This is a genomic window from Pseudomonas cichorii, from assembly GCF_018343775.1.
Lineage (GTDB): Bacteria > Pseudomonadota > Gammaproteobacteria > Pseudomonadales > Pseudomonadaceae > Aquipseudomonas > Aquipseudomonas cichorii.
On the sequence record NZ_CP074349.1, the window covers coordinates 1,661,331 to 1,892,016 of the forward strand.

The following is a 230,686-nucleotide window of genomic DNA, read 5'->3' on the forward strand; positions in this document are numbered from 1 at the left end:
GTCAGCAGGTTTTCAAGTGCTGCGTCATCCAGTTCCTGATGGCTGCTGCGCCACTCGCCGATCTGGCCATCGAGTTCGCTGGACTCCTGTTCCAGGGCCTGCAACTGCTGTTGATCGGCCTTGAGTTCGGCACCGAGCTGAATCAGTTGGTGGTGAACATCCTGCAAGGTCTGGCCTGCCGAGGTTTCAGCGTGTCGGGCTTGCTCGACGGCTTGTTCCAGCGCGTTTTGCCACTGTTGGGCATCGGCATGGGAGCCCAGCAGTTCAGTCAGCACCTGTTGGCTGGCGTCTTGCTGCTGGCTCAGGGTTTGAACCTGTTCAGCCAGTTCAGTCTGGCGCTGGACCCGGTTCTGTTGCGCAGCCTGTTCCTTCTCGATCCTTTGCTGGCGTTCGCGCTGTTCCTGCTGCTCTTCGTCTTGCTGTTCAAGCTGGTCCAGACGCTGGGTCACTTGTTGCTCAAGCTGCATGACGGTGGCCGAAGCGTCGTTGCGCAGCTTGTCCAGAAGCTCGGTGGATACCAGTGTGGCAAGCGCTGTCAGTTCTTCTTCCAGGCGCTCGCGATCCGCTTCCAGTTGCTTGATCTGGTCCGTGACATGCCGTGCGGCGGTCTGGCTGGCTTCATGGGCAGCCTGGACTTGCTGTTGCAGGCGCGCAGCGTCTTTTTGCAACGTGAGCAATGCATCCTGGCGCTGTTCGTCGCGGTTGATGACTTCGTTCAGCTGGCTGAGCTGCTGCTTCAGCCAGCTGTCGCGCTGTGCGGCATCACGGTCCAGCAGTTGTGCGCCAAGCGGGTGGGCGTGCAGATCAGGGGCGAGTTCCTGCTGCTGGAGGGCGAGTCTTTCCTGCTGGCGAATGAGTTCTTTCTGCCGGGCAATGACGCCGCCCACCTGCTCGCGCAACTGGTTGTACTTTTCCTTTAACTCATCCACCGCTTTCTGGGCGCCGGCCTGTTCGGTTTCATCGTGTCGAGTCAGGCTTTGCAGCAGCGCTTCGGGTTGATGCCAGGGATGTTCGACGCTGCCGCACACCGGGCACGGCTGGTCATCCTGCAACTGTTCGCGCAGTTCTTCGACGCTGGCGCTGCGGGCCAGACGCTGACGTTCCAGTAGCTGTTGAGTGACGCTCAGGGTCTGCTCGGCCACCTTGAGTTCATCTCGCGTGCGGATGCCTTCGGCATTGAGCTGGTCGCGTTCCTGCTGGGCTTCCTGCTGCTGTTGCCCGAGGGCTTGCAGTTGCTTGTCGATTTCCTGCTGGCTGGCCCACAGGCGGGCCAGTTCTTCAAAGGCGCGCTGCTGCTTGCGGTTGTCCTGCAACAGGCTGCCCAGAATCTGGGTCTGTTCGGTGACGGCTTCTGCTTCGCAATCCGCCTCGCGGTACAACACTTCCAGGTCGTTGCGCTGCTGGAGCCATTGCTGATCGGCATCGGCGGCACGCGCTTGCAGAGCAGGCAACTCGCCTTGCCCGTGTTTCAGGCGATTGGCGGTCAACGTCAGGGATTTCAGCCGGTCGCGCCAGGCGTTCCAGGCGTGTGCCAGCGGGGCGAGTTCGGTGCTGTGTTCCAGTTGCCGGGCGATACGTTCCAGACGCTCAGCGACCTGTTGCTGTTGGTCGAGCAAACCTTGCAACTGGCTCTGGCCCTCTGCGCAACTCTGTTCAGCCTGTTGCTGAAGCGCGACGATTTTGGCCAGTTCCTGAGTCAGGTGGTTCAGGGTGTTCTGGCTTGCAAAGGCCTGTTGCAGCCGTGGCTTGGCATCGTTCTGTTGCTGCTGGGCTTCGAGCAGGTTGGCGTGCGCATTGCTGCGGGCGCTTTCCAGTTGCTGCTGTTGAGCCTGTAGCGTGGTTTCCTGGGCTTGATGCTGGCGAATGCGATCGGCCAGCGGCGTGAGCTGGGTATCGAGGGCGATGCGGCGGGCGAAGCGATGGCGTTGTGGCCCCAGACGCTCCAGTTGGCCGAGTGTCTGGCGCTGGCCTTGCTGGTTGTCCCAATCCTGTTGCGCGCTGTTCAGGCTTTCGTTGGCGCTGAGCTGTTCATCGCTTAGGCGATGCAGCTCGGTGAGCCATTGTTGCTTGAGTTCCAGTTGGCGCAGTCGGGCCTGATGGGCCTTGTGCTGTTGCTGGGCTTCGCTGTGGTTCTGTTCGAGTTCAGCGCGCTGCTCAGGCTCAAGCGGGGTGATGTTGCCGGCCTGGGCGTTGAGGGTCTTGAGCGCTTCTTCGGCTTCCTTGCTCTTGCTGTAGGCGCGGCGTCCGAGCTGGCTGTAGATGGCGGTGTTGGTCAGCTTTTCCAGCAGCTCGCTGCGTTCCTTGTCATCGGCCTTGAGGAAGGCACTGAACTCGCTCTGTGCCAGCATCACGGCACGGGTGAACTGCTCGAAGTTGAGCCCCAGGCGCTGTTCGATCAGTTGCTCGAACTCGCGTTTGCTCTGGTTGCTGAGGATTTGCTCGTTGTCCAGATCGGTAAGGGTCTGGCGGCTGGCTTGCAGCTTTTTCGCAGCGTTGTCCCGTGCACGGTTGGTTTCCCAGCGGGCGCGGTAACGACGTTGATCGATGCCGACAAAATCCACTTCGGCGTAGCCGCTGCCTGTGCCGCGTCGCAGAAGGGTTCGCGGGTCGCTGGTGGTGATTTCGCCTTCCACATCCGGGACCTTGGACTGGCCGATATTGCTCAGGCGCGGAATCGCCCCGAACAGCGCCAGGCACAGGGCATCGAGCAAGGTGCTCTTGCCCGCGCCGGTAGGGCCGGTGATCGCGAACAGACCGGCACTGGCCAGAGGCTCTGCGGTGAAATCCAGCTCGAACGGCCCGGCCAGCGAGGCGAGGTTTTTCAGGCGAATGGCGAGAATCTTCATGGCTGTTCGCTCTCCTGCTGAACTTCACGCAGCAGCGTGGCGAAATCGGTAAGGGTCTGTTCATCCACCGCGCTGCCGAAGTTTTCTTCCCAGGCACGGCTGAACAGTTCCTGAGGCGTGAGCTGGCCCAGTTCGATCAGGGTCGATTGCTCATCACCGCCATCAAGGCTGCCCTTGCCGGCATATTCGGCACCGATGCGCACCAGACGCACGGCCTTGCCTTGCAGGGCGATTTCTATCTGGTTGCGCAGGTCCGGTTGCGGCTCGTCCAGGCGTACGCGCACTTCCAGCCAGGGCTGGCGGTCAATGTCGGCCAGCAGGTCGATGTCCGGCAGTTCCTTGAGTTTCAGCAGCAGTTCGGCCAGCGGGGCAGGGCCGAGGCGTTGCAGGTTGACGGCGCGGGGGATCAGGCGTGGCTCGACACTGACCAGTTGCTCGCCGTCGCAGTTGATTTCCAGAATCTGGTGTTTGTAGTCGATTTCCGAGAATGACAACGGAATGGGCGAACCGCTGTAGCGAATGCGATCTTCACCGTTGACCCGCTGCGGCTTGTGCAGATGGCCGAGGGCGACGTAGGTGATGCTCGGGCCGAACAGGCTGGCGGGCAGCGCTTCGGCATTGCCGATGATCAGGCTGCGCTCGGAGTCTTCGGACACCGAGCCTCCGGCCATATGTGCATGGCTGACCGCGATCAGGGCCTGGCCCGGCTGACGTTTTGCGTTGGCAGCCTCGATCAGCAGTTCATGGACCTGGGCAATGCCGCGCAGGTAGTCGTCACCCAGTGTCGCACCCGTGACTTCGGCCGGGCGCAGAAACGGCAAGGCCAGACACCATGCCTTGACGTCACCTTTTGCATCCGGCAACGGCAGCAGCAGGCGCTCTGCATCCAGCGAACCATCATCCAGCCACAGCACCCGCCCCAGCGCGTGAGTGCGCAAGCGGCGCATCAGCGGAGCAGGCAATTCGATACGCGAGCCGGAGTCGTGGTTGCCGGCAATCATGACAATGGTCAGCAGCGGCTGTTGCTCATGGGCGTTGACGATAAAGTCGTACAGGCGCTCCTGAGCTTTGACCGGCGGGTTGACCGTATCGAAGATATCGCCTGCGATCAGCAGTACATCAGGCTGTCGCTCGGCCAGACGGGCAAGCAGCCAGCTCAGAAAGCTGGCGTGTTCAAAGTCCCGCTCCTGACCGTGGAGGTTCTGACCCAGATGCCAGTCGGAGGTGTGAAACAAACGCATTGATTGACCTGTATTTTGTGGCGGACTCTTTCGCGAAGATCTCACTTCGGATAGAGCGGCGGCAACCCTGCATCGCCTGTCGGGTCCTGTATCCGCTCGGCTGCGGGCAGGGTGCGGATGGCGCGCCACAGGTCTTCGCCCATCCAGAACTTGCCGGTTTCGCTGTACAGCGCGCCGTTCAAGCCATCCAGCGCATCGGACAACGGTACGAAACGGGCGGCCATGTCGGCCAGGGTTTCAGGCTGCTGGCGTGCCCAGGCATCCAGTGCCTGACGGGTTGCATGGGGATCGTTGGCGGTACATGCACGCTTGAGATCGTCCAGTACGGTACGCGGACTTGGGCCGGTCTGCACCGAACGGGTCACCGCTGGCTGGCCACGTGCCCGCCACCAGAGAATCAGGCTCAGCAGGGTGGTCAGGGCGAACAGCACGGTACTCAGTTGCCACGGCCAGACCGGCGGCCCCATGACCGTCAGGCCACCTTGTTCGTTATTGACCGGAGTGTCCACCGCCAGCCCCGGATTGTTGTTGATCTGCAGGGTGCGTGCAGGGAGGCTGCTGTGTTCCAGATGATCTTCGCGGGTGTTCCACCAGGTCACGTCCACGGTGGGCAGGTCGATGGCGCCCGGACGATTGGGGACCAGGGCTTCACGTTCTTCACGGGTGCCGATCAGGCCGCGCTCGCTGACCAGATTGCCCAGTTGCGGTTGATCCGGGTAATGCCTCAGGCCCGCTACCTGTGTGGCGGGCAAGGGCGGCAATTGCGAGCCGGACAGGCCTTCGGCCTTGAGAATGATGGTGCGGGTCAGGGAGTCGCCCACCTGGCTGTTGCCCGGTTCGGGGTTCCAGCTTTCTTCCAGTGTCACGCTGCGGGCTGGCAACCAGGGCACATCGGCCGGGTAGTCAGCAGGCTTGGGTTTGACGTTCAGGGGAACCTTGGCGGAACTGACCCGCATCAGCCGGCCCGGTTGCGGACCGAACGGACTGGCTTCCTGATTCGGTGAGCCGGTCTGTACCAGTGTGGCACTGAAGACCAGTGCCGGAACTTCCAGGGTGCCGCTCTGCTGGGGGTAGATCGCATAGCGCGTTTCGATCACGCCATGGCGTACGCCATTGATCAGCTTTTCATAGGTGCGTGAGTCACCGAGTTTGTCGACTCGCGCCTCGGCAATCTGCAAGGGGCTCAGGCTGCTGTCGTCGAACAGCGATACCGAGTGATAGATGCGCAGGGTCAGCACCGCCTGGGCCTGCACATAGACGCTTTCCTGATCCAGGCTCGTCTCGATGAAGATCGGCGCCAGCTGGTTGCCTTTCTCCCGGGTATCGCTCTGCATGACCTGCAGGCTCACGGGCTGGCTTTTCAGCTCGCCCAGTTGCAACGAAGGAATCACGACAATGCCCGACTGGCGGGGCAGCAGGGTGATGATCCAGCGGGTGGTGGCCTGGTTGCCGCTATCCAGCGTGGTCAGCCGGTTGATCTGGCGGGTACCGCGCACATCGAAGTTGGCGTCCAGAGCGCTCAGGTCAGGTTTGCCGAACAGCGTGACATCGGTGGTTTCCAGAGTCAGTTCCACGGTCTCGCCGGAATTGAGGCGCGTGCGATCGACCTTGGCGATCAGCTCCGCTGCCTGTGACGACAAGACGACCAGCCCCAGGAACAGGCCGGTCAAAAGGGGATACACACGACTCATCGGGTCTTTTCCTGATGTTGCTGTTCGTAGCGAAACTTGCGCCGCAGCAGTTCGCCGGGATCGTCCGGGATCTGCCTCAGCCATTGATCCAGCGCCTGACGTCGTTCGACGGTGATCTGGCTCTCGGCCGGCTGAATCGGTGGGCGAGTGGTTGGTTCATCGTCTTGCGTCGAGCCTGTATTATTGTCGGTGCCTGCCGATTCGGGGGGCTGGCTGTCGGTGCTGCTGTCTTCCTCGGATTGAGGCTGATTCTGTTCCGTTTCGGGCGTGTTGCTGGCCTGCTGGTGCGGCGTTTCGTGGCCTTCTTCGCCTTGCTCGCTCTTGTCCTGCTCCGTTTCTGAAGCGCCTGGGTTGTTGGCCTGATCCAGCAAACGCTGGATCAATGCCTTGTTGAATTGCGCCGCCGGGAAGTCCGGTTGGCGTTCCAGGGCCTGTTCATAAGCGTCCAGTGCCGCTTCCAGTTCGCCGCTATGGGCCAAGGCATTGCCGCGATTGTAATGGTCGGCAGCCGTGTTGCCCTCGGCGAAGCGCTGGGCCGCCGTGGCGTAGTCTCCCGCTTCATAAAAGGCCATGCCTTTCCATTGCGGGTTTTCAAAGTGTTGTGCTGCTTCGGCGGGTCGGCGTTGTTCCAGCAGGCGCTGGCCTTGTTGATCCGGGCGCAGCCACAGGTCCTGAAACTCGAACGCCTGACTGTTCTGCGGCAGCATGAACAGCAACGGCAGACAGAACAGCCAGCCCCGTCGTCCGGCGCAGGCTGCCAGCAGCAACAGCGGCAACAGGAACAAGTAGCCCTGATCGGCCCAGGTATCCAGTTGCAGGACTTGCCCGTCGCTGCGCAGATTCTGCGGACCGGCGAACAGGCCCAGGCTGCGCAGGTCTTCATCGTCCATTCTGGCTTGACGATAGCTGCCGCCCACATTGTTGGCGAAATCATTGAGGCTGGCGCTGTCCAGGCGCGGCACCATGATCGCGCCCTGAGCGTCCTTGAGCAGGCTGCCGTTTTCCAGGGTCACCGGAGCCCCTTCGGCAGTGCCGATGCCCAGGATCAGCAGCGGCGGCGATTGGCCTCTGAGCAGTTGCTCGATCCCCTGGCGTTCCTGTTCGCTCAACGATGAGCCGATCAACAGAATCCGGCCCTGACCCAGCGCACCTTGCTTGAGCAGGTCGAGGGCTTTCTTGACGGCCAGATCGGCACGTTGACCGGCCTGGGGCATGATCGATGGCTTGATGGCATCCAGCAGGTTATGACTGGTCACCTGATCGTCGGACAGTGGCACCAGCGTGTGGGCGCTGCCAGCGTAAACGATGATGGCGGTCTGCGAGTCGCTGCGGGCCTGCAACAGGTCCAGCAGTTTGCGTTTGGCCTGCTCCAGGCGGGTCGGCGAACTGTCGGTGGCGAGCATTTGCGGCGTCAGTTCCAAAACCACCACCAGTGGGTCGACCGGCTTCTGGCTGATCTGCTCGACACGCTGCCAGCCGGGACCGAGCAAGGCCAGCACGGCCAGCGTCCAGCAGATGCCCAGAATGACCCACGGCAATTTATTGTTGCGTCCGCGTCCGCCGTTGAGCAGCGCAGAGTGGAACGCCGCGGGCATGATCATCTGCCAGCGTCCGGCGCGTTTCTGCCGGTGCCAGAGGTGCCAGATCAACAGGCCCAGCAATGGCAGGATCAGCAGCCACCAGGGCCTTAGCCAGTGAGGCCAGAGCGCGATCATCGTGGCCTCCGGATACGTGCCAGGCGCCTGCGCAGACCTGCAAGTCGTTGCTGGTTGAGCAGGCGTTGCAGGGCGTTGTTGGCCCACAGATCGACGAAGACCAGCAACACACTCCCCAGCAGTGCCGCCGCCAGCGGCCATTGATACAGCGCCATGGCCGGACGAGCCTGGGTGGGCTGCTGGGCAACGGGCTCCAGTGAATCGAGGGTGAGGCGGATCTTTCTCAGCTCATCGCCGTCACGGGCGCGGAAGTACTGGCCGCCGCTGAGGGTTGCGATTTCCTTGAGGGTGGGCTCATCCAGATCCAGGCTGGGATTGAGGCCGAGCATGCTTTGCACACCGCTGCTGTCGGGGTCGGAGCCGATGCCGATGGGGTAGATTTTCACTCCTTCCTCAGCGGCCAGCCGTGCAGCGGTCACCGGGTCGATCTGCCCGCCGTTGTTGGCGCCGTCGGTCACCAGCACCAGCACCCGGCTGTTGGCCGGACGCAGGCGCAAGCGTTTGAGCGCCAGGCCGATGGCGTCACCGATGGCTGTGTTCTTTCCGGCGATGCCGATCCGGGCCTCATCGAGCCAGACGCGGACGGTGCGGCGGTCGAAGGTGAGGGGCGCTTGCAGAAATGCCTGACTGCCAAACAGGATCAGGCCGACGCGATCACCCTGGCGGCTTTCAAGAAAGTCGCCCAGCAGGTGCTGGACCAGAACCAGCCGGCTGACGTCTTCGCCTTTCCACTGCATGTCGGGGTAGTCCATGGAACCGGACACATCCACGGCCACCAGCAGATCCCGGCCGCTGGCGGCAATCGGCAGCGGTTCGCCCAGCCATTGCGGGCGCGCCGCAGCGATCAGCAGCAACAGCCAGATCAGCAGCAGTGGCAAGCGTTGCCGCCAGGCAGGCAGATTGGCCTTGGCCCGGCGTCCGCTCAACTCTTCAAGTTCGTTGAGAAAGCTGACTTTGAGCGCCGCTTCACCGCTGTCTGCAATTGGCAGCAAAAACCGCATCAGCCAGGGCAATGGCAGCAGGGCGAAGACCCAGGGCCAGGCGAATTCAAACATGTTTGCGAATCCAGGTTTCGACCGACTGTGTCAGGCCGGTAATGGCCTTGTCGTCGAGTTTGCATTCGGGTTTATAAGCGCCTTCGACCAGAATCATCCAGCGGGTCAGGCCCGCGGCGGGGCAGCGGTTATCGAGGAAAGCCAGCCATTTTCGACCGTTGAGGGTATGGCTCTGGCTGTGCGGGTAGTGGTTGCGGCACACGCGCTTGAGCAGACCATTGATCTGTTGCAGCCAGGCACCGGCCGGTGCGCCGTCGTAGGGCTTGGGCAGGCTGGCCAGCTCGGCCAGCGCCGCAAGGCGGACCGGGTCCAGAGGTTGCTCGCTGCGACGGTTGCTGGATTTGACCGGCAGCAGCACGCGCAGCCGCCAGAAACCCCAGGCCACGGCAGGTATCAACAGCATCAGCAGCCACCAGCCTGGTGCCGGTGGCCAGAAGCCGATGGGCGCGGGCGTAATCAAGGGTTGCAACTGATCCAGAGGGTTCATTTGTTCTTTACCGGACGCCGGGCATCCAGATAGTCACGCAACTGCTCGACCATGGCGGTTTGAGTGCTCAGGGGCATGAGCAGGACCCGAAGTTTCTTCGCCAGCAATTCCCAGCGATCGGAGCGGGCCTCGCCCTGTGCGCGATAGGCCTTGCGCAGCTCCGGGTCCAGTGTGTCGAGTTCCAGCTGGGCGCCTCGCTCGGCAAAACGCAGCAGGCCGGCGGCGGGCAGGGCGCGGTCCAGAGGATCGGAAACCGGCAGCAACAGCAGGTCGCAATGCCGTGACAGCAGGCTCAATTGCTGTTCGGCCGCATCGGACAGGGCGCGTTCGTCACACAGTACAATGACCAGACTGCCAGGGCGCAGCACCTCGCGTGCCCGGCGCAGGGCAATGCCGAATGCATCGCGGTCGGCGGCGATTTCGGTATGCAGCGACTGATTGACCCGCACCAGTCGATTCAAAAGCTGCAACAGGCACTGCTTGCTGCGCCGGGGCTTGATTTCGTAATGCTCGTTGTCGCCGAACACCAGCCCGCCGATCCGGTCGTTGTGTTCAAGTGCAGCCCAGCCGATCAGCGCCGCAGCCTGGGCCGCGAGCACCGATTTGAACATCAGCCCCGACCCGAAGAACAGGCGACGGCTTTGCTCCACCATGATGAAGATCGGGCGTTCGCGCTCTTCATGGAACAGCTTGGTATGCGGCTCCTGGGTCCGGGCCGTGACACGCCAGTCGATGCTGCGCACATCGTCACCTGCCTGATAGACCCGCACCTGATCGAAGTCCACGCCACGCCCGCGCAATTTGGAGTGGTGCAGGCCGATCAAGGGGCTGCGCCTGCTTGGCGTCGAGAACAGTTGCACTTCCCGCACGCGATGGCGCATCTCGATCAGTTCGCTGAGGCTGACACGAATGCCCGGCTGTGAGATCAGGTAGGGTTGCATGGCTTCAGGCAACGGCGACGACGTCGAGGATCCGCTGGATGACACGGTCCTGATCAATACCGGCAGCCTCGGCCTCAAACGACAGAATGATGCGATGGCGCAGCACGTCGAACAGCACTGCCTGAATGTCTTCCGGGCTGACGAAGTCGCGTCCGGCCAGCCATGCATGGGCACGTGCGCAGCGGTCCAGGGAAATGGAGCCACGTGGGCTGGCACCATAGCCGATCCACTCGGCCAGTTCCTGATCGAACTTGGCCGGAGTGCGGGTGGCCATGACCAACTGCACCAGGTATTCCTCCACCGCATCGGCCATGTACAGACCGAGGATTTCCTTGCGGGCGGCAAAGATCGCCTGCTGGCTGATCCGGCGTTCGGGCTTGGTTTCGCCATTCAGGGCTTCACCACGGGCCTGTTGCAGGATCTTGCGTTCTACGGCCGCGTCGGGGAAACCGATCTTGACGTGCATCAGGAAGCGGTCCAGCTGCGCTTCGGGCAGCGGATAGGTGCCTTCCTGTTCGATGGGGTTCTGCGTAGCCATGACCAGAAACAGCGGCGACAGGTCATAGGTGCTGCGCCCGACGCTGACCTGACGTTCGGCCATGGCTTCGAGCAGGGCCGATTGCACCTTGGCCGGAGCACGGTTGATTTCGTCGGCCAGTACCAGATTGTGGAAGATCGGCCCTTGCTGGAAGACGAAGCTGCCGGTTTCCGGACGGTAGATCTCGGTGCCGGTGATATCGGCCGGCAGGAGGTCCGGAGTGAACTGAATTCGGTGGAACTGCGCTTCGACGCCTTCGGCCAGCTCCTTGATGGCCTTGGTCTTGGCCAGACCCGGAGCGCCTTCGACCAGCATGTGGCCGTCGGCAAGCAAGGCGATCAGCAAGCGTTCGATCAGCTTTTCCTGGCCGAGGATCTGCGTTGAAAGAAATGTTCGCAGCGCAATCAGCGCTTCACGATGTTCCATCGATGAGTGTTCCTGGCAAGGTAATCAGCGGTGTCACACGACACCGAAGCTGGGGGCGATACTTTAATCCATCCCGATAGGGATCGACTAACCGCTACAGGGTTTTTTATACACTTTCAGGAAGTAGGTGGCGTTTATTTGGGAATCGTCCCACATGTTTTGTCAAAGATGCGTGTAGGTGTGTGAACTGGGAGGGGCCTTGGCCGCGACGACCAGCTTCCAGTCACTGCATTTTCAGAGGCTTCAACATGCTGTCGCGGCCAAGGCCCCTCCCACGGATTGCCTGCTCACTCAATCGCAATATGAGTGTCAGAAGACGCTATCTACCCTGTGTCGTTCGGGCGACGTTTTATAGCCGATAGAAGTCTGCGGCGTTCTCCCATAGAACCTTGTGTGCAGCCTTTTCGCCCAGTGACTCCATGACCAGTTCGATATCGCTCGCCTGGAAAGGGCGTGGTGCGCGGGTCGAGGGCAGGTCGGTGCCGAACATCAAGGCATGGGGGTTGGCCGAGTAAATGTCCTTGAGCGCTTGCTCCACCGGAAAGTCCACACGCCCGAAGCCACACGCCTTTACCCGTATACCCCGCTCTGCAAGACGCAACACGGTGGGCATGCCTTCCCGGCTCAGGCCCAGATGGTCGATGCTGATTGCGGGCAATTGCAGCAGACGGGTTTCGATTTCGGCCAGTTCCCGTGAGTCGATATAAAGCTCTGAATGCCAGCCCACTTGCCTGTGGACTCGTCTTGCCAGTGTCTCCAGTTGATCAAGTTGCTCTGAACCGCCGCGCTTGAGGTTGAAGCGCAGGGCGCGCACGCCGAAGCCGTTGAGGGTTTCGAGCTCGGCATCGGTGACGGTGGCGGGCAACTGGGTCACGCCGACGAAGTCAGGCCCCAGTCGACGCAGCGCCTCCAGCAGATAGCCCTGATCGAAAGCCTGGAACGACCCGGAAACCACGGCCCCGCCTACGACACCCAGCGCAGACGTAGCCGCCTGGTAGTCAGCGACGCCGAAAGGGTCGGGCAAGTAGCCATTGTTGGCCTTGAGCGGGAAGTGCGGATCGATGATATGGCAGTGGGCATCGAAGATAGGCTGCATGACAGGCTCCAGATAGCGAAGCCCTCACCTTACTCCTTTGCGTTGCTCGAATTCGCTGATGTATGTACCGACATTTTCAAAAGTTATCTGCAGTTCAGCTCTGCCGCCCGTTTATCTCCCATTGTTGAATACCTTTGCCGCCTGTCTATTAGAGGGCGTCGAGGAGGGCAGGGTCTGCTTCACTTTTTCATTAGCGGTCTTTAGCAGTGGCCATTTCATGGACGAAATGACTCGGTGTGTTGCCATCATGAAGAAGGAAGCTGGAAAAGTCGCCCAGGCAGATTCTGCTCTGGCGATTCTGTTGAAAAGATTTGCTCAGCCTCAAACGCCACAAGCGGCTATCAGTGATCGATTCCCCTCGGTGTTCAGCATTGCCAAAGGCACCACTGCGCAACTGCTCGAATCTGACCCTTTGCTGCATATATCGACTGCGCGTAGTTTGCATGCCGCATCTGTTTCCATGACTGCAATGGTTGCCCGGCAGTTTCGGGAAAGGCGACTGACGGCTTCGGTGCGGCGAGCGTTACGTTACGAAAACGGGATCTCCAGTCTGGTAGACACACCTACTTATACCGACATGTTCAACCCTGACTGGGCCAGCCATTGTCCTCCTGACGCAATCGAAGCTACTACTTCGCCAATTGCCTATCTGGCAGATCTGTACCGGGAAGTGGAGACCATCGAAAAGACAGGCGATCAGGAACGAATCATTACCCTGGCAACTCGACGACCTGATCTGGCTTCGTTGATGCTGGATCATAACGCACTCAATCGCATTGAGCCGACTCTGGTATTGGCCAATGAAATTCTTGAAAAGTCGATTCGCAGTTATCTCGATGGCATCAGCCTGCAAGACAAGTCGGTGGATGATGTCATGTTGGAAACACGTTATCCGTTTGCATTGCCATACGAACGTTACCAGCAGCAAATCAACTACGTGCTCAATCGCAGGGAGCGTCTGCCCGGCGATCCGATTCGGGCCGCGGATCCGGCTTATCCGTACTTCAAGGAGCCGGGTGTACATTCGCTGCTGTCCGATATCGCGCTGATACAGGACAGCGGTCTGGGGCCTGTGCAGCAGGGGATATTGGTTGAAGCGCCGCATATGGTCGCGCTTGCGCCTGATGATCAAGGCAGGGTGATCAACCAGCGACGTATCAACCCCAGAAATGGAAAGCTTGAAAGCGCGCTTCCGGCAATATCAGATTTTTTCAAGGACCACTTCGGCACCGATGACATACTGGCATTAACTGATACTCAGACGTTCTGCCTGAGAACCGGGCTGAGCACTGACCAGCTCGATTCATTACTGTCGGTGGGACCTTACGCACCCTCGCTATCAGCCAACGTCACTGATCCAGGCGCAACGGTTGACGGTTCAGCTTACGGCTCGGTTTATATAAACGCCGGGCAAAGCCCTGGAATCGCCATCAAGTCGACTGAGGAGCAGGGAGTACCCGTCCATCGCTTGATCAATTGCCCGGTCGAGCGCTTTGATCGGATGAATCGCATGATTCGTCTGGCGCGCTGGCTGCAATTGCCGTTCGAGGATGTGGATCAACTGCTCACAGCTTCCCAGCAAGCGGAGCAGCGTGCAGCCAATGTGGTTCGGCGACGTACGGCATCTTCCCCGAATCTCATTACGCAGGACACGCTGCGTGCGCTTGGCTTGTTCCAGGTAGTGCGCACTCTATATGACGTCCCGGCAGAAGATTTTGCAGCGCTGCTTTACGGTATGGCGGTACACGCTCGTGGCAAGACGCCGTCGCAGTTCGACCGGATATTCAATCGTCAGGCCATGTTTTCCATACCGCTTGTTCTGGACGGTTCGCCCTTCACGATAACGCCGAAGAGCGAAACCGAACGGCAGAAAGTCGACCACTTGTGTGCGGCACTGGGGTTGACCTATGAGATGTACCGGTTCGTTGCCAAGGTTGTCGAGCAGTCCTGGGCGGGTGAGTCTTTGCACTGGACGCGGGAGGTGGTATCTGCCTTTTATCGGCTGGTCAGGCTGCCACGCTATCTTGGGCTCACTACGATTGAAACGCTGGCGCTCCTTGAACTACTGGACGATGGCGGCAGTCAGTTGACCTCGAAACTGGCCGGTATTACACAGATTGCCACTTATTACGCTTCGGCCAATACCGACACTTTGAGTGTCATCCATGCTCTGGTGGACTGTGCAGCGTGGCTACAGGCAAACAAATGGACCGTCGCGCAATTGTGCCGTCTGGTATTGCCTGCCGTAACACAGCCCGTAGCAACCGATGCCGAGCACAATCTGCTGCAACAAATCCACTCACGGCTGACGTCTGCGCTTATCACCGAAAGCAGTTTTGCCCAGGTCGGAGCGCCTGACTCGTCACTGATCCTGCAAGTCGATGACAATGGCATACAGGCTTATCTCAGCGAACCGATCGACTGGTTTGCAGAGTTGAGCGGTTTTGTCGATGCCGGGACGACGAACCCGGCTGCCAAAGGGTTGGTGAAGTATTTGAAGGGAGAGAGCGAAGAGGTATTCGAGCACGCTCTCAGCAGTGATGTGAAACATGTTCTGGAGACGCTAGGTCTGCCAGTCGAGGAGTTACATCCAAAAATTACCAATATGATCATGCGCGCCAGGGGCGCACAGGAAGCCTTGCTGATGGAAGGCCTCGCGGGTTATTTGGGTGCATCCGCAGACCAGGCCAAGGCCCTGTTGTTCTGGAGTGAGGGCAACCGCTATCAATTGCTGGCTGAAGTGCTGCGTGTCTACGGTTTCAGCACGACAGCAAATGTTGCCATTGGGGACGAGGTTTTACTGGTTCTGGATGCTCTGTCAAAACGTGCTGTGCTCTGTGGGCATCTGACGCTGAGCCCGGCGCTGATCATTCAATATGTCGAGCATCCCGAATGGTTTGGTCTACCGGATACCGAACTGTCTCTGCAATCCGTTTACTTCCTTACCCAGTACGCCAACGCACTACGCCTCAGTGAGCAGGACGAAGACACGTTGCTCGACTATTTTCGGTTGATCAACACCCTTTGGGAAGGCGCAACGGAGGGCGACAAGCGTCTGATACGTGACAGCGCTGCCAGCAAACTGGCCGGCTTTCTGCGTTGGGGGGTACGTGATGTCCTTGCAGTTGCCCACCAGTTGAACCCCGATACAGGCGTCATTTTTACCCTCCGTGAGTTTGATGTATTGGCGCGCGAGTCCTTGCTCAGTCGGCATACGGGACTGGACGCAAATGCCTTGTTGGCTCTGCATGAACTGACTCCGACAACCTCGACCGAACTCTATCGCAAGGCGGCGGAGCTGGCACTGAGCTGCTTGACCGAGGCCGTGCCCGCAAGTGCTGTTGGTGAAGTGGGGCAAAGCCATTCCAGTGTGATTACCGTGACTCCAGATTACCTGGTGGCCCAGCGTGGGGGAGAACTCGCAACCTACACCATCACCTTGCGTGATTTCATGGATGAGCCTTTGGACAATGTGACGGTCAGTTGGACGACGGATCTGGGCAGTCTTGATCAGGTAAGCAGTATCACGGACGAATATGGACAAGCCTCGAACACTCTGCGTAGCGGTAACGTGATGGGGATGGTGCATGTTGTCGCCCATTACGGACTTGGCGAGCAGTTGATGGCCCCGGTTGTGGTCATTGGCTGCGATGAAGATTCCTTACACTTCATAGAGGGGGAATACGAGCCTTCGACGGCTCTGGCCAATAAAATTGAGGGTATTTATTTCTCTGTCACGATGGTCGATGACTATGAAAATAAGGGAATTGATCGTGCTGTTGAATGGGGCGCGACCCTCGGGGAGTTTAAACGCTTTCAAACCTATACCGATGATCAAGGTATTGCCAGAGCTGAGTTGCGGAGCCGGCCTGCGGGTGAGTCCATAGCGATTGCACACTATAAAAATGGCCGTGAGTGGGAATTTGTTCCTGTCGAGTTTGTGAGTATTCCTTATTTTCAATATGTGCGCTTCAGCAATACGGTAGTGGTCGGTGTTGAAGCTGAGGTACGTTGCAGTCTTGTAGAACTGGATGGTACGCCCGTTATGGGTGCGGAAGTGACTTGGAGTGATGATGTGGGTGGGGTGTTAGATGCAACCAGTAAAACCGATGATAACGGTATTGCTATTGCACGATTCATTACTGATAAAGAGGGTAAGGTTGTGGTGACTTCTAGTGTGGGTGCCCCAACCAAAGACAAGCACAGTGAGCAAACGGTAATTTATCCAGCGGCCGTCATTGATAAATACGAAGCAAGTGATGTCGAGTTTCTTGTCGGGAGTGCGGACCCTCTTGTATTTTCTGTATGGCTGAAAGCGGGCGGGCAGGTTGTTCGGCGTTTTCCTGTCGAGTGGTTTATTGATGAAGGGTTGATTGCTACCACTTACACTGATAGTAATGGTGTTGCAAATTTTAGTTCAAAATTTACAACGGGAAAACATGTGGTAAAAGCGGTTGTCGGCGGCACTGATGAGTCAGTTGAGTTTCCAGTTTCTGCATTGCCTCCGTGTGAGTTTGAGGTGGTAGTGGACGGGACGCATGATCCGAAAAATCCTGATCTTCTGGCGAAAGGATATTCACATAGTCTGCTTGTGAAAGTTGTTGATCAAAGCGGGAATGCTCTTGAAGGTGTTGAGTTTAGGATGAGCCATGTCTATCAACCGTTTAACTATACTATTGTGGGGCTTGAAGAAACCAAGGTGTCCTCGTTGGAGGGAATCAGATTTCCGGTTCATTGTTCGCACAGTGCTACCTACGGGGAGATTGCAGTGACTCTGAGTGGGCGCTTGCCAAAGACGTTTGTAAAGTCTTACAAGATTGGATGGCTCTGGAGGATGGAGGCTGCGAATGTATTTAGCTTTAAAGAAGACTGCGATATATATTACGCGGATTGGGGGAGTAATAGCTACTTGGCTGGTCGTGATGCAGGAATAATGACCTCGCCACTTGATGTGAGTATCATGATTGATTTTTCTATTAAGGGTAAAGATTGGAGGGCTTCTGTGCCTGTTGTAGATATGGGGAACATTATCATGGCGTATATAAGACCTCCTGATGTTGAGGGGGTGGCCGTAGGTGATGTGTTGGTATCCAGTTATTCCACTGGCTTGAATGGTTATATCTCTGTTGTTTCGGGGGAGGTTGTAGTCCGCCTCCTCGGCTAAACTTTACTAGGGTCATTATTATGATCAGCCATATAATTCCCGAACTCGAAGAACAACGCCGTGACGCTTTGGTTGGTTATTACCTCGGTCAGCTTGTTCCTTCGGATGCAACCTCCGCTCCCTTGGGGTTGACCACGCCTGATGATTTATACGAATACCTGTTGATCGATAACCAGGTCAGTGGTGAGGTTGAAACCAGCCGGGTTGCGCAAGGTATTGCCAGCATTCAGCAATATATCAATGCCATCTACAACGGCATGGAGCCAGGGTATGCGCGTGGTTTTGATGACGAGCGTTTACGGCTCTGGCGTGAAGGCATGAGTGAATACAGCGTCTGGGCAGGTTACCAGATGATTGAGGACTACCCGGAAAACTATATTGATCCGACACTTCGCCTGAACAAGACCAGTCAGTTCGAGGTGTTTGAGTCGGAGCTGGGGCAAAGCCGCATCAATGAAGATAATGTAAGTTCGGCTCTGAAAAACTATCTGGACAGCTTTGAGCTCATCAGTAATCTACAGGTTGTTGCCTGTTATGTAGACGGTGAAGATTTTCGACGGGCCGACTATTATTTTGTCGGGCGTCAGAATGTTGAACCCTTTGCTTATTACTGGCGTATGGCAAAAATTGATTTACAGGAAAACAGCACTCAGATATTGCCATCGGCGTGGACAGAGTGGAAAAGGATTGATATAGCGTGCGATGCGAAGGTGCAGCATGTACGCCCGGTCGTAGTGGATGGCCGGTTACATTTTATCTGGGTGGAGCTTGGACAGGCAGAAACCGATGACCTGGGTGCAAAAACCGGTAAATATTATTATCGGGCCAAGATGTCCTATAAGCACATCTCTGACAAGTGGTCGTCCGCAACGGTGATTTACGAAGGGTTGACCGAAAAGCAGAGTCTGGATAGTCGTCATGACGGGAGTCCCTTGGCAGGGCGTTTTACTCTTGTGGCTGCCATGGATGTTCGTTTTGCAGGTGAGCCTCGTTTGATTATTTGCTTTCAATATAGAACGGATGCCAGTACGGCAGAAGTGACGGCTGATCCTGAGCGTTTTGTGCGGGTGTTCGATAAGCTTTTTAACAGGATTGTATTGAGTCAGGCTGAAGAGATACAGCTGTATGGAATTGCTGTCACCCTGCTGGGCGGGAACCCGGCGCGTGCGCAATATCCCTTGAGCGGGAAATACGCTGACGGTAATAGTGAGTGGATGTTGGATGGCGTTATCTGGAGTACGAGTGGAGATAATGACATGCCACCAGGAGGTATCAATCAATCGCTTGAACTTAAGGCGGAACTTCGCAGTTCGGGAGACGGATGTGTGTTGGAGACGCAGGGTATCTGCTCTGCAAAGCGCTATCGGCGTAGCGAGTTCTATATTTGTGTTTATGGAGCAAGGCGAGTAGATCTATCTGAGTGTAGGTTTGTTGTAGAGGGTACTCATAAAGGATTTCAGCTTGAAATTACAATTTCCATTCCCAGCTTTTTTTTACCAACTGTACGCGGCGACTTGAATTGGAATGAGGAAGTCATCAAGAGCTTTGGTACTGAAGATTTTGAATTGATATCTACTGATGATCCTTGGGTTTCTGTTTATCGGGCCAATTTTGATTTATCCATTAATCCTGAAGATTTCCCAACACCGACAACTGAAGAGGTTAAAGCGGGAGCCGGATTCGCGCTGGATTTCCAGGGGGAGCCGGGGCTTCTGGACAGTAACTCCAATCATTATGGTGAAACGATGGTTACGGTGACTCAAGGTTTTGATATCTGGGATACCTCTCCGGCCGTTTCGAGTCAGCTTGTGCTTAATGGTGCAGCCAAGACACCAGTAGAATCCATTTCCTGGCCCGGTATTGAAACGGTAAAAGTCCTTCATTTCGGAGCGCTGCCCAAAGGTTCCGGTTATGGTTATAACGAGTTTCATATTACAAGAACCGTAAAGCCGACGCCGGTACCTCTTATTGTCACTACGCCTGCGGGAGGACAATTCCTTGATCTGGAGGCGCTCAAGTTACCCTCTTTGCGTTATGTACGAATGAATACCACCTTCGCCAGAGAGCTAGTAAAAAAAGCTGAGCGCTCTCTGAAAAGTGTATTGAGTTGGGACGTTCAGCATACCCAGGAGCCACCGGCTCCTGGTAGCACCTCAGTGCCACTGGATTTCAAAGGTGCCAATGGCCGTTATTTCTGGGAACTGTTCTTTCATGTCCCGCATCTGGTTGCCCACCGGTTACATACCGAGTTCAATTATCTGGGGGCGGAAAGCTGGCTGCATTACCTGTTCAACCCCTTGGAACGCATTGCGCCCCTGTATCCGCCACCTGTTGCAGAACACCCATATTGGACCAGCCGGCCGCTGACCTTTGAAAATGACCCGGCCTACGAGTGGGGCGGGCTGGGCGATCCCGATGCAATCGCCTATGGCGCGCCGTCCCATTACCGCAAGACCATTTTCGTCTTTTATCTGAATAATCTGATTGCCCATGGCGACATGTTGTACCGGCAGTTGACTCGCGATACGCTCAATCAGGCGCAGCTTCTGTATGTTCGGGCGGCTTCATTGCTTGGGCCTCTCTCCAAAGGCCGCAGCATCAGCCGCTGGACTCCCATGATGCTTAAGGATGCTGCCGCCAGTGATAAGTCATTGTTCGCGGACTTTGAAGCTTCGGGGCTCGAGGGGCTGGAAAGTGATATTCCGAGCCATTCTGAGGGACAGCTCTGGTTGCACTTGCTGGATGCGCCGTGGTTTCGTCTGCCGGTCAACACCAGACTGCTTGATCTCTGGGACCGCCTGGCCTTGAGGCTTTATAACCTGCGTCATAACCTGAGCCTGGATGGCAAGCCCCTTTCTTTGCCGCTCTACGCACCAGCGGCAAATCCGACCGATCTGCTGCGAGCACAGGCCGCGGGCGGCGGCAGTGGACAGCGACGTCTGGGTTCGCTGGCGATCATTCCGCCGTATCGCTTCAGGGCCATGCTGCCGCGGGTGCAGAACGCCGTTGAAACGCTGATCCGCTATGGCGATCAATTGCGTAGCTACATGGAGTTGCGTGATCGTGCCGATCAGGAGGAGTTGCAACAATCTCATGTGCTGGAGCTGTCGGCCTTCACCGAGACTCTGCAGACGCAGATGATCGAGCATGCAGTCAAATCCCGAGATGCGTTGACGGGGAGTCGTGCTGCCATTGAATCGCGTAAAGTCTATTACCAGCAACTGGAGCAGGAGGATGTCAGCCAGGCCGAGAAACGTGCAATGAGTTTGCAGAGTGAAGCCAAAGACGGCGATAAAGATGCCTTGATAGGGACGGCTATCGCCCATGTAACTGATGCTTTGGTTCCATCCATCTTCGGCACCTCGAACGGTGGTATGCGCCCGGCCGGATTAGGCTTTTCTGCTGCAACGTATCTACAGAGTGAGGCGTTGGGAAAAATCCGAGATGCCGAACAGGCGCTGATCAGCGAACAATACCGCCGCCGTCGCATCGAATGGCAGTTCCTGGCTCGTCAGGCCGAACAGGATCTGGAGGCGATTGACCTGCAGATCGAGGTTCAGGACATTGCCGTCGAGGCAGCCAAGACCAGCCTTGCACAAGCGACCAAGGCTCAGGAGCAGGCTCAGATCTATTACACCTTCCTGAAAAATCGTGCCACTGGGCCAGCGTTGTATCAATGGCTGATCGGTCAGATGGCGACCCTGTATTTCCAGGCTTACGATGTGGTGCTGTCGATGTGCCTGGGGACCGAGGCCTGTTGGCAGTACGAAATTGGTGATCGTGATACCCGGTTCATTCCTGTCAACGCCTGGGCCGATAACCGCTACGGGCTGACAGCGGGCGAGATGCTGAAACTGGGCTTGTTACAGATGGAGTCGGCGTTCCTCTCCCGGCACGAGCGGCGGCTTGAACTCACCAAGACGATCTCCCTGAAAGCATTGCTCAAGAACTATGACCCCGGCGCAAATACTCGTGAGCCTGAACCTCGTGCAACGGGCTGGGAAGCAGTCATTGCCCAACTGGAAACCACAGGAGAAATTGCTTTCGATTTTGACTCCTCGTTATTCGACAAGGATTATCCAGGCCATTATTTGCGTCAGATCGTGCGTGTGTCTGTATCCATCCCCGCCGTTCTGGGGCCTTACGAGGATATTCGTATCCTGTTGACTCAGCAGACGAGCAGTGTGCTGTTGAGTTCTGACATTCGCGGCGTGAATTATCTCTACAAAGAGGCGGGCGAGTTGCCGCCGGACTCGGATGGCGAGGTCGACCCGACACATATCGTGTTCAACCCCAGAGCCAATCAGCAGATCGGTATTTCCACCGGCGTCGATGACCACGGCATGTTCATGCTGGATTTTGGCGACGAGCGTTATTTTCCGTTCGAGGGTACGGGGGCCGTGTCGCGCTGGATCCTGAGTTTTCCACGCCATGAGTCCGAGCGGCAGAAAGCGATTCTGGGGTCCTTGACCGATATCATCCTGCACGTCAGATACCTTGCCGTGGACGGTGGCAAGGTATTCAACGCCGAGGTGGAGAAACTGGTGAAAACCGTGGAAGAGGGCGAGTCTTCCAGGCTTCTCAAGTGAGGGCGCTGTCGAACGTGCCGATATCCTTGAGAAGTATCTGCAGGGTTTCATGCACCTCGCCCAAATCATCAGCCGAAGTGTTATGCAGGATCTCGTAGCGGGTATCGCCACCCAGGGCTGCTGCATCCTCGGCTGAAATGTCTACCACCAGATGCGTGGTGCTCAGGGAAACCTTCAGGGCGGTGACGTACACCGTGTCATCACAGACGGTGATTTCGACTTCGTCTTCATCCGGAAAACGCGCCAGGGAAAACAGCTCGTTCTTTTCGTCATGGCAGCAAAGCAGCGCCATGTCGTCGTTCTCGTCGTCGCAAGGATTGGCGAGTAAAAGGGCGGTCTTGATTTGCATGGCGAGGTCCTGACTGGGCTAGCGGACGAGTGTGCCAGCCCCGGACAAAATTTGCTGGGTAATTCTCTTTGGGGTGGGACCCGCTCCCGAATGAATTCGGTCCCACAGATCATCAGGACAGGTGGGTTGCCAGTTGTATGAAGGTTCTTGTTCACCGATGTCCGAATATGTCGCAGCCTTGTAAGTATCCGCCAGCCTGCTCTCGTTAAGCTGCGATCAGATGAGTGGTCAAAGAGCCACTCCGTCCTGTGTCGATCTCATTTGTGAAATGGAATGTGACGACTCGTTCGCGGCAAGCGTTATTTCTTTAGCTTTACACTCTGCCATGCTGTGCCTCTGCCCGTTACATCCCGGTGCAGTCTGGTACGAGACACTTCCATCAAGCTTCCTCCTTATAAAAGCAAAGCGGAGTACCACAGATGGCGTTCTTCACCGCAGCCAGCAAGTCCGATTTCCAGCACCAACTGAAATCGGCACTGGCTCAGCACATCAACGAACAGGCATTGCCACAAGTAGCGCTGTTCGCTGAGCAATTCTTCGGCATCATTTCCCTGGATGAACTGACCCAGCGTCGCCTTTCCGACCTGGCAGGCTGCACCTTGTCCGCCTGGCGCCTGCTGGAGCGTTTCGAGCATGGCAAGCCTCAAGTGCGGGTCTATAACCCTGATTACGAGCGTCATGGCTGGCAGTCGACTCACAGCGCCGTCGAAGTGCTGCATCATGACCTGCCGTTTCTGGTCGACTCGGTACGTACCGAGCTGAATCGTCGCGGTTACAGCATCCATACCCTGCAAACCACCGTACTGAGCGTGCGTCGCGGGGCTGCGGGCGAGTTGCTGGAGTTGCTGCCCAAGGGCACGACGGGCGAGGGTGTGCTGCAAGAATCGCTGATGTATCTGGAGATCGACCGCTGCGCCAACGCCAACGAACTGAGCGTGTTGGCCCGTGAGCTGGAGCAGGTGCTGGGTGAAGTCCGCGCTGCGGTAGAAGATTTCGAGCCGATGAAAGCCCGCCTGCACGAGTTGCTGGCAAGCATCGATGCCAACGAATACAACACGGATGAACCAGAGAAGGCCGAAATCAAGGTCTTCCTGCAATGGCTGGTGGATAACCACTTCACCTTCCTGGGTTATGAAGAGTTTGAAGTTCGTGGTGAAGGCGATGGTGGTCAACTGATCTACGACGAGTCGTCCCTGCTGGGCCTGGCCAAGCTGCTGCGTCCGGGGCTTTCCAGCGAAGACCTGCATATCGAAGGCTATGCGGTGAATTACCTGCGCGAGCCGACACTGCTGTCGTTCGCCAAGGCTGCGCACCCGAGCCGTGTACATCGTCCGGCTTACCCTGATTACGTTTCGATCCGCCAGATCGATGCGTCGGGCAAAGTCATCAAGGAATGCCGCTTCATGGGCCTGTACACCTCGTCGGTGTATGGCGAAAGCGTGCGGCAGATTCCGTACATCCGTCGCAAGGTGGCGGAAGTCGAGCGTCGTTCCGGCTTCGATGCCAAGGCTCACCTGGGCAAGGAGCTGGCGCAGGTCGTTGAAGTGCTGCCACGCGACGATCTGTTCCAGACGCCGGTGGACGAGCTGTTCAGCACCGTGATGTCCATCGTGCAGATCCAGGAGCGCAACAAGATTCGCGTGTTCCTGCGCAAGGACCCGTATGGCCGTTTCTGCTACTGCCTGGCTTACGTGCCACGCGACGTGTATTCCACCGAAGTGCGCCAGAAGATCCAGCAGGTTCTGATGGAGCGCCTGAAGGCCAGCGACTGCGAGTTCTGGACCTTCTTCTCCGAATCGGTCCTGGCCCGTGTGCAGTTGATCCTGCGCGTGGACCCGAAGGTCAATCTGGATATCGATCCGGTACAACTGGAAAACGAAGTCATCCAGGCCTGCCGTTCGTGGAAAGACGATTATTCGAGTCTGGTGGTCGAAAGTTTCGGCGAAGCCCATGGCACCAATGTGCTGGCCGACTTCCCCAAAGGCTTCCCGGCAGGCTACCGCGAGCGTTTCGCTGCGCATTCGGCTGTCGTGGACATGCAGCATGTGCTGAGCCTGAGCGAAACCAACCCGCTGGTCATGAGCTTCTATCAGCCGCTGGCTGGTGGCCGTCAGCAGTTGCACTGCAAGCTGTACCACGCCGATACACCGCTGGCGCTCTCGGATGTGCTGCCGATTCTGGAAAACCTAGGTCTGCGCGTGCTGGGCGAGTTCCCGTATCGCCTGCAACATGCCAATGGCCGCGAGTTCTGGATTCACGACTTTGCCTTTACCTATGGCGAAGGCCTGAACCTCGATATCCAGCAGCTCAACGATACGCTGCAGGACGCCTTCGTCCACATCGTGAGCGGCGATGCCGAGAACGATGCCTTCAACCGTCTGGTGCTGACCGCCGGTCTGCCATGGCGTGACGTGGCGCTGCTGCGTGCCTATGCCCGTTACCTGAAGCAGATTCGCCTGGGCTTCGACCTGGGTTATATCGCCAGCACCCTGAACAACCATACCGACATCGCCCGTGAACTGACGCGCCTGTTCAAGACCCGTTTCTATCTGGCACGCAAGCTGGGTTCCGACGATCTGGACGACAAGCAACTGCGTCTGGAGCAAGCGATTCTCACGGCCCTGGACAACGTTCAGGTGCTCAACGAAGACCGCATCCTGCGTCGCTACCTTGACCTGATCAAGGCGACCCTGCGCACCAACTTCTACCAGACCGACGCCAACGGCCAGAACAAGAGCTACTTCAGCTTCAAGTTCAACCCGCGCCTGATTCCCGAGCTGCCAAAGCCGGTGCCGAAGTTCGAGATCTTCGTCTACTCGCCGCGCGTCGAGGGTGTTCACCTGCGTTTCGGCAATGTGGCCCGTGGCGGCCTGCGCTGGTCCGATCGCGAAGAAGACTTCCGTACCGAAGTGCTGGGCCTGGTAAAAGCCCAGCAGGTGAAGAACTCGGTCATCGTGCCGGTGGGTGCCAAAGGTGGTTTCCTGCCACGTCGCCTGCCGCTGGGTGGCAGCCGCGATGACATCCAGGCTGAAGGCATCGCGTGCTACCGCATCTTCATCTCGGGTCTGCTGGACATCACCGACAACCTCAAGGAAGGCGTGCTGGTGCCGCCTGCCAACGTGGTTCGTCACGATGACGACGACCCGTACTTGGTCGTGGCAGCCGACAAAGGCACCGCGACCTTCTCCGACATCGCCAACGGCATTGCCATCGATTACGGCTTCTGGCTGGGCGATGCTTTTGCGTCCGGTGGTTCGGCCGGTTACGACCACAAGAAGATGGGCATTACCGCCAAGGGCGCGTGGGTGGGCGTGCAGCGTCACTTCCGTGAGCGCGACATCAATGTCCAGCAGGACAGCATCAGTGTGATCGGTATCGGCGACATGGCCGGTGACGTGTTCGGCAACGGCTTGCTGATGTCCGACAAACTGCAACTGGTCGCAGCCTTCAACCACCTGCATATCTTCATCGATCCAAACCCGGACCCTGCCACCAGCTTCGTCGAGCGTCAGCGCCTGTTCAACCTGCCGCGTTCGGCCTGGACCGACTACGACACCAGCATCATGTCCGCTGGCGGCGGAATCTTCCCGCGTAGCGCGAAGAGCATCGCGATCACCGAGCAGATGAAAGCGCGCTTCGACATCAAGGCCGACAAGTTGACCCCGACCGAGCTGTTGCACGCGCTGCTCAAGGCTCCGGTGGATCTGTTGTGGAACGGCGGTATCGGGACTTACGTCAAGTCCAGCGAAGAGTCCCATGCCGATGTGGGCGACAAGGCCAACGATGCATTGCGCGTCGATGGCAACGAGTTGCGTTGCAAGGTGGTGGGCGAGGGCGGCAACCTGGGCATGACCCAGTTGGGCCGTGTCGAGTTCGGCCTCAATGGCGGCGCGACCAACACCGACTTCATCGACAACGCCGGTGGTGTGGACTGCTCCGACCACGAAGTGAACATCAAGATCCTGCTCAACGAAGTGGTGCAGGCCGGGGACATGACCGAGAAGCAACGTAACCAGTTGCTCGAAAGCATGACCGACGAAGTCGGCAACCTGGTGCTTGGCAACAACTACAAGCAGACCCAGGCTCTGTCGCTGGCGGCACGTCGCGCCTACGATCGGATCGCTGAATACAAACGCCTGATGAATGACCTCGAAGTTCGCGGCAAGCTGGATCGCGCCATCGAGTTCCTGCCGGCCGAAGACCAGATCGCAGAGCGCGTTGCGGCCGGTCAGGGCCTGAGCCGTGCCGAGCTGTCGGTATTGATCTCCTACAGCAAAATCGATCTCAAGGAAGCCTTGCTGGAGTCCCGTGTTCCGGATGACGATTACCTGACCCGCGACATGGAGACGGCGTTCCCGCCGTCGCTGAGCGCCAAGTTCTCGACCGCCATGCGTGCTCACCGCCTCAAGCGCGAAATCGTCAGCACCCAGATCGCCAACGATCTGGTCAACCACATGGGCATCACCTTTGTGCAGCGGCTCAAGGAGTCCACTGGCATGAGCGCGGCCAACGTGGCGGCTGCCTACGTGACCGTGCGTGACATCTTCCACCTGCCGCACTGGTTCCGTCAGATCGAGGCGCTGGATTACAAGGTCCCGGCTGAAATCCAGTTGTCGCTGATGGATGAGCTGATGCGTCTGGGCCGTCGTGCCACACGCTGGTTCTTGCGCAGCCGTCGCAACGAACTGGACGCCGGTCGTGACGTTGCTCACTTCGGTCCGCATCTGGCGGCATTGGGCCTCAAGCTCGATGAGTTGCTGGAAGGACCGACCCGTGAGGTCTGGCAGGCGCGTTACAAGGCTTATGTGGAAGCCGGTGTGCCCGAGTTGCTGGCCCGCATGGTTGCAGGCACCAGCCACTTGTACACCCTGTTGCCGATCATCGAAGCTTCCGACGTCACCGGGCACAATGCTGCCGACGTGGCCAAGGTGTATTTCGCGGTAGGCAGCGCACTGGACGTGACTTGGTACCTGCAACAGATCAGCAATCTGCCGGTGGAAAACAACTGGCAGGCGCTGGCCCGTGAAGCGTTCCGTGATGATATCGACTGGCAACAGCGGGCGATCACCATCTCTGTGCTGCAGATCCCGGAAGGTCCTGAGGATCTGGAAGAGCGTCTGGCCCTGTGGCTGGAGCAACACGCCCCGATGGTCGAGCGCTGGCGCGCCATGCTGGTCGAGCTGCGTGCGGCCAGCGGTACCGACTACGCCATGTACGCGGTTGCCAACCGCGAGTTGCTGGACCTGGCAATGAGCGGGCAAGCCGTCGCGGTTTGATGGTCTAGCCCGGTTGTAACGAAAAGCCCTGCATCGTCGTGATGCGGGGCTTTTTGTTTTTCGGGCGCGGGATTTTGAAGGCAATATATTTTCGCGAATAAATTCGCTTGTACGGTGGCGGTGTGGGAGCGAACTCATTTGCGAAAGCTCGCAGGATCACTGCCGCGTGCGAGGCATAGAGAGCGCATGTAAGCCATCGTCTGTCGCGGCGGCTCCACCTGCCGACAGCGGCACGCCGGGTATCGGTTCTTGCATGGTGACCAATCCGTCTTCGTAGCCTTCGGGGCTTGTACATTGCCAATGCCAGGCATCGCGCAGCATGGTTTCCAGGCCATACCGGGCGACCCAGCCCAGTTCGCTGCGCGCCCGTGACGGGTCGGCCCAGCATTGCGCGACATCGCCGGGGCGTCGCTCGCACATCTGCACCGGCACCTTCACGCCCGTGACCTGCTCGAACGTCTTCACCACTTGCAGCACCGAATAATCGATGCCGGTTCCCAGATTCCAGGCGCGGATTCCGCTGTGGGTGCGCAGGTAGTGCAAGGCATCGAGATGCCCGGCGACCAGATCCTGGACGTGGATGTAGTCCCGCACGCCGCTGCCGTCCACCGTCGGGTAATCCCCGCCATACACCGGCAGCACCGGCAACTTTCCGTCAGCCACCCGCAGCAGGTAGGGCAGCAGGTTGTTGGGGATTGTGTTGGGCGATTCGCCGATCAGGCCCGAAGGATGAGCGCCCACCGGATTGAAGTAGCGCAGCAGCGCAATGCGCCAGCGTTGATCGGCCCGAGCCAGACTGCCCAGCACCTGTTCGGCCATGAGCTTCGATTGCCCGTAGGGATTGGTGGGCCGGCCACTGCGGGCCTGTTCGGCGATGGGCATCTTGCGGCAACCGCCATAGACGGTGGCTGATGAACTGAACACCAGCGTGAAAACACCGGCGGCAGCCATCGCCTGGCACAGGTTGATGGTGCCGCTGACATTGGTGTCGTAGTAATGCAGCGGCTTGCGCACGCTTTCGCCTACGGCCTTGAGGCCGGCAAAGTGCAGCACTGCCCGGATCGGGTAGCGTGAAAACAGCTTGGCAAGCACTCCGCGGTTACGTACATCGCCCTGTACCAGAACAGGACGACGGCCACAGATCTGTTCGATCCGTGTCAGGGCATGTGGGCTGCTGTTGCAGAAATTGTCCAGAACCAGCACATCTTCGCCTACCTCCAGAAGGGCGAGTACCGCGTGGGCTCCGATGTAACCAGCACCACCGGTCACAAGGATCATAGAGTCACCTTCGCATGAAATAAGTGGGCTGCGACCGCTGTTGCGCTATGGCGAAGGTCTGCGCGGATGTAAATGGATCGCTTACTTCATAACGAAAGGCAGTACCGATCCCCGGTTCCGGGAATTGGCCGGACGGTCATGTCACTGGTCGGCCATCAAGGTGTGCCGACTGAACGCTCAGCGCAGCGAACTCGTCCATAACTCTGTGTCGGGTGTCTTGCTCATCGCCACGACATCACTTGCTCTGGAGAGAACCTCATGATTCCAACCCCGGCTGCATACCCCGTCGCAGAGCATTTGGCCGAAGGCCATGAAGTTGTTGTCAACATGCGTCCCTTGCTTGTCTGCCTTTCCCATTTACGCTGGGGATTTGTCTACCAGCGCCCTCAACACCTGATGACGCGCATGGCGCGGCGCTACGATGTACTGTTTTTCGAGGAGCCACTGACAGCCGAGGGTCAGCAGGCTCATCTGCAACTGTTTCTTCAGGCCAATGGTGTGACGGTGGCGACGCCGTATCTGCCTGCCGGGCTGAATGCCGAGCAGACCGAACAGCAACTTCGCGAGCTGCTCGATGATTACCTGCTGCGCAATCCACGCGAGGTTTTGCTGCGCTGGTATTTCACACCCATGAGCCTGGGCTTCAGCGAGCATCTGTCGGCCCGTGGCACTGTCTATGACTGCATGGACGAGCTCTCGGCATTCAAGGGGGCGCCGCCACAGTTGCTTGAACGCGAGCAGCGTCTGCTGGCGCTGGCGGATGTGGTGTTCACGGGTGGCGTCAGCCTGTGGGAGGCCAAGCGTGCCCAGCACGGCAATGTCCATGCGATGCCCAGCAGTGTCGATATCGAACATTTCGCCAGTGCCCGACAGGCATTGCCCGAGCCCGCCGATCAGGCCGGTATCGCTCATCCGCGACTGGGCTTTTTCGGGGTCGTGGATGAGCGTCTCGATCTCGTCTTGCTGGAAGGACTGGCCCGGCAGCGACCTGACTGGCACCTGGTGGTCCTTGGCCCTGTGGTCAAGATCGATCTGGCCAGTCTGCCGAGTCTGCCCAACATTCATTACCTGGGCGCCAGGGCCTACAGCGAATTGCCCGCTTACCTGAGTGGCTGGGACGTGGCGCTGATGCCCTTTGCGCTCAATGAAGCCACACGTTTCATCAGTCCGACCAAGACACCTGAATACCTTGCAGGTGGCTGCCCGGTGGTGAGTACGCCGATCCGCGATGTGGTGCGCACCTATGGCGCTTGCCCGGTGGTACACATTGCCGAAGATGTCCCCGGTTTCGTCACTGCCATCGAAGCCGCGCTGATCCAGCGCCAGGACCGTGATGCGTTGTTTCATCTGGCCGATCAGGCCCTGGCCGGTATGAGCTGGGATTGCACCTGGAACGCCATGATGGAGCACATCACATGCCTCGCCTGACACTTGAACAGGCCCGCTACCGTGCCGGGCAATTGCAAGGGGAAGGCGGCGCACCCTTCTACGACTATCTCATCGTCGGCGCCGGTTTCGCGGGCAGCGTGCTGGCCGAGCGACTGGCCTGCGGGCTTGGGCTGAAAGTATTGCTGATCGACCGTCGTGGGCATATCGGCGGCAATGCCTACGATCATCTGGACGAAGCCGGGATCCTGGTTCATCGCTATGGACCGCATATCTTCCACACCAATGCGCAACGGATTGTCGATTACCTGTCGCGCTTCACCGAATGGCGTCCCTATGAGCATCGAGTATTGGCTCAGGTGCGTGGGCAACAGGTGCCGGTGCCGATCAACCTGACCACGCTCAATCGGCTGTATGGCCTGGAACTGGACGAGGCGGGCGCCGAGCGCTTTCTTGCCCAACGCGCCGAGCCGGTCGACCCGATACGCAGCGCCGAGGACGTGGTGGTCGGTCAGGTGGGGCGCGAGCTGTACGAGCTGTTCTTTCGTGGCTACACCCGCAAGCAATGGGGGCTCGATCCGGCTCAGCTTGATCGTTCGGTCACTGCCCGTGTGCCAGCGCGGACCAACGCCGATGACCGCTATTTCACCGACAGCTTTCAGATGATGCCGCAGCAGGGCTACACCGCCATGTTCGAGCGAATGCTCAATCATCCGGGCATCGACATTCTGTTGGGTGTGGATTTCGCCGAGATCGACCGGTTATTGCCCCGTGGCCATCTGGTGTATTGCGGGCCGGTGGACGAATACTTCGGCCATTCCCTTGGGCGTCTGCCTTACCGTTCCCTGCGTTTCGAGCACCGGACCCTGGCGCAGGAGCGCTTTCAAGACGTGGCGGTGGTCAACTATCCCGACGAGACGGTGCCCCATACCCGCGTCACCGAGTACAAGCACCTGACCGGCCAGGAGCATGCGCAAACCAGCGTGACCTATGAATACCCCTGCGCCGAAGGTGATCCTTATTACCCGGTGCCGGCTGCGGAAAATGCCGCGCTGTATCAACGCTACAAGGATCTGGGGGATGCCACCGAAGGCGTGACCTTCCTCGGTCGGCTGGGCACCTACAAGTACTACAACATGGATCAGGTGGTGGGACAGGCGTTGGCGCTTTACCAACGTATTGCTCAGACCCGCGGCGCAACGGCCGAGGGCGCTTCTCATGAGCGAGCCTGAAGCGTTCGCCAGTTTTCTCATGGGAGGCTTTGAATGCACCAGCAGCCGTCGCGGCGACGGGAAGCGTCTGGACCTGATTGCCTCAACCGGGCATGACCGCTGGGCCGAGCAGGATTATCGCAGCCTTGCCGGGTATGGAATGCGCACGGTACGCGACGGCGTGCGCTGGCACCTGATCGAGCCACGTCCCGGCCATTATGACTTCAGCAGTCTGGAGCCGCTGTTGCTGGCTGCCACGAGGACCGGCACTCAGGTGATCTGGGATCTCGGTCACTACGGATATCCGGACGATCTGGATATCTGGCGACCGGTCTTCGTCGAGCGTTTCGCCCGCATGGCCCAGGCGGTGGCCAGGCGGGTGCGCGAGTCCAGTGATGCCGTGCCGTTTTACTGCCCGATCAACGAGCCCTCTTTCTGGGCATGGGGCGGTGGCGAGGTCGGCTATTTCTATCCGCTGGGCCATAAGCGCGGCACCGAACTCAAGCACCAGTTGGTGCGTGCGAGCATTGCAGCCATGAGCGCCATTCGCGAGGTCGATTCACGGGCGCGTTTCATCCATGCCGATCCATTGATTCATGTTCGTGCTGTGCGACAGCGGGCCGGTGATGTCGAAGCGGCCGAGGCCTATCGCATGGCTCAGTACGAAAGCTGGGACCTGATCAGTGGCCGAAGCTGGCCTGGCCTGGGAGGGCATGAGGCTTTTCTGGATATCCTCGGCGTGAACTTCTATCCACATAATCAATGGTACCTGGACGGGCCGACGATCCGTCTCGGCGAGCCACATTTTCGGCCATTGGTTGGCATGCTGATGGAAGTTCACGCCCGTTATGGCCGCCCTCTGGTGATCAGCGAAACCGGTACCGAGGGTATCGGGCGCGGGCCATGGCTGGATTATGTCGGGGAACAGGCAATCCTGGCATTGATCAAGGGCGTCGATCTGCGTGGCCTGTGCCTGTACCCGGTGCTCGACTATCCCGGCTGGGATGACGACCGATACTGCAACAGCGGCCTGCTTGGTTATGCCGATGCCAGTGGCTTGCGCCCCGAAGACCCGCCGACCCGCGAAGCCCTGGCCCGCTTCGCTTTACGTCTGGCTGAAGCCCGAGTACGTATTCCCAAGAGGCCGCCCGCATGAACATTGCGCAAAGTGTGCCGCCCAACCCGAATGCCGGACGTTTTCTGTGGGGCTACGCCAGGCGTCGGCCATGGGCCTATGGCGGTATGGCAACGCTGGTGATCGCCGCCGCCAGTTGCGCAGTGGCCGTGCAGTACGGCATGAAGCTGCTGGTCGACAGCATGGGCGGCGAGGGGAATCGTTCCGGGGTCTGGTTCGCCTTCGGGTTGTTTATCTTTCTGATCGCCATCGAAAACCTGTTCTGGCGTCTGGGTGGCTGGCTGGGCTGCCGCACGGTGGTCGCCAGTTGCGCGGACATGCGGGTGGACCTGTTCAGCCACCTGACCGGACACCCGATGCGCTACTTTGCCGAGCACTACGCCGGAGCCCTGGGCAGCCGCATTTCGGCCACCGGCGCGGCGGCAGGGCAGATCTACAGTGCGCTGTTGTGGAAGATCATTCCGCCCTGCGTCGATTTTCTCGGCGCGGTGGTGATACTGGCCACGGTACGCATCCAGATGGCACTGGCGCTGGTGGCTTTCGTGGTGCTGGTGGCGGCGATCATCACCTTCTTCGGCATTCGCGGGCGCAGTCGTCATCAGCTATATGCGGCGCAAGCGGCCAGTGTGGGCGGTGAGCTTGTGGATCTGGTCAACAACGTCTGGACGATCAAGGCCTTCGCGGCACGGGATCGGGAACGGCTGAGGCTGGATGCCAAGATCCGCACCGAGGCACGGGCGCAGAGTCGTAGCTGGATGTACGTTGAAAAGGCGCGAGTGCTGCATGACCTGTGTCTGGCGAGCATGGCCGGGACCATGCTGGCCTGGTCCATTCTGCTCTGGACGCGCGGGGCCGTGAGCGTCGGTGACGTGGTGATGGTCAGCGCGCTGACGTTTCGCATCCTGCATGGCTCACGGGATCTGGCGCTGGCGTTGGTCGAGACCAGCCAGCATATGGGGGCCATTGGCGATACGCTGGCCGTTATCGCCAAGCCCTACGAACTCAGCGATACCGAGCAGGAATGGGCCGTACCATCCGGTGCCATCGAACTGCAAGAGGTTGGCTATGCCTATCCTGGCGGCAGGCAGGTGTTGTGCGGGCTGACCTTGCGCATCGAGCCGGGGCAAAGAGTGGGCATCGTCGGCCCGTCCGGCGCAGGCAAAACCACGTTGCTGGGCTTGCTGCAACGTCTGGATGACGTCAGTACGGGGAGCATTCGCATCGATGGCCGCGACCTTCGGCAGATCAGCCAGGACAGCCTGCGCCGACAGATAGCCGTAGTGCCTCAGGAGCCAACCTTGTTCAACCGCAGCATCTACGAAAACATTGCTTACGGTAGACCCGAGGCCACTCGCGAGGAAGTGATCGCAGCCGCCCGCAATGCTTATTGCCACGAGTTCATCGACCAGTTGCCCCAAGGCTATGACGCGCTGGTGGGCGAGCGGGGCGTGATGCTCTCTGGCGGTCAGCGCCAGCGCCTCGGCATAGCCCGGGCCTTTCTCAAGAACGCCCCGATCCTGTTACTCGACGAAGCCACCGCCGCCCTGGATTCAAGCTCCGAAGCCATCATCCAGTCAGCGCTCAGCAGCCTGATGCGCGGCCGCACAGTCCTTGCCATCGCCCATCGATTGACCACACTTACCAGGTTCGATCGGGTGCTGGTGATTCAGCAAGGCCGTATCGTCGAAGACGGCCCACCCGAGCAATTACGCAGCGCGGGCGGGCTGTTTCAAACGCTCTGGCAGGCCCAGGAAATGGGCCGCCAGGATTGACGGCAATGGGGTTGCAGTGATGAAGTACGTTTGAATTCATTGGCGGTGCTGATAGTGACTATCAGAAATCAGAGATTCTATTCCCTGTAATAAATATGGAAAATGCGCGCATTGGACATACGGCTCGATGAGCCGTTTTTTATTTCAGGATCTTCACATGCGCCTTTTAACTCTCCCGGCCTTTGCCGTCGTTTTTGCGTTGTTGAGTGGCTGCGCTTCTGCACCGAATCAACCGACGCTTATTTTGCAAACCAGTAAGGCTCCCGATGAATACGTGCAGTGTGTAATGCCCAAACTGCAGGAACATTCATTGAACCCGGTGTTGTCGCAATCCCAGCGGCACTACAGGATTGTCGTCTCCAGCCCGGTAGCGGCTGACAACGTTATTGAGGCCTACAAGGCTCCGGCAGGCGGAAAAGTGTTTTTGTATGAGCGCCAGCTATTGGCATCGACGCTCATCACTTCCCGATTCGAGCGGGCGGCGCAGGAGTGTTTGTGACGACGATGCCACAAACCTTGCTATGCCTATCCATCAACGCACCGACGTTGAATCAATGAAAGCCGCCAGGTCACGATTGAAGCGTTCTGCTTCCTCTACGAAGGGAGCATGGCCTGAGTGTTCATAGAGTTTGCTCTGCACATTCGGATTCAGTTGCGTAGCGCGTGCAATCGAAGGCCGGGCCTGTACCAGTGCGTCGCGCGAGCCATACAGCAATAACACCGGCACCTTTGCATTGCCCAGGCCCCTGGCGGCTTCCACGGTCATGGACTGAACAGCCTTTTGCATGTTCCAGGACGCCATCGCGGCATTGGCAAACAACCGCTCGAAGGTCTGGGTGTCGGGCGGTGTGTGGAAGCACAGGGCAAGGAATGTGCGCACGGTATCGAGGTGGGTCTTCAGGTCGGTGGAGTTCAGGTCCCGGTAAACCTCGGGATGCGCCACGATCTGCTCGGGCTTCAGTTCGATGACGCCGTTGACATACAGTGCGCCTGCAATCCGGCTGTCACCATACCTGGCCAGATAGTTGGAGATGACCACACCGCCCAGCGACCAGCCCGCCAGCACAGGCTTTTCAGCGTGCGAGGCTTTTATGACTGCGGCGAGGTCATCGGCCCAGCGGTTTCCGTCGGCATACGCCTGAGCATCCGAAGGCTTGCCGGAGAGGCCGTGGCCGCGCAGGTCATAGGTGATCATTCGATAGCGTTGCAGCAGCGGGCTGTTTACCTGAGCGTCCCAGTTCAAGTGGCTGCCGAGCAGGCCATGAATGAAAACGATGGCCGGGCCGTCCGGGTTGCCGGCCTCCTGAACTGCCAGAGTGACGCCGTCGGGTGCTGTAACCGTATAGCTTTTCGTTTGCGCCTGGGCGAGCGCCGAAGTGGCCAACAGGATTGCTGAGACAAGCAGTGTGTAGAAGCGATGCAAAGCTGGTTGAAGGGACACGATATGACTCCGGGTTCAAGGGTTGCCCGCAGTCTCAACCCTCACTCAAGTGTGAGGGTCAAGCAAAAAAACGTGTTACCTTTCCTGCCCGGCCTCAGGTCAGCATCCATGACAAAGCCCACCCCAAAAAGCACCATGAGCATTGGCGAACTCGCACGAGAAACCGGCGCCAGTGTGCGTTCGATCCGCCATTACGATGAGCATGGTTTGCTCAAGTCCATGCGCGCCAACAACGGCTATCGCACGTTTCCTGCGATAGCTGTCACGCAAGTCAGACAGATCCAGCGCATGATCGCAACGGGGTTCAGCCTGGCAGAGATCCGCAGCTTTCCCGACTGCATGCGCATGATAGAAGGTGCTGCGGTGTGCCCGGATACCACCGCTGCGCAACGTGAACGGCTGGCCTCCATAGAGCAGCAGATCAACGATCTGGAGCGTCGTCGGGTACGACTGCTCAAGATGCTGTCGGAAGGTGTGGTTCCGCCTCTGGATGCTGTGTAGGAGCGAATTTATTCGCGAAAACGGTAATTCGCGAATAAATTTCCTCCGGTTTCGCGGCAGCATTAAGGTATGACTCGATGTTCGAGCTGACAAGTTATCTGGGACTCTTTGCGGTGGCATTCGGCGCTGCCACGCTGTTACCGCTGCAGTCCGAAGCCGTGCTGGTCGGCATGCTGCTTTCGGAGCGCTATGCAACGGTTCTGCTCCTGCTGGTTGCCACGTCAGGCAATGTCCTGGGATCAGCCGTGAACTGGTATCTGGGGCGTTCCATCGAACGCTTTCGGCATCGGCGCTGGTTTCCGGTCAGCGAGCGTCATCTGGACAAGGCCCAGCACACTTACAAGCGCTACGGACGCTGGGCGCTACTGTTCAGTTGGGTGCCGATCATCGGCGACCCCATCACCATGATCGCGGGCGTCATGCGCGAGCCGTTCTGGCGTTTTCTGCTGATCGTCACGCTGGCGAAAGGGGTGCGCTACCTGGTGCTGACGGCGATGACGCTGGGGTGGGCGTTGTGATTGCTGCGGGTTACCGTGTCTTCAATACTTCTGAGCACATATCAATGAATGCGCGCAGCTTTGGCTGGTTGCGGGCCGATCGTGGAAAGTAGAGAAACAGCCCGTCACTACTCGGGGAGCTATCAAGCAGTGCAGGCTCGAGCGTGCCGTTGGCCAGTTCACGCGAGGTGTGAAAGGTTGAGGAGTAGATGAGCCCGACGCCTTTGACGGCCAGGCTGCGCATCAGCTCTCCGTCATTGACGGTAATGGCGCTGTTTGGCTCTATCCTGACGGTTTCCTTGTTTTCGACGAACTCCCAGCGATAGATATCGCCCTTTTCCGGGCGACGAAACCGAATGCATTCGTGATGTAGGAGATCCTGGGATACCTTCGGTTTTCCGTGGGTCCTGAAGTATTCCGGCGACCCGAAGACAGCCCACTGGAAGGGTTTTGAAAGCCGCACCGCGATCATGTCCTGCTCAATGTATGAGCCGATCAGAATGCCCGCGTCATAACCTTCCGAGACAAAGTTCTCATGGCGATTGCTGACGGTGATGTCCACATTCAACCTGGGCCAGGCTTCACGAAAGGCGGGTAAGACAGGCTCTATCACATGTGGCAGGGCCAGGCGCTCCACGATGAGCCTGAGCGTTCCCGATGGAGCCTTTGCCGACTGAGCTGCATCTTCCAGCCCTGTTGCAATGGCTTGTGCTGCCGGCTCGACTCTCGACAGCAGGTTTATACCTGCTTCTGTCAGCGCCATCTTGCGGGTGGTGCGATGAAAGAGTTGCACACCCAGGCGATGTTCCATTTTCTGCAAGGCCTGGCTAACCGCTCCTGGCGTTTTGCCAAGATCGAGAGCGGCTTTACGAATACTCAGTCGCCTGGATATCGCCAGAAATTCTGACAATCCATCAAAGCTGTCGGGGTGGTTCATCTGGTTTCTTCATGCCGATTCGGTGCGCCATGGACCGGTGCACTGTACGTCATTTTTCAGTGCCAATTCATGCTTATTACATTGTTTTATTAAACAGTCTGTTCGGCCCTGACCGGCTATTTCATCGCTTTGGTTACGAATACAGTGATTGCAACAGCCAATAACTTGATGGAAGTAAACATGTCGATTGCAAGGTACTTTGCGGGGCTTGTCTGTGCGATTGCCGCATTTGCAGTTTTCGCGACTCCCGTTTTTGCCCAGGAAAATCAGAAGCGCGAAAGAATACTGCTCGTCGTTTCCAGTCTGGATAAAAAGACTCCTGACCAGGTTGGGGGCTTCTGGTTTCCAGAGCTTACCCATCCGGTCGAGGTCTTCGACAAGGCAGGGCTGGACTACGATATCGCCAGCCCGAAAGGGGGACTGGCTCCGTTCGATGGTTTCGACCTCAATGACAAGGCGACCCTTGCATTCTGGACCCGCCCGGAACACCGCAACAAGCTTGGCAACACCCTCAAACTGTCGGATGTGGACCCGTCTGAATACGCGGCGGTCCTGCTGGTAGGCGGCCATGGCCCGATGTGGGACTTTGTTCGTAATCCTGAACTCGATGGCATCGTGCGTACGATTTATGAGAACAAGGGGATTGTCAGTGCCGTCTGCCATGGCCCGGCAGGTCTGATCGATGTGAAGCTCAGCAATGGCGAGCGCTTGATCAAGGGGCGTCGTCTTACGGGGTTTACAGCCGAGGAAGAGGCTTCGCGCAATTACGACAAGATCGTTCCCTTTGAGCTGGAAAGCGCTTTGAAGGCCGCAGGCGCAACGTTTGAAGAAGCACCGGTCTTTGAGAACCGTGTGGTGGTCGATGGTCGTCTGGTGACGGGCCAGAACCCTGCCTCTGCAACGACCCTGGGAGAGGCTGTCGTCAAACTTCTTCAAGCCAGAGCGCAATAAGACAGGACAGCCAGTGCGGTCATCTCCATGACTGCACTGGTTTGCGAGCCCGGGTGTCGAGGAATATGAAATGCAATGCTTTGCCCGTGTAGTGAGGGCCACACAGTTACTGAGTGTTTTTGGGTTGCTGTTATCAGGCCCTTTCGCCAATGCGGCCGATATTCATGTGCTGGCTACCACGGCACTGAAGCCGGCCTTCGAGAAGATGGCCGCCGCCGATTTCGAGTCATCAACCCGTCATCGTCTGATTTTTTCCTGAGGAGCCTCTTATGGCGCAGCTCCCGATGCATTGCCTGTGCGTATCAAGAGTGGCGAGGTGGTCGATGTGGCGATAATGCTCAGCCCGGCGCTGGATGAGCTAGTCCGGTCGGGATATTTATTTGCCGATACTAAAGTCGATCTCGCCACATCGCGTGTCGGGTTGGCGATCAAGGCAGGAGCGCTTCAGCCTGATATCTCTACTGCTGATAACTTGCGTAGCGTGCTGCTTGCCGCCAGGTCTGTCGCATTTTCCAGTGGCGTGAGCGGGGTTTATGTGGCGCGAACCCTGTTTCCTCAATTAGGTATTGCCGACCGGTTAAAGCCGAAAAGTGTGATTGTCGAAGCGCCGGAGCTGGTTGGGCATGCACTGATGCGTGGCGATGCAGAAGTGGGTCTGCAACAAATGAGCGAGTTGCTTGCAGTGCCGGGCATTCACGTCGTAGGGCCATTGCCCGATGCTGCCCAGAACGTCAATGTGATTGCTGCGGCGGTTGCAGAAAATGCTGTGCAACCCCACGCAGCCCAGGCCTGGATTAACTACTTGAGCACTTCTCCCGCTCTACAGGTGTTGAAGCATTCGGGGTTCGATGTCACGGCGGTGCAATGACCCTGTCCGTAGTGACACCTTTTCCCAGGCGGATTGCTTAACCCTCAAGTACTTCTGGAATCCTTGCAATCACCTTGATCTCGAAATCAAAGCCATAAAGCCAGGTGACGCCCACTGCCGTCAGTGTCGGGTGCGGTGCCTGGCCCCAGAACTCAGGGAACACCGTCCAGATTTTCTCGAACTTCGATTCGGGGTCGACCATGAAGACGGTGACATCGACTACGTCATCGAAGGTGCAACCCGCCTCTTTCAGGATGGCATTCAGATTGTTGAAGGCTGTCCTGACCTGTACCACCAGATCCTGCTCCGGCGAGCCGTCTTCCTTGCTGCCGACCTGGCCGGAAACGAACAGAAAGCCATTGGAGCGGATCGCAGGCGAATAGCGATTGCGTTCATAAAGCTCCAGGCGTCCGGCGGGGAAAACTGCATCACGCTTTGTCATGGTTGATCTCCATCGACAGGTCGGGGTGACCGGTCATTAACGATGGGAGAACTCTAAGGGCTTGTATCCGGGCGATAAACGAGCAACTGTAGCTATCACTGTTTGTAAAAACCAAACAATCCAACAGCTATTCGGGGTGGAGATGGATCGTTTCGATGCGATGCAGGCTTTTGCGCGGGTGGTAGAGGCGGGGAGTTTTACCAAAGCAGCCGAAACCCTGCACATGAGTAAGACCACTGTGACGCAACTGGTGCAGCAACTGGAAGCCCGCTTGCGGGTCAAGTTGCTCAACCGAACGACGCGCAAGGTCAATGTCACGGCTGATGGCGCGGTTTATTACGAGCGCGTTGTCAGGCTGCTGGCTGACCTGGACGATGCCGAAACCAGCCTGTCCAGCGCTTCGGCCTTGCCCAGAGGGCGGCTGCGGGTGGATGTGCCCAGCCCGTTTGCCAGCACGATTCTGATGCCGGCCCTGCCTGAGTTTCATGCGCGATACCCGGATATCCAGATCGATATGGGCGTCAGCGACCGTATCGTGGATGTGATCGGTGAGAATGTGGATTGTGTGGTTCGCGGTGGCGAGTTGACCGACCAATCCCTGATGGCTCGGCGTGTCGGTGATCTCAGGCTTGGCGTGTATGCGGCACCGAGCTATCTGGAGCGGGTCGGCAAACCTGCGCATCCGCGAGAGCTGGAGGATTCCCATCACCGCATCGTCGGTTTCCTGTGGGCGCGTACCGGCAAGGCCCTGCCTTATGCCATGCACCGCGAGGGTGAGAGTCTTCATGTCCATGGGCGTTACGTGCTGGCGGTGGACGATGGCAATGCCTACCTGGCTGCAGGTCTGGCCGGCATGGGTGTTCTGTGGGTGCCAGACTACATGGCCAAAGCTCATCTGGAGCGGGGTGATCTGGTGCCGCTGTTCAAGGATTGGCGCATGGATTCTATGCCGATGTACGTGGCATTTCCGCCCAACCGGCATATCAGTCTCAAGCTTCGGGTATTTATCGATTGGGTAGCTGAGCTGATGACGCAACATGCGCCTGTCATTGACCGGCGCGGAGTCTGAATCAGGCTGTCACTGGCTGCGATCCCTGACTGCTGCGAGCCATCTGGAAACAACCTCCATTTCCTCATCGCTGAACGCTTGGGTCAGTTTTTCATTCAGCGGTGCCAGTTCCGATGTGGCCTGCAAGGTCGCTGTCCGGCCTGCATCCGTCAGCCACAAACGAAAGCTGCGTTTGTCATGTTCATCGACGCGGCGCTCGATCAGCCCCGACTTGACCATGCGGTCCGCCAGCCCGGTCATGGCCGAGGGGGCGATATCCAGCGCCAGCGCGACTTCGCCGCTGAGAGCCCCATCCTGCCCGTTGAGTACAAAGAGAGCGCCAGCCTGGGTTGCGCTGATGCCCGCTCGATTCGAGATATGCCGTTCTATGTATCTGGACAGGCTCTTTTGAGCGGCATTCAACAAATAGACGTAGCGACGGTCATGCGCCATTCGGATTACCCGGTAACTGAGTTTCCAGCCATCTTGCCACTACTGGCCATAGCGTGTCGGCATGTTGTTGACGGAAAAAGCCCAGATGCCCTATCGCTGAGCCGCCGCTGTCTGCCGGGCCAAACTGGCGTCGTTCTACAGTACAGCCAGTCAGGTGTCCCGCCATCAAGTCGATGGCTTCGGCGGGGGCCCATGGATCATCGTCGACACCCACGGCCAGAATCGGCAACGTCGGTCGAGCGAAGCGGGCAGAGGCGTTGACCGAGGGGTCGTCAAAGAAGTACTGGCGAAGGCTGGTCCAGCGTGACCACTCGCGCATGACATCTGCTGGCAGATCTTCGCCAATCCCCAGCCTGCGCCCCGGAAAGTAGCCCAGAAAATTTGCGCTGATCGGGCCCAGGGCTTTGAGCAGGATCGCCACTTTCAAGCGCTCCTGCCAGGGCCTTATAAATCTCAGGCAGCCCGCGTGGGCGCATACAGTCACCGCCGCCTTGAGTTTGCTGCTGCTTTCGCATAACCCGATGGCATGCCCGCCGAAGCTATGGCCCACCGCCAGGTGAGGAATACCGCTGTACTGCCCGGACACCCAGTGGGTGACGGTTTCGACATCGTTGTCAGCCCACGAAATAAACCCCGCCTTGACGGTTTTCGGATGAGGCCCGTTCCTGCTGACTCCCCGGTAGTTGTAGGTGATGACCGTGAAACCGTTGGCGACCAGATAGTGAGCGAACGGGAAGTACATGCGCTCGGTGACACCCGTCGCCGGGTTGATCTGAACCACTGCCTTTGCAGGGCTGGCGCCGTTATGGAGAGTCACTTCGACGTTATAGCCGTCACGGCAGGTGATCGAGTGGTTTGTCGTCTTCATGGGATTTATTTCGTATGTGAAGTAAATTATTTAACATGCGAAATATATCGCCGCAAGCATTTTATTGAGGCGGCCGGGAAGCCGGGATGAATGAGCGGTCAATAAAAAACCCCATCACAAGGATGGGGTTCTTTTAACGCTGTGTTTCGTGCTTACGCTTGAACGACCGGGATATTGGCGTTCGCAGCGGCTTCGCGGAACTCGGCGATCTGATCGAAGCTCAGGTAGCGGTATACGTCCGCTGCCATGGTGTCGATCTGGTTCGCGTAGCTCATGTACTCCTCGACGGTCGGCAGGCGACCCAGGATCGAAGCGACGGACGCCAGCTCGGCCGAAGCCAGGTAGACGTTCGCGCCGTCACCCAGACGGTTCGGGAAGTTACGGGTCGAAGTCGAAACCACGGTGGAGTTCGGTTCTACGCGAGCCTGGTTACCCATGCACAGCGAGCAGCCCGGCATTTCCATGCGTGCGCCAGCCTTGCCGTAGATGCCGTAGTAGCCTTCTTCGGTCAGTTGGTGAGCGTCCATCTTGGTCGGAGGCGACAGCCACAGACGAGTTGGCAACTGGCCTTTGACCTGATCCAGCAACTTGCCCGCAGCGCGGAAGTGGCCGATGTTGGTCATGCAGGAACCGATGAACACTTCGTCGATCTTCTCGCCCTGTACCGAAGACAGCAGGCGTGCGTCGTCCGGGTCGTTCGGCGCGCAGAGCACAGGCTCCTTGACGTCGGCCAGGTCGATTTCGATGATTTCGGCGTACTCGGCGTCCTTGTCGGCTTCCAGCAGCTCAGGGTTGGCAATCCAGGCTTCCATCGCCTTGGCGCGGCGCTCCAGAGTGCGTGGATCTCCGTAGCCTTGCTCGATCATCCAGCGCAGCAGGGTGATGTTGGAGTTCAGGTACTCGATGATCGGCTCTTTTGCCAGCTTGATGGTGCAACCGGCAGCCGAACGTTCGGCCGAAGCGTCGGACAGCTCGAAAGCCTGTTCGATGCTGAGGTTTTCCAGACCTTCGATCTCCAGAATGCGGCCGGAGAAGGCGTTCTTCTTGCCTTTCTTCTCTACGGTCAGCAGGCCAGCCTGGATGGCGTAGTAAGGAATGGCGTGAACCAGGTCGCGCAGGGTGATGCCAGGTTGCAGCTTGCCCTTGAAGCGGACCAGGATCGACTCAGGCATGTCCAGCGGCATAACGCCGGTGGCAGCAGCGAACGCGACCAGACCGGAACCGGCCGGGAAGGAGATACCGATCGGGAAGCGGGTGTGGGAGTCGCCACCGGTGCCGACGGTGTCAGGCAGCAGCATGCGGTTCAGCCAGCTGTGGATGATGCCGTCGCCTGGACGCAGGGAAACACCGCCACGGGTCATGATGAAATCAGGCAGCGTGTGGTGAGTCTTGACGTCGATCGGCTTTGGATAAGCAGCAGTGTGGCAGAAGGACTGCATGACCAGATCGGTGGAGAAGCCCAGGCAAGCCAGATCTTTCAGCTCGTCGCGGGTCATCGGGCCAGTGGTGTCCTGGGAACCGACGGTGGTCATCTTCGGTTCGCAGTAGGTGCCCGGACGGATACCTTCTACGCCGCATGCCTTGCCGACCATTTTCTGCGCCAGGGTGAAACCCTTGGTGCTGGCAGCCGGCTGATCCGGAGTCTTGAACAGATCCGATGGTGGCAGGCCCAGCTCGGCGCGTGCCTTGCCGGTCAGACCGCGACCGATGATCAGAGGGATACGGCCACCGGCACGTACTTCGTCGAGCAGGACCGGAGTCTTCATCTCGAAGGTGGTCAGGACTTCGTCGCTGTTGTGCTTGGTGACTTTGCCTTCATGCGGGTACAGGTCGATCACGTCGCCCATGTGCATGTTGGAAACGTCGAATTCGATTGGCAGTGCGCCAGCATCTTCCATGGTGTTGTAGAAGATCGGGGCGATCTTGCTGCCGAAGCAGAAACCGCCGGCACGCTTGTTCGGAACATAAGGAACGTCGTCGCCGAAGAACCACAGAACCGAGTTGGTTGCCGATTTACGCGAGGAACCGGTACCGACCACGTCACCGACGTAGGCGATAGGGAAACCCTGGCCGCGCATTTCTTCGATCTGCTTCATCGGGCCGATGGAGCCTTGCACGTCAGGCACGATGCCTTCACGGGCCATTTTCAGCATGGCCAGGGCGTGCAGCGGGATATCCGGACGGGACCAGGCATCCGGTGCCGGGGACAGGTCGTCGGTGTTGGTTTCGCCGGTGACCTTGAAGACGCGCAGGCTGATCTTGTCAGCCAGTACAGGGCGCTTCTTGAACCACTCGCCGTCAGCCCAGGATTGCAGGACGGCCTTGGCGTGCTCATTGCCGCTCTTGGCTTTTTCAGCGACGTCGTGGAAAGCATCGAACATCAGCAGGGTGTGCTTGAGCTGTTCGGCTGCGACCGGTGCCAGTTCGGCGTCGTCGAGCAACGCAACCAGAGTCACGATGTTGTAGCCACCTTGCATGGTGCCCAACAGTTCGGTAGCGCGTTTTTTGTCGATCAGCGGGGAAGTGGCTTCGCCCTTGGCCAGAGCAGACAGGAAGCCGGCCTTGACGTACGCCGCTTCGTCCACGCCTGGTGGAATGCGGTTGGTGATCAGGTCGACAAGGAAATCTTCTTCGCCAGCGGGAGGATTCTTCAGCAGCTCAATAAGGTCTGCAGTTTGTTCGGCGTTAAGCGGCTGGGGCACGATACCCTGGGCGGCACGCTCTTCGATGTGTTTGCGGTAGGCTTCAAGCACAGTATTACCCTCATCAGTGGTCCCAAATGGGTGTCCGGGACGCTCATCCAGAAATTGTCTGCACCCACGCAAGGCTTTCGAGCCTTGTTGGCAGGGTATCGGCAATTCCTAACGAAGCTGTTTTCAAAGTTTTACGCCTGCAGGACGGGGGGGATGTCAGGTCGACACGGCCATTCGTGATGAGGGAATGGCCTGTCGACACCGTACTGCGGGATTAACTTGACTGTGCTCGTGACGCTTTGAAAACAGCTTCTAACGGACATTGGCGCCTTCTAAGGCTCGACGATTCTACGGCAAAACTTCGCTAAAGGTAAGTTAGACCCTACATCTTCGGGGGTGACCCTTGTTAGACAAAGGGCTAACATGCCTTCTCGTTTCGCCTGCCCTTGTCCTGCCAGCCATGCCTGATCAAATCATCAAAACGCCTTGTGTCGGCCTTTGCTCCACTGTTTATGGGGACCTGGTGTGCCGTGGCTGCAAGCGTTTCCACCATGAGGTGGTCAACTGGAATGGCTACAACGAAGACGAGAAAAGAGCGGTCTGGCTGCGCCTGGAGCAACTGCTGGTCCAGGTGATGGCGGCCAAGCTCGAAGTCTTCGATGTCGAGAAGCTGCGCATGCAACTCGTCCAGCGCAAGATCCGCTTTGTGGCCCATCAGTCCGAATATTGCTGGGCCTATCAATTGATCGCTCGCGGTGCGCGGGTCATCAATCAGGTCGAGGCTTATGGCTTCGTGCTGCTGCCGGAGTTTCGCGACTGGGCACTGCCTGAATTGCGCGATGCTATCGACCGTGAGTTTTTCCTGCTGTCCGAAGCCCATTACCAGCGATATATCGCGCCGGGGTTCCTGAAGGATGCGCTCGGGGATTGAGATTTTCCTGCCGTGGGAGCCGGTGATCATTCATCAAACCTCTCCTCCAGATGCCGGATGATCTCCTCGGTCTTGAGCACCAGCACATCACTTTCCAGCGAGTCGAGTACCACTTCGGCGGTGTTGCCGATCAGTGCGCCTGAAAGACCGGTACGCGCCACGGTGCCGATGATGGTGACCACTGCGTCGAGCTGGTGGGCCGTAAAGGGAATCAGCACATCAGCCGGACCCTCTGCGATGTGCAGGTGGCTGTCGTCGATATCGAATTCCGTCTGGAACGCCTGGCATTGCTCCCGGTATCGGGTTTCGATGCTTTCCTTGAGCTGGTAGATCGGGTCGGCAGCCGACAGCATGGGCGACGGATGGGCGCTTATGACGTGCAAGTGCCCCTTGGCCAGTGCTGCAATGTCATAGCCGTGATCGACGATGCTGTAATGCAGCGTCTTGTGTTCTTCATCCGCATTGCCGACATCCACAGCCGCGAGAATCACGCCGCCTGTCCAGGGCCTTGACGTCTTGACCATCAGCACCGGGCTTGGGCAATAACGCAGCAGTTTCCAGTCGTCGGGAGTGAGCAGGGCCTTTTTCAGCGGGTTGTCCGGCAGGTGTTGCTTGATGACCAGGCCGCAGCCTTCGGTTTGTTGCACCTTGCAGATGGTCTTGTGGGTGGACTCTTCCCAGTGCTGTTCCGCGCTGGCGGTGAAGCCTTCTTCCTGAAGGTTTCTTTTCAGTTCGTTGAGTTGTTGCGTATGGGGATGATCCTTGTCACAGATCAGCAGGTGCAGATGAGCCTGAGTAACCCCGGCAATCAGTTTCGCGCGCTTGAGGGCCAGGCTGTCGGCGTGGTTGGGATCGATGACCACCAGGATGCTGCGAATAGACTGCATGGGGCTAATCTCCACAAGGCAAGTTGTGCTCCACAACTATAGTTGCAGTGCATCGGGTCGTCGCTTGATCTGGATCACAGCATTTCTGTCGCCCCGGGCGCGCACCCCTCGTATAATGCGCGACCTTGCAAACCCGCTATCTGTGAGCTTATGTACCCGATCCCCGAAATCGAAGCCTTTCTGCTGTGCCGCACGCCTGACAGTTGGGTTCAGGCCGCTTTGCGCAATCTGGACATTCTGTTGATCGATCATGCGAACAACGAGAAAAAGGCGGCCGGGGCGGCGTTTCAGTTCATGTTCCAGTACAACGACAAATTCGACCTGCTGAGCAAGATGTCGCGCCTGGCCCGTGAAGAGCTTCGGCATTTCGAGCAGGTGCTGAGCATCATCCGCAAGCGCGAAATCCCGATGGCCAACGTCAGTTCGGCGCGTTATGCGGGGGCATTGCGCAAGCTGGTGCGCAACCACAATCCCTACCGGCTGACTGACGCCCTGATTGTGGGTGCCATTGTTGAAGCACGCTCCTGCGAGCGCTTCGCAGCGCTGGTGCCGCATCTGGACGAAGAGCTTGCCAAGTTTTACGGTGGGCTGTTGAAGTCCGAGGCCCGGCATTTTCAGGACTACTTGAAGCTGGCCTATACCTATGGCGATAAAGCCGATGTTGACGCCAAGATTGAAGAGATTCGCCATGCCGAGTGTGAATTGATCGAAAGTCCGGACGAGGAGTTCCGCTTCCACAGCGGTGTGCCTGCCGCGGCCTGATTTTTCACCTGCTCCCCAAAAACGACCGACTCTTACCAGCGGTCGTTTTTTTTATGAAGATATTGTTAGCCAGCTAACAAATGTTTTGACATTAGCTGCTTAGGCAGTAATATCGCCACATCACTGCCTAAGCAGCTTTTATGGTGATCCTTTGAAACATTTCACGTCCGAGAATTTCGATTCCAGCCTGATGGGCCTGTTGGTCGGTCGTACCAATGCTCTCAAGGACCGCATGCTGGACAAGTATTTGCTGCCTTATGACGTCACCTTCTCGCAGTTCAAGGTGCTGATCATCATTTCCCAGTTCGCCCTCGATACCCCCGTCGAATTGTGTCGGCACCTGTCTCTGGACAGCGGCTCCATGACGCGCATGCTCGATCGTCTGGAACAAAAGGGGCTGATCGTGCGCACCCGTTCGGCAGCCGACCGACGCCAGGTGCATGTGGCGTTGACCGGGCAGGGACAGAAACTCTCGGACCTGCTGCCGCAGATCGGTGCCGACGCGATGAACGACACCTTTGCCGTTCTGGACAAGGAAGAAGTCGCAACCCTTGAGCGAATCCTGACCAAGGTGCTGGTGGCCGCCGACGACCACATCACCCTCACGCGCCTGAGCTTCAAGTCCACCGGGGCGAAGTGAACGGCCACCGCCGACATCCCCGGTAAACCTCGATATCCCGCAATTACTGCTTCACCGACTACAGGTACTCGTCATGGCTACTGCCGCTACTGAAAAACCATCTGCCAGCTCGCCCGAAGATGCAAATCCGGGCAAGCGCACATTCATGCTGTTGGTGCTCGCCCTGATCGTCATCCTTGGCGGTGCGGCGGTCTGGGCCTGGCATGAGTTTTATGGCCGCTGGAGCGAAAGTACCGATGACGCCTATGTGAATGGCAACGTCGTCGAAATCACCCCGCTGACTACCGGCACGGTCATCAGTATCGGTGCTGATGACGGTGATCTGGTGCGTGAAGGCCAGGTCCTGATCAAGTTCGACCCCAGCGACGCTGAAGTCAGCCTGCAAAGCGCCGAGGCCAATCTGGCCAAGGTCGTGCGCCAGGTGCGCGGGCTTTACAGCAATGTCGATGGCATGAAGGCGCAACTGGCTGCGCAACGTGCCGAAGTGCAGAAGGCCCAGGACAACTACAACCGTCGCCGGAGCCTGGCGGCGAGCGGGGCGATTTCCCAGGAAGAGCTGTCCCACGCCAAGGATGACCTGACCAGCGCGCAAAGTTCGTTGAGCAATGTTCAGCAGCAACTGGCCAGCAGCGTTGCGCTGGTGGATGACACCGTCGTTTCTTCTCACCCCGACGTGAAAGCTGCCGCTGCGCAACTGCGTCAGGCGTATCTGGCCGATGCCCGCACGACGGTTGTGTCGCCGGTGACCGGTTATGTGGCCAAGCGTACCGTGCAACTGGGCCAGCGGATTCAGCCGGGCACTGCAACCATGGCGGTGATTCCGCTGGATCAGCTGTGGATCGACGCGAATTTCAAAGAGACGCAACTGGGCAATATGCGCATTGGCCAGCCGGTGGAGATCACCTCGGACCTGTACGGCAGCCATGTGAAATACAGCGGCACCATCGACAGCCTGGGTGCAGGGACCGGGAGTGCCTTCGCTCTGCTGCCAGCCCAGAACGCCACCGGCAACTGGATCAAGATCGTCCAGCGCGTGCCGGTGCGGATTCACATCAACCCCGATGAGCTGGCGAACAACCCGCTGCGGATCGGCCTGTCCACTACGGTTGATGTCAATCTGCATGACCAGAGTGGTCCGGTACTGGCTCAGCAACCGCCGAAAAAGGCGAGCTTCAGCACCAACATCTATGCCGAGCAACTGGCCGATGCCGACGCCATGATCGCGCGCCTGATCCATGACAACAGCGCCGCCAACAGCAAAGCCACTGCGCAGCGCTGATCCGCCAATCCGCACGCCCCGTCCTTCAGGTCGGGGCAGCATTTCAGTTTCAAGGGATTTGCGATGAGTAACAACGCCCCGGCCTCATTTACGCCGCCCAGCCTGTTGATGTGCACCATCGGCCTGTCCCTGGCGACCTTCATGCAGGTCCTCGATACCACCATTGCCAACGTTGCCTTGCCGACCATTTCCGGGAATCTGGGCGTGAGTTCGGAGCAGGGCACCTGGGTCATCACGTCGTTTGCCGTCAGCAACGCGATTGCCTTGCCACTGACTGGCTGGCTGAGCCGCCGTTTCGGTGAGGTCAAGCTGTTCCTGTGGGCGACCCTGCTGTTCGTGCTGGCTTCGTTTCTGTGCGGGATTTCCCAGTCGATGCCGGAGCTGGTGGGCTTCCGGGTTCTTCAAGGCGTGGTCGCCGGGCCCCTTTATCCCATGACCCAGACCCTGTTGATCGCGGTGTATCCGCCCGCTAAAAGGGGGATGGCGCTGGCGCTGCTGGCCATGGTTACGGTGGTTGCACCGATTGCCGGGCCGATTCTGGGCGGCTGGATCACCGACAGTTACAGCTGGCCGTGGATTTTCTTCATCAACGTTCCCATCGGCCTGTTTGCGGTGTGGGTGGTGCGTACGCAAATGGCCAAGCGTCCGGTGAGCACCAGCCGTCAGCCCATGGATTACGTCGGGCTGCTGACCCTGATCATTGGGGTTGGGGCATTGCAGATCGTCCTGGACAAGGGCAATGACATGGACTGGTTCGAGTCGAACTTCATTGTGATCGGCTCGGTGATTTCCATTGTGGCGTTGTCGGTGTTCGTGATCTGGGAAATGACCGACAAGCATCCCATCGTCAATCTGCGGCTGTTTGCCTACCGCAACTTCCGGATCGGTACTCTGGTGCTGGTCGGTGGTTACTCCGGCTTCTTCGGGATCAACCTGCTGCTGCCTCAATGGTTGCAGACCCAGATGGGCTACACCGCAACCTGGGCCGGACTGGCGGTGGCGCCTATCGGTATCCTGCCGGTGCTGATGTCGCCCTTCGTTGGTAAATATGCCCACAAGTTCGACCTGCGTCTGCTGGCCGGACTGGCATTTCTGGCTATGGGCCTGAGTTGCTTCATGCGGGCTGGGTTCACCAACGAGGTGGATTTCGAGCATGTGGCGCTGGTGCAGTTGTTCATGGGGATCGGCGTGGCGCTGTTTTTCATGCCGACCTTGAGCATCCTGCTCTCGGACTTGCCACCTCAGCAGATCGCCGACGGTTCGGGTCTTGCGACATTCCTCAGGACGCTGGGTGGCAGCTTTGCGGCATCCCTCACGACCTGGATATGGATTCGTCGCGCCGATCAGCATCATGCCTACCTGAGTGAAAACATCAGCACCTTCGACCCTGCTACCCGCGACGCACTCAACAGCCTGGGCGGCGCAAGCCCACAGGCTTATGCGCAACTGGAGCAGACCCTCAACAGCCAGGCTTACATGATGTCCACGGTGGATTACTTCTACATGCTGGGCTGGGTGTTTGCGGGGTTGATTCTGCTGGTCTGGCTGGCCAAACCGCCGTTTGCCGCCAAGGCCGCGCCGGGCGGTCATTAAATAGCTTGGTCGGACTGCCCCCCAAGGGTTGGATAAGTCTGGGGGCAGTTCAGTCTATGGGAGCGACCTTGGTCGCGAAGAGGGTCTGGAGGGTGATGAGTTTCTTTCTCATTTCCCGGCCCCGTCGCGAGCAAGCTCCCTCCCACTGAGCAGATTCAGTTCAGCAGTGTCATCTGCTCAGGCGGGAAGTCGAAGGCGTTCAGGGAGAAGCCCTGTTCGTCCACCTGCAAGGCCCAGCCTTGACGGTCCCAGTCGCCCAACACGATGCGTTGTGCGGTCTGGTCGCCGATCTGCAACTTATGAATGGCCGGGCGATGGGTGTGTCCGTGAATCAGTGTGCGGACGCCATATTGCTCCATCACCTGGGGAATGAACTCGGGTGTGACATCGACGATGTCATTGGCTTTCATGCGGGTTTTCACACGGCTTTCATTGCGCAGCTTACGCGCCAGCTTGTGCCGGGTATTCAAAGGGAGATGCCGCAATATCCACAAGGTCAGCGGGTTGCGCAGGTAACGGCGCATCCGTATGTAGCCTTCGTCGCGTGTACACAGGCTGTCGCCGTGCATCAACAGTACCGGCTCACCGTTTAGCGCAACCACGCTCGGGTCGTTCAGGAAGGTGCAGCCAGCCGCCTTGCAGAACGCCTTGCCGATCATGAAATCCCGGTTGCCGTGCATCAGGAAAATCTGAGTGCCACTGTCGCTCAGTTCGCGCAGGGCCTGGCAGATCGAACTCTGGAACGGCGACATGGCGTCGTCGCCGACCCAGACCTCGAAGAAGTCCCCGAGGATATACAGCGCCTTGGCCTGGCGAGCCCGGCCAGAGAGTAGATCCAGAAACGCCCGGGTAATATCCGGGCGCTTTTCCTCAAGATGCAGGTCGGAGATCAGCAGTATCACTCAACGATCTCTGCTTTCTCGATGATGACGTCTTCGGACGGTACGTCCTGGTGGCCGGATTTGCTGGTGGTTGAAACGCCTTTGATCTTGTCGACCACTTCGCTGCCTTCGATCACTTCACCGAACACGGCATAGCCCCAGCCTTGAACGGTCGGTGCGCTGTGGTTCAGGAAGCTGTTGTCAGCCACGTTGATGAAGAACTGGGCGGATGCCGAATGCGGCTCCATGGTACGGGCCATGGCAACGCTGTACTTCTTGTTCGGCAGGCCGTTGTTGGCTTCGTTCTGAATGCTTGGGCGCTTGTCTTTCTTCTCTTTCATGCCCGGCTCGAAACCGCCGCCCTGGATCATGAAGTTAGGGATGACACGGTGAAAGATGGTGTTGCTGTAATGGCCAGCGTTAACGTATTCGATAAAGTTGGCAACGGTGAGCGGAGCCTTCTCTGCGTTCAGTTGCAGAACGATATCGCCGTGGTTGGTGGTCAATTTTACTTTGGACATGCTTACTCGCTCTCTTGGCATTCGTGAATGGGCGCGGTATTACCCTGACGTGCAGTTTACAGGGGTGGTTACATATTTCAGGTATTTTGCTGCTTTTATCACCCTCAAATGCGCACTCTGTTGTCAGGGGCTTGACAGCTTCGGCTATGATAAGCGCTTTGATTTAGTCGGCCTACCCTGGCCGCGCACTTGTATGTCCAAGGATCCTATGAGCAAGCCCACTCCAGAACCCGCTGCGAATTCAAAGGCAGGCCCTGTCGTCCCTACCAATTTCCTGCGTCCGATCGTGCAGGCAGACCTGGATTCAGGCAAGCACACCCAAATCGTGACCCGCTTTCCGCCGGAGCCCAACGGCTATCTGCATATTGGTCATGCCAAGTCGATCTGTGTGAACTTTGGTCTGGCCAATGAATTCGGTGGCGCGACGCACCTGCGTTTCGACGACACCAACCCGGCCAAGGAAGACCAGGAATACATCGACGCCATCATGAGTGACGTCAAGTGGCTGGGCTTCGAGTGGGCGGGCGAAGTGCGCTATGCCTCGCAGTATTTTGACCAGTTGCACGACTGGGCTGTAGAGCTGATCAAGTCGGGCAAGGCCTACGTCGACGACCTGACCCCCGAGCAGGCCCGCGAGTACCGTGGCAGCCTGACCGAGCCGGGCAAGAACAGCCCGTTCCGTGAGCGCAGCGTCGAGGAAAACCTGGACCTGTTCGCCCGCATGAAAGCCGGTGAGTTCGAGGACGGCGCCCGCGTACTGCGCGCCAAGATCGACATGGCTTCGCCGAACATGAACCTGCGCGACCCGATCCTGTACCGCATCCGTCATGCTCATCACCACCAGACTGGCGACAAGTGGTGCATCTACCCCAACTATGACTTCACCCACGGTCAGTCCGATGCCATCGAAGGCATTACCCATTCGATCTGCACCCTGGAATTCGAAGGCCACCGTCCGCTGTATGACTGGTTCCTGGACAACCTGCCGGTGCCGTGCAAGCCACGTCAGTACGAATTTTCGCGTCTGAACCTGAGCTACACCGTCACCAGCAAGCGCAAGCTCAAGCAACTGGTCGATGAAAAGCACGTCAGTGGCTGGGACGACCCGCGCATGTCCACCCTGTCGGGCTTCCGTCGTCGTGGCTACACGCCGGCGTCGATCCGCAATTTCTGCGAAATGGTCGGCACCAACCGTTCCGACGGCGTAGTGGACTTCGCGATGCTCGAATTCAGCATCCGTGACGATCTGGACCGCAACGCGCCACGCGCCATGTGCGTGCTGCGCCCGTTGAAAGTCGTGATCACCAACTATCCGGAAGGTCAGGTCGAGAAGCTTGAACTGCCACGTCACCCCAAGGAAGACCTGGGCGTGCGTGAGCTGCCATTCGCTCGCGAGATCTACATCGATCGCGACGATTACATGGAAGAGCCGCCAAAAGGCTATAAGCGCCTGGAGCCAGCCGGTGAAGTGCGCCTGCGCGGCAGCTATGTGATCCGTGCCGACGAAGCCATCAAGGATGCCGACGGTAATATCGTCGAGCTGCGTTGCTCCTACGACCCTGACACCCTGGGCAAGAACCCTGAAGGCCGCAAGGTCAAGGGCGTGATTCACTGGGTACCGGCGGACGCGAGCGTCGAGTGTGAAGTTCGCCTGTACGACCGCCTGTTCCGCTCCCCGACGCCGGACAAGGCTGAAGATGGCGCAACCTTCCTGGAAAACATCAATCCAGACTCCCTGCAAGTGCTGACCGGTTGTCGTGCTGAACCTTCATTGGGGCAAGCGCAACCGGAAGACCGTTTCCAGTTTGAACGCGAAGGTTATTTCTGCGCGGACATCAAGGACTCGAAACCAGGTCGTCCGGTATTCAACCGCACAGTGACATTGCGGGATTCCTGGAGCTGAGGTTAGGACAGTGCTTTCAATCTACAACACGCTCACCAAGAGCAAAGAAGTCTTCAAGCCGCTGGATGGCAACAAGGTGCGGATGTACGTCTGCGGGATGACCGTGTACGACTTCTGCCATCTTGGCCACGGGCGCAGCATGGTGGCTTTCGATCTGGTCACCCGCTGGTTGCGATTCAGCGGCTACGATCTGACCTATGTGCGCAACATCACCGATATCGATGACAAGATCATCAATCGTGCCCGTGACAACGGAGAATCGTTCGACGCGCTGACGGCGCGCATGATCGACGCCATGCACGAGGATGAAGCGCGTCTGAACATCCTCAAGCCGGACATGGAGCCGCGTGCCACCGATCATATCGACGGCATGCACGCCATGATCCAGACCTTGATCGACAAGGGGTATGCCTACGCTCCAGGCAATGGCGACGTTTATTACCGCGTCGGCAAGTTTCTGGGCTACGGCAAGCTGTCGCGCAAGAAGATCGAAGACCTGCGCATCGGTGCGCGTATCGAAGTTGACGAGTCCAAGGACGATCCGCTGGACTTCGTGCTCTGGAAAGGCGTCAAGCCGGGCGAGCCTAGCTGGGAATCGCCATGGGGACCTGGGCGTCCGGGCTGGCATATCGAATGCTCGGTAATGTCCACCTGCTGCCTGGGTGAGACGTTTGATATTCATGGTGGCGGCAGCGACCTGGAATTTCCGCACCATGAAAACGAAATCGCCCAGAGCGAGGCAGCGACTGGCAAGACTTACGCCAATGCCTGGATGCACTGCGGCATGATTCGCATCAATGGCGAGAAGATGTCGAAGTCCTTGAACAACTTCTTCACCATTCGCGACGTGCTGGATAAATACCATCCGGAAGTGGTGCGTTACCTGCTGGTATCGAGCCACTATCGCAGCGCGATCAACTACTCCGAAGACAGCCTGAAAGAGTCCAAGAGTGCGCTGGAGCGTTTCTATCACGCGCTCAAGGGCTTGCCGGTGGCTGAGCCTGCGGGTGGCGAGGCGTTCGTCGAGCGTTTCACTGCGGCCATGAACGACGACTTCGGTACGCCTGAAGCCTGCGCCGTGCTGTTCGAGATGGTGCGCGAGATCAACCGTCTTCGTGACAGCGATCAGGCCGCGGCGGCTGGTCTGGCGGCACGTCTCAAGCAACTGGCCAGTGTGCTGGGTGTGTTGCAGCTCGAAGCGGACGATTTCCTGCGCGCCGGTGCCGAAGGGCGTGTCGATGCGGCTGAAGTCGAAGCGCTGATCCAGGCGCGCCTGGATGCGCGCACTGCCAAGAACTGGGCCGAGTCCGACCGAATTCGCGACCAGCTCACCGCCATGGGCGTTGTGCTGGAAGACGGTAAAGGCGCAACGACCTGGCGTCTGGCTGACTGACCTGTTTGTTCTTTCGCGTGTTGCCGAATTCAGTTCGGTCTCTGTGGGAGGCAGCTTGCTGCCTCCCACATGATGAACTGCGATGCAAATTCACTGACGAACCTCCCGCAACCGCTTGTAAAGCGTATTGCGACTAACCCCCAACCGCTTGGCCAGCTGTGAAATATTGCCTCCGGCTGCCTGCAACAGGTGGTTCAGGTCTTCGGCACACGGAAAACTCCCCTTTAGCTGCAAGACCGCCACAGGCTCGTCTCTGTCCTCATCCAGCTGTGCATCCAGAAAGAAATCTTCCGGCAAATGTTCGAAGGTGATTTTCTGCTCGTCTGCCAACGCCAAGGCCACCTGAATCACGCTATTGAGCTGGCGAAGATTGCCTGGCCACGGATGATGCTCGAACAGGTCAAGCACCTCGCTGGAAAACCCTGCCTGCTGCTGAGGTTCGCGATGCCGCTCCCAGATGCGCTGCACCAGTGCCTGTTTGTCGGTGCGTTCGCGCAGTGGCGGCAACTCGATATTCAGCCCGCTGATCCGGTAATACAGGTCCTGACGGAAATGCCCTGTTTGTACCCGTTCGCGCAGGCTGTGGTTGGTGGCCGAGATCAGGCGGATATCTACCGGATACAGCTCGCTGCTGCCCAGTGGCTGGACACATCGTTCCTGCAACACTCGCAACAGACGCGCTTGCACTGCCATCGGCATGTCGCCGATTTCGTCGAGAAACAGTGTGCCTTTATCGGCCTTGCGGATCAGACCGATGCTGCCTTTCTGATGGGCGCCGGTGAAAGCCCCTTTGGTGTAACCAAACAGTTCCGACTCCACCAGTTCGGCCGGAATCGCCGCGCAGTTGACGGCAATCATGGGCTGGCTGGCGCGAGAGCTGGCCAGATGCAGGGCTTTGACGAACACTTCCTTGCCGACCCCGGTTTCGCCGTGGATCAGCAGCGGGATGTCTTTTTCCAGCAGCCGTTGAGCCTGGCGAACCGCTTTTTCGACTTTTGCATCGCCCAGATCAATGGCGTTCAGGTCGAGGGTTTGTTGTGGGGCGACCGGTTGCTCAGGCCGCACCGGCTGCAATAACTGGATCGGTTTGCGCCGTGGACGCTTGAGCAGGCACTGGAAGCGGTTATTGCCAAAGGCATGCAGCGCGAAAGGGCGTGCTTCGGTTTCGCCGAGCAGTTGCAGGATCGGGCATTTGAACAGGTCCTCGATACTGACGCCGGTCAGCCGCACGCCCAGCAGGTTGTCGGCCCGCCGATTGGCGCAGAGGATTGTGCCGCTTTCGTCGAAAATCAGCAGGCCCGCCCATTGGCTGTCCAGATTGTTCAGGCCGGTATTGAAGGTCAGCTGGAAATGGCTGTCGCGAAACTGGTCGAGAATCAGCCGGTTTTCCACCGACTGGCTCATCATCTTCACCATGCCCAGCGTGTGAGAGGGCGGCAGGAAGCTGTCGCTGGAGACGTCCAGTATCGCAATCATGCGCCGCTCGGCATCGAATATCGGTGATGCGGAGCCCGTCATAAAGCGATTGGCTTTGAGAAAGTGCTCGTCCGGCTCGATATGCACTGCCTGTTCGCAGGCCAGCGCCGTACCAATGGCGTTGGTCCCCGCGCCGCGCTCGCTCCAGCTTGCCCCGGCCATGAAACCCTGGGTCTGCGAAGCATCGATGAAGCGCTGGGTGCCCCATGACTTGAGCAACTGGCCGTGATTGTCGGCCAGCAGGATCAGACAGTTGGAGTTGCTGAGGATGTTTTCATAGACCGGCAGCACTTCCTGATGGGTGGTCTGCACCAGAGCGTTATGGCGTTCCAGCAGTTGTGAAACCTGCGCGCCCGGCAGCCCGCCGAACGAGGGGCGCGACTGATGACTGAGACCGAAGTCCCGACAGCGCGTCCATGAGTCCTGAATGATGATGTCGTGAGCAAGTGACGCACTGGAATTGGCCATGAACATGGATCCTGCGAGTGCCTTGTTGTTTTTGTTTTAGGTCTTGCATGGAGCGTCCGTGCCCGAAGCGTTCATCCAGTGTCGTTCACTGCTGTTCAAAGTCAATGTTCAATGTGTTCAGGTGTTCAGCTTTTTTTGTTCACTTTTGTTCAGCTCTGAAGGTGCGTTTCCGGTGTGATGAATGCCGGACGCTCTAACTCGGGCCTTTGAGGAAAATGCAGCGATCTGGCACGAATGTCGCTCTATGTAACCTGTATTGAGCTGCACCCCCGACAAGAAAAAATAACAAAGGGCACGCCATGTCACTTACGTTGGAACACGTCAGTCGCGCAGTCGATGGCCAGATATGGATCGACGACGCATCCCTGAGTTTTGAGCCCGGGTCCTTCAATGTGTTGCTGGGCCGCACGCTGTCCGGCAAGACCAGCCTGATGCGTCTGATGGCCGGTCTGGACAAGCCCGATACGGGGCGGGTGCTGATGAACGGGGTTGATGTCACTCAGCGGCCGGTACGCCAGCGCAATGTGTCGATGGTCTATCAGCAGTTCATCAATTACCCGAGCATGACCGTGTTCGAGAATATCGCTTCGCCATTGCGGCAGGCGGGCATGTCCAAAGAGGTTATCCAGAGCCGGGTGCTGGAAACCGCGAAGATGCTGCGCATCGAAAAATTCCTCCAGCGTCATCCTCTGGAGCTGTCCGGCGGACAACAGCAGCGCACGGCCATGGCCAGGGCGCTGGTCAAGGATGCCGAGCTGATCCTGTTCGATGAGCCGCTGGTCAACCTCGACTACAAGCTGCGCGAAGAGCTGCGTCAGGAAATGCGCGAGTTGTTCGCGGCGCGCCACACCATCGCCATTTATGCCACGACCGAGCCCAACGAGGCGCTGGCGCTGGGTGGGACGACCACCATCCTGCATGAAGGGCGTGTGGTGCAGACCGGCAAGGCGGCCGAGGTCTATCAGAGGCCGAGTACCGTGCTGGCGGCCGAACTGTTCTCCGAGCCGCCCATCAACCTGATGCCCGGCCGCATCGAAGGTAATGAAGTCAGTTTCGCCAATTTCGTGCATTTCCCCCTCAATGCCGACCTGCGCAGGATCGGTGACGGTGAATACCGTTTTGGGGTGCGGCCCAGCCACTTGAGCCTGGTGCCGTCCAACGATGACGACCTGGAGCTGGCGGTGACGGTCGAGCTGGCGGAAATCAGCGGTTCCGAAACCTTTCTGCATGTGCGCAACGAGCTGTTTGCCCTGGTGCTGCATTTGCCCGGCGTGCATGGCTATGACGTCGATGCCGCAATCCGGGTCTATATCCCGACCCATAAACTCTTTGTGTTCGATCAGATGGGGCTCCTGATTCAGGCGCCCGGTCTGCGCATGGCGAGGGTTGCCTGATGGCCGAGATCCGTTTGCAGAACCTGGCCCACAGTTACAGCGCCAATCCGGGGCCGGACGATTACGCCATCCGGGAAATGACCCATATCTGGGAGCAGGGCGGCGCTTATGCGCTGCTCGGGCCTTCCGGGTGCGGCAAGTCGACCTTGCTTAATATCATTTCCGGCCTGCTGAGCCCGTCCCAGGGGCAGGTGCTGTTCGATTCCAAAGAGGTCAATGACCTGAGCCCCGAGCGCCGCAACATCGCTCAGGTTTTCCAGTTCCCCGTGGTCTACGACACCATGACCGTGTTCGATAACCTGGCTTTTCCGCTGCGCAATCAGGGGCTGGACGAGAAGCGGGTGCAGGCCAAGGTGCAGGAAATCGCAGAAGTCCTGGATTTGCAGCTTTTGCTGAAAAAGAAGGCGCGCAACCTGACGGCTGACGAAAAGCAGAAGGTTTCAATGGGGCGCGGGCTGGTTCGCGATGACGTCTCGGCCATCCTGTTCGATGAGCCGCTGACGGTGATCGACCCGCACCTGAAGTGGAAGCTGCGTCGCAAGCTCAAGCAGATTCACGAGCAGTTCAATATCACCATGGTCTACGTCACCCACGATCAACTGGAGGCCTCGACCTTCGCCGACAAGATCGCGGTGATGTACGGCGGGCAGATCGTGCAGTTCGGTACGCCGCGTGAGCTGTTCGAGAAGCCACGACACACCTTTGTCGGCTACTTCATCGGCAGTCCGGGCATGAACCTGATCGAGGTCCGGCCGCAGGGCGACGGTGTGGTGTTTGGCGATGTGCAGGTGCCGCTCTCCGGCCCCTTGCAGCAGTTGATTGCCCGCACGCCTTTTACCAGCCTGAAGATCGGCATTCGCCCGGAGTTCATTCATGTCTGGGATGGCCCTTACGAAGAGGCGATGTGTGCTGAGGTTGTACATGTGGCGGACCTTGGCACCTACAAGATCGTGACCCTTTCCCTGGCCGGGCAAACCCTGAAGGTGCGCTTGCCTGAAGACAAGCCTGTGCCACAAGGCCAGGCCTGGATCAGTTTCCCGGCGCAATGGCTGATGCTGTATGCCGATGATTTCTTGCTTGAGTCCGGTCCTGAGCGGGGTGCGCCATGAACAAGGTCCATAACAACAAGGCCTGGTGGCTGGTGTTGCCGGTTTTCCTGCTGGTGGCCTTCAGTGCCATCGTGCCGATGATGACCGTGGTCAATTACTCGGTGCAGGACATTTTCGATCAGACCAACCGCTATTTCGTGGGGGCTGACTGGTATCGCCAGGTTCTGCAGGACCCGCGCCTGCATGATTCGCTGCTGCGTCAGTTCATTTATTCGGGCTGTGTGCTGCTGATCGAAATCCCCTTGGGTATTGCCATCGCCCTGACCATGCCCACCAAGGGGCGCTGGTCGACGCTGTGCCTGATCGTGATGACCATACCGTTGCTGATTCCCTGGAACGTGGTGGGCACCATCTGGCAGATCTTCGGCCGTGCCGATATCGGTCTGCTGGGCTGGAGCCTCAATCAGATGGGCATCAGCTACAACTATGCCGCCAACACCATGGATGCCTGGGTGACGGTGCTGGTCATGGACGTCTGGCACTGGACGTCACTGGTCGCACTGCTGTGTTACTCGGGGCTGCGAGCGATCCCTGATGTGTACTACCAGGCGGCGCGAATCGATCGGGCATCGAGCTGGGCCGTGTTCCGGCATATCCAGTTGCCGAAAATGAAGAGTGTGCTGCTGATCGCGGTGATGCTGCGCTTCATGGACAGCTTCATGATCTATACCGAGCCGTTTGTCCTCACCGGCGGCGGGCCGGGCAATGCCACGACCTTCCTGAGCCAGACCCTGACGCAAATGGCTATCGGCCAGTTCGACCTTGGCCCGGCTGCAGCGTTCTCGCTGGTGTACTTCCTGATCATCCTGCTGGTTTCGTGGCTGTTCTATACCGCCATGACCCATAGCGACAAGAACTGAGGATCGGCCATGAATGCACGCAAGGCTGTGCCGTTATTGATTTACATACTGTTCCTGCTGGTGCCGATCTACTGGCTGCTGAACATGTCGTTCAAGAGCAACACCGAGATTCTCGGTGGCCTGACGCTCTGGCCGCAGGATTTCACCCTGGCCAATTACCGGGTGATCTTCACCGACCCCAGTTGGTACAACGGTTATCTCAACTCGCTGTATTACGTGTGCCTGAACACGGTCATTTCCCTCGCTGTGGCATTGCCAGCGGCTTATGCGTTCTCGCGCTACCGGTTCCTGGGCGACAAGCATCTGTTCTTCTGGCTGCTGACCAATCGCATGGCGCCACCGGCGGTGTTCTTGCTGCCGTTCTTCCAGCTCTATTCCTCGATCGGCCTGTTCGACACCCACATTGCCGTGGCGCTGGCGCATTGCCTCTTCAACGTACCGCTGGCGGTGTGGATTCTGGAAGGCTTCATGTCGGGCGTCCCCAAGGAAATCGACGAGACGGCTTATATCGACGGCTATAGTTTTCCTCGCTTCTTCGTGAAGATCTTCGTGCCGCTGATTGGCTCCGGCATCGGCGTGACGGCGTTCTTCTGCTTCATGTTTTCCTGGGTAGAGCTGCTGCTGGCGCGCACCCTGACGTCGGTCAACGCCAAGCCCATCGCGGCAGTCATGACGCGAACCGTATCGGCTTCGGGTATCGATTGGGGTGTGCTGGCGGCGGCAGGTGTATTGACCATTCTGCCGGGCATGCTGGTGATCTGGTTTGTTCGCAATCACGTGGTCAAGGGCTTTGCCCTGGGCCGGGTCTGAGGAGTCGAGATATGGAGTGGATGGCCTGGACTTCACTGACGGCGGGTTTCTTCGGCTCTATCGCTATGCTGCTGGTGGGCATGACGGTGTGGGAGCTGAGTTCGCCCTGTGTCGAGCGGCGCGGTTTTCTGCCGATCGAGACCAGCCGTGGTGATCGTTTGTTTATCGGACTGCTGGCAAGTGCCTACCTGCATTTGTTGGTCATCGGCGTGACGGACTGGAGTATCTGGGTCGCCTCGCTGTTATCGCTGGTGTGGTTGTTTGTCGTAATGCGTTGGGGGTAGCCGAGCAACTGTTCGTGCCGGGACTGTCCGGGAGGCGGCAACGTGCCCTGGGTAATAATCATCTGGAGGTGTCTATGTTCTACAAAAACAACAAGCTGAGACATAGCGTGGCGCTGGCTTCGATGCTGGCATGCAGTGGATTAAGCATTACGGCGTGGGCGGATGCCTATGAGGATGCCGCGAAAAAATGGATCGGCTCCGAATTCAAGCCTTCGACCCTGACCCCCGAGCAGCAGTTGGCCGAGCTGGAATGGTTCATCAAGGCCGCTGAACCGTTTCGCGGTATGGAAATCAAGGTGGTGTCGGAAACCCTGACTACCCACGAATACGAATCCAAGACCCTGGCCAAGGCGTTTACCGAAATCACCGGGATCAAACTCACCCATGATCTGGTGCAGGAAGGGGATGTGATCGAGAAGATCCAGACCCAGATGCAGTCGGACAAGAACATCTATGACGGCTGGGTCAACGATTCGGACCTGATCGGCACCCACTTCCGCTACGGGAAGGCGCAATCGCTGACCGAACTGATGGCCAGCGATGCCGGCAAAAAGGTGACTTCTCCGACCCTGGACCTGAAAGACTTTATCGGCCTGTCTTTCACGACTGCGCCGGACGGCAAGGTCTATCAATTGCCTGACCAGCAGTTCGCGAACCTTTACTGGTTCCGTGCCGACTGGTTCGAGCGTGCGGACCTGAAAGCGAAGTTCAAGGCCAAGTACGGCTATGAGCTGGGCGTGCCGGTCAACTGGTCGGCCTACGAGGACATTGCCAAGTTCTTCAGCGAAGACGTCAAGGAAATCGACGGCAAACGCATTTATGGCCATATGGACTACGGCAAGAAAGACCCGTCCCTGGGCTGGCGTTTCACCGATGCCTGGTTCTCCATGGCCGGTGGCGGCGACAAGGGCTTGCCCAACGGTTTGCCGGTGGACGAGTGGGGGATTCGCGTAGAAAACTGCCGTCCGGTGGGCTCCAGTATCACTCGCGGTGGCGACACCAACGGTCCGGCTGCGGTGTTCGCGACTCAGAAATACATCGACTGGCTCAAGGCCTATGCACCACCGGAAGCGGCAGGCATGACGTTCTCCGAGTCTGGCCCGGTGCCTTCTCAGGGTAACGTCGCGCAACAGATCTTCTGGTATACCGCCTTTACAGCAGACATGACCAAACCCGGCTTGCCGGTGATGAATGCCGATGGCACGCCCAAGTGGCGCATGGCTCCTTCACCTAAAGGTCCATACTGGAAAGACGGTATGAAGCTGGGTTACCAGGATGTGGGATCGTGGACTTTCCTGTATTCGACGCCTGAAAAACAGCGGCTGGCAGCCTGGCTGTACGCGCAGTTCGTGACCTCGAAAACCGTTTCCCTGAAGAAAACCATCGTGGGCCTGACGCCGATTCGCGAGTCGGACATCAACTCCAGGGAAATGACCGAGCTGGCGCCCAAGCTGGGTGGTCTGGTGGAGTTCTATCGCAGCCCGGCCCGTGTGCAATGGTCGCCAACCGGCACCAACGTCCCTGATTATCCGAAGCTGGCGCAACTGTGGTGGAGTCACGTAGCGGAAGCGGTCACCGGCGAGAAAACCGCGCAGCAGGCGCTGGATGGTCTGGCCAAGGATCAGGATTCGATCCTGATGCGTCTTGAACGCTCCAAGGCTCAGGAGAAGAGTGGTTGTGCGCCGAAGCTGAATCCGGAAACCACGGCTGAAGAATGGTACAAGAAGGGCGAGGCGTCCCCGGATGGCTGGGCTGCTCCGCAGCGCAAACTGGCCAACGAGAAGCCGAAAGGCGAAACAGTGTCTTACTCCGAGCTGCTCAAGAGCTGGGAGGCGGCACGCAAGTAATCGGTGACAGAAATAAAAACGGCACCTCATGAGGTGCCGTTTTTCATGGTGGAAACACTCAGTCGTGCAGGGTTTCTGCAGCGTACAGGGTGTTTTCCAGCAAGCAGGCGCGAGTCATCGGGCCAACGCCGCCCGGGACCGGAGTGATCCAGCCAGCGCGGGGCAGGGCGGTTTCGTACACGACGTCACCTACCAGCTTGCCGTCTTCCTGGCGGTTGATACCCACGTCGATGACGATGGCACCGGGCTTGATCCACTCGCCCTTGACCAGGCCGGGTTTGCCGGCGGCTACCACCACCAGATCGGCGCGGCCGACATGGCCTGCCAGATCCTTGGTGAAACGGTGGGTCACGGTCACGGTGCAACCGGCCAGCAGCAGTTCCATCGCCATCGGACGGCCGACGATATTGGAAGCGCCGACAACGACTGCGTCCAGCCCGTACAGATCGACACCCGTGCTTTCCAGCAGGGTCATGATCCCTTTCGGGGTGCATGGACGCAGCAGCGGGATGCGCTGGGCCAGACGGCCGACGTTATAAGGGTGGAAGCCATCAACGTCCTTGTCGGGACGAATGCGCTCAAGCAGCAGCGAGGCATCCAGATGCGCGGGCAATGGCAGTTGCAGCAGAATGCCGTCGACTTCGGCGTCGCCATTGAGGCGATCGATCAGTTCGGTCAGCGCAACCTGTGTAGTCTCGGCGGGCAGGTCGTAGGCCTGGGAAATGAAGCCGACTTCCTCGCAGTCCTTGCGCTTGTGAGAGACATAAACCTGGGAAGCGGGGTCGCTGCCCACCAGAATCACCGCGAGGCCTGGCGTGCGCAGGCCTTGCTCGCGACGTTCGGCGACACGTTTGGCGATCTGCTGGCGCAGGCTGGCGGCGATCGCTTTGCCGTCGATAAGTTGTGCAGTCATGACGCGTGATTAACCATCGAGAGGGAAAAAATGAGCGCGCATTCTCGCATGACATGGCGCAAGGGCAAAGGCGCTTGGTCTGTATATTCAGCTAACTCCTTTATCTAACTGAATTTTTTTCAAAAAAGAGTTGACGACCCTGGGGGGCGTCTATAAGATTCGTCGCACTTGCCGGGCAGCACCCAGCACTGCTGAAGAAGCTGGCGCTGGTTGATGTGAGTCAGGTGGGGTTGAAGTTCAACTCGACGTGATTGAAAGCCTTCTAATTTGTACTCGATAAGAATGCAGATTATATAAGTGCCCGTAGCTCAGCTGGATAGAGCATCCGCCTTCTAAGCGGATGGTCGCAGGTTCGAGTCCTGCCGGGTGCGCCATTTAATGGCGGCTTTGGCACGGTAGGTAAGTTGTAAGAGTTGCATGCAATATGGTGGGCGTAGCTCAGTTGGTAGAGCACAGGATTGTGACTCCTGTTGTCGTGGGTTCGATCCCCATCGTCCACCCCATATTCAGAGAGGCGCCAGATTTATTACACATAAACTGGCGCCTTTGCTTTAAAAGCTTGTAACGCGGATGTGGTGGAATTGGTAGACACACTGGATTTAGGTTCCAGCGCCGCAAGGTGTGAGAGTTCGAGTCTCTCCGTCCGCACCAAGATATAAAGAGTGAAGTTCCTGAAACGTTCACTCTGAAAGAAGCCGCCTAGTGCGGCTTTTTTTGTTTAAGCGTGTTGGTTTCATCGTCTCGCAGGTCGGTTGGCAGGTTGCCGTCGGTCGAGCGGGGCGCGCTACGCGGATGGAATCGGTAGCGGTCCGGTGCACGTGCTTCCTTTATATAGCCCGTGCCAGACGCGTTGCCGGTGCTGTAAGGGCCTTGTTGTCTTTGCTCGCCAGCAGTCCGATTCCATCCTCTTAAATCTGCCCTTTTTCAGTAGGGTGACTTCTTGAGTTTGACCCACTAGAATGCATGCCCTTGATTCTGGGGTCGGAAACGGCCGGCTAACGTCTGTGCAACGAGGAATATCCATGCAAGTTTCTGTTGAAAATACTTCCGCTCTTGAGCGCCGCATGACCATTGGCGTGCCTGCCGAACGCATCGAGACTGAAGTCAACAAGCGTCTGCAGCAGACCGCACGTAAAGCCAAGATCCCGGGCTTCCGCCCTGGCAAAGTGCCTATGAGCGTGATCCGTCAGCGTTATGAAGATGGCGCACGTCAGGAAGCGCTGGGCGATCTGATTCAGGCTACCTTCTACGAAGCAGTGGTCGAGCAGAAGCTGAACCCGGCTGGCGCACCTGCTGTAGAGCCTAAGTCCTTCGAGAAAGGCAAGGACCTGGAATACATCGCCACTTTTGAAGTGTTCCCTGAGTTCACCGTCGCAGGTTTCGAGTCCATCTCCGTCGAGCGCCTGTCCGCTGACGTGGCTGACAGCGACCTGGACAATATGCTGGAAATCCTGCGCAAGCAGAACGTTCGTTTTGAAGTGGCCGATCGTGCTGCCCAGAACGAAGACCAGCTGAACATCGATTTCGTTGGCAAGGTTGACGGCGAAGTCTTCGCTGGCGGCTCTGCCACTGGCACCCAGCTGGTTCTGGGTTCCGGCCGCATGATCCCAGGTTTCGAAGATGGTCTGGTTGGCGCCAAGGCCGGTGAAGAGCGCGTTCTGAACGTCACCTTCCCTGAGGACTACCAGAACCTGGAACTGGCTGGCAAAGCCGCCGAGTTCACCGTGACCGTCAACAGTGTTTCCGCACCAACGCTGCCTGAGCTGAACGAAGAGTTCTTCAAGCAGTTCGGTATCAAGGAAACCGGTATCGAAGGTTTCCGCACCGAAGTTCGCAAGAACATGGAGCGTGAGCTGCGTCAGGCCATCAAGTCCAAGGTCAAGAACCAGGTCATGGACGGTCTGCTGGCTGCCAACCCGATCGAAGTGCCAAAAGCGCTGCTGGAAAACGAAGTCAACCGTCTGCGCGTCCAGGCTGTTCAGCAGTTCGGCGGCAACATCAAGCCTGACCAACTGCCGGCCGAGCTGTTTGAAGAGCAAGCCAAGCGTCGTGTCGAGCTGGGCCTGATCGTTGCTGAAGTGGTCAAGCAGTTCGAGCTCAAGCCAGACGACGCTCGCGTTCGTGATCTGATCCAGGAAATGGCCTCTGCCTATCAAGAGCCTGAGCAGGTTGTTGCCTGGTACTACAAGAACGAGCAGCAAATGAACGAAGTACGTTCTGTTGTGCTTGAAGAGCAAGTTGTAGATACTGTTTTGCAGAAAGCTAGCGTGACCGACAAATCGGTCTCCTACGAAGAAGCGGTCAAGCCGGTAGAAGCTCCAAAAGCCGACTGATTTCTCCTTTCGTTCGAAAACACCCACAAGCCAGCCTTCGCGCTGGCTTGTGCGTATTCAAGACTCGACTATTTGGGAGTGAATGCAGGACATGTCCCGCAATTCTTATATTCAGCAGAACTCTGACATCCAGGCCGCTGGCGGCCTGGTCCCGATGGTTATCGAGCAGTCCGCCCGTGGCGAACGCGCCTATGACATCTACTCGCGCCTTCTCAAGGAGCGTGTGATCTTTATGGTTGGTCCGGTAGAGGACTACATGGCCAACCTTATTGCGGCGCAACTGCTGTTCCTTGAAGCGGAAAACCCGGACAAGGATATCCATCTCTACATCAACTCACCGGGCGGTTCGGTGACTGCAGGCATGTCGATCTACGACACCATGCAGTTCATCAAGCCGGACGTATCGACCATCTGTATCGGTCAGGCCTGCAGCATGGGTGCTTTCCTGCTGGCTGGCGGTGCCGAGGGCAAGCGTCATTGCCTGCCTAACTCGCGGATGATGATTCACCAGCCGTTGGGCGGTTTCCAGGGGCAGGCGTCGGATATCGACATCCATGCCAAGGAAATCCTGCACATTCGTCATCGCCTGAACTCGCTGCTGGCCCATCACACCGGTCAAAGCCTTGAAACCATTGAGCGCGATACCGAGCGCGACAATTTCATGAGCGCTGATCGCGCGGCGGAATACGGCCTGATCGACTCTGTGATCAACAAACGTCAAATGCCTGCCTAAGTAACTCAAAATGTAGGTGGTTGGACCAACCGACCACCTGCGGACTTGAAAAAGCCCGCAATAGCCTTCATCTTGTGTTGCAAGCCTACCGGATTGGATCGATCGAATGACTGACACCCGCAACGGCGAGGACAACGGCAAACTGCTCTATTGCTCCTTCTGTGGCAAAAGCCAGCATGAAGTGCGCAAATTGATTGCCGGCCCCTCGGTCTTTATCTGCGACGAGTGCGTCGACCTGTGCAATGACATCATCCGCGAGGAGGTGCAGGAAGCACAGGCAGAAAGCAGCGCGCATAAATTGCCTTCGCCTAAAGAAATCAGCGGCATCCTTGATCAGTATGTAATTGGTCAGGAGCGTGCCAAAAAGGTTCTCGCAGTAGCGGTGTACAACCACTACAAGCGCCTGAACCAGCGCGACAAGAAAAACGATGATGTTGAACTCGGCAAAAGCAACATCCTGCTGATCGGCCCTACAGGCTCCGGCAAGACCCTGCTCGCCGAAACCTTGGCGCGCCTGCTCAATGTGCCGTTCACCATCGCCGATGCCACGACCCTGACCGAAGCCGGTTATGTCGGCGAGGACGTGGAAAACATCATTCAGAAGCTGTTGCAGAAATGCGATTACGATGTGGAAAAGGCCCAGATGGGTATTGTCTACATCGATGAAATCGACAAGATTTCCCGCAAATCCGACAACCCTTCGATTACTCGTGACGTTTCCGGTGAGGGCGTGCAGCAAGCCCTGCTGAAACTGATCGAGGGCACCGTGGCTTCCGTTCCTCCTCAAGGCGGACGCAAGCATCCACAGCAGGAATTCCTGCAGGTGGACACGCGCAATATCCTGTTTATCTGTGGCGGCGCTTTCTCGGGCCTGGAAAAAGTCATCCAGAACCGTTCGACCCGTGGCGGCATCGGCTTCAACGCCGAAGTACGCAGCAAGGAAGAAGGCAAGAAGGTTGGCGAATCCCTGCGTGAAGTCGAGCCTGACGATCTGGTCAAGTTCGGTTTGATCCCCGAGTTCGTGGGCCGTCTGCCAGTGCTGGCGACGTTGGACGAGCTGGATGAGGCTGCGCTGATGCAGATCCTCACCGAGCCGAAAAACGCCCTTACCAAGCAGTATGCCAAGCTGTTCGAGATGGAAGGTGTGGACCTCGAGTTCCGTACCGACGCACTGAAATCGGTTGCTCGTCGTGCGCTGGAGCGCAAGACAGGTGCCCGCGGTCTGCGTTCAATCCTGGAAGGCGTATTGCTCGACACCATGTATGAAATCCCGTCGCAGACCGACGTGAGCAAAGTGGTGATCGACGAGAGCGTTATCGATGGCTCGTCCAAGCCGTTGCTGATCTACGAAAACAGCGAGCCGCCTGCCAAGGTTGCTCCTGACGCGTAAAGCGCAGCAAGAGACGTACAGAAGGGGGCCTGCGGGCCTCCTTCTGCATTTCTGCATCGCCGCTTTTTGCATTCCCAGGGAACGTTTTCCCTCCGCGGGCCACTAGTATCCTGTCCAGTGAGTCATTTTGCTCTTTTGACAGCGCCTGTAACCGCCTGATTGTGTTGCCATTCCTCGTCATGACCGGATGCGGCGGCCTGTCCGTCAGCTGCGCTCGTTCGTCAAAAAGAGAGCGTATTTTCAAAACAGGCCACTAAAGCTTGTTTTTTTTGAACGCTACCCCCATCTTGACTTCAAGCTACTTCCACCTGTCCACGGCCAATTGGCCGCCGTAGAGGCGAAATCATGAAGACCACAATCGAATTGCCTCTCTTGCCATTGCGTGATGTTGTGGTTTATCCGCACATGGTTATCCCGCTGTTCGTGGGGCGCGAGAAGTCTATCGAAGCTCTAGAAGCAGCGATGACCGGCGACAAGCAAATCCTGTTGCTGGCGCAAAGAAATCCGGCTGACGACGATCCCGATGAGAAAGCCCTTTATAGCGTAGGCACCATTGCAACCGTATTGCAGCTGCTCAAGTTGCCTGACGGTACCGTAAAGGTGCTGGTCGAAGGCGAGCAGCGTGGCTCTGTCGAGCGTTTTATCGAGGTCGAAGGTCATTGCCGCGCAGAAGTCGCGCTGATCGATGAGACCGAAGCGCCGGACCGTGAGTCCGAAGTTTTCGTACGCAGCCTGCTGTCGCAGTTCGAGCAGTATGTCCAGCTTGGCAAGAAAGTCCCTGCCGAAGTCCTGTCGTCGCTCAACAGCATCGATGAGCCGGGTCGTCTGGTAGATACCATGGCAGCGCATATGGCGCTGAAAATCGAGCAGAAGCAGGAAATCCTCGAAATCATCGACCTGCCAGCCCGTGTCGAGCACGTACTGGCCTTGCTGGATGCCGAAATCGACCTGCTGCAGGTTGAAAAGCGCATTCGCGGTCGCGTCAAGAAGCAGATGGAGCGCAGCCAGCGCGAGTATTACCTGAATGAGCAGATGAAGGCCATTCAGAAAGAACTGGGCGATGGCGATGAAGGCCACAACGAAATCGAAGAGCTGAAAAAGCGCATCGAAGCCGCCGGCTTGCCGAAAGATGCCCTGGCCAAGGCGACCGCCGAGCTGAACAAGCTCAAGCAAATGTCTCCGATGTCGGCTGAAGCCACTGTGGTGCGTTCCTACATCGACTGGCTGGTTCAGGTGCCGTGGAAGGCACAGAGCAAGGTTCGCCTCGATCTGGGGCGCGCTGAGGCCATTCTCGACTCCGACCACTACGGTCTGGAAGAGGTCAAGGAACGCATCCTTGAATACCTCGCCGTGCAAAAGCGGGTGAAGAAGATTCGCGGGCCTGTACTGTGCCTCGTAGGGCCACCGGGTGTGGGTAAAACCTCCCTGGCCGAGTCCATCGCCAGCGCGACCAACCGCAAGTTCGTGCGCATGGCCCTGGGTGGCGTGCGTGATGAAGCCGAGATTCGTGGTCATCGCCGGACTTACATCGGGTCGATGCCAGGTCGTCTGATCCAGAAAATGACCAAGGTTGGCGTGCGCAACCCGCTGTTTCTTCTCGATGAAATCGACAAGATGGGCAGTGACATGCGGGGCGACCCGGCGTCGGCACTGCTTGAGGTGCTGGATCCCGAGCAGAACCACAATTTCAACGACCACTACCTGGAAGTCGATTACGACCTCTCGGATGTGATGTTCCTGTGTACCTCGAACTCGATGAACATCCCGCCAGCGCTGCTGGACCGGATGGAGGTCATCCGTCTGCCGGGCTACACCGAGGACGAGAAGGTCAACATTGCCGTCAAATACCTCTCGCCAAAACAGATTCAGGCCAATGGCCTGAAAAAAGGCGAAATCGAGTTCGACGACGATGCGATCCGCGACATCATTCGCTATTACACCCGTGAAGCGGGCGTGCGCGGTCTCGAACGTCAGATTGCCAAGGTCTGCCGCAAGGCGGTCAAAGAGCATGCGCTGGAAAAACGTTTTGCAATTCGTGTCACGACCGAGATGCTCGAACACTTCCTGGGCGTGCGCAAATTCCGCTACGGTCTGGCCGAGCAGCAGGACCAGATCGGTCAGGTTACCGGTCTTGCCTGGACTCAGGTCGGTGGCGAGTTGCTGACCATCGAAGCCGCTGTCATACCGGGCAAGGGGCAGTTGATCAAGACCGGTTCGCTGGGCGATGTCATGGTCGAATCGATCACTGCGGCGCAGACCGTCGTGCGCAGCCGGGCCAAGAGCCTGGGCATTGCGCCGGACTTTCACGAGAAGCACGACACCCACATTCACATGCCGGAAGGGGCCACTCCGAAGGATGGTCCTAGCGCTGGCGTAGGCATGTGCACGGCGCTGGTATCGGCCCTGACGCAGATTCCGGTACGGGCCGATGTGGCCATGACCGGTGAAATTACCCTTCGCGGGCAGGTGCTGGCGATTGGTGGCCTGAAGGAAAAACTGCTGGCGGCGCATCGCGGTGGGATCAAGACCGTGATCATCCCGGAAGAGAATGTGCGTGATTTGAAGGAAATTCCTGACAATATCAAGCAGGATTTGCAGATCAAGCCCGTTAAATGGATTGACGAAGTCCTGCAAATTGCGCTGCAATACGCGCCGGAGCCCTTGCCGGATGTGGCTCCCGATATTGTTGCAAAGGATGAAAAACGCGAGTCTGACTCTAAGGAAAGAATTAGCACGCATTAAGTCTGTGTGGGCTTCCTTGACAGCTTTTTAAGGCCCTTGTTATAAAGCGGCTCTTTAAAGCAAGTACCAGCAAGCCCACCAGTGCTCGTTTTGCTTACCACCAAAAACTTAGAAACATACTCAATATAGAGATAAGGGGACTTAGAGTGAACAAGTCGGAACTGATTGATGCTATCGCTGCATCTGCTGATATCCCGAAAGCTGCTGCTGGCCGTGCGCTGGATGCAGTGATCGAATCCGTCACTGGCGCTCTGAAGGCTGGCGACTCTGTTGTTCTGGTTGGCTTTGGTACTTTCTCCGTTACAGATCGTCCTGCTCGTATCGGTCGCAACCCACAGACTGGTAAGACGCTGGAAATCGCTGCTGCTAAAAAACCAGGTTTCAAAGCCGGTAAAGCCCTGAAAGAAGCGGTCAACTAAGCCTCTTCAAGCCTTTGCCCGCCGGGTCGGAGTCAATCCGGGCCGGTAGCGGAGCGGTGGTGCAGCCGGTTGCAACGCCGGAGGGTTCGAGCCCTTCCGCTTCGTCAGTTACGAGAAGGCGCATCCTCGGATGCGCCTTTCTTCTATCCGCTTTCTACCCACGCTCTGCGGTTGGTTAGTCGGTTCAACCGTTTTGGGGGACGCAATGCTGCAGAATATCAGGGACAATTCACAAGGCTGGATTGCCAAGACAATTATCGGGATCATCATCGCGTTGATGGCCCTGACGGGCATCGAGGCGCTGTTCACCGCCAGTGGCAACGGGCAGAACGCTGCCGAGGTCAACGGCGAGAAGGTGTCTCAGAACGAACTGAGTCAGGCCGTCGACATGCAACGTCGTCAACTGGCTCAGCAACTGACTCAACAGTTGGGCAAGGATTTCGATCCTGCGATGCTGGATGAAAAGCTGTTGCGTGAATCGGCTCTCAAGGGCCTGATCGATCGCAAGCTGCTGCTTCAGGGCGCAGCCGATGCCAAGTTCGCCTTTTCCGAGGCCGCGCTGGATCAGCAACTGCTGATGACGCCTGAATTCCAGGTCGACGGCAAGTTCAACGCTGACCGCTTTGATCAGGTCATCCGCCAACTGGGCTACAGCCGCATGCAGTTCCGCCAGTTGCTGGGTCAGGAAATGCTCATCGGTCAGGTTCGCGCCGGTATCGCTGGCAGTGCTTTCGTGACTGATAAAGAGGTCGAGGCTTTTGCCAGCCTGGAAAAACAGACCCGCGATTTTGCCAGCCTGACCCTGCCAGTCGATCTGGCTGCCGCGAAAGTGACCGATGACGAAGTCAAGGCTCACTACGACCAGCATGCCAAGGAGTTCATGAGCCCTGAGCAGGTCGTGCTTGATTACATCGAATTGAAGAAGTCGACCTTCTTCGACAAGGTGCAGGTCAAGGACGAAGACTTGCAGGCGGCTTACCAGAGTGAAATCGCCAATCTGGCCGAGCAGCGTCGTGCTGCGCACATCCTGATTGAAGTCAACGACAAGCTCAATGAAACCCAGGCCAAGGCCAAGCTGGAAGAAATCCAGCAGCGTCTGGCCAAGGGCGAGAGTTTTGCCGCGCTGGCCAAGGAGTTCTCGCAGGATCCAGGCTCGTCGAGCAAGGGTGGCGATCTGGGCTATGCCGGCAAGGGTGTCTACGATCCGGCCTTTGAAGAGGCGCTGTATGCCTTGAACAAGGATCAGGTTTCGCAGCCAGTGCGCACTGACTTCGGCTGGCACCTGATCAAGCTGCTGGGCATTGAAGCACCTTCGGTGCCGAGCTTTGCCAGCCTGAAAGAGAAGCTGACCCATGATCTGAAGGCTCAGCAGGTCGAGCAGAAGTTTGTGGAAGTCACCAAGCAGCTCGAAGACTCTGCTTTCGAGTCGTCCGATCTGACCCAGCCGGCTCAGGATCTTGGCCTCAAGGTTCAGACCACCGCGCCGTTCGGTCGTGAAGGCGGCGAAGGCCTGACAGCCAATCGTGCAGTGATCCAGGCCGCATTCAGCCCGGAAGTGCTCGAAGAAGGTTCCAACAGCAACACGCTGGAACTGGATCCCGAGACTGTCGTGGTCGTGCGCTCCAGGGAGCATCTGCAACCCAAGCAGTTGCCGCTTGAAAGCGTCGCGGACTCCATTCGTGCCCAGTTGCTCAAGGAGCACGCCAGTGCTGCAGCCAAGGCCAAGGGCGAAGCCCTGCTGGCAGGTTTGCGCGATGGCAAGATTCCTTTGGCAGCCAAGCAGGACGGTCGTGCCTGGGCAGTACTGGAAGCGGCCAGCCGCAGCCAGGACAGCGTAGATCCACAAGTGCTGCAAACGGTGTTCCGCATGCCCAAGCCAACTGGCAAGGACAAGCCGGAGTTTGCCAGCCTGACCGCAGCAGACGGCAGCTTCGTGATTGTGCGCCTCAATGGCGTGAATCAGGCAGCAGCGCCGAGCGATGCGGAAAAAACGCAATACCGCCGTTTCCTGGCTTCACGTGCCGGTCAGCAAGATTTCGCTGCCTACCGCTCGGAGCTGGAAAGCAAGGCGAAGATCGAGCGCTTCTAAGCTCTGTCTGATGTGATACACCCAGAACGCCCGGTCCATAGACCGGGCGTTCTGCTTTGCGGGGTTCGTGATTTTCTGTTCAGAGGCTCAGTATCAGTATCAGTGGCTAGAGCTTGAAGCGCACTCGTATGCTGCTGAACTCGGTGGAAGGGTCCACGGTAATGGCCTGGTCACCGTAACCCGAATAGCTTTTTACCAGCCGCATGCCCAACCCGGTCCCGCTGGGTTTCGGGTAGGATTTCGGGAAGCCTTCTCCCTCGTCGGTCACTACAATCGCCGCGTCTTTTCCGTCGCTCGTCACTTTGACAGTGATCGTGCCTCTGCCGTACTTCAGCGCGTTGGTGACGAGCTCCGAAACCACCAACCCCAATGGGGCCATCCTTTCCGAAGGCAGCAAGAAAGAGTCTGCCTCAAGTTCGATTTCGCGCTCACCGAAGACGTTACCGATATCAGCAAGCAATGCGCCCAGATACTGAGGAGCGCTGACATTGCTGGTGTCGATATCCTGATAAAGCCGCTCGTGTACGCTCGCAATGGTCAGAACCCGATTGGCTGCCGTTTGCAGTTGAATCTTGACCGCATCTTCGACAGCGAGGTTGGCTTGTAGCAGCAACAGGGTATTGACCAGATGCAGGCTGTTCTTGACCCGATGATGGATCTCCTCCATGTGCAGGCCGCTTTCAGTGAGCTTTGTATTCTGCGCATCAACCAGGGCTGCGAGTTTGACCTCCTGATCATGACGCTCGGTGATATCCCGAGACACGGCAATGATCTTGTCGACCTGGCCTTGCCTGTCGAAAATGGGGGCTGCGGTTACATCCCACCACTTTGGCTCGCCCTTGGCCGTTGGGCAGAACGACTCGAATCGGACAGATTCTCCCGCGACGACTCGAAAGACGGCATCGTGGATCAAGTGTCTGGAGCTTTCAGGCCATAGCTCTGCCCAGGGCTGACCCGTGATCATGTCCAGGCTGTCGAGCTGCATTCGGCATAACCCGGCCTCGTTGAAAAACTCGACATGGCCCAGGCGGGAAATGATTTTCACGCAATCGGGACTGGCATTGAGGACGCTTTCCGAATAAGCGTGAGGGCTGTCAGCTTCCAGCTTGACCGTGAGCCGTTCAACCGCCAGAGAGATGATGTTGGCCAGCCCTTCCAGAAACACGATATCGCTTTCGATGAAGTCATCGCCGTCACGGCTGTCGACTTCAAGTATTCCGTAAGTCGCCGCAGTACCTCGCACGGGTACGTTGATGGCCCGTTCGATCCCGTAGTCCCTGAGCAGGGCAGGGGTGCGAAATCTCATCTCCTGGCCCAGATGATTCGAGATCACTGGCCGGTTGGCTGTAAAGGCATAACCCGCCGGACTGGCTTCATCAGCCCCGACTGTCGCCGTTCCGATATCCGAGGACTTCCAGCCGACGCCATGTGAAAGGAGAAACAGCGGTTCGTCAGGAACCGGCAGGAGCACCTTTGCGAACTGCGTATTCATTCCCGACGCGGCGGTCATGCAGGCCTGTGTCAGGAAGTCATCGAGATCTGTCATTTGTAGCGACTTCACACCAAACCCGACGACCAGTTCATGCTGTCTGCGTAACCTGGTATGCGAAATTTGCAGGGCGGCACGAACAACTTCGTCTGGTGACAATTCGGGCATATGAAGCATCCAGCGTGAGCGATTGATAAGGGTGAGGGCACAGCTATGAACAGTCGCTCTCGCTCAGCGCCGCACGTGGCGTGATCGGAGAAATCGCGTCGCAATTTACACTCATAACTGCGCAAGTAGTAGCTGCCGCTCTGTATCACCGACCAAACGCAGGCCAGCTCACGACGGGAGTGGACGAACGGTCATATTCTTTTTCGCCGCCATGGAACCGTTTCTGCGCGCTGTCCACTCAGTCGAGCATGTAGATCCTTGTTTCGTGTCCGAGGGAGATAACCCGCATGAGCGATCCCATTTCAAGTACCGGTCGTGGCCCTGGTGGTTTTGGGAGCTTTCCGGTTCCGGAAAACCTTACCGAAGTCCCCTTTACCCTGACCTCGGGCGAATTCCACAAAGCTGCCGGTGGCCTTGGCAGTGTCGAATATGGTCAGGCTGGCACGACGACAAGGACTGCATCGCAATCCCCTCAGGCTGCCGAAGACTCGATTCTTCAGCGTCTGCTGCGCGCCTTGAGCAGCCAGCTATCAGGCAAGGCCCAGCCTCCTGTGCGGGAAAATCATCAGTACCTCGATGAGTCGAAATACAGCTCGCCAGAAGAACTGTCCAAATGGGACGGTTTGCTGGGTGATATGCCAGCCTCCAGGCGTGAACAGGCAGCCAAGGAACTGAATCGCCCGATTGCCGCTGCCAGAATGATTGCTGCCAATGATCCGGATGCGGACAAGGCCTGGGCATTCCTGGATGAGAACCCGACCCTGAAAACCGCCATGGACACGGCCCAGGGCGGCAAGGCGGACGGCAAGATTACCAAGAAGGACGCCAAGACCTTCGCCAAGAACATGGAGAAGCAGGTCGACAAGGGCACAGACAGCCTCAATGACTTTCGCAAGGACAATCCGGATGCCGATGCGCAGTCGGTACAGCTGGTGCGTTCTGCTGCCGTGCTGCTGGCTCATGAGCCCATAACCGAAGCCGGTGATCCGTCCAATGCTCAGGGTGTAGAAGGGCAGACCAAGGTCAACGGGCGTACCACCATCGCGGGGCTTGAGTCGGTGAGCGCCAATAACCCGGGGCTTTCCAGTGTCCTGCAGGACTCTGCCGCGACCTGGGCGCAGCCGGGCATGTTCGAGATGATGGACCAGGGCAACATGCGCGGCAAAAAGCTGGCGATGCGCGCTCCGGACGGCGTGATGATCAAAAGGGATATCAGCACCTGGATCAAGCACAAGGCGCCTGCCAATGAAGAGGACTTCTCAAGGGTCCTCACGGATGCGGCGACTGTCGGTGCGGTTTCCAAGGTGGATATCAGCCAGTTGAATGGCGATGTCTTTAGCAACCCGCAGGCCTACAGCGGCGAACAGAAGGCGGCCGTGCTGGTGGAGTTGCAGCAGATTTCCGAGCAGGTCGTGGCAGGACGCTCGATTCGCAACACCTCGGCCACCGAAACCGCTCTGGATGAAAAGATCACCCAGTTGCAGAACGATCCTTCCGTGCAGGCGTTTCTGGTCAAGAATACCGACCGCCAGGCAGAGCTGATCATCAATAGCGACCCGGCACTGGCTCAGGTGGTGAATGAAACCACGACCAAAAAAGCAGCGGCGGGTACCACCGGAATGAGCACTGCATTTACCCCTGGTGGCACTGGCAAGGATACGAATCAGGCCAAGGATGATCTGAAGCAGGCTGCCAGCACTATTCACGACGTGATCGACTTTGGTGACAAGGTGGGTGTGCGCAGAGGCGGTGCAAACGCAGCGGTAGGTATCGGTGGGCGTGTAGCCGCGGCTGTTGGCGGGCGTATTGTCGGTGCGGTTGCCGGTCAGGCCGCAGGTGCAGCGGCGGCTTCGGCAATCGGTGCGGCCGCAGGACCGGTGGGTTGGGTGGTCAGCGGTGCCATCAGCATTGGCATGGGGATTTCGGAGATCATCAATTCGGTGAAGGAGCGTAAGGAACGCAAGGCCTTCAGCCGTACCGTCGACCCGGTTCTGGAACAGTTCGACATCCCCAAGCCTAAATAAGCGAACAGGCAAGAAACAAAAAATCCGGACCCCCTTGCGGGTGTCCGGATTTTTTGTTTTCAGGGCGGGTGTCAGGCACCCGCCTCGACCGAAGGCATCACTCTTCGATGTTGCCCATCGCGGTGGTGTTGAAACCGCCGTCGACGTACATGATTTCACCGCTGATGCCGGACGCCAGGTCCGAGCACAGGAAGGCGCCGGCGTTGCCGACTTCTTCGATGGTGACGTTGCGACGCAGAGGGGTCTGCGCTTCGTTGGCTGCCAGCATCTTGCGGAAGTTCTTGATACCCGAAGCTGCCAGGGTACGGATCGGGCCAGCCGATACGGCGTTGACGCGAGTGCCTTCCGGGCCGAGGCTGCCAGCGAGGTAGCGAACGCCGGCTTCCAGGCTGGCCTTGGCCATGCCCATCACGTTGTAGTTAGGCATGGTGCGCTCTGCACCCAGGTACGACAGGGTCAGCAGGCTGCCATTGCGGCCTTTCATCATTTCGCGACCGGCCTTGGCCAGGGCGACGAAGCTGTAGGCGCTGATGTCGTGAGCGATGCGGAAGCCGTCACGGGTGGTGGCTTCGGTGAAGTCGCCATCAAGCTGGTCACCTGGAGCGAAGCCAACGGAGTGAACGATGACGTCCAGGCCGTCCCACTTCTTGCTCAGTTCTTCAAAGACCTTGTTGATCTCTTCGTCGCTTGCCACGTCGCAAGGGAAGCACAGCTCAGGGCCTGAGCCCCAGCCTGCTGCGAACTCTTCGACGCGGCCCTTGAGTTTGTCGTTCTGGTAGGTGAACGCAAGCTCGGCACCTTCACGATGCATGGCGGCAGCGATGCCGGATGCGATGGACAGTTTGCTGGCGACACCGACGATCAGGACGCGCTTACCGGCGAGAAAACCCATGTGTTGTTCCTCTTCAGGTTAATCGACAGCTACCGGCGCCAGAAAGGCGGCTTCCAGTAGCTGCTGTGTATAAGGATGTTGCGGTGCGGCGAAGATATCCTGCGCCACACCCTGTTCGACCACTTTGCCTTGCTTGACCACCATCAACTGGTGGCTCAGCGCTTTGACGACAGCCAGGTCATGGCTGATGAACAAATACGTCAGGTTGTACTTGGTTTGCAGCGAGCGCAGTAACTCGACTACCTGGCGTTGTACTGTCCGGTCGAGAGCCGATGTCGGCTCGTCCAGCAGAATCAGCGCCGGTTTTAACACCAATGCACGGGCTATGGCGATTCGCTGCCGTTGCCCACCCGAGAACTCGTGGGGGTAGCGGTGCCGGGTTTCCGGGTCCAGACCTACTTCCCTGAGTGCCTCGATAATAGCCGTTTCCTGCTCGGCCTCCGTCCCCATGCCATGAATGCGCAGGCCTTCGCCCACGATATCGCTCACTGACATGCGCGGGCTCAGACTGCCGAACGGGTCCTGGAACACCACCTGGATCTGTCTGCGCAGCGGACGAATCTGCTGCTGCGACAGGCCATTGAGCGGTTTGCCCTGGAACCGTATGGCACCCTCGCTGCCGATGAGCCTGAGTATTGCCAGGCCCAGCGTCGATTTGCCCGATCCACTTTCACCGACAATCCCCAGAGTCTGCCCTTGAGGCAGGCTGAAGCGAATACCATCCACCGCCTTGATGTGATCGACGGTTCGCTTGAGCAGGCCTTTCTTGATCGGGAACCAGACTTTCAGGTCCTCGACTTCAAGCAGTGGAGCGCCAGCCGGGTTGGTCGAAGGACCGCCGCTGGGCTCTGCACTGAGCAAAACCTGGGTGTACGGATGCTGTGGTGAACGGAACAGCTCTTCGCACAATGCTTGTTCGACGATGCAACCGCGCTGCATGACACATACGCGATTGGCTATTTGCCTCACAACGTTCAAATCATGGCTGATCAACAGCAATGCCATGCCCAGTCGAGCCTGTAATTGCTTGAGCAATTCAAGGATTTTCAGCTGTACCGTAACGTCCAGCGCAGTGGTGGGTTCGTCGGCAATCAGCAGCTCGGGTTCGTTGGCCAGGGCCATGGCAATCATGACGCGCTGGCGCTGGCCGCCCGACAACTCGTGGGGCAAAGCCTTGAGGCGCTTGTGCGGTTCGGGGATGCCGACCATTTCCAGCAGCTCCAGCGTGCGCGCCGTGGCGGCCTTGCCGGTGAGCCCCTTGTGCAGGCCGAGCACTTCGTTGATCTGCTTTTCCACCGAATGCAGCGGATTGAGCGAGGTCATGGGCTCCTGGAAAATCATGGCAATGCGATTGCCACGAATGGAGCGCAGTTTTTTCTCATCCATCGTCAACAGGTCATCGCCCGCATAGCGGATGGTGCCGGCAGGATGGGTAGCGATGGGGTAGGGCAGCAGGCGCAGGATCGAGTGCGCGGTGACCGACTTGCCGGAGCCGCTTTCGCCGACCAGAGCCAGGGTTTCGCCGCGACGGATATCGAAGCTGATGTTTTCGACCACGCGCTGGCGCGACTCGCCTGTCACGAACTCGACCGCCAGATCGCGGATTTCGATCAGATTGTCATTGTTCATTTCATTTCCTTGGGTCGAAAGCATCGCGGGCGGATTCGCCGATGAACACCAGCAGGCTCAGCATCAATGCCAGTACGGCAAAGGCGCTGATCCCGAGCCACGGGGCCTGCAGGTTGGATTTGCCCTGCGCAACCAGTTCGCCCAGGGAAGGCGAGCCTGCGGGCAGACCGAAGCCCAGGAAGTCCAGCGCCGTCAGGGTGCCGATGGCACCGGTCAGAATGAACGGCATGAAGGTCATGGTCGACACCATGGCATTGGGCAGGATGTGGCGGAACATGATTGCGCCGTTCTCCATGCCCAGCGCCCGGGCGGCGCGCACGTATTCCAGATTGCGGCCGCGCAGGAATTCGGCACGTACCACATCCACCAGGCTCATCCAGGAAAACAGCAGCATGATGCCCAGCAGCCACCAGAAATTGGGCTGCACGAAGCTGGCGAGGATAATCAGCAGGTACAGCACCGGCAGCCCTGACCAGACTTCCAGGAAACGCTGGCCCAGGAGGTCCACCCAGCCGCCATAGAAACCCTGCAATGCCCCGGCAATCACCCCGATGACGGAGCTGAGCACCGTCAGGATCAGTGCGAACAGCACCGAGATGCGGAAACCGTAGATGACACGGGCCAGAACATCGCGTCCCTGATCGTCGGTGCCCAGCAGGTTTTCCCGTGAGGGCGGCGCGGGAGCGGGGACTTTCAGGTCATAGTTGATGCTCTGGTAGCTGAACGGAACGGGCGCCCACAGGGTCCAGCCGTTCTTCTGCGCCAGCAATTCCTTGATGTACGGGCTCTTGTAGTTGGCTTCCAGCGGGAATTCACCACCAAAGGTGGTTTCCGGGTAGCGCTTGACTACCGGGAAGAACCACTCGCCGTCATAGCGCACGGCCAGTGGCTTGTCGTTGGCGATCAGTTCGGCGCCCATGCTCAGGCCGAACAGGATCAGGAACAGCCACAGCGACCACCAGCCGCGCTTGTTGGCCTTGAAACGCTCGAAGCGGCGGCGATTGAGAGGAGACAGCTTCATATCAATGCTTCCTGCTTTCAAAGTCGATGCGCGGATCCACGAGGGTGTAAGTGAGGTCGCCGATCAGTTTCACCAGAAGCCCCAGCAGGGTAAAGATGAACAGGGTGCCGAAGACCACCGGGTAGTCGCGGTTGATGGCTGCCTCAAAGCTCATCAGGCCCAGGCCGTCCAGGGAGAAGATCACTTCCACCAGCAGCGAGCCGGTGAAGAAGATGCCCATGAAGGCGGACGGGAAACCGGCGATCACCAGCAACATGGCGTTGCGGAACACATGGCCGTACAGCACGCGGTTATTGCTCAGGCCCTTGGCCTTTGCGGTCACGACGTACTGTTTGCTGATTTCGTCCAGGAAGCTGTTCTTGGTCAGCAGGGTCATGGTGGCGAAGTTGCCGATCACCAGCGCTGTCACCGGCAGCACCAGGTGCCAGAAGTAATCGCCTATCTTGCCCAGGGTGCTCATTTCGTCGAAGCCGTTTGATGTCAGGCCGCGCAACGGGAACCAGTTGAAGTAACTGCCGCCGGCAAACAGCACGATCAGCAGGATCGCGAACAGGAAGGCGGGAATGGCATAGCCGACGATGATGGCCGAGCTGGTCCAGACATCGAAATGGCTGCCATGGCGCGTGGCCTTGGCGATGCCCAGCGGGATCGACACCAGATACATGATCAGGGTGCTCCACAGCCCGAGGGATATGGACACCGGCATCTTCTCGACAATCAGGTCGATCACCTTCGCATCGCGAAAGAAGCTGTCACCGAAATCCAGCGTCGCGTAGTTCTTGATCATGATCCACAAGCGCTCCGGTGCCGACTTGTCGAAGCCGTACATGCGCTCGATTTCCTTGACCAGCGCCGGGTCCAGGCCCTGTGCGCCGCGATAGTTGGAGCCGGCCACCGAGACTTCCGAACCGCCACCGGCGATGCGGCTGGTGGCACCGTCGAAGCCTTCGATCTTGGCGATCATCTGCTCCACAGGTCCACCGGGAGCAGCCTGGATGATGATGAAGTTGATGATCAGAATGCCGAATAGAGTCGGGATAATCAGCAGCAGGCGCCGGAGAATATAAGCCAGCATGTTATTGCTCCGTACTCGCAGGTTCAGCCTGCCCGTTGGCAGGTTGCTCGGGGACTGCCGGTTTTGCGTCCGGTTTCACCCACCAGGTCATCACGCCGATATCCGACAGTGCCTTTGCCTTGGGGTGGGCGATATGGTCCCAGTAGGCCACGCGCCAGGTCTTGATGTGCCAGTTGGGCACCACATAGAAGCCCCAGAGCAGCACGCGATCCATGGCCTGGGTATGAGCGACCAGGTTCTGGCGCGAGTCGGCATTGATCAGGCCGTCCACCAGGGTATCGATGGCCGGGTCCTTGAGGCCCATGAAGTTGCGGCTGCCAGGGTTGTCGGCGCTGGAGGAATGGAAGTAGATCCGCTGTTCGTTGCCCGGAGAGCTGGATTGCGGGTAGCTGCTGACAATCATCTCGTAATCCCGCGAGCGCAGGCGATTGATGTACTCCGAGACGTCCACCCGGCGAATGCTCAGTTCGATACCCAGGTCATTCAGGTTACGCTTGTAGGGCAGCAAAACCCGCTCGAACTCGGTCTGGGCCAGCAGGAACTCCAGTTTGACCGGGTTGCCCTGGGTATCCACCATCTTGTCATTGACGATTTTCCAGCCCGCTTCCTGCAAGAGCTGGAAGGCGCGGCGCAGTTGCGGGCGAATCATGCCGCTGCCATCGTTGACCGGCAGTTTGTATTCCTCGTTGAAGACCCGGTCGGGGATCTTGCCGCGCAAGGGCTCCAGAATGGCCAGTTCCTGGGGCGATGGGAGGCCTCGGGCGGCCATCTCTGAATTGTCGAAATAGCTTTTGGTCCGGCTGTAGGAGCCGTTGAACAGTTGCTTGTTGGTCCACTCGAAATCCAGCAGCAGCGTCAGGGCCTCGCGAACCCGTATGTCCTGGAACACCGGTTTGCGCAGGTTGAAGACGAAGCCCTGCATGCCGGTCGGGTTGCCGTTGGGCAACTCTTCCTTGATCAGGCGCCCATCGCGCACGGCGGGGGTGTTGTAGGCGGTGGCCCAGTTCTTGGCGCTTGTTTCCATCCAGTAATCGAACTGCCCGGCCTTGCCGGCTTCCAGAGCGACGGTGTTGTCACGGTAGTAATCGGTGGTCAGGACATCGAAGTTATAGAGGCCCTTGTTGATCGGCAGATCCTTGGCCCAGTAGTCCTTGACCCGCTCGTAGCGCACCGAGCGTCCGGCCTTGACCTCTGCCACCTTGTAGGGGCCGCTGCCCAGCGGGACGTCCAGATTGCTTTTGCTGAAATCCCGGGTCGCCCAGAAATGCTTGGGCAGTACCGGCAACTGGCCGATGATCAACGGCATTTCGCGGTTGTTCTTGTGCTTGAACTTGAACAGCACGCGCAGGGGATCTTCGGCAATCACCTGATCGACATCGGCGTAATAGCCGCGATACATAGGGGAGCCATGCTTCATCAGGGCTTCAAAGCTGAACACCACATCCTCGGCGCGAACGGGATGTCCGTCATGGAAGCGTGCTTCAGGGCGCAGGTAGAAGCGCACCCAGTCGTTGTCCGGGGATTTCTCGATCTTGCCAGCGATCAATCCGTACTCGGTGAAGGGTTCATCCAGGCTGCGGCTGGTGAGGGTGTCATAGATGAGGCTGACGTCGTCGGCGGCAACACCCTTGTTGATGAAGGGGTTCAGGCTGTCAAAACTGCCGAAGCCTGCCTGGCGAAAGGTCCCGCCCTTGGGCGCGTCGGGGTTCACGTAATCGAAATGCTTGAAGTTGGCCGGGTATTTCGGGGCTTCGTCATACAGCGTCACGGCGTGCTGGGGAGCAGCCTGGGCGGTGCAGACGATACCGGCCAGGAATGCCTGCATGAACAGGGAGCGCAGTAGGGTCATCGGGTCTTCTCCGGAGTCTTGAGCCACCACGCACGCAGCCCCAGGGTATAGGGCGGGGTGGTGACCATGGCGAATCGATTGCGATAGGCCAGGCGATGATTGTTCAGGTACCAGTTCGGGATGCTGTAATGCTGGGAGAGCAACACACGATCAAGTGCGCGTGCCGTTGCGACTTGTTCATCATGCGTCTGTGCGGCCAGCAACTTGTTGAGCAGGCCGTCGACCACTGGGTTGGCGACACCTGCGTAGTTCTTGCTGCCATTGACCGAGGCCTGGCTGGAGTGGAAATACTGCCACTGCTCAAGGCCAGGGCTGAGTGTCTGTTGCAGGGTCATGAGGATCATGTCGAAGTCGAAGTGATCCAGCCGCTGCTTGTATTGGGCACGGTCCACGGTCCGCAGGCTGGCTTCGATACCGATGCGGCGCAGGTCTTCTATATAAGGCTGCAGAATGCGTTCGAGGTTGGGGTTCACCAGCAGGATTTCAAAGCGCAGCGGCTGTTTGTCCGCATTGAGCAGGCCTTGCTCGGAGAGCTTCCAGCCTGCCTGGGTCAGCAGGCCCAGCGCCTGGCGCAGGGTTTCCCGCGGGATGCCCCGGGCATCGGTCTTCGAGGGGCTGAAAGGCCCGGTGAACAGGCTGGCGGGTAACTGGTCCCGGTAAGGCTCCAGCAGTTCCAGTTCGCGACCGGTGGGCTGGCCTGTCGCAGAAAACTCGCTGTTGGGGTAGTAGCTGGTGGAACGTGAGTAGGCATCACTGAACAGTGCCCGGTTGGTCCACTCGAAATTGAACATCAGCCCCAGCGCCTCGCGAACCCTGATGTCGGCAAAGGTGCCGCGCCGGGTGTTCATGAACAGGCCCTGAGTCTGGGTCGGAATCCGGTGAGGGATCTGCGCCTTGATCACCTGCCCATTGGCGACCGCCGGGAAGTTGTAGCCATTGGCCCAGTTTTTGGCCTGATGTTCGATATAAATGTCGAATTCACCGGCTTTGAAGGCTTCAAACGCCACATCGCTGTCGCGGTAGAACTCCACTTCTACCCGGTCGAAATTGTATTTGCCGCGATTGACCGGCAAGTCCTTGCCCCAGTAGTCCTTCACCCGCTCGAATACCAGTTGGCGTCCGGGTTGCACGCGGGTGATGCGGTAGGGGCCGCTGCCCAGGGGCGGCTCAAAAGTCGTGGCCTTGAAGTCGCGGTCTTTCCAGTAGTGCTGCGGCAGCACCGCCAGTTCGCCCAGGCGCAGAATCAGCAGCGGATTGCCGGAGCGCTTGAAAACAAAGCGGATGCGATGGCGGTTGAGGATGTCGACCCGCTGCACTTCCTGCAAGGCCGTGCGGTATTGCGGGTGACCGTCCTTGAGCAACGTGCGGTAGGAGAAGGCCACGTCATAGGCGGTAATCGGCTTGCCATCATGGAAGCGCGCCTGAGGACGAAGGTTGAACACCACCCAGCTACGGTCCTCGCTGAACTCCACCGACTGGGCGATCAGCCCATAGCTCGAAGTCGGCTCATCGCCGGACGGGTCGTATTGGCCGGTGCCGACCATCAAGGGCTCGTTCAGCTCGTTGACGCCATATTGCAGGAAGTTACCGGTCGAAACCGGGCTGGTGCCTTTGAAGGTGTAGGGGTTGAGGGTGTCGAACGTACCGAAGGCCATCATTCGCAAGGTGCCACCCTTCGGCGCCTCGGGATTGACCCAGTCGAAATGAGTGAAGCTGGCCGGGTACTTGAGAACGCCAAACTGCGCATAGCCATTGCTTTCGCTGATGGCTGCGCTGGCACAGAAGCTCAAGACCAGACAGATAAACAGCAGGAAGGGACGTATCACGATCCAGACGGCTTGGGCTTTCGGGTCGCTAACAGTAACAGCTTGTCCCGGCTGGAAAAAGACCGCAGGCAATGCCGGTGGGATGGTCTGAACGACCACTTGCCCCGAGGTTGCTCCAGGGCAGGTGGCCGGCGTCATCAATGAGGCAGGTAGACAGTCAGGGTCTGGCCGGGTTTAAGGGCCTGACCGGTACGCGGGTTCCAGCGCTTGAGATGCTTCATGTCGACATTGAAGCGCTTGGCGACCAGATACATCGAGTCGCCTTTCTGGATCTTGTACTGCATGGATTTCTTGTCGCCGGGCTCGGCGCTGGCGGTTGCCGTGCTATTGGCCTTGCCGCCCTGTACGACCAGCGTCTGGCCGATCTGGAGCTTGTTGCCGGAAAGCTTGTTCCAGCGTTGCAGCTCTACGACATCAACCTTGTGTGCCTGAGCGATGCTCGACAGGTTGTCGCCACTCCTGACCTTGTAGCTGCGGCCGGTGGCCGGCTTGTCGTTGCTGGCCAGTTCCTCGAACACTGGCTGCGAAGACTTCGTGCCGGGCTGGACCGGAATGTTCAGGGATTGACCTGCCTTCAGCCTGTTGCCTTCCAGTCTGTTGTTGCTCTTGATCGAGCTGACCGTCACCTGATAACGACCGGCAAGGCTTTCCAGCGTATCGCCACGGCGCACACGGTAGGGCTGCCATGCGGTCAGTTCTTCGGGCTTCATGGCCGACAGGCTTGCCGTCAACAGTTGGGCCTTGGATGTCGGCACCAGCAAATGCTGAGGGCCGTCGATGGTCAGGCGCTTCTTGAAGGCCGGGTTGAGCTGGATGAGCTCGTCTTCGTCGATATTGGCCAGGCTCGCGACCTTGGACAGGTCGACACGCTTGTTGAGCTCGACGACTTCGAAATAGGGCTCGTTGGCAATCGGGTTCAGGTTGACGCCATAGGCATCCGGCGACAGAACCACCTGGGACAAGGCCAGCAACTTGGGCACGTAGTCACGTGTTTCCTGTGGCAGCGGCAGGTTCCAGTAGTCTGTAGGCAGGCCGAGCTTCTCGTTGCGTTCGATGGCGCGGCTGACCGTGCCTTCGCCGGCATTGTAGGCGGCCAGTGCCAGCAGCCAGTCGCCGTTGAACATGTCATGCAGCTTGGTCAGGTAATCCATGGCTGCCACGGTGGATGCCTGGATATCGCGGCGCCCGTCATAGAAGTTGGTCTGGCGCAGATTGAAGTAACGCCCTGTGGACGGGATGAACTGCCACAGGCCGACAGCCTGGCTGCGGGAAATGGCCATCGGGTTGTAGGCGCTTTCGATCACTGGCAGCAGGGCCAGTTCGAGGGGCATGTTGCGTTCTTCAAGGCGCTCGACGATGTAATGCATGTAGAGGCTGCCACGCTCGCCTGCGCCTTCCAGAAACGAGGGGTTGTTGGCGAACCACAGACGCTGCTGGTCGATACGCGGGTTCTGGTCGTTGTTCTGTTGCAGCTGGAAGCCCTGGCGCATCCGGTCCCAGATATCCTGGGGTGGTGCCGAAGGGCTTGGCGTCTGGGTGATGAAGATGGGTTTTTGCTTGATATGGGTAGCGAGGTTGGACGTGCGGTAAGTGCTGCTGGGCTCGACGTGACTGGTGGTCTGGCAGCCTGCCAGCAGGGCGCTCGCGGCTACAGCCACAGCCTGCGCGAGCCGAGTCAATGCGTCCGGATTTAGGTGTTTGTGTGTGAGTGACGACATTGGCTGGGGGGGACTTCCAGGCGAAAATGTCGGGCGATTCTAGAAAGCGTCCCCCCAACGGTCAACCTTTCAGAACTTTTGTGCCGATCACTCGGGTTTTAGAACGTATCTTTCCATGCCCTCAAGCTAGCAAAAACCTCGCTCGGCGAGGGGTTTTCGTGGCCGCTCCGTTCGTCCGCTTTTTCTTTAACAGATGTTTCTCCGACCCTCAGGAAGGGGTTGGTGCGTCGTTCCAGAGCTAGATTGGAAGGCAGACTGATGCGATTTTCGCTGCGCCACTGGCTGACTTGCGCCAGACGTTCGGCAATGTCCCGATTGTCCGGTTCCACGGCCTGGGCGAAACGCAGATTGCTCAGGGTGTACTCGTGGGCGCAGTAGATCAGCGTGCTGTCGGGCAATGCCGCCAGTCGGCTCAGGGATTCATGCATCTGCTGAGGCGTCCCTTCGAACAGACGACCGCAGCCTGCGGCGAACAGGGTGTCGCCACTGAACAGCACGGGAGAGGTGGTGTCATGGTGATAGAAGGCGATATGGCCCAGGGTATGGCCCGGTACGGCATGGACCACGAAGTCCTGGCCCAGAACCGATACCCGGTCATTGTCGGTCAACGCGACATCACGGGCCGGAATGTTTTCCGTGGCCGGGCCGAGCACGCGGGCACCTGTGGCCTGCTTGAGACGCACGACACCGCCGACATGGTCGTTGTGATGGTGAGTGATCAGGATGTCGGTCAGTTGCCAGCCAGGATTGTGCTCCAGCCAGTCGAGGACCGGCTGTGCATCACCCGGATCGACCACTGCGCAGCGCTGAGTGGAAAGGTCTTGTAACAACCAGATGTAGTTATCGTTGAAAGCGTGCAGAGCGTGAATCTGTATCATGGCGCAGTTCGCACATCAGGAAACAATGGTGCATCTTAGTCTTTGATGCGGTTGCAAGCGAACCCAAGGAGACCCCACATGACCGATGAAGCGTTCGCCCAGGCTGATCCTGAATGGTTGGCCCTGATGCAGGCCGCACGCACCTGGCTGTCCGGGCCGTTGGGGCAACTGCTGCTCGAAGAGGAGCGCCGGGTGCTCGAAGATGAGCTGGGGCGTTATTTCGGTGGTTACCTGGTGCATTACGGGCCATCTGCTGAAAACCCGCCCGTAGCGAAGCAGGTGCAACGCAATGTCCGGCTCGGGGCGCCGTTGCCCGGCGTCGAGATCGTTTGCGAAGAAGAGGCCTGGCCCTTGAGCGAGCATGCCGCCGATGTGGTGGTCCTGCAGCACGGCCTGGATTTCTGCCTTTCGCCCCATGGCCTGCTGCGCGAAGCCGCCAGCAGCGTCAGGCCGGGCGGTCACCTGCTGATTATCGGTATCAACCCCTGGAGTACCTGGGGTTTGCGGCATTTCTTTGCCCGTGATGGCTTGCGCAAGGCGCGCTGCATTTCACCGTCCCGGGTTGCCGACTGGTTGAACCTGCTGGGGTTCGCGCTGGAGAAGCGTCGCTTCGGATGCTATCGTCCGCCTCTTTCTTCGGCGGCATGGCAGGCACGCCTTGGCGGTCTGGAAAGCCTCGGTGAGGGGCGGCAAAGTCCGGGCGGCGGCTTCTATCTATTGGTGGCGCGCAAGCTGGTTGTTGGCTTGCGTCCCTTGCGTCAGGTCCGTCGCGAGCCAATGGGCAAGCTGATCCCGTTGCCGATGGCCAAGGTCAATCGCAATACGCCGCAACCTTAGAGCGTCGAGCCTGCCGTCCTGCCGAATAATCCCTTTGATTCTGGAACGGTTGTAATGAGCGAAAGCGTTGAACTCTTCACTGATGGCGCCTGCAAGGGCAACCCTGGTCCTGGTGGCTGGGGTGCATTGCTCATCTACAAGGGCGTCGAAAAGGAATTGTGGGGCGGCGAGGCCAATACCACCAATAACCGCATGGAACTGACCGGTGCCATTCGCGGCCTGGAAGAACTCAAGCGTCCTTGCGAAGTGACCCTGGTGACGGACTCGCAATACGTCATGAAAGGCATTACCGAGTGGATGGTCAACTGGAAGAAGCGCGGCTGGAAGACCGCTGCCAAGGAGCCGGTCAAGAATGCCGACCTCTGGCAACAACTGGACGAACAGGTCAGCCGTCATACCGTGAAGTGGCAGTGGGTGCGTGGCCATATCGGCCATCCCGGCAACGAGCGTGCCGACCAGTTGGCCAACCGTGGCGTGGATGAGGTCCGCGGCATCAAGCAGGGCTGATGTTGGCCGGATGAGCTGAACGGCTCATCCGGCCTTGCAGCATGCTAAGATCGCGGCCTGTAGACGAGGCAACAGTCAATGGCAGTGCAAAACACAGATAACAGGTCCGTAGTACTCGATACCGAAACCACCGGTATGCCCGTCACCGACGGCCACCGCATCATCGAGATCGGTTGCGTCGAGTTGATTGGCCGCCGCCTGACCGGGCGGCATTTTCACGTCTATCTGCAACCTGATCGCGAGAGCGATGAAGGTGCGATTGGCGTTCACGGTATCACCAACGAATTTCTGGTTGGCAAACCGCGCTTCAATGAAGTCGCCGAAGAGTTCTTCGAGTTCATCAAGGGCGCCCGGCTGATCATCCATAACGCGGCGTTCGACGTTGGTTTCATCAACAACGAATTCGCGTTGATGGGCGCGCACGACAAGGCCGATATCACCCAGCATTGCTCGGTGCTCGATACGCTGTTGATGGCTCGTGAGCGTCACCCGGGCCAGCGCAACAGCCTCGATGCCTTGTGCAAACGCTATGGCGTAGACAACTCGGGCCGTGAGCTGCACGGCGCATTGCTCGACTCCGAGATCCTGGCCGATGTCTATCTGGCCATGACCGGTGGGCAGACCAGCCTGTCTCTGGCCGGTAACGCGAGCGATGACAACGGCTCCAGCGGTGGGAGTGCCAACCGCGGCAGCGAGATTCGCCGCCTGTCCGGCCGTCAGCCGTCGCGCATCATTCGTGCGACCGAAAGTGAAGTGGCAGAGCATGAAGCACGCCTGGCCATTATTGCCAAGGCGGCAGGCGCGCCGCCGTTGTGGGTTCAGTTGCAAGAGGCCAAGGCTCAGGCTTCGTCCTGACCGGGCCATGGTTTGCACCAGCATGGCAGCGGTGAAATGACGGTAGCAAACCCCTCTCTGAGCATTCGTGTCGCAGACGAATGCTTCGAGGACTATATCCTCAACAGCGAGTTCACCTTTACGGTCCAGGGCTATGCCCGTGTTGTCGTGGGGCAGAGTGTCGAGTCCTGGGTCGTCGATACCGTAGAGCCTTACCTCAAGAACTACGGTATCGATTCACAGGAGTTCTGTGATTACCGTGACGCCGCCGACAGTACGGTGCTGGTTGCCTGGCTGGGAGAGCAGGCGGTCGGGCATATCGTGCTTAGCACTCACTGGAATGGTTTTGCCCATATCGATGAGCTGGCGGTGGACGAGTCGGCCCGGCGTTGCGGGGTTGCCCGGTCATTGCTGGATGTGGCGCAGTTCTGGAGCCGTCAGCGCAATCTGCCGGGCATCATGCTCGAAACCCAGAACAACAACCTTGCGGCCTGCCGACTCTACGAGCGTTGCGGGTATGTCGTGAGCGGTTTTGACCATATGCGCTATCGCGCCATAGACCCGACGACCCGTGAAACAGCGATTTTCTGGTACCTGATCTTTCCTGAAACGTAGATGCCGTCTTGTCCTGTTCGGGCTTTTCGCGAATAAATTCGCTCTCACGGATATGTGTGCGGCAGGAGATCACCCGCCGCCTCGGCACCGCGCTGTCGCGCAGCAAACAGGAGCAGGTGTTTCCAGATTCATGGTTCGGCCCCGCCTTGGGGCCGAACCGGAGCGGAGGGTTTTCCCCTTTTGCCAAAACAAAAGGGGGCCGCCGTAAAGGCGGAACCAGTAGGACCAGCACATGCCGATAATGGATATGTACGCCGGATAACGTTTTTACCCTACATAAAATACGTTCTAATTCATGGTCTTGCGTCTTGTTTGATGAGAGCGGATTCATTCGCTAGGCGTCATTGAATACGATGGATTTTCAGGGAATCCGGGTCATCTTCACGCCTGACTGGATCACCTCAAAATCATCTCCACCCAAATGGTTGACCCTGTCGCCGATAGCCAGGCGATACGTTTTGACAGGCTCCTTGCCGTCAGCCTCATCTGGCTGTGATTCCTGGAATTCATGCACCGGGTAGATACGGCCTGCCGCATCTCTTGCATGAAACTGTCCGACGAGAACTGAAGCCATCTGCTTTGTAACCTCTGAAAAACCACTGATTTTGCATGCCATTCACATGGCCGGTGCAGGTGTTCTGCATCCGTCATGTAGCGTTGTAGACCTTCGTTTGGAGAGTGAGTTTGCCGTTCACGAAAAAATAGTCATGGGCCATTTTTTCAATATCACCGGGATGGCACAGGCGTTTTTTTGAATTGCCATATGTACAGCAGTCGCTGATCAGCCTCTCTATAAGCTCGTTTTCCTTTATTCCCGTTGCAAACCCTTTGAAGCGGGGAAACGCGAACAAGGAGAATGGCTTATGCCTCCATCAACAGCTCCGTATTTCTATAGCGATTCACTCAAAAGCCGATTTACCCAGAGCCTGACTGAGGCCGTCAGTGACAGTCGGATCACTAGTGGCGAATGCCAGTGGCTCAAGCGTCTGGTCGAGATATCCAACAACATTCTGGAGACTTCACCTTACCCTCGGGTCGACAGGTTGATCATGGAAGACGGTGCGCCGATTCATGCGGAGCTGGCATCTGCGTTATTGATCAGTGATCCGACCCGCACCGATGCACCAGTATTTCTGAGCACCCTGCTTTTTGGGGTCGAGCGTTTCGAGAGCCGACGGGCACTGCTCAACCTGCTGAACGAACGTTATGCCCACAGTGCGAGCCAACCGCTTCGTCTGGATGCCGAACTGATCGAAGGCCCCGTGTTCGAGTGCCAGATGGAACTGATTCTTCAGCAGCAGATGGAGCATCTGAATACCTTGTCCGATTGTCTGCATCAGTTGCCTTCCTTGCAGACGGTACTGGCGCAGGCACTCCAGGAGAACCTGAGCGAGCAACTGCCCGAATCGTCCATCAACGTGTTTCGCGACATGTCACAGACCCTCAGTGACTCTGTTCCAGCTACTCAGGGTTCTGCGGCTCCCACTGTCCTTTATGCGCAGTATCTATCCAGCACCGTACTGGATGAGTACGACGCCCAGTCCGGTTCTTCAAAGCCGGTGCAGCGTTTTCTCGGAGCCGATGGTCAGGTGCTTTCTGCCGATCAGGCACTTCCCTACGTTCAGTCCATTACCCGAAGCGTGCAAGAGCTCCCCGCCAGCTATGAAAGGTCCCTTGTCGATTATTGGGGGCAGGAGCTTGAGGGCGGGCTGACGATGACGGCCTTTGCGGGGTATGCATTGGCCGAGTCATTTCGTCAGAAACTTTTGTCGTCCAGGGAGGCGGGGGTTCTGACCTCGTTCGAGTTCCGTCGTTTACGGGCTCTCCTGCCATCGCCCAGCGCTACTCCCGGCAGTGATTGGGTTCATGTGTACAGGATTGCGGCCAGTGTTGAAGGGCAGGGGCCGGTCAAGATTCTGGGCGTGCTGCTGATCCAGTTCACGACCGGCTCGTTAACGGGTTTTTACATGTTTTCGATGATGGAGGGCTTTCGCCGTTTTGCTGATGAACAGGCGGTAGCCACGCATTTCGGAACCGAGGCAGGGCGTCTCGAACTGTTACGTTACTCCTCTTTGAACGACCATGGGTTGCTGAGTGCTTCTGGTCGTGTACAGATACAACTGAGCCTGATCGAGCACTCATTGTTCAGCGAGCACGCCAGATCTGTCATCGCCCTGCAGAAGCGAAATCTGGACTATGTACTGGGGTTGCCTTCTGTTTCCCATCGTCTGGCGACTGTTCAGATCGACGATGCGCTGGATATTCGGGGGCTGCTGGATAGTCGTCTGTATGGTCTTCATGACTCCGGGCGATGGCGTTCCGGTGTTTTTCTCCCTGAGCATTCGTTGAATCTGGAGCAGATTCCGAAAAGCCTGTTCACGGAAAAGAAACTTGAAAGTGACTTTCTGGCTTCCTGGGGCGAGCAATTGCATGAGATGGATGATCTTGTCCGGCTTTTGGGGCAGTTGTACGCAGGGGTTGCCAGTTGCATGCGCCACGCTTTGAACCGGTATCTGGCAGTCATCGGTCATCAGGTTCTCGATGCGCGCAGGCTTTGGGGGCATATTCCAGGCAAAGGTGCCAGAAGTCTTGTTTCTCTGGCGTTTGAAGGGGGCTTCAGGGAAGGCTCGGGTATCTGGTCTGAAAGCTGGAGGCTGAGCGATTCATCGGACCCGACCCTTGCCAGTTCCATGAATCTGTTACCGCCCCGATTGGCAGGGAAAATCGTCTCTCTGGTGCAGCGCGATTTTGTCCGCAGGTATGAGTTACAGCTCAAGGGTTTTTACAACAAGCCGGTGCGGCTGCTTGATACCCGGATTTATCCAGACAGGCTGTCGGAGCTTGTTCGTGAGCAAACGCTACGCCTTGAATTGCAGATCGAACGGCGTCGCAGCACTATCGACGCGGAGGCTCTGGACATGCTCCAACAGGTTCTGGACAGGCCTCAGCGTGGTTTGAGAGCCGTTTTTGGCAGTCAGCGTGTCGAGGCTTTTGCGCTGGCCCTCAAGCTTGATGGCATAGCGCACCACATTCCCCTGACCAATACCTTCGTGTTGTTTGATTCGACGCGCGATGCTCAATACCTCATGTGGTCCTTGCACATGGGGTTCAAGGTGCTTGAGCCCGGTCAGGATATCGAGAGCCTGGTCAGTTCCTGGCTCGTTCGTCTTGATCATCGCAGCTATGTGCTGGACCTCTTGAATGAGTCGGACAAGCCCGTGGTACGGCAGTATTGCGAGGCGAATGAACTGCCGACTGTCAGTCTGGAACTGACACGTATCGAGGAGCATTTCATTCGGTTTCTGGAGGATGCCGAAAACGGGCGTAAGCGGCAGGGGATCCTGCATCAGTATGAGCGGGCACGCACGTGGAAACTCAAGCCCGAGCTGTTTTGCAATGCACTGGATCTGGCTGAGCATGATGACAGCAAGCGTCGTATAGTCGGGCGTCTTGGCATCAGGTTGCAAATGATGCAAGGCGATGCACTGCTTTCCAGGTGGATCAAGGAGGCCTCCATCGATGACCAGATAATGCTATTGGGGATATGGCAGCGCTTTTATGCAACCCACGATCTTAAAAAGGATTTTCTGTTCGCGATTCCTGATATTCACGAGTATGCACAGCGCAAGTTGTCCGAAAGGCTGGAGGCAGATTTTCCCGATCATGACCTCACTCCTGAACAACTGAGCGTTACCCTGACGCATTACATTCCTGCACCGGTAGCACCGGGAGAGATTCCACCGTCATTACCTGTCGCCACCACACGGGTCAGTGAAAGCCTGACCAACTTCGCCATTGACCGGTTCTTTTCAGCCCAGGATGGCGTCATGTCCATCTCGTTGAAGGAGGGCGTTCAGCCGGTTTCCTCGCTGACGGTGGGGTACATTCGCCAGATGGTTCGCTCGCTGGATATCGCAGCAAACTACCGATTGATGGTGGCGCAGAAGCTCGATGAAAAGTCCGCGGATTATGCCGTTCGGGAAAACAACTACATCGATCAGGTGCCGTCCTATGAATTGCTGAAGGCTTTTCAGCTCAAGCTCATGGGGCTTATGACTCTGGAAGGCTATGACGCCATCGAAAGTGTCATGACCATGCCTGACGGTATTGCGCGGGTGCCCTTCAAGGAGCGCGATATCACCATCAGTCCCTTGCAACTGTTACGTGCCGATGCCGGTTGGGCACCCGATGACGTCATGGGTATCTATGTGATTGCACCCAGTACCCCCCAGAAAGGTCCATGGGTGCTGTATTCGGTACTCGGCCGTGAATTCTCGATCAAGGAGTATGCCGACAGGAATGCGCTGCTGGCCGATATCCGGACTTCCAGCAATTTGCAGGATTTCATCCTGAGCCGCCTTGATCCGGCAGCTAGGCATGTTTATGCCCATGGCGGTTTTCAGGAGCCGCATCTTCCGTTCAGTGTCGAGTCTTCCATGGATGTCCCCTGGAAACGTCCGGCGCCGGTGGATATCAGAACGACACCTTACAAGGGGAATGCCCTGCAATTACTGTTCAAGGGGACTCTGGAAACCTTCAAGCAGCTTATTCAGGATGACAGCGTTACCAATACAGAAAATGATCAGGCCGCTTCCAACTATCTATGGGGTCTGCTGGGTGAGCAGATATTGTCGTTCATGCCGGGCAGGCTGGGCGCGCTTGTGGGTGTCTGGCAAAGCCGGACTCTGTTTCAGGCTTCTGCTCGCGCTGTTGCAGACAAGCACTGGGGCGAGGCCGCTTCGGAATTCACGGCGGCGCTGAGCATGGCGATATCTTCCCGGAAAAAGTCCCGGGAGGAGTTTGCCGAACAGCTTGAAGAGCCTGAAGAAGTGCTGGCACCTGACGATACGTCTTCCCGATTTCGCTGGGGCAACAATGTTCTCTCGTCGCAGGTGCAAGGGCGTTTGCGCCAGCTTGAAGTCCGGGATGTGGCCTTGAACGAGTTGTACAAGGACAACCTGCTCAATACCTACCGCGACAAGCGTACCCAAAAAGAGTATGTCGCGATTCAAGGAAAGGTTTATCAGGTCCAGTTGAGTGAAAACAATTGGCGCATTGTCGGTAAGGATCAGCCGGGGCCAGGGATCAGGCTCAACATAAAACAGCAATGGGAACTGGACCTTGCAGGGCTCAAGGGCGGCGGCCCGGTCGTGAGCCGCTTTCAAAATAGAATGGTCAACCTGGATGTCGACAGGTATATGGTGATCGAGGCCAGGGGGATGTCTGAAATTCGCCAGGTATTCCGCGACCGGACGGAGTTGATCGCCGATGCCCACAACCAGGCCCGGAAATACCTGGAGAACGCTCTGGATAACCTCAATGGGCCCTCTGCGGAAAACCTTCATCCTCGATGCATGCAAATCCTCTCGGAGTTTTTCAGTTATTCACACCCCGATGCGCGTCTGATCGATTCTGTCAGAGACTCTCTCACCACCTTGTATGGTGCCCTGATGGACCCTTCGCTTTCGCCCCATGACTCGGATCGTTATGTCGTCGGGATCAACAGGCCTGCCCATCATGACTCCACGGCATTTGTATTCGTTTACGATCCGATGAAGCGGATCTTCCTGACCGACAAGTTCTTTCGTCTGCCTTACTATCGCCTCAAGGTTTCAGCCATTCGTACGGGCGAGTTCAATATGGGGTCGCATCATCGTGGCACTATCCTGCTTCATGAACTTTCCCATCTGTGCCTGAATACGGAAGATATTGCTTATGTCGACTCGAATGCACCGTTCTTTGATCTTATGGAGGACACGGCTGAGTTCAGGAAACGTCTCAAGGACGAGGTGGTGGCTGCGCAGTATGGCACGTTGTCCTATCACACTGACCGCAGCAAACTGTTTGCACAACTGACTGACGGGGCATTCAAGGATCTGAAACATCGCGAGGGGGGCGCAAAGGCTGCGGTTTTACGTATCACCGGCAAGAACAACCTGTCGCAAGCGAGAGATGTCTTTTATGCCGATGCTCACGTGCGCAGTGAGGTCATGTTGAATAATGCCGATTCACTGGCCTTGTTGGTGTCCTTGCTCGGGCGGGTGAGTTTCTCGCATGTATCTTGAACGCCCGGTCGCTATGCGGTCATCTGTGTGCTGCTACGGCGCATGTCTCTTCAGTAGCCAGGTAATGTGGCATTACGGTAGCCAGCACTTGCCCTGATCGTGACTTGGGCTATACCTGATGGTTCCTTGAATCAGATGACGGATATCTCCATGAGCCAGGTTCACTCCATCGCTGTATTGGTCGGCAGTCTGAGAAAAGACTCCATCAACCGTAAGATCGCGCTCGCATTGGCTGATCTGGCCCCTGACACACTGAAGCTGAACATCGTCGAGATCGGTGACCTGCCGCTGTACAACGAAGACATTGATGGCACTTCGGCCCCGCAGGCCTACACGAGATTTCGCGAACAGCTTGCAGCCGCAGACGGCCTGTTGTTCGTTACCCCGGAATACAACCGTTCAGTGCCAGGCGCCCTGAAGAATGCCATTGACGTGGGCTCGCGGCCCTATGGCAAAAGTGCTTTCAGTGGCAAGCCGGGCGCGGTGATCAGTGCTTCACCCGGCGCGATCGGTGGTTTTGGTGCCAATCACCATTTGCGCCAGTCACTGGTATTTCTGGACGTTCCTTGCCTGCAACAGCCCGAAGCCTATCTGGGCAATGCAGGTACCTTTTTCGACGAAGCCGGTGCGTTGTCGGAGAAGACCCGGCCGTTCCTGCAAACCTTCATCAATGCCTACGCCACCTGGGTAGAGAAAAACAGCAAAGTCACCGCCGACTGACATTGCCCGAGGCTTCATTTCAATATCCGGCAATCAATTGCTTTATGTAACGCAGCCATTTCGATGCCCTCCATAAGCTGTTTCTTTTCCTTGCCTGCGCCGGTCATCCGGCGTGTGGCGAGGTTCCATGAAAAGGAAATGGCACATGTCATCACCCCCGTATTTTTTCAGCGAGTCGCTCAAAGTGCGATTCGAGCAGAGTATCAAGGCGGCAATCGACACATCCCGTATCAGGATCGACGAGGGCAGATGGCTACAGCGACTGGTGGGCGAAACCGGCAAGTCGGACGTGCCTCCTCCCCGTGTCGACAGGCTGGTCATGGATGATGGCTCCACGCCCAACGCTGAGCTGGCCGGCGCATTATTGATAAGCGATACGCAGGACAGCAAAGCTCCGGTGTTCCTGAGTACCTTGTTGTTCGGTATCGAGCGTTTCAAGAGCAGGGCTGCGTTGCTCGTCAGCCTCAAGAAAAGGTTCGACGAGATCCGGGAAATGTCGCTGGAGGTCGATGCGCGCTTGATCGATGGCCCGCTGTTCGAGGTTCAGATGCAGTCTGTTGTCCAGCAACAGGTGCAGCATCTTGACCGGTTGTCCGAACGACTGCACGGCATGCCGTCCCTGCAGACTGCGCTCGGTAAAGCCTTGCAGCAAAGGCTTGCACAGCTTCTGCCCGGCAATGATATCGATGTCTTCCACCATCCCGTGCAAATCGTCGAGGAACGCTCATCCGAAAGCGTCATGACGACCAGTCTGGTGGCATGCACCCAGACACTGGTCGAGGTCGCGACCCATAAATATGCGGGTGAAGAGCCTGGAAAAGGGCTTGTCCTGAGATTTCTGGATGCTCAAGGCCGGATTCTGACCCCGGTCCAGGCGCAGCCATACGTCCAGGCGCTCGATGAGTTGAGGTCTATCGTCACCGATACGTACGAGCAGTTGCTGGATGAGTACTGGAGTCAGGTTACGAATGATGGCCGCACGCTACGAGATGTTGTCGCCCATGCCCTGGCCGAGTCCTTGCGCCAGACCTTGTTGACCGGTACAGAACAAGGGGCGCTGACGGGACACGAATGCCGTCATCTGAGTTCACTGCTGCCGTATCCCGGTGCGCCTGAGGATTTGAAATCGGTCACGGTCAGCAGGCTGGCTGTCAGTATCGGTGATCAGGAGCCGGTCAAGCTGGTCGGTGTATTCCTGATCGAGTTTCGGGTCGAGCAGTTACCGGTGCTGTATCTGTTTTCATCGTTGTACGGGTTCAGGCATTACGTTGACAGGAAGCAGATCAGCGAGCATTTCTCCAGTGTTCAGGGGCGAGCCGAACTGCTGAGTTTTTCCTCGCTGGACGATCACCCCCTGATCGACATGCAAGGCCCGCTCAAGCTGCGTGTGGATGCACTGACTGTTCCATGGTTCCCCGAATTCATCAGGTCGATCATCGGCTTGCAGAAGCGCAATGTTCGTTATGTGCTGGGCCTGCCGGCAATCGTTTATCAAAAGGCATCGGTCCGGGTCGACGATGCGCTCGATGTGCGTGGCCTGCTGGACGCCCGGCTGTTGCGCCTGCGCGATTCTGGACGCTGGCAGGCCGGGCAGATTGAATTCGAGCCGCTCTGGGATCACTTGCCTTCGGTCCCGACGGTCGATCAAGGGGATCACGATTACCCCGTACTGCAAGCCTGGGCTGACAGAATGATCAGCCTCGATGCGCGAATGGAGCGTCTGGCCACGCTGCATTCGGGAGTGGAGACGTGCATGCGTCATGCACTTGATCGCTATCTGGCACTGATCGGCGGTGAACCTCTGGATGCGCGTGAACTCTGGGTCGTGAGGGCCAGCTCCGGCGAGCCCGCGATTCGACTGGTTTCGCTGGCTCTTCAACGGGTCAGTCAACCAGGCCTTGTACCGCTCCTGGACGGGACGGTGGTGAAAGGGCAGGCCGCTGCGCTTCAGAATCAACCCGAGATCCGTTTGCCGCTGACGTTATTCGAGTCGATGCTCAAATGGATACTGCCCGATTTTGCAGAGCGTTATGACCGCCAGCAGCGAGACTTCTATTCTCTGCCGACTCGTCGACTCGATACGCAAATACACCCTGGCGTATGGGCGACTCATTCCCGTGAAGACGCTCTACGTCTGGAACTCTCTCTGGAACGGCATCTGGAAGTATTCGATACGAAGGTCCTGGATATGCTCCAGCAAGTGCTGGACAGACCGCTGCCGCACCTGCGCGAGGTACTGGGCGATGAGCGGGTCGAGGTCTGCATGCTGTCATTGCATTACGAGCCGGATCTGCCACCGATTCCACTGGCGAATGCTTTCGTGCTCTACAACCCCCGGCAACCCGGCTCCAATGTTCTGTGGACAATGTTGAACGGTCTGACGAAATTCGATTCTCGCCAGGCACTGGCAGACAATTTGCTGGCCTGCCTGAGACGTGTGGACAGGATCGATAATGTGCTTGAACTCTTGTCCGGGGCGGACAGGCATGCATTGCTCAAGTACCTTGAGCGACCTGGCGAATTGGGTATCCGTGTCATGTTCCAGGTGATTGAGGGGCATCTGGTTCACGCGCTACAGGAGGCTGAAAACCAGCGACAGCGGATGACCGTGAATTTTATCTACAACCGGGCGCAGACCTGGGGCCTGACCCCCGATCTGTTTGGCAAAGCGCTCGCGGTTACCGAGCGCGACGATGGAACCCGTCAGGCAGTGAATGATCTGGGCGCGGCTCTTCAGGTGTTGATCTATAAAGCCATTGCGCCGACCTGGGTGACCGAATCTTCGTTTGATGACCTGATTACGCTTACCAATCTGGTGCAGCGTTTTTATATCTCCAGCAGTACGCACGAAGATTTCCTGTTTGATATTCCCGATATTCGTGACCATGCAAAGGAAAAGCTGAGCGAGAGGCTTTCGGTCGATTTTCCGGGCGCGAATCTGGACTCCGATCAACTGATCGTGACCCTGACGCACTATGTACCCGCGATTGTTGCGACCGGCCAGACACCCCAAGGCATACCCGCAGCAACCCAGAAAATAAGCGAAACGCTCACCGATTTTTCCATCAACCGCTTTTCATCCATACAGGATGGCGTCATTTCCATTGCGCACAAGGACGGCAGCCCTTTGAGCGCGTCGTTGACCCCCGAATACATTCGAGACTTGTTGCAGTCGCTGGATGTCGCTACCGACTATCGGCAACTGGTCGATTCGGCGCTCGATAACCGTAGCCCTTCCCATCTTGTGCGCAAGAGTAACTTTGCCGAGCAGATTCCGGTTACAGAGGTCTTGAAGGCATTTGTACTCAAACTCAGGAACAAGCTGTCGGCTGAGGCATATGACTTTATCGAGTCTGTATTCAATATGCCTGACGGTATTGCCCGCTTGCCGGTCCGTGGGTGGGACGTGGTGCTGAGTCCCTTGCTGATCCTGCCCGCTCCCAAAGGCTGGGAGCCGACTCCGGTTCTTGGCGTTTACGTGATTACTCCTAAAGCTTCGCAGCAGCCGGGGCCCTGGGTGATCTATGCGCCGCTGTGCGAGCAGTGGACATTCAGAGAGTATGCCGACCAGGCAGCTCTGGTGACCGACCTGTGTACTTCCGGCAGTCTCCAGACGTATGTCCTTGACCGCATTGACCCGACCATGCGCCACATCTATGACCATGGTGGCTTTCACGAGCCACATCTGCCTTTCAGCATTGAAGACTCGATGGGCCTTCCCTTTGAGCGCCCGCTGCCGGTGACTTTCATGCTGGAGCCCTGCGAGGGGAATGCGCTGGAGTATCTGTTACCGGGGGTTCTTGAGGCTTTCAAGTTCGATATACGTCAGCAAAGCGTTACCAATGACGAGAACCGGCGCACCTCGTCAAAGTACTTGTTCGGCCTTGCGGTTGAACAAGTACTGGCATTCGTGCCGGGGCGTCTCGGTGCGTTGGTCGGTGTATGGCAGAGCCGCGATCTGTTTCACTCTTCGGCTGTTTCCATTGGCGAGCAGAGGTGGGGCAAGGCCGTATCGGAACTTGCAGCAGGTTTGAGCGTGCTGATTTCATCCCGGCAAGAACCACATAAAGGTCTTTTATCCGAAGAGGAGGTGACAGTCGGGTCTGCAGAGTCCACGTCCTTCCCTGAGTTTTCCTGGAGCACCAATGCGCTTACCGAGGAATTACGCAGCCGCCTGAGTGCGTTCGAGGTACATGACGTCGCTCTGAACGCGCTCCGCAAGGATGAAGTGCTCAACGTTTCCAGGGATGAGAATACGGGCAGGCAGTACGCCGCCGTCAATGGCAAGGTATATCAGGTCCAGTCCAGCAAGGACGGTTGGTTTATCGTCATGCAGGACAAGGTCGGGCCTTCCATCAAGCTTGATACGAACCAGCATTGGGCACTGCAATTGCAAGGTGGCCTCAAGGGCGGCGGTGGCGTTGTTACCCGCATGAAAAACAACCTGGTGGAAATGGAGGTCAGTGAGAGTCTGGTCGTCGATGCCCGCGGTATACACCAGATTCGTCAGATCTACCGTGACAGGGCGCAATGCATCGAGCAGGGGCATACGCAGGCTCGCCGTTACCTGGAAAACTGCCTTGATAATCTTAACCAGGACACACTCGATCCTCGTGTCGAACATATTGTCGCCAGCTTCTTTGATGCAAGGCATCCGGACACGCGCCTGTACGATGCCGTCAAGAAAGTCGTGACATCCATCTACGAAGAGCTGATTTCCCCGTCGTTGTCGCCCATCAATTCGCAGCGTTATATCGTCGGATTCAATAAAAGAGGGAATGAGACATCCAGTGCCTTTGTCTTTTCCAAAGACCCTTTGAAAAGGATTTTTCTGACCGAGCAGTTTTTTCGTTTGCCTCGCTATCGCTTCAAGGTCAAGGTCATCAGGTCGGGCAGTTTCAACTATGGCGATCATTACCGTGCGACGATTCTGATTCATGAATTGTCCCATCTGGTTGCAGGTACCGAAGATATTGCCTACGTGGATTCCTATGCCCCCTTTGTCGACTTGCTGGAAGATGCTCCGGGCTATCGGCTACGCATCAAGAACGAACAGATCATCCAGCAACAGAAATCCCTGTCCTACCAGACCGATCGCAGCCAGTTGTTCAAGCAGATTGAAAATGATGACTGGAAGGATCTGAGGCGAGGGGATGCAAAGAACGCGATCCTGCGTATAACCGGCAAGAGAACCCTAGAGGAGGCCAGGGAAGTGTTCTATACCGATATCCAGAAACGCACCGATGTCATGCTCAGTAATGCCGACTCGGTGACCTTGCTGATCTCCTTGCTGGGGCGACAGCGGTTCACCTGAGCGTCAGGCCTACACCAGATAATGGCGCAGCTCCCTGGCAATCAACAGGCGCTGAATCTCACTTGAACCTTCATAGATCTGGGTAATGCGGGCATCCCGGTAATAGCGCTCCACGGGATAGTCCTCCAGATAGCCATAGCCACCATGAACCTGTATCGCCTTGGAGCAGACCCACTCGGCCATTTCCGAGGCGAACAGCTTGGCCTGCGAGGCTTCGGACAGGCAGGGCAGACCTGCACTGCGCAAGCGTGCAGCATGCAGGACCAGCAGTCGTGTCGCGTTGATGCGCGTGTGCATGTCGGCGAGCATGTTTGACACGCTTTGGTGCTCGATAATCGGTTTGTCGAACTGCACCCGCTCCCGGGCATAGGCCAGCGCGGCCTCGAATGCGGCGCGGGCTATCCCCAATGCCTGCGCGGCAATTCCGATACGCCCGCCTTCCAGGTTCGACAAGGCAATGGCCAGGCCCTTGCCGCGTTCGCCCAGCAGGTTGGCAGCGGGAATCCGGCAATCGTTGAGCGTCACGGCGCAGGTGTCCGAAGCGCGAATGCCCATCTTGTGTTCGCTGCGATCAACCACGAAGCCCGGGTTATCTGTGGGCACCAGAAAGGCTGACAGACCTTTCTTGCCCAGTTCGGGATCGGTCACGGCAAACACGATTGCCAGTTGCGCACGCTTGCCGTTGCTGACGAACTGCTTGGCACCGTTGATGACCCAGTGATCACCCAGCAACTCGGCACGGGTGCGCAGGTTATGCGCTTCGGAGCCTGCATGGGGTTCGGTCAGGCAGAAACAGCCGATGGCCTTGCCGCTGGCCAGTTTCGCCAGCCAGGTCTGCTTCTGTTCTTCATTGCCGTAATTGAGGATCGGGCCGCAGCCCACCGAACTGTGGACGCTCATCAGCGTGCCGGTGGCGGCATCGGCGGCGGAGATTTCTTCGACCGCAAGGGCATAAGCCACGTAATCGATATAAGTCCCGCCCCATTGTTCAGGCACGATCATACCCAGCAAACCCAGCTCTCCAAGCTTGTAGACCAGTGCATCGTCTATCCAGCCGGCCTTTTCCCAAGCCTGTGCGTGGGGGGCGATTTCATTGCGGGCGAAATCCCGCGCCATGTCGCGGATCATCACCTGCTCTTCAGTGAGTTCGATATCGTGCATGACTCACACCTCCAGGCTGCTGAAGAAACGCTGCACATGCCCGGCGTTCAACGCTTTTACGCTGGGAGGGTTCCACTGCGGCAGGCGGTCCTTGTCGATGATCAGGGCGCGTACGCCTTCGATCAGGTCGCCATGCTCGAACCACAGACGATCCAGATGCAGCTCCATGTCAAAGCAGGCCTGCAAGGACATGTGCCGACCGCGCCGGATCATTTCCAGCGTCACCGCCATGGCCAGGGGCGAATGTCTGTGCATCAGGTCGGCGGTGTTCAAGGCCCATTGATGGGTGTCGGCAATTGTCACTTGCTGCAACTGTTCGATGATGCCCGGCAAGTCTGACAAACCGAAGAAGTGGTCGATGGCCGGTCGCAGGGCTTCCAGCGGGGGAGAAGGCAGGCGCTGGGTACCCAGTCTGGCCATGGCGCCCTGCAGATCCTTGAGGGGCGTGGATTTCCATTTCAGGTGATCGAGCATGTGATCCAGTCGAGGCAGCATATTGCTGTTCATGGACCAGTCGGCAAGGCCGCAATACAAGGCATCGGCTGCCTCGATCTGCACGCCGGTGATGCCCAGGTAAGTCCCCAGTTCGCCGGGTATACGGGGCAGGAAATAACTGCCGCCTACATCCGGGAAATAACCGATGGCCACTTCCGGCATGCCCAACCGGCTGCGCTCGGTCACCACTCGCAGATCAGCACCCTGCACGAGTCCCATGCCACCGCCCAGCACCAGGCCATCCATCAGGGCCAGCACCGGTTTGCGGTAGCCGTGGATCGTCAGATCCAGTGCATACTCTTCGATGAAGAATGTCTGGTGCTGGCTCTGGCCGCTCTTGTAGGTTTCATACAGGGAGCGGATATCACCGCCGGCACAGAACGCCTTGTCGCCTGCACCGCGCAATACCACGGCATACACCTTGGGATCTTCGGCCCAGGCATCGAGCTGGCGCTGCAGGGTACGGATCATGTCCAGATCGATGGCGTTCAGGCTGGCGGGGCGATTCAGGGTGAGATGGCCGATATGATTGCGGACCTCAACCAGAATCGGCTTCTGGCCGGGTTTGCGAACCGAGAGAGCGGGTGACACCTGTGAACTCATTCTGAACTCCTTGTTCGTTTGCTCTTCTTCTACTTATTATTTTTAGCGTGAACAGATCCTAACAGCGCCAATGAGCAAAACAAAATTGCGCTTAAGCATAGTCTGAAGCAGCAATTTGCCAGCTGTTGTTTGGACCTTTCGCGAATAAATTCGCTCCTACAGTGCTTGAACGGGCGCGAATTCATTCGCGAAAACCCAGAAAGGAATCCATGAACGACAAATATGCTCCCCGCCAGTGGCAACCCCACGAGCGGCCCACCATGCCGGGCTCGCCTTCCACGCCCCTGCACTCCACGCGCAGGCGCTGGGCCTTTGCGTTGGTGGGCGTCATCGTTGCCCTGACCGGCGGCCTGGGCAATGCGCTGGTGGTGGCCAATCTGCCTTACCTGCAAGGCGCACTGGGCGCGACTTCGGCGGACATCGCCTGGTTGCCGGCGGCCTACGTCATGACCAACGTGTCGATGAACCTACTGCTGGTGAAGTTTCGCCAGCAGTATGGCTTGCGTGCTTTCACCGAATTGTTTCTGGTGCTCTATTCCTTGGTGACACTGGCCCACTTGTTCGTCAATGACATCGATTCGGCGATTGCCGTGCGTGCAGCCCACGGCATGGTGGGCGCTGCGCTCAGCACCCTCGGGCTGTATTACATGATTCAGGCCTTCCCCCAGAAGTGGCGGCTCAAGGCACTGGTGCTCGGGCTCGGTACAGCGCAACTGGCGACGCCGCTGGCGCGACTGGTGTCCGAAGACCTGTTACAGATTGCCGAATGGAGAGGCCTGTACCTGTTCGAGCTGGGCATGGCGCTGTTGTCGCTGGGTTGCGTGCTGATGCTCAAGCTGCCGCCCGGTGATCGCTTCAAGGCATTTGAAAAGCTCGACTTCCTGACCTTCAGCCTGCTGGCCAGCGGTTTTGCCCTGTTGTGCGCGGTGCTGTCGCTGGGACGTATCGAGTGGTGGCTGGAGGCGCCCTGGATAGGCATTGCCTCTGCTGCTTCCATCGCCTTGATCTGTGCGGGACTGGCCATCGAGCATAACCGCAGCAACCCTTTGCTGATTACCCGCTGGCTGGGCAGTGGCGCGATTCTGCGCCTGGGGTTGGCGGTGATCCTGTTTCGCATTGTGCTGTCGGAACAGTCAACGGGGGCCGTAGGTTTTCTGCAGACCCTGAACATGGGCAGCGAGCAGTTGCATACCCTTTATCTGGTCATGCTGCTGGGCAGTATTGCCGGTCTGGCGGTCAGCGCCCTGACCATCAACCCTGCACACCTGATCAAGCCGCTGCTGATTTCCCTGGCCATGATGGCGGTGGGAGCCTGGATGGACAGCGGCTCGACCAGCCTGACCCGGCAATCGAACATGTACCTCAGCCAGTTTCTGCTGGCGTTCGGCGGGACGTTTTTCCTGGGGCCGACCCTGGTGCTGGGCATCAGTGGCGTCATCGCCAACCCGCGCAACATGGTGAGTTTTTCCGTCCTGTTCGGGATCACCCAGAACATCGGCGGGCTGATCGGGGCCGCTGTGCTGGGCACTTTCCAGATCGTGCGCGAGAAATTCCATTCCAGCCATCTGGTCGAACACCTGACCCTGATCGACCCGCTGGTGCAGTCACGCCTGCAAAGCGCCGCTGCCGGTTACGCCTCAAGCATTGCCGACCCCGCGTTGCGCACGACCCAGGGCATTCGCTCGCTGTCGACCCTGGCAACACGCGAAGCCAATGTCCTGGCCTATAACGATGTCTTCATGTTGATTGCCGTGATCGCCGTACTGACGATGATCTGGATTTCAGCCCGAATGATTTGGCTGAAGATGACCACACGCCCGCTTTCAGCCGTTAATCCACCTTCCGTCCCCAGCAGTGGCGCTACCTCTTCATGAACGAACCGAACCCGCCTGACAAAGCGTCATCCCGAACTGAAAACAACGATGAGTCCATTCAGGCCCCCGACACGCCACCGCCACCACCGGTGACCACGCCGCCCACCAGCGAGCCACGCTCAAGGCGCAAGCGCATCATCTCGTCGGCGATCTTTGCCGGTATTGCTTTGGCGGGTGTGCTGATCGTGCTGTATGCGTGGGAACTGCCACCGTTCACCAGCCCGATCCAGAGCACCGAAAATGCCCAGGTGCGTGGCCAGACAACCATCATCGGCCCGCAGTTGAGCGGCTATGTGCATGAAGTGCCGGTCCAGGACTTCCAGTTCGTCAAGGCGGGCGACCTGCTGGTGCGTCTGGATGACCGCATCTATCGGCGCAATCTGGAACAGGCCATGGCGCAACTGGCGGTGCAGAAAGCCTCGCTGGCCAATAACCTGCAACAGCGGCGCAGTGCCGAAGCGACCATTGGCCAGCGCCAGGCCGCGTTGCAGAGCAGCATCGCCCAGAGCAGCAAGAGCGCAGCAGACCTGCGCCGCAATCAGGCATTGGTGACGGACGGCTCGGTATCGCGCAGCGAACTGGACGTGACCCGCGCCGCCGATGCCCAGGCTATTGCCGCAGTGGCCGAAGCCAAAGCCGCGTTGCAGATCGCCCGGGAAGACCTGCAGACCGTGATCATCAATCGCGATTCGCTGCAGGCCTCGGTGGAAAACGCCCAGGCAGCCATCGAACTGGCGCGTATCGACCTGGACAACACTCGCATCCTGGCCCCACGTGACGGGCAACTGGGGCAGATCGGCGTGCGCCTGGGGGCTTATGTGAACTCGGGTGCCCAATTGATGGCACTGGTCCCCAACCGGTTGTGGATCATCGCCAACATGAAGGAAACCCAGATGGCCAATGTGCGTCTCGGCCAGTCGGTGAGCTTTACCGTCGATGCCCTGGACAACGCTCGGCTCACGGGGCGTGTTCAGCGTATTTCGCCTGCCGCCGGCTCGGAGTTCAGCCTGCTGCCCGCCGATAACGCCACAGGCAACTTCGTGAAAATTTCCCAGCGGATACCGGTACGTATCATTGTCGATCCCGACCAGCCAGCGGCCGAACGCCTGAGGCCGGGGATGTCAGTGGTGGTCAGAATCGATACCCAATCGCAAGGTGAGGTGCCGCCTGATCCTCAGTAATCCCCGCGCTTGCGAAACGCCCAGCGACCGGCAATCAGGGTAAAGGTCGCAACCAGTGCCACCAGTATCCAGAAGCCTTCGGGGTCCGAGGCCAGCGGGATACCGCCGACGTTCATGCCGAAGAAACCGGCGACGATGTTGATGGGCAAGGCCAGCACCGTGACCACGGTCAGGGTGAAGAGGGTGCGGCTGCTTTGCTCGTTGAGGTTGGCGGCGATTTCCTCTTGCAACAGCTTGATGCGCTCGCCCAGCGCCATCAGGTCGCTGATGACCAGTGCCGACTCTTCCGTGGATTGACGCAACGCCTGCATGTCCTCTTCGCGCAGCCAGTGCGGCGGGCGGTGCAGCAGGCGCATCAGCGAACCGGGCTCCAGCGCCAGCAGCCGTTGCAGGCGCACCAGCACTCGGCGCATGGCTCCGAGTTCCGAGCGGTTGTTGCTCAGGCGCTGGGACAGCAACTGGTCTTCGATCCTGTCGACGCTGATACTGGTCTTGCGCAGGAACTGGGTCAGCACCTCGCCCTGATCGCTCAGCAGATGGGCCAGCAACTCCAGTGGTGAGTGAAATTGCTCGCCACGCTTGACGGCCGAGCGCAGCTTGTCGACCGAGCGCAAGGGTTGCAGGCGCGCCGTGATCATCATGTGACTGCGGGTGCAGACCCAAAGGGTCGAGATATCGGTCGACAGCATATTGAAGTCGAACACCACATCGTTGACCACGGCTAGCAGGGCCGAGTCGATGTGTTCGATCCGTGTCGAGCGCGAGCCTTCGTTAAGCGCTTCAAAAAACTCTTCCGGCAGTTCCAGATGAGTCTTCATCCAGCGCTCGCAGGCCGCGTGGGACAGGTTCAGGTGCAGCCAGATGAAATCGTCGTTGTCCGGGGTGTTGTGCAGGTAATCCATGACGGCGGCAGAGTCGATTTCCCGACCCCGCTCACCCGGACAGAAGCGAAATCCATACAGCAGGCCGAAAAGGTCTGAATCCTGATGCCGCGCAATGCTGTGGTTCATGGCTTTCCACGTGCAAGCCTGCCCGGAGCGGGGAGGTCAAGCGCGCATCATGACAAGCCGTCATTACATATTTGTGACGAATATTGCGGGTTGTTTCCAGGCCCGACGCCTAGACCATTGCCAGTGGCCGCTTGCGGGTCGGAACTGGCCAGGCACGGTCCAGATCGGCCAGATCCTGGGCCGTCAGGACGATTTTTTCGGCCTCTGCATTGAGGCGTATGTGCTCCGGATTGGTCGCCTTGGGAATAGCGATCATGTTCGGCTGGCGCAGCACCCAGGCCAGGCTGATCTGTGCCGGTGTGGCGCTGTGACGATTGGCGACTTCGTTCAGGGCCGGGTGGTAGAGCAGGTCGCCTGCCTGGCCGATCGGGCAGTACGCCATGATCGGCAAGTGCCGGTCATTGGCCCAGGGCAAAAGGTCGAACTCAATACCACGTTGCTCGGGGTTGTAGAGCACCTGATTGGTGGTGCAGCGTGGGTTGTCCAGCTCCATCATGTCCGACACATCGAAATTGGAGACGCCCCAACTGCCGATCTTGCCAGCCTCGCGCAGCCGCTCGAAAGCCTCGACGGTTTCCCCCAGCGGGTATTCACCTGGCCAATGCAGCAGGTAGAGGTCGATGTAATCGGTATTCATTCGCCTGAGGCTGGCTTCGCAAGCCTTGGGAATGCCTTGGCGGCTGGCATTGAACGGGTAGACCTTGCTGACCACGAACACCTTGTCTCGCTGCCCGGCAATGGCTTGCCTGACCACTTCTTCGGCGCCGCCGTCGGCATACATCTCGGCGGTGTCGATCAAGGTCATGCCCTGCTCGATGCCCATGCACAGCGCAGCGATTTCAGCCGAGCGCTGATGGCTGACTTCACCCATGTGCCAAGTGCCCTGACCCAGCACCGGGACGCTTTGACCTGCCAGTTCCAGCGTGCGCATACGACCCCCTGCAATAAATGGACAGGCCTCAGGCAACAAAGGCTGCACGAGGTTCCGTGCAGCCTGTCGAACATCGCGATGTTAAACGCGGAATTGTTTCAGCAAGCCATTCAACTGTTCGCTCAATCCTCGCAGATGCTGGCTGGCAGCGGTGGACTGCTCGGCGGCAAGGGCCGTACCCTGAGAGAGCTGCGCGGCCTGGGTGACGTTCTGGTTGATGTCATCGACCACATGGGATTGCTGCAGGGTGGCGCTGGCGATCGAAGCGTTGAGGCTGTTGAGGTTGCGCAAGGCCTGGCTGATGGACGTCAGGCTCTGGCCTGCCTGATTGGCCTGCTCGATGGTCAGTTGCGAGGAGCGGCTGCTGTCGCCGATCACCTTGACCGCTGCGTCGGAGTGACGTTGCAGGCGCTCGATCATGCCCTGAATCTCGGCCGTGGACTTCTGGGTCCTTTGTGCCAGCAGTCGAACTTCGTCGGCGACCACGGCAAAGCCACGACCCTGTTCCCCGGCCCGTGCGGCTTCAATGGCAGCGTTGAGTGCCAGCAGGTTGGTCTGCTCGGCAATCGAGCTGATGACCTCCAGTACGCCACCAATCTGCGTGCTTTCGCTGGCCAGGGTCTGCATCACTTCCACGGCCTGACCGATGGTGCCGGACAGGTGATCGATCTGGCGCAGGCTGTTATCGATGTTGATCTGACCCTGTTGCGCCTGCGACTCGGCATCGCGCATTTCACTGGCTGCATGCTCGGCGTTCTTGGCCACGTCCTGTACGCCATAAGTCACCTCATTGACGGCGGTGGCCACCAGATCCATTTGCTGGGATTGCTGCTGGCTGCGCGCCTGAGCCTGCTCGGCGCTGTTGCCCAGATCGGTGGAGGCCTGACCCAAGTCTACTGCCGAGGACTGCAATTCCATGACCACGCTGCGCAGCTTGGCGGTAAACGCATTGAAGTGCTTGCCCAGTTGAGTGATTTCATCGTCGCCCTGGGTTTCCAGAGTGCGGGTCAGGTCGCTTTCCCCGCTGGCGATATTGGCCATGGCGCTGACAGTCAGGCGCAAGGGCAGGACGATGCTGCGCAGAATCAGGGTCACCAGCAGGGCCAGTATCAGCACAATGCCGATACTGAACATGATGGCCTGCCACATCTGTTGCTTGAACTCGGCAGCCACATCATCGACATATACGCCAGAGCCGATGATCCAGCCCCAGGGCTGGAACAGCTGTACATAAGACGTTTTCTTCACCGGCTCGCTGGCGCCCGGTTTTGGCCAGCGGTAGTGGATCAGCCCGGCACCCTTGCTCTTGGCCACGGCGACCATTTCATTGAACAGTGCAAAACCGTCCGGGTCCTTCACGCCCGAGAGATCCTGGCCATCGAGCTTGGGGTTGGCAGGGTGCATGACCATTACCGGGCGCAGATCGTTGATCCAGAAGTAGTCGTTCTGGCCGTAACGCAGGGCTTTGATGGTATTGAGAGCCTGCTGTTGCGCGGCTTCGCGGGTGAGGGTGCCAGCGGCTTCCAGGCCCTGGTAGTAATTCAGAATACCGCTGGCTGTCTGGACCACATGCGTGGTTTTCTCTGCCTTGGCCAGATAAAGGTCGTCATGAATCTGCTTGAGCATGACAGCCGCGAGCACAAAGAGCATGAGCACAGAGACAATGAGAATCAGCCAGAGACGGCGGCTGATAGATAAGCTGCGCATATTCATGATGTTCACCCTAATTCGTTGTTTTTTCTTTTTTTATGAGTCATCAGGCAGGTCCTTGCACTGACTCTCAACGCTATCTTCATGATGTCGGCTTAACATGACTAAATCTGAGACAACAGTCACGCTTTTTTAGACGTCGGCTGCATATAGCCAAAGGCTTACACGAACAGGCGCGATTGGCTCTATGCCAGTCATCATGGCAAAGGTAGGATCCAATTCAACAACTGCAGCGAAGGATCGATGCAGCGATAAGGGAAGATCGGCCATTGCCAGGAGGCTACTGACAGGATGTCGGGATGGTGTTGTGTGCAAAACGACCCGCTTCGGCGGGTTTCTTGCTTTCTGGAGAACGGTATTTATTCAAACAGGTAGCAAGTTCATTCGCGAAAAAGCCGCAAACATCAATCCGGCTCACACCCCTTGAGCACCAGCCTCAGAATGGTCTGGGTCGCCGCTTCATAGTCCGCATCCTCAAGCTTGTCCTTGCCGGTGACCGTCGAGATCTGCCAGTCAAAGTCGGCATAGGTCTGGGTCGCGGCCCAGATGGTGAACATCAGGTGATGAGGGTCCAGGGGCGCAATCTGGCCGCTGTCGATCCATGCCTGGATGCACTCGATATTGTGTCGGGCCTGGCCATTTAGCTGTTCGATCTGTTCGGGCGTCAGATGGGGGGCGCCGTGCATGATCTCGCTGGCGAACACTTTCGAGGCGAAGGGCAGGTCACGGGAAATCTGGATTTTCGAGCGGATGTAACGGCTGAGCACTTCCTTGGGAACGCCTTGGGGATTGAACGGCGTCGAGGCGCGCAGAATCGGCTCGATGATGCTTTCCAGCACCTCGCGATAGAGGTTTTCCTTGGACTTGAAGTAGTAATAGACGTTGGGCTTGGGCAGCCCGGCCTTGGCGGCGATGTCGCCGGTCTTGGTCGCGGCAAAACCCTTGTCGGCGAATTCTTCACTGGCGGCGCGCAGGATCAGTTCTTTGTTGCGCTCGCGAATACTGCTCATGACCCAGATTCCTGCACGGCGGGTGCGCATGGTAGCACCGTGCTCGCGCAAGGCTCAATGATGAGCCTTGCGCAGTCAAGAGGACGGCGTAGGAGCGATCAACCATCCTTGAACAGGAAGCTGTAGGCATTGAGTGCCGGTACGCCGCCCAAATGGGCGTAAAGCACTTTCGAGCCCTCGGGGAATTCGCCGTTGCGGACCATGTCGATCATGCCGTGCATGGATTTGCCTTCGTAGACCGGGTCTGTCAGCACGCCTTCCAGACGGGCGCAGGTGCGGATTGCATCCAGAGTGCCTTCGTTGGGCAGGCCGTATTCCGGGTAGGCGTAACGGGTATCGAGCACCACGTCATCAGGAGTGATTTCACGGCCCAGGTCCACCAGCTTGGCGGTGTTCTGGGCGATGCGCAGGACTTGCTCGCGGGTCTGATCCGGTTTGGCCGAAGCATCGATACCGATCACTCGTTGCGCACGGCCATCAGCGGCAAAACCCACCACCATCCCGGCATGGGTACTGCCCGTTACCGAGCAGACGACGATGTAATCGAACTTGAAGCCCAGCTCTTCTTCCTGCTGGCGAACCTCATCGGCAAAGCGCACGAAACCCAGGCCGCCGTAAGGGTGTTCCGAACAGCCTGCCGGAATCGGGAACGGCTTGCCGCCACTCTCGACCACATCGGCCATGGCTTTTTCCCAGCTCGGGCGGATACCGATATCGAAGCCTGCCGAATCCAGACGCACGTCAGCGCCCATGATCCGGGACATCTCGATATTGCCCACACGGTCGTATACCGCATCGGAGTAGTTCACCCAGTTTTCCTGGACCAGCACGCACTTCATGCCCAGGTGAGCGGCGACGGCGGCTACCTGACGGGTCTGGTTCGACTGGATACCGCCGATGGACACCAGGGTGTCATAACCGCCTTCGATGGCTTCCGGGATGAGGTATTCAAGCTTGCGCGTCTTGTTCCCGCCAAATGCCAGGCCGCTGTTGCAGTCTTCACGCTTGGCATACAGCTCGACCTTGCCGCCCAGATGCTCGCTGAGACGCTTGAGCGGAGTGATGGGTGAAGGGCCGAAGGTCAGGGGATAGCGCTTGAATTTGGTCAGGTTCATATCGAGTCTCCGTGGGAAGAAATATCCAGCGCGTTATCAACGTGCTTGCGATGGGACCTATCATAGAAAATCGATCAATAATCGTGGTTGCAAATAATTGTCTATTTAGGAAATGAAAGTTAGTCTCTGGAAATTGAAAATTAATTTTATTTCTTGAAAAGCACTATGAAAGCAATAAATGAACGAAGCAAAAAGCCGGACGCCGGTATTGCGCCGCTGCTCGACAGGATCGACCGGGCCATCCTCAAGATCCTGCAGCGCGATGCGTCCATTTCCAACGTGGCGCTGGCCGAAAAGGTCAAATTGAGCGCGCCGGCCTGCCTGAGGCGTGTCGAACGGCTCAAGGAAGCGGGCGTCATAAAAGGCGTGGTTGCGCTGCTCAACAGCGAAGCGTTGGACGCTGGGATGGTGGTCTTGATCGGCGTGGTGCTGGATCGCTCGACCCCTGAGTCATTTGCCCAGTTCGAGGCGGCAGCGCAGAAGGTGTCCGGCTGCATGGAGTTTCATGTGGTGACCGGGGAGTTCGACTATTTCATGTTGCTGCGCACCAAAGACAGCCAGAGCTTCAACCGGCTGCACGCCGAGCAACTGCTTTATCTGCCGGGCGTCAGGCAGATCCGCTCTTTCATGGGCTTGCGTCAAGTGCTGTCCACCACGCAGATCCCGATGTAGGCAGGCTCAGGAGGGCGACAGGAAATGATCCTGCAGGTAGTTCTTCACCAGATGCCGGGTCGCGGCCAGGATTTCTTCTACCTGTGAGTCCATCGAGGCTTTGGACGGGGCCTGTTCCCCAAGCTTCTCCAGTTCAAAGAAGTGCAGCTTGTGCCCGCACACCGACCCCAGCCACGACAGATGCGCCCGATGGCTGGCTTCCACATCCAGCAGATGGCAGGTCTTGGGGATTGAACTCAGCAAGCCATTGGCTTCGCAACTCGAAGGCTTTTGCGCGCTGAAGGCGCGGTTTTCAGCGTCGAGCCATTCCTCTTCCAGTTGGGTCGATTGCTTGATGACCAGATAAGCCACCTGCTCCCAGTCACTGATTTCGGTATTGAGTGTGTCGATGATGTATTGAGGCAGGTTTGCATTGGAAACGATGATGACGCCCGTCTCTTGAGAGGTTGGCTTCAGCCATTGTGCTCGTTGCGAATCGATATGCATGACAGCCCCTTATTGTAGGTACAGCGATCAAAAGCCCGGTTTCGCGATGCAACACTTGCGCCACACGCTCTGGTCAGGTCATTGATTGCTTGAGCGACTGCATAAAACGTTAGCGCATTGTGCCGGTCAGACACTGATATCGACGTACACACGCCATGTCTTGCGGTTATTGCTGTGATTCAATAGGCGCCGTTTTTGTTTCCCATTTTGTTCAAGGATATTGATTGTGGCTGCTGGAAGCTTGCTGACCCTGCTCGATGACATCGCAACCCTGCTCGACGATGTGGCACTGGCCACTAAAAAGACGGCAGGTGTGCTGGGTGATGACCTGGCCCTCAATGCGCAACAGGTCACGGGTGTCTCTGCCGATCGTGAGTTGCCGGTGGTGTGGGCGGTGGCCAAGGGGTCTTTGCTCAACAAGGCGATTCTGGTGCCGGCGGCCTTGTTGATCAGCGCCTTTGCGCCCTGGGCGATTCTGCCTCTGTTGATGATCGGTGGTGCCTACCTGTGTTTTGAGGGGGCCGAGAAGATTGCCCATAAATGGCTGCACGCCGACGCCGGGCAGGAACACGAAGAGCGCAAACAGGCTGCGGGCAATGCTTCCACGGACATGGTTGCGTTCGAGAAGGAGCGTATCAAAGGTGCGATTCGTACCGACTTCATCCTGTCGGCGGAAATCATTGTCCTGGCCCTGGGCGTGGTTTCAAGCAGGCCGTTCCTGGATCAGGTGGGCGTACTGGTGATCGTGGCCGTGCTGATTACCGTCGGCGTCTATGGGCTGGTGGCGGGTATCGTCAAGCTTGATGACCTGGGCCTGCATCTGAAAAAGAGCGCCAGTTCTGCCTCGCAAAGCATGGGCAACGGGTTGCTCTGGCTGGCTCCGGTCTTGATGAAAGCGCTGTCGATCCTCGGCACCGCCGCCATGTTCATGGTCGGCGGTGGCATTCTGGTGCATGGCCTGCCGTTCGCCCATCATTGGGTTGAGGGCATTACCGAAAGCGCGGCTAGCGCTGTCGGCGGTTTCTCCATCGTGGTACCGACTTTGCTGGATGCCGTTGCCGGCATCATTGCCGGTGCAGCACTGGTGGTAGTGGTAACTCTGGTGGGCAAAGTGTGGAAGTCGGCTCGGGGCTGAGCAGGTTCTTGCCCGGCTCAAGTGATGCTTGAAGTGCTGGTCGCCCATAGAAAAACAGGGCGGTCAGCAGCATCGTGAGCCAGACCAGAATGCCCGACCACAAGGTGTGGGACATGAAATGCCAGCCTTGCAGGACCCGCGTCGTGCCATAAACCATGCCTAGCAGCAGAACCCAGCCCAGCAACTTGCGGGCATGTCGCCAGCGGTAGCGGCGGGCGACGAAGTACAGCGCCAACAGAGTAAAACCGCTCGAGGCGTGACCACCGGGCCAGCAACGACCTTTGCCGGCTTCATGCAGCAGGTTGAAGTTCTCGAACCATTCCTTCTTTTCCTGAATACCGCCATACAGGGTTGTTTCAACCGGGCAGTAAACACTGGTGTGGCTCTTGAAGTAGTGAACCATGGCCGTAGTGATGGCGAAGGCAACCACCACGAAGATGAAGTCACGGCGGTGGCGTGCAAGAAACTTGAGCCCTGAGGCAATACGAAACCTCTCCAGCACTGCAATCAGGCGCTGATGTTTATCAGGTTTGAACAGTGGCCATACAAATGAAAGCACGGCACCGATGATTGCCAGTTCACCTGTCCAGTCCGGAATGATCCGCGGCCAGCGATGGGTCAGGTTTTCAAAAAAACGATCATGCTGGAACGGGAATACCTGGGTGACTGGGTCGTAAAGCAGGTTGCTGAGGGTGACATCCAGTCCGGTCAGGTCGAAGACGACAAAGACCAGAGCCGCCAGCAATAAAGGGATGCCGACATTCATCAAGTAGAAGCGATTTTTTAGAGTCTTCACGCGGCCAGGTTTCCTGATGGCTTATGGATGTTGCGGCATGACGAACTTCCAGTCCTGGGCATCGAGAAAGCCCAGAACCTTGGTGCTGTGATCTTCGGGATCAACGGTTACGAACAGGGCGCTGCCATAGTCGGGCACGGTGCGTGCCGAGACTTTCAACGACTTCTCCAACTGGTTGAAACACTCGCTGTGAGTGACCAGCACCATGTTTCGCTGATCGACTTTGTGTTGCTGCATGTCTTCCAGCATCGTGTGGCGACAGTTGCCCAGCCAGTCTTGAGGAATGCTCGCGTCTTTGAACGCAAAGACTGCGGTCTGGGCCGTGCGCAGCAGAGGGCTGTTGAAAATGTCCGTGTGGCTCAGATCAAGTGCCCTGAACGAATTGCCCAGTTCCTGTGCGACGAGTTGGCCTTTGCGGGTAATGCCGTCCGGTGGGCCAAGGCAGGGATTGGTCGAGTGATCGCAACGCTCGGCATGACGCACCAGAATGACCAGATCACCTTTGGCCCAGTGAGCCAGGATGCCCGCCTTGCGCAGGTTGTGGCCTTGTGCGAGGTCGAGCGGGCCAGAGGGCGTCCACAGATAGCTACCCAGCCAGACAGCCGCCAGCATCAGTGGCAGTAGCCACAGCGCTTTGGGGTAATGGGTAAGGTTTCGGTAGCCAGCGTGACTGGCAATGGCCAACTGGTTGTAGAGCGATTGAGTATTCAAGGCAGGTCGCCGTCACAAGGGAGGACTGGACCGCAGAGTAGGGTGCAGCAGGTCAATGACCGGTCAACGATATGTGAAAAAACAATTGTGGAAGAGGGGGCTCAGCGCTGGCGAGGCGGCACCGCAGTGCGACCTCGCCGATGGCTGCTTGTGATCAGAAGAACACTTTGACCAGCAGGCTGGCGGTGTTCTGGTCGGTATCGAAGGATGAAGTGTCCTTGATGCCGTACTTGTTGCTCCAGTAGTCGTATTCGATACCGACGTAGAGCTGTTTCTCCGGGAAGTTCAACGCCTTGCCCAGGTCGTATTTGATCTGTGGGTTGATGTGCAGGTTGGCGTGGTAGGTGCCACGGGCGTTCTTGTCGTTATCCACGACCCAGTCGATGAAGCCGTCGATGACCACATCGGACTTGCCCGCTGGAATGGTGTAGGACCATACCGGCGTGATCTGCCATACGCCGTCACCCGGGCGATTGCCTTCGGTCTGGCGCTGGTAGAAGTTCAACTGGAAGTAATCGAAGCCCGGGATGTTCAGGTCAAAGCCCGGACCGATCAGGTAAGACTCGTTATCGCCTTCGCCGAACTCATAGGTAGCCGCCAGCAGCACGTCCGAAATCGGGCCCAGTTCAAACTTCTGGCCGAAGATCTTGCCCATCGACAGGCGTGGCGAGAACTCACCGTAGTAAGTGTTCGGGCCGCTGTTCGCGTCTTTCTTGCCGTTGTAGAAAATCTTGTCGACGAAGAAGAAGTTGTCGCCGTATTTCCAGCCATCCGCATGTTCGAAGGTAAAGGTCTGTTGTATTTCCGGGTTGACCGTGAAGTCCCGACCGTTGAGGTAGGTCAGGCTGTTGGTCTGCCATTGCAACAGATCGCCGGCCGTGGCCGAGCCTGCGGCCAGCAGACTACCGGCCAGTAACAGGCTGGAAAAAGTACGGTTCATGCGGGTGCTCCCTTGAGATCGATAGTGGTTTTCGAGGTCGGCGTTCTGTGTGTGACGCCGTTTCTCTGGTTGTAATAAATTGTCTGCGTGGTCAGCTTCGTGATTTAGCAAAAGCTGAGCCAACCCCGTGAAAAAGCCACGCGGATACCTGAAACACTCGGCAATGGCCGGTTTCCGATGATTTTTACGGGATGCAGGACCTGACTGAACGGACAATTTCAGTTCAGGCCTGGCAATGGGCGGCTTTTAAAGCGGCGGCGGAGAATACTGGGTGGCGAGTGCCAGCTCAAGTGCTCCAGAGCGGAGCATGAGCGGCGAAAGTGGGGCGTTTTTCGCGGATGAATTCGCTCCGCTCATCTCTGTGGAGCGGATTCATCCGCGAAGAACGTTCAACGAACACTGGCCCCTTGATCGATCCATGCGCCCACAAGATCCCGTTCCTCCTGGGTCATCTGGGTGATGTTGCCCAAAGGCATGATCGGTGTGGTGATGGCCTGGGCCTTGATGCGCGGGGCCAGTTGCTGGATCTGTTCTGGCGTATCGAACATCACGCCCGCAGGCGCGGCGCTGAACAGGTTGCTGGTGGGGTTGGCCGAATGGCAAACGGTGCAACGTTGCTGGATGACCTCATGGACTCTGGCGAACCCTATTCCGGCAACCTTGGGGGGTTCTGCCGGCGCGGGCACGGCAACCGGTTCGGGGCGTTTTTCGTCGGCTCTGTAACCGCCCACGGCTGTGCCGGGAAGCGGCTGATACTCGATTTTTGCCGCCGCATCATGAGCCTTTTGCGGTTGCGCAGGGCCGGTGACGTAGGCCAGACAAATCATGCCCAGCGCCGCGAACGGCAAGGTCCAGAAGAATCTGTGGCTGTCATGTCGGGTATTGAAGTAATGGCGTACCAGCACCGCCAGCAAGGCAATCACCGCCAGGATCAGCCAGTTGTACTGGCTGCCATACGTGCTGGGAAAGTGGTTGCTGATCATGATGAACAGCACCGGCAGGGTGAAGTAGTTGTTGTGCCGTGAACGCAGCAGGCCTTTGGCGGGCAGAGCCGGGTCCGGCGTACGGTTCTCGGCGATGGCCGCCACCAGGGCGCGCTGCGCCGGCATGATGATACGGAACACGTTGCCGACCATGATGGTGCCCATGATGGCGCCCACATGCAGATACGCTCCACGCCCGCTGAACACCTGGCTCAAGGCGAAGGCCGCCGCGACCAGCAGCACGAACAGGATCACACCCAGCAGCGCAGGGCGTTTGCCCAGTGCCGAGTCGCACAGAAAGCTGTACACGAACCAGCCGACAAACAAGGAGCCAAGGCCGATATGCACGCCAGCGGCAGGCGAAAGGCTACTGCCCGGAGCCAGCAGATAAAGTGTCGGGTTGGCGTAGAACACCACACACAGCAGAGCGACCCCGGACAGCCAGGTCGAATAGGCTTCCCATTTGAACCAGTGCAGGTTCTCGGGCATGGTCGGCGGCGCGAGCTTGTACTTTTCCAGGTGATAGATGCCACCACCGTGGATGGCCCACAAGTCACCCGACAAACCGTCACGCGGGTTTGAGCGATTGAGGTTGTTTTCCAGCCAGACAAAGTAGAAAGAGGCGCCGATCCACGCCACGCCCACAATCATGTGAATCCAGCGCACGCCCAGATTCAGCCATTCCATCAGATGTGCCAGCACGGTATTTCCTTTTGCCTGGGGGCCAGGCCTTCCTATTGGTTTGGATCGAGCACCATCAACTGGCTCTCTTCAAAAAAATGCTCATCGCAGTTATTGCCGGTTCCACTGCGATCAACCACCAGGAAGTCATCCCGCTTTTCGATCGTCAGCACCGGATGGTGCCAGACGCCGCGATGGTAATTTACACCCTGCCTGCCGTTGGACACGAAGGCGCGGGTCAGCTCTGGATCAGGTACATCGCCAAGTGGCGCGACCACGATCAGAAAAGGGTTGCCGAGCAGCGGTATGAAAGCCTGGCTGCCCAGCGGGTGACGCTCCAGCATGGCAATGGTCAACGGCATCTCCAGTGCCTCGGCGCGAAAGATGCTGATGATTGCCTTGTCGTCAGGCGAGGCGGTTTCGACCTCGGCCAGACGATGAAAGCGCTGGGTCGAGCCGTTGTTGATCATGAAGTGAGCGCTGCCATCGGTTTCGATCACATCACCGAACGGGGCAAAGGCTTCTTTGGTCAACGGCTCGATAATCAGTTTGCGCATTACAGTCTCTCTGGGCCTGTAGGAGCGACTTCAGTCGCGAAGGGCCATCGCCGATTCGCGAATGAATTCGCTCCTGCGGGAGGGTGTGTTTATTTGGTTATTTTGCCCAATACTCGCAAGCGACTCACGCCGCCATCGGGAAATACATTCAGACGGATATGGGTGATCGGGCCGATAGCCTTGATCTGCTCGGCGAAGTCATGTTCGGCGTGCATGCTCAGTTTCTGGCTGGGCAGCAGTTCGCGCCAGAACAGGCTTTGGGTTTCGATCTGGCTGTCGGTGCCGCCTTTGACGAAGGCGCCCTGGATCGAGCAACTGTCCGGGTAGTTGCCTTTGAAGTGCAGTGTATCGACGATGACTCTTTCCACTTCGCCCGGATGCCCCAGCGCGACGATGACCCAGTCATTGCCCGGCGTGCGGCGGCGGGCGGTTTCCCAGCCGTCGCCCATGTTCACACCGCGACCAGGGTTCAGAATGTTGCTCATGCTGCCGTAGTGCTCGTCGGAGCAGGCAATGGCGCGACCGCCATTAAGCGCTGCGACCAGATCGATCTGCTCGCTATCGCTGACTTCGGACCAGTCACGGAAGGGGATGCCGTGCACACGCAGACGTGCCACGCCGCCATCGGGGTAGATATTGAAACGCAGGTGACTGAACGCCTGATCGTTGCTGATTTCATGGTAGTGATGGCTATTGCCTTGCAGCTCTACCGACGGCAGCACTTCAACCCATTGAGTGTTTTCATCAGGGTCGCCCGATGCCAGGAAGCAGGCTTCCAGCGAGGCGGAAGGCGGGAAGTTGCCGGTAAAGAACGAGGTGTCGATATCCACACCCTTGATGGTGCCTGCCACGCCCAGGCGGATCACCGCGCTGTCGTAACCTTCAAAGCGTTTGCGCCGCGATTCCCAGCCGTCCATCCATTTGCCGTTGTCATCGAACACGCCTTCTTTCCAGACCGCAGGGGTCGGCTGGAACAGGCGGTTGGCATCGGCGAACCAGTCATCGGTGACGGACAGGACTTTGGTCCCCAGGCGTGCGTCGGCCAGATTGACGAACTTCTCGAACGGTGCGGCGTAAACTTTCATTCTTTTTGTCTGCCTTTCTCGATGGGCTTGGAAGGAATGGGCTTGGTAGTGTCTACAGGGTCAGCAAGCGAAACAGGGCAATCTTGTTGATCTCGGCCAGCGCGCAGGCGAACTCGGCTTCTGCCGAGTGATGGATACGCTGCTCGAAGGCCGCCAGGATCTTGTGTCGGTCGCTTCCCTTGACCGCCATGATGAACGGGAAGCCGAACCTGGCCTTGTAGGCGTGATTCAACTCTGTGAAGCGCTGGAACTCCTCGGCTGTGCATTGATGAATGCCGGCACAGGCCTGTTCGCTGGTGCTGGCTTCGGTCAGTTCACCCTGGATGGCGGCTTTGCCTGCCAGATCCGGGTGAGCGTTGATCAGCGCCAGTTGCCGCTCATGATCGGCGTTGAGCAGGATTTCGCTCATGCGCGCATGCAGGTTTTCGACCTGATCCAGTTCAGGGTTCATGCCCAGGTCATAGGCCTTTTCAGCGACCCAGGGCGAGTGTTCGTAGATATCGGCAAAGGCCGCAATGAACGCTTCACGGCTCAGGGACGAAGGCGTCAGTGTCTGGAAGTGGCTCATTGCGCGGCCTTGAAAGGATGTTGAGTGTGCCAGTGGCGAGCGATATCGACACGGCGGGTAAACCAGACCTGTTCGTGGCGTTTGGCGTATTCAATGAAGCGCTTGAGTGCTGCGAGGCGGGCAGGACGCCCGATCAGGCGGCAATGCAGGCCGATGGAGAGCATTTTCGGTGCGTCTGCACCTTCCTCGTAAAGCACATCGAAGGCATCCTTGAGGTACTGGAAAAACTGCTCGCCATTGTTGAAACCCTGCACCTGAGTGAAGCGCATGTCATTGGTGTCCAGCGTGTAGGGAATCACCAGATGCGGCTTGTCTGTCGGGTTGTTCGGTTCCCAATAGGGCAGGTCGTCGTCGTAGGTGTCGCAGTCGTAGAGAAAGCCGCCTTCTTCCATCACCAAGCGCCGAGTGTTAGGGCCGGTGCGACCGGTGTACCAGCCCAACGGGCGCTCGCCGGTGATTTCTGTGAGGATGCGAATGGCCTGGAGCATATGCTCGCGCTCCTGAGCCTCATCCATATTCTGGTAGTCGATCCAGCGATAGCCGTGGCTGCAGATTTCATGGCCGTCCGCGACCATGGCGCGGATCACATCCGGGTGGCGCTGGGCAGCCATGGCCACGGCAAAGATGGTCAGCGGGATATCGAATTGCCTGAACAGCTTGAGGATGCGCCACACACCGGCACGGCTGCCGTATTCGTACAGCGACTCCATACTCATGTTGCGTTGGCCTTGCAGCGGTTGCGCCGCGACCATCTCGGACAGGAAGGCTTCGGACTCCTTGTCGCCATGCAGAATGTTACGCTCGCCGCCTTCCTCGTAATTGAGCACGAAAGACAGGGCGATGCGTGCATTGCCCGGCCAATGCGGATGGGGTGGATTGCTGCCGTAACCGATCAGGTCCCGTGGATAGTCAGCGCTCACTGCAGGCTTCCTTATGTGCGTGAAGTCAGGTGCGGTACAAGCCGGACAGCAGAAAACCGCGCTGCACGGATTGTATACAAAATAATAGCTAAACTGTAATCCTGCTTGTGGCGCAGGTTGATAGCAGTTTTCATGCAATAAACTTGCCTGAGTGGTCGGCTTAAAGGTAAAAACCTCAATGCTTTCCTTTGCTTCAGTGTTTTCGGTATTAAAGCTGCGCTCGCGCATTTTGCGAGCTGCGGCGACCGGTTTTATTGTGTACAAGTTTTTTGAAAAGTGTCTTAATCGATCACTGCTCAAGCCCGGCAGGCACCCTGATGGTGCATCATGCCTGTAATCCAGACACTCAACGAGGTGCAGAATCAATGGGACGCTTGACCACGCATGTGCTGGACGCCGCGCACGGTTGCCCCGGCAATGGCATCCATATCGAACTGTACCGGGTCGAAGGCGAGCGCCTGGAGCGCGTGACCACGGCGGTGACCAACAGCGACGGCCGTTGCGATGCGCCGCTGCTGCAGGGGGACGAATACCGCTCGGGTGTCTACCAGTTGCAGTTTCAAGCCGGCGACTACTACCGTGCACGGGGCGTGACATTGCCTGAGCCGGCCTTTCTCGATGTGGTGGTGCTGCGCTTCGGGATTGATGCAGGTCAGGAGCATTATCACGTGCCGCTGCTGGTTTCGCCTTACAGCTACTCGACCTATCGTGGCAGTTGATTGCACAGTGCGAGGCGCGCCCTTGTGCTGGCGCACTGTGTACAATGCGTCCGTCCTACGCCGTAAACCACTTGCACACGAGTGCCCATGAACGAACAGTCCCTGCCCTTGAAGAAACAGCCACGCGCGGCCAAATCAGCCCGTAATGCAACCCAGGACGATATTGTCTATGCGCATATCTTCGAGGCGATCCTTGAGCAGCGTCTGGCGCCGGGCACCAAGCTGAGCGAAGAGGCACTGGGCGAAATCTTTGGCGTGAGTCGCACCATCATTCGTCGCGCCCTGTCGCGGCTGGCCCATGAAGGTGTCGTGCTGCTGCGACCCAATCGCGGTGCAGTGGTTGCCAGCCCGAGTGTTGAGGAAGCGCGTCAAGTGTTCTTTGCTCGCCGCATGGTGGAAAAGGCCATTACCGAACTGGCGGTCGAACACGCGACCGCCGAGCAACTGGCCGAGTTACGGCAGATGGTCAGCGACGAGCGCGACAGCTTTGCCAGAGGGGACCGTGGCGCCGGGATTCGCCTGTCTGGCGAGTTCCATCTGCAACTGGCAGTTGCCGCCAGGAACGCCCCGCTGATCAGCTTTCAGCGCAGCCTGGTGTCGCAGACCTCATTGATCATCGCCCAATACGAAAACGGCAACCGCACCCATTGCTCCTACGATGAACACACCCAGTTGATCGACGCCATCGAAGCCCGGGATGCCGCGTTGGCCGTGGAACTGATGATGCATCACATGGACCACATCGACAGCAAGCTCAACCTCGACGAAGACGGCGCGTCCGATGACCTGCATGCGGTGTTTTCGCACCTGATGGTCAAGAAGAAGGTGGGCAAGGCTCAATGATGTTTCGTGACTGAAGTCGCTCCTGCGCGGTTTGTAGGGGCGAATTTATTCGCGAATGAATCAGTCCTCAACCATCGCGCTCATGCACCAATTGCCCGGCTGACCACGTCTGTCGCACCGTGCGGTCATCCCCCAGCGTCATCAGCACGAACAGAATCTCTGCAATGTCCTTGGCCTGTTTCAGCCGATAGGCCAGCAGCGGCGTAGCGTTGTAATCCAGCACCACAAAATCCGCTTCGTTGCCGGGTTTCAGGCTGCCGATCCGGTCATCCAGCCGCAACGCCCGTGCGCCACCCAATGTGGCCAGATACAGTGATTTGAACGGGCTGAGCCTCGCGCCCTGCATTTGCATGACCTTGTAGGCTTCGTTCAGGGTTTGCAGGATCGAGAAGCTGGTACCGCCGCCTACATCGGTGCCCAGCCCGACATTGATACCGTGCTTTTCAGCCTTCGGCAGATTGAATAGGCCGCTGCCCAGAAACAGGTTGGAGGTCGGGCAGAAGGCAATAGCCGATCCGGTTTCTGCCAGCCGCGCACACTGTTCGTCGCACAGGTGCACGCCATGGGCGAACACCGAGCGCTCGCCCAGCAGCTTGAAGTGGTCGTACACGTCCAGATAGTTTTGGCGCTCCGGAAACAGGGCCTTGACCCATTCGATTTCCTGCAGGTTTTCGCTGATATGCGTCTGCATATACAGGCCGGGATACTCGCTCAGCAGCTTGCCTGCCAGGGTCAGTTGCTCCGGCGTGCTGGTGGGCGCAAAGCGCGGGGTGACGGCGTAGCTCAGGCGGCCCTGGCCATGCCAGCGCTCGATCAGTGCCTTGCTGTCCGCATAGCTGGATTCGGCGGTGTCCACCAGATAGTCCGGGGCATTGCGGTCCATCATCACCTTGCCGGCGATCAGGCGCAGGTCCAGCTTTTGAGCTGCGCTGAACAGAGCGTCTACCGATTCCTTGTGCACACTGCCGAACACCAGCGCCGTGGTGGTGCCGTTGCGCAGCAGTTCCTTGAGGAAGATATCGGCCACTTCCGCGGCATGGGTCGGGTCGGCGAACTGGCTTTCGCAGGGGAAGGTGTATGTGTCGAGCCAGTCCAGCAACTGCTCGCCATACGAGCCGATCATGCCGGTCTGTGGCAAGTGAATGTGGGTGTCGATAAAGCCGGGGGTAATCAGCGCGTCCTGATATTCGATCAACTCGACATCGCTGCCCAGGCTATCCAGCAGGTCGGTGGCATGACCCAGCGCAGTGATCTTGCCGTTTTCTACCAGTAGCAGGCCGTCGACGAAATATTCAAAGGACGCCTCGACCGCCACGTGGGCGGGGTCGGCAATGCTGTGCACGATACTGGCGCGGTAGGCTTTCTTGCGGCGGGAAACGGAAGTCATGGGCATCTCATTGCGACTGGCTGCGCCGCGAGGCGGGCAGCAGTTTGGCGACAGGTTCGGCATTGTTACTGTGTTGGCCAAAGCTGGCGTTGTAAGTGGCGATCACTTCGGCAGCGATGGAAATGGCGATCTCGACGGGCAGCTTGCCTTTGACCTGCGCCAGGCCCATGGGGCAGCGCATGCGTTGCAGCAAGGCGGGCTCAAAGCCGCGTTCTTTCAGGCGATGCTCGAACTTGACGCGCTTGGTCCGGGAGCCGATCAGCCCGAAATAGCCAAAGTCGCCGCGCTTGAGAATGGCGGCTGTCAGTTCCAGATCCAGTTGATGGTTGTGCGTCATGACAATGCAGTAACTGCCTTTGGGCAGTTGCGCGACCTCATCGACAGGCTCGTCATTGACGATTTTCAGCACGGCCTCGGGCAAGTGTTCCGGGAACTCCTGTTCGCGAGAGTCGATCCAGCGCACCCGGCAGGGCAGGCTGGCCAGCAGCGGCACCAGCGCCCGGCCCACATGACCTGCGCCGAACACTGCAATCTGCGCCTGTGGCTGGCCCATGGGCTCGAACAGCAGAACGTTCACGCCACCGCAACACTGGCCAAGGCTGGCACCGAGGTTGAAGCGCTCCAGGTGCGTCTGCTGAGTGCCGCTGGTCAGCATGTCACGGGCGATTTCCATGGCCTTGTATTCCAGGTGCCCGCCACCGATGGTGTCGTGGATCCCCTGCGCCGTGACCACCATCTTGGAACCCGCATTGCGTGGCGTCGAGCCCAGTTCTTCGATGATGGTGACCAGAATGCACGGCTCACCTTGGGCCTGTAGCCTGGCCAGGGCGCTGATCCAGTCGTTCATGTGTGCCTCGTGTCCATCGCTGTAGGGGCGAATTGATGTGTTCACAGTCATCTGTTCAGCCGCCGCATCTGCTCGCAGCCCCACAAAACCCGCTCCGGCGTCGCGGGCGCATCGATGTCGGGTTGATGCCGATAATCCCCCAGGCTTGCCACCGCATCCTTGATCGCACACCACGCCGCAATCCCCAGCATGAAGGGCGGTTCGCCCACGGCTTTGGAATGGAACACCGTGTCTTCAGGGTTCTTGCGGTTTTCCACCAGGGTGACCCGTAAATCCAGCGGCAAGTCCGCCACCGCCGGGATCTTGTAGGACGCCGGGCCGTTGGTCAGCAATTTGCCTTTGTCGTTCCACACCAGTTCTTCGGTGGTCAGCCAGCCCGCGCCCTGAATGTAGCCGCCTTCGACCTGACCGATATCGATGGCCGGGTTCAGGGACGCACCTACGTCATGCAGGATGTCGGTGCGCAGCATTTTGTACTCGCCGGTCAGGGTGTCGACGATCACCTCGGCGCAGGCCGCGCCAAAGGCGAAATAGTAAAAAGGCCGACCCCGCGCCTGAGTGCGGTCATAGAAAATCTTCGGTGTCTTGTAATAGCCGGTGCTGGACAGCGACACCTGGCCCATCCACGCCTGATGCGCCAGCTCGGCGAAGGACAGCACCTGCTCGCCGATACGCACATGCCCATTGCGAAACACCACGTCGGCCTCGGTCACCTGATACTTCTGCGCCGCAAATTCCACCAGCCGCTGCTTGAGGATTTCAGCCGCATTCTGCGCGGCCTTGCCATTGAGGTCCGTGCCGCTGGATGCCGCAGTCGGTGAGGTGTTCGGCACCTTGTCAGTGTTGGTCGCGGTGATCTGGATACGCTCGATATCCACCTGAAACACCTCGGCCACCACCTGAGCCACCTTGACGTTCAAGCCCTGGCCCATCTCCGTGCCACCATGGTTCAGGTGGATGCTGCCATCGGTGTAGATATGGATCAGCGCACCCGCCTGATTGAGGAAACTGGCGGTAAAGGAAATCCCGAATTTGACCGGTGTCAGCGCCAGGCCCTTTTTCAGGATCGGGCTGCTGGCGTTGAAGGCCTTGATGGCTTCGCGACGCTCGGCGTACTGGCTGCTTTGCTCCAGATCGGCGGTCATTTCTTGCAGCAGGTTGTGCTCGACGGTCTGGTAGTAATGGGTGACGTTGCGCTCGGTCTTGCCGTAGTAATTGGTCTTGCGCACCGCCAGCGGGTCCAGGTCCAGATGGCGGGCGATGCGGTCCATCACCTCTTCGATGGCGACCATGCCCTGTGGGCCGCCGAAGCCGCGATAGGCGGTGTTCGACGCAGTGTTGGTCTTGCAGCGATGGCCGTTGATGGTGGCATCGCCCAGGTAATACGAGTTATCGGCATGGAACATCGCCCGGTCGACAATCGAGGCCGACAGGTCTGGCGAATAACCGCAGTTGCCCGCCAGTTCCAGCTCGATGCCTTGCAGGCGTCCGTTGTCGTCAAAGCCCACGTCGTATTCGATATAGAAGGGGTGGCGCTTGCCGGTCATCAGCATGTCTTCGACCCGTGGCAGGCGCATCTTGGTTGGTTGCCCGGTGAGGTGGGCAATCACAGCGCACAGGCACGCCGGGCTGGCTGCCTGGGTTTCCTTGCCGCCAAAGCCGCCGCCCATGCGCCGCATATCGACCACGATTCTGTTCATCGAAACGCCCAGCACCTCGGCCACCAGCTTCTGGATTTCCGTAGGGTTCTGGGTCGAGCAATAGACGATCATCCCGCCATCTTCGGTGGGCATCACCGACGAAACCTGAGTCTCCAGATAAAAATGCTCTTGCCCGCCGATATGCAGATTGCCCTGCAAACGATGGGGTGCGTTTTGCAGGGCATTGGCCGAATCGCCACGCTTGTGGGTATGGCTGTCCACCACGAAATGCTTCTGGCGCAAGGCCTGAACCACATCCAGCACCGGCTCCAGGTCTTCATATTCAATGACCGCCGCCATCGCCGCCTTGCGTGCGGTTTCCAGATCCCGTGCGGCCACCGCCAATACCGGCTGGCCGACAAACTCGACCTTGTCGATGGCCAGCAGCGGGTCGCCGGGCAGCAACGGGCCGATGTCTTTCAGGCCGGGAATGTCTTCGTGGGTGATGACGATCCGCACCCCGTCAAAGGCCAGACACGGCGCGGTGTCGATGCTGATGATGCGCGCATGGGCGCGATCCGACAGGCGTGCATACACATGCAGTTGATTGGGGAACTCCAGGCGGTCATCGATATAGATCGCCTCGCCGCTGACATGCTTGTCGGCACTGTCATGCTTGACGCTGCGGCCTACGCCGGTGGTCAGGTCCTGCTGGAACAGCGCGACCAGCTCGGCCTGGGTTTTGGGCGGGAGATGATTAGACATAGCGGCTCACCCGCGTAGCAAGGGTGGGTGTCTGTAGCTCGATAAAGTATTTGCGCAGCAGGTTTTGCGCGCTGAGCAGACGGTATTCCTTGCTGGCGCGAAAATCCGACAGCGGCGTGAAATCTTCGGCCAGTGCGCTGCACGCCCGCTCGATGGATGCCGATGTCCAGGGCTGGCCGATCAAGGCCCGCTCGCAGGCCGCGGCACGTTTGGGAATGGCTGCCATGCCGCCGAACGCAATGCGCGCATCGATAATCCTGCCGTCTTCAAGATGCAGGCAAAAAGCCGCGCAGACCGCCGAGATATCGTCATCCAGTCGCTTGGACACCTTGTAGGCGCGGAACACATGGCCAGCCTTGGCGGTCGGCACAATGATCTTCTCGATGAACTCGCTTTCCTGACGCGCCGTCACCCGGTAATCGATGAAGTAATCTTCCAGCGCCAGGGTGCGCCGAGTCTCACCCTTGCGCAGTACGATCTGCGCGCCCAGTGCGATCAGCAGCGGCGGGGCGTCACCGATGGGCGAGGCATTGCCGATATTGCCACCCAGCGTGCCTTGGTTGCGGATCTGCAACGAAGCGAAGCGTTGCAGCAACTCGCCGAAGTCCGGGTATTCGGTCTTGAGGGCTGCATGGCAGTCGGTCAGCGAGGCGGCCGCGCCAATCTCCAGCCGGTCCTCGAAACGCTCGATGCGCTTCATCTCGGCGATATGGCCAACATGGATCATCACCGGCAGCGGCTTGTGGAACTGAGTGACTTCCAGCGCCAGATCGGTCCCGCCTGCCAGTAATCTGGCTTGTGGGTGTGCGCTGTAAAGGTCGGCCAGATCGGCCACGGTCAATGGCACCAGAGAGCGCTTTTCCCCGTCGTTCAATTCGCCGGTTGTCTTGGGCGCGATGTTACGCAGACGGGCGATGGTCTGGGCCTGACGCTGATCAAACTGGTCGGGTTGCGGTTGGCCGCAGGCCTGGGCGGCAGCGTCCAGAATCGGGCGATAACCGGTGCAGCGGCACAGATTGCCTGCCAGGGCTTCGTGGGCCTGATGGGCATCGGCGTGCGTGCTGTTCTTTTGCAGGGCGAACAGCGACATCACAAAGCCCGGTGTGCAGAAGCCGCATTGCGAGCCGTGGCAATCGACCATGGCCTTTTGCACGCTATGCAGTTGCCCCTGATGCTTGAGGTCTTCGACGCTGATCAATTGTTTGCCATGCAGCGAGGCCACGAAGGTCAGGCATGAGTTGAGGCTGCGATAACGCAATTGCTCAGTGCCATCGTTGTCGATTTCCAGCTCACCGAGCACAACGGTACAAGCACCGCAGTCACCACTGGCGCAGCCTTCCTTGGTGCCTGTCTTGTGCGCATACCCGCGCAGGTAATTGAGCACGGTGAGGTTCGGGTCCAGGGTGTGCTCGGTTTTGAGCTCCTGGTTCAAAAGGAACTGGATCACGGCACTGCACCCTCGATTTCTTGTAATCGGATATGTCGATGAATCTATCAGCTTTGCTTATTGGGTCAATTTTTTTCTGACTATCGAGTCAGGAAATGCTGTTTCCAGTCGATCGGTCAGGTATGGCATGAGCGGCAATAAGTCTGTCACATCAATGATTTGCTTAATTCGTGCCAGTTTCATGAGCATGGCTCTGCGCCATGCCTAAAGGTTGCGTTACACTCCCTCTCTTAACAATTAGAACTGCTGCTGAAAGGAAAGACATGACGTTCAAGGCATCGGACAGCCTCGCCGAGCAGATCGCTCAGCACATTGCCGAGCGGATCATCCGTGGCGAGCTGAAACCTGGAGAGCGGATCCAGGAACAAAAGGTCACGCAGGCGTTGAGTGTCAGCCGTGGGACCGTTCGTGAAGCATTGTTGATTCTGGAACGCAGGCACCTGGTCGTGATCCTGCCGCGCCGTGGTGCGCAGGTGACTGTGCTGGATGCCCATAATGTGGTCGGCCTTTGCTCTCTGATGGCCGAGCTGTATATCCTGCTGGCCACGTCGGTTGCCGAACGCTGGCAGCGAGAGTCAGACCTGACGCCGTTCTTACAGATCCAGCAGCGCCTCAAAGCCAGTTGCGATCGCGGGGATGTCACGGTCTTCGTCGAGGAAAGCTTCAACGTCATGCGTGCGGCCTATGCATTTGCCGACAACCCGTATTTGCAGGAAACCGTCGAAAACCTGCAACCTTCCATGAGTCGCAGTTATTATCTGGCGCTTGAGCAGCGCAAGGCAGAGCTGGGGGATTACCTGCAGCTGTTGTCGCAACTGCTCGATGCTGTTGTAGCCCGCAATCTGCCCGAGATTCGCGTGGTCTTGACCAACTATTGCCAACGCAGCTGCAGGCTGGTGCTGGCCGCTTTATCCACAGGCTGACACCATGCGTCTGAAGTGCATCAAGCTGGCGGGGTTCAAATCCTTCGTCGACCCCACCACGGTGAACTTCCCCAGTAACATGGCGGCCGTTGTCGGTCCCAATGGTTGCGGCAAGTCCAATATCATCGACGCCGTGCGTTGGGTGATGGGCGAAAGCTCGGCCAAGAACCTGCGCGGCGAGTCGATGACCGACGTCATCTTCAACGGCTCCACCAGCCGCAAGCCCGTGAGTCAGGCGAGCATCGAACTGGTGTTCGACAACTCCGATGCCACGCTGGTGGGCGAATACGCCAGCTACGCGGAAATCTCCATTCGCCGCAAAGTGACCCGCGACAGCCAGAACACTTATTACCTCAACGGCACCAAATGCCGTCGGCGCGATATCACCGATATCTTCCTGGGCACCGGCCTTGGGCCGCGCAGCTATTCGATCATCGAGCAGGGCATGATCTCCAAGCTGATCGAAGCCAAGCCCGAGGACCTGCGCAACTTCATCGAAGAAGCGGCCGGCATCTCCAAGTACAAGGAGCGCCGCCGGGAAACCGAAAACCGCATTCGTCGCACCCATGAAAACCTCGCACGCCTGACGGACCTGCGCGAAGAGCTGGAACGCCAGCTTGAGCGCTTGCATCGGCAGGCACAGGCCGCCGAGAAGTATCAGGAATACAAGGCCGAAGAGCGTCAGCTCAAGGCTCAGTTGTCGGCTCTGCGCTGGCAGGCGCTGAACGAGCAGGTCGGCCAGCGCGAGGCAGTGATCGGCAATCAGGAAATCGGTTTCGAGGCCTTGGTGGCTGACCAGCGCAGTGCCGATGCCAGCATCGAGCGACTGCGGGACGGTCATCACGACCTGTCCGAGCGCTTCAATGTGGTGCAGGGCCGCTTCTATTCCGTGGGCGGCGATATCGCCCGTGTCGAGCAAAGCATTCAACATGGCCAGCAGCGCCTGCGCCAGTTGCAGGACGATTTGCGCGAAGCCGAACGCGCCCGTCAGGAAACCGAATCGCACTTGGGCCACGACACCACTTTGCTGGCGACCCTGGGCGAAGAGCTGGAAATGCTCGAACCGGAACAGGAAATGACCAGCGCCGCCGCCGAAGAGTCGGCCATCGCGCTGGAAGACGCCGAAGCCACGATGCAGGGCTGGCAGGAAAAGTGGGACGTCTTCAACCAGCAATCAGCCGAGCCGCAACGTCAGGCTCAGGTGCAGCAGTCGCGCATTCAGCAACTGGAACAAAGCATCGAGCGGCTGGCCGAGCGTCAGCGCCGCCTCAACGAAGAGCGCCAATTGCTGGCCGCTGACCCCGAAGACGCAGCCATTCTTGAGCTGAGCGAAGACCTGGCCACCCGGGAAATGACCATCGACGACCTGCACCTGAACGAAGGTCAGGTGGTCGAGCAACTGGAGCAGTTGCGCGATCAATTGCAGCAGGCCAATCAGGCGCAACAGCAGGCCCAGGGCGAATTGCAACGTTTGAACGGTCGCCTGGCTTCGCTTGAAGCCTTGCAGCAGGCAGCCCTCGACCCGGACACCGGCACTGCCGAGTGGCTGCGTGACCAACAACTGGCTGAGCGCCCGCGTCTGGCTGAAGGGCTGAGTGTCGAAGCCGGCTGGGAACTGGCGGTGGAAACCGTGCTGGGTGCCGACCTGCAAGCGGTGCTGGTGGATGATTTTGTCGGGCTGGATCTGGCCGGTTTTCAGCAGGGCGACCTGCGCCTGCTGAGCCCCGGTGCCGATACCAATCGCCTGCCGGGCAGCCTGCTGGACAAGGTCGAAAGCCCAGTCGACTTGTCGGCCTGGCTGGGGCAGGTCATGCCCGTGCAGACCCTCGACGAAGCCCTGGCGCGACGTGGGCAATTGAGTGCCGGGCAAAGCTTTATCAGCCGCGACGGTTACTGGGTCGGGCGTCACTTCCTGCGCGTGCGTCGTGCCAGCGAAGCCCAGAGCGGCGTACTGGCTCGTGGTCAGGAACTGCAACGGCTTGGGCTGGAGCGGGACGAACTCGAAGCGGCGCTGGCGGCCCGTGAAGAACAACTGCTGTCGCTGCGTGAGCAACAGTCGCAACAGGAAGAAACCCGCGAACAACTGCGCCGCCGCCTGCAAGACGAAACCCGTCAGCAGGGCGAACTCAAGGCTCAGCTGTCGGCAGCCAAGGCCAAGGTCGAGCAGTTGACCCTGCGCCGCACTCGTCTGGACGAAGAGCTGACCGAAGTGGGCGAACAGCGCGCCATGGAGCATGAACACCTGGGCGAGTCCCGCGTGCAACTGCAAGACGCTCTGGACGCCATGGCCCAGGACACCGAGCAGCGCGAGCTGCTGCAAGCCCAGCGCGACAGCCTGCGCGAGCGCCTGGACCGGGTGCGTCAGGAAGCCCGCCAGCACAAGGACCGCAGCCATCAACTGGCGGTGCGCCTGGGCTCGATCAAGGCCCAGCACGACTCCACGCGCCAGGCCCTTGAGCGCCTGAAGATGCAGTCCGAGCGCTTGTCCGAAAAAAGCGAGCAACTGGGCCTGAACCTGGAAGAAGGGCAGGCTCCGCTGGAAGAACTGCGCCTCAAGCTCGAAGAGTTGCTGGAAAAGCGCATGGTCGTCGACGACGAAATGCGCATCGCCAAAATTGCTCTGGAAGACGCCGACCGTGAACTGCGCGATGCCGAGAAGCGCCGCACCCAGGCCGAACAGCAGTCGCAACTGCTGCGTGGCCAACTGGAACAGCAGCGCCTGGAGTGGCAAGCCCTGACAGTGCGGCGCAAGGCCTTGCAGGATCAACTGCACGAAGATGGCTATGACCTTCACGGCGTTCTGGCCACCTTGAGCCCCGAAGCCAGCGAGGCGAGTGCCGAGCAGCAGCTTGAAAGCATCGCGGCGCGTATCCAGCGCCTGGGCGCCATCAACCTCGCGGCCATTGACGAATACCAGCAACAGTCCGAGCGCAAACGTTACCTCGATGCCCAGAACGCCGATCTGGTGGAAGCACTGGAGACGCTGGAAAACGTCATCCGCAAGATCGACAAGGAAACCCGCAATCGTTTCAAGGAGACCTTCGATCAGATAAACAGCGGAATTCAGGCGCTGTTTCCGAAAGTTTTCGGTGGCGGCTCCGCTTATTTGGAACTGACGGGCGAAGATTTACTCGATACAGGGGTGACAATCATGGCGCGTCCTCCCGGCAAGAAGAACAGCACGATTCATTTGCTGTCCGGTGGGGAAAAAGCCCTGACGGCATTAGCACTGGTTTTTGCGATTTTCAAACTCAACCCGGCGCCGTTCTGCATGCTCGACGAGGTCGATGCGCCACTGGATGACGCCAACGTAGGACGTTATGCCCGCTTGGTGAAAGAAATGTCACAAACGGTGCAGTTCATCTACATCACCCACAACAAGATCGCCATGGAAATGGCCGATCAACTGATGGGTGTGACCATGCACGAACCCGGCTGTTCGCGCCTTGTAGCGGTGGATGTGGAGGAGGCGATGGCCCTTGTGGATGCGTGATCTGTCATGGTATTTCGCCGGGAAATGGCCTTTTAATGGCCCAAATATGTGAAACGGTAGCGATAGATACCACCCTCAGCGCCATACAGGTGCAACAGACGGTGTAAAGTTACCTTTGGTCGTGCTAGTTTAGTGACCACTTTTTTATTTCGACGTGGGCAAAATGCCAGTTAGAACATAGACTTGGCACCACGTATTAAAGGGGTTTAGGCCCTTATTTTGAAAATTCTTCATTAGAGGCACTGGATTACATGGAAATCGGTCTGCGCGAGTGGCTGATCGTCATCGGCATAATTGTCATTGCCGGTATTCTCTTCGACGGCTGGCGCCGTATGCGCGGCGGCAAGGGGAAACTGAAATTCAGGCTCGACCGCAGCTTTTCCAATCTGCCGGACGACGATGAAACCACGTCCGCTGAATTGCTCGGTCCATCCCGTGTGCTGGATAACCACAAGGAGCCTCAGCTGGACGAGCAGGACCTGCCGTCGTTGAGCGCGACCCCGCGTGAGAGCAAGCGCAGCGAAAAGAAACGCAAGGACGAGCCGCAGCAGGGTGACCTGAACCTGGACATGGACGGTCCGAGCCTGTTCACCGACCGCAACGACGACTTCCCGGACGACAAGCCTGCCCAGCGCATCACCGAAGACAAAGACCTGCCGCCAGTCGAAGAAGTGCTGGTCATCAGCGTGATCTGCCGTGACGAAAGCGGTTTCAAAGGGCCTGCATTGCTGCAGAACATCCTGGAAAGCGGCCTGCGTTTCGGCGAAATGGACATCTTCCACCGTCATGAAAGCATGGCCGGCAATGGCGAAGTCCTGTTCTCCATGGCCAACGCCGTGAAGCCTGGCGTGTTCGACCTGGACGACATCGACCATTTCAGCACCCGTGCCGTCAGCTTCTTCCTGGGCTTACCGGGGCCGCGTCATCCCAAGCAGGCCTTCGACGTCATGGTGGCCGCAGCCCGCAAGCTGGCCCATGAACTCAACGGCGAACTGAAAGACGACCAGCGCAGCGTCATGACCGCTCAAACGATCGAGCATTATCGCCAGCGGATTGTCGAATTCGAGCGTCGTGCATTAACCCAGCGCCGTTGATAAAGGATGTGCGTAACAGGAGCGGGTTGGCCCGCTCCTGATGTCAGATTAAGCAGCCCAGGCTGCTTTTTTGCTTTTTGAGAGAACATTGTATGAAGGTCGTCGAAACCCGAATCCTGGAACTGCGCGCAGAGCTGGATCAACACAACTACCGCTATCACGTGCTGGACGAACCCAGCATCCCGGATGCCGAGTACGACCGCCTGTTTCACGAACTCAAGGCCCTTGAGGCTGAAAACCCGCATCTGGTCACCCCGGATTCCCCGACTCAGCGTGTCGGCAGCGCGGCGCTTTCGGCCTTCACTCAAGTGCGTCACGAAGTCCCCATGCTCAGCCTGGGCAATGCCTTTGAAGAAACCGACATGCGCGAGTTCGACCGGCGCGTGAGCGAAGGCCTCGACCTGCCGGCAGACGACCTGTTCGGTAGCGGTGCCAAGGTGCAATACAGCTGCGAGCCCAAGCTGGACGGCCTGGCGGTCAGCCTGCTGTATCGCGACGGCGCGCTGGTGCGTGGTGCCACCCGTGGCGATGGCACCACCGGCGAAGACATCAGCGTCAACGTGCGCACCGTGCGCAATATCCCCCTCAAACTGCAAGGCACAGGCTGGCCTGACGTGCTTGAAGTACGGGGTGAAGTCTTCATGTCCAAGGCCGGTTTCGAGCGGCTCAATGCCAGCCAGATGGAAACCGGCGGCAAGACCTTCGCCAACCCGCGTAACGCAGCAGCAGGCAGCCTGCGCCAGCTTGACTCGAAAATCACCGCCAACCGCCCGCTGGAATTCTGCTGTTATGGCCTGGGCCAGGTTTCTACCGAAATTTCCGACACCCATGTAGGCATGCTGAACAAGCTCAAGGAATGGGGCATGCCGGTCAGCCGCGAGCTGAAACTGGCGGACGGGATCGAAGAGTGCCTGGCGTATTACCGCGATATCGGTGAACGCCGCCTCCAGTTGACGTATGAAATCGACGGCGTGGTCTTCAAGGTCAACAACCTGGCTTCCCAGCGTGAACTGGGCTTCCGCGCCCGTGAGCCGCGCTGGGCCATCGCCCACAAGTTCCCGGCCATGGAAGAGCTGACCGAACTGCTGGACGTCGAATTCCAGGTCGGGCGCACGGGCGCAGTCACGCCGGTCGCACGCCTCAAGCAGGTCAAGGTCGCAGGCGTCATGGTGTCCAACGCCACATTGCACAACATGGACGAAGTCGCACGCCTGGGCGTGATGATCGGCGATACCGTCATCATCCGCCGTGCCGGTGACGTCATCCCGCAAGTGGTGCAAGTGGTGGCCGAACGCCGCCCGGAAAACGCCCGCCCGGTGGAGGTGCCGAAAACCTGCCCGGTCTGCGGCTCCCACGTAGAGCGCACGCAACTGGTCAAGCGCAGCAAAGGCAAGGAAACCATCAGCGAAGGCGCGGTCTATCGCTGCGTCGGCCGTCTGGCCTGTGGCGCGCAGCTCAAGCAGGCGATCATCCACTACGTCTCGCGTCGAGCCATGGACATCGAAGGCCTGGGCGACAAGACCATCGAGCAACTGGTGGACGAAAAGCTCATCGGCTCGCCCGCTGACCTGTACAAACTGCAATACGAACAGATCATCGACCTGGAAGGCTTTGCCGAAGTCTCCAGTAACAAACTGCTCAAGGCCATTGCCGACAGCCGCAAGCCGACTCTGGCGCGCTTCATCTACGCGCTGGGCATTCCCGATGTGGGTGAAGAAACCGCCAAGGTGCTGGCCCGCTCGCTGGCGTCCCTGGCGCGGGTGCGCAAGGCCTTGCCGGAAGTGCTCACCTACCTGCCGGATATCGGCCTGGAAGTCGCTCACGAAATTCACAGCTTCTTCGAGGACAGCCACAACCGTGAAGTCATCGATGCCTTGCTGGGCGAGAGCGGCCTGCAATTGCAGGATGAAGGCGAACTGGGTGCCGAATTTGCAGCCAGCACCACCCTGGGCAGCCTGATCGACAAACTGCATATCTTTTCGGTAGGGCCGGGCGGCGCGCAGAAACTGGCCGACAAGTTCGGCACGCTGGAAAACATCATCAGCGCCGACTGGCTGGACATGCGTCAGGCGCTGCCGGAGAAACAGGCCAAGGCCGTACGCGAGTTCTTTGATGACAGCGCCAACGCCGAGCGGGCGCGGGCCATCGAAGCGCAGCTCAAGGAATTCGGTATGCACTGGCGTAGCGAGAAGAAAACCGTCGAAGGCCTGCCGCTGGCCGGCCAGACCTGGGTCCTGACCGGCTCCCTGGAACGCATGAGCCGCGACATCGCCAAGGAAAAGCTCGAAAGCCTGGGTGCCAAAGTCGCCGGCTCCGTCTCCGCCAAAACCCACACCGTCGTCGCCGGCCCCGGCGCAGGCTCCAAACTGACCAAAGCCAACGAACTGGGCCTGGAAGTGCTGGATGAAGAAGCCTTTGTGGCATTCCTGAGCGGGCAGGGCATTGAAGTGGAATAAAGATCCCTGTGGGAGGGGGCTTGCCCGCGACAGCCATTTCATTGAATGTCCCAGGCCCCCAAAAAATCACGGAACCCCTGACACCCCCCGATGATCTAGTCTGTTCACGGACCCCAGGGAAACCACCATGTACCGCTTTTTCGAACAACTCAGTTCAAGGATCGCTGCCCCCTTCATCAGCGAAACAAAGCGCAACAGCAAGGTCTGGCAGTGCCGCTGCGGCCAATCGGTGTTCTTTCCCAACTCCCAGTGCCTGGCCTGCTCGGCGGCATTGGGCTATCTGCCAGAGCAGGAACGTATCGCCACAATCGAAGTCGCCGCCGAGCCCGATACCTGGCGCCTGAGCGAAGACCCCGGCGCAGCCCTCTACCGACGTTGCGCCAACCTGCACACGCCCGCGGCCTGCAACTGGCTGTTTCCGGCCCATAACACGGGTGAGTTCTGCATCGCCTGTAGCCTGAACCGCACCATCCCGGACCTCTCCGTCCCGGAAAACCCCGAGCGCTGGCGCAAGGTCGAAACCGCCAAGCGGCGCTTGGTGGCGCAACTGATTTCCCTCGGGCTGGAAGTCATCCCCAAAACCAGCGACGAAGACACCGGGCTGGCCTTTGATTTTGTCGGCATCGACCTGGAAGGCAAACCACCGACCACCGGCCACGCCAACGGCCTGATCACCCTCAATATCGAAGAAGCCGACGACGCCCACCGCGAAGCCGTGCGCGTACAGATGCACGAGCCTTATCGCACCTTGCTGGGGCATTTCCGCCATGAAGTGGGGCACTATTACTGGGACCGGCTGATTGCCGACACCTACTGGCTGCACGGCTTTCGCAACCTGTTCGGCGACGAACGCGCCAGCTATGCCGACGCGCTGGAGAACCATTACCAGAACGGCGCCCCGGAAGGCTGGCAGCAACAGTACGTCAGCGCCTACGCGACCATGCACCCGTGGGAAGACTGGGCGGAAACCTGGGCGCACTACCTGCACATGATGGATGCCGTCGACACCGCACTGGGCCTGGGCATGAGCGCCCGGGAAATGGAGCTGGACTACCAACCGTTCCCGCTGCAAGCCCTTTACGAGCCCCAACACCCCGACGGCCCGGCCTTCCTCTCATTCATCAACGCCTGGATAGAACTGGCCAGTATGCTCAACGAACTGTCACGCAGCATGGGCCAACCCGACTTCTACCCCTTCGTCCTGCCAGCACCCGCCATCGCGAAGCTGCACTTCATCCACCTCGTCATCCAAGGCTCCACCACCCCGTAGGAGCGAATTCATTCGCGAACAAGCACGTTCCCCATGACCCTGTAGGAGCGCGCTTGCCCGCGACGGCATCAGCCAGATTCCTGACCTGCTAATGCCTGACCACAGCCCTGTCCAACCCAGGCCGAAACACCTGCTTCTCCACCAGATCCAGCGCATCACAGCCATCGCTCAACAGCACCAGCGCCGCATTGGCCATATACCGCACATCAGCGTCATCGGCCCCGTCCAGACATTCCAGCAGGCGACGAGCCATGCGGATACGCCGGTCAGCACTGGCAAACAGAAAATCCAGCGGAGCCTGACTGTCGATATGCATCACAGGGTTATCAGTGTTGTTGCTTTTGAGCGGGACAAAGCGGGTCATGCTGCACCTCCGCAAGGCGTGAGGGCAGGGGGATTGGGTGTGATTTTGAACATGGTTTAACTCCTGATTTAAATGGAGCTACCAGAAACTCACTTCCACATGAGTGGGTGGCAGCTGTGCGCGGGTGTGGAAGACCGGTAGGAGTAACCCGGCGCACCCGAAGGTGCCCCAGCGCACAGCCGCCATAACATAGCCATCGGACACCTTATGGCGTCCGATTACTGATACGTGCGTCTGCGCACTCCTGACACAGCGGGGCTTCCACACCCCATCGCTGATATGCAGCGACCGCGCGACTATAAGCCCCGAACCCGCTCCCTGCAACCCGCCCAGCCCTTGTGACACAAGTGCTTGAGCAATCTCGAATTTTTATCCTGGATTACGGGTTGTAACTTCGCGCCAGACCGGTACAATGGCGCGGCTCGCCGACTGGCGAGTGTCGTTATGGTGACCCCATCGGTCCCCCCGCAACGATTACCCGTCAACCTGGTCAGGCCCGGAAGGGAGCAGCCATAGCGGGAACATTGTGTGCCGGGGTGTGGCTGGTGGGGTTGCCACCTTTCTTAAGGTCCTTGGTTCTACAAGGACTTGTCATCAAAAAAACTCGAAATGTGGCAGTGTTCGTATGCGCAGAAATGGTGCGCATTTGTTGCATTTATCTTGCGAAAATCCGTCCTCCAATTCCTAGCGTGATAGTCGATAGTGGCGGGGAAGAGGTGTTGATCTGATTACCCCAAAGACGCCTGCTTATGATCGCCTAAGGAATGGCGATCCTTTCTGTAGCTTGTGCCCTGCCTCTAAATGTCCCAATATGATGGCATAGTGCTGTGGTCTCGATCTGCAGCTAGTGCGAGTATGAAATTCAAGGAAGGAAAAAAGCGATGCCATATACCGCTTCGATTCAACGTAGTGACCCTACAGCCTTTTTGTTTCTTGTGGATCAGTCCGGTTCTATGGGAGACACGATGGCAGGGGAGAGAACCAAGGCTCAGTTTGTTGCTGATGTCCTGAACCGGACTTTGATGAACCTTGTCACTCGCTGTACTAAATCAGAAGGTGTGCGTGATTACTTTGACATTGGCGTGCTTGGTTATGGGCATACTGGCGTCTCGAATGGTTTTTCTGGCGCATTGGGTGGCCAAATTCTTCATCCGATCTCCGCAATTGAGGCCAGCCCTCTACTGATTGAGGATCGTAAAAAGAAAGTTCCAGATGGAACCGGTGGCTTGGTAGAGCAGATTGTTAAATTCCCAGTATGGTTTCAGCCAGTGAGTAACGGTGGTACCCCGATGCGTGCGGCGTTAACCGGTGCTGCTGAAGCTTTGGTTGCGTGGTGCGATCAGCATCCGAATAGTTATCCACCAACTGTTTTGCACGTCACGGATGGTGAGTCCACGGATGGTGATCCCGAAGAGCTCGCTACCATGCTTAGGCAAATAGGAACTAATGACGGGCAAGTGCTGCTTTTAAATATTCATGTTAGTGCTAATGACTCAAGCCCTGTAAAGTTCCCTGCTTCCGAAAATGGATTGCCTGACTCCTATGCTAAGCTTCTTTTTAGTATGTCGAGCAACCTTCCAGAGCATCTAGTTAAGTTTGCACAAGAGAAGGGGTATTCTGTTAATTCAGAATCTCGTGGATTTGTGTTTAATGCGGATGCTGCCGAAATTGTTGAATTTTTCGATATTGGAACTCGTGCCTCGCAACTTCGGTGAGTTTAATGTTTGTAGACTTCGCTGCATCTGTCGCAAAGGATAGCGATGCTGAACATCTGAATGAAGATAGCTACCTTTTTAGTCTTGATGGAAAGGTGGCTAGCCTTAGTGATGGGGCTTCTGAATCATTTGATAGTAAGTCTTGGGCTGCGATACTTTGTAGTATGTCGTGCGCTGGCTTTGGAGTTTCTCCAGAGTCCATTTATCAAGCCGTTAAAGAGTATGCCGCTATTTATGATCCTTCAATGCTGTCTTGGTCGAAGGCTATGGCTTTTGAACGAGGAAATTTTGCGACTTTGCTATCTTGTGAGTACAACAAGGAGCGTTCCGAGGTGGAGGTCGTCGCGGTTGGAGACTCTGTAATAATTATTTGTGAGGATAATGAGGTCGTTAGGCGATTTCCACTTGATAATCCGGATCAGTTTAATGAGCGTCCAGAATTGTTGAGTACTCGAAATGAACTAAATAAGTTTTTGGGTGATCCATTGTTTAATACTAAACATGTTTTGGTTTCGCCGGTAAGCTCTCGGACTACTGTGCTCTTGATGACGGATGCAATCGGCCATTGGTGTTATAAATCTATAGCCGAGGGGCGAGAAGAGTGGCGCTTGCTACTTTCTATTTATTCAGATTTTAAGTTTAACGAACTTGTATTGGAGTCCCGGAAGGATAAGTCAATGAAAATAGATGATACTACTTTGATTCGTTTGAGATTCTAAGGTGCGCAAATGGGTTATCCGAGTCTCGAGCAGTATCAAGAAGCACTGCAGCATCCCAGAGTGGCGTTGCTGGACGGTGATCTGAAGAGCGGTAGTATCGCCACAAGTGGGCTTGGGCTCCCAAAGGTGATGTGCGGTGGTTTTGCTCTAACCTACACCATCTCTGTCGGGAGTGGGAAATATGCTGTTCGGTGCTTTCATAAGCAGTCTCCTGATTTGGAGATGCGTTATAAGGCGGTAAGCTCAAAGCTGAAAGCCTTGTCCTCGAATTATTTTTTACCTTTCGAGTTTCAGCCGCAAGGGGTACAGGTTCAGGGAGCTAAGTTTCCAATAGTAAAAATGGCTTGGGCTGCCGGAGACACATTGGGAGAGTTTGTCTCGGATAACTTTCGTAATGGCTCAGTTTTGGCGACACTCCGTGAAAGTATAGTTAAGCTTGCTTCTTATTTAGAAGCGCAGTTGATTGCGCATGGAGATTTGCAACCGGGTAATCTAATGGTTAGCCAAGGTGGCAGATTGATACAGCTTATTGACTATGATGGAATGTTCGTCCCTGAAATTAAACAGTTGGGTGCCGCTGAGATTGGTCACAGGAATTTTCAACATCCTAGTCGTACAGACAAAAACTTTAATGCATCACTGGATCGTTTTTCATTCATAAGTTTAGTGGTTGCCTTGAAGGCTTTGGAAAGAAACCCCGCTTTATGGGATGAAAGTCAGTCTGACTGGGACTCTTTTGTTTTTAGAGCTTCGGATTTTTCTGATCCTGCGTCCTCCAAGATTTTCAAGAAGTTAATTTCTGATCCTTTAAATTCAAATGACGCAAAATCATTTGCTTCTATTTGTTTAAGCAGCTTCGATCAAGTACCCAGTCTTGCGGATTTCTTAGCTGGGAAAGGGATTCCACATCGACAGTTTGAGGTTAAAAGCAGGCCAGCGGAGCCTGTTTCTTATTCGTCTCAATATCCTGTATTAAGTGCGGCTGACTACAATATTTTTGTAAAAAATATCGGGAATATGGTGGAGCTCGTTGGGCAGGTTGTTGAGGTTAAACATGGTAAGACGAAAAAAGGTGGTCGATCTTACATTTTCGTAAACTTCGGCCCATGGCAGGGCAGCATTGTGAAACTAAGCATTTGGCCTGCTGCACTGGCTAAAATGAAAAGCGCTCCATCTTCTTCTTTGGTAGGAAGCTGGATTAGCGTGGTAGGGCTTGTTGAGCCAGTATATTCGAATAAGAAATATCGCTACAACCATATCGCGATAGACATTTCCAGCCAAAATCAGATAAAGCATATTTCATCTGAAGAGGCGAAATTTAGACTCGCAGCCAAAAGCTTGAACGTTGCCGGACTTGGCAAAAATCAGGAGATAATCGAGCGTCTCCGAGTCCAGAATCCCGGCACGTCGTCTGTTATACCTCCTACCACTTCAGCCTTGCGTAGCCAGCCGTCTCACTCGGCTAATGCAGCTATCCTGCAAAAAATTCAGAATTCACAGGCCAGGCAACAGTCGCCTCAGCGTGTGCTGCCTCGAACGGTCGTTAATTCCCCCACTATGACTCAGCGACAATCAGTCCCCCAAGTCAGCTCTTCAAGTAAAAAGGCTAAGACTAAGTCTGGTGGAATTCCTGGGTGGGTTTGGATTGTTGGGCTTTTGATTTTGATCGCAATCGTTAGGCAGTAGCTGAATATTCCTTCTTATCTTTCATGTCTCTATGCCTGGCGATACACACCGGGCATGATTTACTCGATTATTTTTGAATAAATAAGTGAATATCACCATAAATTTTTGAATCGTTATGGCTTTTTGATATGCGGATGGTTTGATTAAGTAAGGTTTGAGATATGCCGAGTTTCTTGTTGAGGGGGATTTTGGAAAAGTCAACGTTAAAATTAGTACCCTGAAAATTTTATTTGCCCTCTCCCAATAAAAAGTACCGCCGCCTTATTATCAGCCAGTGGCACCATTTTAACCGCCGCATCATTAACAGTCATCAACGTATGCGTCGTCGCCTGGCGTGCTGTCTTCCCGTTCGGAAGCAAAATCCCTTCTGCTTCTTATTCAACAGCCGCCTTCAATCTTCCACAAACAGTTGATGCTTTCAGCCATACGCGATCTCACTATGTGGATAACCGCTCCATAGCGCCCTCACATTTAAAGCCGCCCATTGAAGACCGATGCTGTGCTCCCGATTTCTTTCCGGAGCCAGCGCCTCATGATGCGACCCGATGCCAAAGTCGAAAAAGTCTACCTTTACCCCAAACCCGTCGACTTCCGAAAATCCATTGATGGCCTCGCTGCCCTGGTCGAACTGGACATAAAAGTGGCGGTGTTCGATCCGGTGCTTTTCGTGTTTCTCAACAAACCCCGCAACCGTGTGAAGATTTTATATTGGGAACGCAATGGCTTTTGCCTTGGCTCAAACGCCTCGAGTCCGAGCGTTTCAAAACCTCGCCGGACATCGGTGACGAAGCGATCATTCTGACTGTCCACGAACTGAACTGGCTGCTCGATGGCTTTGACCTCTGGCGCAACCGTCCTCATCAGGTTTGACGCCGCGATTTGTGGCCTGATTCGGTATAATCCGGGGCATGAATTCTGTGCCCGAAAACCTCCCCGACGATCCTCAACTGCTCAAGCAAATGCTTGTGAAGATGCTTCACTCCTTCCCAACCGCTACGGGCAATGCAAAGTACAGCAGCGGATATTCTTGATACATGGACAGTGCCTAAGCCGCCATACCAGACAACGGGTGGCGGTACACAATATTTTGTTCCGAATAAATCACTGATGATTCAGGTGCCTACACCATGAGCGAAAAATTGAATTTATTAGAAAATGGCCAGAAAAAATGCCGTGAATTGCTTTGCAAATGTCCGAGTAGTGTTGCACTCCAATCTGTTGGTAAGCAAATTGAGTATTTGATTGAGCTTGAGAAGGGAACACATTCCGACCGTTCACGTCTTAAAGACATCACAATTGGTGTCTTGACGGCAAGAGAGATTGAGCCGTTGGATGCTGATGCAGCAGAGATTTTCTACCGAATTGCTAGTGCATCGTAACCACTGTCGGGCAGGTGGGGTTTATGGATCGCATACATCTCTTCTGCTCGTTGCGACCACCTTCAATCTTCCACAAACACTTTGACGCTTTCAGCCACCTGCGATCTCACCCTATGTGTAAAGCCCTGGGCATCACTGACGCCTTGTTCGATGCTGCCGTCGGCGCGCTGGATGGCATAAGCGTGGTTAGGCATAGGCTCGCCGGTAGTTTCATTGATGAGTTGGAACTTGTCGCTGAAGGGGGCCGAGAAGAAGGTGCCGTCGATGATGACGATAGGCGCAGGCAGAGGGATTCCAATCGCCGGGAATATTAAAGTAGGAGGCCAGCGATCTGCAATAAATGGGGGCGCGGTATGTAGGGGGCTTTCAGTGATTGAGTTATTTTCTCTCACTTTTTCCAGTATTAGCGCTGATGGGATAAAGAAGGTATTGGTGTAGTAACTATCGTATCCCCATGAAGCTGTGAGACGGACTTTGCAAGGGATTGATACTTGGTCCTCAATCAATGCTTTTATGTCGTCGTACTCCCTCAGAATGCTTTCGCTGCCTTTTTGGTTGGAATAAGAAAAATACACTTCGGAAGTGAAGTCGCGGTTTAGCCTGCTTTGATTTTTTGCCTCTACTAAGCCACTGGCTTTTGTTTTAATGACATGATCTGTAGAAAAGTCTGTATCGCGATCCAGAGAGCACGTCAATACTGGGCGTTGTTGGTTGCTGTTTTCGTAATTGTTGAAGGCGCGCATCAGATCAATGCTTGAGGTAAATTCAATCGTATAAAGGTTATTGGGGCCTCGCTCAAAAGACGATAACCTAAGCTCTGAGCGTGGGATGTTTGGCGTTTTTGCGCAGGCGGTACATAAAAGTGCTATTGCGAAAATAAAAGAGTGATATATGCTCATGTGCTAAAAGTCTGTTGCTAGCGTCAGTGATTAGGTTGTATGCAGACTTTGACTCTTGTACTGGACCTACGAATAGCCATTTGCGATTCTCACTTGTTAATCTGCTCTAGAATGAGTCTGGAGGGAATAAAAAGTATATTGGTGTAGTAAGCTTTATATCCATACGCCGTTATGAATACTCTGCAAGGGATTGACTCCTTTGACTCAAGTAGTGGTTTAAAAGCCTCGAAGTCGTTTAAGTCCCGTTGAGTTCCATCAGGATTGTTAAAGCGAAAGATAAGCTCGGAGGTGAAGATGTAGTTTGGTCTTGTTGAACTTTTTGCCTCTACTCGTCCTGTAGCCCCTATGTTGATGGGGGCTTCTACTGTAAATTGTGCATCAGGATCCAGGGAGCAGATGAAGCTGGGGTTTAATTGGTTGCTATTTTCATAGTCATTGAATGCATACTGCAGATCCACGCTTGAGCTGAAAGTGACAGTGTAAGGGTATTTGGGTGCTGGTCCGAATGATAAAAGATTAAGGTCAGCTACCGGTATTTGTGCTGTTTTTACGCATGCTGTGCACAAAATTACTGTCAGGTAAATGATGCAGCGAAGTGCTTTGATTTTCATAAATGGCATTTATAAGTTCGATATGAATTTACGCTCACTGCTATGAGTTTAGGTTGCAGTGAGCGCTTAAATACATTGGTAGCGCATGTGATTCAGGTAGTTATGTTTATGATTTGGTGGTGTTCAATTTTTCCAGCATTAGTTTTGCTGGTATAAGTAATGTTTTGCTGTAGTAAGCTTTGAATCCGTAATAAGTGATGCGTGCTTTGCAAGGAATTGAATCTTGAGCTAAAAGCAGAGGTTTTATCGCATCATAGTCATTATCGTTACGCTGTGTTCCATCCGGGTTGGTATAGTAAAAGATCAGCGATGCAATATAGTTATGATTAAGTTTGCTTTCTTTTTTTGCCTTTACCACGCCTTCGGCTTTTATGGCGATAGCATGATCTGCCGAAAATTTGGTATCGCGATTCAGGGAGCAGATCAGCATGGGGGGCAGCTGGTTGCTGTTTTCGTAGTCCTGAAAAGCTGTCAGTAAATTAATGTTGGAGGTGAAGTCGACAATGTAAAAATTGTTGGGTCCTCGCTCAAAAGACAATAGTGTCAGCTCGGCCTGTGGCACGCGAGGTGTTTTTGCACAGGCTGCGCACAGTAGCACTGCCAAAAGAATGAGGCTGCGATATATATTCATTGGCCAAAAAATCCGGTAATCGACTCGAAAATAAGATCACGTGCGGATTTTGCTCCTTGCACGGGCTCTATGAACATCTGGCCTGCCGAAGCATGGTGGATATTGGCAGTTTTATTTATTGTCGGACATGAGGTCATGATCCATTGCTCTCCAAAATCTGCGACGCTATCCGAGGCGTCTGGATTAGTGGATTCAGCAAGAATGTTGATCCAGGTTTCGGCAACAGGAGAGGGCTCTGAAAAATAAATGTCCGAGCCCAGCCATACCAGAAAACCCTCACCTACAGGGTCCAGCGTGACTAGAAACTTAACGGTATAACCTTTTTCTGACAGTGTTCTTGACAGGTGCGCTCCATTCCATCCACCTAAGCTATGCCCGACGATATAAACCGCACAGGATTTATTAGGTATATTGTTGATGAAGTGAGTCTCTATATCACTGTCCCCCTTTGCGTCGTTATAGCTTTTTGACAACATCCTGGTTTTTTCAAACGCAATTTTATTTGTGCCGAGCGTTTCTGCGAGTTCTTTTTTTGCATAGTCAACGTTATAATTCGGCCCCTGAAAATAATACGACTCCTGATCCGCCGCCCCCCCAATAAAAAACACCACCGCCTTCTTCTCTGCCACCGGCACCGTTTTAACCACGGCATCATTAACCGCCGTCAACGTATGCGTCGTCGCCACACACGCTCTCTTCCCGTTTGAAAGCACAATCTCTTCTGCTTGTTGTTCAGCGGCCATTTTCAATCTTCCACAAACAGTTTGATGCTTTCAGCCAGATGCGAGCTGATCATGTGGGTAAAGCCCTGTGCGTCGCTGATGCCTTCTTCGATGCTGCCGTCGGCGCGCTGGATGGCGTAGCCGTGGTTGGGCATGGGTTCGCCGGTGGTTTCGTTGATGAGTTTGAGCTTGTCGCTGAAATGCACGGGCATTGGCAGCAGCCCGCTGAAGGGGGCCGGGACGAAGGTGTCGCCGATGATGACCGTGCCGGAGCCGCCAATGATGATGTTGCCGTGGGCACCGGTGCTGTCGATTGTCGCGGCGTTGAGGCCGTTGATGAAGACCGTTGAGCTGACGCCGCCGGTGATGGGGCTGCCGCAGGCGGATTTGTCGGTCATGCGGGCTGCGGGGAGGCCGTCGAAGTTTACATCGGGGGAGCCGCTGGCGATCGGGTTGGTGCCGTGCCCAGGCAGTGGGCAGCTGGTGGGGTCGCCAAGGCGGGCAGCAGGTTTGCCACTCATGCGAAATTCCATTTCAAAGTGTCGGATAGGTCTGACTGGCAAGCCGGATCGTTCACAGCTTGTCAGCGATGGCATTTTAAGTGCGTACCCGACGTTCAGCAATGGATGACGTCTGTCTTCCTGGAGCATGTGCGACGCCAGTAGCGGATCACTTCCCGCTTCGTTGGGGGCTCACCAGGCTCACGGAGATCATACAAGGCCTCCGCCGTTACCCATTACGCAAGCAGTTGAGTGTCAATAACTCAACTGCTGATTCAGTGCGGTGTATGGGCTGGTTAAGTCATAAATTTTTCGGTAGTGATTTTTCGGAAAGATAAGCCGCCCACCCCGCTCCTAGAAAGGTTGTAGCGGTCCAGAGCCCAGCCATTCCTGCCAAGGTTATTAAATTAGGTAACTCGTCATAATAATTAATGAGTCCTCCCATCGTCAGGGCAACAAAAAATATGCCAACCTTGAGTTCGGTTGCGACCGAACGCAACATCCGTCCTGATTCTCGTGCTTTAGGGAATTTCTCGGTTCTGTTCCATGGAAGGGAAATTTTCACGAGCGGTGCCAGGAAGCCGCACATGTTTGTCCATCTCAAGGCATTCTCGATAAGGATACTATTCAAGAAGTCTTTGACCCGTACGCCGCCCATCATCTGGAATGTAATCCATTTGTCACCATAAAGCAGTGCCACGCGGGCCGCACTGAATATGATGGATGAAACCAGTATACTGAAAGGGATGTCCGACTCGGCCCATGCGGGGAAAACCGTTATCGCCAATACGACGATAAGCATGTTCAAGGGTATTGCGAAGCGGTGTAGATGGGTACGCATGATCAAAATGAAAGTATTCCATTTCATTTGTCCTCGGGTCAGCGCGGATAAATAGCCTCGCCAATGATGCAGTAACTGTTGTGTCGGGCCTGCTGCCCAGCGAAAAATCTGTTTCTTAACGGCTTCAAATGTTTCGGGCAACAGTCCGCGTCCTGCCGTATCGCCCAACACATTTCCCTTATAGCCCGCCAGCCCCATTCTTATTGTGAGTTCAGAGTCCTCTGTCAAGCACCACTCACCCCATCCGCCTATTTCAGTAATAACGTCGCGACGGAACAGGCACATGGTTCCAATCGATAGGCCAGCGTCATATTCATCCAGCGCAGGCAATACCATTTTGGGGTAGGGCGTATAGGTGTAGTAAGACCCCGCCAAAAAAACGTTTTCTTCGTAGCTATGATAGTCATGACTGAGTTGGACATAGCTGATATCCGGGTCCGTGAAAAGCTTTTGATACTCCTCAAAGTAAGCTGACTCCACGATGTAATCTGCGTCCACAACGGCAATAAATTCTGTATGAGACGGTGACTGGCGAAGCGCATAGTTCAACGCACCTGCTTTGGCACCCGTGATTCCTTCGACATGCCTGAATGATACGGACTCGCCCTTGACTTCACAGTGCGCTTCCAACGGTTGCCAGATCTGCTCATCTTTAGTGTTATTGTCGATGACCAAAAGATGTGACTGTCTCCCCAAGTTGTTTGCAATGGCATCAATAGACATTTTGACGACTTCGGGAGGTTCTGAATAAGAGGGCAGATGGACGCACACGCTGTCGAAATCACTGCGCTCTGCCAACCGCTCGCGAGCGCGTGTCATTTTCGGGAAGTGCATGTTGAATTGAGGAACATTTAACAGAGGCTTGAAGGGGGCCGTGAGCATCATATAAATAAATGAAAATAGTATTCCGACAACAATTGATCCCTCTATTTCAAGGGAGGCATAATGGATGACGAGGGCTGTCAGCATTAAGAAAAAGGGCAGATACTCTACGGTCGTGACTGCTATGCCCATTGTATTGGTTAAAGGTAAAAACCATTTTCGTGTTTGAATTGCCAGGGTCAGTGAGACCGATGTGCCTATTAAAATAAACATCGCCTCTTTAAAGGGTAGAAACGCGCTGGGTGCAATGACGATGATGAGCCATAGGAGAGAAATGTTGACTTCACCTGTTCCCCTGACGTGATGGGCTAAGCGTTTAATTGTCAGGACGAGTGTTGCCCAAGCCGCGAATAATAATCCGACTGTTATATGATATTCCACGTTGTGCTCCCACAATGATTTTGGATGCGTAAAGGAAATGAATCAATATCTATCAGGGTGTTGGCTGTTTATGCAGACGCTCATCAGTGTCAATTGACTGTTGCCGCAGCGTGTATCGAACACGCCTTGTTTCAGGGCGAACATTGTCTTTTATAGAGAACTGCCCAGTTTTACTTATGGCTCAGGGTTTATTTTGATCCGTTCGTTATCGGCTTTTTGGGCGTTATCGAGGCTGCCGGCATCGAACCGAAGTGCAAGTGTGTTTGCATATGCTTCTGTTTTTCTGAAGCAGGCACCCCTGTATTCAGGCCGTTTCACGGGTATTTATTTATTGATTTCAATGGGTTAGTGCGCAACTGATCATCGTCGAACTTCCCTGGGCTCCTTGATAAATCAAAACGATGGAACCGTTCCACCTAGGCAGGCAGATTACGATCGGTGGATATTTATTTTCGTTAGCTGACGGTGTGTTTAAGTAGTTCTCTGTGGGCGAGATTGCGGAGGTGGCGTTCAGTGACTCCAAAACAATTGGCAATTTTCTGCGCAGGCATGTCTTCTGTAATTGCCTGTTGTATAGCCACTTTTCTAAACGCATTAAAGATACCCCAGGCAGAGGGTATATCAAGGCTGCCACTGGCACCGACATGAGTAATGAATTGTTTGTGTGTTTTTTCTGAAATAATAATTTCTATCTTTTTTAAAAAATCTTGATGGGATTTATTTATGTACAAACGACTTCCTCCATAACGTCGGATAAAACAGGACATTGTCAGAATGCCGTCATTTTCGGCCAGCTCGGCAGCCAGCCAGGGCAGGGTGCATAATAACGCATGTCGATGCACTAAATAGAATCTCTCTATTTGCGAAAAGCGATCGTCATCCCGGTCTGGTAAGCCAGAGAAGAGCGTATAGAAGTCTATGTCGGCCATGCATCAATCCTTGTCGTATCAAGAGAAAGTAAGAAGCCAGGTGTGATGTCTTAAACGTCTTGGTACATCTTATCTATGAGCACGGTGTTCTGGCTTGTCTGAACAGGTCAAAGAATTGATTGTGCGAGCCATGGTTCGGTCAAATAGGAGTTAAAATGAACAAGGCATCTGTGTGGGCGTCGGAATTTTCTCCGGAGCAACGTGTTTTTCAATGGTTTTATATGTTTAATGAGAATGTCTGTAATTTTCCCACGGACCTCTGGGAGAAGAGCTTCAAGATTCATGGTGTGACGGAGGGTTTCAACGCTCATTTCTACGCTCAGCAGTTCGGTGAATTCAATGTAACCTCGCTGCGTTCTACGCCATGGAAGATTGGTTGTAGTGGATTGCCTGAGACGCACTCGCTTCCTGCAAGGAGATTTTTGGTTTTTCAGCGAAAAGGAAGTATTCAGTACGTTCAGAATAATAAAATGATCACCTTACAACCCGGTGATTGGGGATTGTTTAATCTCGGGGTCGAAACTGAAGTGCTTCTTCATGAGGATGTGCACTTGATCATGATGACCTTTCCGGCAAGTCAAATAGATTCAATACTGTCGTTGGTCGAGATGCAACTGCCTTTCCGTTTTGACAGCACGCGTGAAAAGAAATCACAGTTATTCTACAACTCTGCATTGACACTCATTTGCGACGAGTTGACATACGGGGCGGAGACAGGAGAGCGTATACTGCAAGCATTGATTTATTTGCTGAAGGAGACTATCGAGAGCTATAGCATCGTGCCCTTTGATTTGGCGAAGTCAAAAAATAGTCATTACAGGGATTTGAGTATCCAGTATTTGAGTGCGCATTTGGATGATATGTCTTTTTCGGTCAGTAAAATGGCGAAAGCATTGAGGTTTAGCGTGAGGACGCTCAATCGAGTGATGAGGGATGTGCACGGGGAAAGTGTAGAAAAGCTGTTGTGGAAAATGAGGCTCGAACAGGCAAGTCAGGCGTTGAAATTGCGCAGCAATGATCGCTTAAGCCTCACGGATATCGCGTATTCATGTGGTTTTAGCAGTGCTTCGCATTTTTGTAGAAAGTTTAAAGAGTGCTGGGGCGTTACACCAAGCCAGTTCAGGATGCAGCACAGGTGTTAATGAAGTTAATCAGTCTCACTTTAGAGCTCTGTGAAGGACCGCCGGACAAGCCGCAAGCGGATGGCATCGTGACCTGAAATTTTATCGAACTTTTCACGATATAGTCTCCCTGTCTACTCAGTAAGGCCGGTGTGGAGCCTATTGTCAGTGTTTGCAGCCAAGCCACGTTGCTCTATTGTCCGTCTTTCCTGGTTAAGTCCCGTGCCGCATCGGACTGATAGGCCGCGAGACTTTCAAGAAAAATTGCTGGCAGCTTGGCTGCAGTTCTTATCCGTTAGTGATCGGCTTTTCAGAGCCCTGCCATAGGCACGAATACGCCAGGCTTGTGCTGCTCTTTCTCCGAGGTCGGCTCTCGTAAATTGGGATGCCATCCGGTTGCATCGATACCAGGTTGAATCAGAAGTTGAAAGCCGTCCGAGAAAAAGGCATCGACAGGTTCCTTTCCGGGATTGAAGGCCCAATAGTTGCGCTTGCCATTTTTCTCGAAGACGGCATAGAACGGCAGATTACAGGTTATGGATTCCACCGGTTCACCGAGTTTGGCAAGCGTTGCAATCCATAATTGTACAGTGCCGGGGTGTAACGACCACTCTGTCAGTTCCGATTCAGAAAGACGATCAATAGTCGCCTGTGCGGCCGAGGCATTGGTCAATGCCTGAGTCATCGCCATTACGTTTCCCCAGCGCGGCCCGTTGTGATCCCAGTCAGCATAAATTTTGTTTAGCACAGCCTGTAAATGCGGATTACCATATAAATAAGTCGAACTTGCCTGGATCGGCAGGAGATTGACACCCAGGGCTTCGGTCGGACGAACATCAAACCAGGACCTGCAGCTTGCTCCACTTGACCATAACATTCCAACAAAAGGCTGCGCAAAATTGTCGGGAAAACTATCGTCCCAGCGATTGAACCAGTAATCGAGTGTTGTTTCGCATTCGGCGGTATAGAGCATGATGCCAAGATCTTGAATTTTTTGATCTTCCAGTAAACCGCCTAGCAGTGCTACCGATGCGGCAAAATTGATCGATTCGCTTGATGGCTCGGCGTTAAGTCCTTGGGAATAGGCACCACTGCCATTACCCCAAGAGTGACCCGAATAGGCATCAAAGCACCGCATGAACGGAAAGAGGGTGCTGTCACGCTCAGGGTTGGCCACATCGCCTATTATTTTTAACAAAACAGTTTTGATTTCAGGACGATTAATCCAGGCGCGATCGTGCAGTCCTACGGCGGCGGCCGCTCTTAAAAAATAACCATAATAATAGATATGATCATTCATGTGCTCAGCCACTCCGTGTACCGAGCAGGGCGTAAATAACAACGTCGTCCACTGTTTGTCGTAGTAAAAGCCTGTTTGGTCGCGCATTTCAAAATAGCTTTCCAGCTTGTATTTGATGGTTTCTATAAAATGCTGAACAGCTGAATCATGGCCAACGTACCGAGCAGTGTTCGCCATGTCTGCCAGGCGAACAAGTGCTTTACCGGCCCAATATCCATCGTCTGATGAATACCCTTCCAAGGGACGTTGCCATAAGGCTGTTGTTGCGGATGCAGTGTGGGCATCGTCGATCAATTGATAGGTGTGAGCTGTCGCATCGACGATCGGTGGAAGGTAGGGCAGGAAGCTGCGCTTTTTCATGTCTACCGAGAATTCAGTTACATCAACAAGGGTCATGAGTCCGCGTGCAGAGGCATAATGACCAAGGGCGACAAGCCCGCTGCTTCGACGCCACTGATGCGGTAACAGCGCTTGCAGAAAGCCGCCACTTTGAGATTCATCATCATTGTGCATCGCGAAATGCATCTGAACGCGTTTCTCTGAATGATCCACTTCCCACTCGAAGCCTTTGTCCACTGGTCTTCTTGTCCCCTGAAGAAGGAAGTGCTTTAGCAGTGTTCCCTCTAGATCGGGAAGAACGTGCACGGTCACGGCGGAGTCGTGTTTGACACCCCGGACGCCCAGCGTTTTATTATCTTTGCACTCCCAAGAGCAACCTTTGTAGCAAATCAAATACTGCACGTCTTTGGAAGTTGCAATAATCGCCTGGTCATCAGGGCAGGCAGAAAAGTGGGTGGTGTGTTCAAAAGAGATGTCCAGATGTGAAGGGCCCTCAAACCAGAAATGAACAGAGGGACAACCCTGAACAGCTCGCATGGTCATGCGCTGGTTTTTCCCCTCCCAAACAACATCCACTGTTCTGTCGGAGTAATCCTGTACGCCGAAGCTTACTGCCTCATCCTCTGCCAAGCGAAGGGTCAGGTCATGTAAAAAAGGCAGTTCAAATGTTCGGTTATCTGGTGTGATTTGCACGGCTCTTGGATAGCCGATTTTCATGCCGCTCTTCGTCGCCTGGAAACATAGCGGCAAGGCATACATCCTTTCGCAAAACTGCTTTTCTTCTGCTTGCCACAACATAGGAGTCCACCATTTATGTGTAGTGGGCAGCTTTTGCATTAAACCTGCGATCCGAGGACGGGCAGGCTGCATACGTCCAGAGCGAGATTGGGTTGCGGGAACAGGTTGTCTCTGGCTTTGCTCATCATCCCACAGGTACTCCTGAACCCTGTCCAGAGCCCAAAGATCATTGCCGGAAATTGACTTCAAGTCGCCGCAATCTTCATTGGAGAACGTTTGGAGTGCGTAAATGGTTCTCAACTCTTCGGTCAGAATACCGCTTGAATCCTGGCGTGCGGTCAACAAAATAGCAGCGGCTTCATGCGGCTTCATTCCTTGTTGTACACGCCGGTAGAGATGAGCCTCCAGTGTTCTATGCTTTTCGCAGAAATAGTTGAGATTGATGTTTGCCTGGTGCATTCGTTCGGCTTTCGCCTCACGTAATCCTGCATCGCCGAGTTTGTGTATTTGGTGATAGTTTACAGCCGAATTTTCAAAGCTAATGTGTCGTCCCTGCTGGATAAGATTTAAGCAAAAGTCAACATCTTCAACACCCCAGCCCTTATAGGTTTCGTCAAAGACGGCTTCTTTGCCATAGCGTCTGTCAAAAGACATATTGGCTGTTGTCCCCCAAATCCAGGGCATCAACTCAGCACACAAAGAGGGCTCTCCTGGTGAGTTGTCAATTTCATCCCCCATCACCCATAATTTCAGGAACTCATCAAAATCATTCATGATTTGTCTGGGCGAAATGAGTGCCTGCCATGTGTCATCGGGTAAGTATGGAAATGAGAATCCGGCAGAAACGCTAAGGCGTTCATAATCAGTTGGTATCAGGGGCAGAGCGTTCCGCCAAATGGTCAAGGCTCGTTTCTTCCATCCAATGCAGATCACGGAGGGGTCACGCTGCAACGCTGCACGATGCTGCTCGACAAAATCAGGTGCGGCGATTCGGTCATCATCACAAAGAATAATTAAATCTCCTGTGGCTTCTTCCAGGCCTGCATTACGTGCGGCTGCGCGGCCACCACACGCCTGAGATCGAACCCGAATCGGCAGTCTATCGATATAGTTCCGAATAACATCAAGTGTATGATCACTTGATCCATCATTAATGATGACAATCTCATCCGGCGCCTCAGTTTGAGAAACCAGAGAGGCGAGCACAAGATTAAGGTATTCTGCTTTGTTATGGGTTGGGATGATGACAGACGTTCGCAAGGTATTCTCCTCGATAGTGTTGACGTGGTTTTGTTTAGGCTGCGCGAAGGCAGACAGTCGCTATTCAGCGATGCCGTTTTGTGTTCGAGACTGCTGTCAAAGCAGGTGTCTTATTTGTAATTGGGTGGCAATACGTGCCCATCAATTAAAATAGAAATCCCTACCGCGGTACCCTGGGTATTGCATAAGTTAACAACTTGCAGGTGACTTTTTCAGCGTTTCCTTGCACAGATCTGCATGGTTTTCAGGGTTTAAATGGTTAGAGCTTAAGCATCGTGGCACTTCCCTGTGGCCTTGATGAATCCCCCTGTTGGGCCGCAGAATTAAATGGCAGCGCGTTTAAGTAGTTCTTTATGAGCGAGATTTCGGAGATGGCGTTCAGTGACACCAAAACAATTGGCGATTTTCTGTGCAGGCATATCTTCTGTAATGGCCTGCTGTATGGCTACCTTTCTCAAGGCGCTGAATATTCCCCATGCAGAGGGAATATCAATGCTTCCACTGGCACCTGCGTGAGTGAGCAGTTGTTTATAAGTTTTTTCTGAAATAATTATTTCTATTTTTTCTAAAAAATCGTGATGTGATTTGTTTATATATAAGCGACTTCCTCCATACCGGCGGATAAAACAGGACATTGCCAGAATTCCGTCATTTTCAGCCAGCTCAGCAGCGAGCCAAGGCAGCGTGCATAATAGCGTAACCCTATGCTGTGAATAGAAACTCTCTATTTGCGAAAAGCGGTGATCATGACTTTCAGGCAAGCCGGAGAAAAGCGTATAGAAATCTATGTCGGCCATACAGCTATCCTTGTCGCACTAAGAGAAAGTAAGCATTCAAAATGCCATGTCTTAATCGTCTTGGTAAAGCTTATCTAAGGGCGCAGGGGGCTGGCTTGTCTGAACAGGACAATGAGTTGATTGTGCGGGCCATTGATCGTTTAGCCAGGCAATAAAAGGAACACGCCGTCTGTGCGAACATCCGGTTTTTACCCTGGGGTTCTGAAGGCGTGTGTTTCAAGGTTCCGGTATTGTGGCGGGTTCAGCGCTCATTGACATCCCCCGCCTTTCGGTGAGGTTTATGTAATTTTTCTGAGTTTTAATTCAAGAGGGATTGCTTGAGATGAATAAACTTCCCTGCACTTTTTTCGGTCATTAATGGCGGAGTATTGGGGTTTAGCGTGAGGACACTCAGTAGAGTGATGAGGAGAGGCGGCGTTACACCAAGCCCATTCAGAAAGCCGCGCAGGAATGGATGGTTTTCATCAGGCTCACGTCAGAGAAATTTTAAAGGAACGCTGACGGACAGAATGGATTCGTTGCTCTTGAGTGGAATGCTGGAATAGCCTGATTGTTGGGGTGATCCATTGGCGCTGTTCCGGTATCGTATGTGGCGAAAGTCGAATTGTGTGTAACGATCGCTTCCCGTGCGCAGCTTGTAAGCGATGCTGTATCGCCAAGCCTGTTCTGTGAGTGATGTCTGTTGTTGAATGTCGATAGACCCGGCAGGGCGGGCATTCCAGGCGTAAGTGTGGGCAATACCGACTGTCAGTCCTCGCTCTTCCTTACTCAATTTGTATGTGATGCCTGTATACAGGGCGCGCTCGCCATGTGCATTGAAGTCTGAACGGCTATCCCACCCTATATCCATGCGACCGTTGGATGATCCATAAGCGGGTGTCATGCGTGGTGTGAAATATCCCATCGATCCTTCTGCTTTCACGGAGGTAGCCTCTATCCGCCACCCCAGTGAGCCTTGGGTGGAACCAATAGTCAGGGCTTGCAGCCACGCCAGGTCGGTATACTGTGCGTCTTCCTGTTTCTGGTCTCGTGCAGCATAGAGCTGATAGGTCATGAGTGCCGGCATGAGCGTGATATTGACAGGCCGTGAGACTTTAAAGAAAAACTGCTGACGGTAACCTTGTGCTTGTCCCCATGCGGCTTCAACTGAGTAGTCTTTGTCATCTTGATATTTTAATCCCAGAGTGTGCAAGTAATGTATTCGGGTTCTCCCATCGCCTTGTAAAAAAGAGTCTGTCTTTGTATACCATGGTGCTTTGTATTGATCGCTCCAAAAATAAGACATTTCAAGAACACCTGACGGCTGTGGCAGTTTTACGCCGGCTTCCAAACCGCGATAGGTTCCAGGTACGAAGCTCCAGTTTGTCGCCAATAAGCCTTGACCGTGGGGTTGTAAATACCCAAGTCGAGCCCAGAACGGGCCTGATCTCCATTTGCCGGCAGCCTTGTAGTAGCTCCAGCCTGCCCTGTCCCCTGAGTAGCGTTCTTCGGACAACTGTTTTTCTTGAGACAGTCCCATTGTGTTGGGATGAATACTGCCTTGGCTTGCCGTCAAGGGCGCGCTGCTGAAAAGGCCTATATCCAGCCCTAGGGTATTTAGAGCATACCCTGATGTAATGTCTATATTTTGTGCAAGAACAGCTTGTTTCAATGTGCTTTTGACGTCGCTGTTCTGTGCCGTAGCGTCCCATTCATGACGTGTACGTTGCCAGTAATTAAGGTGGCTTGTTACTTGAGTCTGCTCATAAAAACCTTCCTCGGTTGTCTTGCACTCTGCTATTTTTCCCCACGCGCTTAGGCCCATAAATAGCACTGAGCTTATTGCCTTGTTCATGCGTTTAAACATTGTGAGGCTCCTCCTATCACTGACGAGCAGGCGTCAGTGATTCAGCAATCAGAGAATTCGGCCTCGTAAGCTCAGTCTTGTCAGTCGCTCTTCCCACTCCATCAGATTTTTATACCAAGGTGCGGTAAAGCAGGAAGGATCACCCGGCATATTTGACTGCGTGGTCAGTTCGGTGACGATTTCTTTGATTCCAGCCTCAATGTCGATTGAGGGTGTGAATTTTAATTGTTTCCGAGCTCGATTAAAGTTCAAGCAGTAGTCACGGCTGTCTGCGTTGTTAGGGGCAATGATGATCTGTGCAGAACTTACTTGTTGTGCAACGCACTCGGCAATTTGTTTAATGGTGTAATTCAGCGTATCGCCGCCCACATTGAATATGCGTTCGGGCACTAACTCTGTGTCAAGCTCAAGTGCCAGCAGCACAGCCCGTGCGACATCCCGAACATGAATGAAGGGTCTTTGCTGGCAACCATCACCGTCGATTCTTATCACGCCTTCACGCATCGCCATATGCGTCATGGTGTTGACGACCAGGTCATAACGCATGCGTGGAGCGAGGCCAAACACCGTTGCATTGCGCAGCATGACAGGTTGAAAGTGTGTGTCGCCCAGCGCTAACAGGCTATTTTCCACCTTAAGTTTCAGTTCCGCATAAAGGCTTTGAGGAACGCAGGTCGCTTCTTCTTGCAAAGGTTCATTTCCGGACCGCCCATAAACAGAGGCCGAACTCATGTAAACGTAGTTTTTGACTCCGGCTTCCTTGGCCGTCCGGGCCAGATGGCAGGCACCCTCGTAGTTGATCGAATACGTTGCATGACGTGAGATCAAGGCTGCCGGGTCGTTGCTGAGTCCGGCCAGGTCCACCACGGCATCGACATGCTCAAGCAGAGAGGCCTCTATTTCGCGTATATCTCCCCGGATTACCAGAGTTGACGAAAGCTCAAAATCACCATTGCGCCTTCCGAAAAAGAAACGGTCAAACGCGATGACTTCATAACCGCTTTTAACCAGAAGCTGGCATAAGACAATACCGATATAACCGCCAGCGCCTGCTACCAGGATTTTTTTACTCATGATGCGACCCCTTGATGAGCCACCACTGGAAGTCCTGATAAATAAAGCGTGTATAGCAATGCGACTATCCGATCGCATTCGGCTTCGCTCATGTCGTTATAGATAGGCAGTGCCAGGACACTGCAGGCGAGTTCCTCTGTCAGTTTCAGATCGGTTTGCTGGGGTGAGGCATACGCCGGCATCAAGTGGCACGCTGGCGAGTAATACTTGCGAACCATCACATTGGCCGTTGCCATTGTGTGTTGTAGTTCATCCCGATTCATTCCATAGTGTTCGGGGTCTACGCGTACCGGGAGGTATTGCCAGACCGGTTCCTGTTCCCCTGTCGGCTGGCATACATTCAGGCCAGGTATGCCTTCCAAACCCTGAATCAGACGCGCAGCAGCTTGGCGTCGGCATTTGAGTTGCAACTCCAGAGATGGCAACTGAGCCAAGCCGACAATCGCATTGATTTCACTCATCTTCCCGTTGAGCCCTACATATAGGCATTCGCCCTGATCGCTTTGACCAAAGTTGCGAATTGCCGCTACGCGGCTCATCAGTTCAGTGTCATTAGTGCATACGCAACCGCCTTCCAGAGTGTTGAATGGCTTGGTCGCGTGAAAGCTGAAAATCTGCCCATCGCCGAATCCACCAATGCGCTGACCCTGATAAAGGCTGCCAAATGCCGGCGCGCTATCGATGAACAACCGCAGCCCGTTCTGTTTAGCAAGTTTCTCCAGAGACTTGTAGTCGTTGGCATAACCGTAGACATCCACTGCTAGAATGGCTCCAGTGTTTTCGGTTATTTTTCGTTCTATGTCGCTCAGATCCGCGAGGGGGCAATCGAGGCTCTGGATTTCTGCGAACACAGGGATGGCACCTGCAATAACAATGGCATGCACCGAGCCGACAAAGGTAAAGGAGGGAACGATGACTTCCTTGCCTTTGAGATCAGCGGCCATCAGCAGCGCGATCAACGCCTGTTCTCCGTTGCAGAACGCCAGAGTCGGTACCGATAGATAGTCGCTCAGTCGAGCTTCAAATGTTTTGAGTTGAGGACCTCCATTGGTGACGACGCCACTGTCCATGCTTGATTTGAAACGGGGGGCAAGAATTTCAAAAGGAGCAAAAGTGGGTCGTACTATTCCCAGGCGTTTATCGGTCTCAGGTTTCAGCGTATGGGGATTCATGGTCATGACTCCAGTTAATGGATATTAAGTGCAGAATTAATAACGGGAAGGGTCAGGTTCTTTGACGTACCGCGTCGTAAGCCTGAGTGCATACACTTATAAAGGCCGCGATCCCGATGCGAACGAAAAATAATGAAAGAAGTTGTACGCAGACCATCCAGGATGACATCGGAACAGCAAGTAGAATCAAACTGGACAGCGCGACACTTGACAGAATCCAGATCCATAGCAATTGGTCACGTGTTCTCGACCAGCGTCGAGCCCTGTCAGGCGCTGCATGTTTTGATACCAGTCCCTTGGTGCCCCAACTGATGTCACTGATATTTGCCAGTGAATAAGAAGTCATATAAAGGTTGAAGACGGGCAGCAGTACAAGATAGAGACCAAACCAGCGGCCGACCTGTCTCAGGTGTCCCCAGGATTGGGCGACGATGGCGATGATCACGAACAGGAGTGTGGCACCTATGAAGTAAAGGCTTTGCAATGTGCTTCCCCAGAGTGTCAATGCCCAGCCGGACACCATGACAATCCCCAAGGTACAGATAGCGGTGATATGCCACCGTTCCCCTCTGCGACTTCCGATATTAATTTGTCGACTGATGAGCAATACACTGGCCCATAACAACAGGAATCCCGTGGCTGCCCAATAGCCGTTCGATTCGGCGACGTGCGCGGCAGTACCGATTTTCGTGCTGGTGTAGGCAACGCCTGTAGCCATTAATACCGTAATAAACACAGGCATCATCAGTTGTGTTGCAAACTGCATCAGCCCCCAACACAATGACAGTAATACTCCAGGAATACGCTGTGTTGAGATGCTGTGCTGCTTCATCATTTTCGGTAGTTGTTTTGCCGAACTCAGGCGGGCCGCCACCGTGCTATTGATCCAGCGCCTGCGTTGCCTGATAAGTTCGCCAAAGTCAGGACACAAGTCCGTTTCTACCTGCGCCTGCGGGCAATAACGGACGGTACTGCTATGTTGTAGGTTCTTGACCAGCTCAAAACCCATGACTCGATCTTCGGCCAAGAACAAATTGCACTCGAGTAGTCCTTGGGGTTCCAACCCTCTTAAATACTCATCAATGGGGGCCCGCTCCTGACTTTCAGGCTCACAGAAACTCTCCCAGCGAATCAGGCTGCATTGTCCTGGGACCACCTCCAGATAGCGGCACAGATTACCTACGGGCCAATCGCTGACTTTTTCCCAGAGATAATCGGCGTATTGCCAGTTTTGCTGGAGGTTCATGTTTTCAGGCACAGGGGTCAGAATGCAGGTGGTTACCGCACCGCACTCAGGTTCGTCGTGCATGTGTTGCAATAAGTGCTTAAAACAATCTGGAGCGGGAATAGACCCTGCATCCAGTTGCATTGCGAAGCGTGCCTTGACCTTGCTGCCAATGCCCCAGAAGAACCAGGCATGGCTGTCGAGTTTGCTGGCATTATGCAGCTTGGTAGCCAGTAATACGGTGATCGATGCACTGGACTGCTCGCCGACCCAGTCTTTCCCACAACGTTCGAGTAACTCATTGGCAGGCAGGTTTTTGCCTTGAAGTATTATCCTGTTTTCAGCTTCTGCCAGTGCTTCATCCATTGGTTGACGCCGGGGGGAGAGCCCCAGACTTTCAAGCAGCAGGGTGGTCGAAGCATCTACGCAGTGCATACCATCAAGTACTATACACACCACGATCCTTGGGACCGGTGCGGCCATGTATCTGGCAAGTTGAATCTGATTGCGTGCCACCCCTGCCAGCGTGTCAGCCACGGCTTGGGCTTGTTCGTTGTAAAGCGTCAGGCACACCAGAATATCGGCATCAGTGGTGGGTAATTCGCCAGCGATAATAGTATTCTGGCTGCAGAACGTCTTGCGCTGGAAGTGTCTTTTCCAACGTTCCACTTCTTCATTATGTTGTGGCTCGACAGCGGTTAGTTGCATATGAGGTTCCTCGGTTTTACGCCGACGCTTATCAGGCGCGTGGGCAGAAATGGCACGATTAAGTTCAGAGTTTTATGCCCAGTGCCGCGATAGAATCGGGAGCATTACTACTGGCCGACAGCCCCCAAAAGTTTTGAATGATAGAAGCGTAAATGGCACGAAAATCGGTGGTGAATTTTAGGTTTCCATCGCTATCAAGATCTTGCAGCGAACTTTGCTGCCCCCATAAGCCTCCCGATACACTGCCTCCGCATAGCAGCACTAAACCACTGGTGCCATGGTCGGTGCCTGCCGAGGCGTTTTCCTGTGGACGACGACCGAACTCGGAATGCACCAGAATCAGGCTGTCCTTCCATGCACTCATTTCCATAAGTCCCTTGCGCAATGACAGCAGCAGGGTTTGCACTTTACCGAGTAAGCGCTCATGTTCGCCGCGCAGACCCGAATGTAAGTCGAAGCCGGATAGACTGAGTTTGAACAAAGGGGCGTTGATGTCGTTTTCAATCAGCCATAACAGTAGCGCCGCCTGCATGTTTTGAGGTTCCGTATAACCATCCTTTGTGAACCACGCATTAAAACGATTAGGTGTTTTAATTTTGCGACGTATCCGTTCCCGCAGAGTTGCACTTTGATCCAGCAATTGTTCAAGGTGGTGTGCTGCCGGGTTCTGAGTTCCGAGGGTTGTCGATATCACAGGCCGTGTCTGCGCACTGAGAAACGATTTGCTGTCTTGCAAGGTCAAGACTTGGGCACCCCTGCTTTGCATCAGGTCCTGATTGCCCGAAAGAATGATGCCGTCAGCATCTTGAGCGCTCATGTGGATACGGTGGGTCGAGATCACTTGGCCAGCCCATCCGGAATGTTGACCTGCTTCCAGAGATCCCGATGCCCATATCGCCGCAGAGCCGAAATGAGACAAGTTGGGCTGCGGATAACCGACGTCCTGAACGATTGCCAGTTCTCCACGTTGGAAAACCTCGGCGATATCCTTCCATGCCGCATTCAAAGCCAGCTCTGTCGACAACGGAACGATGTCACGGTTGTTTAACGCCAGGTTGGGTCGATAGCGTTTGTAGAGAGGATCCGTGTAGGGAACCAAGGTGTTGAGCGAATCATTACCGCCAAACAACTCAATCACAATGAGTCGTTTGTGGGGGGGTAACTTCTGGTTTTCGGTTGCCGACAACGATAACGGTAATGCGATTCCCGCCATTCCCAAGGTCAGACTTTTTAACAACAGACGTCGAGAAAACAAACAAGAGTCAGACATTAAGCCCCCTTTAGCTATTTCAGGTTGTAGGCCGGGTCGAGAGTCAGTGCTTTGACTGCTTGTAGGCCGGACTCCAGCAATGGCAGTTCGATTCGTAATGGCGCGCTTGCCAACACTGAGTTGAAAGATATGTTTCCGGCTGATGTCTTGAGGTTTGGAATGCGTGCGGCAGCTATTGGAAGGCAAGGTGTTACACGGCACTGGAGCTGTTGTCGTCCGGTACCATATTCAAGGTTTGAGTTGAGTGGGGCATGGCGGTCTTCCAGAGTTGCCTGTTCTGCTTGAATGGGATGACTGACTTCGAACACCAGGCTCAGATTGCAGTAGAACGAGCCCAGCGGTGAGTCAGCCTGGCAACCTGAGCCGGCGGTAGTGGACCAGCGAGCTTTTTGGGGGGAAAAGCGATAACCATCCAGAGCTATCCAGTTGACGAAAAGATTACTGCCGGTACTTTGTACGTCCATAGTCACTGTTACTGTATGGATATTTTCAGGCAGCTCTTTGCGTGGAATACTCACCCATTCCCACATGGGTTTCAGGTTTCCAGGTTCATTTGAACTCAATTCATGTTGGGTATTAGCACCGAGTTTCGCTTCAAAGGTCTTGATGATCTGATTGTTGACCGACACTTTAAAGCGCACAGGTGTGGTGGTGTATTCGGACGCAAAGCGCACCTGCAAGGCGTCGGCTTGTGGACGCTGTTCAAGGGTTTGCACCGCTTGCCAGAGGCGCTGTATGACACGTTCTCGATCAGTGAGAGTCTTGCTGCTCAACCACTCCAGCCCACCACGCCAGCCCTCGACTGAGGGTGCCATGAACGGTGCTTGTCCCAGGGCAGCAGAGTAATCGACCAGAATCTGCTGATCCGGTAGTACCAGTTCAAATGTGCGAGCGAAACCTATCACCAGTTCCAGTGGGGACTTAAGCAGTACGCCGCGATTGCGTTCATCCCAAAAAGCCGGACTCAATAATAGATCCTGAAGCAGAGCCCGAATGTCATAGTCGCTGTCGCGCAGAACCTGAGCCAGACGCTCGACCTCCTGCGGAGCTGGAGTCAAGGAGACGAATTCGTTATAAAACCGTTGTGCCAGACGCTTGGCCGTTTGTGGTTGTTGGAGCAGGATATCGACCAACTCGTCCAGCTCTTTGTCACTGTTGCCATTTATAGTTTGGCCGAGCACACGTTTTTCGGCACGGTCTGCTGTCTTTTCATCAAACCGATAACGCCATTGTTGTTCAAACGCAACACCATGTCCGGCCAAGACTCGGGCTACTTGTCTTACGTCCTCTTGGCTGTAAGTGCCAATTCCCAATGTGAATAGTTCAAGGAGTTCGCGTCCCAGATTTTCATTAGGACGGTGCTTTGTATTATGAACATTATCTAATCCGCTTAGCATCATTGGGTCTTGCAGTACTTGACGTGTCAGGCTGCGAAAGTTGCGATTGCCTGTATCCCGGAATAGCATTAACTGTTCTAGGAATGGTGCGGTGATGTGGGTTTTGTCGAAGCGTGAAACAAAAAGGTTATGCCAAAACAGGGTCATTCGATCCGCGAAAGGTGAGGGCGTTACAACCATTTCCTGTAACCACCACGCTTGCAGTTGATTAATTTCGTTGATACGTAGAAATGTGGTTTCGCGATCTTGCCATCCCTCGGCCCAATAGTTTGGGTGGGGTTGGCGTGTGAAGGCTGGTGGTTGTGTCCATAATGGAGCATCCAGAGACTCAAGCAAGCGTTCTACTGCCTGTTCGCGACTCAAGTGCTGATAGAGTTCCCTGTCGGAAGGGCTGGCACCAAAGCCGGTGCGACCCAGCAGGTGGGTTGTTTCATCTGGCGTCAGTGCATGAGCATTGCAGGCTATGATTGAAAGCAGGGTCGACAGAGCGACGGAGAATTTTTGTCCCGAAAGTGCTTTTGGTATGGAGAAGAAAGACATGGTGTTCCCCTGCTGTCTGGGATCTGCTGACGGGGAACATGGTTAAACTTATCGCGGCTTACAACAACTCGGAACGGTTCCCTAGAGTACGTATTGCTTGTTTTTAGTCGAAGTTGAATTTGAAAAAAAACGCTATCGGCTGGATTTTTCTCAAAAAATCAATTTGAAACAAGAGATTTCGTTCTTTTTATTTTTAATGAGGATCTGACGAAAAATCCCAAAGGTTATTGAGATATTGACTTCGCTTTACTTGAGGGGCTTAAGTATTTTTGGCTGGCTTGTTTGGGCCTTCTTCAAAGGGTGCGAAGTTAAGGTCGGCTAGTGAGAGGTTTGAGATTTTTGCACAAGCGGTACACTAGGTGGCTATTAAAAATGCAAAGCTACGGTGCGTGTTCATTTGCCAGAAAATATCATTGATAGACTCGGTAATGAGATCGCACGCAGACTTTTTCCTGTACGGGGTCTATAAAAATCCCGTCCGCCGAAGCATGGTGAATGTTAACGGTTTTGTTTGTCGTTGGTCCCTTAGCGATGATCCAGCGCTCTCCAAATTCGGCAACAGGCGAGGGCGTAGAGAGATAGATATTTGAGCCTGGCCATACCCATAACCCCTCACCCAAAAAGTTATTGATGACCTTAACGCTGTGCAAACACCAGCACTTGCCTCAGCATCTCATCACACGCCTCAAGCTGTTCAACACTTATAAACTCATCCGGCTTATGCCCTTGTTCCATGCTCCCTGGACCGCAGACCACGGCCGGGATTCCTGCTTGGTCGAACAATCCGCCTTCGGTGCCGAAGGCGACGGTGCCGAATGCCCGGGAGCCGCAGAACTGTGCAATCAACTCCGCTGCGTGGCTTTGCATCGGTGTGTCCAGGCCTGGGTAGCTCGACAGTTCGGTGAATTGGATGTCGCTCTGTCCACTCACGGCGCGCATGGCTGGCAGGAGGTTGTGTTGGGCGTAGGTGTGCATGGCGGTGACGATCTGGCGTGGGTTCAGTGTCGGGAGCGAGCGGACTTCAAAGTCGAAGTGGCACTGTGCGGGGACGATGTTCAAGGCGGTGCCTCCGCCGATCACGCCTGTCTGCACGGTGGAGAAGGGCGGGTCAAAACGCGGGTCCTGTGTATCGGCTTTTAATGCCTCCCCAAGACGACCCAGTTCGCAGATCAGCTTTGCGGCGTATTCGATGGCGTTGACGCCGCTGGGTGCATGGGCCGAATGGCAGGCGGCTCCGTGGACTTCGCAGCGCACGGCGACTTTGCCTTTGTGCCCAAGCACCGGTTTGAGCTCCGTGGGTTCGCCGATCACGCACAGCAGCGGTTTTACTGGGCGGGTATGGAGCGTTTCAAGCAATGAGCGCACGCCCAGGCAACCGATTTCTTCATCGTAGGACAGCGCAATGTGTACCGGCAGGCGCAGCGAAGCTTGTGCCAGCGCCGGGACCATTGCCAGCACGCAGGCAATGTAGCCTTTCATGTCGGCCGTGCCGCGACCGTAAAGTCTGCCGCCATTTTCGCTCAGCTCGAACGGCGGGAAGGTCCAGGCCTGGCCGTCCACTGGCACGACATCGGTATGCCCGGACAAGACGATGCCCGGCACGTCGGCCGGGCCGATTGTGGCAAACAGATTGGCTTTGGTTTTCTGCGCGTTGTAGATCAGTTCGCAGGCGACCCCGAAGCTGTCGAGGTAATCACGAACAAAATCGATCAGGGCCAGGTTGGACAGGCGGCTGGTGGTGTCGAAGGCCACCAGTCGCGCCAACAGCTCGCGGCTGGTACTCATCGATCATCCCCCGGTACGCCGTAACCCGGTGCGCTGGCAGGGTTCAGGGCGCGGTCGATGTAGTCCTGCATTTGTGGCCGGTAGGTTTGCCACAGGTTGTTCAGTGCTTCGATGGGGTCGTGGTCGGTCCAGTCCACACGCAGGTCCACGATGGGCCAGGAAGGTTCGCCAACCACTTTTACTGCCGCCGAGTGTACCGGCCCGGCTTCGCCGCCTGCCGCCAGACCTGCACGCATCGCTTGCAGCAGGCGCTCGGCCAATGGCCCTGTGGTTTCCTCGAAAGCCTTGATCATGGTGTCGATGACTTCCGGGCTTGCGAGCATATTGCCAGCCACCACGCACTGATCCCCGCTGCGTGCGTTATTGATGCCCAGCGTTTCGCTGCCGCTGAAATGCGCGGTCCGTCCCTGATGGTCGATGGCTGTAATTTGCCGATACTCGCTGAAGGCGTTGCCCGCCAATGCCTGTTCCAAAGCCTCGGCTGGCGGCAGGCCTTGCTCGATCAGCTCCAGTGTTTGAGGCCCCAGTGCGGGCAGGGTGATGTTCTGCGAGGACACGGCCCCAACTCCAGCGCGCAACCAGGGGCAGCGTGCGCCCACGGCGATGCTCGATGAGCTGATGGCGATGCCCAACTGGCCGGTTTCTGCGCAGCGTGCAGCGATGGAAAAGGTCATGGCGGCGCTCCTTATTCAGGGATTACGGCGATCACGTCGATTTCCATCAGCCATTGCGGCTGACCCAATGCCGATACCACCAGCCCTGTGGAAATGGGGAAGACCCCTTTGAGCCATTTGCCGACTTCGTGATAGACCGGCTCGCGGTAGCGCGGGTCGATGATGTAGGTGGTGGTCTTGACGATGTGCGACAGGTCGCTGCCTGCTTCTTCGAGCAGTTGCTTGACGTTTTTCATCGCCTGATTCGCCTGTGCGGCGGGGTCGCCGAGGCCGATCAGGTTGCCGTCGAAATCGGTGCCGACCTGGCCGCGCACGTACACGGTGTTGCCGGCACGCACGGCCTGGCACAGGTCGTTGTTCAGGCTTTGGTTGGGGTAGGTGTCCTTGGTGTTGAACATGCGGATGCGAGTGTGAGTCGGGGTGCTCATGTGAAACTCCTGGGGAGCGATTCGCGCTCCTGTAAAGTGATCAGCCGTTGACGTTGCGCAACTGGACGACAGGGGAGGGCATGACACGTTTGCCCTGGTCGTACGATCGGTATTTGTGTTGAGTGGCGATCTGGTCAGCCACATGTTTGGCGTCGTGCCACACGCCCCAGATAAAGGCGGAACCGCGTCGCGATAGCCACGGCAGGCCGACGAAGTACAGGCCTTGCTCGCTGGACACGCCACGTTGATGGCGAGGTTTGCCCTTGGCGTCGAAGGCATCGAGTTGCAGCCAGCTGTAATCCTGGGAATAGCCCGTGGCCCAGATGATCGAGGTGACACCGGCGGTGGCCAGGTCCAGTTCCTGCAACGGGTGAGTGATGCAGTCGGCATCGGCCACGCGCTCGCGGGCCGAGGGCTCCAGTGGCAGGTCCAGGCCGTTGCGCTGCGCATAGGCATCGGCGGCATCGAGCAGTGACAGGTAGTTCTCGTCACCTCGGTCGAGGTTGTCGACGAGGTCGTTCTGGAAGCGCACCTTGCCATCGGCAAAGCTTTCGGTCAGGCCGGTCAGGGTCATGCCGGCCTGTGCCAGACGACGGAAGTCCACGGTGTAACCGCCACGCGCACCGCTGACCGCAATGGTCACGTGTTCCTTGCCGGGCTGTACGGTTTCGCTGTCCCACAGGCCCAGCACGCCCAGCCACCAGCAGAAGTCTCGGCCACGGTAGGCGCGTGGCGGACGGTCGTGGGGGCCGACCGACAGATAGACCTGACGGCCAGCGAGCAGCAGTTCTTCGGCGATCTGTACGCCGGAAGAGCCAGCGCCGACTACCAGCACTGCGCCCTCCGGCAGTTGTTGGGGGTTGAAGTAGTGGGCCGAGTGAATCTGGTGCAGGGCGTCATCCTTGGGGGCAATTGCCGGGATGACGGGCTTCTGGAACGGGCCGGTCGCTGATACCAGGTGGTTGACCACGTAGGTGCCTGCGCTGGTTTCGACGGTGAAGCCTGCGCGTTGCCGGTTTCGGGTAACGCGCTTGACCTCTACGCCGGTCTTGATGGGCGCATCGAATTTGCGTGCATAGCGCTCGAAGTAATCGGCGACCTGTTCCTTGCCGGCGAACCCATCCGGGTCCATGTCGAATTCAAGGCCTGGAAAGCGGTCATGCCAGGCCGGGCCGTTGGCGACCAGCGAATCCCAGCGGCCACTGCGCCAGGCTTCTGCAACGCGGTGTTTTTCCAGTACCAGATGCTCGATGCCAAGGCGGCTCAAGTGCTCGCTCATGGCGATGCCAGCCTGGCCCGCGCCCACGACGAGTGTGTCGATTTCTGTGATTTTCTCGGTCATCCTGGCCTCCTTCAACAGGCCGTTTTCGACGTGTTGGTGCCGTAAAAAAGTAGCGAAACGTCAGGGCGCAGGCGCAAAGAGTCCTACGGCATCCGCAGACGTGTATCGAGTCAGTAACGGGTGTTGTCAGTCGACCAGCGAAGGGTCCTGCTGAATCATCAGCAGCTTCATTTCTTCAAAATGCTGGTGAGAGAAATCGGTGATTTTTTCCCAGTCACGGGCGGTTTTCTCCGCGACGTCGTCTGGCAGAATTTTCAGCGGCTGGCCTGTGGACCATGCCGTTACCAGAATCTGGCAGGCGCGCTCCAGGGTCCAGATATCGTCGAAGGCCTCGCCTACGGTTGGGGCAATGACGATCACGCCATGGTTGCCCATCAGCAGACGGTTCTTGCCTTCCAGCAAGCCGGTCAGGCGGGCGCCTTCGGCTGTGGTGTCGGCCATGCCGCCGTAAAGCTCATCCACTGCTACACGGTTGAAGTAGCGGGCGGTGTTCTGGTCGATTGCCGGAATGTGCGGCTTGGCCAGGCACGCCACGGCGGTGGTGTAGACCGGGTGCAAGTGCAACACCACGCGGGCATCCGGCAGGCGCTGGTGGATCTGCCCATGGATGGACCAGGCGGTGGCATCTACATCGGGCCGGTGGGCGGCTTCGGCATCATCGGCATCCAGCAGCAACAGGTCGCTGGCGCGCAGCCGCGAGAAATGTTTCCACTTGGGGTTGAGCAGAAACTTTTTGCCGTCGGCTGACAGGGCGGCGCTGAAATGGTTGGCAACGGCTTCGTGCATGCCCAGGTGGGCGATGATGCGAAAGGTCGCCGCCAGGTCGATGCGCGTCTGTTCTTCGAAGTTGAGGGCCATGGTTATTGCACTCCGGTAGAACGTGCCCGCAGTGACTGCCGGGCACGTTCATGGGCTATCAGGGTTTTGGCATCAGCGTGGCGATGTCGTCGGCAGTCGGGGCCTGGAACTTGTATTTCTCCAGCAATGCGGCGTATTCCGGGGTCTTGCTGTATTTCTCAAGGCCTTCGATCAGGGCGTTCTTGACCACATCGTTGCCCTTTTTCACGCCGAAGCCGTTGAGCACCGGGTAGATCAGGGTTTCAGAGGAGATCACCACCCGGTTGCCGAGTTTCTCCACCACGCCGCGAGCCACGGCCGCGTCGGTGATCTGTGCTTCAACCGCGTGGGCCAGCATGGCCTGGGTCGTTTGCGGGTCGGTGCCGTATTCGCTGATCGCGATAGGTGGCAGGCCGTTTTTCACGCAGTACTCGGTGGAGAGTTTCTGCAGTTGTTGCAGCCAGGAGGTTGCTGCCATGGAGCCGATCTTGTGGCCACAGAAGTCTTCCGGGGTCTTGGGCTGATAGGCGCTGCCCTTGACCGCCAGGATGGACTCGCCGCTTTTGAGGTAGGGAATCATGTCGATGACTTTCAGGCGGTCGGCGGTGATGTACATCGACGAGTTGGTGATATCGAATTTGCCGCCCTGCAGGCCACCGATCAGGTTGGGAAAGCGGGTGTCGATGTTCTCTGCCGTCATCCCCATCACTTTCGCCAGCCCGTCGAGAAACTCGATGTCGAAGCCGGCTGGTTTGTTCTTGTCCATGTATTCATAGGGGAAGAACGTCATGTCGGAACCGGCGATGATCTTGCCCGGCTGCTGGAAAGCCGAGGCCATCGATGCGGACATGGCAAGCGCAGCGCCCAATACAGCCAGCGCAACGGGACGAACAATCAGGCTTGAAAGCTTCATGGGTATTCCTCGCAGAGTGGGTAGGGTTCAGGCAGTGGCGACGTCGTTTCCGGCTTGCTGCACGAAAAACGAAGCGCCCTTGGGTTTCTGTGGCAGGCGAATCTGGTGCACGGTGCTGCGAATCAGGCCGCTTTCCTCGCCCGCCACCATCAAGCCGGTGTGCTCGCTGGGCAGCGGGTTTTCACCGAAGGGCAAGGCGTCTTCGGCGGCATAGACGCTGATGAACAGGGTGCGTGGGAATTCGGTTTCATTGGGGCTTGAGGCGTGCAGCAAGCGGGTGTGCATGAAGCACACCGAGCCCGACGGGCCATAGCAGGCGACCGGTTGCTGGCAGTGCTCTTCAATGACGGTTTCTTCAACCGCACCGGTAAAGCGGCCGTTCTGCCAATGGGACCAGAGCTCTCCCTTGTGGCTGCCCGGCACTACGTTGAGCGGGCCGTTTTCCGGGGTCACGTCGCTGACCATCAGCAGGGCTGTCACCAGGTCGTCGTTGCTGTGTGGCGTGAACAGGAAGTCTTGATGCCACTTCACCTGCGTGGCGGTGTGAGGCAGTTTGGAGTTGATCTTGCTGTGATGAAAACGGGTGCCGCTGCCGCCGATCAGTTGCGCGGCAATGGTTGCCATGCGCGATTGAAATGCCGTCTGGTAGTACGCCTGCGAGATTTCCGTGGGTGAGGTCACGCGGCGCAGCGACGGGTGATCGGGGCGATGGTCGCTTTCCAGATCGAAACGTGGTCGACCATCCAGGGTCTGCCCCCAGGCCTTGTCCTGGCTGCGGCTGTTCTCTACCCACTGGTCGAAGTCTTGCTGTAGCGCGGCCACTTCATGGGCGTTCAGCACGTTTTCCACCACGAGAAAGCCCTGTTCGTGAAACTGGTCTATCTGCCATTGCTCGATCATGTTCTTTTCCCATCAAACAAAACGTTAAGGTTCAAGCCAACGAGACATCTTTCAGAAAAGCTTCAACACGCGGGTGCTGGCCGTTGCGCAGCGCCTGTGGGTTGTCGTCGCACACCACGCGGCCCTTCTCCATGAACACGATGCGATCGGAGACCTTGAAGGCGAAGTTCATCTCATGGGTCACGATGACCATGGTGATGCCCTCTTGCGCCAGGGTTTCGATGACCTGCAGCACCTCGTTGACCTTTTCCGGGTCCAGTGCCGAAGTGGGTTCGTCGAACAGCATGATTTGCGGACGCATCATCAAGGCACGGGCAATCGCCACTCGTTGCTGCTGGCCGCCGGACAACTGATGCGGGTATTTCCAGGTGTGTTCCAGCATGCCGACCTTGTGCAGCAGCTCGTAGGCCTGTTGCTTGAGCTCATTTGTCGGGGCCAGGCGGTGGTAACGCGGGGCCAGTAGCAGGTTGTCGAGCACGGTCAGGTGCGGGAACAGGTTGAAGCTCTGGAACACCATGCCGATCTTCATGCGGTGCTCGGTGTGTTCCACGTAACGCGGTTTCTGTGCGCCCTGGCGGGTCAGGTGAATGAAGGGCTGGCCATTGACCTTGATGTCGCCGTTATCAATCTGCTCAAGACCGTTGAGCAGGCGGATCAATGTGGTCTTGCCCGAGCCCGACGGCCCGATTACCGACACCACTTCACCGGGCTGGATCTGCAGGTTGACGGCCCCCAGCACTTCGATGTCGTTGTAAGCCTTGTGCAGCCGGGTCGCCTGGAGTGCAGGGCCTTCGAAGTCTGAGACGGGGCGGTCAATGGCGGCGCGCTGTTGGGTAGCGAGCTTGAGCATGTCGGCGTCCGGTTCGCGCACGACCTTGCGCTGCGTCACGTCCAGGTAGCGTTCAAGGCGTTTGAGCAGGAAGTCGAACACAGTAACGATCAGCACGTAGTAGAAGGCCACTGCCGCCATGGTTTCCATGACCAGGAAGTTCTGCGAGTAGAGGCGCTGGCCTACCATCAGGATCTCGGTCAGGGAGATCACCGACACCAGCGAGCTGAGTTTGACGATGGAGATGTATTCGTTGGTCAGCGACGGCAGCGCGACACGAAGCGCCTGGGGAATCACGATCCGCCATTGAGTGCCGACAAAGCTCAGCCCCAAGGCTCTGGCCGCTTCACTTTGCCCTTTGGCGATGGAGAGCAGGCCGCCGCGATGGATTTCTGCGACGTAAGCGGTTTCGCATATCACCAGGGCGATGAGGCCTGCCCAGAACGGGTTGGCCAGCACGGCCGAGGTGGCTGGCACGACCTGCGGCAAGTTATAAATGAATATCAGCAGGACCAGTAAAGGCAAACTACGAAATAGCCAGATATAGGCCCGGGCTGGCAAGTTGATCAGGGGCTGGGATGATTGTTTGGCCAGCGCCAGAACAAACCCCAGAACAATACTTATTACCCACGTCAATACACTGAGCTGAATGACGGTCCAGCTCGCCCTCCAGAACTCGGTATCGCTGAGCAGACTAAACATGTATTTCCAGTCAAACGTCATCGTCAGTTCGCTCGGCAAGTGAATAGTGATGGGCGACGTCCTGTCGAAGTTGATAGTGAACGCTCTCTGTTCTCCCTTCTGTGGCCATCATGATTGATGCCAAGTCCACTCGCCAAATAGTAAGTTTTGGCCCATAGCATAGGAAAATCCTAAGCAGATACTAGGCTGATAATGACAAGCGCCTCAGGGCTCTGAAGTTCGGAGCCTGAATAGCGGATTTTATGCATCTGAAGTGCGCACTTTTAGGGCGGTCAATCAAGCGCTCGGGCACGACTGCGCGCATTCAGTGCGCCGTCTGTCGTGCTGCGAGGCCCGTCATTACTGGGGTTTATCAGCGCGTAGCAGGCTGGGTTATCGGTAACAGGCGATGTGATTAATGAATTGACGCAAAACCTGGCCGCTGGCATGGTCTTCGCTAGGGTATAGGTAAAAGCTATTCAGGCAATGCGGTACAAAGCGGGGTAAGCAGTGACTCACTTTACATTGAAACAGCTCAAGTATTTTGTCACTGCAGTTGAAATGGACAGTATTGCCGAAGCCTCGCGACAGTTGCATATTTCTCAGCCTTCCATTTCAGTGGCTATCAAGAATCTCGAAGAGGCATTTGAACAGCCTTTGTTTGTACGCCACCATGCGCAAGGTGTTTCCCTGACGTCAGGTGGCGGGAAAGTATATGAGAAAGCTAAAGAACTCTTGCGACTTTCCGAAGAACTTGAACAGAACTCGCGCGCGGATAACAAACATGTCCGTGGCACTATCGCTATTGGTTGCTTTGAATCGGCTGCGCCACTTTATATGCCCCGGCTGGTTGCAGGTTTCAAGCGTTTATACCCCGATGTCACTATTCAACTGTGTGATGGCGAGCAACACGAATTGATGCACGGGCTGCACCGTGGCCGTTTCGATCTGGCGTTTCTGTACGATCTTGAGCTGGGCGCCACCATCAATAAAGAAGAGTTGAACGCGCCGCACAAGCCTTATGCACTGCTGCCGGCAGCTCATCCTCTGGCACAGAAAAAAACCGTCACGCTGCACGAGCTGAGCCAGGAGCCGATGATCCTGCTGGATGCCGTACCCAGCAGAACCTACTTCATCGATATCTTTACGGAAAAGGGCTATTCGCCCGTGGTTGCGTACAGTTCACCGTCGATTGAAATGGTGCGCTGCATGGTCGGCCAGGGGTTGGGTTTTTCGGTATTGGTCACTCGGCCCTGCACCAATATGACTTACGACGGCGAGCTACTGGCCCAACTGGATATTGAAGATGATATGCCAGCGTCGACGCTGGTCATGGCCTATCTGCGCAACAACCAGCCAACACGCGCTACCCGGCTGTTTATGGATTATTGCCGCACTGTCGAGCTGGCCCCGCCTGCCAATGTTGCAGCGAGGGTGATCGAACCCTGTGCATGAGGCAAGCAAGTGCTTGCCTCATGCAGCGGTAAGAGCTTTGCACTGATTGCTTAACGCGCGTCAGCTCGACTCGCCCACCATTCGCCTACATCAAACGAAGGGCACGCCTTGATGAACTCGTCAGGCGTGATCTTGCCGTCGCCATTGCGATCCGGCGACAGGTCGCGGTGGCCGAGGATGCGTGCAGCGGGGTAGCGGCCCTTGAGTTGCTGTAACAGGGTTTCAAGGGTCGCAAACTGTGCAGGTGTGAAGTTGTTTTCCGGTTTGTTGCGGGCGTCTACGCCACCGGCCAGGCAGACGCCGATGGAGTTGAGGTTGTGGCCTTTCACATGGGCACCGATGGTGCTTTCCGGGCGTCCGGTTTCCAGTTCGCCATTGCGGCGGATGACATAGTGATAGCCCACGGTGTCGAAGCCGCGCTGGATATGCCATTGGGTGATTTCACGCACGCCGATATCGGCCGTGGCGCGGGTGGCGGAGCAATGGACGACGATGAGGTCGGTGCTGGTCCGATTCTTGAGCGTAGAAGGGGTTGAGGTCTGGTTCATGGGCTGCATTCCTTGCAAGGTGATTGGAACCTTGTAAGGAATACGAGAGCGGCCTGTGCCTCAAGTCAGCCGCCGTGTACAGCGGCTGACAGGCTTTTCAGTCATTCAGGTGGGAAATTGCAGCGCATTGGTCAGGTCGCCCATGGGTGTCTGGCCACGGGCAGCCATGGCGTCGTCGCGACGCTTGAGGCCATCGAGCTTTTCAAGCCCGTGAACCCGTGTAATCAGGCGCAGGATCGAGGCGGTGTCGTAGACGGTATGGTCCACCGTGCCTTTGCGGGCGAAGGGCGAGACGACGATTGCCGGGATGCGTGTGCCGGGGCCGAAGCGGTCGCCCTTGGGCGGCGCGACGTGGTCCCACCAGCCGCCGTTTTCATCTACGGTGATGACGATCACCATGTTTTCCCACTGCGGGCTGTTGCGCAGTACTTTGATGACCCGGTCGATATGGCGGTCGCCGGAAGCGACGTCAGCGTAACCGGCATGCATGTTCAGGTTGCCCTGAGGTTTGTAGAAGGTCACGGCAGGCAGCTTGCCGGCCTCGGCGTCGGCCAGGAACTTGTTGGTGCCGGACTCATCGCCCAGGCCGCCATCGCGCAGGCGCTTCTTGCGCTCGGCCGGGTTCTCCGGGCCTTGGTTTTTGAAGTAGTTGAACGGTTGGTGGTGGTACTGGAAGTTGGGGATTTTCGGGATGCCGGTGGAGTCCTTGAATTCGTCCAGCGTGACTTGCCAGGCACCTGCATACCAGGCCCATTCGACGTCTTTCTTCGACAGCTTGTCGCCGATGTGGTCGTGGATCTGGGGCACCAGCACGTTGGCCAGGTCCGGTTTGGAGTAATCCGGGTTCTGCGGATCGCGCAGCCAGGTCGGCCAGTAGGGCGGGGCGAGGGTGTTGACCGCGTAGCCGTCTGGCGTGAGCGCGCTTGGGCCGAATTGTGGCGGACCCTCCAGGGCGCTGGCCGGGGATTTATCCAGTGGCTTGAGGCGCGGGTCCAGCGGGTCGTCGCTTTGCAGGGTGGCGATCTGGGCCTTGGCGGCAGAGTTGGCGGCGTCCGGGTAGAACGGCGCGGTAGCCGAAATCAGGTACTGGTGGTTGAGGAACGATCCGCCGAAAGCGCCCTGGAAGAAGTTGTCACAGAGCACGAACTCCTTGGCGACGTCCCACAGGCGCAGCGAATACTGGCTTTGCGGGTAAACCCCCATGGTCAGCCCGCCCGCATCGGCCCAGGCCACGAAGCGGTCGTTCTTGCCTTCGTTGATTTGCATCTGGTTCTGATAGAACACGTGCCACAGGTCGCGAGTGACAAGGCTCAAGGGCAGGTCTTCGCCACTCGGGCCTTTGAGCGGGAAGGGCGCGTTGTGCAGGTTTTCCTGATATTGCACGCCAGCGGCGTAGGTGACGCCATCGACCGTCTGCGGCCCGAGCTGCAAGACGCCGCCCCAGGCCGGCGGCAGGGTCTTGAGTAAAGAGCCGTCGCGGTCGTGTTGCTGGTAGTCGGCAGGCTTGAGGGCCGAGAGTGGTTTTTCGACGCCGGGGAAGTCAGCGAACAGGTTATTGAAGCTGCGGTTCTCGGCGTAGATGACGACGACGGTCTTGATGTGGTGCTTGAGTGCCTTGTCCAGCTCGGTGCCGGTCAGGCGTCTTTCAGTGCCAGAGGCGTTTTTTTCGCTGGCTGTGGCGTAACCGCTGAGGGTGACGCCTGCGCCCAGCGCCGCCATTCCTCCCAGAAAACGGCGACGGCTGGGGTTGGTTTGTGAGTCGTCGTCTGGTTTGTTGCTCATGCGGATTACCTGCTCGCTTTAATTGTTACTAAAGATTTCCGAGAGCGTATCGAGGCTATATGACGATATTGCTACAGGAGTGCGTGCCGGGAGTAGGTGCGGCGATTCTTCATGGAGCGGGAGCTGTTGTGTACCGATCGATGATCCGCTGGATCTCTCCCGAGGCCTTCATGCGCGCCAGGGTGTCGAGGATTTCCTGCGCGGGGATGTCCGGGTCATTGCGCACGATGCAGCCGGTTTCCTGTTCGCTGATCCTTGAAACGGTCTTGAGGCGTTTGTGGTCGGGCAGGTCGCGGTTGATCCAGTCCATGACCAGTTGGCTGGCAATCGCGTAGTGATAGCGACCGGCGATGAGTTTGCGCAATGCATGTTCCTGGCTGCGTGCGTCTTCGCGAACCAGTTTGTGGTTGGCGAACAGATGATCCATGGTCGGGTAGCTGTACCCCAGCACGGTACCGATGGTTTCGTGATCGAACTGATTGGGGTAAGGGCCTGCCGCGGTTTCGGCTGATGCGATCAGCAGGTCGCGCTGATACATGAACGGCAGGCTCCACAGATAATCCCCCGACAGCTCCGGCACCCAGGCCTTGGCGGTGTAGCAGCGCACATCCACTTCGCCGTGCTCCAGCGCTGGCTGAACGCGCAGACGTGGCAGCACGTGGTACTCGGCGGTTCGGCCTAACTGATGCGTCAGGCTCTGCATGATGTCGAACAGGATGCCGGAAGTGGGCTGGTGGTTTTCGATACGGATCAAGGGCATCGACCAGCTTTCGGCCACGGAAAAACGCAGCGTGGGGTCGGCGGCGCTGATCAATGGGCTGAACAGAAATGAAATGCACAACAGAATCGGGTTTCGACGCATGGGGGGCCCCAGCCACAGCCGCACTATGCGGCTTTTAAAAGACCGTATACAGAGTACCCTTGCACTTCATTCGTTCAGCTCGTGGTTGTGCATCCGCTAGTGAAATCCATGACTATCCTGACGGCTCTGAGGGAATGTAGCCGCGTTTTGCGGATAACGCTCTTAACAGGCGTTTTTACATGCTATGTCTACTCCTTCCCCCGGTGTGTCCATGTCCTGGAGCCCGGTCTGAACCTCAACCCAGCGCCTTGACCCGCATCGTTCTCCTGAGCATCGGTAATGTGAACAACACCAGCAGCACAGCCGCCGCCGACAGTGCCAGGGGCAGGCCGTGAGCACTGGTGGTCATCGCTGCGCCGCTGACCAGTGGTCCAAGCAGGCTGCCTACCCCCCACAAAAAGCCGGCGCTGGCATTCGCTGTGACCAGATCCTGACCTTTGAAGCCTTCGCCGATCAGAATGATTGCCAAGGTGTAAACCCCGCCTGCAACGGCCCCGAGTACGATCAGGCTTGGCCAGAGTAGCAAGGGATGGTTCATCAGCCATGGCAGGCACGCCCCGATGGTCAGAGACAGAACTCCGCACCCCAGATAGACCAGAGGCCGGGCAATTTTGTCTGATAGCCAGCCCAGCGGAAACTGCAGAGCGGCATCGCCGAGCAGTATTACCGTCACCATCAGTGCTGCGAGTTTGATGGTGTAACCGTGTTCGGCGGCATAAACCGGAAACATCGACAGGATCACGCTATCGAAGAACGAGAAGAAGATGATGCCCATGCAGAGCGCCGGTGCAACTTGAATGAAGCCCAGCACCGAGAAGGTCTTGCTTTCCGAGTGTCCGTGCCAGATCACTTGTCGGGGCAAGGTGAAGCTGATCGTCCCCAGTGCCAGAATATTCCCGAGCACCACCACACCGATTACCTGTAGTCCTGCGGTGCCAAACATGGCCACCATGCCTGGTCCCATCACCTGAAAGATCGTGAAGCAGGTGGTGTAGATCGCAACGATCCTTCCTCGATGGGAGTCCTCGGCGATTTCATTGACCCAGGATTCTCCGATAATGATGATGAGCCCTGCGGCCACGCCCATCACCAGCCTGGCCAGAGCCAGGCCGTAGAGCGTCGATGCGAATACCTCGATGGCTGCAACGCTGAGGGCCGATAGCGCGAAGCACCCCATATAGATGTGTCTTCGGCTCAAGCGCTGGCTGACCCAGTCCACCATAAAGGCCGACAATATGATGCCGGCCGCTGGCAGTGCAGACATCACACCGATATGAACGCTCGAAGCCTGTGCCTGATAAAGGCGCAGTGCAACCACTGGCACGGTCGAACCGATAGTCAGGCCGACGATGGAAACTCCCAGTATCAGAGCCGCCAACAGTACTTTATTCATCAGTCATACCCCGGGCCTGCTGTCGTCCAGACAACCCATTCATGCTCCAGCCGCCACAAGATGTTCGTGGATGTCACGTTGCGGTAACGTCGGTTTGGCAATCCGGACACCGTTCACGTAGAGGCAGGACGCCGCAACCCCGTGACCGCCGTAGGGGTTATAGCCTTTCTCCACCACATGCAGGTCGGTGTTTTTGAGTACGGTTTGCGTATCATGTTTTCCGCGTGCAACCAGCTCATCGATATAGTGGCTGCTGCCAAACAGTGACACGTACATTGAATTGGGCGAATAGAGCGGGTGTTCGAAGTAGCTCGCCAGTTCTGCGTCTTCGTCATAAGGTTGAACGAAGAATACCGGGGCAAAGAACTCTTTGTAATTGCCTCCCAGAGACAACGGTCGTTCAAACACGGTAGGACGTATCAATCCACTGATCGGGTTGATTTCACCTCCGTATGTGCAGTGCTCCCGATACTCCTTGAACATCTTTACCACTTTCAGGGTGTGATCAGGATCGCTGTTAGGTCCCACAATATTCTCTTTGCAGGCGTAATCCCCCACATGTCCCTCGCATTTGGACAACTCTTCACGCAAGCGATGAATGAATTCGGCATGGATATCTCGGTGTACCAGAATGCTGTTGGGACCTGCGCAATCCTGCCCCTGATTGTAAAGCACCACTCGCAGGGCACTTTCGATGGCGGTGTCGATCGAGGCATCGGCAGCCACTACCAGTGGGTTATGGCCCGCTCCGTTGAGAATGAACAAGGTGCGCTTGAGGTAAGACTTGCGCACCTTGGTCGCGTTTTCCGGTGTGCCGGTAAAGATCACCGCATCAGAGATAGCCGCAGTCTGGCTGACGAATGTCTCTTTATCTGCGAAAGAGATGTTCAGGTTCGGGAAAAAGCGCGCCAACTGCAGGGGTTCCAACAACTTTTTATAGTGCGAGTGCATGGCGGTAGGCGGTCGAAGCCAGGCTTCATCAGCCATCAATGAAGGAACGATGCCAAAGCATGTCGTTGCATAGATCGGTTGGTTGAGTGGCAGATAACTTGTGACGCAATGCACCTTGCGCTCAAAGAACGGGCTATTGAGTTCCAGGTTCTCCAGAAGCTCGACACAACGTTCGATTTCATCCACCGCTACGTTGTAGCACTCGAACCCTGAAAGGCTCTCGGCAATCGCTTCTTTATTGTCTCGAAGATGCTGTGCAAAGGCTGCAGCACGTGCCTTGACTTCCAGAAAATCGATGGCCTCCAGAACTCGTCCGCTGCCTGATGCAGGCACAAGAAGGGCCGAGCGCTGGATGTCATGCGACTCGGTAATGGCTTGATTGACTTGCGTACTCATGGTTTCACTCTCCCTGTGATTAATTGCCTGTTCGATCCGTGATTCGAGTTCCATACAAAAAGCCTGCACGCCCATGCGAGTGATGTATTCCTCCAGCCGTGGTCCGCTTTCCTCACCGAACAGGCAGGCATAGAGCATCCGATAAGCCATGTCGTGACTGGGGGCGCCAACCTGATCAAAGAGGTGTGTAAGGGGTGTATCCGCCATGGATTTGTGATGCAGTGACAGTTGTTTGAATTGTTCTGACAGTCGATACAGGAGTGATTCGGCGTACTCATTGATCAGGCGTGGCTTGAAGCGCGGGGCAATCCGTTCCTGATAGTAGGTAAACGCTTTCTGTATAACGTGGGTGAAGGTTTCATCCGCGAGAATGTCCTGCCGGATTTTTTCGTGCTTGAGCAGGTAATGGTAAGCCGCGTCAATATCACCGGGATGGCAGGCGGTCAGGATGTTCAGTATCCGCTGGTAGGTGGAGAGACGTTTGCGATGAGTCGGTTGGCGGTGGAAATAAGCAACCGGGTTGTCATTGTCTCCTGCTACCAGTCGTGCATGGTCGGCACAGTAATTGTCATACGCTTTGATCGACACCTGTGGGTGAAAACGGGTCGTGCGGTAAGGGTTGCTGAACATGAAATGCTGCAACGCTTCTTCAGGCATGTACTTGCTGACTTGTTCCAGCGAGAAACCGTTGCCTTTGCTTTTGGATATTTTCTTGCCGGCAATATCGGTAAAGAGCCCGTACTTCATCAGGATCGGAGCTTGTACTTCCAGAACTGCGCAGATATCACGCACGGTATTCGCGGAGTCCGTCAGGTCCTCGCCATGCATTTCAAAAGAGATATTGCGGTGAATCAGGCGCATTGCCCAATCGGCTTTCCATTGTAATTTGCAGTGTCCGTCCAATACCGACGTGGTGATATCTTCGCCAATTGGCTCATCGGTGTAGTATTCCTGAGAGGTAATACTGTACTCCTCGCCGGGTCTATTGATCAGCAGATCCGGGGGAATCCGGTACGTTATCTCTCCTCGCTGAAGATCCACGTTCCGGACGACCAGATGCTCAATGATCCGCCCGGAAAATCGCGACATGGGCATGAACATGCTGTAGCTCTTTCTGCGGGTGATCCCCAGACGTGATGCCACCACCTGATTGATCGACTCCATTCGAGCGAGAAACTGTCGAATGGTCGAGTTGTAGTAGCCGGACCGATAAAGGGTACTGTTTTCTAACAGTTGATAATCCAGCCCATAGGGGGCCAGTGCATGATCAAGTCGGGCGTTGATACCTGCCGACAGACTTCTCGCGTTCTCGAACGGGTCGGGAATATCGCACAATGGCAATCCCAGGCAGCTCTGTAGAGCCTGTGGCTGAGCAAAGGTCGCAGGCACTTTCCTCAGGGCGTCCATATCGTCGGAAATAATAAGAAGCCGGGTTTCCTTGCCGGAGATTCGTTCAAAGGCTGTTCTGACGATGCTGACGCGCAGCACCTCACACAAGGTTCCGATATGCGGCAGTCCGGAGGGGCCAAACCCCGCGCCGAAGGCAACGGTTTCGTTGTTATCGGCAGTTCTTTCCTGAATTTGTCGAGCAAGACTTTTCCACCACATGCAATGAACTTCCTGTTTGATGCAATTAACCGTCCCCCGCAGGACGTGATGTAAAAAGCGATGAAGTCATCGCTGATAGGCACGGCAAAGCCCTGAGTCGCTATCGGAAGGTTGTAAGACCCGAATGGCGAGTGGGTGTTTTTCAGAGGGGAGGCGAGAAGGTAAAGGCAAAAAGAATGCAGCGACGACTGTTCGTAACCTGGCCATCCAGCCAGGCCATGTCCTTGTGGGCGTGCATCAGATATAACGACGGGTTCACTATGGAAAGCGACATGAGAGATATCAATAGTCAGATAATTGCCCATACGTCTATGCCATATGGGCAGTATTCAATTACAGGCAGATAACCGTAAACCTGAACAACCTGTTGTCTGCCAACCCTTGTAAAATGCAGCGTCCTGATCTGGTATTGATGCTTATCGTGAGTGCTCTCTTCTTGAGGGCTTACGATAAGTTGTCCGAGCTTACGCCAGCCTTTTATTGAAATTCAATCCCTGCACGCCAGGAAACTTTCAACCAGTGACTAATTCATCTTGCCCCCCCTTGTGAGCGCGTTCTTTATTCGTCTCTGCATCACGCGCAAGGCAGGTGCGCGTTTTCAGACCTGGGTGAGAAACGCCGTACGAGCCAGATAACCCATGAGACCAGATGCAATTTTGCTCTTGCTCCGCTAGCATTAGCGGTCTTCCGCTTCCCAGTTGCGACGGTTTTCAATGAGTTATCAGGTTCTTGCACGTAAATGGCGTCCGCGCTCGTTCCGCGAAATGGTCGGCCAGACCCATGTGCTGAAGGCCCTGATCAATGCGCTGGACAGCCAGCGGCTGCACCATGCCTATCTGTTCACCGGCACCCGTGGCGTCGGCAAGACGACCATTGCGCGGATCATCGCCAAGTGCCTGAACTGTGAAACCGGCATTACTTCAACGCCTTGCGGTACCTGTTCGGTCTGTCAGGAAATCGACGAGGGCCGTTTTGTCGACCTGATCGAGATCGACGCCGCCAGCCGGACCAAGGTCGAGGACACCCGCGAGTTGCTGGATAACGTCCAGTACGCACCGAGCCGCGGGCGCTTCAAGGTCTACCTGATCGACGAAGTGCACATGCTCTCCAGCCACTCGTTCAATGCGTTGCTCAAGACCCTCGAAGAGCCACCGCCTTACGTCAAGTTCATCCTGGCGACCACCGACCCGCAAAAGCTGCCAGCCACGATTCTGTCGCGCTGCCTGCAGTTCTCGCTGAAGAACATGACCCCCGAGCGTGTGGTCGAACACTTGAGCCATGTGCTGGGTGTCGAGAATGTGCCGTTCGAGGACGACGCACTCTGGCTGTTGGGCCGTGCGGCTGATGGTTCGATGCGTGACGCCATGAGCCTGACCGATCAGGCCATTGCTTTCGGCGAAGGCAAGGTCATGGCCGCCGATGTGCGTGCCATGCTGGGCACACTGGACCATGGTCAGGTGTTCGATGTGCTGACGGCCTTGCTGGAAGGCGATGCACGCGGGCTGCTGGAGGCCGTGCGTCACTTGGCCGAGCAAGGGCCTGACTGGAATGGCGTGCTGTCGGAGATTCTCAACGTCCTGCACCGTGTGGCAATTGCCCAGGCGCTGCCCGAGGGTGTCGACAACGGTCACGGTGACCGTGATCGCGTACTGGCTCTGGCACAGGCGCTGCCTGCCGAAGATGTACAGTTTTATTACCAGATGGGCCTGATTGGACGTCGCGATCTTCCTCTGGCGCCGGACCCGCGCGGCGGCTTTGAAATGGTGCTGCTGCGCATGCTGGCCTTCCGTCCTGCCGAGAGCGCCGATGCGCCGAGACAGCCGCTAAAGCCAGTGGGGATCAACCAGGCCGCAGTTGATTCCCGACCTCCGGTGGCAGTTGCCACTGCCGTTGCCCCGGTTGCTCCCGTCACGCCCGCTGCTGCGCCCGCACCGGTTGTCGCGCCTGCGCCTGTCGTTGAAAAGCCTGCGCCCGAGCCCGTGCAGCCGCCTGTTCAAGAGGCTGCGCCGGTCGAAGAAATCGATCTGCCATGGATTGAGTCCAAGGCCCCTGTTGCCGAGCCGGTGCCTGAGCCTGTCGCTGAGCCAGAGCCAGAACCCGTGCTTGAAACCGTGGCCGAGCAGCCCGAGCTGACGCCAATGCCCACGCCCGAGCCGGCCAGCCCGGTGCCGGACGCGCCGCAGGTCCAGCAGCCCGAGCCGGTGGCTGAGCAGCAGGTGACACCGGGCATGCTTGAGGCCATTCCGGATTCGGCCTATATGTCGGCCCCCATGGATCGCGACGACGAGCCGCCTGCGGATGACGACTATGTAGAGCCGGATATCGACATCGATCCTGCTTCCTATAGCTATCTCGATGAGCTGGCCCACGAAAGTGTCACCGAAGCCGAGGCATCGGAGCCCGAGCCAGAACCCGCTGCGATGCCGGCCACGGGCCTTGCGCTGCAATGGCTGGAAATGTTCCCGCAGTTGCCCATTTCGGGCATGACAGGCAGCATCGCCGCCAACTGCACACTGATCAAGGCCGAAGGCGATAACTGGCTGCTGCACCTGGACCCTGCCCACAGCGCCTTGTTCAACTCGACTCAGCAGCGTCGCCTCAATGATGCGTTGAACCAGTTCCATGGCCGCACGATCAATTTGAGTATCGAGCTGATCAAGCCCGAGCAGGAAACCCCTGCCCAGGCGGCGTCTCGCTTGCGTGCCGAGCGTCAGCGTCAGGCCGAGGCTTCGATTCATGCCGATCCGTTCATCCAGCAGATGTTGCAACAGTTTGGCGCAGTGATTCGGGAGGATACGATCAAACCCGTGGACGCTCCCGTAGCGCAGGCTCATTAACTGACGGCTCGACGCTTGTGGCGTCGCGCAAACGAACCATCCATTTTCGAGGAGATATCCCATGATGAAAGGTGGCATGGCTGGCCTGATGAAGCAGGCCCAGCAAATGCAGGAAAAAATGGCCAAGATGCAGGAAGAACTGGCCAACGCGGAAGTGACCGGCCAGTCGGGCGCAGGCCTGGTGAGCGTGGTGATGACCGGTCGTCATGACGTCAAGCGCATCACTCTGGATGACAGCCTGATGCAGGAAGACAAGGAAGTGCTGGAAGACCTGGTTGCCGCTGCCGTCAACGACGCCGTGCGCAAGATCGAACAGGCCAGCCAGGAAAAGACCGCCAGCATGACCGCAGGCATGCAACTGCCGCCGGGCATGAAGCTGCCTTTCTAAGGCCTGTTCTCTGCACCGATCAATGCCAGGCCCAGTGCCTGGCATTTTTTTGCCCTGCTTTTCGCGAATGAATTCGCTCCTGCCGTGGGAGCGAATTCATTCGCGAAGAGGCACGGGACGGCATCTGTGGCAGGTATGGTTGACGCTCATTGCAAGGCGCGGGTATAAACCGCGTCTTGTGTTTTCGTCGGACCTTTCTCCATGAGCTTCAGCCCCCTGATTCGCCAATTGATCGATGCCTTTCGCGTCCTGCCGGGTGTCGGTCAGAAAACCGCTCAACGCATGGCGCTGCAGCTGCTGGAGCGGGACCGCAGCGGTGGCTCGCGCCTCGCACTGGCATTGAGCCAGGCCATGGAAGGTGTCGGTCACTGCCGTTCATGCCGTACCCTCACTGAAGAAGATTTATGCCCGCAATGCGCCGACCCTCGTCGCGACGACACGCTGCTGTGCGTGGTCGAAGGGCCGACGGATGTCTATGCGGTGGAGCAGACGGGCTATCGCGGGCGTTACTTCGTGCTCAAGGGCCACTTGTCGCCACTCGATGGGCTCGGGCCTGAGGCGATTGGCATTCCGCAATTGCTGGAGCGCATCAACGAGCAGGGCACTTTCACTGAGGTCATTCTGGCCACCAACCCGACGGTGGAAGGTGAAGCCACAGCGCATTACATTGCCCAGTTGCTCAACGACAAAGGCCTGATTGCCTCACGCATCGCCCATGGCGTGCCCTTGGGGGGCGAGCTGGATCTGGTGGATGGCGGGACACTGGCGCATTCGTTTGCAGGGCGTAAGCCGATAGCGTTGTGAGGTTTTTCGCGAATGAATTCGCTCCCACAGTAGGAGTGAATCCATTCGCGAACAGGCAATTACTGCTCGTTCAACGCAAAGCTGGTCAGGCAGAACGTCGGGATATTCATGTCGACCAGACGCTGAGAACCGCCCAGTTCCGGCAGGTCTATGATGGCTGCGGCTTCGTGAATGTGCGCGCCCATGCGGCGGATCAGGTTGGCCGCTGCAATCAGGGTGCCGCCTGTGGCGATCAGGTCATCGAACATCACCACCGAGTCGCCATCGCACAGGCTGTCGGCATGCACTTCCAGATAGGCTTCGCCGTATTCGGTCTGGTAGCCCTCGGACAGCACGTCTGCCGGTAGCTTGCCCTGTTTGCGGAACAGGATCAGCGGCTTGTTCAGCTCATAGGCCACGACCGAACCGATCAGAAAGCCACGCGCATCCATGACACCGACATGGCTGAAGTCGGCGTCGATGTAACGCTGCACGAAGCTGTCGATCACCAGGCGGGTCGCCTTGGGTGACTGGAAGAGCGGGGTGATGTCGCGAAAGACCACGCCTGGCTTGGGGAAGTCCACGACTGGGCGAATCAGGGATTTGAAGCTCAATTCATCGAAAATCATTACATATGATCCGGGGGCAAGGTTGGCCGGTAGTTTAAGCCGACCCGCTCCGGATCGCACGTTTCAACTTTCCATTGCCCCGCCAGCCAGGGCACAGAGCTGGATCGGGTCCAGAATATGGATCTCCTTGCCTTCGGCCGCAATCAGCTGATTTTGCTGGAAACGGGTGAATACGCGGGATACGGTTTCCACGGCCAGACCCAGGTGATTGCCGATTTCGTTGCGGGACATGCTCAGGCGGAACTGGTTGGCCGAAAAGCCTCGTGCCCGGAAGCGTGCCGACAGGTTGATCAGGAAGGTCGCAATACGCTCGTCGGCGGTCTTTTTCGACAACAGCAGCATCATTTGCTGGTCATCGCGTATCTCGCGGCTCATGACGCGCATCAGTTGCCGACGCAGTTGCGGGAGCTTTACGGACAGTTCGTCGAGACGCTCGAAAGGGATTTCACAGACCGACGTGGTTTCCAGGGCCTGGGCTGAAACCGGGTAAGCCTCGGAGTCCATCCCGGACATGCCGACCAGTTCGCTGGGCAGGTGGAAGCCGGTGAGCTGTTCTTCACCGCCGTCACTGATATTGAAGGTTTTCAGGGCGCCGGAACGTACGGCATAGACCGAAGAGAAGGTATCGCCCTGGCGAAACAGGAATTCGCCTTTCTTCAGCGGGCGGCCACGCTTGACGATTTCGTCGAGGGCATCCATCTCTTCCAGGTTCAACGACAGCGGCAGACAGAGCGGCGCGAGGCTACAGTCCCTGCAATGGGCCTGGGTATGAGCACGCACTTTGACCGGCTCGGACATCACTTAATTCCTTGTGGGAAATCACACATAGGTCGTAAGGGTAACTCACGCACTGTGGCTTAGACAAGTGCGCGAAGTGTTCTCGGGTATCAAGGTTGTGTTGAATGTGTCGATAAACTTACACAGCTCTAACCTTTAAGCAGGTCTTCTCATGTCGTTGTCAGGTCCGATCATCGGCTCCATCAATATTCACACTCCTGCGGTTCAAACACCGGTCGCTCCCGTTCAGTCCGAAACTGCGGCGCCTGTGAAAGAAACGAAGGGCATTGAGGTGAATCTGTCGAGTGCAGGCAAGGCTGCGGCGTCTTCGTCGTCGAAAAACTCGGATATCGAACAGAGCGGTCTTCCTGAGTCGGTCCAGAAAATTCTCAAGGCTATTCGCGAACTGCAAAAGAAAATCGCGGAAACCATGGAGAAGATCCAGGAAGTGCTCAACGACAAGACTCTGAGTTACGACGAACGCCAGACCCGTGCCACTGCACTGCAAACGGTGCTGGGCATGTTGCAGCGGCAGGTGAGCAACTCCACCGCTGACATGGCCAATCTCATGAACCAGATGCAGGCCAGCGATGCCGACAAGGTCAAGGCCGGGGTTCTGGTCATGGCCAAGATGTAAGGGTTCATATCACCCGTGAAAACCGCTGACGGTTCTGCTGGTTCAGATAGCTATCGAACACCATGCACACCGAACGCACCAGCAGACGACCGGCCGGCAGGACATTGATGCCGGTTGCGGTCAGCTCGATCAGCCCGTCCTGGGCCATCTCGGTCAGTTGCGGCCAAAGCCCCTCGAAATAAACTCTGAAATCGATGTTGAAGGCGTGTTCGATCTCGTTGAAATCAAGGTCGAAATGGCAGATCAGTTGCTGGATCAGGGCACGTCTGATCCGGTCATCCTCTGTGCAGACCAGGCCCCGCTTGGTTGCCAGTTGGTCGCTGGCCAGCAGCCCTTGATAGTCGTTCAAGTCACTGCTGTTCTGGCAATACAGGTCGCCGATCTGGCTGATCGCCGAGACGCCCAGGCCAATCAGGTCGCAATGGCCGTGGGTGGTGTAGCCCTGGAAATTGCGCTGCAGGGTCAGTTCTTCCTGGGCAACGGCCAGTTCGTCATCGGGCAGCGCGAAGTGGTCCATGCCTATGTAGCGATAACCGGCCTTGGTCAGTTGCTCGATGGTGCGCTCCAGCATCAGCAGCTTGGTTTCCGGGCTGGGCAGATCGGCGTTGTCGATGCGCCGCTGGGGCATGAAGCGTTCGGGCAGGTGGGCGTAGTTGAAGACCGACAAGCGATCGGGTTGCAGGCTGATGATTTCGTTGACGGTATGGGTGAAAGCGTCGAGGGTCTGTTTGGGCAGCCCGTAGATCAGGTCGATATTCACCGAACGAAATTGCAGGGTGCGTGCGGCTTCGACGATGGCGCGGGTTTCTTCCAGGCTTTGCAGGCGATTGACGGCACGCTGGACGGCCGGGTCCAGGTCCTGCACTCCCAGGCTGACACGGTTGAAACCCAGTTCGCGCAACAGGCCCATGGTAGACCAGTCGGCTTCCCGCGGGTCGATTTCGATGCCGTAGTCGCCTGAGTCGTCATCGAGCAGGTTGAAGTGGGTGCGCAGTTTCGTCATCAACTGGCGCAGTTCGTCGTGGCTGAGGAAGGTCGGCGTACCGCCACCGAAGTGCAATTGCTCGACCACCTGACCAGGGGCGAGGTGGCTGGCCAGCATCTGGATTTCCTGTTCAAGCCGCTGCAAGTAGGCCTGGGCACGACCCCGATCCTTGGTGACCACTTTATTGCAGGCGCAGTAGTAGCAAATGTTCGCGCAGAACGGGATATGAACGTACAGCGACAAGGGCCGCACGGCCTTGCGGCTGTCACGCAGGGCGTGAAGCAGGTCGAAGGCGCCGACTTGTGTGTGAAATTGCACTGCGGTCGGGTAGGACGTGTAGCGCGGTCCTGCCAGGTCGTAGCGGCGGATCAGATCTGAGTCCCAACGAATGGCGTCGAGCATGCGGGCATTCCCCCGGATAGGCTGGCAATGCGAGTGAGTCTACGGAGCTGTCTGTGGGCGGGTGTTGATGTGCGTCAAATACGCGCGCAGGGTGATCACAGGACTCTGTGTGTGCCGCTCAGTGCCCCATGAGCCAGTGCTGATGCGGGCCGGGCAGGGTCCACAGGCCGAACAGGATCACCAGCAGGCCACCGGCCATGCGGATACCGCGTTTGCGCAGCAGAGTCGTGGTGCGCTCGGCGGCCAGCCCGGTGGCGAGCAGCACGGGCCAGGTCCCCAGGCCGAAGGCGAGCATGAGCAAGGCGCTGTTCATGGCATTGCCCTGGCTGGCCGCCCACAGCAAGGTGCTGTAGACCAGCCCGCAAGGCAGCCAGCCCCACAGTGCGCCCAGCAGCAAGGCGCGTGGCAGGCTCGATACCGGTAGCAGGCGGGTTGCAACGGGTTGAATATGGCGCCAAAGGCCGCGCCCCAGGCTTTCGATGCGGGTCAGGCCGCTCCACCAACCCGCGAGGTACAGGCCCATGGCAATCAGCAGCAGGGCGGCGATGACCCGCATCGCCATGGCCAGCGGGCTGTTGGCCACGGCCCAGCCTGCCAGCCCGAGCAACAGGCCGGCGCAGGCATAGCTGAAGATGCGTCCCAGGTTGTAGGCCAGCAGCAGGCGAAAACGGCGGCTGCGTTGTTCTTTGGGAATGGCCAGGGTCAAGGCGCCCATCAGGCCGCCACACATGCCCAGGCAATGACCACCGCCCAGCAGGCCGAGAATCAGGGCGGACAGCAGCAGGGGAACGAGTTCAGGCATCGGGCTTTGTCTCGTCCTGCTTCAACGGCGTGCTCTTGCGCACGGCCTCATCCTGGGCGGCTTGATGGTTGGGGTCCTGATCGTCGAACAGAATGCTGTGGGCCGGACCTTCCATGTCGTCGTATTGCCCGCTGTCCACCGCCCAGAAAAACACATAGATCGCGATGGCGACCAGCAGCAGCGCTGCGGGGATCATGATGTAGAGCGCGGGCATAAAGCCTCCGGAACCGGCTGTCGAATGACGGACGCAGGCGCCTTGGTCGTGGGCAGACGGGTCAGGCGCAAGGCGTTGAGCACAACCGTCAGTGAACTGATGGACATGCCGACCGCCGCCCAGACAGGTGTGATCCAGCCCAGTGCCGCGAACGGCAGCATGAGGCCATTGTACAGCCCGGCCCACAGCAGGTTTTCGATAATCACCCGGCGAGTGCGTCGCGCCAGACTGAAGGCTTGCACCAGCACCTGCAAGCGATTGGACAGCAGCACCGCGTCGGCGCTGGTTTTCGCCAGATCCGTGGCCGAGCCCATGGCGATGCTGATATCGGCGGCGGCCAGCACTGGCACGTCATTGACGCCATCACCCAGCATCAGCACCTTGCGTCCCTGTTTGTGCAGTTTTTGCAGCATGACCAGTTTGTCGTCCGGGCGCAGGCCGCCGTGGGCTTCGTCGATGCCCAGGTCAGCGGCAACGCTGGCAACCATGGGGGAGGTGTCGCCGGACAGCAGCAGGGTTTTCCAGCCCCGAGCCTTGCAGGCCTGCACAAGCTGGCTGGCATCCTCGCGCAGTCGGTCATCCAGAACCAGCCATGCCAGCGGCGCTTGGGTATCGCCCAGCAGCAACCATTGGCCCGCTTCATCAGGCATGGCCGGAATCTCGCTGGCGCTCAGGGCGCAGACGAATCCCGGTTGGCCAATGCGCAGTCGATAGCTGCCGACGGTACCTTCCAGACCAAGGCCCGGTGTGCTGTGAACGTCTTCTGCGGCAAGTGGTGCGCGTCCGAATGCCCGGGCGATGGGGTGTTCCGAGCGGTTTTCCAGGGCGGCGGCCAGACTCAGGCAGGTATCGGCATCCAGTTCGCCAAGGGGTTTGATGCTGCGCAGGGTGAGTCGGCCTTCGGTCAGTGTGCCGGTCTTGTCGAAAATCACCGTGTCGATCTGGTTCAGGCCTTCGAGCACATGACCGCGGGTCAGCAGCAGGCCGACTGTGTGCAAGGTGCCAGTAGCGGCGGTCAGGGCGGTCGGGGTTGCCAGTGACAGGGCGCAGGGGCAGGTGGCGACCAGCATCGCCAGGACAATCCAGAAGGCGCGGGCCGAATCGATCTGCCACCAGCACAGGCCGATGACGGCGGCGGCGATCAGTGAACCGAGCAGGAACCATTGGGCTGCGCGGTCGGCGATTTCTGCCAGCCGGGGTTTTTCCGTCTGGGCGCGCTCCAGCAGGCGCACGATGGCCGAGAGGCGGGTTTCATGGCCCAGCGCCTGGACATGAATCGTGAGCGCGCTTTCGACATTGAGCGTGCCTGCGGTCACGCTGTCGCCTGTGCTGCGCGGTTGCGGCAGGTATTCGCCGGTCAGCAGCGATTCATCGACGCTGGACTGGCCTTCCAGCACCTTGCCGTCTGCCGGGATGATTGCGCCTGGGTGTACCAGAATCCGGTCGTTCAGATGCAGTTCGCTGAGCAGGATGCGTTGGGTCTGGCCGTTATCGTCCAGCCGCAGGCAGGAGGCGGGCAGCAGGTTGATCAGTTGGGCGGTGGCGGCGGCAGTACGTTCCCGCGCACGCCGCTCCAGATAGCGACCCGCCAGCAGAAACAACGCAAACATGCCGGCCGCATCGAAATACAGCTCGCCGGTGCCGGTGATGGCCGTCCAGATGCCAGCCAGATAGGCGCCGCCTATGGCCAGCGACACGGACACATCCATGGTCAGGTGGCGAGTACGCAGGTCGCGCAGGGCTCCCCGAAAGAAGGGCGCGCAACTGTAGAAAATGATGGGCGTGGTCAGGAACATCGCGACCCAGCGCAGGATGGCATGCATCTCGGGGCTGAGGTCGATATTGAATTCCGGCCACGTAGCCATGGTCGCCATCATCGCCTGAAACCACAGCAGCCCTGCGACCCCCAGTTGACGCAGGGCCAGTCGGTTTTCCCTGGCCAGTTGTTCGGTGGCGCGGTCGGCCTGATAAGGGTGAGCGGCGTAGCCGATGCTGCGCAGTTCGCTCAGCAACTGGCTCAACGGCAACTGGCTGTCTGCCCAGCGCACATGCAGGCGATGGCTGGACAGATTGAGCTGAGCTTCGGCGACGGCGGGCAGGCTGCGCAGATGGCGTTCGATCAACCAGCCACAGGCCGCGCAACTGATGCCTTCCATCAAGAGCGTGGTTTCGGACAGTTCGCCTTCATGACGTACGAACCCTGCCTGCACATCGGGGCGGTCGTACAGTTCCAGCTCATCCACCAGTTGTGCGGGCAGGCTGTCTGGGTTGATCGAGGTTTCGCTGCGGTGACTGTAGTAACTTTCCAGCCCGCCAGCGACGATGGCCTGCGCCACTGCCTGGCATCCCGGGCAGCACAGTTCGCGGGTTTCCCCGAGCACGATGGCGGTGAATCGGCTGCTGGATGGAACGGGCAGCGCGCAGTGGTAGCAGGGTGTGGTCATGGTCTTTTAAGTGTTGCCAAGTCAGTTTGGTCCCTGGGGAGGCAACTGCCATGCGTCCGATCTGCTCCCACCTCAATTCTTCCCTTGCAACGGTTCATCGCCCAGGTTCAGCGATGCAGTGTGGTTGACCTGCTCCTCCTCGAACAGACGCCAGGTCTGGCCGTTTTCGGTACCCAGCAGTTCAACGAAGCGACGGCCTTCGATCCTGTCCTGCAACTGGCCGATGTACCGGCCGGCTTCGGTCGGGCTGCGGGTCAGGAAGATACGACGGTCCTTGTCCGGCTGGGTCGGGGAGATCAGGTTCAGTTCCAGGCGCTCGGGCTGGCTGTTGCCGCTCAGGTGCAGCTCGGCTTCACCGGTCAGGTCGTCCAGATGGATGCTGGCGCGCACCTTTAGGGTCTGGGCCAGCAGTTCGCGGTTGAGCGAGCGGTTGATGCCTTTGCCAGCTTCGTAATAGTTGTCGTTGACCAGATTGTCCGGGTTATTCACGGCAATGGTCACCATGGACAGGCTCAGGGTCACCGAGCAGGCCAGGATGCCGATGATGATCCATGGCCAACGGTGCTTGTACCACGGGCTTGAAGCGAGTGCGACTGACATGGCGGGTGTCCCTTAGCGTATTTGTGGGCCGATGAAGCGGCTCCTGGCTTCGACATGGGTGTCGCTGTTGTCGATGTCCTTGAGGATGAAGGTGACCTCGTTGGTGCTCGATGGCATTTTTTCCGGTGCGCTGGACAGCTCCACCGCAATACTGAGGATATCGCCTGCGGCCACCCTGAGTTCACGTCGGCCCTGCAGTTTCAGATCCGGCAGGCCGGTCGCATCGAGGATATAGGTGTGGTCGACCTGATCCTTGTTCATCACCTTGAGGCTGTAGACGTTTTCGATGCGTCCTTCGGCATTTTCGCGGTACAGCACGCGGTCCTTGCTGACATCGAAACCCACCAGCGAGCGCATGAAGAAGGCGCTGGTCAGGAAGCCGATCATCAGCAGCAGAACCAGGGCATAGCCAATCAGGCGTGGACGCAGTTTGTGGGTGACCTGACCTGACAGGTTGTGCTCGGTGGTGTAGCTGATAAGGCCACGCGGGTAACTCATCTTGTCCATGATGGTATCGCAGGCATCGATGCAGGCCGCGCAGCCGATGCATTCGATCTGCAACCCTTCGCGGATGTCGATGCCGGTCGGGCAGACCTGAACGCACATGGTGCAATCGATGCAGTCGCCCAGGCCTTGGGCCTTGTAATCCACATCTTTCTTGCGCGGCCCACGGCTTTCCCCACGACGCGGGTCGTAGGAAACGATCAGGGTATCCTTGTCGAACATGACGCTCTGGAAGCGTGCATACGGGCACATGTGAACGCACACCTGCTCGCGCAGCCAGCCTGCATTGCCGTAAGTGGCCAGGGTAAAGAAGCCGATCCAGAAATAGGCCCAGCCGTCGGCTTGCCCTGTGAACAGTTCGATGCTCAGGTCGCGGATGGGGGAGAAGTAGCCGACGAAGGTCAGGCCGGTCACGAAGCCGATCAAAAGCCAGAGGCTGTGCTTGCCGAGCTTGCGCAGGAACTTGTTGGCGCTCATGGGCGCCTTGTCGAGTCTGATGCGTTGGTTGCGGTCGCCTTCGGTGACTTTTTCACACCACATGAAGATCCAGGTCCAGACGCTTTGCGGGCAGGTATAGCCGCACCAGATTCGCCCGGCGTAGACGGTGATGAAGAACAGGCCGAAGGCGCTGACGATCAGGATGCCCGACAGCAGGATGAAGTCCTGTGGCCAGAAGGTTGCACCGAAGATGTAGAACTTGCGCTCCGGCAGGTTCCACCACACTGCCTGATGCCCGCCCCAGTTCAGCCAGACCGTGCCGAAATACACCAGAAACAGGGCAAGCCCGCCCAGCATGCGCAGGTTGCGAAACCGGCCTGTGAAAGCGCGGGTGTAGATGTTTTCTCGCGCGGCGTAGAGGTCGACGGTCTTGTCGTCATTCCCGGGTGGCGGGGTGATGTTCTGTACGGGAATCCGGTTGTTCATTGGGGCGTCCCACGGCAGTGGAAAAATGCCACAGCCAGTACGTGCCGACTGAGGTCAAGAGCGGTTTCTTATGGCGTCCATGATACGCCTGCCCTTATACCCCAAGGCTGCGACCTTTGGTCGCGTTGGGTTCCTTCAGCGGTTCGTGTAAGTGACCTGGATCAATTGACAGGGTAATTAAAGTTGCCGGTCAGCGGGGTGCCGTTCGGTAAGGTGCCAGTTCTTCGTGCAACTGGCTGGCCCAGGGGTTGAGCACCGGGACGCCACAATGCTGGAAATCGTTGGTGTTGCGGGTCACCACTTTCATGCCATGAACCAGGGCGGTGGCTGCAATCAGTGCATCGCATTCGCTGCGCGGATCGGGAATGTGCAGCCGGGCACAGCGCTTGGCCACGGCGGTGTCCACGGCCAGGATTCGTCCGGCGAAAGCTTTCAATACGTGATGCTCCAGCCATGTGCGCAGCGCCGCGCCCTGGATGGGGTCACGGCGTTCGATGCGCAATATGCCTGTTTCCAGCTCCATGATCGTGATGGCCGAAATAAACAGGCTGGCGGCCGCCTGATCGTTTGCCCATCGGACCACATTCGTATCTGCGTTGCGCTTTCTGAGTTCGGATACCACATTGGTATCGAGCAGGAACATCAGGACAGGTCCACAGAGCGAGGGGTGAGATCGGGCCGTTGACGCTCGAAATCGATATCCATGTCTTCAGGCATGATCAGCATGTCGACGATGCTGGCAGAGCTGCCGGTCAGTTTTCGATAGTCTTCGATGGAGAGCAGGACATGGGCAGGGCGACCTCTGTCGGTGATGAATACCGGCCCGTCGTTCGCAGCCTTCTTGGCTCCGCTGGTGTCCTGATTGAATTCGCGGCTTGAAAGCGTTGTCGTCATGAAGGTGACCTCCTGGAAGATGTAGATATGTTTCTATATTGCTGGCCCAAGCAGTCTAGTCGTGTAGAAACATGACTACAACAGAAATGTATTGTCCAAATGCAACAGCCCCGCGGGTTGAGGGCGGGGCTGTCTTGTCGAGCCGGTCACTGAGGTTCGGCGGGTTTTTCCTGGCGTGACAGGCTGTAGACATAAGCAGCCAGCAGGTGAACCTTGTCATTGCCCTGCGTTGCTTCCTGGGCTGGCATCTGGCCCTGACGCCCGTAGCGGATGGTCTGTTGCAGTTGCGCAAAGCTTGATCCGTAGATGAATGCGCTCGGGTGGGTGAGGTCTGGCGCGCCGAGCACTTGCATGCCTTTACCTTCCGGACCGTGGCAGGCTACGCAATTGGTCGCAAATATCTTCTGTCCTGCCACCGGGTCGGCCTTGGCGTCCTCGGGCAGTTTTCGGCCGTCGAGCCGGGTCAGGATGTAAGCCGAAACGTCACGCACGCCTTGCTCGCCCACCACGTCACCCCATGCCGGCATCACCGCATGACGACCTTTGAGGATGGAGGTCTTGATGGTCTGCGGGTCGCCGCCCCAGCGCCAGTCGGCGTCGGTGAGGTTGGGGAAGCCGTAGGCGCCCTTGGCATCCGAGCCGTGGCAGACCGAGCAGTTGGAGGCGAAAAGACGACCGCCCATTTTCAGGGCCTGTGGGTCTTTGGCGACGTCCTCGATGGGCATCGCCGCGTATTTGGCGAACAGCGGCCCGAAACGGTTCTCGGCGCGGGCGATTTCCTTTTCCCATTCATGGACGCCGGTCCAGCCTTGCTGGCCATCCGAAAACTGGCGCTGTTTTTCGTTGTCCGCATAGGTGTAACCGGGCAGCAGGCCTTTCCAGTTGCCCAGGCCCGGATACAGCGCCAGATAGCCCAGAGCGAACACGATGGTGCCCACGAATAGCATGAACCACCAGCGAGGCAGCGGGTTGTCGTATTCCTCGATGCCGTCGAAGGAGTGGCCTACGGTTTCTTCGGTCTCATCATTGCGCTGGCCTTTGCGGGTGGCCAGCAGCAGCCAGGTCAGGGCGAAAATGGTACCCAGGGTCAGGACCGTTACATACAGGCTCCAGAACGTGGTCATTCTTTGTTGCTCCCGGAATCGCTGGCTTGCTGCTTGAGCTGTTCGATGGCTTGCGGGTCGTCTGCGAACGGCAGCAGGGTCGCGTCGTCGAACTCAGCCTTGCGCCTCGGGCTGAAGACCCACAGTGCCAGCCCGATGAAAGCCACCATCACCACCAGTGTGCCCAGGCCTCGAATCATTCCGATATCCATTGTGCTCACCGTTTGCTCTTGATGATGGTGCCCAGGCCTTGCAGGTAGGCCACCAGTGCGTCCATTTCGGTCTTGCCTTTCACGGCGGCCTCGGCACCCGCGATGTCTGCATCGGTATAGGGCGTGCCGAGGGCGCGCAGGACTTCCATCTTTTTGGCGGTTTCCTTGCCATCGAGTTTTTTCTCGACCAGGAAGGGGTAAGCCGGCATTTTCGATTCGGGCACCACATTGCGCGGGTTGTACAAGTGAGCGCGATGCCAGTCATCCGAGTAGCGTCCACCGACGCGGGCCAGGTCCGGACCGGTACGCTTGGAGCCCCACAGGAACGGGTGATCCCAGACGCTTTCGCCCGCCACCGAATAATGACCATAGCGCTCGGTTTCGGCGCGAAACGGGCGGATCATCTGCGAATGGCAACCCACACAGCCGTTGGCGATATACACGTCGCGGCCTTCGAGTTCCAGGGCGGTGCGCGGTTTCATGCCTTCGACCGGCTTGTTGGTCACGTCCTGAAAGAACAGCGGCACGATCTGGGTCAGGCCGCCGATGCTCACGGCAATGACCATGAAGAAGGCCAGCAGGCCAATGTTCTTTTCGAGTACTTCATGTTTCATCAGTGAGCTCCCACGACAGCGATCCGGGCTGCGGCTTCGGCTTCTTTCGGATCGGAGGCCCGGACGGTACGCCATACGTTCCAGGCCATCAGCAACATGCCGCTGGCGAAGATCGCACCGCCGATCATGCGCACGACATAGCCCGGATGGCTGGCCTGTAGCGCTTCGGCGAAGGCGTACGTGAGTGTGCCGTCGTCATTGATCGCCCGCCACATCAGGCCCTGGGTAATGCCGTTGACCCACATGGATGCGATGTAGAGCACCGTGCCGATGGTGGCGAGCCAGAAGTGGGCGTTGATCAGGCCGATGCTGTGCATCTGCTGACGACCGAAGACTTTCGGAATCATGTGATAGACAGCGCCGATGGAGATCATGGCGACCCAGCCCAAAGCACCGGCGTGGACGTGGCCGATGGTCCAGTCCGTGTAATGCGACAGCGAGTTCACCGTCTTGATGGCCATCATCGGACCTTCAAAGGTGGACATGCCGTAGAACGCCAGGGATACCACCAGGAAACGCAGGATCGGGTCGGTGCGCAACTTATGCCAGGCACCGGAGAGGGTCATCATGCCGTTGATCATGCCGCCCCAGCTCGGGGCCAGCAGAATGATCGACATCACCATGCCCAGCGACTGTGCCCAGTCCGGCAGGGCGGTGTAATGCAGGTGGTGCGGACCGGCCCAGATGTACAGGGTGATCAGCGCCCAGAAGTGCACGATGGACAAACGATACGAATAGATCGGCCGCTCGGCCTGCTTGGGCACGAAGTAATACATCATCCCCAGAAAGCCCGTAGTCAGAAAGAAGCCCACCGCGTTGTGGCCGTACCACCACTGGATCATGGCGTCGGTCGCACCCGCGTACGCCGAGTAGGATTTGAACAGGCTCACCGGCAACGAGATATGGTTGACGATGTGCAGCATGGCGGTCACCAGAATAAAGGCGCCGTAGAACCAGTTGCCGACATAGATGTGTTTGGTATTACGTCGGGCGATGGTGCCGAAGAACACTACGGCGTAGGTGACCCAGACAATGGCCAGCAGAATAGCAATCGGCCATTCGAGTTCGGCGTATTCCTTGGTGGTGGTGTAACCCATGGGCAGGGTGATGATTGCGCTGACGATCACCGCTTGCCAGCCCCAGAAGGTGAAAGCGGCCAGGCCATCTGAAATCAGCCGTGTCTGGCAGGTTCGCTGCACCACGTAATAAGAAGTGGAAAACAGTGCGCAGCCACCGAAAGCGAAGATCACAAGGTTAGTGTGCAGCGGTCGCAGGCGCCCGAATGTGGTCCATTCCATATCAAGATTCAGGCTTGGCCAGACCAGCTGCGCGGCAATGAAAACGCCGAGCCCCATGCCGACGATCCCCCAGACTACCGTCATGATGGCGAACTGGCGTACCACCTTGTAGTTATAAGCGGTCGGGCTGATTGCTGTGCTCATTTGCAGAGTTCCACGGTGCAGTATTTATGGATATTCAGAAGGCCACGAACTTGCCCTCGGCAGAGGCCGGGCAAGTATTTGCACTGAAACGATGGCCCTTTGAGGCAGGTTCCAGAAACACCGGAACACAGCCGACGCAGACCGAAAAAGGCGGGATGGACAGGTCGATGACACATGCCGACAAATGCGCGAAGCATTCACTTCCCATGACCTGTGGCCAGCTAATGCCAGTCCACTGCGGGCAAGCTTAGTCGTGAAAGGCGGGCATGGGAAGCCGAGAGAGAGAGGGCTGCAAGGAGGTGAGAGAATTCCGCACCCCGTTGCAGGGTGCGGAATTCAGTGGTGCTCCGGGAGGCGTTGTTACTGTGACTGCTTTTCCCTGCGCTCGAGTTGATCAGGACTCTGAGAAAGGCTGTACACATACGCGGCCAGCAATTGCACTTTGTCATTACCCAGCAAATTGGCCTGAGCAGGCATATGACCCTGTCGACCCAGTCTGATGGTCTGTTGCAGCTGTGCAAGGCTGGTCCCGTAAATAAAACCGCCCGGTTGCGTAAGGTTCGGGGCGCCCATAGCTTCGACGCCTTTACCTGCAGCACCATGACACGCTACGCAGGTCGAGCTGAATATTTGCTGTCCGGCAGACAGATTGGCCGTGTCATCGGCCGGCAGCGGCAGACTGGCCAGAGAGTGGCGAACATAGGCTGCGACGTTCTTGACGCCTTCTTCACCGATGACCTGACCCCAGCCCGGCATGGCGGCGACCCGGCCCAGCATGATGCTGTTCTTGATGGTGTCGGCATTGCCGCCCCATCGCCAGTTGGTGTCGGTGAGGTTCGGGAAGCCATAGGCACCCTTGGCATCCGAGCCGTGGCAGACCGAACAGTTGGAGGCGAACAGGCGGCCGCCCATTTTAAGTGCCTGCGGGTCCTTGGCGACTTCCTCTACCGGCATGGCGGCGAATCTGGCAAAGATGGGACCGAATCGGGCGTCGGCCCGGTCCATTTCCTTTTCCCATTCATGGGCGCCAGTCCAGCCGTTTTCGTAACCGGGCAGGATGCCTTTCCAGTTGCCCAGGCCCGGGTAGAGGATCAGATAGCCGACTGCGAACACCAGAGTGCCCGCGAAGAGCATGAACCACCATTGCGGCAACGGGTTGTCGTACTCCTCGATGCCGTCGAAGCTGTGGCCCATGGTCTGGTCGGTGCTGCCCTTGGTTTCGCCTTTGCGTGTGCCGATCAACAGCCAGGTCAGCCCGATCAGGCTGCCGAGGGTCAGCACGCAGATATAGGTGCTCCAGAAGGTGGTCATGGCTGGTTACTCCGCACGACAGGTTGTTCCGTTCCAGGTTTCGCGTCAGTGCCTGGGGGGTGAGGCTCGTCGGCAAAGGGCGCCATGCGGGCCTCGGCGAAATCCGGGTTGCGTTTGCTGCTGGACACCCACAGGGACATCCCGATGAAGGCGATCGCCACGATCAAGGTGCCGAGGCCGCGCAAGTCTTGAATATCCATGGCTCACCTCTTGCTCTTGATGGAAGTGCCCAGCACTTGCAGGTAGGCCACCAGTGCGTCCATTTCGGTCTTACCCTTGAGGCTGGCAACTGCACCGGAGATATCGGCATCGGTGTAAGGCACGCCCAGAGTGCGCATGGCGCGGATCTTGGCTTCGGTATGGCTGCTGTCCACTTGCTGGGTGACCAGCCACGGGTAAGCAGGCATTTTCGATTCCGGTACGACGTTGCGCGGGTTGTACAGATGGGCGCGGTGCCAGTCATCCGAGTAGCGTGCGCCCACCCGGGCCAGGTCCGGACCGGTGCGCTTGGAGCCCCACAGGAACGGGTGATCCCAGACGCTTTCGCCCGCCACCGAGTAGTGACCATAACGCTCGGTCTCGGCACGGAACGGACGGATCATCTGCGAGTGGCAGCCTACGCAGCCTTCGCGGATATAGATGTCGCGGCCTTCGAGTTGCAGGGCGGTATAGGGCTTCATGCCTTCGACCGGCTTGTTGGTCACGTCCTGGAAGAACAGCGGCACGATCTGGGTCAGGCCCCCGATACTGACGGCCAGTACCATCAGGATCATCAACAGCGTGACGTTCTTTTCGATCACTTCATGTTTCATGGTCAGCTCCTCAGGCCATCTGCGCGGCAGCGGTGGCTTCGACCGGGCTATAGGCCCGCACGGTGCGCCAGGTGTTGTAGGCCATCAGCAACATGCCGACGAAGAAGATGGCGCCTCCGGCCAGACGGACGATGAAGCCTGGATGGCTGGCCTGCAGTGCTTCGACGAAGGAGTAGGTGAGGGTGCCGTCCTCGTTCACGGCGCGCCACATCAGGCCTTGAGTGATGCCGTTGACCCACATCGAGGCGATGTACAACACCGTGCCGATGGTGGCGAGCCAGAAGTGCGCGTTGATCAGGCCGATGCTGTGCATCTGCTGGCGACCGAAGACTTTCGGAATCATGTGATACAGCGCACCGATGGAAATCATCGCCACCCAGCCAAGGGCGCCGGCGTGGACGTGCCCGATGGTCCAGTCGGTGTAGTGGGACAGGGCGTTGACGGTCTTGATGGCCATCATCGGACCCTCGAAGGTCGACATGCCGTAGAACGCCAGGGACACCACCAGAAAGCGCAGGATCGGGTCGCTGCGCAACTTATGCCAGGCGCCTGAGAGGGTCATCATGCCGTTGATCATGCCGCCCCAGCTCGGGGCCAGGAGAATCAGCGACATAACCATGCCTAGCGACTGCGCCCAGTCCGGCAGGGCGGTGTAATGCAGGTGGTGCGGACCGGCCCAGATGTACAGGGTGATCAGTGCCCAGAAATGCACGATGGACAGGCGATAGGAATAGACCGGACGTTCGGCCTGCTTGGGCACGAAGTAATACATCATCCCCAGAAAGCCCGCCGTCAGGAAAAAACCTACCGCGTTGTGCCCGTACCACCACTGCACCATCGCATCGGTTGCACCGGCGTACAGCGAGTAGGACTTGGTCAGGCTGACCGGAATTTCCAGGTTGTTGACGATGTGCAGCAGCGCTACGGTCAGGATGAAACCGCCGAAAAACCAGTTGCCGACATAGATGTGTTTGGTGGTGCGCTTGGCCACGGTGCCGAAGAACACGATTGCATAGGCGACCCAGACCACGGCGATCAGGATGTCGATCGGCCATTCCAGTTCGGCGTACTCTTTTGAGGTCGTAAAACCCAGGGGCAGGCTGATAGCGGCCAGGACGATTACCAGTTGCCATCCCCAGAACGTGAAGGCAGCCAGTTTCGGCAGAAAAAGTCGGGTCTGGCAGGTGCGCTGCACAGAGTAGTAAGAGCTGGCGAACAGTGCGCAACCACCAAAGGCGAAGATGACCGCGTTGGTATGAAGTGGACGCAAGCGACCAAAGCTTGTCCACGGCAGGTTGAAGTTGAGCTCAGGCCAAACCAGTTGGGCGGCCAGAAAAACGCCGAGGCCCATCCCGACAATTCCCCAGATCACCGTCATAATGGCGAACTGGCGAACCACCTGATAGTTATAGGCGGTACTGTTAGTTGTGTTCATTTAGGTGTGTATCCCATCCAGCTTGGTCGGGGCCATTACGCACGGTTATAGCTCCGGGTTATTGGCAGACTCATCAGAAGCGAGGCAAGCATGGGCATTGGGCAAGAGGCCGGTATTGACAGGGATCAATGCGTACAACTGGCACGGGACAACGGCTGGCTCTGGACGGCGGCGCAGCCGGGAACGGGGGATGGCAAGGCAACGCTGATTCTGGCCCATGGTGCCGGTGCGCCCATGGACAGCGATTTCATGAATGACATGGCTGCACACCTTGCTGCACAGGGCGTCAGCGTCATGCGCTTCGAGTTTCCCTACATGGCTCAGCGACGACTCACGGGGGGTAAACGTCCGCCCAATCCACAGGCTCAGTTACTCGATTGCTGGCGTCAGGTGCATGAGCGTGTGCGACCTCATGTCGCTGGGCGTCTGGCCATCGGTGGTAAGTCCATGGGCGGGAGAATGGCCAGTCTGATCGCCGATGAATTGCAGGTCGATGCGCTGGTGTGCCTTGGTTATCCGTTCTATGCCGTGGGCAAACCCGAAAAGCCTCGGGTGGCGCACCTTGCCGATCTGCATACGCGGGCTCTGATCATTCAGGGCGAGCGCGATGCGCTGGGTGATCGCGAAACGGTGCAGGGTTATGAATTGTCGGCGTCGATCAATGTGCATTGGCTGCCGACCGCCAACCATGATCTCAAGCCCTTGAAAGTGTCAGGGTTGAGCCACGAGCAATGTCTGGTGGAATCGGCTCGGCAGATTGCAGGGTTTCTGGCCTGATCAAGTGCAGTACACATCGAAACAGCCTTCCGTGACCTCGAAATCAACCGCCGAGATACTGAAACTGAACACCCCTTGCAGACGCTGGTTTTGCCGGTCGACCTCGATCAGGGTGAAAGTACCGTCCTGAAAGTGCGCAGAGTGATAAATGACGCTCTGCCAGTGCGGGCTCTCGTTGTAGACCACTTTGATGCGCTCATTGCCCGGCAGGTTGTAAGTGCCGGGTTCCAGGTCCTTGTCGAAGAACAGGCCGATGCTGGTCCGCTTGTGGCCGACCTTGCCGTCGGCGATGATTTTCCAGATCCAGTGGCTGGGTGCCTGTGAAAGCTCCGGGCGCAGGGTCAATCTGCCCAGCAGGGATGAAACCAGTAGCGGTTGCCTGTTGACACAGACCTTGAAGCTGCCTTCGCAAGAGGGCGGGCGCACGAAGCGTCTGGAGGGAATGACGGGGTGGCGCATGGTCTGGCTCTTGAAACGTGACGCGCATGGAGAGATAAAAAGAGGGCGTTACGCTGTCAGGTAACGCCCTGAATGTTTCAGCTATGCCCTTATCGGATAGCGACGCCAAGACTGGCATTATGATGCAGCAATTTGAAGTCTGCGCCTGTGACCAGATTTTTCACGTAGTACCATTTCCAGCCCACGATGTTGGTCAGGGCAACCGTGCTGGACCAGTAATTGCCATTGCCCATCGGCCAGCTTCTGCCGTAGGTGCTGTGGATTTCCTTGAGCTCATAGATGGAAGGGATACGCGCGCCTTGTGCCTCGGCTGCAGCCGCCATCTTTGTGAAGGAACCTGCGCCAATACCCAGGCAATGAATCACGCCGGTAACGGTGACCTGATAGCTTTTCATGGCCCCCAGGCTGTCCGTGACCGAAATGATTGCCGTGCCTTTGCCTCGTGCCGAAGTCAGGCCGTTGCCGTCCACCTTGGCTACCAGCGGATCACTTGAGCGATAGGTGTAAGGCGCCTGCCCGCCGCTGGCCGTGCGCTGGACGGTCGTGTCTGACGGCATGGCCGGCAGCAGATCGGGATAACCCGGCAACAGATAGACCTTGCCTTTGAGGACCACCGGTGAGGTATCGAACTCCAGTTCCTTGCTGATCTTCAGCCACAGCGTCGAAGACAGGGCCGCTGTACCTGAGCGGGTGACGGTGTAGGTGACGGTCGCTGCATCGCTGGCCACGATCAGGGCTTTGGCGATGGTGAATTGCAGCTCGGTATTGCCGCCCACAATCTGTGAGGGTGTGTCGTAAGCCGTTGCACCTCGCCAGTTGACCACCACGCTATCGCCGGGGCTCATGCCTGTGTAGGACACACGAACGGTTGCACCGGAGTCCGGGATTCTTGAGGGAATCACCACACCATCGGCACCGACGGTGTCCATGGTGGGAGCCGGCAGCTCTATGCGCGCATCAAGAACCTTCAGAGCCAGGGTTGCGGATTGTTGCACCGTGCCGTTGAGGCGGTTGACGGTATAAGACACCGCGACGGTCTGGCCGGCATTGGCATTGACCAGCGCTGCTGCAAACACAAGCTCCTGGACTTTGCCCACATCGGCAGCCGTGATGATCTTCTCTCTGATATCGCTGCCTTTTGGCCCTTGCCACTGCGCCGTGATCCGCTCGCCTGCGGCAAGGTTGGCGCTGGTGCCGATCTGTACAGTGGCCCCATTGATCGTATTGGCCGGGTCGAGGACGTCGCCATTGGCTTCCTTTACGATCGGGACGGGCAGTACCGGCAGTACCGATAGCTGCAGCTTGACGAGCCTGGCTTGCGAGTTCATGGACAGATTGCCCGCCTGATCGGTCACCGTGTAGTAGACCGGTGCCTCGATATCGCCAATGGTTTCCAGGAACGACCTGACGAAATCCACATTCACCCGCTGCAGCCCCATATCGTCCTTGTTGACCATGGTGATTGGGCCGGGAACCTCATTCCAGTAAGTGCGAATGACATCGCCTTCCTTCATGCCGTTGTAACTGGCAATGCTGCCTCTGAGCACGTTATGCACGTTTTCCAGCTCATCGGAAGTCAGCCCGTCGTCAACGAAGGCGGGGAACAGGATGGGGCCTAACTGTGGATTGCCGGGGGCGGTTCGGTCGATTTCAAGGCGTGTTGCCTTGGATGTGTCCATTACTTGGCTTTCCGGGTTCGCCGTTTCATAGGCAACCTCGTGTACACCTTCGGTCAGCAGAGCAACAGGGATCTCAAGTGTTAACTCATCGCCTGGCAGATGACTGTCCAGAATCGGTTTCTTGGGGCCAACTGTCATGTCATTCCATAGCAGTTGGTAGGTATAGCCTGGCCGTGCACCTTCCCAAACCTTGAGCTTTACAATAACGGGCCTGTCGAGAAATTCGATGGGCAACACTCCGTTTTCGAGTGCGGCAGGAATTTCCGGTGCTTCAAGCTCTCCTGTTCTACGAGGAGATATAGACGTATTCATATTTACTTCCTTTATTTTATAGCGTGCGGATGGCTCACGATACTTATTGGAAAGGAGGAATCGGGCAGGTCGGTTGAACCGAATCGAGCATGTTCACCGGCGCACGTGTAACTTTTGAAGTAACAGCACTCTGATTACTGCCCGCTGGCGGTTCAACGCGGAAACTGGCCTCTGCAAAACCGGTGCAGAGAATACGAAGGTTACGGTCGGGGACCGTGAAGGTATAACCGTTCGCTACATCATTTTTATCCAGTGTCCGGTCGGCGGTATAGTTCGATGCATCAATCGGGTTATTGTTTTTATCAAAACCCTTGAAGGTCAAGAACAGTGTCTGGCCTTCGTCGATATTGATATAAGGCGCAATGTGCAGGTCTGCCCCATTGGGGTTGAGAATCGGGGCAATGAAACCCACGTCATTAAGTTTGAAGGGCGGGCCATCAAGACCTTCAGAGCCACCCGGAAGTTCTTCCTTGGACCTGACCGTCACAAGTTGCACCGGGCACTTTACAGGGTTGGGATTCCCGGCACGTGTCACCGTGTAATACACAGGAATTTCCGCGCCGGTTCCTTGTGCCCTCATGATTGCATTATCGATCGGAATAAGAAGGTCCCGGGCAGCAGCGATATCCGTTGCCCTGATTTGATACCATTGGAGCTTTTGTTGATCTCCCCAGAACAGATTCAGGTTATCGCTGATAGCAAAGCCGGTATTCCACTTCACGACCCCCAGGGCATTGAGTTCATAGTCTTCTTCGTCAATGAAGTTGTCCGTGGTGTTGGGGCTTTCCACGCTGGTGCCCTGGACGATAAAGGTTTCCAGCGGTGTTGGAACCGGCAGCGTCAGGAAAACATCAATGGTACTGCTCAGGGAAGTACCTGCCAGGTCCAGTTGACGTGTAACTTCGTAGAAGACTTGCACGCTGCCCACAGGGTTTTGATTGAGTGTCTCGTAGGGAATACGTAACGAAAGCACAATGTCTTCGTTCTCGTTACCCGGTGGAAGAGCGACCGGAACCAGTGGATTATTCTGCCCCCAGAACAACCTGATCATGTCAAAAGGGCTGGCACCCGGATACTTGGGAATATCCACCTGAACGCCTGCCTGCGCTTCTGCATAATCGATCAGGGTTCCTACTCCGGGGTCGATGATCGGAGCCGGGAAGTTGGCCGGAATATCCTGCAGCTTGAGGGTTATGGGCACAGGATTTGAGTCGATGGACGCGTTGCCTGCCCGGTCGAAAACCTTGTATTTGACCAGTTGTTCCGTTTCTCCCAGGCTTTCCAGAAAGGCACGGGTAAAGGTAATCGCAACCCTGTCCAGGCCCATGTCATCTTCAGTGACGGTGGCTTGCGGGCCAATAGTCGTGCCCCAGTAAGTCTGGACCACATCATGCTTTGCCATGCCGGTGTAGCCGGCAATCTGAACGTCCAGCTTCCCGCCCAGTTGCGCAAGTTCGGCCGCGGTCAATCCATTCTGTACTTCCGGGGGAAACAGGATGGCGCTGAGTTCCGGTTTTCCGGGAGCGGTCAGGTCAATCACCAGATTGAATATATTGGATTCGTTTCTGACCTGACTCTCTGGGTTAAATGTCTGGTACTGCAGGGTATGTGTCCCTTCGGTCAATAGACCGACAGGAATTTCCAGCGTCAGAGGATCGCCAGGTCGGTGAGTACCCAGAATCGGTTTTTCGGGGCCTACTGTTTCTCCGTCCCAATGGAGTGAATAGGTGTAACCCGGTTGAGCGCCTGCCCATACCTCCAGATCTACAATGACCGGTTTAGTCAATTCGGATATTGGTAAAAGCCCGGGCGTATCTTCGTCATGAAAAGCGACGGCTACATCCGGAGCTTTCAGGCTATCATCTTGTTCACGAGCGTTTTTGTCAGCAATGATGATGGGGAGTTGCGGTTGATGTTGCATGCTTGTTTCCTTGAAATAATTTTAAAATAAGCCCTGTAGGCGTTTTCGTATCAGGGACAATCTGCCAGCTGAAAAGATGATATTGGCCAATGGATTCTCTAGCTGCGGAACTGACGTAATCGATTTTTTTGGTGTTCGTCAATGGGGGTGGTAGATATTTTTACGGTGTTAAAGGTTTTTTCTGGTTGTGAACTAGAGGCTGTAGGAAATTCTGTAGGATAAATGTTTTGTGTGTTTGGGAATGCTCCTACTTTTGTGCTTGGGTGTTCCGGGTTTTTAGATGCGGTCTGATAAGTAACTCTCCTGCTTCCATATTCGGGAGTATGAAAGGTGCTTTATAGAAAAAGTGTGGAAGAAAAGAAAAAGGTCTTGTCTACGGTTGTGTTTCTGGGGGCGATGGCTGCGCTGGAAGTTATAGCTGATGACGAGGTTGTCTGGGTGAATGTTGCAGGCCATGGGGCCATGGCTACTATTCCGGTAGATGGTCGAGAGGAAACGGTAGATTCCTCCACGCCCGTTCATTCTTATTCTGTAAACCGTAATGGGCTACTGAATGTTCTGAGTGGTGGTGTGGCAGATCATGTACTGGTTGATAACTCCAGGTTGGTGGTCAACTACGGAACAGTGAATAGTGGCGTCGATGCCACTGACAGTCGGATTACTCTGGATCATGCAATTGTCAGAAATGATAAGGGTGTCGGCATGTCACTCGGAACCCGAGAGATAGGTGTCAATCCGGGAACCTGGGCCAAGATAGACGACAGCGATATATCCGGCCTCGGCTATGGCATAGGCTTGAGCCAGCTAAGTCGGCTTGAAATGAGTAATACCAGGGTCTATGGCGCGGTTTCGGCCGATGGCAGGTACGCGGAAGGGCTGCTCGTGTCAGGAGGCGATGCGGTCATTACGGGATCAAGCCATATTCGCGGTGATAGAAATGGCATCAGAATCATTGAGGGGGTGTTTATCCCTGGTAATGGCAATGCCGGTGTCACCAGCACTGCTGTGATCGATCATTCGATCATCGAAGGAATCAATGGCGCAGCGATCAGGATCGACAAGTCGGATCAGTTTGGTGCGATCGTCGATATAGCCGTCCAGAATGGCTCAACCCTGCTTTCCGGCAACGGTAACCTTCTGGAGGTCGCTGACCGCAGTACGGCTAATTTCAAGGTCGACAACAGCAACCTTACCGGCAATTTGATTGCCGATGACAGCAGCACCTTGAACGTCACCTTGCAGAATCAGGCACAGCTCACAGGCGACATCATCAATGGCAATAGCCTGGCTGTTGATTCTGGTGCCCACTGGCAAATGGTCGGTGACAACTCGGTCGAGTCACTGAGCATGGACCGCGGTGGCGTGAGTTTTGGCGAGGACGGGTTTCATACCTTGTCGTTGGGCGAGCTGTCCGGGAATGGTTTCTTTGGTATGCGAGTCGATCTGGACAACGGTGTCGGGGATCTGCTCGAGGTGAACGGACAGGCCAATGGCGAGTTCGGGTTGCGGGTCCACAACACCGGAGTCGAGGTGGTATCGCCTGATATGGAGCCCTTGAAGGTCGTACATACCGAAGGTGGCAATGCCCAGTTCAGTCTGATCGGCGGTCGGGTCGACCTTGGGGCGTATTCCTATCTGCTGGAGCAGCAGGGCAACGACTGGTTCATTGTTGGCAGCAACAAGACCATCAGCCCTTCAACCAGTGCCGCTCTGGCGCTGTTCAATGCTGCGCCGGTTATCTGGATGAGCGAGTTGTCGACCTTGCGCAGCCGCATGGGCGAGGTGCGTGCCAGCGGCCAGGGAGGCGGATGGATGCGTGCCTATGGCAATCGCTTCAATGCCACCACCAGTGATGGTGTCGAGTATCAGCACAAGCATCAGGGTTTGTCGCTGGGGGCCGATGCGCCGCTTGAGGTCAGCCATGGTCAGTTATTGCTGGGTGTCATGGGTGGCTATAGCACCTCCGATCTGGACCTGAATCGTGGCACTACGGGCAAGGTCAGCAGCTACTATGTCGGCGCCTATGGCACCTGGCTGCTGGATGACGGGTACTACCTGGACGGTGTACTCAAGTTCAACAGCTTCCGTAACAAGTCCGATGTCGCCATGAGTGATGCCAGCAAAGCCAAGGGGGATTACACCAATACGGGAGTCGGTGCATCGGTGGAGTTCGGACGGCATATCGCGCTGGCCGATGATTACTTCCTGGAGCCTTTCGCCCAACTGGCCAGTGTTGTCATTCAGGGCGATCAGTACCGCATGGACAATGGCTTGCAGGCGAAGAACAGCGATACCCAATCGGTTCTGGGCAAGGTCGGCAGTTCGGTGGGACGTAATATCGCGCTTAGGGATGGCGGCGTGCTGCAGCCTTACTTGCGTGTCGCGGTGGCTCAGGAGTTTTCCCGCAGCAATGACGTCAAGGTCAACGACTCGCGCTTCGATAACAACCTGTTCGGTTCACGCGCCGAGCTGGGGGCGGGTGTTTCGGTTTCACTGTCAGAGCGGCTGCAACTGCACACTGATTTCGATTACATGAAAGGCAAGCATGTCGAGCAACCCTGGGGAGCCAACGTAGGATTGCGACTCTCGTTCTGAGTGTTCCCCGTCAATCGAGCCCCGGTGAGCGATCACCGGGGGCTTTTTTCATTTGCCCGGGTGACGACGTTTCATGCTGCGTTTGCGGCGGCGCTGTCTGGACGTGAGCGGCGCATGCTTGTTGACCATCACGCGCAGAACAGGCGAGGTGCCGATCAAATGGCTGGCGCGGTGTATTTCATAATAAATATCCACGGGGCCGTATTGGGGGTGGGGAATCAGGTTGTAGGTAATGCACAGGATCCGCACGACCGTGCTGCTACCCAAAGGATGAAGCAGTGGCGTTGAGGATTGATGCAGGCCCCAGTGGAAGACGAGGAGGTCTTCACGCTGCATCAGGGGCGAGTAGGGGATATGAATGGATATACCGGCATGAATCTGTTCGCAGGTAATCGCATCCGTATTGATGCCCGGCACTATCGGTGCCTTGAGGCTGGACGATATATCAGGTTGTCCCGGCAAGGCTGTTGTTTTATGGGTGGGGGGCAGTATGTCGTCTTGAGTCGGTTTGTCCATGGGGGTGCCTGTATGAAAGTTTTAATGTTCGGGATAAGGTCGCTGTGGTGTATGGCCATTAAAAATACAGGCAGAAATTTGGTCAAACGGGTGGCCTGGTTGATGCCGGAGTAGGGTCTTTGATGATGTGCTGTTACAAATAAAGTTTCAGAGCAGACGGGGCGCCGGTAGTGGCGCGTAATAGAGAGTGACGTGTGGCTTCAAGAAAGCGCATGCTTGAAATTATTTGAAATAAGTTGCGATTGCAATTAGAGGGTTATTGTGAATTTTGATCGCTTTTTAAGATGCATGGAAACTACATACATCTCTATCAGAAAAGCCCTTCTAAAATATTTTATGGCTGTAAATTCAAATGAATTTATGCTCCTCGTTTCAATGCTTGAATGCGTGTGGTTTTTGAGGGGCGGCACAAGGCTCAGGTTGCTTCAGGCGCTCAGACTCAAGGGTTTCGTATGCCGGTCGTGGCCGGGAGTATGAAAAAATAGTTGGGCATGCAGCGAACTCTTTGAAGAAAACAGAATCATATCAATGTGCCACTTCGGCATCTCGCATGGAACTTGGATCATGGCTGGTTTCTTCAAAATCCCTCGTGCTGTTTCCCGTGTTCGCGTTCTTGCTTTATTGATTACCGGCCTGGCGTTTTCACAGGCCAACGCAGCGGTTGAGATCAATCCTTCCCGTGCCAGCAGTACCGATAATATCGTGACCAGCTTTACCGATTACGGAAGAGGAACTGCCTTGCGTAATTCGGATTTTACAGTGGGTAATATTCAGGAGATAAGGACGGGCACGAACAGTAATACCCGTGAACTGGAAAGTTTGAAGAAGATTGTCGAGGAGCAGGCCAAGGCCATTGAAGAACTCAAGCGCAATAGCAAGACTTCTGCTTCAAGCAGTAGCTCCAGTGATAGCGAAATTTCCACTCTCAAACGCAAAGTTGATGAGCAGAGTCGCAGCATCGATAAGTTTGAGGGGCAGGTGAATGACTTGAAACGTAGTTCAGGATCAAGTAGCAGCTCCAGCTCCAGTGAACTGTCCAGCCTCAAGAGCAAGGTCGATGAGCAGGGGCGCGACGTGGCCAGGCTTGAGGGGCAGGTGAATGACTTGAAGCGTAGCTCTGGGTCAAGTAGCAGCTCCAGCTCAAGTGAGCTGTCCAGCCTCAAGCGCGATCTCAGCAGTCAGCAGAGTGAGTTGAGTAATGTGAAGCGCTCCCTCGATGACCTTTCCCGCAAAGTGAAATAAGGTCGCACTGTTTCAATCTTCGTAAAAAAGCCCCGGTCAATCAGCATTGACCGGGGCTTGTCTGTTGCCGTGCGGGCTTAACGATTGAAGCGCTCAACCAGCGAGTATTGCGAGTTGGCCGTATCGGTCAGCTCGGAGCTGAGCACTGCCGAGCGATGGGCCTCATCGGAGGTCTGGTCGGCCAGCTCGGCAATGGTGGAGATGTTGCGGCTGATCTCTTCGGCGACCGAGCTTTGCTGCTCTGTGGCGGTAGCGATCTGGGTGGCCATCTCGGTGATGTTGGCGACCGCTTCGCTGATGCCCACCAATGCCTCGTCTGCTTCCAGCACCCGCGCAACGCCTTCCTCGGCCTGACGGTGGCCGGAGTTCATGGTCTGCACGGCATTGTTGGCCGTCTGTTGCAGTTTGGCGATCAGGCCATGGATCTGTCCGGTGGACTCCGTGGTGCGCTGTGCCAGTTGACGCACTTCATCGGCAACCACGGCAAAGCCACGACCCATCTCTCCGGCGCGTGCAGCCTCGATGGCAGCGTTGAGGGCCAGCAGGTTGGTCTGGTCGGCGATGCCTTTGATCACGTCTACCACGCCACCGATTTCATCGCTGTCCTTGGCCAGTTGGGTGACGGTCAGACCGGTTTCGCCCACGGAAGTGGACAGGCGCTGAATCGCCTCGCGGGTTTCGCCAGCGATATCCCGGCCACGGCGGGTCAACTGGTTGGCCTGCTGGCTGGCATCGGCCGCGCGCTGGACGTGGCTGGCGACTTGTTGAGTGGTGGTAGCCATCTGGTTGATGGCGGTTGCCACTTGTTCGGTTTCGACCCGTTGGCGCTCAAGCCCTGAAGAGCTGGCATTGGCCAACGAGTTGGATTTGCGTGCCTGGGTGTTCAGGTGTTCGGCGGTGTCCTGCAGGCGGGTCAGGCAGGTTTTCATCCGCGCTTCCTGGCTGAGGATCGACATTTCCAGACGCGCTTGCGGGCCTCGGCTGTCGGTGTACATCTGCGCGATCAGCGGGTCCGAAGTGGTCTGTTCGGCCAGGCGCAACAGGCGTTTGATGCCACGCTGCTGCCAGGTCAGGCCCAGCAGGCCCAGCGGCACAGACAATGCCGCGGCGAGAATGAAGCCCCAGTGGGAGTTGAGCCAGGCGCCGATCATGAAGCTCAACTGGCTGACCAGGATGAACGGCAGCCAGTCCTGCAGCACCGGCAGCCATTTGTCGCGACCCGGAATGGCCGACTTGCCCTTGTTGATACGTGCGTACAGCGCTTCGGCGCGCTTGATCTGCTCGGCGGTCGGTTTGACACGCACGGACTCGAAACCCACCACCTGCCTGTTCTCGAACATCGGCGTCACATAGGCGTTGACCCAGTAATGATCGCCATTCTTGCAGCGGTTCTTGACGATGCCCATCCACGGCTGGCCACTTTTCAGAGTGGTCCACATGTGCTCGAAAACGGCGGAGGGGACATCCGGGTGGCGAACCAGATTATGCGGCGCCTTGATCAACTCATCGTGACTGAACCCCGAGACTTCCTGGAAGATCTCGTTGCAGTAGGTGATCACACCTTTGGTATCGGTGGTGGAAATCAACCGCTGTTCAGCAGGGAATGTCCGTTCACGTTGAGTGACTGGCTGGTTGTTACGCATGGCTTTCGGTCCTTCGATCCAATAGGCTTCGGAGAGTTATCGGCAAACGAGTCTGTAAATTGAGCTTTGCAGGTAAATCAGCAGAGAATCATTGCCATGTATCAATGCTTATCGATCCAGCATCGGATAGGTGAACAGCCCGAAATGAATCAGGTTCAACCCGAAGTGGCTGATGACGGCGGCTTGCAGGCCACCGAAACGATAGGCAATGCCATAACCCACACCGGCCAGACTCGCGAGCAATACCCATTGCCATCCCGAGCCGAAATGGGCGAGCCCGAACAGTATGGCAGCGATACCGATGGCAAGCGTGCTGCCCAGCCATGTTTTGTTAAAGATTTGTTGCAGTGCGCCTTGCAGATAGGCACGGAAGAACAATTCTTCGGTGATTGTCACCAGTAACAGATTGTTCAGTAACCAGAGCGTGCCATGCTCCGGCCATTTCGCCGCCCAGCCGGTGACGCCAAGGGCAACTGCGGTGGCCATGCACAGTACGGTAGTTGCGATCAGGCTCAGGGCCGCCACTTTCATTGAGCGTGCAAGGGCCACTGACGTCAGGATCCATGGGCAGAACAACAGCACCCAGAAACCAATCAGCGGCTTATCCAGATTCAGGGACATGGAGAAGGGCGCCGCTTCAGGACTGAAGCGAACCGCGTCGAACACTTTGGCGCTGTTGAAACCGGGCAACAGATGAGCGGCCAGGGCAAGGCCCGTGACAATGAACGCGCCATGCCCGAGCCCGCGGACCCACCTGTGGCCCGACTGCCTGATACAAAATCCCGCGATCAGCAGCAGGCCGACTGCCAAGGCAGCCGGCCACTGAAGCTGGCCGTAGAACAGCGCAATGGCGTACCCGAGGCCGAGCAGACAGAAAAACACCCGGTACTCTGGGGCCATGGAGAATCTCCTGAAGCAAAAGCGGAGATTCTATGGCGTTATACCGCCCGGTAGGAGCGAATTCATTCGCGAATCACCCTCACGACGCAATCAACTGCCTCAACACATAATGCAGAATCCCTCCTGATTTGAAGTACTCCACTTCGTTGAGCGTGTCGATCCGGCACAGTACCTCCAAGTCTTCCTTGCTGCCGTCTTCACGGGTGATCTTGAGCGTCAGGCTCATGCCAGGTCGCACCTCGGCATCGGTCAGCCCGTTGACTTCCATTGTCTCCTTGCCAGTGAGGTTCAGGGATTTGCGGTTCTGGCCATTCTTGAACTGCAGGGGCAAGACACCCATGCCGACCAGATTGGAGCGATGGATCCGCTCGAAACTTTCGGCGATAACGGCTTTTACGCCCAGCAGGTTGGTGCCCTTTGCGGCCCAGTCGCGGCTTGAACCGGTGCCATATTCCTGGCCTGCAATAATCACCAGTGGCGTGCCCTCTGCCTGATAGCGCATGGCGGCGTCATAGATAGCCAGTTTTTCGCCGCTGGGCACATGCAGGGTATTGCCGCCTTCCTCGCCGCCCAGCATTTCGTTGCGGATGCGGATATTGGCAAAGGTGCCGCGCATCATCACTTCATGATTGCCACGGCGTGATCCGTAGGAGTTGAAGTCCTTGGGCTCTACACCCTGATCGCGCAAGTAGCGTCCTGCCGGGCTGTCAGTCTTGATATTGCCTGCCGGAGAAATATGGTCGGTGGTCACCGAGTCCCCCAGCAATGCCAGAATCCGCGCGCCTTGAATATCCTCGATCACCGGCAAGGGACCTGCGATGTCGGCAAAGAACGGTGGATGCTGGATATAGGTAGAGTCCTGCTGCCAGACATAAGTGGCTGCCTGCGGTACTTCGATGGCCTGCCACTGCTCGTCACCGGCGAAGACCTCGGCGTATTCCTTGTGGAACATGCCGGTATTGACGCTTTGCACGGCTTTGGCGATTTCCTGCTGGCTGGGCCAGATATCACGCAGGTAGACCGGTTTGCCGTCCGAGCCTTCACCCAGGGGTTCGCTACTGATATCGATACGCACTGTACCCGCCAGGGCATAGGCCACGACCAGAGGTGGCGATGCCAGCCAGTTGGTCTTTACCAGTGGGTGAACCCGGCCCTCGAAATTGCGGTTGCCGGACAATACCGAGGCCACGGTGAGGTCCGCGTTCTGGATGGCGTTTTCGATGGGCGCCAGCAGCGGCCCGGAGTTACCGATGCACGTGGTGCAGCCATAGCCCACCAGATCGAAGCCCAGCGCGTCCAGATATTGGGTCAGGCCCGCAGCCTTGTAGTAGTCGGTGACCACCTTGGAGCCGGGAGCCAGAGAGCTTTTCACCCATGGTTTGCGCTTCAGGCCTTTTTCCACGGCCTTTTTCGCCACCAGCCCGGCAGCCATCATGACGCTGGGGTTGGAGGTGTTGGTGCAGGAGGTAATGGCGGCGATGACCACTGCGCCATTTTTCAGCCGGTGAGTCTGGCCATCGTGCTCATACTCGGCCTCACCACTGACCTGCCCGGCATTGCCCACCGCTACGCCACCACCGCCTTCGCTTTCCAGGCGACCTTCTTCAGTGCGGGCAGGCTTGACCTGCAGGCCGAGAAAATCATCGAAGGCCTGTGGGACGGCGGGCAGATCGACTCGATCCTGTGGACGTTTCGGTCCGGCCAGACTGGCTTGCACAGTACCCATGTCCAGCTCCAGGCTGTCGGTGAACACCGGTTCCTTGCCCGGCAGTCGCCAAAGACCCTGGGCCTTGCAATAGGCTTCCACCAGTTTCACCGTGGTATCCGGACGGCCGGAAAGGCGCAGGTAATCCAGTGTCACATCGTCCACCGGGAAGAAACCGCAGGTTGCGCCATATTCGGGGGCCATATTGGCAATGGTCGCCCGGTCGGCCAGCGGCAGATCCGCCAGCCCGTCGCCATAGAACTCGACGAACTTGCCGACCACGCCTTTCTTGCGCAGCATCTGGGTGACAGTCAGCACCAGATCCGTCGCAGTGATGCCTTCCTTCAGCTTGCCGGTCAGCTTGAAGCCGATCACTTCCGGGATCAGCATCGACACCGGCTGGCCGAGCATGGCCGCTTCGGCTTCGATCCCGCCCACGCCCCAGCCTAATACGCCCAGGCCGTTGATCATGGTGGTGTGGGAGTCAGTGCCCACCAGTGTGTCGGGGAAGGCATAAGTGCGGCCATCCTCTTCCTTGGTCCAGACCGTGCGGCCCAGGTATTCCAGATTCACTTGATGGCAGATGCCGGTGCCTGGCGGGACCACGCTGAAGTTATCGAAGGCGCTCTGACCCCAGCGCAGGAAGGCATAGCGCTCACCGTTGCGTTGCATTTCGATTTCGACGTTGTCGCCGAAGGCGTCGGAATCGCCAAATCGGTCCACCATGACCGAGTGGTCGATGACCAGGTCGACCGGCGACAGCGGATTGATCCGCTGGGGGTCGCCACCGGCCTTGGCCACGGCTGCACGCATGGCCGCCAGATCCACCACGGCCGGCACGCCGGTAAAGTCCTGCATCAGAACCCTGGCAGGGCGGTATTGAATCTCGCGGTCCGAGCGGCGTTCGGTCAGCCAGGCGGCAAGAGCCTTGAGGTCGTCACCGGTGACGGTCTTGTCGTCTTCCCAGCGCAGCAGGTTTTCCAGCAGAACCTTGAGCGACATGGGCAGTTTGTCCAGGTCGCCCAGTGATTTTGCAGCTTCCGGCAGGCTGAAGTAATGGTAGGTCTGGTTGTCGATTTCGAGTGTTTTCAGGCTTTTCAGGCTATCCAGGGAGGGCATGAATGACTCCTTTTCGAGTGATGCAAGCGGTACTGGCTCCATGCAACAGGTCGGGAGCCCAGCATTCTGTGGACTGTCGAGCCGCGCCAGTGGTTCCTGATTGGGCTATCATGCGCGGCTTTCAAGTCTGCGGGGCCGGGAGTCACCATGAATACGCTGTTTATGCATTGCCGACCGGGTTTTGAAAGCGAGGTCTGTTCGGAGATATCCGATCATGCTGCGCGCCTGAATGTGGCCGGTTATGCCAAGGCCAAGCCCGATACGGCATGTGCCGAGTTCATCTGTACCGAAGAGGACGGCGCCCAGCGCCTGATGAGCGGTCAGCGTTTTGAGCGGTTGATCTTCCCGCGACAATGGGCTCGGGGAGTCTTTCTCGATTTGCCTGAAACCGATCGCATCAGCGTGATTCTGGCTCACATGGCGAGTTTTCCGGTCTGCGGCAGTGTGTGGCTGGAGGTGGTGGACACCAACGACGGCAAGGAACTGTCGAACTTCTGCAAGAAATTCGAGGCTCCGTTGCGCAAGGCCCTGACTCAGGCGGGCAAGCTGGTGGACGATCCGCGCAAGCCGCGTCTGTTGCTGACGTTCAAGAGTGGTCGCGAGGTGTTTCTGGGGCTGGCCGAGGCTGATAACTCGGCGATGTGGCCCATGGGCATTCCACGCCTGAAATTTCCCCGGGAAGCGCCGAGCCGTTCGACCTTGAAACTCGAGGAGGCCTGGCATCACTTCATTCCACGCCAGGAGTGGGACGAGCGCCTGTCCAGCGACATGACCGGCGTAGACCTTGGGGCGGCGCCGGGTGGCTGGACGTATCAACTGGTACGTCGCGGCATGCTGGTCACTGCCATCGATAACGGCCCCATGGCTGAAAGCCTCATGGAAACCGGTCTGGTGCAGCATTTGATGGCTGACGGCTTCACCTACAAGCCTCGGCAGACCGTGGACTGGATGGTTTGCGACATTGTCGAAAAGCCGGCCCGCAACGCTGCTTTGCTGGAAACCTGGCTGGGGGAGGGCCTGTGTCGTGAGGCGGTGGTCAACCTCAAGCTGCCCATGAAGCAGCGCTACGCTGAGGTGCGCCGCTTGCTGGATCGTATCGAGGAAGGTTTTCAGGCGCGTGGCGTCAGGGTTTCGATTGGCTGCAAACAGCTGTATCACGACCGCGAGGAAGTGACCTGTCACCTGCGCAGACTGGACGTTGCCAAGGCAAGCCGACCGCGCAAGGGCTGATTGGCCTGATTGAATGAATTGAGCGACAATTGCCGCCAGTTTCTGGAGTGCCTCATGTCTGAACCCATCGAAAACCAGCCCGTTGATGCAACCCTGGATGCCAGCGGGCTCAATTGTCCGGAACCTGTGATGATGTTGCATCAGAAGGTTCGCGACCTGCATGCCGGTGGCCTGCTCAAGGTGATTGCCACGGACCCTTCGACCCGGCGCGACATTCCCAAATTCTGTGTGTTTCTCGGCCATGAACTGGTCGAACAACAGACCGATGGCGGGACTTTTCTCTACTGGATTCGCAAGAAACAGGAATGAGGCAGGTTTTGCCTGCCCCAACCGTGTTTCACTACGGGTTATCCCTCCGTTACCAGAGAGTCTTTCATGCGCATTGTCGCTGACGAAAATATCCCGCTGCTTGATGCCTTTTTCGCTCATTTTGGCGAGATACGCCGTCTGCCGGGACGCTCCATCGATCGGGCGGCAGTTGCCGATGCCGATATCCTGCTCGTGCGTTCAGTGACCAGCGTCGACCGCGGGATGCTCGAAGGCAGTTCGGTGCGTTTCGTCGGGACTTGCACCATTGGCACGGATCATCTGGATCTGGAGTATTTCCAGCAAGCGGGCATCCAGTGGTCCAGTGCGCCGGGCTGCAATGCCCGAGGCGTTGTGGACTACGTGCTGGGCAGCCTGCTGACCTTGGCTGAAATCGAAGGCGCAGACCTCAGGCAGCGAACCTATGGCGTAGTCGGCGCAGGTCAGGTGGGTGGTCGCCTGATCAAGGTGCTCAAGGCGCTGGGCTGGAATGTGCTGGTCTGCGATCCGCCCAAGGCAGCAGAAGGCGGCGAGTACGTCAGCCTTGACGAGATCGTTGCCCGTTGTGATGTCATCAGCCTGCATACGCCGTTGACCAGAAACGGCGAGCAGCCCACCTGGCATCTGTTCGACGAGTCGCGTCTGCGTCAGCTCAGGCAAGGCGCCTGGCTGATCAATGCCAGCCGTGGCGCGGTGATCGATAACCTCGCGCTGCATGACGTCCTGCTGGCGCGTGAAGACCTGCAGGCGGTACTCGATGTCTGGGAAGGCGAGCCTCAGGTCAATGTGCCGCTGGCGGACCTGTGTGTGATCGGCACGCCACATATCGCAGGCTACAGCCTCGATGGCAGACAGCGTGGAACCGCGCAGATCTATCAGGCGCTCTGTGCTTTTCTCGATCAGCCGGCAACCATTCTGCTGGACGACCTGCTGCCGCGTCCCTGGCTGGCGCAAGTCAGTCTGGATGGACAAACCGATCCGGTCTGGGCGCTGAATATGCTGTGCAGGGGCGTTTATGATCCGCGCCGCGACGATGCGGATTTTCGTCGCAGTCTGGTGAATGATACTGCCAGTCAGCGTCTGGCCTTTGATGCTCTGCGCAAGCATTACCCGCCACGTCGGGAAATCGAAGGTTTGAAAGTGCGATTGGAAGGGGAGTCAGAGGTGTTGAGGCAGATGGTTCTGGCCCTGGGTGCATCGCTGGTCTGAGCTGGCGTGCGAATGGCTGGCAGAAAAAACCCGACACGGAGGTCGGGTTCTGAAAAGGGGGTGATGCTCAGTTCTGTTTTTCAGGCGTGACCCAGGATTTTTCGCATTCCTGACAGGCGGCCTGAACCATCTCTTCGGTAATGACGATTTCACGCCCGTCCTTGTCGAGCACTGCGCCCCCTACTGAAAGGTTGGGGGTGGCTCGTACGACCTGGACTTGATTGCTCCCTTCTTGCGCGTTCATAGTCTTTCTCCTTGATCAGGTGTTACCTCTAAACTACCCGCGTTTGATGACCGTGCAGTGACAGTTCCAGTCGCAAGCTGAGCCCCAGTGCAACAGAAATGATATAAAACTGCCAGTTTTTGCTTAGAACGATCCCTTCTAGAAAACCGGTGAGGTGTCATAACGCCGGTTTTCCTGCTTCAGACACAGGTTCATGCTTATGCCTTCGGTGTTTTCCATTGCTCAAAGACCTGCCATTCGTCTGGCCCTGAGTTTTATCTCTCCCTATCGTTGGCATGCTCTGGGGGCACTGCTGGCTTTGGTCATTACAGCAGGCCTCATGCTGTTCATGGGGCAGGGCATCAAGATGATCGTGGATCATGGGTTCATGACCGGTTCCGCCGAGCAGCTTGAGCGATCGATCGGTTTTTTCCTGCTGGTGACGGTCGGTCTATCCATTGGCACTTTTACCCGTTTCTACCTGGTGTCGTGGATTGGTGAGCGAGTCGTGGCGGATTTGCGCAATCGCGTGTTCGAGCACCTGATCAATCTGCATCCGGCGTTCTACGAAAATAACCGCAGCTCGGAAATCCAGTCGCGGCTGACGGCCGATACCACCTTGCTGCAATCGGTGGTGGGGTCGTCTCTGTCGATATTCCTGCGCAGTGCGCTGATGGTGATTGGCGGCATCATTCTCTTGTTCATCACCAATCCCAAGCTGACCAGTATCGTGGTGCTGACCTTGCCGCTGGTGATTGTGCCGATCCTGGTATTCGGTCGCCGGGTGCGTCGCCTGTCCCGGGAAACCCAGGATCGTGTGGCCGACGTGGGCAGCTATGTCGCCGAGGCGCTCAGGCAGATCAAGACGGTTCAGGCCTATAACCATCAGGAGCATGACAAGGCGCATTTTTCCCAAACGGTCGAAAAGGCCTTTGGCACCGCCCGCAAATATATTCTGCAGCGATCCTGGCTGATTACCGTGGTGATTTCCCTGGTGCTGGGGGCTGTCGGCGTGATCCTCTGGGTTGGCGGGATGGACGTGATCAAAGGCACCATCACCAGCGGCGAGCTATCCGCCTTTGTGTTCTATGCGCTTCTGGTCGGCACTTCCTTTGGCTCGCTGAGCGAGGTGATCGGCGAATTGCAGCGCGGCGTGGGGGCGGCTGAACGTATCAGCGAACTGCTTCAGGTCCGCAGCGAAATCACACCGCCAGCCAGCGGCCTTCTTGGCCTGCCGGCCAGAGTCAGTGGCCGTCTGGAGCTGGAGAACGTGAGTTTCGCCTACCCGTCCCGACTGGATCACAAGGCAATCGATAACTTGACCCTGAGCATCGCAGCCGGTGAAACCATCGCGCTGGTCGGGCCATCCGGGGCCGGCAAGTCAACGCTGTTCGATCTGCTGCTGCGCTTCTACGACCCTCAGCAGGGGCGTATTCTGATTGAGGGTGTGCCCATCCTGCAGCTTGACCCTCACGATTTGCGTCGCAACTTTGCCCTTGTCTCACAGACGCCTGCCCTGTTCTTTGGCAGCGTTGAAGACAACATTCGCTATGGCAACTCCAGTGCCAGTGCCGAACAGGTCGAGGCTGCTGCACGTATTGCCCATGCCCATGAATTCATCATGCAGATGGCTGACGGTTACCTGACTCACCTGGGTGATGGCGGCCTCGGGTTGTCCGGCGGGCAGAGGCAGCGTCTGGCCATTGCCCGGGCATTGCTGGTCGATGCGCCGATTCTGCTGCTGGACGAAGCCACCAGTGCGCTGGATGCGCAAAGTGAGCATCTTATCCAGCAAGCTCTGCCAAGCCTGATGAAAGGCCGTACCACCCTGGTGATCGCGCACCGACTGGCCACGGTACAGAATGCCGACCGTATTGCGGTGATTGAGCAGGGGCGTCTGGTGGCGGTGGGAACTCATCGGCAACTGATAGCCAGCAATCCGCTGTATGCACGTCTGGCGGCGCTTCAGTTCAATGCTCAGATGGAAGAGCGGGTTTGAGTCTGTGGCAGGCTGCGTGTCTGGCACGCAGCCCTGGCTTCAATCAGCGGTATTCGCACAGGTAAGCAGTGTCCACGCTCACCTTCAGCTGAAACTTGCTGTTGGCCGGTACATTGAACTGGCTGCCGCTGCTGAAGGTTTCCCAGTCAGTGCTGTCCGGCAGCTTGACGATCAGTTCGCCGGAAATCACGTGCATGATTTCACGTTGCGCTGTGCCGAACTCATATTCGCCCGCTGCCATCACGCCAATGGTGGCCTGGCCTTCCGTCTGACTGAACGCGATGGATTTGACTGTGCCGTCGAAGTACTCATTGACCTTGAACATGCGAGATTCCTTGATAAAAGGGCTGAAAAGGGTCGAATAGTATGCCCAAGGTATCCAGCATCGTCACTTGGCAATCCTGATATTCAATTGGGAATAATCAACGGTAACAGTCTGGCAGTATTGCGGGCATCAACCAGTGCCCGATGCTGCTGGCCGCTGAACTGCATGCCTGCCAGTTGCAGTGCACTGTTGAGCCCGGGGGCGCGTTGTAATTGACGGGCCTCGGCGAAGCGCTGTTTGAGGTTTACATAAGGCAGCTCGTTCAGGGCACTTTCCAGTCGATGCTCGCGCCACTGTTCCTCCAGTTGTTTGCGGTCGTAATCTCCCCAACTGGCCCAGCCGACAATGCGTGCCTGATGATGGCTCAACCAGCGCTCGAACTGGGGCCATACATTGCTCAGGGATGCCGCGCTGTCGATATTGCTCTGGCTGATATGGGTCAGTTCCCGACAGAAGTGCGTCAGCAAGGGGCGGCGCGCGGGGCGTACGAAGCGTTCAAAGTGGTCCAGCTCGCGCCCATCCTGATTCACCAGCGTTGCACCGATCTCGATGATTTCCATTTCTGCGACCGGCCATCCGCCTTCTTCGGTGGTAGCCTCCAGGTCGATCACCAGCCAATGCGGCATTATGAAGCTCCCATCCAACAGTTTTAGTGAGTCCAGAGTAGCCATATTCATCTGGCTATGCTCGATAAGGTTTTACTGCGCCGTTGCCGATACATCAATCGACCGTTGAATACTTCAGGGGTGCCTTGTCTTTTGTCGCATTCGCCCTTGGACTTTTCAGGTTATGTGCGACTTATTCCGAATCATGGATTTGGGAGTTGTTTAAACTGCTGAAAGCGCATAGCGTGTGGCGTTTTTGACCGATACCTTTTCATGAAGACGCGCGCAGTAATAACCGATGTGTTGTTGCGTAAGGGAGCGATGCTGATCGTCTCGCTCCTGGTGAGCTGGCAGGTCCAGGCCGCTCAGGTCGTGCAAGTGGCGGCCGTGCATTTTCCGCCCTATATGATTCGCCCTGAAAGAGGCAACGATACCGGGCTTCTGCCCAAGCTCATCGAGGCCTTGAATGCCAGTCAGCGGGACTATGAGTTCGTGGTGGTGCCGACTTCCGTGCAGCGTCGCTTCCGGGACTTTGCCCAGGGCCGTTTCGATATCGCCATTTTTGAAAACCCCGACTGGGGCTGGAAACATGTCGCCTATGACAAGGTGGACATGGGGCTTGAGGATGCCGAAGTCTTTGTGGCGCGCCGGGTCGAAGGGCGTCAGCAGAGTTACTTCGATGATCTTTCGGACAAGCGTCTGGCCCTGTTCAGCGGTTATCACTATGGATTTGCCAACTTCAATGCAGACCAGAAGTATCTGAGTGAAAACTTCAATGCCACTTCGACCTATTCCCATGACAGCAATCTATTGATGGTGATACGCGGGCGTGTGGATATCGCGCCGGTAACGCGCTCCTATCTGGTGGACTTCATGGCACATAACCCTGGCGAGGCCGAACAGTTTCTGGTTTCCGAGCGGGTCGATCAGCTTTATCGGCAATATGCACTGTTGCGGCCGGGCGGCAGCATCAGCGCTACGAAGTTTGATCAGCTGTTACAGCAATTGCGGGATAACGGGGAATTCGCAAGGATCTTCGAGCCCTTGCACATCAAGGTCCTCGCCGTGCCTCCTTACTCGGCTGCATCTGCGGACACTGCAGTGAGCAAGAAGGTCGGAAGGTAGGCAACCGGGATCATCGATCCTTGGCTTCCTTGGCATCCATTTCGGCATTGCGTTCATGAATACGCTTGAGCTGCTCTTCGGTCAGAGGCAGCTTTTGCGCTGTGTCGCGCAGTAACATCAGGCCGCCGACGATGGAGCCAATTGCAACGATCAGAATCAACCAGGCATACCAGGGCATAGCACTCTCCTTGTAGTCATACCGGTTTGAGCAAGAGGCTGCTCAATGGTTCAAGTGTATGCGCTCTGGGAAGGCCGCGTGAAACCATGAGGGTTTACGCGGCCTTTTGTTTTTACGAGCCGGTCAGCATGGCGTCGGCAGGCGCGTTGGCACGCGACCGGGCGGTAAGGCTGAAGTAGATGAAGCCCACGGCCATGAAGCAGAGGAAGATGAAACCGATCAGCGGATTGAACCAGGCCATTGCCAGCAGGCATACCACGGCCAGGGTCAGGGCGATGCCCGGAACGATCGGGTAGCCCGGCGCACGGAAACTGCGCTCCAGCAGGGGTTCAGTCTTGCGCAGCTTGAACAGGCTGAGCATGCTCATGATGTACATCACGATTGCGCCGAAGACCGCCATGGTGATCATGGCCGCGGTCAGGGTCATGCCGCTCAGATTGATCAGGCCGTCACTGTAGATGGCAGCAATGCCGATCAGTCCACCGGCGATGATGGCCCGGTGCGGGGTCTGGAAGCGCGAGAGCTTGGCCAGCGAAGCGGGCAGGTAACCGGCACGCGCCAGGGCAAAGAACTGACGCGAGTAGCCCAGAATGATCCCGTGGAAGCTGGCGACCAGACCGAACAGACCGATCCAGACCAGCATGTGCAGCCAGCCGGAGTTATCGCCGACTACAGCCTTCATGGCCTGTGGCAGCGGGTCGTTGATGTTGGACAGGGTGCGCCAGTCGCCAACGCCGCCTGCAAACAGCATGACGCCGATGGCCAGCACGACCAGCGTCAGAATGCCGCTGACGTAGGCTTTGGGAATGGTCCGTTTCGGGTCCTTGGCTTCTTCGGCGGCCATGGCTGCACCTTCAATGGCCAGGAAGAACCAGATGGCGAATGGAATCGCGGCGAACATACCGGCAATCGCACCCGGGCCGAAGGTGCTGGAACCTGCCCAGCCATGCAGTGCGAAGTTGCTGAAGCTGAAAGCCGGAGCCACAACGCCCATGAATACCAGCAGCTCGGCCACGGCCAGTACACAGACAACCAGCTCGAAGGTTGCTGCCAGTTTCACGCCCAGAATATTGAGGGTCATGAACACGATATAGGCTCCGACCGCCGCATGCTTGGGGTCCAGCCCAGGGTATTGCACGTTCAGGTAGGCACCGATTGCCAGGGCAATGGCCGGGGGCGCAAAGACGAATTCGATCAGCGTCGCCATACCGGCGATCAGGCCGCCTTTCTCACCGAATGCGCGGCGGCTATAGGCAAATGGACCGCCCGCGTGTGGAATGGCGGTGGTCAGCTCGGTGAAGCTGAAGATGAAGCAGGTGTACATCGTTGCGACCATCAAGGCCGTGACCAGAAAACCGAGGGTTCCGGCTACGCCCCAGCCGTAGCTCCAGCCGAAGTATTCGCCTGAAATCACCAGCCCGACCGCGATCCCCCACAGGTGCAGCGTGCCCAGCGTTGGCTTGAGTTGTTGACTCATGTATTTCTCCCTGATGCCTCGAAAATCGTTGAAATATCTTTTTGCTTGCTCTTTTTATGTTTTCGTTTGCAGGCTCCGTGCCAGTGCATGAATCGTCGTCGTATTGCTTCAAATGGGGTCGTTTGCAGAACGGCACGGGTTTCAGGTGCTTTCATGGGGACCGGTTTGGTGCATCCGGCCATGGAGGTGAACACTGCAAGTGCGTATTGGCTTTTTTAAAGTCCGGGTCCCGTCCGCCAGCAGGTTCGGCTACAATGCGCGCCGATTTCGACTTACCTGAGAACACGCTCATGTCCGCCTGCCAGACTCCTGTCATCGTCGCCCTGGATTTTCCAACCCGTGACGCCGCCTTGCGGCTGGCTGACCAGCTCGATCCAAAACTGTGCCGGGTGAAGGTCGGCAAGGAGCTGTTCACCAGTTGTGCTTCGGATATCGTCGAGA

General features: G+C 57.1%; 181 protein-coding genes, 3 tRNA genes, 1 other RNA gene and 2 pseudogenes (2 of these 187 only partly in view). 76 read left to right on the forward strand and 111 right to left on the reverse strand.

Features of this window, described 5'->3' with window-relative positions; translation table 11 throughout:
• The 9 genes and pseudogenes from KGD89_RS07490 to KGD89_RS07530 form a co-directional block, all read right to left on the reverse strand.
• On the reverse strand, positions 1-2,846 hold the 5' portion of the coding sequence (locus KGD89_RS07490; RefSeq protein ID WP_025259175.1) for an AAA family ATPase. The gene continues 799 nt to the left of window position 1, outside the view; only the first 2,846 of its 3,645 coding nucleotides appear in the window; its start codon is at positions 2,844-2,846; its stop codon lies beyond the left edge, outside the window.
• Positions 2,843-4,087, reverse strand: a complete 1,245-nt coding sequence (locus KGD89_RS07495) for an exonuclease SbcCD subunit D (protein ID WP_025259176.1) — start codon at positions 4,085-4,087, stop codon at positions 2,843-2,845. Before KGD89_RS07495 ends, KGD89_RS07490 begins: the two co-directional genes overlap by 4 nt.
• Positions 4,088-4,128: 41 nt before the next feature.
• A complete protein-coding gene (locus KGD89_RS07500) occupies positions 4,129-5,778 on the reverse strand; it encodes a BatD family protein (RefSeq protein WP_025259177.1) in 1,650 nt (549 codons plus the stop codon).
• A gap of 295 nt (positions 5,779-6,073) precedes the next feature.
• A pseudogene (locus KGD89_RS07505) lies at positions 6,074-7,493 on the reverse strand (VWA domain-containing protein); the annotation flags it as partial.
• Entirely contained in the window at positions 7,490-8,548 is a 1,059-nt protein-coding gene (locus KGD89_RS07510) for a vWA domain-containing protein (RefSeq protein WP_025259179.1), read from the reverse strand. The pseudogene KGD89_RS07505 and the gene KGD89_RS07510, both read right to left, overlap by 4 nt.
• The gene (locus KGD89_RS07515) at positions 8,541-9,035 is read right to left on the reverse strand and encodes a DUF4381 domain-containing protein (protein WP_025259180.1); all 495 of its coding nucleotides are present in this window, start codon (positions 9,033-9,035) and stop codon (positions 8,541-8,543) included. Before KGD89_RS07515 ends, KGD89_RS07510 begins: the two co-directional genes overlap by 8 nt.
• The gene (locus tag KGD89_RS07520) at positions 9,032-9,976 is read right to left on the reverse strand and encodes a DUF58 domain-containing protein (protein ID WP_025259181.1); all 945 of its coding nucleotides are present in this window, start codon (positions 9,974-9,976) and stop codon (positions 9,032-9,034) included. Before KGD89_RS07520 ends, KGD89_RS07515 begins: the two co-directional genes overlap by 4 nt.
• Positions 9,977-9,980: 4 nt before the next feature.
• On the reverse strand, positions 9,981-10,940 hold the full coding sequence (locus KGD89_RS07525; RefSeq protein ID WP_025259182.1) for an AAA family ATPase: 960 nt from the start codon (positions 10,938-10,940) through the stop codon (positions 9,981-9,983).
• A 349-nt stretch (positions 10,941-11,289) separates the two neighbouring features.
• On the reverse strand, positions 11,290-12,036 hold the full coding sequence (locus tag KGD89_RS07530; RefSeq protein ID WP_025259183.1) for an amidohydrolase family protein: 747 nt from the start codon (positions 12,034-12,036) through the stop codon (positions 11,290-11,292).
• A gap of 58 nt (positions 12,037-12,094) precedes the next feature.
• On the opposite strand from KGD89_RS07530, the gene KGD89_RS07535 reads away from it, so the two are divergent.
• A complete protein-coding gene (locus KGD89_RS07535; protein WP_074568935.1) occupies positions 12,095-17,200 on the forward strand; it encodes a Tc toxin subunit A in 5,106 nt (1,701 codons plus the stop codon).
• Positions 17,201-17,220: 20 nt separating this feature from the next.
• Complete coding sequence (locus KGD89_RS07540) at positions 17,221-21,789, forward strand: Tc toxin subunit A-related protein (RefSeq protein ID WP_143008694.1); 4,569 nt, start codon at positions 17,221-17,223, stop codon at positions 21,787-21,789.
• Here the strand turns inward: KGD89_RS07540 and KGD89_RS07545 are convergent.
• Positions 21,782-22,138 (reverse strand): hypothetical protein, encoded by a 357-nt coding sequence (locus tag KGD89_RS07545; RefSeq protein WP_025259186.1) that lies wholly within the window; start codon positions 22,136-22,138, stop codon positions 21,782-21,784. The genes KGD89_RS07540 and KGD89_RS07545 overlap by 8 nt on opposite strands.
• A gap of 419 nt (positions 22,139-22,557) precedes the next feature.
• Between KGD89_RS07545 and KGD89_RS07550 the strand changes: the two genes are divergently transcribed.
• Complete coding sequence (locus tag KGD89_RS07550) at positions 22,558-27,414, forward strand: NAD-glutamate dehydrogenase (protein WP_025259187.1); 4,857 nt, start codon at positions 22,558-22,560, stop codon at positions 27,412-27,414.
• 156 nt (positions 27,415-27,570) lie between these two features.
• Here KGD89_RS07550 and galE read toward each other — a convergent pair whose 3' ends face one another.
• Positions 27,571-28,692: a UDP-glucose 4-epimerase GalE gene (gene galE / locus KGD89_RS07555; RefSeq protein WP_025259188.1), complete on the reverse strand. Its 1,122-nt coding sequence runs from the start codon at positions 28,690-28,692 to the stop codon at positions 27,571-27,573.
• A 327-nt stretch (positions 28,693-29,019) separates the two neighbouring features.
• Between galE and KGD89_RS07560 the strand changes: the two genes are divergently transcribed.
• From KGD89_RS07560 to KGD89_RS07580, 5 genes are all read left to right on the forward strand, one after another.
• Complete coding sequence (locus tag KGD89_RS07560; protein WP_074568957.1) at positions 29,020-30,120, forward strand: glycosyltransferase family 1 protein; 1,101 nt, start codon at positions 29,020-29,022, stop codon at positions 30,118-30,120.
• The gene (glf, locus tag KGD89_RS07565; protein WP_025259190.1) at positions 30,108-31,310 is read left to right on the forward strand and encodes a UDP-galactopyranose mutase; all 1,203 of its coding nucleotides are present in this window, start codon (positions 30,108-30,110) and stop codon (positions 31,308-31,310) included. Before KGD89_RS07560 ends, glf begins: the two co-directional genes overlap by 13 nt.
• The gene (locus KGD89_RS07570; protein WP_025259191.1) at positions 31,297-32,445 is read left to right on the forward strand and encodes a beta-galactosidase; all 1,149 of its coding nucleotides are present in this window, start codon (positions 31,297-31,299) and stop codon (positions 32,443-32,445) included. The genes glf and KGD89_RS07570 overlap by 14 nt, the downstream gene beginning before the upstream one ends.
• Positions 32,442-34,196: an ABC transporter ATP-binding protein gene (locus KGD89_RS07575; protein WP_025259192.1), complete on the forward strand. Its 1,755-nt coding sequence runs from the start codon at positions 32,442-32,444 to the stop codon at positions 34,194-34,196. The genes KGD89_RS07570 and KGD89_RS07575 overlap by 4 nt, the downstream gene beginning before the upstream one ends.
• Positions 34,197-34,353: 157 nt before the next feature.
• The gene (locus KGD89_RS07580) at positions 34,354-34,695 is read left to right on the forward strand and encodes a hypothetical protein (RefSeq protein ID WP_025259193.1); all 342 of its coding nucleotides are present in this window, start codon (positions 34,354-34,356) and stop codon (positions 34,693-34,695) included.
• 33 nt (positions 34,696-34,728) lie between these two features.
• On the opposite strand, the gene KGD89_RS07585 is transcribed toward KGD89_RS07580, so the two are convergent.
• Positions 34,729-35,637 (reverse strand): alpha/beta fold hydrolase, encoded by a 909-nt coding sequence (locus KGD89_RS07585; protein WP_025259194.1) that lies wholly within the window; start codon positions 35,635-35,637, stop codon positions 34,729-34,731.
• A 108-nt stretch (positions 35,638-35,745) separates the two neighbouring features.
• Here KGD89_RS07585 and KGD89_RS07590 point away from each other — a divergent pair, with 108 nt between their 5' ends.
• Both KGD89_RS07590 and KGD89_RS07595 read left to right on the forward strand, forming a co-directional pair.
• Positions 35,746-36,138, forward strand: a complete 393-nt coding sequence (locus KGD89_RS07590; protein ID WP_025259195.1) for a MerR family transcriptional regulator — start codon at positions 35,746-35,748, stop codon at positions 36,136-36,138.
• A gap of 77 nt (positions 36,139-36,215) precedes the next feature.
• On the forward strand, positions 36,216-36,656 hold the full coding sequence (locus KGD89_RS07595) for a YqaA family protein (protein ID WP_025259196.1): 441 nt from the start codon (positions 36,216-36,218) through the stop codon (positions 36,654-36,656).
• 10 nt (positions 36,657-36,666) lie between these two features.
• Here the strand turns inward: KGD89_RS07595 and KGD89_RS07600 are convergent, their stop codons facing one another.
• A complete protein-coding gene (locus tag KGD89_RS07600) occupies positions 36,667-37,572 on the reverse strand; it encodes a LysR family transcriptional regulator (RefSeq protein ID WP_025259197.1) in 906 nt (301 codons plus the stop codon).
• Between the two features lie 180 nt (positions 37,573-37,752).
• Here KGD89_RS07600 and KGD89_RS07605 point away from each other — a divergent pair, with 180 nt between their 5' ends.
• The 3 genes from KGD89_RS07605 (at position 37,753) to KGD89_RS07615 (ending at position 39,391) form a co-directional block, all read left to right on the forward strand.
• A complete protein-coding gene (locus tag KGD89_RS07605; RefSeq protein WP_025259198.1) occupies positions 37,753-38,523 on the forward strand; it encodes a type 1 glutamine amidotransferase domain-containing protein in 771 nt (256 codons plus the stop codon).
• A gap of 70 nt (positions 38,524-38,593) precedes the next feature.
• Positions 38,594-38,782: a hypothetical protein gene (locus KGD89_RS07610; RefSeq protein WP_051427718.1), complete on the forward strand. Its 189-nt coding sequence runs from the start codon at positions 38,594-38,596 to the stop codon at positions 38,780-38,782.
• Between the two features lie 36 nt (positions 38,783-38,818).
• A complete protein-coding gene (locus KGD89_RS07615) occupies positions 38,819-39,391 on the forward strand; it encodes a molybdate ABC transporter substrate-binding protein (RefSeq protein WP_162883680.1) in 573 nt (190 codons plus the stop codon).
• Positions 39,392-39,428: 37 nt separating this feature from the next.
• Here the strand turns inward: KGD89_RS07615 and KGD89_RS07620 are convergent, their stop codons facing one another.
• Positions 39,429-39,833, reverse strand: a complete 405-nt coding sequence (locus tag KGD89_RS07620; RefSeq protein WP_025259199.1) for a RidA family protein — start codon at positions 39,831-39,833, stop codon at positions 39,429-39,431.
• Between the two features lie 142 nt (positions 39,834-39,975).
• Here KGD89_RS07620 and KGD89_RS07625 point away from each other — a divergent pair, with 142 nt between their 5' ends.
• Positions 39,976-40,902, forward strand: coding sequence for a LysR family transcriptional regulator (locus KGD89_RS07625; RefSeq protein ID WP_025259200.1), 927 nt, complete (start codon positions 39,976-39,978; stop codon positions 40,900-40,902).
• Between the two features lie 9 nt (positions 40,903-40,911).
• Here KGD89_RS07625 and KGD89_RS07630 read toward each other — a convergent pair whose 3' ends face one another.
• From KGD89_RS07630 to acnB, 3 genes are all read right to left on the reverse strand, one after another.
• The gene (locus KGD89_RS07630) at positions 40,912-41,334 is read right to left on the reverse strand and encodes a MarR family winged helix-turn-helix transcriptional regulator (RefSeq protein ID WP_025259201.1); all 423 of its coding nucleotides are present in this window, start codon (positions 41,332-41,334) and stop codon (positions 40,912-40,914) included.
• The gene (locus KGD89_RS07635; protein ID WP_025259202.1) at positions 41,324-42,202 is read right to left on the reverse strand and encodes an alpha/beta hydrolase family protein; all 879 of its coding nucleotides are present in this window, start codon (positions 42,200-42,202) and stop codon (positions 41,324-41,326) included. The genes KGD89_RS07630 and KGD89_RS07635 overlap by 11 nt, the downstream gene beginning before the upstream one ends.
• A 152-nt stretch (positions 42,203-42,354) precedes the next feature.
• Entirely contained in the window at positions 42,355-44,955 is a 2,601-nt protein-coding gene (acnB, locus tag KGD89_RS07640) for a bifunctional aconitate hydratase 2/2-methylisocitrate dehydratase (protein ID WP_025259203.1), read from the reverse strand.
• A gap of 400 nt (positions 44,956-45,355) precedes the next feature.
• On the opposite strand from acnB, the gene KGD89_RS07645 reads away from it, so the two are divergent.
• Complete coding sequence (locus tag KGD89_RS07645; protein WP_025259204.1) at positions 45,356-45,826, forward strand: DUF1289 domain-containing protein; 471 nt, start codon at positions 45,356-45,358, stop codon at positions 45,824-45,826.
• A gap of 26 nt (positions 45,827-45,852) precedes the next feature.
• Here the strand turns inward: KGD89_RS07645 and KGD89_RS07650 are convergent, their stop codons facing one another.
• A complete protein-coding gene (locus tag KGD89_RS07650) occupies positions 45,853-46,713 on the reverse strand; it encodes a universal stress protein (RefSeq protein WP_025259205.1) in 861 nt (286 codons plus the stop codon).
• Between the two features lie 150 nt (positions 46,714-46,863).
• Here KGD89_RS07650 and miaE point away from each other — a divergent pair, with 150 nt between their 5' ends.
• The 4 genes from miaE (at position 46,864) to KGD89_RS07670 (ending at position 50,987) form a co-directional block, all read left to right on the forward strand.
• Positions 46,864-47,475 (forward strand): tRNA-(ms[2]io[6]A)-hydroxylase, encoded by a 612-nt coding sequence (gene miaE, locus KGD89_RS07655; protein WP_025259206.1) that lies wholly within the window; start codon positions 46,864-46,866, stop codon positions 47,473-47,475.
• 151 nt (positions 47,476-47,626) lie between these two features.
• On the forward strand, positions 47,627-48,115 hold the full coding sequence (locus KGD89_RS07660; RefSeq protein ID WP_025259207.1) for a MarR family winged helix-turn-helix transcriptional regulator: 489 nt from the start codon (positions 47,627-47,629) through the stop codon (positions 48,113-48,115).
• Positions 48,116-48,188: 73 nt separating this feature from the next.
• The gene (locus KGD89_RS07665; RefSeq protein ID WP_025259208.1) at positions 48,189-49,394 is read left to right on the forward strand and encodes an HlyD family secretion protein; all 1,206 of its coding nucleotides are present in this window, start codon (positions 48,189-48,191) and stop codon (positions 49,392-49,394) included.
• 63 nt (positions 49,395-49,457) lie between these two features.
• A complete protein-coding gene (locus tag KGD89_RS07670; RefSeq protein ID WP_025259209.1) occupies positions 49,458-50,987 on the forward strand; it encodes a DHA2 family efflux MFS transporter permease subunit in 1,530 nt (509 codons plus the stop codon).
• A 155-nt stretch (positions 50,988-51,142) separates the two neighbouring features.
• On the opposite strand, the gene lpxH is transcribed toward KGD89_RS07670, so the two are convergent.
• Together lpxH and KGD89_RS07680 are read right to left on the reverse strand one after the other, a co-directional pair.
• Positions 51,143-51,889: a UDP-2,3-diacylglucosamine diphosphatase gene (lpxH, locus tag KGD89_RS07675; RefSeq protein ID WP_025259210.1), complete on the reverse strand. Its 747-nt coding sequence runs from the start codon at positions 51,887-51,889 to the stop codon at positions 51,143-51,145.
• Positions 51,886-52,389, reverse strand: a complete 504-nt coding sequence (locus tag KGD89_RS07680) for a peptidylprolyl isomerase (RefSeq protein WP_025259211.1) — start codon at positions 52,387-52,389, stop codon at positions 51,886-51,888. The genes lpxH and KGD89_RS07680 overlap by 4 nt, the downstream gene beginning before the upstream one ends.
• A gap of 208 nt (positions 52,390-52,597) precedes the next feature.
• On the opposite strand from KGD89_RS07680, the gene KGD89_RS07685 reads away from it, so the two are divergent.
• Complete coding sequence (locus tag KGD89_RS07685; protein ID WP_025259212.1) at positions 52,598-54,292, forward strand: glutamine--tRNA ligase/YqeY domain fusion protein; 1,695 nt, start codon at positions 52,598-52,600, stop codon at positions 54,290-54,292.
• A 10-nt stretch (positions 54,293-54,302) separates the two neighbouring features.
• Positions 54,303-55,685, forward strand: coding sequence for a cysteine--tRNA ligase (gene cysS, locus KGD89_RS07690; protein ID WP_025259213.1), 1,383 nt, complete (start codon positions 54,303-54,305; stop codon positions 55,683-55,685).
• Positions 55,686-55,775: 90 nt separating this feature from the next.
• Here the strand turns inward: cysS and KGD89_RS07695 are convergent, their stop codons facing one another.
• Positions 55,776-57,629 (reverse strand): sigma-54-dependent Fis family transcriptional regulator, encoded by a 1,854-nt coding sequence (locus KGD89_RS07695; RefSeq protein ID WP_025259214.1) that lies wholly within the window; start codon positions 57,627-57,629, stop codon positions 55,776-55,778.
• A 299-nt stretch (positions 57,630-57,928) separates the two neighbouring features.
• Between KGD89_RS07695 and KGD89_RS07700 the strand changes: the two genes are divergently transcribed.
• The 6 genes from KGD89_RS07700 (at position 57,929) to KGD89_RS07725 (ending at position 63,933) form a co-directional block, all read left to right on the forward strand.
• Positions 57,929-59,023, forward strand: coding sequence for an ABC transporter ATP-binding protein (locus tag KGD89_RS07700; RefSeq protein WP_025259215.1), 1,095 nt, complete (start codon positions 57,929-57,931; stop codon positions 59,021-59,023).
• Complete coding sequence (locus KGD89_RS07705) at positions 59,023-60,132, forward strand: ABC transporter ATP-binding protein (protein ID WP_025259216.1); 1,110 nt, start codon at positions 59,023-59,025, stop codon at positions 60,130-60,132. The genes KGD89_RS07700 and KGD89_RS07705 overlap by 1 nt, the downstream gene beginning before the upstream one ends.
• The gene (locus tag KGD89_RS07710) at positions 60,129-60,992 is read left to right on the forward strand and encodes a carbohydrate ABC transporter permease (protein ID WP_025259217.1); all 864 of its coding nucleotides are present in this window, start codon (positions 60,129-60,131) and stop codon (positions 60,990-60,992) included. The genes KGD89_RS07705 and KGD89_RS07710 overlap by 4 nt, the downstream gene beginning before the upstream one ends.
• A gap of 9 nt (positions 60,993-61,001) precedes the next feature.
• Positions 61,002-61,802, forward strand: a complete 801-nt coding sequence (locus KGD89_RS07715; RefSeq protein WP_025259218.1) for a carbohydrate ABC transporter permease — start codon at positions 61,002-61,004, stop codon at positions 61,800-61,802.
• Positions 61,803-61,813: 11 nt separating this feature from the next.
• A complete protein-coding gene (locus KGD89_RS07720; protein ID WP_025259219.1) occupies positions 61,814-62,086 on the forward strand; it encodes a DUF2160 domain-containing protein in 273 nt (90 codons plus the stop codon).
• A 74-nt stretch (positions 62,087-62,160) separates the two neighbouring features.
• Positions 62,161-63,933, forward strand: a complete 1,773-nt coding sequence (locus KGD89_RS07725; protein WP_025259220.1) for an ABC transporter substrate-binding protein — start codon at positions 62,161-62,163, stop codon at positions 63,931-63,933.
• A gap of 58 nt (positions 63,934-63,991) precedes the next feature.
• On the opposite strand, the gene folD is transcribed toward KGD89_RS07725, so the two are convergent.
• Complete coding sequence (gene folD, locus KGD89_RS07730; protein WP_025259221.1) at positions 63,992-64,846, reverse strand: bifunctional methylenetetrahydrofolate dehydrogenase/methenyltetrahydrofolate cyclohydrolase FolD; 855 nt, start codon at positions 64,844-64,846, stop codon at positions 63,992-63,994.
• A 297-nt stretch (positions 64,847-65,143) separates the two neighbouring features.
• Between folD and KGD89_RS07735 the strand changes: the two genes are divergently transcribed.
• From KGD89_RS07735 to KGD89_RS07775, 9 genes are all read left to right on the forward strand, one after another.
• A tRNA-Arg gene (locus KGD89_RS07735) sits at positions 65,144-65,220 on the forward strand.
• A 53-nt stretch (positions 65,221-65,273) separates the two neighbouring features.
• Positions 65,274-65,349 (forward strand) — tRNA-His (locus KGD89_RS07740).
• Between the two features lie 63 nt (positions 65,350-65,412).
• Positions 65,413-65,497, forward strand: a tRNA-Leu gene (locus tag KGD89_RS07745).
• A 371-nt stretch (positions 65,498-65,868) separates the two neighbouring features.
• Positions 65,869-67,179 (forward strand): trigger factor, encoded by a 1,311-nt coding sequence (gene tig, locus KGD89_RS07750; RefSeq protein ID WP_025259222.1) that lies wholly within the window; start codon positions 65,869-65,871, stop codon positions 67,177-67,179.
• 91 nt (positions 67,180-67,270) lie between these two features.
• Positions 67,271-67,912 (forward strand): ATP-dependent Clp endopeptidase proteolytic subunit ClpP, encoded by a 642-nt coding sequence (gene clpP, locus KGD89_RS07755; protein WP_025259223.1) that lies wholly within the window; start codon positions 67,271-67,273, stop codon positions 67,910-67,912.
• Between the two features lie 106 nt (positions 67,913-68,018).
• Positions 68,019-69,302 (forward strand): ATP-dependent Clp protease ATP-binding subunit ClpX, encoded by a 1,284-nt coding sequence (gene clpX, locus KGD89_RS07760; RefSeq protein WP_025259224.1) that lies wholly within the window; start codon positions 68,019-68,021, stop codon positions 69,300-69,302.
• A 345-nt stretch (positions 69,303-69,647) separates the two neighbouring features.
• On the forward strand, positions 69,648-72,044 hold the full coding sequence (gene lon / locus KGD89_RS07765; protein ID WP_025259225.1) for an endopeptidase La: 2,397 nt from the start codon (positions 69,648-69,650) through the stop codon (positions 72,042-72,044).
• Positions 72,045-72,190: 146 nt separating this feature from the next.
• Entirely contained in the window at positions 72,191-72,463 is a 273-nt protein-coding gene (locus tag KGD89_RS07770; RefSeq protein WP_002552737.1) for an HU family DNA-binding protein, read from the forward strand.
• A 205-nt stretch (positions 72,464-72,668) separates the two neighbouring features.
• Complete coding sequence (locus tag KGD89_RS07775; RefSeq protein WP_025259226.1) at positions 72,669-74,552, forward strand: SurA N-terminal domain-containing protein; 1,884 nt, start codon at positions 72,669-72,671, stop codon at positions 74,550-74,552.
• Between the two features lie 106 nt (positions 74,553-74,658).
• Here the strand turns inward: KGD89_RS07775 and KGD89_RS07780 are convergent, their stop codons facing one another.
• Positions 74,659-76,209, reverse strand: a complete 1,551-nt coding sequence (locus tag KGD89_RS07780) for a sensor histidine kinase (RefSeq protein ID WP_025259227.1) — start codon at positions 76,207-76,209, stop codon at positions 74,659-74,661.
• Positions 76,210-76,496: 287 nt separating this feature from the next.
• Between KGD89_RS07780 and KGD89_RS07785 the strand changes: the two genes are divergently transcribed.
• Entirely contained in the window at positions 76,497-78,233 is a 1,737-nt protein-coding gene (locus KGD89_RS07785) for a type III effector HrpK domain-containing protein (protein ID WP_025259228.1), read from the forward strand.
• A 97-nt stretch (positions 78,234-78,330) separates the two neighbouring features.
• On the opposite strand, the gene fabI is transcribed toward KGD89_RS07785, so the two are convergent.
• The 8 genes from fabI to gloB form a co-directional block, all read right to left on the reverse strand.
• The gene (fabI, locus tag KGD89_RS07790; RefSeq protein WP_025259229.1) at positions 78,331-79,125 is read right to left on the reverse strand and encodes an enoyl-ACP reductase FabI; all 795 of its coding nucleotides are present in this window, start codon (positions 79,123-79,125) and stop codon (positions 78,331-78,333) included.
• Between the two features lie 18 nt (positions 79,126-79,143).
• Positions 79,144-80,754, reverse strand: a complete 1,611-nt coding sequence (locus KGD89_RS07795; RefSeq protein WP_025259230.1) for an ABC transporter ATP-binding protein — start codon at positions 80,752-80,754, stop codon at positions 79,144-79,146.
• A 1-nt stretch (position 80,755) separates the two neighbouring features.
• The gene (locus KGD89_RS07800) at positions 80,756-81,775 is read right to left on the reverse strand and encodes an ABC transporter permease (protein ID WP_025259231.1); all 1,020 of its coding nucleotides are present in this window, start codon (positions 81,773-81,775) and stop codon (positions 80,756-80,758) included.
• Position 81,776: 1 nt separating this feature from the next.
• Entirely contained in the window at positions 81,777-82,850 is a 1,074-nt protein-coding gene (locus tag KGD89_RS07805; RefSeq protein ID WP_025259232.1) for a microcin C ABC transporter permease YejB, read from the reverse strand.
• 1 nt (position 82,851) lies between these two features.
• Positions 82,852-84,699, reverse strand: a complete 1,848-nt coding sequence (locus KGD89_RS07810; protein ID WP_025259233.1) for an extracellular solute-binding protein — start codon at positions 84,697-84,699, stop codon at positions 82,852-82,854.
• The gene (locus KGD89_RS07815; protein ID WP_025259234.1) at positions 84,696-86,525 is read right to left on the reverse strand and encodes an extracellular solute-binding protein; all 1,830 of its coding nucleotides are present in this window, start codon (positions 86,523-86,525) and stop codon (positions 84,696-84,698) included. The genes KGD89_RS07810 and KGD89_RS07815 overlap by 4 nt, the downstream gene beginning before the upstream one ends.
• Before the next feature lie 137 nt (positions 86,526-86,662).
• Complete coding sequence (locus tag KGD89_RS07820) at positions 86,663-88,243, reverse strand: lytic transglycosylase (protein WP_025259235.1); 1,581 nt, start codon at positions 88,241-88,243, stop codon at positions 86,663-86,665.
• Positions 88,244-88,341: 98 nt separating this feature from the next.
• Positions 88,342-89,121, reverse strand: a complete 780-nt coding sequence (gene gloB / locus KGD89_RS07825; RefSeq protein WP_025259236.1) for a hydroxyacylglutathione hydrolase — start codon at positions 89,119-89,121, stop codon at positions 88,342-88,344.
• Positions 89,122-89,199: 78 nt separating this feature from the next.
• Here gloB and KGD89_RS07830 point away from each other — a divergent pair, with 78 nt between their 5' ends.
• The 4 genes from KGD89_RS07830 to KGD89_RS07845 all read left to right on the forward strand — a co-directional run bounded on the left by KGD89_RS07830 (position 89,200) and on the right by KGD89_RS07845 (position 91,914).
• Positions 89,200-89,958 (forward strand): class I SAM-dependent methyltransferase, encoded by a 759-nt coding sequence (locus KGD89_RS07830; RefSeq protein ID WP_025259237.1) that lies wholly within the window; start codon positions 89,200-89,202, stop codon positions 89,956-89,958.
• A gap of 54 nt (positions 89,959-90,012) precedes the next feature.
• On the forward strand, positions 90,013-90,465 hold the full coding sequence (gene rnhA, locus KGD89_RS07835) for a ribonuclease HI (RefSeq protein ID WP_025259238.1): 453 nt from the start codon (positions 90,013-90,015) through the stop codon (positions 90,463-90,465).
• 78 nt (positions 90,466-90,543) lie between these two features.
• On the forward strand, positions 90,544-91,320 hold the full coding sequence (gene dnaQ / locus KGD89_RS07840; protein ID WP_025259239.1) for a DNA polymerase III subunit epsilon: 777 nt from the start codon (positions 90,544-90,546) through the stop codon (positions 91,318-91,320).
• A 36-nt stretch (positions 91,321-91,356) separates the two neighbouring features.
• Positions 91,357-91,914 (forward strand): GNAT family N-acetyltransferase, encoded by a 558-nt coding sequence (locus KGD89_RS07845; RefSeq protein WP_025259240.1) that lies wholly within the window; start codon positions 91,357-91,359, stop codon positions 91,912-91,914.
• A gap of 361 nt (positions 91,915-92,275) precedes the next feature.
• On the opposite strand, the gene KGD89_RS07850 is transcribed toward KGD89_RS07845, so the two are convergent.
• Entirely contained in the window at positions 92,276-92,488 is a 213-nt protein-coding gene (locus KGD89_RS07850; protein WP_025259241.1) for a hypothetical protein, read from the reverse strand.
• A 289-nt stretch (positions 92,489-92,777) separates the two neighbouring features.
• On the opposite strand from KGD89_RS07850, the gene KGD89_RS07855 reads away from it, so the two are divergent.
• From KGD89_RS07855 to KGD89_RS07865, 3 genes are all read left to right on the forward strand, one after another.
• A complete protein-coding gene (locus KGD89_RS07855; protein WP_025259243.1) occupies positions 92,778-97,979 on the forward strand; it encodes a dermonecrotic toxin domain-containing protein in 5,202 nt (1,733 codons plus the stop codon).
• Positions 97,980-98,129: 150 nt separating this feature from the next.
• A complete protein-coding gene (locus KGD89_RS07860) occupies positions 98,130-98,699 on the forward strand; it encodes an NADPH-dependent FMN reductase (protein WP_025259244.1) in 570 nt (189 codons plus the stop codon).
• A 145-nt stretch (positions 98,700-98,844) separates the two neighbouring features.
• Positions 98,845-104,013: a dermonecrotic toxin domain-containing protein gene (locus KGD89_RS07865; RefSeq protein ID WP_025259245.1), complete on the forward strand. Its 5,169-nt coding sequence runs from the start codon at positions 98,845-98,847 to the stop codon at positions 104,011-104,013.
• A 9-nt stretch (positions 104,014-104,022) separates the two neighbouring features.
• On the opposite strand, the gene KGD89_RS07870 is transcribed toward KGD89_RS07865, so the two are convergent.
• A complete protein-coding gene (locus KGD89_RS07870) occupies positions 104,023-105,174 on the reverse strand; it encodes an acyl-CoA dehydrogenase family protein (protein WP_025259246.1) in 1,152 nt (383 codons plus the stop codon).
• Positions 105,175-105,177: 3 nt separating this feature from the next.
• Positions 105,178-106,272 (reverse strand): enoyl-CoA hydratase/isomerase family protein, encoded by a 1,095-nt coding sequence (locus KGD89_RS07875; protein WP_025259247.1) that lies wholly within the window; start codon positions 106,270-106,272, stop codon positions 105,178-105,180.
• A 209-nt stretch (positions 106,273-106,481) separates the two neighbouring features.
• On the opposite strand from KGD89_RS07875, the gene KGD89_RS07880 reads away from it, so the two are divergent.
• Positions 106,482-108,146, forward strand: a complete 1,665-nt coding sequence (locus KGD89_RS07880) for an MFS transporter (RefSeq protein ID WP_025259248.1) — start codon at positions 106,482-106,484, stop codon at positions 108,144-108,146.
• On the forward strand, positions 108,143-109,327 hold the full coding sequence (locus KGD89_RS07885) for an HlyD family secretion protein (RefSeq protein WP_081741917.1): 1,185 nt from the start codon (positions 108,143-108,145) through the stop codon (positions 109,325-109,327). Before KGD89_RS07880 ends, KGD89_RS07885 begins: the two co-directional genes overlap by 4 nt.
• Here the strand turns inward: KGD89_RS07885 and KGD89_RS07890 are convergent.
• The 5 genes from KGD89_RS07890 to KGD89_RS07910 form a co-directional block, all read right to left on the reverse strand.
• Entirely contained in the window at positions 109,321-110,337 is a 1,017-nt protein-coding gene (locus tag KGD89_RS07890) for a transporter (protein WP_025259250.1), read from the reverse strand. The genes KGD89_RS07885 and KGD89_RS07890 overlap by 7 nt on opposite strands.
• Before the next feature lie 109 nt (positions 110,338-110,446).
• On the reverse strand, positions 110,447-111,268 hold the full coding sequence (locus KGD89_RS07895; protein WP_025259251.1) for an aldo/keto reductase: 822 nt from the start codon (positions 111,266-111,268) through the stop codon (positions 110,447-110,449).
• Positions 111,269-111,349: 81 nt separating this feature from the next.
• Complete coding sequence (locus KGD89_RS07900; protein ID WP_025259252.1) at positions 111,350-112,981, reverse strand: methyl-accepting chemotaxis protein; 1,632 nt, start codon at positions 112,979-112,981, stop codon at positions 111,350-111,352.
• 401 nt (positions 112,982-113,382) lie between these two features.
• Positions 113,383-113,988 carry a TetR/AcrR family transcriptional regulator gene (locus KGD89_RS07905; protein WP_025259253.1) on the reverse strand — a complete coding sequence of 202 codons (606 nt, stop codon included), beginning with the start codon at positions 113,986-113,988 and terminating at the stop codon, positions 113,383-113,385.
• 98 nt (positions 113,989-114,086) lie between these two features.
• The gene (locus KGD89_RS07910; protein ID WP_025259254.1) at positions 114,087-115,103 is read right to left on the reverse strand and encodes a 1-aminocyclopropane-1-carboxylate deaminase; all 1,017 of its coding nucleotides are present in this window, start codon (positions 115,101-115,103) and stop codon (positions 114,087-114,089) included.
• 165 nt (positions 115,104-115,268) lie between these two features.
• Here KGD89_RS07910 and KGD89_RS07915 point away from each other — a divergent pair, with 165 nt between their 5' ends.
• Complete coding sequence (locus tag KGD89_RS07915; RefSeq protein ID WP_025259255.1) at positions 115,269-115,775, forward strand: Lrp/AsnC family transcriptional regulator; 507 nt, start codon at positions 115,269-115,271, stop codon at positions 115,773-115,775.
• Between the two features lie 6 nt (positions 115,776-115,781).
• Here KGD89_RS07915 and KGD89_RS07920 read toward each other — a convergent pair whose 3' ends face one another.
• Positions 115,782-116,261, reverse strand: coding sequence for a hypothetical protein (locus KGD89_RS07920; RefSeq protein WP_025259256.1), 480 nt, complete (start codon positions 116,259-116,261; stop codon positions 115,782-115,784).
• Between the two features lie 226 nt (positions 116,262-116,487).
• Between KGD89_RS07920 and KGD89_RS07925 the strand changes: the two genes are divergently transcribed.
• On the forward strand, positions 116,488-117,396 hold the full coding sequence (locus tag KGD89_RS07925; RefSeq protein WP_025259257.1) for a DUF808 domain-containing protein: 909 nt from the start codon (positions 116,488-116,490) through the stop codon (positions 117,394-117,396).
• Here the strand turns inward: KGD89_RS07925 and KGD89_RS07930 are convergent.
• The 8 genes from KGD89_RS07930 to puuE form a co-directional block, all read right to left on the reverse strand.
• Positions 117,326-118,192: a phosphatase PAP2 family protein gene (locus KGD89_RS07930; protein WP_025259258.1), complete on the reverse strand. Its 867-nt coding sequence runs from the start codon at positions 118,190-118,192 to the stop codon at positions 117,326-117,328. The two genes, KGD89_RS07925 and KGD89_RS07930, sit on opposite strands and share 71 nt — an antisense overlap.
• Before the next feature lie 21 nt (positions 118,193-118,213).
• Entirely contained in the window at positions 118,214-118,903 is a 690-nt protein-coding gene (gene pmrG, locus KGD89_RS07935; protein ID WP_025259259.1) for a lipopolysaccharide core heptose(II)-phosphate phosphatase PmrG, read from the reverse strand.
• Between the two features lie 154 nt (positions 118,904-119,057).
• Positions 119,058-119,843, reverse strand: coding sequence for an outer membrane protein OmpK (locus KGD89_RS07940; protein ID WP_025259260.1), 786 nt, complete (start codon positions 119,841-119,843; stop codon positions 119,058-119,060).
• A gap of 389 nt (positions 119,844-120,232) precedes the next feature.
• Positions 120,233-121,528 carry a urate hydroxylase PuuD gene (locus tag KGD89_RS07945; RefSeq protein ID WP_025259261.1) on the reverse strand — a complete coding sequence of 432 codons (1,296 nt, stop codon included), beginning with the start codon at positions 121,526-121,528 and terminating at the stop codon, positions 120,233-120,235.
• Between the two features lie 32 nt (positions 121,529-121,560).
• The gene (locus KGD89_RS07950) at positions 121,561-122,064 is read right to left on the reverse strand and encodes an ureidoglycolate lyase (protein ID WP_025259262.1); all 504 of its coding nucleotides are present in this window, start codon (positions 122,062-122,064) and stop codon (positions 121,561-121,563) included.
• An 89-nt stretch (positions 122,065-122,153) separates the two neighbouring features.
• A complete protein-coding gene (gene alc, locus KGD89_RS07955) occupies positions 122,154-123,149 on the reverse strand; it encodes an allantoicase (protein WP_025259263.1) in 996 nt (331 codons plus the stop codon).
• A gap of 52 nt (positions 123,150-123,201) precedes the next feature.
• Complete coding sequence (gene uraD / locus KGD89_RS07960) at positions 123,202-123,717, reverse strand: 2-oxo-4-hydroxy-4-carboxy-5-ureidoimidazoline decarboxylase (RefSeq protein WP_025259264.1); 516 nt, start codon at positions 123,715-123,717, stop codon at positions 123,202-123,204.
• The gene (puuE, locus tag KGD89_RS07965; RefSeq protein ID WP_025259265.1) at positions 123,714-124,637 is read right to left on the reverse strand and encodes an allantoinase PuuE; all 924 of its coding nucleotides are present in this window, start codon (positions 124,635-124,637) and stop codon (positions 123,714-123,716) included. The genes uraD and puuE overlap by 4 nt, the downstream gene beginning before the upstream one ends.
• A gap of 365 nt (positions 124,638-125,002) precedes the next feature.
• Here puuE and uraH point away from each other — a divergent pair, with 365 nt between their 5' ends.
• Positions 125,003-125,356, forward strand: a complete 354-nt coding sequence (gene uraH, locus KGD89_RS07970; protein ID WP_025259266.1) for a hydroxyisourate hydrolase — start codon at positions 125,003-125,005, stop codon at positions 125,354-125,356.
• An 87-nt stretch (positions 125,357-125,443) separates the two neighbouring features.
• Positions 125,444-126,199, forward strand: a complete 756-nt coding sequence (locus tag KGD89_RS07975; protein WP_025259267.1) for a GntR family transcriptional regulator — start codon at positions 125,444-125,446, stop codon at positions 126,197-126,199.
• A gap of 67 nt (positions 126,200-126,266) precedes the next feature.
• Here KGD89_RS07975 and guaD read toward each other — a convergent pair whose 3' ends face one another.
• The 4 genes from guaD to xdhA are packed head-to-tail and all read right to left on the reverse strand — an operon-like array spanning position 126,267 to position 132,285.
• Positions 126,267-127,586, reverse strand: a complete 1,320-nt coding sequence (guaD, locus tag KGD89_RS07980) for a guanine deaminase (protein WP_025259268.1) — start codon at positions 127,584-127,586, stop codon at positions 126,267-126,269.
• A gap of 7 nt (positions 127,587-127,593) precedes the next feature.
• The gene (gene xdhC, locus KGD89_RS07985; RefSeq protein ID WP_025259269.1) at positions 127,594-128,433 is read right to left on the reverse strand and encodes a xanthine dehydrogenase accessory protein XdhC; all 840 of its coding nucleotides are present in this window, start codon (positions 128,431-128,433) and stop codon (positions 127,594-127,596) included.
• A gap of 47 nt (positions 128,434-128,480) precedes the next feature.
• Positions 128,481-130,838 (reverse strand): xanthine dehydrogenase molybdopterin binding subunit, encoded by a 2,358-nt coding sequence (gene xdhB / locus KGD89_RS07990; protein WP_038399771.1) that lies wholly within the window; start codon positions 130,836-130,838, stop codon positions 128,481-128,483.
• Entirely contained in the window at positions 130,831-132,285 is a 1,455-nt protein-coding gene (gene xdhA / locus KGD89_RS07995; protein ID WP_025259270.1) for a xanthine dehydrogenase small subunit, read from the reverse strand. Before xdhA ends, xdhB begins: the two co-directional genes overlap by 8 nt.
• Positions 132,286-132,548: 263 nt before the next feature.
• Between xdhA and KGD89_RS08000 the strand changes: the two genes are divergently transcribed.
• The 5 genes from KGD89_RS08000 to KGD89_RS08020 all read left to right on the forward strand — a co-directional run bounded on the left by KGD89_RS08000 (position 132,549) and on the right by KGD89_RS08020 (position 141,521).
• Positions 132,549-133,208, forward strand: a complete 660-nt coding sequence (locus KGD89_RS08000; protein ID WP_025259271.1) for a GntR family transcriptional regulator — start codon at positions 132,549-132,551, stop codon at positions 133,206-133,208.
• A gap of 4 nt (positions 133,209-133,212) precedes the next feature.
• Positions 133,213-136,701, forward strand: coding sequence for a chromosome segregation protein SMC (gene smc / locus KGD89_RS08005; RefSeq protein WP_025259272.1), 3,489 nt, complete (start codon positions 133,213-133,215; stop codon positions 136,699-136,701).
• 251 nt (positions 136,702-136,952) lie between these two features.
• Positions 136,953-137,795 (forward strand): cell division protein ZipA, encoded by an 843-nt coding sequence (zipA, locus tag KGD89_RS08010; RefSeq protein ID WP_025259273.1) that lies wholly within the window; start codon positions 136,953-136,955, stop codon positions 137,793-137,795.
• A 92-nt stretch (positions 137,796-137,887) separates the two neighbouring features.
• Positions 137,888-140,251, forward strand: a complete 2,364-nt coding sequence (ligA, locus tag KGD89_RS08015; protein WP_025259274.1) for an NAD-dependent DNA ligase LigA — start codon at positions 137,888-137,890, stop codon at positions 140,249-140,251.
• A 127-nt stretch (positions 140,252-140,378) separates the two neighbouring features.
• On the forward strand, positions 140,379-141,521 hold the full coding sequence (locus tag KGD89_RS08020) for a zinc-binding metallopeptidase family protein (protein ID WP_025259275.1): 1,143 nt from the start codon (positions 140,379-140,381) through the stop codon (positions 141,519-141,521).
• Positions 141,522-141,609: 88 nt separating this feature from the next.
• Here KGD89_RS08020 and KGD89_RS08025 read toward each other — a convergent pair whose 3' ends face one another.
• Positions 141,610-141,885: a hypothetical protein gene (locus KGD89_RS08025; protein ID WP_025259276.1), complete on the reverse strand. Its 276-nt coding sequence runs from the start codon at positions 141,883-141,885 to the stop codon at positions 141,610-141,612.
• Positions 141,886-142,339: 454 nt separating this feature from the next.
• Here KGD89_RS08025 and ffs point away from each other — a divergent pair.
• The 6 genes and pseudogenes from ffs (at position 142,340) to KGD89_RS08055 (ending at position 147,384) form a co-directional block, all read left to right on the forward strand.
• Positions 142,340-142,436: signal recognition particle sRNA small type (gene ffs, locus KGD89_RS08030), an RNA gene on the forward strand.
• Between the two features lie 330 nt (positions 142,437-142,766).
• On the forward strand, positions 142,767-143,600 hold the full coding sequence (locus KGD89_RS08035; protein WP_025259277.1) for a vWA domain-containing protein: 834 nt from the start codon (positions 142,767-142,769) through the stop codon (positions 143,598-143,600).
• 5 nt (positions 143,601-143,605) lie between these two features.
• Positions 143,606-144,319: a hypothetical protein gene (locus KGD89_RS08040; RefSeq protein ID WP_025259278.1), complete on the forward strand. Its 714-nt coding sequence runs from the start codon at positions 143,606-143,608 to the stop codon at positions 144,317-144,319.
• A gap of 9 nt (positions 144,320-144,328) precedes the next feature.
• The gene (locus tag KGD89_RS08045; protein ID WP_025259279.1) at positions 144,329-146,005 is read left to right on the forward strand and encodes a hypothetical protein; all 1,677 of its coding nucleotides are present in this window, start codon (positions 144,329-144,331) and stop codon (positions 146,003-146,005) included.
• 535 nt (positions 146,006-146,540) lie between these two features.
• Positions 146,541-146,875: pseudogene (gene tnpB / locus KGD89_RS08050) on the forward strand (IS66 family insertion sequence element accessory protein TnpB).
• 257 nt (positions 146,876-147,132) lie between these two features.
• Positions 147,133-147,384 carry an immunity protein Tsi6 family protein gene (locus KGD89_RS08055; protein WP_074568933.1) on the forward strand — a complete coding sequence of 84 codons (252 nt, stop codon included), beginning with the start codon at positions 147,133-147,135 and terminating at the stop codon, positions 147,382-147,384.
• A gap of 62 nt (positions 147,385-147,446) precedes the next feature.
• On the opposite strand, the gene KGD89_RS08060 is transcribed toward KGD89_RS08055, so the two are convergent.
• From KGD89_RS08060 to KGD89_RS08090, 7 genes are all read right to left on the reverse strand, one after another.
• Entirely contained in the window at positions 147,447-148,283 is an 837-nt protein-coding gene (locus KGD89_RS08060) for a hypothetical protein (RefSeq protein WP_025259280.1), read from the reverse strand.
• 89 nt (positions 148,284-148,372) lie between these two features.
• Positions 148,373-148,903, reverse strand: a complete 531-nt coding sequence (locus KGD89_RS08065) for a hypothetical protein (protein ID WP_236250082.1) — start codon at positions 148,901-148,903, stop codon at positions 148,373-148,375.
• 97 nt (positions 148,904-149,000) lie between these two features.
• Positions 149,001-149,525: a hypothetical protein gene (locus KGD89_RS08070; protein WP_025259281.1), complete on the reverse strand. Its 525-nt coding sequence runs from the start codon at positions 149,523-149,525 to the stop codon at positions 149,001-149,003.
• Positions 149,522-150,268 (reverse strand): hypothetical protein, encoded by a 747-nt coding sequence (locus KGD89_RS08075; RefSeq protein ID WP_025259282.1) that lies wholly within the window; start codon positions 150,266-150,268, stop codon positions 149,522-149,524. Before KGD89_RS08075 ends, KGD89_RS08070 begins: the two co-directional genes overlap by 4 nt.
• A 2-nt stretch (positions 150,269-150,270) precedes the next feature.
• Positions 150,271-150,768, reverse strand: a complete 498-nt coding sequence (locus tag KGD89_RS08080) for a PAAR domain-containing protein (RefSeq protein ID WP_025259283.1) — start codon at positions 150,766-150,768, stop codon at positions 150,271-150,273.
• A 280-nt stretch (positions 150,769-151,048) separates the two neighbouring features.
• A complete protein-coding gene (locus KGD89_RS08085) occupies positions 151,049-152,851 on the reverse strand; it encodes a glycosyltransferase (protein ID WP_143008693.1) in 1,803 nt (600 codons plus the stop codon).
• Positions 152,852-153,306: 455 nt separating this feature from the next.
• Positions 153,307-153,780 carry a hypothetical protein gene (locus tag KGD89_RS08090; protein WP_025259285.1) on the reverse strand — a complete coding sequence of 158 codons (474 nt, stop codon included), beginning with the start codon at positions 153,778-153,780 and terminating at the stop codon, positions 153,307-153,309.
• Between the two features lie 155 nt (positions 153,781-153,935).
• Between KGD89_RS08090 and KGD89_RS08095 the strand changes: the two genes are divergently transcribed.
• Positions 153,936-154,922 carry a helix-turn-helix domain-containing protein gene (locus KGD89_RS08095; protein ID WP_025259286.1) on the forward strand — a complete coding sequence of 329 codons (987 nt, stop codon included), beginning with the start codon at positions 153,936-153,938 and terminating at the stop codon, positions 154,920-154,922.
• A gap of 289 nt (positions 154,923-155,211) precedes the next feature.
• Here KGD89_RS08095 and KGD89_RS08100 read toward each other — a convergent pair whose 3' ends face one another.
• The 16 genes from KGD89_RS08100 to KGD89_RS08175 all read right to left on the reverse strand — a co-directional run bounded on the left by KGD89_RS08100 (position 155,212) and on the right by KGD89_RS08175 (position 176,998).
• The gene (locus KGD89_RS08100) at positions 155,212-158,538 is read right to left on the reverse strand and encodes a glycosyl hydrolase (RefSeq protein WP_074568931.1); all 3,327 of its coding nucleotides are present in this window, start codon (positions 158,536-158,538) and stop codon (positions 155,212-155,214) included.
• A gap of 323 nt (positions 158,539-158,861) precedes the next feature.
• Positions 158,862-159,335 carry a hypothetical protein gene (locus KGD89_RS08105; protein WP_025259288.1) on the reverse strand — a complete coding sequence of 158 codons (474 nt, stop codon included), beginning with the start codon at positions 159,333-159,335 and terminating at the stop codon, positions 158,862-158,864.
• A 475-nt stretch (positions 159,336-159,810) separates the two neighbouring features.
• Complete coding sequence (locus KGD89_RS08110; protein WP_025259289.1) at positions 159,811-161,181, reverse strand: lipocalin/fatty acid-binding family protein; 1,371 nt, start codon at positions 161,179-161,181, stop codon at positions 159,811-159,813.
• A 48-nt stretch (positions 161,182-161,229) separates the two neighbouring features.
• On the reverse strand, positions 161,230-162,255 hold the full coding sequence (locus KGD89_RS08115; protein ID WP_025259290.1) for an NAD-dependent epimerase/dehydratase family protein: 1,026 nt from the start codon (positions 162,253-162,255) through the stop codon (positions 161,230-161,232).
• Positions 162,252-163,427, reverse strand: coding sequence for a DegT/DnrJ/EryC1/StrS family aminotransferase (locus tag KGD89_RS08120; RefSeq protein WP_200985751.1), 1,176 nt, complete (start codon positions 163,425-163,427; stop codon positions 162,252-162,254). Before KGD89_RS08120 ends, KGD89_RS08115 begins: the two co-directional genes overlap by 4 nt.
• A 52-nt stretch (positions 163,428-163,479) precedes the next feature.
• A complete protein-coding gene (locus KGD89_RS08125; protein ID WP_081741919.1) occupies positions 163,480-165,360 on the reverse strand; it encodes a glycosyltransferase family 2 protein in 1,881 nt (626 codons plus the stop codon).
• Between the two features lie 64 nt (positions 165,361-165,424).
• Entirely contained in the window at positions 165,425-166,630 is a 1,206-nt protein-coding gene (locus KGD89_RS08130) for a DUF1501 domain-containing protein (RefSeq protein ID WP_025259291.1), read from the reverse strand.
• Between the two features lie 14 nt (positions 166,631-166,644).
• A complete protein-coding gene (locus KGD89_RS08135) occupies positions 166,645-168,567 on the reverse strand; it encodes a DUF1800 domain-containing protein (RefSeq protein ID WP_025259292.1) in 1,923 nt (640 codons plus the stop codon).
• 636 nt (positions 168,568-169,203) lie between these two features.
• Positions 169,204-170,352 carry an acetylornithine deacetylase gene (argE, locus tag KGD89_RS08140; protein ID WP_025259293.1) on the reverse strand — a complete coding sequence of 383 codons (1,149 nt, stop codon included), beginning with the start codon at positions 170,350-170,352 and terminating at the stop codon, positions 169,204-169,206.
• Positions 170,349-171,026, reverse strand: a complete 678-nt coding sequence (locus KGD89_RS08145) for a DUF1028 domain-containing protein (RefSeq protein ID WP_025259294.1) — start codon at positions 171,024-171,026, stop codon at positions 170,349-170,351. Before KGD89_RS08145 ends, argE begins: the two co-directional genes overlap by 4 nt.
• An 11-nt stretch (positions 171,027-171,037) precedes the next feature.
• Positions 171,038-171,454: a RidA family protein gene (locus KGD89_RS08150; protein ID WP_025259295.1), complete on the reverse strand. Its 417-nt coding sequence runs from the start codon at positions 171,452-171,454 to the stop codon at positions 171,038-171,040.
• 40 nt (positions 171,455-171,494) lie between these two features.
• Entirely contained in the window at positions 171,495-172,796 is a 1,302-nt protein-coding gene (locus KGD89_RS08155) for a flavin-containing monooxygenase (protein ID WP_025259296.1), read from the reverse strand.
• A 126-nt stretch (positions 172,797-172,922) separates the two neighbouring features.
• The gene (locus KGD89_RS08160) at positions 172,923-173,654 is read right to left on the reverse strand and encodes a class II aldolase and adducin N-terminal domain-containing protein (protein WP_025259297.1); all 732 of its coding nucleotides are present in this window, start codon (positions 173,652-173,654) and stop codon (positions 172,923-172,925) included.
• A 58-nt stretch (positions 173,655-173,712) separates the two neighbouring features.
• Positions 173,713-174,546 (reverse strand): transporter substrate-binding domain-containing protein, encoded by an 834-nt coding sequence (locus KGD89_RS08165; RefSeq protein ID WP_025259298.1) that lies wholly within the window; start codon positions 174,544-174,546, stop codon positions 173,713-173,715.
• 27 nt (positions 174,547-174,573) lie between these two features.
• Entirely contained in the window at positions 174,574-175,446 is an 873-nt protein-coding gene (locus KGD89_RS08170; protein WP_025259299.1) for a phytanoyl-CoA dioxygenase family protein, read from the reverse strand.
• 31 nt (positions 175,447-175,477) lie between these two features.
• Complete coding sequence (locus tag KGD89_RS08175; RefSeq protein ID WP_025259300.1) at positions 175,478-176,998, reverse strand: amino acid ABC transporter permease/ATP-binding protein; 1,521 nt, start codon at positions 176,996-176,998, stop codon at positions 175,478-175,480.
• A 468-nt stretch (positions 176,999-177,466) separates the two neighbouring features.
• Here KGD89_RS08175 and KGD89_RS08180 point away from each other — a divergent pair, with 468 nt between their 5' ends.
• Positions 177,467-178,411 (forward strand): LysR family transcriptional regulator, encoded by a 945-nt coding sequence (locus KGD89_RS08180; protein ID WP_025259301.1) that lies wholly within the window; start codon positions 177,467-177,469, stop codon positions 178,409-178,411.
• A 50-nt stretch (positions 178,412-178,461) separates the two neighbouring features.
• Here KGD89_RS08180 and KGD89_RS08185 read toward each other — a convergent pair whose 3' ends face one another.
• The 5 genes from KGD89_RS08185 to KGD89_RS08205 all read right to left on the reverse strand — a co-directional run bounded on the left by KGD89_RS08185 (position 178,462) and on the right by KGD89_RS08205 (position 185,951).
• On the reverse strand, positions 178,462-178,959 hold the full coding sequence (locus KGD89_RS08185; RefSeq protein ID WP_025259302.1) for an N-acetylmuramoyl-L-alanine amidase: 498 nt from the start codon (positions 178,957-178,959) through the stop codon (positions 178,462-178,464).
• Positions 178,960-179,064: 105 nt separating this feature from the next.
• A complete protein-coding gene (acpA, locus tag KGD89_RS08190) occupies positions 179,065-180,741 on the reverse strand; it encodes an acid phosphatase (protein WP_025259303.1) in 1,677 nt (558 codons plus the stop codon).
• A gap of 109 nt (positions 180,742-180,850) precedes the next feature.
• Positions 180,851-181,603, reverse strand: a complete 753-nt coding sequence (locus tag KGD89_RS08195) for a substrate-binding periplasmic protein (protein WP_025259304.1) — start codon at positions 181,601-181,603, stop codon at positions 180,851-180,853.
• A 235-nt stretch (positions 181,604-181,838) separates the two neighbouring features.
• Positions 181,839-182,996 (reverse strand): MFS transporter, encoded by a 1,158-nt coding sequence (locus KGD89_RS08200; RefSeq protein ID WP_025259305.1) that lies wholly within the window; start codon positions 182,994-182,996, stop codon positions 181,839-181,841.
• 39 nt (positions 182,997-183,035) lie between these two features.
• Positions 183,036-185,951 (reverse strand): aldehyde dehydrogenase family protein, encoded by a 2,916-nt coding sequence (locus tag KGD89_RS08205; protein WP_025259306.1) that lies wholly within the window; start codon positions 185,949-185,951, stop codon positions 183,036-183,038.
• A gap of 713 nt (positions 185,952-186,664) precedes the next feature.
• Between KGD89_RS08205 and dnaX the strand changes: the two genes are divergently transcribed.
• The 3 genes from dnaX to recR all read left to right on the forward strand — a co-directional run bounded on the left by dnaX (position 186,665) and on the right by recR (position 189,980).
• A complete protein-coding gene (gene dnaX, locus KGD89_RS08210; protein WP_025259307.1) occupies positions 186,665-188,788 on the forward strand; it encodes a DNA polymerase III subunit gamma/tau in 2,124 nt (707 codons plus the stop codon).
• Between the two features lie 61 nt (positions 188,789-188,849).
• Positions 188,850-189,176, forward strand: a complete 327-nt coding sequence (locus KGD89_RS08215) for a YbaB/EbfC family nucleoid-associated protein (RefSeq protein WP_025259308.1) — start codon at positions 188,850-188,852, stop codon at positions 189,174-189,176.
• A gap of 201 nt (positions 189,177-189,377) precedes the next feature.
• Positions 189,378-189,980: a recombination mediator RecR gene (gene recR / locus KGD89_RS08220; RefSeq protein WP_025259309.1), complete on the forward strand. Its 603-nt coding sequence runs from the start codon at positions 189,378-189,380 to the stop codon at positions 189,978-189,980.
• A 59-nt stretch (positions 189,981-190,039) separates the two neighbouring features.
• On the opposite strand, the gene KGD89_RS08225 is transcribed toward recR, so the two are convergent.
• Positions 190,040-190,588 (reverse strand): adenine phosphoribosyltransferase, encoded by a 549-nt coding sequence (locus KGD89_RS08225; RefSeq protein ID WP_025259310.1) that lies wholly within the window; start codon positions 190,586-190,588, stop codon positions 190,040-190,042.
• Between the two features lie 63 nt (positions 190,589-190,651).
• On the reverse strand, positions 190,652-191,386 hold the full coding sequence (gene fnr / locus KGD89_RS08230) for a fumarate/nitrate reduction transcriptional regulator Fnr (RefSeq protein WP_025259311.1): 735 nt from the start codon (positions 191,384-191,386) through the stop codon (positions 190,652-190,654).
• Positions 191,387-191,537: 151 nt separating this feature from the next.
• Between fnr and KGD89_RS08235 the strand changes: the two genes are divergently transcribed.
• Complete coding sequence (locus KGD89_RS08235; RefSeq protein WP_025259312.1) at positions 191,538-192,002, forward strand: hypothetical protein; 465 nt, start codon at positions 191,538-191,540, stop codon at positions 192,000-192,002.
• 4 nt (positions 192,003-192,006) lie between these two features.
• Here KGD89_RS08235 and hemN read toward each other — a convergent pair whose 3' ends face one another.
• The 16 genes from hemN to ccoN (KGD89_RS08315) form a co-directional block, all read right to left on the reverse strand.
• A complete protein-coding gene (gene hemN, locus KGD89_RS08240; protein ID WP_025259313.1) occupies positions 192,007-193,389 on the reverse strand; it encodes an oxygen-independent coproporphyrinogen III oxidase in 1,383 nt (460 codons plus the stop codon).
• 118 nt (positions 193,390-193,507) lie between these two features.
• Positions 193,508-194,191: a sulfite exporter TauE/SafE family protein gene (locus KGD89_RS08245; protein WP_025259314.1), complete on the reverse strand. Its 684-nt coding sequence runs from the start codon at positions 194,189-194,191 to the stop codon at positions 193,508-193,510.
• Positions 194,184-194,405, reverse strand: a complete 222-nt coding sequence (gene ccoS / locus KGD89_RS08250) for a cbb3-type cytochrome oxidase assembly protein CcoS (protein WP_025259315.1) — start codon at positions 194,403-194,405, stop codon at positions 194,184-194,186. The genes KGD89_RS08245 and ccoS overlap by 8 nt, the downstream gene beginning before the upstream one ends.
• Positions 194,384-196,849 (reverse strand): heavy metal translocating P-type ATPase, encoded by a 2,466-nt coding sequence (locus tag KGD89_RS08255; protein ID WP_025259316.1) that lies wholly within the window; start codon positions 196,847-196,849, stop codon positions 194,384-194,386. The genes ccoS and KGD89_RS08255 overlap by 22 nt, the downstream gene beginning before the upstream one ends.
• A gap of 72 nt (positions 196,850-196,921) precedes the next feature.
• Positions 196,922-197,449, reverse strand: coding sequence for a FixH family protein (locus KGD89_RS08260; RefSeq protein WP_025259317.1), 528 nt, complete (start codon positions 197,447-197,449; stop codon positions 196,922-196,924).
• Between the two features lie 12 nt (positions 197,450-197,461).
• On the reverse strand, positions 197,462-198,877 hold the full coding sequence (gene ccoG / locus KGD89_RS08265; protein WP_025259318.1) for a cytochrome c oxidase accessory protein CcoG: 1,416 nt from the start codon (positions 198,875-198,877) through the stop codon (positions 197,462-197,464).
• A gap of 190 nt (positions 198,878-199,067) precedes the next feature.
• Complete coding sequence (locus KGD89_RS08270) at positions 199,068-199,520, reverse strand: type II toxin-antitoxin system VapC family toxin (RefSeq protein WP_025259319.1); 453 nt, start codon at positions 199,518-199,520, stop codon at positions 199,068-199,070.
• Positions 199,520-199,771 carry a type II toxin-antitoxin system Phd/YefM family antitoxin gene (locus KGD89_RS08275; RefSeq protein ID WP_025259320.1) on the reverse strand — a complete coding sequence of 84 codons (252 nt, stop codon included), beginning with the start codon at positions 199,769-199,771 and terminating at the stop codon, positions 199,520-199,522. Before KGD89_RS08275 ends, KGD89_RS08270 begins: the two co-directional genes overlap by 1 nt.
• A 146-nt stretch (positions 199,772-199,917) precedes the next feature.
• Entirely contained in the window at positions 199,918-200,895 is a 978-nt protein-coding gene (gene ccoP / locus KGD89_RS08280; RefSeq protein WP_025259321.1) for a cytochrome-c oxidase, cbb3-type subunit III, read from the reverse strand.
• Positions 200,892-201,086 (reverse strand): CcoQ/FixQ family Cbb3-type cytochrome c oxidase assembly chaperone, encoded by a 195-nt coding sequence (locus tag KGD89_RS08285; protein WP_025259322.1) that lies wholly within the window; start codon positions 201,084-201,086, stop codon positions 200,892-200,894. Before KGD89_RS08285 ends, ccoP (KGD89_RS08280) begins: the two co-directional genes overlap by 4 nt.
• 5 nt (positions 201,087-201,091) lie before the next feature.
• Positions 201,092-201,700, reverse strand: a complete 609-nt coding sequence (gene ccoO / locus KGD89_RS08290; RefSeq protein ID WP_025259323.1) for a cytochrome-c oxidase, cbb3-type subunit II — start codon at positions 201,698-201,700, stop codon at positions 201,092-201,094.
• Complete coding sequence (gene ccoN, locus KGD89_RS08295; protein ID WP_025259324.1) at positions 201,700-203,142, reverse strand: cytochrome-c oxidase, cbb3-type subunit I; 1,443 nt, start codon at positions 203,140-203,142, stop codon at positions 201,700-201,702. The genes ccoO (KGD89_RS08290) and ccoN (KGD89_RS08295) overlap by 1 nt, the downstream gene beginning before the upstream one ends.
• 360 nt (positions 203,143-203,502) lie before the next feature.
• Positions 203,503-204,453 (reverse strand): cytochrome-c oxidase, cbb3-type subunit III, encoded by a 951-nt coding sequence (gene ccoP / locus KGD89_RS08300; protein WP_025259325.1) that lies wholly within the window; start codon positions 204,451-204,453, stop codon positions 203,503-203,505.
• A complete protein-coding gene (locus tag KGD89_RS08305; RefSeq protein WP_025259326.1) occupies positions 204,450-204,653 on the reverse strand; it encodes a cbb3-type cytochrome oxidase subunit 3 in 204 nt (67 codons plus the stop codon). The genes ccoP (KGD89_RS08300) and KGD89_RS08305 overlap by 4 nt, the downstream gene beginning before the upstream one ends.
• Before the next feature lie 3 nt (positions 204,654-204,656).
• Positions 204,657-205,265, reverse strand: coding sequence for a cytochrome-c oxidase, cbb3-type subunit II (gene ccoO, locus KGD89_RS08310; RefSeq protein ID WP_025259327.1), 609 nt, complete (start codon positions 205,263-205,265; stop codon positions 204,657-204,659).
• A 10-nt stretch (positions 205,266-205,275) separates the two neighbouring features.
• Positions 205,276-206,700, reverse strand: coding sequence for a cytochrome-c oxidase, cbb3-type subunit I (gene ccoN / locus KGD89_RS08315; RefSeq protein ID WP_025259328.1), 1,425 nt, complete (start codon positions 206,698-206,700; stop codon positions 205,276-205,278).
• A 90-nt stretch (positions 206,701-206,790) separates the two neighbouring features.
• On the opposite strand from ccoN (KGD89_RS08315), the gene KGD89_RS08320 reads away from it, so the two are divergent.
• Positions 206,791-207,477, forward strand: a complete 687-nt coding sequence (locus KGD89_RS08320) for an alpha/beta family hydrolase (RefSeq protein WP_025259329.1) — start codon at positions 206,791-206,793, stop codon at positions 207,475-207,477.
• On the opposite strand, the gene KGD89_RS08325 is transcribed toward KGD89_RS08320, so the two are convergent.
• From KGD89_RS08325 to KGD89_RS08335, 3 genes are all read right to left on the reverse strand, one after another.
• Positions 207,478-207,936 carry a hypothetical protein gene (locus tag KGD89_RS08325; protein WP_025259330.1) on the reverse strand — a complete coding sequence of 153 codons (459 nt, stop codon included), beginning with the start codon at positions 207,934-207,936 and terminating at the stop codon, positions 207,478-207,480.
• Between the two features lie 89 nt (positions 207,937-208,025).
• On the reverse strand, positions 208,026-209,927 hold the full coding sequence (locus KGD89_RS08330; RefSeq protein WP_038399773.1) for a hypothetical protein: 1,902 nt from the start codon (positions 209,925-209,927) through the stop codon (positions 208,026-208,028).
• Between the two features lie 43 nt (positions 209,928-209,970).
• Complete coding sequence (locus tag KGD89_RS08335; RefSeq protein ID WP_025259332.1) at positions 209,971-211,848, reverse strand: hypothetical protein; 1,878 nt, start codon at positions 211,846-211,848, stop codon at positions 209,971-209,973.
• 702 nt (positions 211,849-212,550) lie between these two features.
• Between KGD89_RS08335 and KGD89_RS08340 the strand changes: the two genes are divergently transcribed.
• Positions 212,551-214,443, forward strand: a complete 1,893-nt coding sequence (locus KGD89_RS08340) for an autotransporter outer membrane beta-barrel domain-containing protein (protein WP_236250081.1) — start codon at positions 212,551-212,553, stop codon at positions 214,441-214,443.
• A gap of 48 nt (positions 214,444-214,491) precedes the next feature.
• Here KGD89_RS08340 and KGD89_RS08345 read toward each other — a convergent pair whose 3' ends face one another.
• Entirely contained in the window at positions 214,492-214,959 is a 468-nt protein-coding gene (locus KGD89_RS08345; RefSeq protein ID WP_025259334.1) for a hypothetical protein, read from the reverse strand.
• Positions 214,960-215,523: 564 nt separating this feature from the next.
• Here KGD89_RS08345 and KGD89_RS08350 point away from each other — a divergent pair.
• Positions 215,524-216,201: a hypothetical protein gene (locus tag KGD89_RS08350; protein WP_025259335.1), complete on the forward strand. Its 678-nt coding sequence runs from the start codon at positions 215,524-215,526 to the stop codon at positions 216,199-216,201.
• Between the two features lie 77 nt (positions 216,202-216,278).
• On the opposite strand, the gene KGD89_RS08355 is transcribed toward KGD89_RS08350, so the two are convergent.
• From KGD89_RS08355 to acnA, 3 genes are all read right to left on the reverse strand, one after another.
• The gene (locus tag KGD89_RS08355; protein WP_025259336.1) at positions 216,279-217,844 is read right to left on the reverse strand and encodes a methyl-accepting chemotaxis protein; all 1,566 of its coding nucleotides are present in this window, start codon (positions 217,842-217,844) and stop codon (positions 216,279-216,281) included.
• Positions 217,845-217,952: 108 nt separating this feature from the next.
• Positions 217,953-218,744: a CPBP family intramembrane glutamic endopeptidase gene (locus tag KGD89_RS08360; protein ID WP_025259337.1), complete on the reverse strand. Its 792-nt coding sequence runs from the start codon at positions 218,742-218,744 to the stop codon at positions 217,953-217,955.
• Between the two features lie 79 nt (positions 218,745-218,823).
• Complete coding sequence (acnA, locus tag KGD89_RS08365) at positions 218,824-221,568, reverse strand: aconitate hydratase AcnA (protein WP_025259338.1); 2,745 nt, start codon at positions 221,566-221,568, stop codon at positions 218,824-218,826.
• A 147-nt stretch (positions 221,569-221,715) separates the two neighbouring features.
• On the opposite strand from acnA, the gene rlmM reads away from it, so the two are divergent.
• The 3 genes from rlmM (at position 221,716) to pdxB (ending at position 224,313) form a co-directional block, all read left to right on the forward strand.
• On the forward strand, positions 221,716-222,798 hold the full coding sequence (gene rlmM, locus KGD89_RS08370; RefSeq protein WP_025259339.1) for a 23S rRNA (cytidine(2498)-2'-O)-methyltransferase RlmM: 1,083 nt from the start codon (positions 221,716-221,718) through the stop codon (positions 222,796-222,798).
• A 54-nt stretch (positions 222,799-222,852) separates the two neighbouring features.
• Positions 222,853-223,107: a sulfurtransferase TusA gene (gene tusA, locus KGD89_RS08375; RefSeq protein WP_025259340.1), complete on the forward strand. Its 255-nt coding sequence runs from the start codon at positions 222,853-222,855 to the stop codon at positions 223,105-223,107.
• A gap of 66 nt (positions 223,108-223,173) precedes the next feature.
• Positions 223,174-224,313, forward strand: coding sequence for a 4-phosphoerythronate dehydrogenase PdxB (gene pdxB, locus KGD89_RS08380; RefSeq protein ID WP_025259341.1), 1,140 nt, complete (start codon positions 223,174-223,176; stop codon positions 224,311-224,313).
• 67 nt (positions 224,314-224,380) lie between these two features.
• Here pdxB and KGD89_RS08385 read toward each other — a convergent pair whose 3' ends face one another.
• Complete coding sequence (locus tag KGD89_RS08385; protein WP_038399774.1) at positions 224,381-224,557, reverse strand: PA1571 family protein; 177 nt, start codon at positions 224,555-224,557, stop codon at positions 224,381-224,383.
• A gap of 199 nt (positions 224,558-224,756) precedes the next feature.
• On the opposite strand from KGD89_RS08385, the gene KGD89_RS08390 reads away from it, so the two are divergent.
• On the forward strand, positions 224,757-226,535 hold the full coding sequence (locus KGD89_RS08390) for an ABC transporter transmembrane domain-containing protein (protein ID WP_025259342.1): 1,779 nt from the start codon (positions 224,757-224,759) through the stop codon (positions 226,533-226,535).
• A gap of 43 nt (positions 226,536-226,578) precedes the next feature.
• Here KGD89_RS08390 and ppnP read toward each other — a convergent pair whose 3' ends face one another.
• Positions 226,579-226,860, reverse strand: a complete 282-nt coding sequence (gene ppnP / locus KGD89_RS08395) for a pyrimidine/purine nucleoside phosphorylase (RefSeq protein ID WP_025259343.1) — start codon at positions 226,858-226,860, stop codon at positions 226,579-226,581.
• Between the two features lie 83 nt (positions 226,861-226,943).
• Complete coding sequence (locus KGD89_RS08400) at positions 226,944-227,486, reverse strand: exonuclease domain-containing protein (protein ID WP_025259344.1); 543 nt, start codon at positions 227,484-227,486, stop codon at positions 226,944-226,946.
• A 300-nt stretch (positions 227,487-227,786) separates the two neighbouring features.
• On the opposite strand from KGD89_RS08400, the gene KGD89_RS08405 reads away from it, so the two are divergent.
• Complete coding sequence (locus tag KGD89_RS08405; protein WP_371856593.1) at positions 227,787-228,590, forward strand: substrate-binding periplasmic protein; 804 nt, start codon at positions 227,787-227,789, stop codon at positions 228,588-228,590.
• Positions 228,591-228,600: 10 nt separating this feature from the next.
• Here KGD89_RS08405 and KGD89_RS08410 read toward each other — a convergent pair whose 3' ends face one another.
• Together KGD89_RS08410 and eat are read right to left on the reverse strand one after the other, a co-directional pair.
• Positions 228,601-228,768: a DUF2897 family protein gene (locus KGD89_RS08410; RefSeq protein WP_038399776.1), complete on the reverse strand. Its 168-nt coding sequence runs from the start codon at positions 228,766-228,768 to the stop codon at positions 228,601-228,603.
• 112 nt (positions 228,769-228,880) lie between these two features.
• Positions 228,881-230,245 carry an ethanolamine permease gene (gene eat / locus KGD89_RS08415; RefSeq protein ID WP_025259346.1) on the reverse strand — a complete coding sequence of 455 codons (1,365 nt, stop codon included), beginning with the start codon at positions 230,243-230,245 and terminating at the stop codon, positions 228,881-228,883.
• Between the two features lie 290 nt (positions 230,246-230,535).
• Between eat and pyrF the strand changes: the two genes are divergently transcribed.
• On the forward strand, positions 230,536-230,686 hold the 5' end (the start) of the coding sequence (gene pyrF, locus KGD89_RS08420; RefSeq protein ID WP_025259347.1) for an orotidine-5'-phosphate decarboxylase. Its footprint extends 548 nt past the window's final position; only the first 151 of its 699 coding nucleotides appear in the window; it begins with the start codon at positions 230,536-230,538; its stop codon lies off the right edge, out of view.

Excerpts from the sequence above, each read along its gene's own strand:
- ccoP (WP_025259325.1), bottom strand. The coding sequence starts at position 204,453 with ATGACCACCTTCTGGAGCACCTATATCTGCGTGCTGACCCTCGGCAGC.
- KGD89_RS07650 (WP_025259205.1), bottom strand. The coding sequence starts at position 46,713 with ATGCAGTCTATTCGCAGCATCCTGGTGGTCATCGATCCCAACCACGCC.
- KGD89_RS07645 (WP_025259204.1), top strand. The coding sequence starts at position 45,356 with ATGCCTGATCAAATCATCAAAACGCCTTGTGTCGGCCTTTGCTCCACT.
- KGD89_RS08145 (WP_025259294.1), bottom strand. The coding sequence starts at position 171,026 with ATGACCTTTTCCATCGCTGCACGCTGCGCAGAAACCGGCCAGTTGGGC.
- KGD89_RS08350 (WP_025259335.1), top strand. The coding sequence starts at position 215,524 with ATGGCTGGTTTCTTCAAAATCCCTCGTGCTGTTTCCCGTGTTCGCGTT.
- KGD89_RS07900 (WP_025259252.1), bottom strand. The coding sequence starts at position 112,981 with ATGAATATGCGCAGCTTATCTATCAGCCGCCGTCTCTGGCTGATTCTC.
- KGD89_RS07670 (WP_025259209.1), top strand. The coding sequence starts at position 49,458 with ATGAGTAACAACGCCCCGGCCTCATTTACGCCGCCCAGCCTGTTGATG.
- KGD89_RS08340 (WP_236250081.1), top strand. The coding sequence starts at position 212,551 with ATGTCACTCGGAACCCGAGAGATAGGTGTCAATCCGGGAACCTGGGCC.
- KGD89_RS08135 (WP_025259292.1), bottom strand. The coding sequence starts at position 168,567 with ATGTCTTTCTTCTCCATACCAAAAGCACTTTCGGGACAAAAATTCTCC.
- KGD89_RS07530 (WP_025259183.1), bottom strand. The coding sequence starts at position 12,036 with ATGCAGCCTATCTTCGATGCCCACTGCCATATCATCGATCCGCACTTC.
- KGD89_RS07780 (WP_025259227.1), bottom strand. The coding sequence starts at position 76,209 with ATGCCCGAATTGTCACCAGACGAAGTTGTTCGTGCCGCCCTGCAAATT.
- KGD89_RS08110 (WP_025259289.1), bottom strand. The coding sequence starts at position 161,181 with ATGTTTAAACGCATGAACAAGGCAATAAGCTCAGTGCTATTTATGGGC.
- KGD89_RS07830 (WP_025259237.1), top strand. The coding sequence starts at position 89,200 with ATGACCGATGAAGCGTTCGCCCAGGCTGATCCTGAATGGTTGGCCCTG.
- KGD89_RS08275 (WP_025259320.1), bottom strand. The coding sequence starts at position 199,771 with ATGACGACAACGCTTTCAAGCCGCGAATTCAATCAGGACACCAGCGGA.
- KGD89_RS08130 (WP_025259291.1), bottom strand. The coding sequence starts at position 166,630 with ATGTCTGACTCTTGTTTGTTTTCTCGACGTCTGTTGTTAAAAAGTCTG.
- KGD89_RS07920 (WP_025259256.1), bottom strand. The coding sequence starts at position 116,261 with ATGCATATCGATTCGCAACGAGCACAATGGCTGAAGCCAACCTCTCAA.
- KGD89_RS07710 (WP_025259217.1), top strand. The coding sequence starts at position 60,129 with ATGAACAAGGTCCATAACAACAAGGCCTGGTGGCTGGTGTTGCCGGTT.
- KGD89_RS08285 (WP_025259322.1), bottom strand. The coding sequence starts at position 201,086 with ATGGATATCGGAATGATTCGAGGCCTGGGCACACTGGTGGTGATGGTG.
- KGD89_RS07575 (WP_025259192.1), top strand. The coding sequence starts at position 32,442 with ATGAACATTGCGCAAAGTGTGCCGCCCAACCCGAATGCCGGACGTTTT.
- KGD89_RS07915 (WP_025259255.1), top strand. The coding sequence starts at position 115,269 with ATGAAAGCAATAAATGAACGAAGCAAAAAGCCGGACGCCGGTATTGCG.
- KGD89_RS07725 (WP_025259220.1), top strand. The coding sequence starts at position 62,161 with ATGTTCTACAAAAACAACAAGCTGAGACATAGCGTGGCGCTGGCTTCG.
- rnhA (WP_025259238.1), top strand. The coding sequence starts at position 90,013 with ATGAGCGAAAGCGTTGAACTCTTCACTGATGGCGCCTGCAAGGGCAAC.
- hemN (WP_025259313.1), bottom strand. The coding sequence starts at position 193,389 with ATGCTCGACGCCATTCGTTGGGACTCAGATCTGATCCGCCGCTACGAC.
- zipA (WP_025259273.1), top strand. The coding sequence starts at position 136,953 with ATGGAAATCGGTCTGCGCGAGTGGCTGATCGTCATCGGCATAATTGTC.
- lon (WP_025259225.1), top strand. The coding sequence starts at position 69,648 with ATGAAGACCACAATCGAATTGCCTCTCTTGCCATTGCGTGATGTTGTG.
- KGD89_RS08075 (WP_025259282.1), bottom strand. The coding sequence starts at position 150,268 with ATGGCCGCTGAACAACAAGCAGAAGAGATTGTGCTTTCAAACGGGAAG.
- KGD89_RS08270 (WP_025259319.1), bottom strand. The coding sequence starts at position 199,520 with ATGTTCCTGCTCGATACCAATGTGGTATCCGAACTCAGAAAGCGCAAC.
- KGD89_RS08320 (WP_025259329.1), top strand. The coding sequence starts at position 206,791 with ATGGGCATTGGGCAAGAGGCCGGTATTGACAGGGATCAATGCGTACAA.
- KGD89_RS08115 (WP_025259290.1), bottom strand. The coding sequence starts at position 162,255 with ATGAGTAAAAAAATCCTGGTAGCAGGCGCTGGCGGTTATATCGGTATT.
- KGD89_RS08305 (WP_025259326.1), bottom strand. The coding sequence starts at position 204,653 with ATGGATATTCAAGACTTGCGCGGCCTCGGCACCTTGATCGTGGCGATC.
- KGD89_RS08150 (WP_025259295.1), bottom strand. The coding sequence starts at position 171,454 with ATGAGCACCCCGACTCACACTCGCATCCGCATGTTCAACACCAAGGAC.
- galE (WP_025259188.1), bottom strand. The coding sequence starts at position 28,692 with ATGATCCTTGTGACCGGTGGTGCTGGTTACATCGGAGCCCACGCGGTA.
- KGD89_RS08400 (WP_025259344.1), bottom strand. The coding sequence starts at position 227,486 with ATGCCGCATTGGCTGGTGATCGACCTGGAGGCTACCACCGAAGAAGGC.
- ccoO (WP_025259323.1), bottom strand. The coding sequence starts at position 201,700 with ATGAAACATGAAGTACTCGAAAAGAACATTGGCCTGCTGGCCTTCTTC.
- xdhB (WP_038399771.1), bottom strand. The coding sequence starts at position 130,838 with ATGTCTAATCATCTCCCGCCCAAAACCCAGGCCGAGCTGGTCGCGCTG.
- KGD89_RS08160 (WP_025259297.1), bottom strand. The coding sequence starts at position 173,654 with ATGGCCCTCAACTTCGAAGAACAGACGCGCATCGACCTGGCGGCGACC.
- KGD89_RS08330 (WP_038399773.1), bottom strand. The coding sequence starts at position 209,927 with ATGAATACGTCTATATCTCCTCGTAGAACAGGAGAGCTTGAAGCACCG.
- ccoS (WP_025259315.1), bottom strand. The coding sequence starts at position 194,405 with ATGCCCGCGCTCTACATCATGATCCCCGCAGCGCTGCTGCTGGTCGCC.
- KGD89_RS07520 (WP_025259181.1), bottom strand. The coding sequence starts at position 9,976 with ATGCAACCCTACCTGATCTCACAGCCGGGCATTCGTGTCAGCCTCAGC.
- KGD89_RS08000 (WP_025259271.1), top strand. The coding sequence starts at position 132,549 with ATGACGTTCAAGGCATCGGACAGCCTCGCCGAGCAGATCGCTCAGCAC.
- KGD89_RS07500 (WP_025259177.1), bottom strand. The coding sequence starts at position 5,778 with ATGAGTCGTGTGTATCCCCTTTTGACCGGCCTGTTCCTGGGGCTGGTC.
- ccoN (WP_025259328.1), bottom strand. The coding sequence starts at position 206,700 with ATGAACACAACTAACAGTACCGCCTATAACTATCAGGTGGTTCGCCAG.
- KGD89_RS07975 (WP_025259267.1), top strand. The coding sequence starts at position 125,444 with ATGAACGAACAGTCCCTGCCCTTGAAGAAACAGCCACGCGCGGCCAAA.
- KGD89_RS08090 (WP_025259285.1), bottom strand. The coding sequence starts at position 153,780 with ATGGCCGACATAGACTTCTATACGCTCTTCTCTGGCTTACCAGACCGG.
- KGD89_RS07620 (WP_025259199.1), bottom strand. The coding sequence starts at position 39,833 with ATGACAAAGCGTGATGCAGTTTTCCCCGCCGGACGCCTGGAGCTTTAT.
- KGD89_RS08125 (WP_081741919.1), bottom strand. The coding sequence starts at position 165,360 with ATGCAACTAACCGCTGTCGAGCCACAACATAATGAAGAAGTGGAACGT.
- clpX (WP_025259224.1), top strand. The coding sequence starts at position 68,019 with ATGACTGACACCCGCAACGGCGAGGACAACGGCAAACTGCTCTATTGC.
- pdxB (WP_025259341.1), top strand. The coding sequence starts at position 223,174 with ATGCGCATTGTCGCTGACGAAAATATCCCGCTGCTTGATGCCTTTTTC.
- KGD89_RS07720 (WP_025259219.1), top strand. The coding sequence starts at position 61,814 with ATGGAGTGGATGGCCTGGACTTCACTGACGGCGGGTTTCTTCGGCTCT.
- KGD89_RS08225 (WP_025259310.1), bottom strand. The coding sequence starts at position 190,588 with ATGATTTTCGATGAATTGAGCTTCAAATCCCTGATTCGCCCAGTCGTG.
- KGD89_RS08170 (WP_025259299.1), bottom strand. The coding sequence starts at position 175,446 with ATGATCGAGCAATGGCAGATAGACCAGTTTCACGAACAGGGCTTTCTC.
- KGD89_RS07595 (WP_025259196.1), top strand. The coding sequence starts at position 36,216 with ATGTTCGAGCTGACAAGTTATCTGGGACTCTTTGCGGTGGCATTCGGC.
- KGD89_RS08405 (WP_371856593.1), top strand. The coding sequence starts at position 227,787 with ATGCTGATCGTCTCGCTCCTGGTGAGCTGGCAGGTCCAGGCCGCTCAG.
- KGD89_RS07715 (WP_025259218.1), top strand. The coding sequence starts at position 61,002 with ATGAATGCACGCAAGGCTGTGCCGTTATTGATTTACATACTGTTCCTG.
- KGD89_RS07810 (WP_025259233.1), bottom strand. The coding sequence starts at position 84,699 with ATGACCCTACTGCGCTCCCTGTTCATGCAGGCATTCCTGGCCGGTATC.
- KGD89_RS08185 (WP_025259302.1), bottom strand. The coding sequence starts at position 178,959 with ATGAACCAGACCTCAACCCCTTCTACGCTCAAGAATCGGACCAGCACC.
- eat (WP_025259346.1), bottom strand. The coding sequence starts at position 230,245 with ATGAGTCAACAACTCAAGCCAACGCTGGGCACGCTGCACCTGTGGGGG.
- KGD89_RS08025 (WP_025259276.1), bottom strand. The coding sequence starts at position 141,885 with ATGACCCGCTTTGTCCCGCTCAAAAGCAACAACACTGATAACCCTGTG.
- guaD (WP_025259268.1), bottom strand. The coding sequence starts at position 127,586 with ATGACTTCCGTTTCCCGCCGCAAGAAAGCCTACCGCGCCAGTATCGTG.
- KGD89_RS07855 (WP_025259243.1), top strand. The coding sequence starts at position 92,778 with ATGCCTCCATCAACAGCTCCGTATTTCTATAGCGATTCACTCAAAAGC.
- KGD89_RS07845 (WP_025259240.1), top strand. The coding sequence starts at position 91,357 with ATGACGGTAGCAAACCCCTCTCTGAGCATTCGTGTCGCAGACGAATGC.
- KGD89_RS07580 (WP_025259193.1), top strand. The coding sequence starts at position 34,354 with ATGCGCCTTTTAACTCTCCCGGCCTTTGCCGTCGTTTTTGCGTTGTTG.
- KGD89_RS07950 (WP_025259262.1), bottom strand. The coding sequence starts at position 122,064 with ATGCGCAAACTGATTATCGAGCCGTTGACCAAAGAAGCCTTTGCCCCG.
- KGD89_RS08325 (WP_025259330.1), bottom strand. The coding sequence starts at position 207,936 with ATGCGCCACCCCGTCATTCCCTCCAGACGCTTCGTGCGCCCGCCCTCT.
- uraH (WP_025259266.1), top strand. The coding sequence starts at position 125,003 with ATGGGACGCTTGACCACGCATGTGCTGGACGCCGCGCACGGTTGCCCC.
- KGD89_RS07605 (WP_025259198.1), top strand. The coding sequence starts at position 37,753 with ATGTCGATTGCAAGGTACTTTGCGGGGCTTGTCTGTGCGATTGCCGCA.
- KGD89_RS07805 (WP_025259232.1), bottom strand. The coding sequence starts at position 82,850 with ATGCTGGCTTATATTCTCCGGCGCCTGCTGCTGATTATCCCGACTCTA.
- KGD89_RS07880 (WP_025259248.1), top strand. The coding sequence starts at position 106,482 with ATGAACGACAAATATGCTCCCCGCCAGTGGCAACCCCACGAGCGGCCC.
- KGD89_RS07510 (WP_025259179.1), bottom strand. The coding sequence starts at position 8,548 with ATGTTTGAATTCGCCTGGCCCTGGGTCTTCGCCCTGCTGCCATTGCCC.
- KGD89_RS07775 (WP_025259226.1), top strand. The coding sequence starts at position 72,669 with ATGCTGCAGAATATCAGGGACAATTCACAAGGCTGGATTGCCAAGACA.
- dnaX (WP_025259307.1), top strand. The coding sequence starts at position 186,665 with ATGAGTTATCAGGTTCTTGCACGTAAATGGCGTCCGCGCTCGTTCCGC.
- fnr (WP_025259311.1), bottom strand. The coding sequence starts at position 191,386 with ATGTCCGAGCCGGTCAAAGTGCGTGCTCATACCCAGGCCCATTGCAGG.
- xdhC (WP_025259269.1), bottom strand. The coding sequence starts at position 128,433 with ATGAACGACTGGATCAGCGCCCTGGCCAGGCTACAGGCCCAAGGTGAG.
- KGD89_RS08335 (WP_025259332.1), bottom strand. The coding sequence starts at position 211,848 with ATGCAACATCAACCGCAACTCCCCATCATCATTGCTGACAAAAACGCT.
- KGD89_RS08060 (WP_025259280.1), bottom strand. The coding sequence starts at position 148,283 with ATGAGCATATATCACTCTTTTATTTTCGCAATAGCACTTTTATGTACC.
- argE (WP_025259293.1), bottom strand. The coding sequence starts at position 170,352 with ATGAGTACCAGCCGCGAGCTGTTGGCGCGACTGGTGGCCTTCGACACC.
- clpP (WP_025259223.1), top strand. The coding sequence starts at position 67,271 with ATGTCCCGCAATTCTTATATTCAGCAGAACTCTGACATCCAGGCCGCT.
- folD (WP_025259221.1), bottom strand. The coding sequence starts at position 64,846 with ATGACTGCACAACTTATCGACGGCAAAGCGATCGCCGCCAGCCTGCGC.
- alc (WP_025259263.1), bottom strand. The coding sequence starts at position 123,149 with ATGAAAGTTTACGCCGCACCGTTCGAGAAGTTCGTCAATCTGGCCGAC.
- KGD89_RS07570 (WP_025259191.1), top strand. The coding sequence starts at position 31,297 with ATGAGCGAGCCTGAAGCGTTCGCCAGTTTTCTCATGGGAGGCTTTGAA.
- ccoN (WP_025259324.1), bottom strand. The coding sequence starts at position 203,142 with ATGAGCACAGCAATCAGCCCGACCGCTTATAACTACAAGGTGGTACGC.
- KGD89_RS07860 (WP_025259244.1), top strand. The coding sequence starts at position 98,130 with ATGAGCCAGGTTCACTCCATCGCTGTATTGGTCGGCAGTCTGAGAAAA.
- glf (WP_025259190.1), top strand. The coding sequence starts at position 30,108 with ATGCCTCGCCTGACACTTGAACAGGCCCGCTACCGTGCCGGGCAATTG.
- KGD89_RS07560 (WP_074568957.1), top strand. The coding sequence starts at position 29,020 with ATGCGTCCCTTGCTTGTCTGCCTTTCCCATTTACGCTGGGGATTTGTC.
- dnaQ (WP_025259239.1), top strand. The coding sequence starts at position 90,544 with ATGGCAGTGCAAAACACAGATAACAGGTCCGTAGTACTCGATACCGAA.
- ligA (WP_025259274.1), top strand. The coding sequence starts at position 137,888 with ATGAAGGTCGTCGAAACCCGAATCCTGGAACTGCGCGCAGAGCTGGAT.
- KGD89_RS08195 (WP_025259304.1), bottom strand. The coding sequence starts at position 181,603 with ATGCGTCGAAACCCGATTCTGTTGTGCATTTCATTTCTGTTCAGCCCA.
- KGD89_RS08165 (WP_025259298.1), bottom strand. The coding sequence starts at position 174,546 with ATGAAGCTTTCAAGCCTGATTGTTCGTCCCGTTGCGCTGGCTGTATTG.
- KGD89_RS08360 (WP_025259337.1), bottom strand. The coding sequence starts at position 218,744 with ATGGCCCCAGAGTACCGGGTGTTTTTCTGTCTGCTCGGCCTCGGGTAC.
- KGD89_RS07890 (WP_025259250.1), bottom strand. The coding sequence starts at position 110,337 with ATGAACCACAGCATTGCGCGGCATCAGGATTCAGACCTTTTCGGCCTG.
- acpA (WP_025259303.1), bottom strand. The coding sequence starts at position 180,741 with ATGAGCAACAAACCAGACGACGACTCACAAACCAACCCCAGCCGTCGC.
- KGD89_RS08385 (WP_038399774.1), bottom strand. The coding sequence starts at position 224,557 with ATGAACGCGCAAGAAGGGAGCAATCAAGTCCAGGTCGTACGAGCCACC.
- KGD89_RS08095 (WP_025259286.1), top strand. The coding sequence starts at position 153,936 with ATGAACAAGGCATCTGTGTGGGCGTCGGAATTTTCTCCGGAGCAACGT.
- KGD89_RS07800 (WP_025259231.1), bottom strand. The coding sequence starts at position 81,775 with ATGAAGCTGTCTCCTCTCAATCGCCGCCGCTTCGAGCGTTTCAAGGCC.
- KGD89_RS07785 (WP_025259228.1), top strand. The coding sequence starts at position 76,497 with ATGAGCGATCCCATTTCAAGTACCGGTCGTGGCCCTGGTGGTTTTGGG.
- KGD89_RS07940 (WP_025259260.1), bottom strand. The coding sequence starts at position 119,843 with ATGAACCGTACTTTTTCCAGCCTGTTACTGGCCGGTAGTCTGCTGGCC.
- KGD89_RS08070 (WP_025259281.1), bottom strand. The coding sequence starts at position 149,525 with ATGAATATATATCGCAGCCTCATTCTTTTGGCAGTGCTACTGTGCGCA.
- KGD89_RS07590 (WP_025259195.1), top strand. The coding sequence starts at position 35,746 with ATGACAAAGCCCACCCCAAAAAGCACCATGAGCATTGGCGAACTCGCA.
- KGD89_RS07635 (WP_025259202.1), bottom strand. The coding sequence starts at position 42,202 with ATGAAGACGACAAACCACTCGATCACCTGCCGTGACGGCTATAACGTC.
- acnA (WP_025259338.1), bottom strand. The coding sequence starts at position 221,568 with ATGCCCTCCCTGGATAGCCTGAAAAGCCTGAAAACACTCGAAATCGAC.
- KGD89_RS08040 (WP_025259278.1), top strand. The coding sequence starts at position 143,606 with ATGTTTGTAGACTTCGCTGCATCTGTCGCAAAGGATAGCGATGCTGAA.
- KGD89_RS08080 (WP_025259283.1), bottom strand. The coding sequence starts at position 150,768 with ATGAGTGGCAAACCTGCTGCCCGCCTTGGCGACCCCACCAGCTGCCCA.
- KGD89_RS08155 (WP_025259296.1), bottom strand. The coding sequence starts at position 172,796 with ATGACCGAGAAAATCACAGAAATCGACACACTCGTCGTGGGCGCGGGC.
- KGD89_RS07680 (WP_025259211.1), bottom strand. The coding sequence starts at position 52,389 with ATGTCCAAAGTAAAATTGACCACCAACCACGGCGATATCGTTCTGCAA.
- KGD89_RS08355 (WP_025259336.1), bottom strand. The coding sequence starts at position 217,844 with ATGCGTAACAACCAGCCAGTCACTCAACGTGAACGGACATTCCCTGCT.
- ccoP (WP_025259321.1), bottom strand. The coding sequence starts at position 200,895 with ATGACCACGTTCTGGAGCCTGTATGTAACGGTCCTGACCCTGGGTACC.
- rlmM (WP_025259339.1), top strand. The coding sequence starts at position 221,716 with ATGAATACGCTGTTTATGCATTGCCGACCGGGTTTTGAAAGCGAGGTC.
- KGD89_RS08045 (WP_025259279.1), top strand. The coding sequence starts at position 144,329 with ATGGGTTATCCGAGTCTCGAGCAGTATCAAGAAGCACTGCAGCATCCC.
- tusA (WP_025259340.1), top strand. The coding sequence starts at position 222,853 with ATGTCTGAACCCATCGAAAACCAGCCCGTTGATGCAACCCTGGATGCC.
- KGD89_RS07870 (WP_025259246.1), bottom strand. The coding sequence starts at position 105,174 with ATGCACGATATCGAACTCACTGAAGAGCAGGTGATGATCCGCGACATG.
- KGD89_RS07625 (WP_025259200.1), top strand. The coding sequence starts at position 39,976 with ATGGATCGTTTCGATGCGATGCAGGCTTTTGCGCGGGTGGTAGAGGCG.
- KGD89_RS07910 (WP_025259254.1), bottom strand. The coding sequence starts at position 115,103 with ATGAACCTGACCAAATTCAAGCGCTATCCCCTGACCTTCGGCCCTTCA.
- KGD89_RS08120 (WP_200985751.1), bottom strand. The coding sequence starts at position 163,427 with ATGAATCCCCATACGCTGAAACCTGAGACCGATAAACGCCTGGGAATA.
- KGD89_RS08020 (WP_025259275.1), top strand. The coding sequence starts at position 140,379 with ATGTACCGCTTTTTCGAACAACTCAGTTCAAGGATCGCTGCCCCCTTC.
- KGD89_RS07695 (WP_025259214.1), bottom strand. The coding sequence starts at position 57,629 with ATGGCCAATTCCAGTGCGTCACTTGCTCACGACATCATCATTCAGGAC.
- KGD89_RS07795 (WP_025259230.1), bottom strand. The coding sequence starts at position 80,754 with ATGAACAATGACAATCTGATCGAAATCCGCGATCTGGCGGTCGAGTTC.
- ccoO (WP_025259327.1), bottom strand. The coding sequence starts at position 205,265 with ATGAAACATGAAGTGATCGAAAAGAACGTCACGCTGTTGATGATCCTG.
- KGD89_RS07610 (WP_051427718.1), top strand. The coding sequence starts at position 38,594 with ATGCAATGCTTTGCCCGTGTAGTGAGGGCCACACAGTTACTGAGTGTT.
- KGD89_RS07630 (WP_025259201.1), bottom strand. The coding sequence starts at position 41,334 with ATGGCGCATGACCGTCGCTACGTCTATTTGTTGAATGCCGCTCAAAAG.
- KGD89_RS07535 (WP_074568935.1), top strand. The coding sequence starts at position 12,095 with ATGTATGTACCGACATTTTCAAAAGTTATCTGCAGTTCAGCTCTGCCG.
- KGD89_RS07515 (WP_025259180.1), bottom strand. The coding sequence starts at position 9,035 with ATGAACCCTCTGGATCAGTTGCAACCCTTGATTACGCCCGCGCCCATC.
- KGD89_RS08035 (WP_025259277.1), top strand. The coding sequence starts at position 142,767 with ATGCCATATACCGCTTCGATTCAACGTAGTGACCCTACAGCCTTTTTG.
- KGD89_RS08175 (WP_025259300.1), bottom strand. The coding sequence starts at position 176,998 with ATGACGTTTGACTGGAAATACATGTTTAGTCTGCTCAGCGATACCGAG.
- KGD89_RS07875 (WP_025259247.1), bottom strand. The coding sequence starts at position 106,272 with ATGAGTTCACAGGTGTCACCCGCTCTCTCGGTTCGCAAACCCGGCCAG.
- gloB (WP_025259236.1), bottom strand. The coding sequence starts at position 89,121 with ATGATACAGATTCACGCTCTGCACGCTTTCAACGATAACTACATCTGG.
- KGD89_RS08245 (WP_025259314.1), bottom strand. The coding sequence starts at position 194,191 with ATGCCTGAACTCGTTCCCCTGCTGCTGTCCGCCCTGATTCTCGGCCTG.
- KGD89_RS07600 (WP_025259197.1), bottom strand. The coding sequence starts at position 37,572 with ATGAACCACCCCGACAGCTTTGATGGATTGTCAGAATTTCTGGCGATA.
- KGD89_RS07550 (WP_025259187.1), top strand. The coding sequence starts at position 22,558 with ATGGCGTTCTTCACCGCAGCCAGCAAGTCCGATTTCCAGCACCAACTG.
- smc (WP_025259272.1), top strand. The coding sequence starts at position 133,213 with ATGCGTCTGAAGTGCATCAAGCTGGCGGGGTTCAAATCCTTCGTCGAC.
- KGD89_RS08390 (WP_025259342.1), top strand. The coding sequence starts at position 224,757 with ATGCCTTCGGTGTTTTCCATTGCTCAAAGACCTGCCATTCGTCTGGCC.
- KGD89_RS08345 (WP_025259334.1), bottom strand. The coding sequence starts at position 214,959 with ATGGACAAACCGACTCAAGACGACATACTGCCCCCCACCCATAAAACA.
- KGD89_RS07685 (WP_025259212.1), top strand. The coding sequence starts at position 52,598 with ATGAGCAAGCCCACTCCAGAACCCGCTGCGAATTCAAAGGCAGGCCCT.
- KGD89_RS08200 (WP_025259305.1), bottom strand. The coding sequence starts at position 182,996 with ATGAATAAAGTACTGTTGGCGGCTCTGATACTGGGAGTTTCCATCGTC.
- KGD89_RS08260 (WP_025259317.1), bottom strand. The coding sequence starts at position 197,449 with ATGTCAGTCGCACTCGCTTCAAGCCCGTGGTACAAGCACCGTTGGCCA.
- KGD89_RS07525 (WP_025259182.1), bottom strand. The coding sequence starts at position 10,940 with ATGGAACATCGTGAAGCGCTGATTGCGCTGCGAACATTTCTTTCAACG.
- KGD89_RS08215 (WP_025259308.1), top strand. The coding sequence starts at position 188,850 with ATGATGAAAGGTGGCATGGCTGGCCTGATGAAGCAGGCCCAGCAAATG.
- KGD89_RS07665 (WP_025259208.1), top strand. The coding sequence starts at position 48,189 with ATGGCTACTGCCGCTACTGAAAAACCATCTGCCAGCTCGCCCGAAGAT.
- KGD89_RS07895 (WP_025259251.1), bottom strand. The coding sequence starts at position 111,268 with ATGCGCACGCTGGAACTGGCAGGTCAAAGCGTCCCGGTGCTGGGTCAG.
- miaE (WP_025259206.1), top strand. The coding sequence starts at position 46,864 with ATGTACCCGATCCCCGAAATCGAAGCCTTTCTGCTGTGCCGCACGCCT.
- KGD89_RS08055 (WP_074568933.1), top strand. The coding sequence starts at position 147,133 with ATGAGCGAAAAATTGAATTTATTAGAAAATGGCCAGAAAAAATGCCGT.
- KGD89_RS07850 (WP_025259241.1), bottom strand. The coding sequence starts at position 92,488 with ATGGCTTCAGTTCTCGTCGGACAGTTTCATGCAAGAGATGCGGCAGGC.
- KGD89_RS08410 (WP_038399776.1), bottom strand. The coding sequence starts at position 228,768 with ATGCCCTGGTATGCCTGGTTGATTCTGATCGTTGCAATTGGCTCCATC.
- ccoG (WP_025259318.1), bottom strand. The coding sequence starts at position 198,877 with ATGAACAACCGGATTCCCGTACAGAACATCACCCCGCCACCCGGGAAT.
- KGD89_RS07545 (WP_025259186.1), bottom strand. The coding sequence starts at position 22,138 with ATGCAAATCAAGACCGCCCTTTTACTCGCCAATCCTTGCGACGACGAG.
- KGD89_RS07700 (WP_025259215.1), top strand. The coding sequence starts at position 57,929 with ATGTCACTTACGTTGGAACACGTCAGTCGCGCAGTCGATGGCCAGATA.
- KGD89_RS07495 (WP_025259176.1), bottom strand. The coding sequence starts at position 4,087 with ATGCGTTTGTTTCACACCTCCGACTGGCATCTGGGTCAGAACCTCCAC.
- KGD89_RS07820 (WP_025259235.1), bottom strand. The coding sequence starts at position 88,243 with ATGTCGTCACTCACACACAAACACCTAAATCCGGACGCATTGACTCGG.
- tig (WP_025259222.1), top strand. The coding sequence starts at position 65,869 with ATGCAAGTTTCTGTTGAAAATACTTCCGCTCTTGAGCGCCGCATGACC.
- recR (WP_025259309.1), top strand. The coding sequence starts at position 189,378 with ATGAGCTTCAGCCCCCTGATTCGCCAATTGATCGATGCCTTTCGCGTC.
- KGD89_RS08255 (WP_025259316.1), bottom strand. The coding sequence starts at position 196,849 with ATGACCACACCCTGCTACCACTGCGCGCTGCCCGTTCCATCCAGCAGC.
- KGD89_RS08065 (WP_236250082.1), bottom strand. The coding sequence starts at position 148,903 with ATGCCATTTATGAAAATCAAAGCACTTCGCTGCATCATTTACCTGACA.
- KGD89_RS07705 (WP_025259216.1), top strand. The coding sequence starts at position 59,023 with ATGGCCGAGATCCGTTTGCAGAACCTGGCCCACAGTTACAGCGCCAAT.
- ppnP (WP_025259343.1), bottom strand. The coding sequence starts at position 226,860 with ATGTTCAAGGTCAATGAGTACTTCGACGGCACAGTCAAATCCATCGCG.
- uraD (WP_025259264.1), bottom strand. The coding sequence starts at position 123,717 with ATGAGCCACTTCCAGACACTGACGCCTTCGTCCCTGAGCCGTGAAGCG.
- KGD89_RS08205 (WP_025259306.1), bottom strand. The coding sequence starts at position 185,951 with ATGTGGTGGAAAAGTCTTGCTCGACAAATTCAGGAAAGAACTGCCGAT.
- KGD89_RS07540 (WP_143008694.1), top strand. The coding sequence starts at position 17,221 with ATGATCAGCCATATAATTCCCGAACTCGAAGAACAACGCCGTGACGCT.
- fabI (WP_025259229.1), bottom strand. The coding sequence starts at position 79,125 with ATGGGTTTTCTCGCCGGTAAGCGCGTCCTGATCGTCGGTGTCGCCAGC.
- KGD89_RS07865 (WP_025259245.1), top strand. The coding sequence starts at position 98,845 with ATGTCATCACCCCCGTATTTTTTCAGCGAGTCGCTCAAAGTGCGATTC.
- KGD89_RS08235 (WP_025259312.1), top strand. The coding sequence starts at position 191,538 with ATGTCGTTGTCAGGTCCGATCATCGGCTCCATCAATATTCACACTCCT.
- KGD89_RS08105 (WP_025259288.1), bottom strand. The coding sequence starts at position 159,335 with ATGGCCGACATAGATTTCTATACGCTTTTCTCCGGCTTGCCTGAAAGT.
- KGD89_RS07885 (WP_081741917.1), top strand. The coding sequence starts at position 108,143 with ATGAACGAACCGAACCCGCCTGACAAAGCGTCATCCCGAACTGAAAAC.
- KGD89_RS07905 (WP_025259253.1), bottom strand. The coding sequence starts at position 113,988 with ATGAGCAGTATTCGCGAGCGCAACAAAGAACTGATCCTGCGCGCCGCC.